Source organism: Spiroplasma endosymbiont of Polydrusus pterygomalis (genome assembly GCF_964030635.1).
In the GTDB taxonomy this organism is placed as follows: Bacteria; Bacillota_I; Bacilli_A; order Mycoplasmatales; family Mycoplasmataceae; genus Spiroplasma.
This window is the reverse complement of the sequence record NZ_OZ034909.1, coordinates 1,441,784-1,672,469: the sequence shown is the minus strand read 5'-3', so window position 1 is coordinate 1,672,469 and position 230,686 is coordinate 1,441,784. Positions and strand designations below refer to the sequence as shown.

Here is a 230,686-nt window from a genome sequence, read left to right as displayed (position 1 = left end):
TGGCAAATAATAACGCCGATAATCAATCATTTTTTGTAATCCCATTAATTACAAAAACAATTGGCACCATCACAAACATAAATGATAATAATAACCATGTTGTTCTTCTAATTCCTCGATTAAAACTATTTTCTGGTGGTTTAGCCTGCAATGTTTTTGAAATTGTGGCATAATATGTCTCTGTTCCTACGCCAATAACAACCGCAATGGTGCTACCTGATACAACACTTGTTCCGGTATAACAAATATTTTCTAATTCTAACAAGCTGGCTTTATGACAATTATAGTTAGCATGTTTTTCAATTGGCAATGATTCACCAGTTAAACTTGATTGGTTAATAAAAAGTTCATTACTTCATAATATTCGAACATCAGCCGGAACCAAATCCCCACTTGATAAATAAAGCAAGTCACCAGGAACTAATTCATGAATTTCTAATTCTTTTGCTTCCCGAATTAGGGTAGTATTATTTTTAACTGATACTTCAGAAACTTTTTCATCAGCTGCCAACCGAATCACTGTAATTGTATTACTAACTAAATCAGTTAATTTTTTTGTCACAAAAAAATTACGAATATCTTGGGCATACGCAATTGTCGTACTAATAAGAATCATAATAGCAATAATAATAACACCAATAATTTCGAAACTATCGCCACCTAAAGCAAAGTAACTAATTATGTTATAGGTTGCAATTAAAGCTAAAACAATGTTAAAAGGATTTAATAATACTTTTAAAAAATGCTTAAATCAGTGAAATTTTGCTTTCTTTTGTGAATTATCGCCATACTTTTTGCCCATTTCTTCTGCTTCATCATAAGTTAAACCAAAATTTTTAAGTTCAAAATGTTCTAAGATTTCACTTTGTGAAAACTGGGAAATTTGTTTAATTTCATCAGTTTTTAAAAAACCAATTTCTTTTTTTCGACCTTTAAACTCTTTATTATTTCCCTTAAATTTAGTTATTATTTTTGCCATTCCAAGACCCCTTTCTTCAAAATATCCCCTACCTAAATTATAAATTTAGGACTTTTAACACATATAATATTAATAATTTGTAAACCAAAATGATATTAAAGTAATAAAACTCCTAAATCAATAATATTCTTACCCTTTTTAAATAATTCTTTAATTTTTATTTTGTCGAAAACTCTTGATATTTATATTTTAATAAAACCTTGATTTTATTGGGTTTTTGATAAAATGGACTTTTTACAAATTTCTATATTTTATAAGGGTTTTTGACTTTATCAAGAGTTTTCGACAAAATTAAAGAAATAATTTAGTCACTGCCTCTCATAATTTTATTCTTATTTAATTATAGCGAAAATAATTTAAATAAAGACACCCTGTAGATACAAGTTCCAAATTTGTATCTCTTGTTAGATTGATAATAACACTCTTTTAAAAAAATGCAACTATTTTTATTTAATTTGATTGCGTTGCCAAAGTTGGGGAAAATAAAAAAGAAAGTTTTCAGTATAATTAAGTTTGAAAAAAATTAGAAAGAAAACTATCCTATGAATATTATAACTAGAATCCAAGAGTTTTTAAACGAAAATAATAACTCTTTTATTGATTTAATTAATGAAATTAGCCCTAATATCCCTATTACAGCACTATTATCCTATTTAAACAATGAAATTAGTTCTGAAGCTTGAATACTATTTAAAAATATTTTTGAATATATTGATAACTATATTTTTAATAAGGACTGACGGAAAGCACGTTATATTTCAAAAGGATTTTATCAACGAACTTTGGTTTTTCGTAATGGTGAAGTTACTTTTAAACGACGAAAATATATCTTAAAACCAGAATTTCAAGTGGCAAAAAAACCAAAAACGGTCTTTTTACTTGATATTCAATTAGGGATTGAAAGTTATCAGCGACTTGATTATGATTTTTCGTTAGAAATAATCAGCAAATTAGGCATAAATTTTAGTTATCAAGATATTTGTAATATGTATCGGAATGCTAACATAACAAAAAAACAATTTTTAACCTTATTAAACGGTTTGATATTAAACATTTGTTAGAATTAATGCTAGATGAACCAGATACAAAACTAAAACATGATGGGGTTATTTATATTGAAACCGATGAAGCATATCGCAATGCCATTAGTTATCAAATCAAAAAACGATTAAAAATTAAGAAAAGAATCCGTTTAACCGTCTTTCATACTAGTTATAAAGATCCTAAAACAATACGAAAAACAATGCATAATGTCAAATTTCTAGTAACAATGACTAATGAAGTTAAAAAAATTAACTCTAAAAAATACTGACAAGGAATTAAAGAATTTATTAACTTAAATTATGAATCACCCGAGACAGCTAAAATTATTGTGTTTGGTGATGGTGCACAATATATTTCAACGGTTGAAAAACACATCAATGTTGAATTTATCATTGATCGTTTCCATGTTATTAAAAAAATTAAAGATTGTCTCCGTGGTCCACGATATTATAAACGTTATTTATTTAATAAAATTAAAAAAGCAATTTTAAAATTAAACTGAAACAAGGTTACAAAATACCTTGAATAAGCTTATCATCTTGTTAAAACCGAAGAAGCGAAAGGAAAGTTACAAGAAATATCTAATTATTTAAGAACATACTATGGAGCAATTCAAAAATGAGAATATCAAGAAAATATTGGTTGTCGCATTGAAAGTTATATTGCTCGAATTATTAAAGTAATGTTTCGTTCAAAACCAAAAATATTTAATGAAAAAACGATTTACAAAGTAATGTTATTAAAACAATTGACAGCTAATGGGATTAATCCCTTTCAAGAACTAACAGAAATTAAAAATCTTCAAGTAAAAAATGAACAAATTACTTGAAGATGAATATTTAAAAAGATGAATAATCCAGAAGTTAAACAATATAACTTACCAATATTCACCGCTTCTACATTATCAAATACTAAAACTCTTTTAAAGAAAATAGTTTATAATTATTATTAGAACTTAATGCTGAAAACTTTTCCCCAACATTTTACACGCTACCATTTAATTTTGTCGAAAACTCTTTTTAATTTTGTAGAAAAATCTTGATATTTTAATAAAACCTTGATTTTATTGGGTTTTTAATAAAATGTATTTCTTGCAAATCTATATATTTTATAAGGGTTTTTGACTTTATCAAGAGTTTTCGACAAAATTAAAAAAACTCTTGATAAAGTCAAAAAAATCATCAATATGACAATTTGAAAACGAATTTGGTGGAAGATTATTATTGTTCTTTAACTTTTTTAGATGTTAAAATATAATACCGTTGCTTGTTGGTTTGGTTTTAAACCTTTGTGTTGGTATTTTCATTTTCAGAGATTTAAATAATTTTGAATGTTAGTAAAACCTAAACCCTGATAATGAATTAAGGCTTCTTTAAGACTTGCTTGTAATTTACTAACTTTATTTAATTTTCGATAACTGGCATCAGGATTTGTCCTAGTTTTAGTGGCATATAAAGTAGAACTTGTTTGTTTTGCTACTAATAAATATAATGGTTGCATATCAGAAATAATAATGGAATTTTTGTTAATTAATTTTGTATTCATATTTTCAATAATTCACTGTTTTTGTAATCGTTTGGTATTAGTGGATTGAACAAAAATATTATTATTAGTATCAACCGCCATTTGAATACAACATTTAGTGTTAGTGGAAAATGGATCAAGATGAGTTTTTCATTTATCAAATTTATCTTTAAAATTACCTTTATGGATTTCTTTAATAAATGTTTCATCGATTTGTATTTGGCCATTTAATTTTTTAAATTTTAATTGAGTATTTTATAATTGTTTTGATGGCATTAATTTTTGACGATTATATCAAGCTGTTTTGGGTGTTGTTTTAATAAAACGGGAAATTACTTTACTAGATTGTCCTAGCAATGAAATTTGAATTAATAAATTTCATTGTTCATAATTTAAATGACTTCAATAAGTAAAATGATGACGAAAAGCATCAAAACTAGCCCGACATTTTTTGCATAAATATTTTTGTTTTCCTTCGGGATTATGGCAATTTTTAACACAATGATAAGGTTTGCAATTAGGACATTTAATACCTTTATCTCTAAATTTTTGATCAATTTCATTTAAGCGTTTTTGTTTTTTGATTAATTCTGCTTCTTTTTTAACTTTTTCATAAAATTCTAAAAATTGATCATCTGTTAAACTATTTATTAATTCTTCAAGTATTTTTTCCATCAATTATTTACTTCTTTCATTAAAAATATACCTAAAATTAGATATATTTTATAAATATCAAGAGTTTTCGACAAAATTAAAGTATTTATTTGACTTTTAGGGAAAATTATAATAATATAATCTTTGGTATTGTACCATAGTCATCAAAATACCATAGACAGCAACGGATTTTATTAAATCTTAATTATGTTGCCGAGGCATTATTGAGATATAGAACAATGACATGTTTTTATATTGTTTAAATAATGTTTCAGGCAATTAATCAAATTGATTAATTGCCTTTGCTTTTTAAAATATTAGGGAGACAAAGAATGAAGGCAGCAATGAAAATTAAAACGGCAGTTGTTAATGAAATTGTTAATAACTTTAAAACTACTAATTCAGCAGTTGTTGTTGAATATCAAAAATTAACGGTTGCTGAATTTACAAAACTAAGAAGAATTCTTACAAAACAAAAAGTAAACATTAAAGTATATAAAAATAACTTAGTGAACTTGGCTGCTAAAGAGGCCGGATTTGTTGAATTAGATAAATTTTTAACAGGTCCTAATGCTTTTGCGTTTGGTATGGGCGAACAGATGGATGCCGCAAAAACTTTAGCAAAATTTGCAAAAACACATTCAGCAATAAAATTAAAAGCTGGGATTTATGAGGGTAAAGTCTTGGATACCAAAGCAATTATTGAAATTGCGGCGTTACCAACAAAAGACGAGTTACTTTCAATGTTTGCATCAAGTTTATTATACCCATTATGTATGTTTGCAATAGCAATTAAAGAAATTGCTAAAACAAGAAGTGAATAATTAATTTATTCAAATATTTTATAAGAAAATAATTCTTATTGAGGAGGAAAATATTATGGCACTATCAAAAGATGATATTATTAAAGCATTAGAAGGAATGAAATTAGCAGAACTAAATGAATTAGTAAAAGCAATTGAAGATCATTTTGGAATTATTGCTGCGGCAACAGTTGCAGTAGCGCCAGCAGATGGTGGAACAGATGAAGGGCCTTCAGAAGTTAATATTGTATTAACAGATCCAGGGCCAAGTAAAATTGCAATTATTAAATTAATTAAAGAAATTACTGGAAAAGAATTAATGGCAGCAAAAGCTATTGTTGATAAATTACCAGCAGTAATTAAAGAAAAAGTAAAAGTTGAAGAAGCAGAAGAAATTAAAGGACAATTAGTAGCAGCAGGTGCTACAGTTGAGCTTAAATAATCTCTTTAACTTTGTAGAAAACTATTGATATTTATATATTTATAAAATATATCTAAAATTAGGTATATTTTTAATTTAAAGAGAGGTAAATAATTGATGGAAAAAATACTTGAAGAATTAATAAATAGTTTAACAAATAATCAATTTTTAGAATTTTATTTTAATTTTTTTAAAATAAAGCAAGGATACCCCTTTGCTTTTTTTTTTTTTTGTAAAATGATATTATGTAAAATAAATAGGAGTGGGGGAAAATGTTAATAAATTTTTTGTCTGATAGTAAATTTAATGAATTTATTAACTTTATAGAGAATATTTTTTCATCGATTTTTTTTTGAATTTTTATTTTCTTTATTATTAGTATTCTTACCCGTGTTAGTTTTTTAAAAACAAAAGCTATTAAAAATATCAATAAAAGTTTTAATAAATTTGAGATTATCGGTTTTATTTTTACTTTTATTAGTAATTTATCAGTTTTAATTGTTCTTAGTACTTTGTTGCAAGTTTCTTTTGCTTGCGTAGCAGAGTCAACAATTAATTTATTAAATTTTATTTTTTTAGGTTTAGTGGTTTTTTTTAGTACAACAAAAGCAAAATATTTTAATTTTGTTATTCTTCTTAATAAATTAATTGCTATTTTCTTTCTAATTGTTTTTGCACCAGCTATTTTTGACTTTGTTTTTCATGTCTTTTTAAGAGCAAAGCATAATTTACTTCATTTAATTTTATGAGTGGTTGTTTATGGGGGATTAATTAGTACTATTGTAATTAATAATAACGCAACAGAATTAAAACAAATTTTTCACCACTTAGTTTTTGATTTTATTTTGTTATTATTATTTTTAATTTTAAATTTATCTTTTATTGAAAATACAAAAGATATTAAATTATCAACCATTTTTAATAATATTTTCATTCTTATTCTGCTTTGAATTTATGTTTGAAATATTATTTTAATTAATAAAAAGGAAACTAAAATTAAAAATAAAAAAGAAAACAAAAAAGATTTAAAATTTTTTGTATTGGCGATTAAAAATGATTATTTAAGAATTAATAAACCAATTAAATACACAACAATTTTTATTAATGGTTATAAGCAGGTAATGATAATTTAATTTTACTTGTTAGTTTTTAAAGTAATGATTTTAATAAATTTAATAAATATAAAAAGGAGTGGATAAAATGAAAAAATTACTTTCAATTTTAGGGACAACAACTTTAACATTAACATCTGTGTTAGGAGTAGTTGCTTGTTCAAAAGAAAAAAATAACAAGGATGATTATTTTGATAGCGAAATTAATAATATTGATCCGACAATTCGTAATTTAGTAAAATATACTAGTTCAATTGCTAAAATATTAATTTCTGGACGCCATGAAAATATGAATAATTATGCATTTCCAACATTGCAATATTTTTTAAATAACGTTGGAAATAACTTAAAAGGTACTTTTACGACTAAGAGTGGTAAAGAAGTTGAAATTAAGAAATATGTTGAGGAATATAAAGCGTTAAATAATATTTTTTATAATCCATGAAAAGCAACAAGTACTACATATCAATCAGAACGAAACATTTATAATTTGATGTCTACAATGGTAGCAATGACTTATTTTTCAAAATGAAACACAGCAGAGAACCAAGGGCGTCCTACTACTAAAACTGATGCAACAGGGCGTTATGAAGATTTTCAAGCAAACCAAAATTTAGCATGAGCACAATATGATACGGGGGCTCTGGCAAATACATTATCACAAAAATCCGATTCAGTTCTTACTTATATTCAGAGAATTGCTAATTGAGGGGGCTCTTATTATAATTCATCATCACAAGCTTATGTGTCAAATATTTTATATCATAATTCTCTTTCAAACCCACCAACAAAAGAAATAATGTCTTATACGGATGGTAAAGAAGAAATTCAGTTTGGACGAGCGGTTGCGAACCAATCTAGTGCATTATACGATTTATTTGGTTTAAAATATTTTTATGAAGCAATTACCACGTTAACACAATTTGGACCAGGGCTAGAATTACCAGTTTTATATTCGTTAGCACAATTATTACCATTTGTTCAAAATGACCGTTTTGGTGAAAAAACAGTGGTGATTTTATTAGCGGCATCATTTTTTATTTTAGGTCAAATTAGAGAAGAATTTTTTGATAACTCAGGTAATTCAAGAGATGATAGTCCATTATTAGAAATATTTGACCGTGATACAATTGATAAAACTGTTCTTAAAGTTGAAAAACAAAGTGATGGTGAAGTGATTGAACCTAATAAACAAGTTGAAGAAATGAATCTTTACGCAATTTTAAATAGTCCGGTGATAGAAAAATCTATTGGGAGTCTCGGTCTCGGTGAAGAGGAACAGTTTTTAGATTTAACAAATACTACAGACAAACACACAAATGCCTTTTTAAAATGATATGCTGTTTTAGGAAATTGATTTACAGCTGCTTTAGCAAAAGAAGGTTCAAAGTTTGATGTTCAAAAATTTAATCGCATATTGCCAAAAACAGTTTATAATGGACTTTTAAGATTCCAAAGAGCAATTGGGTTGTTCGCAGAAGATGCTGTTGTTACGTTAATTCGAACATTATTGCAAATGTTGAATGCACCAAACTTTGATTTATTTAGTTTATTAAAAGGAATTGCTGGATTAGCAAATTGATTTTATACTAGTGATAGTGATGGACATTATAATTTAAATATTAATAATGTCAAAACAGTTGAGAATGTTTATATTGAAGGAAAAAACAAAGCTGGGTTTAAAAATGACTTAGCAGCAGTTGATATTAATAGTGAATATGCTAAATTTATTTTAGATAATTATGGTTTTGATAAAAATACTGATAAATATAAACCAGGGTCATTATTTGATATGATTGACATTTGATCACATGGGGGGAATAATACTTATTCTGATCATGAAGCAATGCATAATTTTATTACCCAAATATTAGATTCTCAAAATGGTTATATTGGTGATTTAACAAGTCAAATTAATAAGGCAATGGCCCAAGATTGATTTGATAATATCTTTTTAGATCGTAAATGATACATCACTGCAACAGAAACAGGTGTTGATGGTACTAAGTTAGGAGCAGTTGTAACGGATGGTCATATAACAGGTGTTCGTTACCAATTAGATTATTATGGACCAAAAGACGATTCAACTAAATTAGGACTTCATAAAAAGCCATTAGGATATACTGATCCTGCTTCTGATAATTCTCCTTCATATGTTGAACAAATAAAAGATGCAAACCAGCGTCATAATATTGCCCCAGAGGGTCAAACATGAAGTGAACAAGATTGATTTGACTATGATGGAATGGGTAATGAATATTTAGCAAATAGTAAAAAAATTAAATACAGTTATGTTGTTGAATTTCAAAACCAAGCTCGCTTCTTATATAACCCGGGTATTAAAGATGATTTAACAAAAAATGCATATTTATTAAGTGATTTTGCTTGATACTATAATAATGTTCGTTATTATTAGTAGTCAAATTGAAAAAGAGGAGATCTAAAAATGTTGCTGTTTTGACAAATATTAAAAGGCATGTTTAAGCAAAAAGCACAGCTAACTATTTTCATAGTATTGGCTGCGCTTTTAACGTTGTTAACAACTTCTTCGTGAATTGTTAATGCACGTTTAATTGATGCATATTCATTCATGGGGCAAGGAACTTTTGATTATGATTATTTATTGAGGTTTGATAGTAAAAAGAAAACAGGACAGAATGTTGAAACAATTACACCGTGATATGCTTTTAGTAATACTTATCATTTAATTACTGATACTGATGGTGGAAAATCAACATTACCTTATGTTCATTTGAGCCAAGATGGGGCTTTAAAAGCCTTGGACAAGAATATTAAAATGGCGTTTACTTTTGATTCAACAACAAAAGAAGTTACTAATATTGTTTTTACTGACCCTGATAAGGAGGCCCTAAATTTTTTAAATAATGGGTTGTATCGTTTTAACTTTCAAAGTAAAGCGTTTCAAACATCTGTAATTGGGCAATTGTATGATCAAAATGGATTACTTTTTGAACAAAACAATTTAAGTTTAATTGAAAAATTTATGAATAATTTTACTCGTAGTGATATTTCACAAAATACTGTTAATTTAATTATTGCATATTTGAATAAGAAATACTCTGGTAAAACAGATAAGGCAAAATTAAAAGAGGTCGTGATTGATTTTGTTAATAATGGGGTAACAAAATGGAAAAAAGATGTTGATTTGCGGGGAGAGATTAATGAAATTCCGACAAAAAATGATATTCAGGATCGCTTATTTAATGAAAAATTAAATGGGGATTTAAGTTTTTTAACCAAAGACACATCACAGTTTTTAACAAAAATTAATCTTTATTATTCACCAACTGTTAATAATAATCTTGAAGTTGGTTATAATAATAATATTGAAAACGCCGTTTTTAGTGTTAATGATTTTTATAATAAAAATAATAAAAATAGTAATTTTAAGAATCAATCATATGGGCCTTATCAATTTACAGAAACTTACTATGGTTTAGTTGCAAAAGCTAAAAATTTTTCATATGAATTACGTGAACAATTTGCGTATTGAGACTTAACATCAAATTTAAAATATAAAATTATTAATTCCCAACAGTTGTTACAAAATAATAAGTTAAAGTTTATTAAAAAATATGCTTCATTTGATCCAAGTGATCCAATTAATTCGGTTTATGTTACTATTACGCCTCAATTTGCGCGTAGCCAAAAATTAAAATTAGGAGATCAACTAACAATTGATAAAAATTCTAATTTCTTTGTGGGTGCGATTGGTGGAGATCCAGTTAATATTTATCCGACAATTTATGATACTGATGTTTTCCCAGACCCAAAAACAGATGGGATTATTTATGTTTCAGAAAGTATTTATCGTGGTGAATCAATTGTTGCAAATGCAGAAATTGAAGAAAATTCAACATTATATATTACTCATTTTGGAACACCCGAAAATAAGAATGCCGATATGGAACAGTTTAAAAAATATTTAGCTGGTGATTTTTGAAGTTTAAATAACCCAAGTGATAAAAATGCTCCCTTGCAAAATCGTGATGAAACAAAATTAGTTTATTTGCGTTATTCTTTATTAGGAACAACAATTAATTTTTATCGTACCATTACAATTATCTTATGTGTTCTGTTCTTAATTATTTTAGTCTTTACATTAGTAATTTTAATTAAAAAAATTATTAATAAACAAAAAATTGAGAATGGGATTTTAAAAGCAAATGGTTATAGTGGATTAACAATTGCTAGTTCTTATTTAGCCCATGCTCTTGTGGTAACCGGTATTGGTGTCCCGATTGGATGGATTATTGGGATTGTTTTACAATTACCTATTATGATTGTATTTAATAGTTACTTTGTTATTCCGGTTAACTTTTCATTTTCAATTATTCCATTTGCAATTTGTTTAGGGATTATTGGTCTTGTAAGTAGTTTGTCAATTTTAACAACTGCAACTCGCCAGTTAATAATCAGTCCGTTAGACTTATTGAATCCAAACAAAAATATTAAAACTTCAAAATTAGTTTATTCAATTAGTAATCTTTTCCATTTTAAAAAATTTACAACAAAATTAAAGTTTATTATGATGGCTGTTTCAATGAAAAAAATTGGCTGATTTTTCTTAACATTTTTTATTGCTAGTTTATTCTTAACATTAGCAACGTTAATTCCCACTGCCATTAATAAGTTTAGTAAAGATTATTATGCTAATTTAAATTATAATAATGAATACGAATATACTAATGTTATTGGTAATATGCCATTTACACGTTATGAAATGTATGATTGAAATGGACCAGGGGCTTCAAATAATGCCGCGTATCCATTAACTAAAAATTCATTAGTCAGTGATTATTTATATAATAATAACAAGTGATTATCAACAACGACTGATATTAATGATAAAAATGCTAATTTATATGCGCAACAATTAAATAATATGATTATTTTTAATTTTATGGTTGGCAAAGGGGCAAGTTTATCAATTGGAACATTCTATGTTCTGTATCTTCGTTATGGTGAAAATATTGATATTCGAAATCAAATTGATACTTTATTATGTTCAACAATGCCCCGCGCTTTTGGAAAAAAACCAGTTCATCCAACTGACCCAAATATTATTGACCGTTGAACTTATTGTGCTCAATATGCAACAAGTGATATTATGTCAAATAAGATTCGTTCAATGTGGTTAAAAGATGAAGCAGCTAAATTGCAGTTTATTTTTAACTTTGGGACTTCAACCTATAATGCTAAAGATGAAGATGTTTATACTGGATATATAACAAATATTGCTGGAACAAGTTTCATTCTTTCAACATATGGGATTAATGCAAATAATAAAACGATTATTTTCCCAAATAAAAATTTTAAAAAAATATTAGACGATACTAAAAATTTAGATATTGCAACAGATACCATTCCTATTGTCGTTAATAAAACTGCAGAAAATAAATATAATTTATCATTGAATAAAATAATTACTGGTACAACTAATGTTAAACAATTACAATATTATGATGATGCGGCTCATTGTGTTGTGCCGCAAGCAAATTGATCATATGAATTACCAAATGGTTTTGTTGATGATAATATTAATCCATTTACCCTTGATTTAACAAAATTAACGGTTGGTAATAAGCTTCGGGTTGGTTTTGAAAGCAAAACAGGAACAATTCAAGACTATTACAATATTAAGAATTTTGTTTTAAAATTACCAGTTAATGCTTTTAAACCAGGTGAATTTCAAAATGAAACAATTTCAAGGACAACGGGGAATCGTTTGCCGGGATTATTAGATGTTAATAGCCCACTTGTTAATCAAAAAGTAATTACAAAAGAAGGGGACTATTATATTATTCATCCATTTGATAATAAATTTGATAAGGAAATTAATGGGATTAGTGATTTAACAACGGAGTTCCCGACCAATTGATATCGCGAAGCTTTACGACAAGGATTATTAAAAATTGGGAAAATTACTAAAAATGTTAATTACCAGGTTATTGGAATTCAAAATTCTTATGATGTGCCAAGAGCATATGTAAACCAAGTTTTAGCGAATAAAATTCTTGGTTTTAATACAGACAATGGTCCATTATACAATAATGAAAATGATAATCCATTGTTGTGATTTAATGGTAAATTTAGTAAATATCCCGATCAAGTTGATCAAACAACACGTTTTAATCTTTTTTCACCAGATGGGTCATATTCAATGAATGATTTTATGAATGGTCAGTTAAGCGGTGGGATTGGAACAACAGATTATTTAATTATCAAATCTCAAGTTATTGCCAAATTTGCTTGAATTTCAAGTATCTTATCAATCATCTTTGTTGTTATTACTATTATAACTGCTGTTATTATTGTATATATTATGACAGAATCGTTTGTTATCTCATTCTTGAAATTTATGGCGGTAATGAAAGCGTTAGGATATTCAAATCGTGAAATTAATAATTTAACATTAGGAATATTTACGCCATTTGCTGCACTAGCATGGATGTTAGGTGTTGGAATTATGTGGTTAATATTGTGATTAGGAGTTTATGGCTTTATTGCAATTGCTAAAGTAATTATTCCGTTTGGATTCCCATGAATTACAATTCCGATTACGTTCTTTTTAATTACAGCAATTTATTTAGTAACTTATTGAATTTCAACGTATAAAATTAATCATATGAGTATTCAAGAACAAATTAATGCAAATGAAATATAAATTTAAGAGAACCTTAAATTTATATTTTTTATTTTTAATTATATTCTATAGAAATATTCTTAATAAGAAAATAGACTGCACCCTGTTTAGTAATTATTAATAAAAAGGTTTACAAACTTTCATTTATTATATCTTTTTCTTTTTGGTTTGAATATCATTTATTTCATTTTTTAACATCATTAATATATTCATTATGAGATTTATAATTTTTATTATGGATTGTTCCTTTTTTAAGTAATGAATGAAAACTTTCAATAATAATGTTGTCTGCACAATGATAATTTTTACCCATTGAAATTATAATTTTGTTATCTAAACATTTACTATTATAATCTTTAGATGTATATTGATATCCGTGATCTGAATGAATTATTGTTTTATTTAGATCTTTTTTTATTTTTTTAATTTTATTAATTGCAGCATTTAAATTATCAATTACAAGTTTGTTATTATTAAATTTTGATCATTTTACATCAATAATTTCTTTAGTATATCCATCAATTATTGTTGATTGATAATGTTTTTTACCATTTCAAATTAAATAAGTTACATCAGTAAATAAAATTGAAAATCTTTCTTTAATATCATTAAAATTACGATTTACTAAATCAGGATATTTAATGATATTTTTATTTCTATTTTGTTTTATTAATATTTTTCTACGCATACGCTTTACATATTCAGCTTGAATATTATTTTCTTTCATAATTCGTAATACTTTCTTAGCATTATAAACAATGCCATAATCTTCTTTTAAATATTTGGTAATTCGACGATAACCAAATTGTTTTAAATTTTCTTCATAGACTTTTACAATATTCTTTAATGATTCACTACCCTTACCACCATTACTTGAATAATTTTTATATTTATCTCAATAACTACGCTTTAAATCTGTTACATCAAGTAATAAATTTAGTGGATATTTATTAATGTTTTCTTTGATAAAAAATACAATTTTTATTTTATTTAATTGTAAAAGTCATGAAGCTTTTTTAGTAATTCATACCTAACTTTGTAATAGTTTAAATCTCTTTTTTCAAATGATTCTTTTGGACCTTTATTGGTGTTTAAAATTCCTTTCTTAAAATTTTCATACCATGAAGCAATAGTTTTTTTATTAATTGCATATTTTTTTGCAATAAAACTTATACTATTATTTTTAACCTCTTGTCCTATCATTTTTCGAAAATCTGCTGTATATTTATTAAATTTTTGTCCTTTTCTTGCCATATAAAAATGCACCTCCTTTAAAGTTAGCAAAGACTTTTTTTCTTTACTTACTTTTTTGGGTGCAGTCTAGACTTCTTGCGATACCTTGTTATTTATGCTTAAAAAGCAATTAAAATTTTTAAAAATGCTTATTTTAAAGTTTAATTTAATTTTTTTTATTTGTAATTTTTTTTATTTTTGTTAGTATCGCAAGAATTCTATTATATAAAATATAAAAATCATTTAAACTTAAATTTTCAGAACGTAAATTTAAGGAATAATGTAATTTCAGTAAAACATCTGATGCTAACGTTTTATTATTAATAATGCCTGCTAAATTATTTAAAATTGTTTTTCGTTTTGTTGCAAACATCATCCGAACAAAGTTAATAAATTCTTCTTCACCCTTTAAACTTGGATATTTTTTATTTAATTTAAATTTTAAAACAACATTATCAACTTTTGGAACGGGCATAAAATTATTTCGTCCAACTAAACAAACTTTTTCAATATCACTATAGAACTGACAAACAACCGAAAAGCTATTATAAGCTTTGGAATTTGTCTGTGCCATAATTCGTTCTCCAACTTCTTTTTGTATCATTAAAATAATTTCTGTTACTTTTGGATTTTTTATTTTTAATAATTTAAAAATAATTGGTGAAGTAATATAATAAGGAATATTAGAAATAATACTAATTGGATTATTATCGAAAAATTCTGTTAAAAATAATTTATCTAAATCAAGATTCAAAATATCAGCCTCAATAACTTTTAAGTTTTGATCTTTAAATTTTACTGTTAAGTATTTTACTAAATCCGAATCAATTTCAACACAGACAAGTTTATTTGCTTTTACCAAAATATAATTTGTCAAGGCTCCCATACCGGGACCAATTTCTAAAATATTTGTTTTTTGTAAATCAAAGGCACTATCAACAATTAAATTAATAAAATAAGGATTTGTTAAAAAATTTTGCCCTTTACTTTTCTTGGCAACAATACCTTCTGTTCGCATTTCTTGATTTTGTTTTTTCATTATTTCTCCTCTAAAATATTAATTAAATCTTGGTTATTAATATTCATATAGTTTAGTCATTTAAAAGTTGTTTTATTATTAATTGGCATTAAGTTATAATAATTAATAATTTTATCACGTTTACTTTTTGAATCAACCAAATTAATATAATCATTTCAGCATAAGATATCACCTGTTTGCTTGGTAAAACTAATCAAGTTTTTTACCTTTGATTGCAGCATTTTTATTAATAAAAGCATGCAAACAATTGTTATCCAAATAATCACTAATAGTTTGGCGTAATTTTTGGCCAGGATAATCCGGATCAGTAAAAATAATTACTTTATTATTCAAACTAATTTGTTTAATAAATGCTAATTTTTCAGTTGTGATTCCACTACCACTAGTTTCAATTGTTTTAATTTCCGGAAAAATACTTCTTAATTTTGCTGTATCAGTTTTTCCTTCAACAATAATAAATACTGCCGCCTTAGTCTTTCACCCCTATAAACATCTTTTCTTTAATTTTGTCGAAAACTCTTGATATTTTAATAAAACCTTGATTTTATTTGGTTTTTAATAAAATGTATTTCTTGCAAATATCTATATTTTATAAGGGTTTTTAACTTTATCAAGAGTTTTCGACAAAATTAAAGAAATTAATTAACAAAAATTCCATTATTATTTCTGATATGCAACCATTATATTTATTAGTAGCAAAACAAACAAGTTCTACTTTATATGCCACTAAAACTAGGACAAATCCTGATGCCAGTTATCGAAAATTAAATAAAGTTAGTAAATTACAAGCAAGTCTTAAAGAAGTCTTAATTCATTATCATGGTTTAGGTTTTACTAACATTCAAAATTATTTAAATCTCTGAAAATAAAAATACCAACACAAAGGTTTAACACCAAACCAACAAGCAACGGTATTATATTTTAACATCTAAAAAAGTTAAAGAACAATAATAATCTTCCACCAAATTAGTTTTCAAATTATCATATTAATGATTTTTTTGACTTTATCAAGAATTTTCTACAAAATTAAAGGAATATTGACAATAAAATAGTTTGATTTAAAATAATAGTGTAAGTGGAATGCTTAAAACGTTCTAATTTATTAAATTATATAACTTACCATATAATTATTTATACGACCAAAAAATCCCATTAATGGGATTTTTTAACGAAAACTACGCGATTGGTCTTGCTTATAACGTCTTTTTTCTTTTTTGCTCATTCAGTGTTCACGTTTACGGGCTTCTTTTCTTTTAACTGACGAAACCTTGTTAAATCGTTTCAACACTTTGTCTAGCGGTTCTCCTGCTTTGACAAAAACAGTAGCCATAATATTTCAACTCCTAAAACTATATAAATTAACAATATCATCCTATCATACTTTTTCGGACAAAACAAACTTTTCTGATTTATGTATGCATAAAATTAAAATAAATATTAGACTTCTTGCGATACTAACAAAAATAAAAAAAATTACAAATTAAAAAAATTAAATTAAACTTTAAAATAAGCATTTTTAAAAATTTTAATTGCTTTTTAAGCATAAATAATCAGGTATCGCAAGAAGTCTATTAATGTTTTTTGCCCAGCAAGTTGTTGAAAGTCAGGGTGTTTAATTAAAGTGTTTTCAATTAATTTGATATTACGATAACAATTACTCTCACTAATGCCAAAACTTTTGCCAAGATGAAAATAAGTGCGGTATTCTCTTCAATATGATAAAGTCATTAATAAACGATTTTCTAATGATAATTTATAGACTGCACCCAAAAAAGTAAGTAAAGAAAAAAAGTCTTTGCTAAACTTTTAAAGGAGGTGCATTTTTATATGGCAAGAAAAGGACAAAAATTTAATAAATATACAGCAGATTTTCGAAAAATGATAGGACAAGAGGTTAAAAATAATAGTATAAGTTTTATTGCAAAAAAATATGCAATTAATAAAAAAACTGTTGCTTCATGGTATGAAAATTTTAAGAAAGGAATTTTAAACACCAATAAAGGTCCAAAAGAATCATTTGAAAAAAGAGATTTAAACTATTACAAAGTTAGGTATGAATTACTAAAAAAGCTTCATGACTTTTACAATTAAATAAAAGAAAAATTGTATTTTTTATCAAAGAAAACATTAATAAATATCCACTAAATTTATTACTTGATGTAACAGATTTAAAGCGTAGTTATTGAGATAAATATAAAAATTATTCAAGTAATGGTGGTAAGGGTAGTGAATCATTAAAGAATATTGTAAAAGTCTATGAAGAAAATTTAAAACAATTTGGTTATCGTCGAATTACCAAATATTTAAAAGAAGATTATGGCATTGTTTATAATGCTAAGAAAGTATTACGAATTATGAAAGAAAATAATATTCAAGCTGAATATGTAAAGCGTATGCGTAGAAAAATATTAATAAAACAAAATAGAAATAAAAATATCATTAAATATCCTGATTTAGTAAATCGTAATTTTAATGATATTAAAGAAAGATTTTCAATTTTATTTACTGATGTAACTTATTTAATTTGAAATGGTAAAAAACATTATCAATCAACAATAATTGATGGATATACTAAAGAAATTATTGATGTAAAATGATCAAAATTTAATAATAACAAACTTGTAATTGATAATTTAAATGCTGCAATTAATAAAATTAAAAAAATAAAAAAAGATCTAAATAAAACAATAATTCATTCAGATCACGGATATCAATATACATCTAAAGATTATAATAGTAAATGTTTAGATAACAAAATTATAATTTCAATGGGTAAAAATTATCATTGTGCAGACAACATTATTATTGAAAGTTTTCATTCATTACTTAAAAAAGGAACAATCCATAATAAAAATTATAAATCTCATAATGAATATATTAATGATGTTAAAAAATGAAATAAATGATATTCAAACCAAAAAGAAAAAGATATAATAAATGAAAGTTTGTAAACCTTTTTATTAATACTTACTAAACAGGGTGCAGTATATTGTAAACCTTTTTATTAATACTTACTAAACGGGGTGCAGTCTAGGTACAATAAGTTGGACCATATTTATGTGGACTTTCAAATAAAATATAATTATGAAGAAAGTAGGAATATAAAAATGGGAAGAAATTCATATACCGATGAATTTAAAAAACAAATTGTTTTACTTTATCAAAATGGTAAAACCATTCTTGAAATTTTTAAGGAATATGGGATGTCAAAATCAGCCGTATAGCAGTGAATTGAAAAATTAAATAATTCTGGATCTTTTAAAGCAAAAGATAACCGCACTGTTGAAGAAAATGAACTGATTGCCTTGCGGAAAGAATTAATCCAATTACGAATGGAAAACGACATTTTAAAGCAAGCGGCACTGATAATCGGCAAAAAATAGAAATTATTAACAATAATAAAGAAAAATATTCCGTGCGAAAAATGGGTCAAATATTAAAGATAGCAAAATCAACATATTACTATCAAATTAATAAATACGCTACGGTTGATGTTAATAATTATGAACAAGAAGTTATCAGTGCATTTAATGCTAGTCGCAAAATTTATGGAGCTCGTAAAATTAAAGCTATTTTAACCAGAAAAGATATTATCTTATCGCGAAGAAAAATTCGCCAAATTATGATTAAAAATCAGTTAGTATCTAAATACACCAAATTAAAATATTGTAATCATAAGTCAATGGTTAATAACGACGAAATTAGCAACGTTTTAAACCGTGAATTTAATAATAAACATCCAAATGAAGTTGTTGTTAGTGATTTAACATATGTTCAAGTTGGTGCTAAATTACATTATATTTGTTTATTAATTGACTTGTTTAATCGTGAAATAATTGGCTATAGTGCCGGGACAAACAAAACAGCCCAACTAGAACAAAAAGCCTTTTATTCAATTACAAGACCATTAAATCAAATTACGTTATTTCATACTGACCGGGGTAATGAATTTAAAAATAAAATCATTGATAATATCTTAAATACTTTTAACATCAAACGATCATTAAGCAATAAAGGCTGTCCATACGATAATGCTGTGGCTGAAACAACTTACAAAAGTTTTAAAACGGAATTTATCAAGGGGCAAAAATTTATAAATTTAACCCAATTAAAATATAAATTATTTGATTTTGTGCATTGATATAACAATATTAGAATTCATGGTCGTTTAAATTATTTAACACCTGTTGAATTTAGAAAACAACAGTCCATATAAAAAGTGTCCTAAAAAGGGTTGCCAATCCATTAAAATCTTTCTCAAAAGAAAGATTTTTTATTTTATTTGCATTTCCAATTTAAAAATACTTGCATTTTTTTCTAAAATTTGTTAAATATATTATTGGCAGTTACATATGCCATTTGCTAATAGTTCATATTAATAAGGAGGGACAAGATATGATCAAACCATTAGGCAAAAATATTGTCTTAGAAAAAGAAGAAAAACAAGAAACATTTATTAATGGAATTTATTTACAAGAAGATGAGAAAATCAAAAGTCGTATTGGAAAAATAATTGCAATTAGTACCGAAATTAGTAAGGATGAAACATTTGAAGGCAAGATGAACAGTAAAGTTCTTTATCGTGAATATGCCGGAACTGAAATTGAATGCAATAATAAAAAATTAGTTGTAATTCCAGCAGAAGATATTTTAGGTGTCATTGAAGAATAGGATTCAAGGGGGAATAAAATTATGTCAAAATCAATTAAATTTGCTGAAGAAGCAAGAATGATGTTAATTAATGGAATTAATAAATTAACAGATACAGTGAAAGTTACTTTAGGACCAAAAGGAAAATATGTTTTATTAGAAAAAAATTATGGCTCACCATTAATTACTAATGATGGAGTGACAATTTCAAAAGAAATTGAATTAAGCAATCATTTTGAAAATATGGGGGCTAAATTAGTAGCAGAAGTTGCCAATAAAACAAATGATGTTGCTGGGGACGGAACAACAACGGCGATTGTTTTAACGCAAGCAATTGTGAAAGAAGGCTTAAAAAATATTACGGCAGGGGCTAATGCAATTGCAGTTCGCAATGGAATTGAAAAAACAGTTAACAAAATTGTTGAGTTATTAAAACAATCTGCTAACCAAATTAAATCAAAAGCAGAAATTGCTCAAGTAGCAAGTGTTAGTTCAAAAGACCCGGAAATTGGTGATTTAATTGCTGAAGTTATGGAAAAGGTTGGGAATGATGGGGTTATTACCATTGAAGAATCAAAAACAATTAATACTGAAACAAGTGTAACCGAAGGATTACAATTTGATAAAGGATATTTATCACAATATATGGTAACGGATAGTGAAAAAATGTTAACAGAATTTGATAATCCTTATATTTTAATTATTGATAAAAAGATTAGTAATATGAAAGAAATTTTACCAATTTTAGAAAAAATTGTTGAAGAAGGACGCCCCTTATTAATTATTGCTGATGATGTTGATGGGGATGTTTTACCAACATTGTTATTAAACAAAATGCGTGGTGCTTTTAATATTTGTGTTGTTAAAGCGCCAGAATTTGGTGATAACCGTAAAAACTTATTAGAAGATATTGCTGTATTAGTAAAAGGAACATTTGTTAGCGCTGATTTAGGAATGGATTTCAAAAAATTAACGTTAGCTGATTTAGGAACAGCAAAAAAAGTAATTGTTTCAAAAGATACAACAACAATTGTTGAAGGTAAAGGAACAAAAGCGGAATTAGAGGCAAGAAAAGAATTCATTCGAAACCAAATTAAAAACGAATCATCATCATTTGAGCAAGAGAAATTACAAAAAAGATTAGCAAAACTTGCGGGGGGTGTTGGAATTATTAAAGTTGGAGCTCCAACCGAAACCGAAATGAGAGAGAAAAAATTACGAGTTGAAGATGCCTTAAATTCAACAAAAGCAGCAGTAGAAGAAGGAACTGTTGCTGGTGGTGGAACAGCCTTAGTACAGATTGGGAAAAAATTAGGAGATTTAAAACTAAGTGATGAAGAAAAAATAGGATTAAATATTGTGTTGCGGGCAATTGAAGAACCAGTTCGTCAAATTGCCGCTAATGCTGGTGTTGAAGGTTCAGTTATTGTTAATAAATTAAAAGAACAACCAGATAATATTGGGTACAATGCAGCAACAGGAGTATGAGAAGATATGATTAAGGCAGGTATTGTTGATCCCGTAAAAGTAACACGCTATGCTTTACAACATGCAGGTAGTGTTAGTGCCTTATTATTGACAACTGAAGCGATTGTTGTTAATAATGAAGAAGATAGTCAACCAAAAACACCAAGTTATCCTGATTTAGGAATGTAATTAGATTAAGATAAATTAAAAAAGACCTTTAATTTTGCAGAAAACTCTTTAAATTAAAAATATACCTAAAATTAGGTATATTTTTAATTTAAAGAGAGGTAAATAATTGATGTAAAAAATACTTGAAGAATTAATATACTTCTTGCGATACTATGATAATCATTGCAGATTAATTCATAAAGAAAAAATACAAATAGGAATTTATACTGCAATGTTTCTTTTAACTGAGATATATAAATAAAAATTTTTCTAGATTATTATTAATATATAAAGTTAGGAGAAAAATTTTTATATGGCTAAAGGTAAAATAAAAGGGTCTAAAGATCATTCTTTTGAATTTAAAGAAAAAATTGTTAATGAATACTCAATTAACAATAAATCTTATAGTGAAATAGCAAAAGAATATCATATTAGTTTAGCAACTATTTCAAAATGAGTAAATCAATTTCAACAAAATAAAGAAATTCTAAAAGAACGAAAAAAGCGAAAAGATTTTGAATTAAATAAGTTTAAAAACCCCTTAGAACGTGAAAACTATTTATTAAAAAAAGAAAATGAAAGAATAAAAGCTGAGAATGAAGTTTTAAAAAAGCTTGAAGCTCTTCCAAAGATAAAAACAAAAACAAACATTAGAAAACAAATTGCTTTTATTAAATCAGAATTGCAAGTTTCAAAAATTACTTTATCATGATATTTAAAAGAATTAAGAATTTCATATGATACTTGAAATAAATATTCAAAAAATTGTGATGAATATCAACCAAATATTGATTATTCAATATATGAAATAATTAAAGCAATTCATAGAGAAAATAGTATTAAAGGACACAGACAAATTAAATTATCTTTGGAAGAGCAAAAAATTAATGTGTCGAATTCAACAGTTTATCGTTATATGAAATTAGCTAATAGAATTTCTAGTGTAAGAATTAAAACAAGAAAAAAAATTAATCATTTCTTAAAAATGACAAATGAACATATTCGACATAAATATCTATTAAAACGTAATTTTAAAGCTGAAAAAACTAATCAAAAGTGATCAATTGATATTACGTATGTTAAAACAATCACAGAATGAGTATATTTATTTGCAATCAAGGATTTATTTAGTAATTTAATAGTAAATTATTCTTTAACAACAACTCCAACAGTAAATTGAGTAAATAATTGTATCAAAGAAGCAATTATTAAAAGAAAAATAATCAAAGGTGAATTAACTATTAATTCTGATCAAGGTATTCATTTCACTTCAAAAGCTTATGAAAAATTATTAAAAAAACACGGTATAAATATAAGTATGTCAAGAAGAGGCAATTGTTTAGATAATTCACCGATTGAAAATCAATTTTCAATTCTTAAAACCGAGAACTCAGAATTATCACACTGTAAAAATATTTTAGAAGTAAAAAATATTGTAGATAATTATATAATTCATTATAATGAAAAAAGAAAAATTTTAAATTTAAAAATGCCACCACTTCAATATGAAATGAAAGCATTTTTTAATTAAAATTCTCAGTTATCTGAAACTGTGCAAATAGGAATTTATACCTCTTATTAATTTAATTCTTATAGTATTTATAAGCGATGCTTTATTTTGGCACAACAAAAAATGATTTTATTATTTAAAGTTAATTTTCATTCAACTTCTTGTCTTATTTATAATAACAATTGAAAATTATAGATTGAAGCAATTAAATTAAATCTTAAAGCAAAGCTTTTTCTACGATTGCGATATTTTTCAGTAATAATTTTAAATTTTTTAAGGATAGCAAAAACATTTTCAATAACGATTCTCATTTGTGAAATTAGTTTATTATGCTGTTTTTATTTGTTATTTAAAGGTTTTTGCTTTGTTTTTTTATGCGGAATCAAAACATTCCGATGCATTTTTTGCAAGCCTTGATAACCTGTATCAACTATTACTTTGCTAGCTTTTAAAAGTGGTATTTTTGATTCTTTAAATAAACGAAAATCATCGGTTTTACCACAAGCAAAATTTGTTGCAATAATAGTTTTGCTTTCTTTTTCGAGGATTATTTGTGTTTTGATAGTATGCTTTTTCTTTTTTTTCGGAATAGTATTTTTTTTGTCTTTTTTTGGGCATTGGATTGCTGTTTCGGTTGCATCAATAATAATTGTTTTATCATTAAAATATTTATTTATTAATGTTTTTTTCCCAGCAAGTTGTTGAAAGTCAGGGTGTTTAATTAAAGTGTTTTCAATTCATTTGATATTACGATAACAATTACTCTCACTAATGCCAAAACTTTTACCAAGATGAAAATAAGTGCAGTATTCTCTTCAATATGATAAAGTCATTAATAAATGATTTTCTAATGATAATTTATTAGCTTTTCCGCCTTTTTTAAATTTTTTTAACTCGGCTTCTTTTAAAATATCTAACATTTTATTAAAAGTATTTTGTTTTATTCCTGTTAATCGTAATAATTCTTTATCATTAAGAAATTTAAAGTTATCCTTTTTCATACTTTTATACCCGCCTAATTTATATTTTTTATTTGCTGAATTATACTTGTAAGTGCAAGTAAATAAAATTGCAAAAAATCTCATATAAAAATTTTATGATGCTAAGTTTATTTTAGAAAAAATAAAGCAAGGAGTTTTTATATGGGATATAAACATCTTGGCATAGATGAAAGAATTTATATTGAGAATCAATTGAAGTTTAAAATAAAAATTAGTGAAATAGCTAAAAATCTTAATCGAAGTATTAGTACTATTATTCGAGAAGTTAATAGAAATAAAGATAATAATCATTATTTTTCATTAATTGCACAAAATAAAGCAGAAAATAGAAAACAATCACATATTTATTTTCATAAGTTTAAAAATAGAGAATTAGTAAAATATGTACAACAAAAATTATTATTAGGTTGATCACCCGAACAAATTTATGGCAGAATTAAAAATTTTCATAAAGAATGAATTATTAGTTTTAAAACAATTTACAATTGAATTTATTCTGGATTACTTGAAAAAGTTACTAATAAAAATTTAAGAAGAAAAGGTAAGAAACGAAAATATCAAGAAAATCGGGGTAAATTTAATGGTAAATCAATTAAAGAACGAAATGCTAATGTTAATAATCGCGTAACTCTTGGTCATTGAGAAGGTGATACCGTAGTATCATCACGAGGTAAAATAGACTGCACCCAAAAAAGTAAGTAAAGAAAAAAAAGTCTTTGCTAAACTTTAAAGGAGGTGCATTTTTATATGGCAAGAAAAGGACAAAAATTTAATAAATATACAGCAGATTTTCGAAAAATGATAGGACAAGAGGTTAAAAATAATAGTATAAGTTTTATTGCAAAAAAATATGCAATTAATAAAAAAACTTTTGCTTCATGGTATGAAAATTTTAAGAAAGGAATTTTAAACACCAATAAAGGTCCAAAAGAATCATTTGAAAAAAGAGATTTAAACTATTACAAAGTTAGGTATGAATTACTAAAAAAGCTTCATGACTTTTACAATTAAATAAAAGAAAAATTGTATTTTTTATCAAAGAAAACCTTAATAAATATCCACTAAATTTATTACTTGATGTAACAGATTTAAAGCGTAGTTATTGAGATAAATATAAAAATTATTCAAGTAATGGTAAGGATAGCGAATCATTAAAAAATATTGTAAAAGTCTATGAAGAAAATTTAAAACAATTTGGTTATCGTCGAATTACCAAATATTTAAAAGAAGATTATGGCATTGTTTATAATGCTAAGAAAGTATTACGAATTATGAAAGAAAATAATATTCAAGCTGAATATGTAAAGCGTATGCGTAGAAAAATATTAATAAAACAAAATAGAAATAAAAATATAATTAAATATCCTGATTTAGTAAATCGTAATTTTAATGATATTAAAGAAAGATTTTCAATTTTATTTACTGATGTAACTTATTTAATTTGAAATGGTAAAAAACATTATCAATCAACAATAATTGATGGATATACTAAAGAAATTATTGATGTAAAATGATCAAAATTTAATAATAACAAACTTGTAATTGATAATTTAAATGCTGCAATTAATAAAATTAAAAAAATAAAAAAAGATCTAAATAAAACAATAATTCATTCAGATCACGGATATCAATATACATCTAAAGATTATAATAGTAAATGTTTAGATAACAAAATTATAATTTTGTATCATGTACGATGAAGCGGCAAAAAACAACTCTTGTTAAATAAAAAGGGTTGTTTTTTTATTTGTAAACCCATAATTATTAATTAATTCAGAGAAAGGGCAGCATCTTAAATTCTTAAAATAGAAACTTTTTATCGCAACTTTAAGTTAACGAAAAAGTTGTATTACACATTTATTAAATATCTTAGAAATTTTTACAAAGTGTACCTTTTTTTCTCCAATTTTAAGGTGTTGTCCTTTCTCTGTTTTAGTTAATTAATTTGGCTAATAAATAAAAAAACTTAATATTAAAGGAAGGAGTAAGTAATGGAAATTAATACGCAACAAACAATCTGTGATGTTGATAATTGCTATAAAGCAATATCATTAATTACCGAAGAATTTTTATCAAATAAAGTTTTATGAACTTGTAAAAAACATAAAGATTTATTAAATCGTACAAAAGATAAAAAACAAACGCGGTTTTATAAAAAATTAGAAAATTCAAAAATTATCTTTGATTGAGAAACTGGTTCTTTTAAACTTTGATTTTATAAAACAACTTAATGCAGTGTGGGACGGTTATTTTAAATAACTAAGTGCTTCCATAAGAACATGAGTTTAAGCTCATTCCCACAGCCAGCCGAGGCAAGTACTGAAATAGTGTATGAGGAAAAATGTAAATCGGCGCTGGTTATATTTAAACTAAGCGATAGTCGTGATAAGTGCAAGGTCAACATCGAACGACAATAAAAATAGAGATGGACACTTTATAAATAAATTTGCGATAGACATTGTCCCATCGAGGATGGCAGCGGTTCTACAAACCACAACGCCAGCACCAGGCTCTTCAAGGTGCAAGTGAATTTATTTTAAAAACTGAACGTTTTGACTTGAAATAGTGCGGATGAAGAGAGAGAATTCTCTGGCTTTACCTCATAAAAACAACTGTCTATTATCTAATAATAAACAAATATTAAATATATTATCGCCACCGCTCACCCCCAGTGAAGCGGATGGCGTAGTAAATAAATAGATAAATACTTATATAACTAATTCTCGCTTTGGCACTTTCACTTGGGAGTGAGTGCCAGCGAATTAAAAATAGGAGGAAATATAATGGAATATAAAAGTTTGTATATTAATAAAACTTGAAGTGAAATAACAACATCATTTGATTGAGTGAATTGTCAACCTGTTAATTGTCGTATTTCTCATCATAAAAATCATTATGATTTACAGTGTTTAGAATGAGCAAAAATGTACTTAAATTTATTTGAAGATAAATGAGATGTTATTGCTTCTTATATGCAACATTACAAAATTAACGATATTTTAGATTTAGCATCAGATGGTTGAAAAATATTACAAATTGAGAAAAAAATAAAACAAATAATTTAGAAGGTTTATATGAAAAAGTTAAATAAAATTTGTCTTAAACAAAGATATTGAGGTTATTGTTTTCATAAAGAATGCAATAAAGAAAATAAATTGAATGAATTAATGCTTAAAAGTTATCCAGTTTCATTTGAAGATATGACTGATGAACATTGAGCATTAAACAATAAAAATAATTAGGAGGAATAAGAAAATGTCATATTGTATTAGTGATTACTTAAATGAAAAATGAATTAATAATAACGCATTAAAAATTAGTAATAAAGATATTATTTATGCACAAATTGATAGTGACTATGATATGAGTTGAGAATTAAATTTATATCTTAAATTTGGTAATGAAGAGCGACATGTAGGTAATATTTCATTGCCAAAAGATTTTGATTTAAATTTAAAATGATATGAAATTGATGAGGTTAAAGGTTTAATAGATGATTATTTAGAAGATGAAGAAGCAGACTACGAAGTGATAAATTATGAATAATATGTGAAAAGATGAAAGTGGTTATGTTTATAGCGAAGAAGATTTATTTAATATCGCATTAGAAGAATGTTGTTCAGAAGAGACTGCTTACGAATATATTGATAATTTAATTATGGATATGAATTTGGAGGAAATTTAATTATGGCAGATTTAAAGTTAAATAATCAAATTAAAAATATTACCTATCCATTTTATTTAAAAGGTAATGATTTTAAAGAATTAAGTTTAAAAGCATTACCGATTAAAAATTGAATTGATAATCACGGTAAAGAATTAGCAGAGTTTATCTATCGTCATCTTAATCATTATGCATTAAATGGTTATCAAGATATACATTTAAAAGATATACCCAGTGCTATTAGTAAAATTGATTTTGTTTTTAGAGAACCATTAGAATTAATAAAAGATTTTAAAGATGAATTAAATCGAATTAGAGTTAATATTATTAATTTAGAAAAAGTACTTCAAAATAATAAAATTGAAATTAAAAATAGCCTAATACAAGTTCAATACTTAAAACAACAACAGTTTATTCAAACTAAAAAACAAGAACAAGAAAATCGGGTTGAATATGCTAATAACTTAACGCCTGATATGGGGTTAGACATGGACCAAATTGAAGATGAACAAGTTCGTGTTATGGAAGATGTAGCAAAAATAGAACAAGATTTAGAAAAAACTACTAGTAAATTTCGGAAAGAAAAAATATTAATTAAAGATATTGATATTTTGGGTGTTAATGATGATTTTTTACAAAATGCTGATAAATTAGAACTTATTAATTTAATTAAAAATTATTTAATTGTTGATGAACAAATTGTTAAAAACGAAATTAAAAAACAATGAGATAGTAATAAAAACATTAATACTATTGGTGTTAATGGAATTAAATTCAAAATAAATAAAGGAGAGAAATAATTATGAATAATCAAATGGGAATAAAAGAATTAGTAGCAACAGCAGTTAAAGCATATGAATTAAATGTTAATGCTAAATATTTACAAGAAAATTTAATTTCTTTACAAGAACTAAAATTAAAAAATAATCAAAGTTATATGAATTTAGTGGGTAATGCTGATAATGGAAAAATTACAGCCTTAGGAATTATTAATTTAAGTAATAAAGGTTTAATATTCGGAAAAGATTTTAATATTATTCCATTTAAAAATAAATTAACAACTATTATTGATAGTAGTGTGTTTCAAAAAAGAATGGAACAAGAAAATTGAATGTTAAAACGAGGAATTATTTATAAAAGTGAAAAATTTGTATGAGATACCGATTTACAAAAACCAAAATTACATGAAATAGATTTTATGACAAATACCAGTCAATATGAAAATATTATTGGTGCTTATGCTTTTGGAATTAATCGTTTAACTGGTGAAACAAAAGGAATTTTATTAAGAAAAGCCGATATTGACCGTTTAAAAAATAGTAGTCCAAGTGGAAATAGTGAATATTCGCCTTGAAATAAATGACCAAAAGAAATGGTTGAAGCAAAATTATATCGTAAATTAGCCCAAGAATTAGGTGTAGATATTACTGACATTGATTTAGATGAAAAAGAAATTAAAGAAGATGGTAATTTTGATTATATACCTTTTAATGATATTACTGTCGCCAAAAATAAGGGGCATATGAGCGATGAACCCTTATCAAACAATATAAATACCTCATCTTATATAGAAATAGCGGATACAAACAATAATGTAGTTAAAGAAGAAGATATCTCTAATGTAGTACCAACAGTTAATAATAATGATGAAGAATGAGCAACTTGATAAAAATAGGTATTGACCCATCAGGGACTGGTACTACTGCTATCGTTACTTTTAAAGATAATAAATTAATTGATAAATCCGAATATACACATTATGATTGAATTACACAACCCGATATTATTTTAGATGTATTAAGACCAGATGCAATTATTAATATTGAAGATTGTTTATATACATCTGCTAATGCAAGTAAAGATAGGGATGATTTATTAAAAGTAATTGGAACAGTTAAATACAATACAAAAAAAGTACACAATATTAATTGAGTATCACCAAAACACACTAAATCAATTGTTAAAAATATGGAAAATTTAAGTAAATATAATGACAGTTGTATATGAAAATTTGATAAAGATAGTAATTTAATTTATCAATATGGTAAAGGTTGAAAATATAATAATGAGAAAATAAGTAATCATTTACGAGATGCAATTATTATTGCTAATTATGAGGTTTAATATTATGAAAAAATCATATAATCAAAAAACAGGAAAATATTATTCTTGTAAAATTCGAAATGTTAATATTTACTTAAATGAAAATGAAGAAAAAGTTTGAAATAAATTATCTAACTTTGATACTTATTCACAACGAATAGAATATCTTATTAATTTTTATATAAGTCACAACAAAGAAAAATAAAAAATAACCTTAATTGGTTATTTTTTTAAATACTATTTGTTAGTTGTCTAATAGCATCTTTTTGTGCTTGTTTTTTGTCGTTTACTTTAACTTGTTTTTTAACATTTTTAATTTGACCTGTTTTAAGGGCTAATTCTGTTGCATAATCAGGTCCTCGTAAATGTTTTTCGTGGGCAATAACAGCCGTTCTCAATTCTCTAAGTTCTGCTTTATATTTTTTAATTTTTTTAGCAGATAATCCAAGAATACCAAGACTACCCATTCCACCAGCACCAGCTAACACAAGTAAAGCAATCATTAATGTTTCATTCATGTTTTTGTTTCCTTTCTTATCCTTACTCAAACAGTGGCCATCCATTTTTTCAGAACAAAATAATTTATAAATTAAGCTATATAACCACCCAAAATATCTACCACCCCTATATATAGTCTATTTTAATAAAATTTAATTATTAGTTTCATAATTATTATTTATATTTAATTTTTTGTTATTTTCTTCTTGTTTTTGTTTTTTAATATTTTCGTTTTGTATATTTTTAAATATTTCTTCTGTTATACCATCTAAATTATTTCATTGTTTTGCTATTCTTGGTTGAATAACACGCGGATTAATCCGACAATCTAAACAATGTCTTAAATGGTCTTTTTTTCATTTTAATTTATCAATTAAAATAATAATTAAAGAAATTATTAAAGTAATTAAAGGTAAAATTGTAAATAATAATCCCATTTTAGATAATTTTAATCGTGGAATATCAATTTTCATATCTACTTTTGGTTTACTACTAGCAACAAATATACCCTGAATTCCATGTGTAAATAAAGGTGTTAATAAAATGGCAATACCATTGCCTCAATATTGACCATAATTGTATCAATTAATTTGATCCTTAATACTATTAATCATCCCGTATTCCAATCAAAAATTTAATGCTAAAAACATTAAAGTATAAAAACTAACTACTCAACTCCTAATTTTATATTTTCTTTCTCATTCTCTAATATCTTTATGAGTTCAATTATAAGTTGGAATAGGATCTTTTTTAAATCAATTTCAAGGTAATGCACCCTTTAATCAAGTTGTTTTATCTTGCTTCATTAATTAAACCCCTTTCTAACTTACTTTTTTTCTTTCAATGTGTAAACCAGTAATTGTTCCATCTGTCCCACCAGTACGTATAGCAATAATTCCATCATCTTCTAATTCTACGCGATGAGAAAAAACGTTTTCTAATTCAAATGATCCAACAGTTATTTTTCCCCTAAAATTTTTGTATGTTGATAAATAATAATGATTTTGATTACTTGTTTTAATTCAAATATTGTATTTATAATTTTCTTTATCTCAATTTTGTATTTCATAATCAAACCTTGTATTATCTAAATCACTAGTGTCAACAATTTCTCAATCTGAAATATTTGTTTTTCAAACCCCATTATCATAATAAATCGTATCATTATCAAACGGAACAACAAGTTTAATATATTCATTATAATCAATTTTACTATAATCGATAATTGTTGGATGAGTAATATTAATAGTGTTATCAGTTTGAACGCGTTCTTTTAAATAAAATAATAAACTGTCATAAAATGTTTTTTTCGTAATATATTTATATTCTTCTTCTCAAGGATGAGCATAATTCCCTAAATGATAATTATATGGTCTATCAACCGTTTTACTAGATATAATATCAATTATTTCACCAGCTAATTTTAAAGCATTTTTAACATCACGAGTAATATTTTCATTTGCTTCGGGGTCATTAGTTTGTGAATAAGCAACTCCACCTTGTGAAAATGAAGCACTACCAGTTAAATCATTAACTCCTTTTGGTAAATATCAATTCATAACTGCTAATAAACAAGCAGATTGAATATAACTTAATCATTTATCATATTCAATTAAACCTGTATTATCTTTTTTTACTCATGGAAATAAATCTTTTTTATTAATCTTATCTGAAATTGTCCCACCTGATAATCTATCCATTCATAAACTAGTTTTTAAGATAGCATTATAAATTAAATTATCATTATAAGCAGATTGCTTACGATCATTAATAGGTTGTCAAAGTTTACTTTTTTTAACATCTTCAACTGTTATAAATAACAAATTATTTAAATTACTTTCCATATAATACACCCCTTAATTGATTACGATATTTATTTCTTAAATTAGATAGTTTATAACTATTAACTTTTCTTTGTACTTTTTTAATTTTTTTAATAGTTTGATTAGTTTTATAAAACATACTTTTAACTGGTGTTTTATATAAATTCTTAATATTTTTAACATCGCTTTTTCGCTCTCGATACCATTTTTTATTATTAATTTCACCAGCAAAATTGAAATTAAAGTGTCCAATCTTTAAATTATTAATAAACGTTTTAATTTGTTGTAATTTTTGAATATGTGGTAATGTTAATTTAATATTTCCTTTTGGGTATTTTTCTTTTAATTCTTTTGGTAATCTTTTTTTAATATAATCTCTTAAATGACTAGGTAATCATTTTCTTAATCAATAACGCCAAAATAAAGTTCCTGCATTAGACACAGCATTACTTAATAATTTTCAAATTTCAACTGGAACACTAGGATAAACATATGGACCATAAAACTTCGGGTGTTTTGCTGTTTTTGTATATATTAAAATAGTTAAATTACCTGTTAAAGTTAACTTATTTGTTATATTAAACATACCACTATTAAGCCAACTACTATTTAAAGGTTGTCAATTAGTGTTTAGATAATTTTCTTTTTTAAATTGTTCTCTATTTTTAATATTGTTATCTTTTTCTAATTTACTTAATATTTGTTGAATTTCTTTTTTATGACCTTTTTTAATTAAATTTAAATAAGTAAATGGATTTAATCATTGATAAATATCTTCAATTTTATTTGTAATCTTTTGAAAAGGATTAGCATAATATGAAGCAAACTTATTAACCTTATTAATTAAATTAACAAACTTATTTATTAAAGGTTTATTTCCTAAATTTTCTGTTAATAAAGTTAAAATTCGTAATATTAATAAATTCATTGTTTATTAAGAATTTTTAATTACTACTTCAATTGACTTTGTTTTACCAGTTGCTTTGTTTTTACCTTCAATTAAAACTTCAACAATTTTATCATTTGTAATATCAATTGGTCAGTCTTCACCTTTAGGATTAATAGAATAATCAAAATCATTTTCAGTTAAAGAACTATCTACAGTTTTAACTGCTTTTAAAACAACGTCTTTAAATTGTGGTTTTAATCATCCATCACTAACATCTTTGGGATCTGGTAAATTAATGATTGGTTTATCTAATTTATTTATTTTACTAATATCTATTTTAGCAACATCTGGTGTTAAAATTACATTAGATTTTGTTGTATTTATTGGTGTAGAAATTTCATAATCAACCGGCACTCTAAATGTTTTATTTAAATTACTTTTAGCAGTATTTATTTCTTCTTGTGTTGGTTCTTTTTCTAAAATAATCTTACATGTTTTTGGATATAAAATTGTTGGTGTTGCATATTGTACTTTACCAATTCATTTAGGGTTAGCAGTATCATTATCTAAAACTTGTTGAATAGTATCCATATTAATTGGATATGCTCATACTTGTTTATTAATAAGTAAACCATTTATATTAGTAAAATTATAACCTTTATCTCGGTTAACTTGTCCTTTTGTATATGTTTTTTCTAAATGAAAACTTTTTGATACCGGAATACCCATTGCGGTATTTTCATATAATTCACCGTTAACCATTGCTTTTAATTGAGCTTGTGAACCAATTACTTTTAAATAAGCAGGTGTTAATCCTAAATAGGATCTTCGTCCTAAAACCATAAACATTTTATCGGTTGGTAAACCAAAATATAAATTACTAATTTGATTTGTTAATTCAATCAAAGTTTCATTTAATGTAAAGAATGCTTTATTTGCATCATCAGCATTATCTGCTGTATAACCACGAAATGGAATTACTTCATATTGACCATCTGCTAAACAATAATCATAAATAGCCTGAATTAATTCACATTCTAAATTAACAAATTTATTCTGTACAACACTAGCAATAGCATCAGCAATAACACCATTTTTAATATTTTGTTCTATCATTGCTAAGTCAAATGCTTCATTCATTAATTTTAAATTAAATCTTTTATTAATAGGCACCGGAATTCTTGTTAATCCCATTGTTTGAGTTGCCCCACCATTTGGTAATGAATAATCATCTTGTCATACCACACGATGAGTTAAATTATATAATGCTTGTCCTGCATTAGGTAATCAAGCAACTTGTTCAGCAGTTGCAGTTGCATATTGCATAATACTTGCATGCTCATTCATTAATGGTCCTCTTAGCATAGCGTTAACCATATCAACATAGGCTTTTTGACCTGTTGTATTACCTTGTAATGTAAAATGTACTTGCGGCAAATTAATTGTTGCCATAATATTCACTCCCTTATTATCTAAGGTTTTTAAGTGTATAATCAGTTAATTTCTTAATTTCTTCTGGAGTATATGCTCCTTTTTCTTTAATAGTTTCAATTTCATCATTTTTATTTTCAACCGAATTTTCAATCATATCTTTAATTAAATTAGTTGGTGAAACTGATGGTTGTTCTTCGACAAACAAATCAGGTTTTAATTCTTTTAAAGTTTGCATTTTTTCAAATAAAGAACTACCACTAACTTTTTCTAAATTAGTTTTAATATCTTCAATTTTAGTAGATGGAACATCTTTAAAGGCTTTTAATTCATCTAATTCATTAGATAATTTAATAAAGTCTTCTTTTGATATAACATCTTCGCGTTTTTGCACACTTTCTCTAATTTGCTTTGCTTCATTATTAAACTGATTTAAGATATTTTCTGCAATTTCTTCACTTAAACCTTGTTCGATTAATTGTTCTTTTATAAGTGCCATTTTATAAACTCCTCTTTTTTTATCCTTGTCCGATTAACAAGTCAGCGTAACTCTTTTTTACGGAAAAAGATTAAACCTATGCCTTCATTATATACTATTATTTTACTAATACAACACTTTATGTAAAAATAAATAAACTTAATATATTTCATTGCTAATTTACCCCTTAAAACGTGTATTAATAGCTTTTTAACAAGATAAAATTTTTTAAAATAATTACTAATTTTGCTTGTATATATATATATATATATATATACTGGGAATAGATCTTGATAAAAAGTTTCAAGATTAAGAAACGGAGAAAAACAAGTATGAAAAAATTACTTAGTTTATTAAGTGTATTAACTATTGTTGGAACTGCTGTACCAACAACAATTGCCGCTAGTCCATATCAAAAAGAAAATAGTAAATTAAATCGAGTTAAAAGAGACACTCAACCTCAATATTGACAACAACAATATAGTCCGGCAGAGTGTTTTTATAATCCGATAGATTTTAATCGCACCGTACGTTATAATAAAAACGGCACTTGAGAATATGACAATATTACTCAAAGTGAGAGAAATTGTTTATGACAAAAAGGTATTAGAGAAGCAAATTTTAGAGCACAACAAAGAATTCAAGAATGAAATAGTTATTATGAAAAACAAAGAATTGAACAACAACAACATAATTATAATCAACAAGTTAAGAGAGAGTGAGAAAAAGAACAACTTCTAAAATTCAAAAACGATTTAATACAAGCAGAAAAAGAAGGAGCAAACTTAACTGATGATTTAAGAGCTGCTTTTAAAATGCACGGACCTAAAGTTATTGGTGCTGGAACAGGTTCTTTAACGGGGGTAACTATTGGTCTTTTATGTGGCCCCGGGGCACCCGTTTGTTCTGCTGTTGGTTCAGTAATTGGAGCAATTGTTGGAGCGATTTCTGGTGGTGTTGCTTATGAAATAATAAATAGAATATAATAAATAAAATTATTATATTTATGGAAATAATATAAAAGTTATTTCCTTTTTTAATTAAATTAACAAACTTTATAAAAATACAAAGGAATTAAAAATATGAAAAAAATATTAAGTATCATAGGTGTAATATCATTAATAGGAACAAGTACAACAAGTTTAATTGCTTGTAATACACCACAATATAGTGAAGAAAAATTAAAAGAACAAAAAGAAAAACATAAAATAGATACAAATAATGAAAATATTAAAAACCATTTAGAATGAATAGCACCACAAGAAAAACCATTTAATAAGATTGATAATAAATGATATTATGTAACATGGCGTGGTAATAAAAATCATAATTGAAGAATTATTAATTTTAAACATAATGAATTAAAAATAGGGAAAATATTTGATAAATATAATAAATATACATTGGAATTAAGAGAAGAAACGGGATATCCATTTTATTTTACTTTATATGTTAGATATTCTTCTTCTTGAGCTCCGGCAGATTGAGAATCATATAATGGTGCCGGTACATACTTTAAATCAGTTTATCGTTGAAATTTAGATACCAATGAACCTAATTTAATTGTTGATGAAAATAGTAATGTAAAAGTTAATGAATAATAGGAAAAGAAATATAAATAAAATTAACATTTTAAATAAATATGCACAGTTTCAGATAACTGAGAATTTTAATTAAAAAATGCTTTCATTTCATATTGAAGTGGTGGCATTTTTAAATTTAAAATTTTTCTTTTTTCATTATAATGAATTATATAATTATCTACAATATTTTTTACTTCTAAAATATTTTTACAGTGTGATAATTCTGAGTTCTCGTTTTTAAGAATTGAAAATTGATTTTCAATCGGTGAATTATCTAAACAATTGCCTCTTCTTGACATACTTATATTTATACCGTGTTTTTTTAATAATTTTTCATAAGCTTTTGAAGTGAAATGAATACCTTGATCAGAATTAATAGTTAATTCACCTTTGATTATTTTTCTTTTAATAATTGCTTCTTTGATACAATTATTTACTCAATTTACTGTTGGAGTTGTTGTTAAAGAATAATTTACTATTAAATTACTAAATAAATCCTTGATTGCAAATAAATATACTCATTCTGTGATTGTTTTAACATACGTAATATCAATTGATCACTTTTGATTAGTTTTTTCAGCTTTAAAATTACGTTTTAATAGATATTTATGTCGAATATGTTCATTTGTCATTTTTAAGAAATGATTAATTTTTTTTCTTGTTTTAATTCTTACACTAGAAATTCTATTAGCTAATTTCATATAACGATAAACTGTTGAATTCGACACATTAATTTTTTGCTCTTCCAAAGATAATTTAATTTGTCTGTGTCCTTTAATACTATTTTCTCTATGAATTGCTTTAATTATTTCATATATTGAATAATCAATATTTGGTTGATATTCATCACAATTTTTTGAATATTTATTTCAAGTATCATATTAAATTCTTAATTCTTTTAAATATCATGATAAAGTAATTTTTGAAACTTGCAATTCTGATTTAATAAAAGCAATTTGTTTTCTAATGTTTGTTTTTGTTTTTATCTTTGGAAGAGCTTCAAGCTTTTTTAAAACTTCATTCTCAGCTTTTATTCTTTCATTTTCTTTTTTTAATAAATAGTTTTCACGTTCTAAGGGGTTTTTAAACTTATTTAATTCAAAATCTTTTCGCTTTTTTCGTTCTTTTAGAATTTCTTTATTTTGTTGAAATTGATTTACTCATTTTGAAATAGTTGCTAAAATAATATGATATTCTTTTGCTATTTCACTATAAGATTTATTGTTAATTGAGTATTCATTAACAATTTTTTCTTTAAATTCAAAAGAATGATCTTTAGACCCTTTTATTTTACCTTTAGCCATATAAAAATGTTTCTCCTAATTTTATATATTAATAATAATCTAAAAAAATTTTTATTTATATATCTCAGTTAAAAGAAACATTGCACATTTTAAATAAATCTCTTTTTTATTTTTATCTAGGTTTAAATGTAATTTTAACAGGATTATCACTCATATTTACCATATTTAATATACTCAAAGCATTTAAGTCTATGATTATACCTTTATCATTACCTAAGTAATAAGTTCAATTTGCCGATAAATTAGCAAATACTACTTTTGAAAATCTAATTTTTAATTTTACATCATTAGTATAATATGCTTGTAAATATGTTTCTGTAATTTTTTCATTATCATTATTAGATAATTTTGTTATTTGTAATAAAAATTTAATATATTCAATGATTCCAACTTTTTCAGTTTTATATTTATTTGCATATTCTTTACTTGGCAAACCATCAGTATAAGCAGTAGCAAGTGTTTGAATTTTATTAGTTATATTATCAGTATATAAAGTTATTGTATTTTCAAAATTAACTTTATCAGTTTGTGATATACCTGCATTTTGTAAAGCAATATTAGATAATGTTCCATAATTATATGCACAAAACTCATTATAACCACCACCTAAAATACTTACATCTCTATTATTAATAAAATGCTCTATATCAGGTTTCGAACATCTAACTTGTAAATTATTAAGATTACTTATTTCAATTTTTTTATATGAACTAATAAATTTATCAATACTTTGAATTGTTGGGTCAATTTGTTTTAAATCAACTTCAATTTCATAATAAGCATTATTAAATTCATCATAAAATAAATTAACAGGAATTACAGAATTTTTTGGTTTTTTACATTGTGCTGGGGCTGTAATTTTAGTTTTTAATGGTTGTACTACATTAGCGCCTCAAATATCTTTTGTATATTCTGAATAATTATATGGCACTGGTGGTAATACATATTCAGGGTAATTAAATGTTGGTATTTCATAGTCATGTGGTAATAAGAAACTAGTTTTATAATTAGTTGTCATATCGCGTAAATAATTATTTAAGGTACTTTTTGTTTTACCTCTGAAACTCCATACTGATAAACGTAAATAATCTTCTTCATTATTGGTATATGGGTTATCAGCATAAAAGATAATTTCAAAATTACCTTTATATAATGCTTGTATTGAAAACATATCAATAATATAACTACAATTTGTCCCATCTGGTGTTTGTAAGAATTCACAATCATTATCTTCTTCACTATAACTAACTGGTGTTTGAGCATCTACTGCTGTTGTAAGTTCATTAATTAAATAAATTCGGTTAGTTTTTTCGTTTAATTGTTTTAAATTATATGTTGAATAAACTATATTATTTGTTGGTTTACCATCCTTAGTTAAAACAGTACCTACTAATTTATCAGTTAATAAAGTAGTAAACCCGAAACTAGTAGCATTTGCTCCAAAAATAGCACCAACTTTATCATTGCCTTGTTCTCTAAATATTTCAAAAGGTAAATAACATTTACCTTTTGAGTTTTCAGACCAAAAAGCATCATTATAAAAACTATAAATATTAGCACTCATAAATCCATTTAATCATTGAAAATTAGGTCAAGTTTTTTCATCTTGATTAATAACTCAGCCTCAAGGAATACCAAACGAAATAAAGTTTAAGAATTTACCAACTCCGCCTGGTATCGTAAAAGGATTAAAAACTAACTTTTGAGTATAATTTAAAGGTAAGACAGTAATTTGGCGATTAATAAAATTATTCATATTTAAAATATCTCAAACATTACATGAACCCATTTTATTGTATTCAATTTGAACACTACCAACAGTATTACCAAATTCATCTTTTCTTCTAAAATATGATGATGCTTGGGTACTAATAATATTATTAACGTCACCACTATTTACTTTTATTTGACTTGGTGGTGTTATTTTTCAATTTTTAGACCAATAAAATTTAGAGTCCTTATTTTCTTCATTAATAGTTGTTCCAACAGCGGGATTAGTTGCTGTCGAACTTTCTTGGTCAGTTATAACAATACCCTCACTATTTTTTTGCTTTCAAAAATCATATCTACTTTCCATATCTTTTTTTCAGTTTTCATAACCGGTTATCATTGTTGGTTGAATCCCTTGAATGTTATATCAACTTACTTCTGGTGATGCATAAGTATTTACTTTATCAGGCGGACACGGATACATGTTATACATTAATAAATCTCGTGAATTCATTACTTTTGGATTAAATTGACCTTTAATAATTGGTCTCCCAATTACAGGCATATCAAAAAAGATCGGATTACCATAAAATTTAACGGCCATTGCTCTAACACCGGGGTCTTTTAATAACATATCATCTAATTCAATAGTTGATGTATTTGTTTTCTCATTATAAGTTATTTTAGGAAAACAATAACCTTCCCCAGGTGCTGATGTTTGAATAAATTGTCGTACTGATAAACCACTATTACTAATTTTGTCATTAATACTTGAAAAGGTAATTTCTTGTCATAAAAAACTACCATCATATGGTGAATAATAATTAATAACATTTGATGGATATAATCATTGTCTATCTTGGGGCGCAATATTTATATTACCTCCACCAATATTTAATCCATGGTCATTAAAAACCGTATAAAAATTATAATAATCATTAATATTTAATTTACTTGCATCTTCATCTAAAATTAATAAAGTATATTGTCTTTCAGTTGATTGCTGAGTAAATACTTGTTCAAATTTAGCTTCTCCAAATTGAATTGAACTTCTATCATCAATCATATAAGCATCTCAATATTTACCAACCTTAACTTCTTTTGTATAAAAATTATCAGCTTTATTATCATTATTAATAAAATAACTTAATTTATATTGCTTTAAGTATGCTAACATTCTATTAATATCATAAATGTTTTCACCATCAATTAATTTTCAATAAACATTATTATTTTCATCTTTTAATTTTATAGCGAAAGGTGTTTCATTATTTGCTCATATAGTTGAATTAATTGATTGTTTACTAAAATCATCAATTGTTAATATCTTAATTTTTTCACCTTTATGTTTTTGAACTATTTTTAAACTATCTTGTCATTGAGCAATCGTACTTTCCATATTATCAAATATTCTTGAATAACTACCATAATCACTAGGCTTTGCGTTATTAGGTTTTCAACCTGTTTCAGTATCAGGAATATATGAACTATAAACATTAAAAGGAAATACCATTCAATGTCTATTATCTTTTATATTTTCTCTGATATCTATTAAAGTATCGTGGGCTTGTCTTCTTAATTCTTCGATAACTCCTGGGTTAATTCTACTCATTTTTTAATTCTCCTTTATTTCCGTTCTACCTTGTAAGGCGTTTTGATTATTACCAGTTTCATCATATTCTAGTAATTTATTATTATGTTCGATTTCTTTGGCTTGCATTTTATCTTGTCATTCTTCTACTTTCTCAAAATATTTTGTTGCTTCTAATTCATCAATATTGTCATATTCAGTTATAGCTCTTATTGGTTCCATTGTGCCATTATCTAATCTAGCAGTAATTAATTCATTTTGTCGCATTTGGTCAACTAAACTAGCACTAATAAAATCAAAACCATAAGGCCGTTCACCAATACCATCTCATAAACCATAATATTTTAAAACAGTATCAAACATCTTAGTATAATATTGCTTACGATATGCTTGTAAATATGCTTGTTTTTCTAAGTCTTTTGTTTTAGTTAATAATGACTGTGTTTTATTCTGGTCATTATCTGATTTATCACCAAAAGGACTAGAAAAATGACATGCTAAATATACTTGTTCAATAATTGATTTTTGATCTTCAGTATATGTTTCTAAGGTTGGTGCACCTTGTACTACTTGTAAAGATTGTGATGATGTCCCATCTGCTGCCGTTTGACCTGATTGAATGAAAATATCATCAAATACATCTTGTAATGCTTTTTTATTTCCCATATTGTAAGCATTCATTAAACCATCATCTAATACCCCATATCAGTGCGTACGATTAGCTCATCGTTCTTTTGATTTAATATTAAAACTATCTTCTAAATCAAATTGTAATTTATAACAATTTGCCATTGTAGGTCATGGATTTAATGTAGTTGAAGTTGATAAGAACAACGGATTAGGTTCATTAATCATTTCTCAAAAAGGTACTATACCTAATTTATTTTTAAATTCTTGAACTAAAAAAGGTCTAACATCATCTTTAATTTGTGTTTTACTTTGTCCAACAACTACCTCGTTATTTTTTGGTCAACCTTTAATAACTATTTTATCTTTGGTACAAATTAAATTTAAAATAAATCCACTGTCTGATTGATGATAATTTAATCAAATATCAGCCCCTTGTTCAATTTCATTTATTTTACTTACACGAGATGTAAAGTTAAAAGGGTTAATTCATAAATCAATATTGCCATCACTAGTCTCTAATAAACCGAAAATAGTTTTACCCATTAAACTTGCTGTTAATTCGTTTTTATCTAACTTTTCTTTTATTTTATAATTTTCATATCATCAATTTAATTTTTCTAAAATATCTTTACGATGAGACTTAAATAAAATATCTTTACCATTTATTAATCGCATTTGATGACGAGCAATAATATTTGCTAAATTAATTGTTCAATCATAATTATAAAATTTTAAAACACTATTAATATCACTTAAGTTTGGTAAACTAGGGAAAGTATTATTCATGGTTATTTTGCTCCTTTAATTTTAAGATAAGTGCATAATTAATAATATTTACTGTTAATAAATTTGGCTCATTTGCTAAAACTTGAACACATACTTTAACTTTTTGATATTTTTTAATATATTCGTTATATAAATTTAATTTACATATTGCGATATTATCTTTTTTTAATTCTTGACAAAGTCTTTTTTTAACTTGTCCACAAACAGACATATAAGGTCTTTTTGCATTTATTACACGTTCATCATGGATTACATAAATATCTTTTTTCATTAAGTTATTCACTCCCTTTGTTGTCATAATTTATAATCTGCTGAATTATTATGTTTAACCATTGGTATTAATTCAAAATGTAAAGCATAAAAATCACTATCAAATGTATCATCATATAAGTCTAACATTCGTTCTTCTCTGGCATCTGGTTTATCTTCTCATTGAATTAATTCATATTGGGTTTTACTTACAGGACATTTTTCTCATAATCATTTTAATTGATTTGTATTTATTAACATTGTAAATGCTTCAATCCGATGTCTTATTTTAAATTTCTGTTTTTGTGCTGGTTTAAATGTCATATATTGCCCAAAAGTATAATTATATTTTTCTCTATTTAAACTTTGTAATGTTGAATATGCACTATCATCAACATTTATACTAATACCCTGCTGTATTAAATTAAAGTATTGATTTAATTGATTATTATAAAACTCTAAAATATCTTTTACTTGTTCTAATTCTGTTTTAAATTGCTGTGTAGCATTTGAATGCGTATACTCAGAAGCTTTATAAGCTTTTTTATCAAATGAATTATATAGTCAAAAACTAGCGGCAGTAGTATGTCCCTTAGGACTGGTCTCGTTAGCAATATCAACACCACCTAATAATTTCGTTGGTTGAATAATATCTGTTGCTTGCATAATATCAATATATCTTGCAAAAATTGAACCACTAGTATTACCGGGCAATCCTCAACTCCATACTCTTGCTCTTTCAATATCTAATTGTTATAATCTTAATTGTTCATTAACTTTATCTTGTGGTAATTTATAATTAAGTCTTCAACTAGAATAATGAATAATAATTTTCATATTTCATTTTTCAATATATTTAATTTGTTCATATTTACTACGCATTATTTCTTCATTAAAAGATAATAATTCATTACAATAACCAACAATATATCTTTTTAAACTTTCAGGATTACACGTATTAATTGTTATTTTATTTTGATAACCACGAATAGCAAACTCTAAATCACTTAAATCTTTTTGTTGAAATTGGTCACATTCTTCTCTTCAATCAATTACTAATTTATACTTATTCAAATCAGCAAAGGCTTTTAATTTTTCTTTTCGACTTGGTGAATGTAAACCTTTACAATATATTTTGCTACCATTTGATAAAGTAAAAGTAAAATTTGATAAATTAATACTATAAGGTATATTATTTTCATCTAACATATTTCATATATTTTGAAATACACTATCTTTTAAATCTTTACTCCAATACATACTAGCAATTATACAAATTGGTTCTTTAATTAATAAACTAATTTTTAATAATTCACCAAACATTTTAATATTTGATATAGTCTTACCACTATATCGTGTTCCAATTTGATTAATTTCATTAACTAATTCATATTTCTTAACAAATGGATATTTATTACCAATATTACTATTTTGTAATAACCAATAAGGAGTTTCTAATAAATAAGTAAAATGATTAAGCATTATTTTCAGTTTCTTTTTTAATATCTCTAATATCCGTTTGTAAATTAACAATTATTGGTTGTTGATTATTTAAGTTTAATTCTTTTTCAAGTTCTTTTTCTTGTAGTGAATATTTATAATTAAATGCACGCTGTCAATATAACCTAGTACCTTCTGGCGTTTTAACCATTTGTTTAATAAGTTCACTTTCTATTTTATCAACTTGTTTTTCAAGTAAAGGAACTATCTTCTCGCTCGCGTAACTATCATATCTTCACTTGCGAGAAAGATTTAATTTATTGGTTAAATCATTTAAAGTATAGGGGATATTAGGTGATTTATCACGTCAAAACTGCTCTATTTTACGATAAAATGTTCGTAAACTTACTGTTTTTGGATTAAATTCTTTCATTTTTACTCCTTTTTCCATACTAAAATTGCTATTATTTAATAAATATGATTAAATAAAAGAGTAAACTATATCTGAAAATATAACAAAGAACCATCGCGGTTCTTTTTTTATCATTTATATTTTACATCAAAATAAAAAAAAGTAAACTTAATTACCGCAATGTTTCTCCTAATTTTATATATTAATAATAATCTAGAAAAATTTTTATTTATATATCTCAGTTAAAAGAAACATTGCAGTAAACTTAATTACTTTATTTTTTATAAACAGCTTTAAGAGACAGAATTTACTTACTGTTTATCACTTAGATTATATACTTATAAAAATAATTGTCAATAATTTTTAATTTAATGTTATAAATATTTTAAAAAGAATTGGAGACAGAAAAATGCAAAAATATACACATGTAAAATTTGATGAACGAAATTTATTTAAAGATTTATTATTTTCTGATATTTGTAAAAAGAAAAATGATTCAATTAATTTATCAGAAATAGCACGGCAAATGAATCGTGGAATTAATACTGTTAAAAGAGAAATAAAGCGATTTAAAAAGGTAGAAGATTATATGCCAGTTGAAGCACAAAAAGATTATAAACAAAAGCGAAAAAGGTCTATTAAAAAACTACCTACATTTACAGAAGAGCAGCAAGAATTTTTAAATTTACGATTTAATATTTTTGGTGATTCGCCAGCGGAAATTATTCATCGATTTTTAATAAAGTTTGGTGTCAAATTTCCTTCCTGTCTTAAAACTTTTTATAAATGAATTTATTTAGGTCTTTTGGGTTTGTTAAAGAAAAATTTATTAAATGGTGGCAGAAAAAATATAACAAAGAAAAGACCTGATAATCGCGGAAAATTAGATGATAAATTCAAATCAATATGAGATATTGAAAATAAAAAATCTAATGTTGGTTTTTTTGAAATGGATACCGTAGTTGGAAAAGACCATCAATCTAGTTGTTTGGTATTAGTTGAACAAAATAGTAAAAATTATTTTGCAATTAAATTAGGAGAACATACTGCTAATGAGGTTTTAGAAAAACTTGAAGAATTAGTTAAAATTAATGGTTTGGTTGGAAAAATTAAAGGAATAATAACTGATAGAGGAAAAGAATTTAGTAAGTTTGAAGAAATAGAAAATATTACTGGTTCTAATATTTATTTTTGTGATCCGGGTTCACCAAAACAAAAACCATTAATTGAAAGAATGAACCGTGAATTTAGAAAACGGTATATTAAGGGAACGGATTTTAATAATGTTACTCAACAAGAAATAGATTGAGTAGTTAATGTTATGAATGAAAAATTAAGGCCTTGTTTGAATTGAAGAACATCTAAAGAAGTATTTTTAAATAATTTTAGATAATTTTATTTTAAAAATTTAATAAATTATTTTTCAGTGTGCTTAAATATGCTTAAAATAGACTAAAATTACAAATATTTTATTTTTTTTAAAAAAATAGTTGCATTTATTTTAAATGATGTTATTATCATACTAACAAGAGACAGAATTTGCTGCTTGAATTTACATAATACATTTCAATGGGTAAAAATTATCATTGTGCAGACAACATTATTATTGAAAGTTTTCATTCATTACTTAAAAAAGGAACAATCCATAATAAAAATTATAAATCTCATAATGAATATATTAATGATGTTAAAAAATGAAATAAATGATATTCAAACCAAAAAGAAAAAGATATAATAAATGAAAGTTTGTAAACCTTTTTATTAATACTTACTAAACGGGGTGCAGTCTAAAAGTAAATCATGTTTAATAACTTTAGTTGAAAGAACATCAAGATTTACTTTAGCAATATTAGTTGAAAATAGAACTACTAAAGTTATTAACGAAAATATTAGCCATTATTTATCAATTATTCCAAATAATCTTGTTAAGACTATAACATTTGATCGTGGTAAAGAATTTGCTAATTGACAACAACTTGAAAAAAATTTAAATGTGAAAATTTATTTTGCTAATGCATATTCACCCTGACAAAGAGGTACTAATGAAAATACTAATGGTTTAATTAGAGAAAAATTTCCTAAAAAATTTAATTTTTCAAATACTACTAAAAATGCAGTTCATAAATTTATATTGTCTTTAAACCAAAGACCAAGAAAAATACTAAATTATCTTTCGCCAATCGAATATTTGGTTAGAAAAATAATTTAGTTGCACTTAACTTTACAATTTGGCATTTTTAATTATATTTTATAGAAATATTCTTAATAAGAAAAACCGGTATCGCAAGAAGTCTAATTTTACAATTCGGGATTTTATAACTTTTTATAGGGTTAAATTAAACACAAAAATAAAATATATTTTTAAAAGAATATTTAAAAATATATTTGATAATTTAGCCCTAAAATTATGTAATAATGGTAAAATAAAAGGAGATAGAAATGGAGAGAATTATTTATGGGTGATAATTATAGTTCAGAGTCAATTAAAATTTTAGAGGGGTTAGAAGCAGTTCAAAAACGACCAGGGATGTATATTGGGGCAACAAATGTCAGAGGTTTACATCATTTAGTTTGAGAAATTGTTGATAACTCAATTGATGAAGTTTTAGCTAACTTTGCTAATAAAATTAAAATTATCATTAATAAAGATGAATCAATTACCGTTGTTGATAATGGGCGGGGAATTCCAATTGAAATTCACCCAAAAACAAATGTTTCAACAGTTGAAACTGTTTTTACCATTTTACATGCAGGGGGAAAATTTGATTCAAATACCTATAAAATTTCCGGAGGATTACATGGGGTTGGAGCTAGTGTTGTTAATGCATTAAGCAAGTATTTAAAAATCGAAGTTAAAAAAAATAATAAAGAATATGTGATGGAATTTCATAATGGGGGACAAATTTTAACGCCAATTAAAGAGATTGGACCAACTTCTGAAACAGGAATAACAGTTACTTTTTTACCAGATGAAAAGATTTTTACTGAAACAACAATTTTTAGTTTTTCAACAATTCAAAATCGCATTAAACAATTAGCTTTTTTAAATAAAGGGTTAGAAATATCATTAGTTGATTTACGAGAAGAAGATGAGGAAAAATCTGTTGTTTATCAATTTAATAATGGAATTAAAGATTATGTTTGAGAATTAAATAAAACAATTGGAATGCCCATAAACGATGTTTTTTATGTTGAAGGAATTGAGGATAATATTATGGTTGAATGTGGAATTCAGTATAATGATAATTATTTGGAAAATATTTTTTCTTTTTGTAATAATATTAATACTCATGAAGGTGGAACCCATGAAGAAGGAATTAAATTAGCGATTGTTCATGAGTTAAATAACTATTTTAAGAATATTAATAAGAATAATAAGGGGAATGAAGATAAATTTACTTGAGATGATATTAAGGAAGGAATGACAACAATAATTTCAATTCGTCATCCTGATCCCCAATATGAAGGACAAACTAAAACAAAATTAGGAAATAGTGAAGTTAAAAAAATTGTTTCCAATATCGTTGGAAAGGGATTAAGTAGTTATTTATTAGAGAATCCAGAAGATGCAAAAAAAATTATTGAAAAGATAAGTTTATCCCTAAAAGCGAGAATTGCTGCACAACGGGCAAAAGAAACAACACGACGTAAAACTGTAATGGATAGTTTTTCATTACCAGGCAAGTTAGCTGATTGTGAAACAAAGGATTCTAAAATTGCTGAGCTTTATATTGTTGAGGGGGATTCTGCTGGTGGAAGTGCTAAATCGGGCCGAAATCGAAGATTTCAAGCAATCTTACCCTTACGAGGGAAGATTTTAAATGTTGAAAAAACTAAACAATTAAAAGTATTTGAAAACAATGAAATTAACTCAATTATTACCGCTTTAGGAGCTGGAATTAAAGATAATTTTAATGATAAAAAATTACGTTATCAAAAAGTAATTATTATGACGGATGCCGATGTTGATGGGTCCCATATTCGAATTTTATTATTAACTTTTTTTTATCGCTATATGAAAGATTTAATTGAAAATGGCAATATTTATATTGCTCAACCACCACTATATAAAATCCAAAATGGTAATAATATTCGTTATGTAAGTGATAATGAATTAGATCTTTATAAAGAAGAATTATTAAACAAAAATATTAAAAATTATACAATTCAACGCTATAAAGGATTAGGAGAAATGAATCCAGAACAGTTATGAGAAACAACAATGGATCCAGAACGACGATTACTATTGAAAGTATCCGTTAATAATGCGTTTGAAGCAAATTTAATTTGTAGTGAATTAATGGGTGAAAATGTTGAACCACGAAAAAAATTTATTCGTGAAAATGCAAAATATGTTAAAAATTTAGATGTTTAAAAGGAGGTATTGGTCAATGAAATCAGAAAATGATGGCTATGATTATAATGGTAAAATTCGTGATATTGATATTGCCGATGAAATGAAAAATGGCTTTTTAGATTATGCAATGTCAGTTATTGTTTCACGAGCAATTCCTGATGTTCGTGATGGTTTAAAACCGGTTCATCGGCGTATTATTTATGCAATGTGAGATTTAAATATGACTTACGATAAACAACATAAGAAATCAGCGCGAATTGTTGGGGAAGTAATTGGAAAATATCATCCCCATGGTGATACAGCCGTTTATGAAGCGATGGTCCGAATGGCCCAAGATTTTTCTTATCGTTATCCGTTAATTGATGGACGTGGAAATTTTGGATCAATGGATGGTGATGCTCCAGCGGCAATGCGATATACAGAAGCAAAAATGAGTAAAATTGCTGGTGAATTAATTAAAGACATTGAAAAAGAAACAACAATTTTTAATGATAATTATGATGGTAGTGAAAGTGAACCAAGTTTTTTACCAGGTTATTTTCCTAATTTACTAGTTAATGGAGCTAGTGGAATTGCCGTTGGAATGGCAACTAATATTCCACCTCATAATTTAAATGAAGTAATTGATGGGGTTATTGCGGTAACAAAAAACCCTGAAATAACAACCATTGAATTAATGAAAATTATTAAAGGTCCTGATTTTCCAACTGGGGCATTAATTACCGCTGGTAATGGTTTAATCAAGGCTTATGAGACAGGCAATGGAACAATTACAATTCGTTCAAAAATTGATATTGAAGAAATCAATAATAAAAGACGAATCATTGTTTTTGAAATTCCTTATCAAATTAATAAAGCAAAATTATTGGAACGAATTGCTAAATTAATTAGCGATAAAATTATTAATGGAATTAGTGATCTACGGGACGAATCAAACATGGAGGGGGTGCGCATTGTTTTAGAATTAAAACGTGATGCACAAGAAAATGTTATTTTAAATAAGTTATATAAATTAACGCCCTTACAAACTAACTTTTCATTAAATATTTTGGCATTGTATAAAAACCAACCAAAAGTAATGGGATTAAAACAAATTTTAAAATATTTTATTGAGCATCAAATTGATATTATTATTAAGCGTAGTCAATTTGAACTAAAAAAAAGTCGTAGTCGTTTAATAATCTTAGAAGGGTTAAAAATTGCCCTTGATCATATTGATGAAGTAATTGCAATTATTAAAAAATCGCAAACAACACAAATTGCCAGTGAGGTTTTAATTAATAAATTTAATTTAGTAACCGAGCAAGCTAGTGCAATCTTAGAAATGCGTTTACAACTCTTAACAGGATTAGAAATTGAAAAAATTAATCATGAAATTAGTGATATTAAGATTGCAATTACGAAGTTAGAAGAAATTATTAATAATAGTGAAAAGCAAATTGCCATTATGATTACGAAGTTAGAAGAAATTAAGAAAAAATATGGTGATAAACGGCGAAGCCAAATTATTAAGGAAGAATTAATCGAGATTGATCCAGAAAAATTAATTCGACGAGAAGATATTTTAATTATGTTAACACAAAATGGTTATGTTAAGCGAGTTGCTGATGATACGTTTAAATTACAAAATCGTGGTGGTAAAGGGATTATTGGTTTAGCTAATATGGAAGATAGTTTGAAAAAAATTATTAGTGCTAATAGTATTGATTCACTATTAATTTTTTCCAATTTTGGAAAAGTTTATAAATTACGAGCGTATCAAATTGAAACATATTCGCGGCATGCCCGGGGGTTACCAATTATTAATTTAATTGCGATTGATAAAACAGAAAGTATTCAAACAATTATTGCAATTGATGAAACAATTTCAACCGAAGATAATTTATTCTTTGTAACGAAAAAAGGTTTGATTAAAAAAACAAAAATAAGTGAATTTAATCAAATTAGACAAACAGGAAAAGTTGCAATTGAATTAAAAGATAAAGATGAGTTAGTAAGTGTTATTATTACAAAAGGACAAGATGATGTAATTATTGGAAATAATATTGGAAAAGTAATTCATTTTAATGAAGAAAAAATTAGACCAATGAGTCGTCAAACAATTGGGGTCAAAGGAATTGCTAATGATGATGTTGGTGAAACAATTGGGTTAAATTCAGGACGGTCTGCCAAATATGTTTTATCAATAACTGCAAATGGTTATGCAAAGAAAACATTAATTAAAGATTATCGTTTAACAGGACGAAATACTAAGGGTGTTAAGTCAATGAAATTAACAGATAAAACAGGATATTTAAAATTTGTTCAGACTGTTAGTGGGGAAGAAGACGTTTTAGTTGGAACAAAAAAAGGAAATATCATTCGCGTTTCGTTGGAACAAATCCCCTTATTTGGTCGAACAACGTTAGGTGTTAAGATTATGCGATTAGAACAAAATGATAAATTAGAAGTTATTGAAATTTTAAAAAAGAAAATTAACATTGAAGGAGAAAGATAGAAAATGTTAGATCAAAAAAGAATTGTTGAAAATCTTGACGAAGTAATCAAAAAATTAAGTCGCCGAAATGATGATTTTTCATATCTGCAAGATGTTAAAAAATTATCAGAACAACGTCGTGACCTAATTGTTAAATCAGAAAAATTAAAGGAAAAACGAAATATTGAGTCAAAAAAAGTTGGAACGCTAGTTGCAGAAAAGAAAGATCAAGAGGCGACAAAAATTAAGGAATTAATTATTACGTTTAAGCAAGAAATGGAAACAATTGATGAACAATTAAAAGTAGTGGAAGAAAAAATTAAAGCCATTTTAGAAATTACGCCGAATATTCCAGATGATTCAGTTCCAACGGGAAAAGATGAAAATGATAATCTAGAAGTTCGGAAATGAGGAGAAATTTCTACTCCTAAAAAAATCAAAGAACATTGAGAAATATCTACTGCATTAGATTTGATTGATTTTGAGCGAGGAACAAAATTATCAGGTTCACGTTTTGTGGTATATAAGGGGATGGGGGCTAAATTAGAACGTGCTTTAATGAATTTTATGTTAGATGAACACGCTAAGCGAGGATATGACGAAATTGAACCACCAATTTTAGTTCAACCACAAATTATGTACGGAACAGGAAACTTACCAAAATTTAAGGAAGATTTATATTATATTGAAAAAGATAATTTATATTTAATCCCAACAGCAGAAGTACCAATTACTAACTTATATCGGGAAGAGATTTTAGCAAAAAACCAATTACCAATTTATCATACGGCTTATACCCCGTGTTTTCGCCAAGAAGCTGGTTCAGCTGGCCGCGATACAAAAGGAATTATTCGTTTACACCAGTTTAAAAAAGTTGAAATGGTTAAGTTTACAAGAGAAGAAGATTCATTTGATGAATTAGAAAAAATGGTGGTGGATGCAGAAAATATTCTCCAATTATTAGAAATTCCATACCGGGTAATCTTATTATCTTCTGGTGACATGGGATTTTCTTCAACGAAAACATATGATTTAGAAGTATGGATGCCTGGGCAAAATAAATATCGGGAAATTTCATCATGTTCAAATTGTCTTGATTTCCAAGCACGCCGAATGAAGTTACGCTATCGCGATGATAATAATGAAATAAAATTTGTTCATACTTTAAATGGATCAGGGCTAGCAGTCGACCGCTTAATTGCAGCAATTTTAGAAAATTATCAAAATGAAGTTGGAACTATTAGAATACCAAAAAAATTGCAAATTTATTTGCAAGGAGAAACTGTTATTGCTTAAAATGTTTCACGTGAAACATTTTAATAAAAAGAACACTTTAATTTTGTAGAAAACTCTTGATATTTAATATTTATAAAGTAGACTTTTTGCGATACTAACAAAAATAAAAAAATTACAAATTAAAAAAATTAAATTAAACTTTAAAATAATCATTTTTAAAAATTTTAATTGCTTTTTAATCATAAATAACAAGGTATCGCAAGAAGTCTAATATATCTAAAATTAGGTATATTTTTAGTGAAGGAGGTAAATAATTGATGGAAAAAATACTTGCAGAATTAATAAATAGTTTAACAAATGATCAATTTTTAGAATTTTATGAAAAAGTTAAAAAAGAAGCAGAATTAATCAAAAAAACAAAAACGCTTAAATGAAATTGATCAAAAATTTAGAGATAAAGGTATTAAATGTCCTAATTGCAAATCTTATTATTGTGTTAAAAATGGCCATAATCCCGAAGGAAAACAAAAATATTTATGCAAAAAATGTCGGGCTAGTTTTGATGCTTTTCGTCATCATTTTACTTATTGAAGTCATTTAAATTATGAACAATGAAATTTATTAATTCAAATTTCATTGTTAAGACAATCTAGTAAAGTAATTTCCCGTTTTATTAAAACTAGACTACACCCTGTTTAGTAAGTGTTAATAAAAAGGTTTACAAACTTTCATTTATTATATATTTTTCTTTTTGGTTTGAATATCATTTATTTCATTTTTTAACATCATTAATATATTCATTATGAGATTTATAATTTTTATTATGGATTGTTCCTTTTTTAAGTAATGAATGAAAACTTTCAATAATAATGTTGTCTGCACAATGATAATTTTTACCCATTGAAATTATAATTTTGTTATCTAAACATTTACTATTATAATCTTTAGATGTATATTGATATCCGTGATCTGAATGAATTATTGTTTTATTTAGATCTTTTTTTATTTTTTTAATTTTATTAATTGCAGCATTTAAATTATCAATTACAAGTTTGTTATTATTAAATTTTTATCATTTTACATCAATAATTTCTTTAGTATATCCATCAAGTATTGTTGATTGATAATGTTTTTTACCATTTCAAATTAAATAAGTTACATCAGTAAATAAAATTGAAAATCTTTCTTTAATATCATTAAAATTACGATTTACTAAATCAGGATATTTAATTATATTTTTATTTCTATTTTGTTTTATTAATATTTTTCTACGCATACGCTTTACATATTCAGCTTGAATATTATTTTCTTTCATAATTCGTAATACTTTCTTAGCATTATAAACAATGCCATAATCTTCTTTTAAATATTTGGTAATTCGACGATAACCAAATTGTTTTAAATTTTCTTCATAGACTTTTACAATATTCTTTAATGGTTCACTATCCTTACCAGTACTTGAATAATTTTTATATTTATCTCAATAACTACGCTTTAAATCTGTTATATCAAGTAATAAATTTAGTGGATATTTATTAAGGTTTTCTTTGATAAAAAATACAATTTTTCTTTTATTTAATTGTAAAAGTCATGAAGCTTTTTTAGTAATTCATACCTAACTTTGTAATAGTTTAAATCTCTTTTTTCAAATGATTCTTTTGGACCTTTATTGGTGTTTAAAATTCCTTTCTTAAAATTTTCATACCATGAAGCAACAGTTTTTTTATTAATTGCATATTTTTTTGCAATAAAACTTATACTATTATTTTTAACCTCTTGTCCTATCTTTTTTCGAAAATCTGCTGTATATTTATTAAATTTTTGTTCTTTTCTTGCCATATAAAAATGCACCTCCTTTAAAAGTTTAGCAAAGACTTTTTTTCTTTACTTACTTTTTTGGGTGCAGTCTAATATATTCAAAAATATTTTTAAATAGTATTCAAGCTTCAGAACTAATTTCATTGTTTAAATAGGATAATAGTGCTGTAATAGGGATATTGGGGCTAATTTCATTAATTAAATCAATAAAAGAGTTATTATTTTCGTTTAAAAACTCTTGGATTATAGTTATAATATTCATAGGATAGTTTTCTTTCTAATTTTTTTCAAACTTAATTATACTGAAAACTTTCTTTTTTATTTTCCCCAACTTTGGCAACGCAATCAGTTTTCGACAAAATTAAAGAAATTATAACAAAAAATCATAAATCATATAAAATATATATAAGGAGTAAATCACAATGAAAAAAATATTATCAATTTTAGGAACAATATCTCTATCTACTGTACTATTAACCAATATTGTTTCTTGTCAGCAACCAAACACAAATAATAAGAAAATTAAATTACAACAACCACCAAATAATAGTAATTTAAAGTTAATTGATAATCATGAATCTGAAGATTTAAATAATAATAAAACATATATTGGAATTGCTGGAAGTAATAAAAATGGTTTTTATTACTTCCAGCAATTCCAATATATGTTTTATTATTATTTAAATCTTCAGATTCATGATTATCAATTAACTTTAAATTATCTTCATTAAATTTTACTTGTTCTAAATTTTTAACGCCCTGTTCTATTTTTTGTAACATTCCTTGAATAGCAGTACTCCTACCATCATATTTTTCAAAATATGTATACATAAAATTTGTTAAATCTTTTAAAAAAAATTTTTTATCAAGATTATAAAATCTATCTAACTCGTATTGCTTAACATAGTTATCTCAATTCTGATATAACTCTAAAAATTGCTTACTTGGTTTATCAAACACAATTCCAGAGACATAACTATCTTTTAAAAAGTCTAGATATCAATTTTCATTATAAGTTAATGATTTTGAGGTTTTTAAAGTTGGATTAACAAAATAATTGGCATCACTTCAATTTTCAAAAAAACTGCTGCGTAAAAACATTGTATTAATAAAATCTTCTTCATTAATTTTAAAATTACTACTTCGCTTTTGTCGATTAATATTTTTAATAGGTGTCTCACTCGCTTTTAACGGCTTTAAAGCCGTTAAACCATAAAAAGGGATAATTATAGCAATGAAAATTATTATAATTGCTCACAAGCCCTATTAATGACTTTCTCATTTTATTAACCTCCTAACTATATAATGTTTTTGAAATAATAAATCCAACAATATAAATTCCCGAAACAGTTTGCATAACTTCATGCGAAAATAAAATGGCCAACTTACCAATTGCTTTTAACAATCAATCATTAGAACTATATAAATTCATAATAATATTTGTAGCTCCTGATAACTGATTAATAAGGACCGTAATAAATCCAGTACCAAATATAGCGATTGCCACTACCAATAACACTAATTTAATCATTATCTAATACCTCTCTTAATTTTTGCTTGCGCTCTAATATTTTGTCTTTTAACTTCTTTTTTTGCCTGTTGTTTGTTGCTATTTTGATAAGCCTTTTTACCTGCGCCCATCCCTTTTCTAACAGTTGATGAATATACTTTTGATACACCACTTTTAACTGTTGAACCTAAATTGTTATAATTAGTTGCTGTTCCATTAACAGCATAAATTGATAATTCAATAATCATTGTAAAAATCAAAATATAAAAAAGCGAAACATTAGTTAATGGTAATTTTATCGCCATAATCAAATCAAAAATATCCATAAAACAACCAATCACAAATGAAAAAACATTACTTCACGGATCACCACTAACTTGTTCGACTAAAAAATTAATCATCTTATTTTTTTCCTTTCTGATATTTTGGTTTTTTTGTTTGGTTGTAAATTTTCTTTTAAAATATCAATATCAAATAAAGCTAAGCGTTGCTTATTAGTTAATTTAGCAATATCAGTTCAAAAATATTCTTTTTTATTAACAACTTCATCATTTTTTAAATCACGGACTGCACAGTTTCAGATAACTGAGAATTTTAATTAAAAAATGCTTTCATTTCATATTGAAGTGGTGGCATTTTTAAATTTAAAATTTTTCTTTTTTCATTATAATGAATTATATAATTATCTACAATATTTTTTACTTCTAAAATATTTTTACAGTGTGATAATTCTGAGTTCTCGGTTTTAAGAATTGAAAATTGATTTTCAATCGGTGAATTATCTAAACAATTGCCTCTTCTTGACACACTTATATTTATACCGTGTTTTTTTAATAATTTTTCATAAGCTTTTGAAGTGAAATGAATACCTTGATCAGAATTAATAGTTAATTCACCTTTGATTATTTTTCTTTTAATAATTGCTTCTTTGATACAATTATTTACTCAATTTACTGTTGGAGTTGTTGTTAAAGAATAATTTATTATTAAATTACTAAATAAATCCTTGATTGCAAATAAATATACTCATTCTGTGATTGTTTTAACATACGTAATATCAATTGATCACTTTTGATTAGTTTTTTCAGCTTTAAAATTACGTTTTAATAGATATTTATGTCGAATATGTTCATTTGTCATTTTTAAGAAATGATTAATTTTTTTTCTTGTTTTAATTCTTACACTAGAAATTCTATTAGCTAATTTCATATAACGATAAACTGTTGAATTCGACACATTAATTTTTTTCTCTTCCAAAGATAATTTAATTTGTCTGTGTCCTTTAATACTATTTTCTCTATGAATTGCTTTAATTATTTCATATATTGAATAATCAATATTTGGTTGATATTCATCACAATTTTTTGAATATTTATTTCAAGTATCATATGAAATTCTTAATTCTTTTAAATATCATGATAAAGTAATTTTTGAAACTTGCAATTCTGATTTAATAAAAGCAATTTGTTTTCTAATGTTTGTTTTTGTTTTTATCTTTGGAAGAGCTTCAAGCTTTTTTAAAACTTCATTCTCAGCTTTTATTCTTTCATTTTCTTTTTTTAATAAATATTTTTCACGTTCTAAGGGTTTTTTAAACTTATTTAATTCAAAATCTTTTCGTTTTTTTCGTTCTTTTAGAATTTCTTTATTTTGTTGAAATTGATGTAAATATATAGCAAAAATTTCGCAAAATTATTTAATTGATAATGTTTGTAATGTATATTGATTATTTCAAGGATGATTTGGTTTTGGTTTATGTGCTTTAGATTTGGGAACTTTGTTTTCAATATTTTTAATAGGAACCGGAATGTATTCTAATAAATTATATATTTGATTGTTATATTTTAAATATAATGTTTCATCAAATGCTTTAATTACTGTAATTTTTGTTTTTGAATTAAAGACTTTTAACTTTTTATTATTATAAGCCATATATTTTTTATTGTTATAACTAATTGATGAACCATTGTCTGTTTGTCGCGTTGAAGTGATTGATAAAAATAAATTAATTTTGTCATTATTAGGAGCGTCAACAAAGACAGAATTGTTATAATCAATAGGAATGGCAAATTGTTTATTGAATTTGGTTATAAATTCTTTTAAGAATGTATTTGCTTTTTCAATAGTGGTTACTCCTGCGAGAATTAATTAATTTTTCAAGCGATCTTGTAGAGTGCTTCATAAACGTTCAATTCGCCCCTTTGCTTGGGGAATTGAAGTAGTTATGATTTCGACACCTAATTCATCACAGCATCGGCTGAATTGAGTAAAGGTGTCTTTTTCTTCGGTTTTATCACTACTTTTTTGGTATGTAAAGATTGTTCGTTTATCGGTATAAAATGTCATGGGAATTCCATAATTTCGTAAAATTTGATGTAAAACATTATAATAACCTTGTAATGTTTCTTGATAAGAAAAATATAATCCAACAACCGTATTTGTTGTATCATCAATTGCGCCATGTAAAAATCATTTTGGACCATTTGGTCCTAATCAATGATGTTCACTGGCATCAGCTTGTAATAGTTCGCCGAAACATTTTCGACGTTCTCTTAAAGGGTGGGTTTTATCTTTTTTCTTTATTTTTTGCTTTCGAGGTGTTTTAATTTGATTTAAGGACATTAATTTGTATAAAACTGAATATGAAATATTTATTCCTTCATTTTCGATTAATTTTTCTTTGAAATGAGTAAAATTAAAACCAATATATTTAGTTTTATACAAATTTATAATCTTTTCACAAATTTGTGGATTTGTTTTATTGTGAGCTATCCTTCCACGAGAATGGTGAGCAAATGATTGACTATTTTGTGGATCATAAAGTTTTATAAGTTGTTCAATGCGACGAATTGATAAGTGTAAAATATTTGCAGCTCTTTGATTTGATATTTTATTGTTAATAATTTTTTCAATTTTTTTGTATTTATGTTGTTCTTTCATTGTTAGTTTTCTTTCCATTGTTATCACCATTTTTAATTTTAAATGGTTGCGAAATTTTTGATAGATAACTATTACGAAATTATCGCAAGATAAGGACACAAAATAAAGAAAGGATAGACAAATTAAAATTATATGCTATAATATTTATGTCATTACAATAGTTACATTTGAAACTGGTCAGGACCGGAAGGCAGCAGCCATAAAAATAAGGACTATGTGTAATGACATTTTTTATGATAAGGGTGAATTTATGAAAGATACTACATTAATTTTTAATAAATTATATAAGTTATCACAACGAGCATACAAAAAAAAACATGTTCCAATTTCTGCATTAGTTGTTGATCAAAAGGGAAAAATTATTGCCATTGGATATAATAAAACAACAAAAAACTCTGTAACGACACATGCTGAGATTTATGCTTTAAATCAAGCATGTCACAAGAAACGAACAAATAAAATTAGCGATTGTTCAATATGAGTTACCGTTGAACCATGTATGATGTGTTTAGGAGCAATAATTAATTCAAGAATTAAAGTTATTAACTATTATTTGTCAAATGAAAAGTATGGTTTTTTAAAGTCTAACCATACTTTTGATGTGTCAAAATTAAAAGTTCATCATGTCAGAAAACATAATGAGAATGTTGTTTTAAAAGATTTAATGAAAAAATTTTTTGAACAATTAAGATAGAATATTTGAAATTAAAAGAGTAAAATAAAATTACTATAACTTCAATAATATTTAACGGGGGCATAAAAATGGATTATATTTCTTTATATCGTAAATATCGACCAAATAATTTTGATAAAATTGTTGAACAAGTTGAAATTAAAAAAGCTTTGAAAAATGCAATTATTAATAATACATTTTCGCATGCTTATTTATTTTCAGGACCACGGGGAACAGGAAAGACTTCAATTGCAAAAATATTTGCAAAAGCAATAAATTGTACTAATTTAGATAATGGGAATCCATGTAATAAATGTCATAGTTGTAATGAAATAAATCGTGGAAGTGCCGTTGATGTATTTGAGATTGACGCAGCATCAAACAATGGGGTTGATGAAATTAGAGAAATTAGAAATAATGTGCAGTTACTTCCTACTATGGCAAAATATAAAGTTTATATTATTGATGAAATTCATATGTTAACTAATTCAGCTTTTAATGCTTTATTAAAAACATTAGAGGAACCACCACAACATGTTGTCTTTATTTTAGCAACGACAAAAAGCCATAAGATTCCAGCAACAATTATTTCTCGTTGCCAACAGTATAACTTCCGTAAAATATCAAAAATTGAATTAGAAAATAATATTATTAATATTTTACAAAAAGAAGAAATTAAATATGATTTAATTGCGATTAAAGAAATTGCCCTATTAGCGGATGGAAGTGCCCGGGATTCGTTAAGTATTTTAGAACAAGTGATTATGTTTTCTGATCGGAATATTACGTTGGAAAGTGTTAACATTATTTTTGCAACAGTTTCAAAAACAATTAAGTTAAAATTGTTAAAAGATATTTTAGAATATAAAACAACTGAAGTTTTATTAGCGAGTAAAAAAATTTATGAGGCCGGTTCTGATTTTGAAATTTTAACATTAAGTTTATTAGATATGTTAAAAGAGATTTTTGAGTATAAACAAACCGGGAATATTATTTTTTTAAATTTATTAACTGAAGATCAAGCAAACGTTTTTGCAAAGCAGTTAAGTTCAAAAGAATTAATTATGTTACTTGACTTGTTTACAGAAGTATCAAGTAAAATGCGAAATAGTAAAAATCAAGAAATGTATTTTGAATTAGTTCTTTTAAAAGCTTTAGCTGTTTTTGAGAATAGCTCGAAAAACTTAACGGATTTAAAATTAAGTGAGATAATGATTTCTGACAATAAAAATCAAAAGAGTATTGATGATAATATAATAGAACAAATTTCCGAAAATAAAGAAATAACAGAAAATAATTCTGATAAAAAGGAAGTAGAATTTCAGAAAGAAATTCCTTTTGTGGATAAAACCTTAGATGAGAATAAGATATTAGTTCACCAAGAAGAAAAAAAAATACCGAATAATCAACCATTATTTCATAATTTTTTATTATTTGATGATGATAAACAAGTTATTAGTTCTAGCAATGAAACAAAACCATTTGAAGATAAAGCAATAAAAGATTCGAGTGATTCACAATTGCATTTTAATAAAACAATTGCCCAAGAGACATTGATACCAAGCGAAGCAGAGCAAATTTCACATGACAAAGAATTAGCAGGAATAACTGATTTGCATAAGTATCGCGATGATATGAAAAATAAGATTAACATTTATGAAATTTCAAATATTAATTATTCTAATAGTCAAGTTTTTAATATTTTAATTAAAGCTAATAAAGAAGAGCGTGAAAAATTTGAAAATAAATTTATGGAATTAATTAATGAAAAAGGGAAAGTAGTTCAATTAGATAAACTAATTATTTTTTATGATGTTAAATATGTTGCAGCGTCAGAGCAAGAATTAATTATTGTAACTAATACAAAACCAGAAGCGAATTGAATTAGTAATGAAATGTGTGATCGAGAATTTCGTAACAAGATTTTTCAATTTTTTGATTTTGATTTTGTTATTATTGCTTTAAGTGAAAGCGAATGAAATAATATTCGTAATGATTATGTTAAAATTAGACAAGCAAATAAATTACCACAACCAGTATTAATCGATGTGAAAGAATTTTACAGCAATTTATTAGTGAAACAAATTGATAATTATGAAAAACATAAAGAATTACTTGAAACAGGAAAACAAATTTTTGATAATATTAAAATAGTTGAATAATTTATGGGAGATTTAAAATGAACTATGAAGAATTAATTACGGAATTAAAAACTATTTTAGGACTTGGGAAAAAGATTGTGGAAAGAATTTTTAATAAATTAATTATTAAACCAGCATTATTAGATTCATTAGAAAATGTTTTTAATAGACTTCTTGCGATACTAACGAAAATAAAAAAATTACAAATTAAAAAAATAAATTAAACTTTAAAATAATCATTTTTAAAAATTTTAATTGCTTTTTAAGCATAAATAATCAGGTATCGCAAGAAGTCTAATGAAATAAAAAATAATTATCATCAATGTTCAATATGTTCAACATTAATTCAAAATAATATTTATTTGTTTTGTTCAAATGATTTGCGTGATCAAACAAAACTTTGAGTCGTATAAAAAATTATAGGGTAAGTTATATAATTTAAGAAATTAGAACGTTTTAAGCATTCCACTTACAATGTTATTTTAAACCAAACTATTTTATTGTCAATATTTTCTTTAATTTTGTCGAAAACTCTTGATATTTATAAAATATACCTAAAATTAAGTATATTTTATAATTGCTGAATTATACTTGTAAGTGCAAGTAAATAAAATTGCAAAAAATCTCATATAAAAATTTTATGATGCTAAGTTTATTTTAGAAAAAATAAAGCAAGGAGTTTTTATATGGGATATAAACATCTTGGCATAGATGAAAGAATTTATATTGAGAATCAATTGAAGTTTAAAATAAAAATTAGTGAAATAGCTAAAAATATTAATCGAAGTATTAGTACTATTATTCGAGAAGTTAATAGAAATAAAGATAATAATCATTATTTTTCATTAATTGCACAAAATAAAGGAGAAAATAGAAAACAATCACATATTTATTTTCATAAGTTTAAAAATAGAGAATTAGTAAAATATGTACAACAAAAATTATTATTAGATTGATCACCCGAACAAATTTATGGCAGAATTAAAAATTTTCATAAAGAATGAATTATTAGTTTTAAAACAATTTACAATTGAATTTATTCTGGATTACTTGAAAAAGTTACTAATAAAAATTTAAGAAGAAAAGGTAAGAAACGAAAATATCAAGAAAATCGGGGTAAATTTAATGGTAAATCAATTAAAGAACGAAATGCTAATGTTAATAATCGCGTAACTCTTGGTCATTGAGAAGGTGATACCGTAGTATCATCACGAGGTAAAAGTAAATCATGTTTAATAACTTTAGTTGAAAGAACATCAAGATTTACTTTAGCAATATTAGTTGAAAATAGAACTACTAAAGTTATTAACGAAAATATTAGCCATTATTTATCAATTCTTCCAAATAATCTTGTTAAGACTATAACATTTGATCGTGGTAAAGAATTTGCTAATTGACAACAACTTGAAAAAAATTTAAATGTGAAAATTTATTTTGCTAATGCATATTCACCCTGACAAAGAGGTACTAATGAAAATACTAATGGTTTAATTAGAGAAAAATTTCCTAAAAAATTTAATTTTTCAAATACTACTAAAAATGCAGTTCATAAATTTATATTGTCTTTAAACCAAAGACCAAGAAAAATACTAAATTATCTTTCGCCAATCGAATATTTGGTTAGAAAAATAATTTAGTTGCACTTAACTTTACAATTTGACAAATATAAAGAGAGGTAAATAATTGATGGAAAAAATACTTGCAGAATTAATAAATAGTTTAACAAATGATCAATTTTTAGAATTTTATGAAAAAGTTAAAAAAGAAGCAGAATTAATCAAAAAACAAAAACGCTTAAATGAAATTGATCAAAAATTTAGAGAGAAAGGTATTAAATGTACTAATTGCAAATCTTATCATTGTGTTAAAAATGGCCATAATCCCGAAGGAAAACAAAAATATTTATGCAAAAAATGTCGGGCTAGTTTTGATGCTTTTCGTCATCATTTTACTTATTGAAGTTGGATAGGTTACAATAAGTTGGACCATATTTATGTGGACTTTCAAATAAAATATAATTATGAAGAAAGTAGGAATATAAAAAATGGGAAGAAATTCATACACCGATGAATTTAAAAAACAAATTGTTTTACTTTATCAAAATGGTAAAACCATTCTTGAAATTTTTAAGGAATATGGGATGTCAAAATCAGTCGTATATCAGTGAATTGAAAAATTAAATAATTCTGGATCTTTTAAAGCAAAAGATAACCGCACTGTTGAAGAAAATGAACTGATTGCCTTGCGGAAAGAATTAATCCAATTACGAATGGAAAACGACATTTTAAAGCAAGCGGCACTGATAATCGGCAAAAAATAGAAATTATTAACAATAATAAAGAAAAATATTCCGTGCGAAAAATGGGTCAAATATTAAAGATAGCAAAATCAACATATTACTATCAAATTAATAAATACGCTACGGTTGATGTTAATAATTATGAACAAGAAGTTATCAGTGCATTTAATGATAGTCGCAAAATTTATGGGGCTCGTAAAATTAAAGCTATTTTAACCAGAAAAGATATTATCTTATCGCGAAGAAAAATTCGCCAAATTATGATTAAAAATCAGTTAGTATCTAAATACACCAAATTAAAATATCATAATCATAAGTTAATGGTTAATAACGACGAAATTAGCAACGTTTTAAACCATGAATTTAATAATAAACAACCAAATGAAGTTGTTGTTAGTGATTTAACATATGTTCAAGTTGGTGCTAAATGACATTATATTTGTTTATTAATTGACTTGTTTAATCGTGAAATAATTGGCTATAGTGCCGGGACAAACAAAACAGCCCAACTAGAACAAAAAGCCTTTTATTCAATTACAAGACCATTAAATCAAATTACGTTATTTCATACTGACCGGGGTAATGAATTTAAAAATAAAATCATTGATAATATCTTAAATACTTTTAACATCAAACGATCATTAAGCAATAAAGGCTGTCCATACGATAATGCTGTGGATGAAACAACAACTTACAAAAGTTTTAAAACGGAATTTATCAAGGGACAAAAATTTATAAATTTAACCCAATTAAAATACAAATTATTTGACTTTGTGCATTGATATAACAATATTCGAATTCACGGTAGTTTAAATTATTTAACACCTGTTGAATTTAGAAAACAACAGTCCATATAAAAAGTATCCTAAAAAGGGTTGCCAATCCACCTCTTTAACTAAAAATATACCTAATTTTAAATATATTTTATAAATATCAAGAGTTTTCTACAAAATTAAAACAATAACTATTTTTTATTATATTTATTTGAGTATAATAAAAATGATTGGTAGCGTGGTGTTTTAATGGGATTAAAAATTAATAATTTAAAATATAAACGGTATAAAAAAGTTATTTTTGCAGATTTAAACTTTGATGTTAATAGTCAAGAAGTTTTAGGAACTAGTTTTGAAGATAAGTTTTTACAGTTATATTTTTTAAAACTTTTATTAGGGAGGAAAAAACCTCGTAGTGGAAAAATTTATTTAAACAATCGGAATATTACGGCTTTATTACCAAAAGAACGAAAAATTGGTTATGTTTCACCAGGAGCATTAAGATTATCTTTTTTACCAACAAAATTACGTTTAGCTTATCATATTTTAAAAACACCAAAGTTTTTACATGATAGTTCATTAAAATATAATAAAAATAAATATTTTTATAAAAAATTAGTTTTTATTGGTAATGATTTAAATAAACAAGAGTTAATCTTAAAAATAGATAAAATTATTAATGAATATTTCAATAATTCAATTCGAATTAAAGAAGAATGAATTGAAACCTATTTAACCCAAATTAGTGAATTTCATAAAAAAGAAATTAATAAAATTTTAGACGATGATAAAGATTCGATTCTAATTCAAAGTTTACATACTTATACTTATAAACGCGAAGAGATTCGAGTATACGAAGGTTATTTAGCCTTTTTACAAGCTTTATGAGATAAAATTTATTATATTTCTGATTTAGATTATTTGTGTGATTGTTATGAAATTGCTAAAAAAAGAAAACTAAAAGACAAAAGTTTTTTCTTTATTGGTGCTAAGTTGGTTTGTGAGAAGTATTTAAAAATTTTACATACGGAAATCACTTATGAACGTTATTTATTAATTAAAGCGCGTAAAGCGTTAAAAAAATATCGTTTTAATGTTGTTAATACGGTTATGAAAGATACCAAACGTAAAAGTATTATTAAAGGGATTTTAAATAAAAGTAATTCATCAAATATTATTACTTGATCAAAATTGTCAAAAAACCAATGATTTAATTATAATCAAAATCAAGAACAATTAATTGCCAATTTATTACCAGATGAGGCAACAATTGTAAAAGGGAAAGTTTTAGAATTTTTTCATAAATATCATTTGGAATTATTAGGTAATACATTAAAACCGCGAGAAAAAGATAATTCAATTGCTATTGCTGAGGCAATTGAAAAAGTTGTGACAGTTTATAATCAAGCTTTTGAAGAAGTTAAAAAATTAATGAGTGATTTAGATATTAAAATGAATTGATTTAAACTTACCAAAAATTTGAGTAGTTTTGACCATACTAAAATTAGGTTAATCAATGCTATTTTAAGTAATAAAGAATTAATTGTTTTACATAATACGTTTGATAATTTAACACATAATGAAGCAAATGAATTAAATGACATTTTATTGAATTTGAAAAATTATAATCCCCAATTAACTTTTTTAGTTTTGACAAAAAATGTTGAGAATATTAAAAATTATGTTACACAGTTATTAATTTTTGATAAAGATAATAATTATAAATTAATGTCAAAAGATCATGCTGAATATTCACCAGATACTATTGAGTTATATCAAGCAATGTATAATAGTTCGGAAAATGTTTTTGCAATGAAATATGTGGCAGCCGAAAATACTTTAGCAAATGAGAAAATTAAAATTAAACTACCAAAAGGAACTAAATTAATTGACAAAAAGAAATATTGATTAGCAATTAATCCAAATTTAATTACATTTAAAAGAACAAAAAACTTTAATAAGGATTTACATTTGGCATATAAAGGACATGTTAAAACAATTAAAAAAATTGCTAAATCAATTGTTTGTTTTTTTAAAATTAATGATGATATTGTTTTTAAAAAGTTAGTGACAGAAAAAGAATTAAATTTAAAAAGAATAACAACGATATATTTTGAAAAGCAAGCATTATTAGTTTATGATAAAGTTAATAGTAATTTAGTTGCTAATATTTAAGTGAGGAAAACAAATGCAAGATTTAAAAGGAACGATTTTACAAAAAATTAAAGAGTATCAAACAATTATTTGTTTACGTCATGTTTCACCAGATGGTGATGCATATGGTTCAGCATTTGGATTAGCACAGTTTATTAAAGATAATTTTCCAAATAAAAAAGTATTAGTTGATGGTGAACCAAGTTATTTTTTAGCTTTTTTAGCGACACCTAATCTTGTCCAACAAGAAGATTACCAAGGGGCATTAGTAATTGTGACTGATACAGCGAATATCGAACAAATTGATAGTAAATATTGGCAAAAAGCTGAAGAAGTAATTAAAATTGATCATCACCCTAATATGATCCCTTTTGGTGAATTACAATGAATTGATGAGACAAAAATTGCAGCATCAGAAATGATTGCTGAATTAGTTTTAACATCAAGTTTAACAGTAACCCCCCAAGCAGCAAGGTTAATTTTTACGGGTATCGTAACTGATTCAAATCGTTTTATGTATAGTAAAACTTGTCAAAAAACTTTTATGTTAGCGGGGCAATTAGTTGCCACCGGATTTGATTTACAATCAGTTTATCAAAACTTATATGAAGATTCATGGGTTAATGTTCGTTTTAAAAATTATTTGTTATCACAAGTAGTTGTTTATGATGATCAAATTAGTTATGTTAAGATAACAGACGAAATGTTAAAAGAACATGCGATGAATTATGAAACTGTTAAGCCATGAGTTAATATTATGAGTAATATTAAAGAATTTAAAATTTGAATGTGAGCAATTGAAAATAAAGTGGAAGGTTATATTAATCTTAGCATTCGTAGTAATGCTTATATTATTAATGGTGTTGCAGAAAAATATTATGGTGGCGGTCATCAATTAGCAAGTGGGGCAAAAATTTACCAATGAGCAGATTTGGAAAAAGTTTTAAAGGATTTAAGTTCTGTTATTAAAAATAATATTAAATATATGGAGGGTTAATAATGTATTTTTTAAATAGTAATGCCCAAATGGGGTGGGTCGAAGTAATTACTGGCTGTATGTTTGCGGGGAAGACAGAGGAATTTATTCGTCGGTTAGTTCGCTTGAGTTATGCTAAATTTGAAATTCAAGTTTTTAAACCAACAATTGATAATCGTTATAGCGAAAATCAAGTTGTGAGTCATAGTAAAAAAGCTGTTGAAGCAACATCAGTTAAGAATTCCGATGAATTATTAGTTAAACTTAAATCGACGGCAAATGTTGTTGGGATTGATGAAGTCCAATTTTTTGATAATAATATTGTTAAAGTTGCTGATTCTTTAGCCGACAAAGGGATGATTGTTATTGTTAATGGTTTAGATAAAGATTTCCGGGGCGAACCTTTTCTTAATGTTGAACAATTAATGACCCGTGCCGAAGAGGTTAAAAAATTACATGCCATTTGTGTTAAATGTGGAAATTTAGCAAACCGGACACAACGATTAATTAATGGTAAGCCAGCTAATTATTATGACCCAATTGTCCTAATTGGGGAAAAAGATAAATATGAAGCTCGTTGTCGTCATTGTCATGAAGTAACATATTAACTTAAGGAGGTTAAATGTTAACAAAAGCAGAATTAAATGCAGAAGCGTATTTTATTATTAATAGTAAACCAAAAACAGTGAAAAAAGTTAAAGCTTATTTTATTGAAAATTTACCAATTAATTTCTTTAATTTTGTCGAAAACTCTTGATAAAGTCAAAAACCCTTATAAAATATAGATATTTGCAAGAAATACATTTTATAAAAAACCCAATAAAATCAAGGTTTTATTAAAATATCAAGAGTTTTCGACAAAATTAAAAGAATTTTATGAAAAAGTTAAAAAAGAAGCAGAATTAATCAAAAAACAAAAACGCTTAAATAAAATTGATCAAAAATTTAGAGATAAAGGTATTAAATGTCCTAATTGCAAATCTTATCATTAGACTGCACCCAAAAAAGTAAGTAAAGAAAAAAAGTCTTTGCTAAACTTTAAAGGAGGTGCATTTTTATATGGCAAGAAAAGGACAAAAATTTAATAAATATACAGCAGATTTTCGAAAAATGATAGGACAAGAGGTTAAAAATAATAGTATAAGTTTTATTGCAAAAAAATATGCAATTAATAAAAAAACTGTTGCTTCATGGTATGAAAATTTTAAGAAAGGGATTTTAAACACCAATAAAGGTCCAAAAGAATCATTTGAAAAAAGAGATTTAAACTATTACAAAGTTAGGTATGAATTACTAAAAAAGCTTCATGACTTTTACAATTAAATAAAAGAAAAATTGTATTTTTTATCAAAGAAAACCTTAATAAATATCCACTAAATTTATTACTTGATATAACAGATTTAAAGCGTAGTTATTGAGATAAATATAAAAATTATTCAAGTAATGGTAAGGATAGTGAACCATTAAAGAATATTGTAAAAGTCTATGAAGAAAATTTAAAACAATTTGGTTATCGTCGAATTACCAAATATTTAAAAGAAGATTATGGCATTGTTTATAATGCTAAGAAAGTATTACGAATTATGAAAGAAAATAATATTCAAGCTGAATATGTAAAGCGTATGCGTAGAAAAATATTAATAAAACAAAATAGAAATAAGCTGAATTATACTTGTAAGTGCAAGTAAATAAAATTGCAAAAAATCTCATATAAAAGTTTTATGATGCTAAGTTTATTTTAGAAAAAATAAAGCAAGGAGTTTTTATATGGGATATAAACATCTTGGCATAGATGAAAGAATTTATATTGAGAATCAATTGAAGTTTAAAATAAAAATTAGTGAAATAGCTAAAAATATTAATCGAAGTATTAGTACTATTATTCGAGAAGTTAATAGAAATAAAGATAATAATCATTATTTTTCATTAATTGCACAAAATAAAGCAGAAAATAGAAAACAATCACATATTTATTTTCATAAGTTTAAAAATAGAGAATTAGTAAAATATGTACAACAAAAATTATTATTAGGTTGATCACCCGAACAAATTTATGGCAGAATTAAAAATTTTCATAAAGAATGAATTATTAGTTTTAAAACAATTTACAATTGAATTTATTCTGGATTACTTGAAAAAGTTACTAATAAAAATTTAAGAAGAAAAGGTAAGAAACGAAAATATCAAGAAAATCGGGGTAAATTTAATGGTAAATCAATTAAAGAACGAAATGCTAATGTTAATAATCGCGTAACTCTTGGTCATTGAGAAGGTGATACCGTAGTATCATCACGAGGTAAAAGTAAATCATGTTTAATAACTTTAGTTGAAAGAACATCAAGATTTACTTTAGCAATATTAGTTGAAAATAGAACTACTAAAGTTATTAACGAAAATATTAGCCATTATTTATCAATTCTGCCAAATAATCTTGTTAAGACTATAACATTTGATCGTGGTAAAGAATTTGCTAATTGACAACAACTTGAAAAAAATTTAAATGTGAAAATTTATTTTGCTAATGCATATTCACCCTGACAAAGAGGTACTAATGAAAATACTAATGGTTTAATTAGAGAAAAATTTCCTAAAAAATTTAATTTTTCAAATACTACTAAAAATGCAGTTCATAAATTTATATTGTCTTTAAACCAAAGACCAAGAAAAATACTAAATTATCTTTCGCCAATCGAATATTTGGTTAGAAAAATAATTTAGTTGCACTTAACTTTACAATTTGGCATAAAAATATAATTAAATATCCTGATTTAGTAAATCGTAATTTTAATGATATTAAAGAAAGATTTTCAATTTTATTTACTGATGTAACTTATTTAATTTGAAATGGTAAAAAACATTATCAATCAACAATAATTGATGGATATACTAAAGAAATTATTGATGTAAAATGATCAAAATTTAATAATAACAAACTTGTAATTGATAATTTAAATGCTGCAATTAATAAAATTAAAAAAATAAAAAAAGATCTAAATAAAACAATAATTCATTCAGATCACGGATATCAATATACATCTAAAGATTATAATAGTAAATGTTTAGATAACAAAATTATAATTTCAATGGGTAAAAATTATCATTGTGCAGACAACATTATTATTGAAAGTTTTCATTCATTACTTAAAAAAGGAACAATCCATAATAAAAATTATAAATCTCATAATGAATATATTAATGATGTTAAAAAATGAAATAAATGATATTCAAACCAAAAAGAAAAAGATATAATAAATGAAAGTTTGTAAACCTTTTTATTAATACTTACTAAACGGGGTGCAGTCTAATATAATTATAAACTATTTTCTTTAAAAGAGTTTTAGTATTTGATAATGTAGAAGCGGTGAATATTGGTAAGTTATATTGTTTAAATTCTGGATTATTCATCTTTTTAAATATTCATCTTCAAGTAATTTGTTCATTTTTTACTTGAATATTTTTAATTTCTGTTATTTCTTGAAAGGGATTAATCCCATTAGCTGTCAATTGTTTTAATAACATTACTTTGTAAATCGTTTTTTCATTAAATATTTTTGGTTTTGAACGAAACATTACTTTAATAATTCGAGCAATATAACTTTCAATGCGACAACCAATATTTTCTTGATATTCTCATTTTTGAATTGCTCCATAGTATGTTCTTAAATAATTAGATATTTCTTGTAACTTTCCTTTCGCTTCTTCGGTTTTAACAAGCTGATAAGCTCATTCAAGGTATTTTGTAACCTTGTTTCAGTTTAATTTTAGAATTGCTTTTCTAATTTTATTAAATAAATAACGTTTATAATATCGTGGACCACGGAGACAATCTTTAATTTTTTTAATAACATGGAAACGATCAATGATAAATTCAACATTGATGTGTTTTTAAACCGTTGAAATATATTGTGCACCATCACCAAGCACAATAATTTTAGTTGTCTCGGGTGATTCATAATTTAAGTTAATAAATTCTTTAATTCCTTGTCAGTATTTTTTAGAGTTAATTTTTTTAACTTCATTAGTCATTGTTACTAGAAATTTGACATTATGCATTGTTTTTCGTATTGTTTTAGGATCTTTATAACCAGTATGAAAGACGGTTAAACGGATTCTTTTCTTAATTTTTAATCGTTTTTTGATTTGATAACTAATGGCGTTGCGATATGCTTCATCGGTTTCAATATAAATAACCCCATCATGTTTTAGTTTTGTATCTGGTTCATCTAGCATTAGTTCTAACAAATGTTTAATATCAAACCGTTTAATAAGGTTAAAAATTGTTTTTTTGTTATGTTAGCATTCCGATACATATTACAAATATCTTGATAACTAAAATTTATACCTAATTTGCTGATTATTTCTAACGAAAAATCATAATCAAGTCGCTGATAACTTTCAATCCCTAATTGAATATCAAGTAAAAAGATCGTTTTTGGTTTTTTTGCCACTTGAAATTCTGGTTTTAAGATATATTTTCGTCGTTTAAAAGTAACTTCACCATTACGAAAAACCAAAGTTCGTTGATAAAATCCTTTTGGAATATAACGTGCTTTGCGTCAGTCCTTATTAAAAATATAGTTATCAATATATTCAAAAATATTTTTAAATAGTATTCAAGCTTCAGAACTAATTTCATTGTTTAAATAGGATAATAGTGCTGTAATAGGGATATTGGGGCTAATTTCATTAATTAAATCAATAAAAGAGTTATTATTTTCGTTTAAAAACTCTTGGATTATAGTTATAATATTCATAGGATAGTTTTCTTTCTAATTTTTTTCAAACTTAATTATACTGAAAACTTTCTTTTTTATTTTCCCCAACTTTGGCAACGCAATCAAATATTATTTTAAATATTATTTTAATTGCTATTTTTTATTAATTAATATATTATTTATATGATGTCTTAATATTTTATATCATAAGGAGGTGTTAGTATGAAAAGAACGTGACAGCCAAGTAAAATTAAACACAAAAGAACACATGGATTTCGAGCAAGAATGGAATCAGCGACAGGACGTAAAGTTTTAAGTAAAAGAAGAGCGAAAGGAAGAAAAGTATTATCGGCATAATTTGCTGGTAAAATACTTTATTTTTCTATTTGTGTCGAAATGTGAAAAAAAATTTATTGTTAAAAAAAATTATGAATTTCAGAAAATAATAAGTAATCGTTCTTTTATTAAAACTAACATTTATTTTATTTATTTTAAAAAAAATGATCTTAATTATCATCGGTTTGGAGTATCTGTTGGTAAAAAATTAGGGAATGCCGTTGTTAGAAATAAAGTAAAAAGACAAATTCGAAGTATGTTAACTTTTGATTTTGCTACAACAGAAGGTTATGATCAAATCATCATTGTTAGAAAATCATATTTTAGTAATAGTTATTTAGTTAATAAAGAGGTTTTATTAAAGCAAATCAAAATGTAAAAAGGAGGCGTAATAGTGAATTATCGTGATTATATTTTCTCAGACGGGAAAAGAACACGAAAACCTTGATATTCAATTGCCTGAAAATGAACAAAATTAGCTTTGTATCTTTTTTTAATTATATCAATGTTATGAGGTTGTGGACAGATGATGATTCCAAAGTATGGAACAGCGCAAATTTTAGATGTTTCTGGTCAAAGAGTATATAAACCAGGAGTTTTCTTTGAAATTATTTTAGAATACGCTAATGTCGGAAAAGAACACTTTTTTCATTTTGAAAATGGACAATTATATGAATATCCATATTTAGCAATTAGAACATGATCTGATGCTTTTGTTAAAACATCATCACCGTTTTATGGATGTTTCCTGTTTCCTGTTGCCTGAATTTTAGTTAATTTAATTTATGGTTTTGGTGGCTTAGACAATGGAGTTGGAATTATTGGAGCGCTATTCTTAACTTCATTAATTGTCCGTTTAATTACTTTAATGTTTAGTTGAAAAGTCCAACGAAATCAAGACAAAATGCAGTTAATGCAAATTAAACAAGCAGAAATTCAAGCGAAATATAAGGGTTCGAAAGATCCTGCTGCAAAACAAAAACAACAAATGGAAATGATGCAACTATACCGGAAAGAAGGAGTTTCACCGTTATCAACAATTGGTTCTTCCTTTTTATCAATTCCGTTTTTAATTGCGATGTATACTGTTGTTAGAGCGACACGAGAGTTAAAAATGGCAACAATTGGGGAAATTTCTTTAATTGAAAAGCCATGAGATATGATTACAAGTGGAAATTATGTTTATTTAGCTTTATTATTTGTATATTTACCAATTCAAATTCTATCAATGATTTTACCAACTATTTTAAACCTTCGAAAAACAAGAGTTATTACAAAAGAGCAGAAAAAAGCTCGTAAACGTCAATTAATTATGCAAGGAGTAATGAATGTTTTCTTCTTTGTAGTTACAATTTCAATTGCGTCGGGGGTTGCTATTTACTGAATTTTTTCAGCCTTTATTCAAATTTTACAAACATTAGGATTTCATTTTTTACGAGTTAAAAAACGAAGCAAAAAAAATAAAAATACCGATTCCTTGGGACAAAAAATTAAACATTTATTTGTCCGCAAACCACATTTTAAAACAACTAATAATTCGCCAGAAGCGTTCGAAATTACAAAAACAAAACAAGTAAAAACAAATAATCCGGATAAGGTTTCTTATAATCCGGTTAAATCAAAATCTAAAAAATCTAAATTCTCTTTACATAATAATAAAAAAGATAAGAATTAATGATTTTCGTAAAAAAATTTAAGTCGTACAAAAAATTTAGAGAATTTTTAAATAATGCCAAATTGTAAAGTTAAGTGCAACTAAATTATTTTTCTAACCAAATATTCGATTGGCGAAAGATAATTTAGTATTTTTCTTGGTCTTTGGTTTAAAGACAATATAAATTTATGAACTGCATTTTTAGTAGTATTTGAAAAATTAAATTTTTTAGGAAATTTTTCTCTAATTAAACCATTAGTATTTTCATTAGTACCTCTTTGTCAGGGTGAATATGCATTAGCAAAATAAATTTTCACATTTAAATTTTTTTCAAGTTGTTGTCAATTAGCAAATTCTTTACCACGATCAAATGTTATAGTCTTAACAAGATTATTTGGAAGAATTGATAAATAATGGCTAATATTTTCGTTAATAACTTTAGTAGTTCTATTTTAAACTAATATTGCTAAAGTAAATCTTGATGTTCTTTCAACTAAAGTTATTAAACATGATTTACTTTTACCTCGTGATGATACTACGGTATCACCTTCTCAATGACCAAGAGTTACGCGATTATTAACATTAGCATTTCGTTATTTAATTGATTTACCATTAAATTTACCCCGATTTTCTTGATATTTTCGTTTCTTACCTTTTCTTCTTAAATTTTTATTAGTAACTTTTTCAAGTAATCCAGAATAAATTCAATTGTAAATTGTTTTAAAACTAATAATTCATTCTTTATGAAAATTTTTAATTCTTCCATAAATTTGTTCGGGTGATCAACCTAATAATAATTTTTGTTGTACATATTTTACTAATTCTCTATTTTTAAACTTATTAAAATAAATATGTGATTGTTTTCTATTTTCTCCTTTATTTTGTGCAATTAATGAAAAATAATGATTATTATCTTTATTTCTATTAACTTCTCGAATAATAGTACTAATACTTCGATTAAGATTTTTAGCTATTTCACTAATTTTTATTTTAAACTTCAATTGATTCTCAATATAAATTCTTTCATCTATGCCAAGATGTTTATATCCCATATAAAAACTCCTTGCTTTATTTTTTCTAAAATAAACTTAGCATCATAAAATTTTTATATGAGATTTTTTGCAATTTTATTTACTTGCACTTACAAGTATAATTCAGCGATTTAAATAAATTCTTTTTATCATATTAACCTCGCTTTTTTATATTTTTTTATTTGTTTTTAATTTGATTATTTAACTTTAAATCTGCCATAATTAAATTTCCTCCAAATTCATATCCATAATAAAAATTATAAATCTCATAATGAATATATTAATGATGTTAAAAAATGAAATAAATGATATTCAAACCAAAAAGAAAAATATATAATAAATGAAAGTTTGTAAACCTTTTTATTAATACTTACTAAACAGGGTGCAGTCTATTGTAAACCTTTTTATTAATACTTACTAAACGGGGTGCAGTCTATTTTAGGTTATTAATTATTAATAAAAAGGTTAGATGGGAGTGCAAAAATGGATGTAAAAAGTAAAAAGAAGTTTAAATTTAAATTACCAACAGCGTTCCCAATTTTATTGGGAATTACGTTGCTAATTATTATAATTTCCTGGATTCCAGGAATAACGCAAACATGAACAGATGCGGATGGAAAAGTTCTTGGAGGACCTGCCGGAATTTTTGACTTATTTTTAGCCCCAATGCAAGGGTTTAAAGATAAAGTTGATGTTATTGTCTTTATTTTAGTCCTAGGAGGATTCTTAGGAATTGTTATTCAATTGAAAGCATTAGATGCGGGAATTGGCCGTTTAGTTTCTAAAATGAAAGGCCGTGAAATCTGAATTATTCCAATTGTAATGTTTTTATTTTCCGTTGGAGGAACAACTTATGGGATGGGTGAAGAAACAATTTCCTTATATCCAGTTATTATTCCGGTGTTATTAGCTGCTGGTTTTGATGTTTTAACCGCAGTAATGGCAATTTTATTTGGAGCAGGAATTGGATGTATTGGGTCAACCTTAAATCCATTTGTAATTCAATTTGCTGTCGATTCATCTGGTGTTCCTAATTTAACATCAACAACAGGAATCATTTGAAGAGCTATTTTATGAGTATTATTAACTGCGGGAGGAATTTCTTTTGTTGTTTGATATGCCTTACGTGTGCGTCGTACTCCAGGGAAATCACCATTATTTGATAAAAAAGATTTTTATGAAGCAGAATTTGCGATTATTGATGATTTACCAGAATATAATGGTAAACGAAAAGCGATTATGGCAATCTTTATGCTAAGTTTTATTTTTATGATTTTTTCCTTAATTGGATGAGATAAATTTGGAATTCCAGTCTTTGTTAATTTTACCGAGTTAGTTAGCAAACATGCTCCGTTTATTGCGCATTTCTTTGCACCATTAGGACAATGATCATTTATGGAAATTTCCGCTTTCTTCTTCATTGCATCAATTATTATTGCATTAATTAATTGAAAAGGTGAAGAAAACTATGTTAATAGTTTTATTAATGGTTCAGCTGATATTCTATCAGTTTGTTTAGTTATTGCCTTTGCTGCGGGAATTGGTTTTATTATGACTAATACGGGAATGCAAACCAAATTAATTAGTGGCTTATCAGTCCCAATGTCAAAATTAGGAAAAACCGGTTTTATTATGGTAGCCTTTTTTTTCTTCTTAATTATTTCATTTGTTATTCCATCGAGTTCTGGTTTTGCACAAACTGTTTTCCCAATTTTAGGACCAGTTGCTAATAGCGTTGCCGTTGGATTAACATCGGGAACAATCACAGCCTTTTCATTTGCGAATGGAATTATTAATTTAATTTCACCAACAAGTGCAATTTTAATGGCCGCCTTATCAATTTCAAAAGTTTCTTATGGTAGCTTTATGAAAGCATCATGACCATTAACTGTTGGAATTGTTGTGGCAGCCATCATCTTATTAGGAATATCGGTACCTTGTTACCAATTTCTGATCCGGCCGTTGCTCCTTTAAGTGAAACAATCAATCCATTAAATTTAAATTAAGTCGTCCTGTACGATGAACCGGCAAAAAACAATTCTTGTGAGATTGTTTTTTTTATTTTTTAAGCGTTGTGTAGATACAAACGACAAATTTATATCTTGTTAAATTAATAATAAAATATTTTTTTAATAAATTGCTTTAATTTTGTTTTAATTTTGTCAAAAACTCTTGATATTTTAATAAAACCTTGATTTTATTGGGTTTTTTATAAAATGTATTTCTTGCAAATCTCTATATTTTATAAGGGTTTTTGACTTTATCAATATTTATAAAATATACCTAATTTTAGGTATATTTTTAATATAAAGAGAGGTAAATAATTGATGGAAAAAATACTTGCAGAATTAATAAATAGTTTAACAGATGATCAATTTTTATAATTTGTATCATGTACGATGAAGTAGACTGCACCCCGTTTAGTAAGTATTAATAAAAAGGTTTACAAACTTTTATTTATTATATATTTTTCTTTTTGGTTTGAATATCATTTATTTCATTTTTTAACATCATTAATATATTCATTATGAGATTTATAATTTTTATTATGGATTGTTCCTTTTTTAAGTAATGAATGAAAACTTTCAATAATAATGTTGTCTGCACAATGATAATTTTTACCCATTGAAATTATAATTTTGTTATCTAAACATTTACTATTATAATCTTTAGATGTATATTGATATCCGTGATCTGAATGAATTATTGTTTTATTTAGCTCTTTTTTTATTTTTTTAATTTTATTAATTGCAGCATTTAAATTATCAATTACAAGTTTGTTATTATTAAATTTTGATCATTTTACATCAATAATTTCTTTAGTATATCCATCAATTATTGTTGATTGATAATGTTTTTTACCATTTAAAATTAAATAAGTTACATCAGTAAATAAAATTGAAAATCTTTCTTTAATATCATTAAAATTACGATTTACTAAATCAGGATATTTAATTATATTTTTATTTCTATTTTGTTTTATTAATATTTTTCTACGCATACGCTTTACATATTCAGCTTGAATATTATTTTCTTTCATAATTCGTAATACTTTCTTAGCATTATAAACAATGCCATAATCTTCTTTTAAATATTTGGTAATTCGACGATAACCAAATTGTTTTAAATTTTCTTCATAGACTTTTACAATATTTTTTAATGATTCGCTATCCTTACCATTACTTGAATAATTTTTATATTTATCTCAATAACTACGCTTTAAATTTGTTACATCAAGTAATAAATTTAGTGGATATTTATTAAGGTTTTCTTTGATAAAAAATACAATTTTTCTTTTATTTAATTGTAAAAGTCATGAAGCTTTTTTAGTAATTCATACCTAACTTTGTAATAGTTTAAATCTCTTTTTTCAAATGATTCTTTTGGACCTTTATTGGTGTTTAAAATTCCTTTCTTAAAATTTTAATACCATGAAGCAACAGTTTTTTTATTAATTGCATATTTTTTTGCAATAAAACTTATACTATTATTTTTAACCTCTTGTCCTATCCTTTTTCGAAAATCTGCTGTATATTTATTAAATTTTTGTCCTTTTCTTGCCATATAAAAATGCACCTCCTTTAAAAGTTTAGCAAAGACTTTTTTCTTTACTTACTTTTTTGGGTCTATTGCTAGTTGGGATGTTTTGTTTGTCCCGGCACTATAGCCAATTATTTCACGATTAAACAAGTCAATTAATAAACAAATATAATGTCATTTAGCACCAACTTGAACATATGTTAAATCACTAACAACAACTTCATTTGGTTGTTTATTATTAAATTCACGGTTTAAAACGTTGCTAATTTCGTCGTTATTAACCATTGACTTATGATTACGATATTTTAATTTGGTGTATTTAGATACTAACTGATTTTTAATCATAATTTGGCGAATTTTTCTTCGCGATAAGATAATATCTTTTCTGGTTAAAATAGCTTTAATTTTACGAGCTCCATAAATTTTGCGACTAGCATTAAATGCACTGATAACTTCTTGTTCATAATTATTAACATCAACCGTAGCGTATTTATTAATTTGATAGTAATATGTTGATTTTGCTATCTTTAATATTTGACCCATTTTTCGCACGGAATATTTTTCTTTATTATTGTTAATAATTTCTATTTTTTGCCGATTATCAGTGCCGCTTGCTTTAAAATGTCGTTTTCCATTCGTAATTGGATTAATTCTTTCCGCAAGGCAATCAAGTTCATTTTCTTCAACAGTGCGGTTATCTTTTGCTTTAAAAGATCCAGAATTATTTAATTTTTCAATTCACTTATATACGGCTGATTTTGACATCCCATATTCCTTAAAAATTTCAAGAATGGTTTTACCATTTTGATAAAGTAAAACAATTTGTTTTTTAAATTCATCGGTGTATGAATTTCTTCCCATTTTTATATTCCTACTTTCTTCATAATTATATTTTATTTGAAAGTTCACATAAATATGGTCCAACTTATTGTAACCTATCCAGATTATCATAGTATCGCAAGAAGTCTAATCAGGTATCGCAAGAAGTCTAATAATTTTTTGGTAGCGTGTAAAATGTTGGGGAAAAGTTTTCAGCATTAAGTTCTAATAATAATTAGAAACTATTTTCTTTAAAAGAGTTTTAGTATTTGATAATGTAGAAGCGGTGAATATTGGTAAGTTATATTGTTTAACTTCTGGATTATTCATCTTTTTAAATATTCATCTTCAAGTAATTTGTTCATTTTTTTACTTGAAGATTTTTAATTTCTGTTAGTTCTTGAAAGGGATTAATCCCATTAGCTGTCAATTGTTTTAATAACATTACTTTGTAAATCGTTTTTTAATTAAATATTTTTGGTTTTGAACGAAACATTACTTTAATAATTCGAGCAATATAACTTTCAATGCGACAACCAATATTTTCTTGATATTCTCATTTTTGAATTGCTCCATAGTATGTTCTTAAATAATTAGATATTTCTTGTAACTTTCCTTTCGCTTCTTCGGTTTTAACAAGCTGATAAGCTCATTCAAGGTATTTTGTAACCTTGTTTCAGTTTAATTTTAGAATTGCTTTTCTAATTTTATTAAATAAATAACGTTTATAATATCGTGGACCACGGAGACAATCTTTAATTTTTTTAATAACATGGAAACGATCAATGATAAATTCAACATTGATGTGTTTTTCAACCGTTGAAATATATTGTGCACCATCACCAAGCACAATAATTTTAGCTGTCTCGGATGATTCATAATTTAAGTTAATAAATTCTTTAATTCCTTGTCAGTATTTTTTAGAGTTAATTTTTTTAACTTCATTAGTCATTGTTACTAGAAATTTGACATTATACATTGTTTTTCGTATTGTTTTAGGATCTTTATAACCAGTATGAAAGACGGTTAAACGGATTCTTTTCTTAATTTTTAATCGTTTTTTAATTTGATAACTAATGGCATTGCGATATGCTTCATCGGTTTCAATATAAATAACCCCATCATGTTTTAGTTTTGTATCTGGTTCATCTAGCATTAGTTCTAACAAATGTTTAATATCAAACCGTTTAATAAGGTTAAAAATTGTTTTTTTGTTATGTTAGCATTCCGATACATATTACAAATATCTTGATAACTAAAATTTATGCCTAATTTGCTGATTATTTCTAACGAAAAATCATAATCAAGTCGCTGATAACTTTCAATCCCTAATTGAATATCAAGTAAAAAGACCGTTTTTGGTTTTTTTGCCACTTGAAATTCTGGTTTTAAGATATATTTTCGTCGTTTAAAAGTAACTTCACCATTACGAAAAACCAAAGTTCGTTGATAAAATCCTTTTGGAATATAACGTGCTTTGCGTCAGTCCTTATTAAAAATATAGTTATCAATATATTCAAAAATATTTTTAAATAGTATTCAAGCTTCAGAACTAATTTCATTGTTTAAATAGGATAATAGTGCTGTAATAGGGATATTAGGGCTAATTTCATTAATTAAATCAATAAAAGAGTTATTATTTTCGTTTAAAAACTCTTGGATTCTATTTATAATATTCATAGGATAGTTTTCTTTCTAATTTTTTTCAAAATTAATTATACTGAAAACTTTCTTTTTTATTTTCCCCAACTTTGGCAACGCAATCTAATTTTTTTGGATTATTATTTTCGTTGTCAATATCTAGCAAAAATTTCGCAAAATTATTTAATTGATAATGTTTGTAATGTATATTGATTATTTCAAGGATGATTTGGTTTTGGTTTATGTGCTTTAGATTTGGGAACTTTGTTTTCAATATTTTTAATAGGAACCGGAATGTATTCTAATAAATTATATATTTGATTGTTATATTTTAAATATAATGTTTCATCAAATGCTTTAATTACTGTAATTTTTGTTTTTGAATTAAAGACTTTTAACTTTTTATTATTATAAGCCATATATTTTTTATTGTTATAACTAATTGATGAACTATTGTCTGTTTGTCGCGTTGAAGTGATTGATAAAATAAATTAATTTTGTCATTATTAGGAGCGTCAACAAAGACAGAATTGTTATAATCAATAGGAATGGCAAATTGTTTATTGAATTTGGTTATAAATTCTTTTAAGAATGTATTTGCTTCTTCAATAGTGGTTACTCCTGCGAGAATTAATTCATTTTTCAAGCGATCTTGTAGAGTGCCTCATAAACGTTCAATTCGTCCCTTTGCTTGGGGAATTGAAGTAGTTATGATTTCGACACCTAATTCATCACAGCATTTGCTGAATTGAGTAAAGGTGTCTTTTTCTTCGGTTTTATCACTACTTTTTTGGTATGTAAAGATTGTTCGTTTATCGGTATAAAATGTCATGGGAATTCCATAATTTCGTAAAATTTGATGTAAAACATTATAATAACCTTGTAATGTTTCTTGATAAGCAAAATATAATCCAACAACCGTATTTGTTGTATCATCAATTGCGCCATGTAAAAATCATTTTGGACCATTTGGTCCTAATCAATGATGTTCACTGGCATCATCTTGTAATAGTTCGCCGAAACATTTTCGACGTTCTCTTAAAGGGTGGGTTTTATCTTTTTTCTTTATTTTTTGCTTTCGAGGTGTTTTAATTTGATTTAAGGACATTAATTTGTATAAAACTGAATATGAAATGTTTATTCCTTCATTTTCGATTAATTTTTCTTTGAAATGAGTAAAATTAAAGCCAATATATTTAGTTTTATATAAATTTATAATCTTTTCACAAATTTGTGGATTTGTTTTATTATGAGCTATCCTTCCACGAGAATGGTGAGCAAATGATTGACTATTTTGTGGATCATAAAGTTTTATAAGTTGTTTAGACTGCACCCTGTTTAGTAAGTATTAATAAAAAGGTTTACAAACTTTCATTTATTATATCTTTTTCTTTTTGGTTTGAATATCATTTATTTCATTTTTTAACATCATTAATATATTCATTATGAGATTTATAATTTTTATTATGGATTGTTCCTTTTTTAAGTAATGAATGAAAACTTTCAATAATAATGTTGTCTGCACAATGATAATTTTTACCCATTGAAATTATAATTTTGTTATCTAAACATTTACTATTATAATCTTTAGATGTATATTGATATCCATGATCTGAATGAATTATTGTTTTATTTAGATCTTTTTTTATTTTTTTAATTTTATTAATTGCAGCATTTAAATTATCAATTACAAGTTTGTTATTATTAAATTTTGATCATTTTACATCAATAATTTCTTTAGTATATCCATCAATTATTGTTGATTGATAATGTTTTTTACCATTTCAAATTAAATAAGTTACATCAGTAAATAAAATTGAAAATCTTTCTTTAATATCATTAAAATTACGATTTACTAAATCAGGATATTTAATTATATTTTTATTTCTATTTTGTTTTATTAATATTTTTCTACGCATACGCTTTACATATTCAGCTTGAATATTATTTTCTTTCATAATTCGTAATACTTTCTTAGCATTATAAACAATGCCATAATCTTCTTTTAAATATTTGGTAATTCGACGATAACCAAATTGTTTTAAATTTTCTTCATAGACTTTTACAATATTCTTTAACGGTTCACTATCCTTACCATTACTTGAATAATTTTTATATTTATCTCAATAACTACGCTTTAAATTTGTTATATCAAGTAATAAATTTAGTGGATATTTATTAATGTTTTCTTTGATAAAAAATACAATTTTTCTTTTATTTAATTGTAAAAGTCATGAAGCTTTTTTAGTAATTCATACCTAACTTTGTAATAGTTTAAATCTCTTTTTCCTCTTTTTTCTTTTGGACCTTTATTGGTGTTTAAAATTCCTTTCTTAAAATTTTCATACCATGAAGCAACAGTTTTTTTATTAATTGCATATTTTTTTGCAATAAAACTTATACTATTATTTTTAACCTCTTGTCCTATCCTTTTTCGAAAATCTGCTGTATATTTATTAAATTTTTGTCCTTTTCTTGCCATATAAAAATGCACCTCCTTTAAAAGTTTAGCAAAGACTTTTTTTCTTTACTTACTTTTTTGGGTGCAGTCTAGTTCAATGCGACGAATTGATAAGTGTAAAATATTTGCAGCTCTTTGCTTTGATATTTTATTGTTAATAATTTTTTCAATTGTTTTGTATTTATGTTGTTCTTTCATTGTTAGTTTTCTTTCCATTGTTATCACCATTTTTAATTTTAAATGGTTGCGAAATTTTTGCTAGATAACTATTACGAAATTATCACAAGATAAGGACAGGATTATTATTTTCGTTTGCAATTTTGTAATTTTATGCTATAGTTAAAATGGTTAAAAAAAGACAAATTTATCTTTTTCTTAGTTATTTTTATTTTAATAGATAAATATTTGGTCGTATAAATAAAAGTAGGGTAAGTATGAAAAAACATCAATTAATTATTATAAAAAGCACTATGAATTCACTATAATTTATTAAAATTTTTAAACTATCCTATTTTTATTTATATGACCAAATATTTATTTAAATAAGACATCACCCATCTAATAATTTATATGATGGCATAAATTATAAACAGCATATAATAGGATTCTTGCGATACTAACAAAAATAAAAAAATTTACAAATAAAAAAAATTAAATTAAACTTTAAAATAAGCATTTTTAAAAATTTTAATTGCTTTTTAAGCATAAATAATCAGGTATCGCAAGAAGTCTAATGTTCGTCCTTAAACAAAAACATCAGTAAATCAACTTTGTTAAAGAATTTATTAAGTTAATGACAACTAATTTAACTTTACCAGATGGGGAAACAACTGATAATTTATTTCTTTGTAACTAAATTTTTAGAAGATATTCAAAAAGGGAAGCGAAATCTTGCCGTTTCATTGGAATGAGTTGAAGATTATATTAAATAATTTTTATTTAAAATTAAAGAACTTAAAAAATTGTTAGCGAAAGGAGGAAAAGAAGGTGACAACAGATATTCATTGATTTCCTGGTCATATGGCAAAAGCAATTAAACAAATTGTCGAACAAAGTAAATTGATTGATTTGTTGATTGAAATTATTGATAGTCGTATTCCGTTTTCCTCGTCAAATCCGTTAGTTGATAACTTACGTGGTTCAAAACCAAAGTTAGTTATTTTAAATAAAAAAGATTTAGCAGATCCAGTTGCGATTAAGTCATGACTTAATTATTATCAGCAACAGCAAATTGCCGTTTTACCGTTAGATAGTAAACATGCTAATATTACAAAATTAATTATTGAAAAAATTAATTTTGTTTGTGCCCCAAAAATGGAACGCAATAAAAAACGGGGAATTAAAAATCCTAAAGTAAAAGTATTAGTAATCGGGATTCCAAATGTTGGGAAATCTACTTTTATTAATGCCTTAGTGAAACGAAATTCCGCCCGGGTTGGAAATAAACCGGGGGTAACAAAAGGACAACAATGATTAAAATTAAATCAGCAAATTGATTTAGTTGATACCCCAGGGATTTTATGACCAAAAATTGAAGATTCACAAGTAGCTTTAAATTTAGCTTTTACACGTTCAATTAAAGAAGACATTTTGCCAAAAGAAGAAATTTGTTTAGCAGCAATTAAATGAATGCAGCAACATTATTTTTCCTTATTGGCAAAAGAATATCATTTGACAACAAGGGATAATTTTGTAATAACAGATGAAAGCGACCTTTTTCAATTATTATTAATAATGCAACAAAACCGCTTTCATAAAGTTGATGAGGACAATGTCAATAACATTGTTACTGACTTTCTCAACAAGTTATGAAATAACAAATTTGGGTTAATGTCGTTTGAATTTCCCTCAGCAAGCGGAACAACACCTGATTAATAAATTTGAACAAGAGGTTTTAAAACGATATCCGAAGCCAGTTGTTATGGCAGGAACTGATGAAGCGGGCCAGGGTTGTTTGGCGGGAGGGACCATTAGTTGTTAGTGCATTAATTTTGCCATCGGAATATATTAATGCTGAAATTAAGGATAGTAAAAAGTTAACAGCATTACAATGTGCGAAGTTATCTGCTGAAATTATAACTATTGCAATTAGTTATACAATTGAAATTATTTCCGTTGAAATGGTTGAAAAATTAAATCCAAAGCAAGCAAAGTATTATTGGAATGCAACAAGCAATTGACAAGTTAACAGTTAAACCAGATTTAATTTTAACTGATGATGAAAAGTTATCTGCTGCTTATCTCCATCATGCAATTATTAGACTTCTTGCGATACTATGATAATCATTGCAAATTAATTCATAAAGAAAAAAATACAAATAGGAATTTATACCTCTTATTAATTTAATTCTTATAGTTTTTATAAGCGATGCATTATTTTGGCACAACAAAAAATGATTTTATTATTTAAAGTTAATTTTCATTCAACTTCTGTCAATATCTAGCAAAAATTTCGCAAAATTATTTAATTGATAATGTTTGTAATGTATATTGATTATTTCAAGGATGATTTGGTTTTGGTTTATGTGCTTTAGATTTGGGAACTTTGTTTTCAATATTTTTAATAGGAACCGGAATGTATTCTAATAAATTATATATTTGATTGTTATATTTTAAATATAATGTTTCATCAAATGCTTTAATTACTATAATTTTTGTTTTTGAATTAAAGACTTTTAACTTTTTATTATTATAAGCCATATATTTTTTATTGTTATAACTAATTGATGAACTATTGTCTGTTTGTCGTGTTGAAGTGATTGATAAAATAAATTAATTTTGTCATTATTAGGAGCGTCAACAAAGACAGAATTGTTATAATCAATAGGAATGGCAAATTGTTTATTGAATTTGGTTATAAATTCTTTTAAGAATGTATTTGCTTCTTCAATAGTGGTTACTCCTGCGAGAATTAATTCATTTTTCAAGCGATCTTGTAGAGTGCCTCATAAACGTTCAATTCGTCCCTTTGCTTGGGGGAATTGAAGTAGTTATGATTTCGACACCTAATTCATCACAGCATCGGCTGAATTGAGTAAAGGTGTCTTTTTCTTCGGTTTTATCACTACTTTTTTGGTATGTAAAGATTGTTCGTTTATCGGTATAAAATGTCATGGGAATTCCATAATTTCGTAAAATTTGATGTAAAACATTATAATAACCTTGTAATGTTTCTTGACAAGCAAAATATAATCCAACAACCGTATTTGTTGTATCATCAATTGCGCCATGTAAAAATCATTTTGGACCATTTGGTCCTAATTAATGATGTTCACTGGCATCAGCTTGTAATAGTTCGCCGAAACATTTTCGGCGTTCTCTTAAAGGGTGGGTTTTATCTTTTTTCTTTATTTTTTGCTTTCGAGGTGTTTTAATTTGATTTAAGGACATTAATTTGTATAAAACTGAATATGAAATGTTTATTCCTTCATTTTCGATTAATTTTTCTTTGAAATGAGTAAAATTAAAGCCAATATATTTAGTTTTATATAAATTTATAATCTTTTCACAAATTTGTGGATTTGTTTTATTGTGAGCTATCCTTCCACGAGAATGGTGAGCAAATGATTGACTATTTTGTGGATCATAAAGTTTTATAAGTTGTTCAATGCGACGAATTGATAAGTGTAAAATATTTGCAGCTCTTTGCTTTGATATTTTATTGTTAATAATTTTTTCAATTGTTTTGTATTTATGTTGTTCTTTCATTGTTAGTTTTCTTTCCATTGTTATCACCATTTTTAATTTTAAATGGTTGCGAAATTTTTGCTAGATAACTATTACGAAATTATCACAAGATAAGGACAATTTTCATTCAACTTCTTGTCTTATTTATAATAACAATTGAAAATTATAGATTGAAGCAATTAAATTAAATCTTAAAGCAAATCTTTTTCTACGATTGCGATATTTTTCAGTAATAATTTTAAATTTTTTAAGGATAGAAAAACATTTTCAATAACGATTCTCATTTGTGAAATTAGTTTATTATGCTGTTTTTATTCGTTATTTAAAGGTTTTTTCTTTGTTTTTTTATGCGGAATCAAAACATTCCGATGCATTTTTGGTCGTATAAAAAAATAAGGGTTTTGAAAAAAATAAGAAATTGAATAAGAATAATAAACCATTTACTAAAATAGTTTTTTTATTTATAAAACCATAATTATAGATTAATTTAATTGAAACAGAGAAAATGCACAGTTTCTTTTAACTGAGATATATAAATAAAAATTTTTCTAGATTATTATTAATATATAAAGTTAGGAGAAACATTGCAATGCTAAAAAAATATTTAATAATTTTAGTTAAATAAAAAATAGGATGATAATTTAATGAAAGAATTTAAGACTAATTTAGGTAAGTTAATAAATAATGATGCTTTATCTTTTGTCAAAACATTAGAAAATGATAGCGTTGATTTAATATTAACTGATCCACCTTATTTATATGATTTACCAACAAGAAAAAAAGAACAAATAAATTATAGCGAAATATCAAAAAGTATAAATAAATATATTAACGCTATATATGATAATAATTCACATAATTCATTTGATATAAATACTTATTTAGATAAATTTTATAGAATTTCAAAAAATAAATTTATGTTAATTTGAATGAATAGAAGACAAATAAAAAATTACTTAGATTGAATTTATAAAAATAATATGAATTTTGATTTTTATTTTTGAGAAAAAACAAATCCAATGCCAACTAATAATTTTATTTTTAAAGATAAAGAATATTGCATGATTATTTATTCTAAAAAATATCCAACACCAACTATAGACTGCACCCTGTTTAGTAAGTATTAATAAAAAGGTTTACAAACTTTCATTTATTATATCTTTTTCTTTTTGGTTTGAATATCATTTATTTCATTTTTTAACATCATTAATATATTCATTATGAGATTTATAATTTTTATTATGGATTGTTCCTTTTTTAAGTAATGAATGAAAACTTTCAATAATAATGTTGTCTGCACAATGATAATTTTTACCCATTGAAATTATAATTTTGTTATCTAAACATTTACTATTATAATCTTTAGATGTATATTGATATCCGTGATATGAATGAATTATTGTTTTATTTAGATCTTTTTTTATTTTTTTAATTTTATTAATTGCAGCATTTAAATTATCAATTACAAGTTTGTTATTATTAAATTTTGATCATTTTACATCAATAATTTCTTTAGTATATCCATCAATTATTGTTGATTGATAATGTTTTTTACCATTTCAAATTAAATAAGTTACATCAGTAAATAAAATTGAAAATCTTTCTTTAATATCATTAAAATTACGATTTACTAAATCAGGATATTTAATTATATTTTTATTTCTATTTTGTTTTATTAATATTTTTCTACGCATACGCTTTACATATTCAGCTTGAATATTATTTTCTTTCATAATTCGTAATACTTTCTTAGCATTATAAACAATGCCATAATCTTCTTTTAAATATTTGGTAATTCGACGATAACCAAATTGTTTTAAATTTTCTTCATAGACTTTTACAATATTCTTTAATGGTTCACTATCCTTACCATTACTTGAATAATTTTTATATTTATCTCAATAACTACGCTTTAAATCTGTTATATCAAGTAATAAATTTAGTGGATATTTATTAAGGTTTTCTTTGATAAAAAATACAATTTTTCTTTTATTTAATTGTAAAAATCATGAAGCTTTTTTAGTAATTCATACCTAACTTTGTAATAGTTTAAATCTCTTTTTTCAAATGATTCTTTTGGACCTTTATTGGTGTTTAAAATTCCTTTCTTAAAATTTTCATACCATGAAGCAACACTTTTTTTATTAATTGCATATTTTTTTGCAATAAAACTTATACTATTATTTTTAACCTCTTGTCCTATCCTTTTTCGAAAATCTGCTGTATATTTATTAAATTTTTGTCCTTTTCTTGCCATATAAAAATGCACCTCCTTTAAAGTTAGCAAAGACTTTTTTTCTTTACTTACTTTTTTGGGTGCACCCTTGGTGATGATATCTTTGTTTAATTGTTAACCTAATTAATTCCTTTAATTTTGTCGAAAACTCTTGATAAAGTCAAAAACCCTTATAAAATATAGAGATTTGCAAGAAATACATTTTATTAAAAACCCAATAAAATCAAGGTTTTATTAAAATACCAAGAGTTTTATACAAAATTAAAGATTAATTTTAAATTTTACCCACTATGCATTAAAATAAAATAACCATAAAGATTATTTTTCACAATTAATTTATAAACAAGATAATTCGGGCTATTAATAATATCAATTAAATTACGGTATTTGTAATAATACTGTGGATAGTTTTCCTGTTCTAATAGGAATAATATTAACCCATCACTATTATTTACTGGTTTAAAAGTAACCATTTAACTTCAGTCCTTTTTCAAGTATTGTGGTTCTAAGGTTGTCATATCGTCAACTAAACGAAAATGTTTTTTTAGAGCAAGATAATTTTGCCCTAAATCCACGGCTTGTAAATCACAACGAAATTCATAACCTGGAAATTGTTTGGTAATTTCAAGACACGTTTCATAATCTAGCACTTGACTTGGAATTACTTCTGTTCCATTACTAACTACCGCAAAATAATGTTTTCCACCCCGTGCATCAAGCATTGAAATAACATTATCTAACCCCGCTTGGTAAATTAAAATATTAATCGTATATATTTTAACCGATGGATTAATTACTTTAATAGTTTTAACAATTGTCATTGGAATCCGGACACCAGTATAACTACCTGGTCCAGACGTTAAATAAAAATTATTAATATCTTGCAGTTTTAATTGATGTTCACTTAATAACTGCATAATGGTTGGTAAAGTTGTTTCAGTATGACGACGAGAATTGTTATGGTGGACTTGGCCAATAATTTTCTCGTCTTGTTCTAAAATTAAAATTAATAAATCAGTACTAGTATCAATAAATAGATTTAACATCTTATCCCTCTTTTCCTAATGCTGCTGTTAAATCCGGATTATTATTTTTAATGTTAAAATGGCGTTCTTGGTCGTTTCCTATCTTAATGGTAATTTTAATTATCTCATACTTTGAACTTATTCGGTTACTAATTAACGCTGGTCATTCAATAATATTAATCCGATCGGAAAAATAGTCAAAATACATTTTCCATTCTTCTTGCGGTTCTAACCCGGCTAAGCGATAACAATCCATATGATTAACACCAATGTCGTCCTTTGTTGTATATTGCTGCATAATCAAAAAAGTTGGTGAAGTAACTGGTTCAGTTACTCCTAAAAATTGTAATAAATATTTAGTAAAAGTCGTCTTGCCAGCAGCTAATGGGCCTTCTAATAATAAACATAAATTAGGATGTAAAAATGGTGCAATTTTTTCAGCTAAAAGTTTTGTTCCTATCTCATCTTTAACAATTATTTTCATTAATAACCCACTCTCTTTTATTATTATATCTAAGAATTAATTATTGTGCTAGATTTTCTTTAATTTTGTAGAAAATCTTTAATTTTTTAGAAAACTCTTGATAAAATAAAAAAATCATCAATATGACAATTTGAAAACGAATTTGGTGGAAGATTATTATTGTTCTTTAACTTTTTTAGATGTTAAAATATAATACCGTTGCTTGTTGGTTTGGTGTTAAACTTTTGTGTTGGTATTTTCAATTTTCAGAGATTTAAATAATTTTGAATGTTAGTGAAACCTAAACCATGATAATAGACTTCTTACGATACTAACAAAAATAAAAAAATTAAATTAAACTTTAAAATAATAATTTTTAAAAATTTTAATTGCTTTTTAAGCATAAATAATAAGGTATCGCAAGAAGTCTAATGAATTAAAGATTCTTTAAGACTTGCTTGTAATTTACTAATTTTATTTAATTTTCGATAACTGGCATCAGGATTTGTCCTAGTTTTAGTGGCATATAAAGTAGAACTTGTTTGTTTTGCTACTAATAAATATAATGGTTGCATATCAGAAATAATAATGGAATTTTTGTTAATTAATTTTGTATTCATATTTTCAATAATTCACTGTTTTTGTAATCGTTTGATATTAGTGGATTGAACAAAAATATTATTATTAGTATCAACCGCCATTTGAATACAACATTTACTGTTAGTGGAAAATGGATCAAGATGAGTTTTTCGTTTATCAAATTTATCTTTAAAATTACCTTTATGGATTTCTTTAATAAATGTTTCATCAATTTTTATTTGGCCATTTAATTTTTTAAATTTTAATTGAGTATTTTATAATTGTTTTGATTGCATTAATTTTTGACGATTATATCAAGCTATTTTGGGTATTGTTTTAATAAAACGGGAAATTACTTTACTAGATTGTCCTAACAATGAAATTTGAATTAATAAATTTCATTGTTCATAATTTAAATGACTTCAATAAGTAAAATGATGACGAAAAGCATCAAAACTAGCCCGACATTTTTTGCATAAATATTTTTGTTTTCCTTCGGGATTATGGCCATTTTTAACACAATGATAAGATTTGCAATTAGGGCATTTAATACCTTTATCTCTAAATTTTTGATCAATTTCATTTAAGCGTTTTTGTTTTTTGATTAATTCTGCTTCTTTTTTAACTTTTTCATAAAATTCTAAAAATTTATCATCTGTTTTCTTTAATTTTGTCGAAAAATTTTGATAAAGTCAAAAACCCAATAAAATAAAGGTTTTATTGGGTTTTTGACTTTATCAAAATTTTTCGACAAAATTAAAGAAAACAGATGATAAATTTTTAGAATTTTATGAAAAAGTTAAAAAAGACAAATTTATCTTTTTCTTAGTTAGTTTTATTTTAATAGATAAATGTTTATTTAAATAAGACATCATCAACCGAATAATCTATGCCCTCGTAAAAATTAACATTCGTTAGTTTTTTTATTAATTATAATTCAATTAAAACTTTAATTCCTGGCCCCATTGTTGTTGTTACAGCAATATTTTTAATATATGCTCCTTTAACAGCAGCAGGTTTGACCTTACGAATTATTTCATAAATTACATCGTAATTAGCTTTTAAATCTTCTGCTTTGAATGATGCTTTTCCAATAATTGAATGAATGTTTCCATTCTTATCAACACGGTATTCAACTTTCCCTTTTTTAACATCACCAATTGCTTTGGTAACATCTGGCGTAACTGTTCCAGTTTTAGGGTTTGGCATTAGCCCTTTTGGTCCTAATAACTTCCCAATTTTTCCTAGTTCAGCCATAATATCTGGTGTTGCAATAATAACATCAAAATCAAATCAATTTTCTTTTTGAATTTTTTCAATTAAATCTTTACCTCCAACAAAGTCAGCACCAGCTGCCTTTGCATCACCTTCTTTATTGTTTGTTAAAACTAAGATTCGTTGTGTTTTTCCAGTTCTTTTTGGTAACACAACTGCCCCCCGAATTTGTTGGTCAGCATGACGAGGATCAACATTTAAGTTAAAAGCGACTTCAACTGTTGAATCAAATTTTGTTGTTGCAGTTTGTTTTGCTAATTCAATCGCTTCTACAATTGGGTATACCTTATTTTTATCAACTAACTCAGCAACTTTGTTATATTTTTTTCCAAATTTTGCCATCCTTAGTTTTTCTCCTTCTTACTTGGCATACCTTCAACAACAATTCCCATATTACGAGCAGTTCCTTCAATAATATGCATTGCTGCTTCAACATCATTTGCATTCAAATCAACAATTTTATATTCCGCAATTTTGCGAACTTCATCTGCTGAAATTGTTGCTACTTTTTCATCTTTTGCTTTTGCTGATCCTTTTTGGATTTTAGCTGCTTTTTTTAATAAAATCGCTGCTGGGGTTGTTTTTAATTCAAATTTAAATGTTTTGTCATCAAAAGCAGTAATAACAAAGGGAACAACATCACCCATACGGTCTTTTGTTGCATCGTTAAATTGTGTACAAAACTGCGGCATGTTAATTCCTAATGAAGCTAACTCTGGCCCTGGTTTTGCTTGTCCTGCGTTAAATTCTAATTTTTCAATTCTTGTAATTCTTGCCACGAGCAATTCCTCCTTTTATTCAAATTCTCGCTGTGGTTCAAACGTAATGTTACCATTACTACCACATTTAAACATATTCTAAAACTTATAATAAATGCCTTGTTAATTATAACAATAAACAGCAAAAAAACAACTTTATTCTTTAATTTTGTCGAAAACTGATTGCGTTGCCAAAGTTGGGGAAAATAAAAAAGAAAGTTTTCAATATAATTAAGTTTGAAAAAAATTAGAAAGAAAACTATCCTATGAATATTATAAATAGAATCCAAGATTTTTTAAACGAAAATAATAACTCTTTTATTGATTTAATTAATTAAATTAGCCCCAATATCCCTATTACAGCACTATTATCCTATTTAAACAATGAAATTAGTTCTGAAGCTTGAATACTATTTAAAAATATTTTTGAATATATTGATAACTATATTTTTAATAAGGATTGACGCAAAGCACGTTATATTCCAAAAGGATTTTATCAACGAACTTTGGTTTTTCGTAATGGTGAAGTTACTTTTAAACGAGGAAAATATATCTTAAAACCAGAATTTCAAGGGGCAAAAAAACCAAAAACGGTCTTTTTACTTGATATTCAATTAGGGATTGAAAGTTATCAGCGACTTGATTATGATTTTTCGTTAGAAATAATCAGCAAATTAGGCATAAATTTTAGTTATCAAGATATTTGTAATATGTATCGGAATGCTAACATAACAAAAAAACAATTTTTAACCTTATTAAACGGTTTGATATTAAACATTTGTTAGAACTAATGCTAGATGAACCAGATACAAAACTAAAACATGATGGGGTTATTTATATTGAAACCGATGAAGCATATCGCAACGCCATTAGTTATCAAATCAAAAAACGATTAAAAATTAAGAAAAGAATCCGTTTAACCGTCTTTCATACTGGTTATAAAGATCCTAAAACAATACGAAAAACAATGCATAATGTCAAATTTCTAGTAACAATGACTAATGAAGTTAAAAAAATTAACTCTAAAAAATACTGACAAGGAATTAAAGAATTTATTAACTTAAATTATGAATCACCCGAGACAGCTAAAATTATTGTGCTTGGTTGATGGTGCACAATATATTTCAACGGTTGAAAAACACATCAATGTTGAATTTATCATTGATCGTTTCCATGTTATTAAAAAAATTAAAGATTGTCTCCGTGGTCCACGATATTATAAACGTTATTTATTTAATAAAATTAGAAAAGCAATTCTAAAATTAAACTGAAACAAGGTTACAAAATACCTTGAATGAGCTTATCAGCTTGTTAAAACCGAAGAAGCGAAAGGAAAGTTACAAGAAATATCTAATTATTTAAGAACATACTATGGAGCAATTCAAAAATGAGAATATCAAGAAAATATTGGTTGTCGCATTGAAAGTTATATTGCTCGAATTATTAAAGTAATGTTTCGTTCAAAACCAAAAATATTTAATGAAAAAACGATTTACAAAGTAATGTTATTAAAACAATTGACAGCTAATGGGATTAATCCCTTTCAAGAACTAACAGAAATTAAAAATCTTCAAGTAAAAAATGAACAAATTACTTGAAGATGAATATTTAAAAAGATGAATAATCCAGAAGTTAAACAATATAACTTACCAATATTCACCGCTTCTACATTATCAAATACTAAAACTCTTTTAAAGAAAATAGTTTCTAATTATTATTAGAACTTAATGCTAAAAACTTTTCCCCAACATTTTACACGCTACCTCGAAACTCTTGATAAAATAAAAAAAATCATCAATATGACAATTTGAAAACGAATTTGATGGAAGATTATTATTGTTCTTTAACTTTTTTAGATGTTAAAATATAATACCGTTGCTTGTTGGTTTGGTGTTAAATCTTTGTGTTGGTATTTTCATTTTCAGAGATTTAAATAATTTTGAATGTTAGTAAAACCTAAACCATGATAATGAATTAAGGCTTCTTTAAGACTTGCTTGTAATTTACTAATTTTATTTAATTTTCGATAACTGGCATCAGGATTTGTCCTAGTTTTAGTGGCATATAAAGTAGAACTTGTTTGTTTTGCTACTAATAAATATAATGGTTGCATATCAGAAATAATAATTAGGATTCTTGCGATACCGGCTTTTCTTATTAAGAATATTTCTATAAAATAGGCTTCTTGCGATATTAACAAAAATAAAAAAAATTACAAATAAAAAAATTAAATTAAACTTTAAAATAAGCATTTTTAAAAATTTTAATTGCTTTTTAAGAATAAATAATCAGGTATAGCAATAATTCTATTTAAAGAATCAAAAATACCACTTTTAAAAGCTAGCAAAGTAATAGTTGATACAGGTTATCAAGGTTTGCAAAAAATGCATCGGAATGTTTTGATTCCGCATAAAAAAACAAAGCAAAAACCTTTAAATAACGAACAAAAACAGCATAATAAACTAATTTCACAAATGAGAATCGTTATTGAAAATGTTTTTGCTATCCTTAAAAAAATTAAAATTATTACTGAAAAATATCGCAATCGTAGAAAAAGATTTGCTTTAAGATTTAATTTAATTGCTTTTTAAGCATAAATAATAAGATATTGCAAGAAGTCTAATAAAATCATTTTTTGTTGTGCCAAAATAATGCATCTCTTATAAAGACTATAAGAATTAAATTAATAAGAGGTATAAATTCCTATTTGTATTTTTTCTTTATGAATTAATTTGCAATGATTATCATAGTATCGCAAGAAGACTACTATTAAAATTAACTAAAACAAGGAAGCGGAAATGCTTAGAGCTAATTAAAAAAATATTGCCGTTTCACTATTTCAAATATTTATTGTTAAAAACAAAAAAATACCACTTACATAAAAGTGGTATTGCTTTTACATTAATTAATTTCTAATTTTTATATTTTTACCCTACTTTTATTTATACGACCGATTTTTTAAAAATTACTATCTTTTAAAATGACATAATCAACTTTTTTAATGGCCGAAAGGTCTTTTCCTCCAGCATAGGAAATTGATGATTGTAAATCTTCGGTCATTTCGCGTAATGTTTCAAAAATGCTACCGCGAATTTCAATCAATTCTTTTTTTCCTTCAACATAACGTTTTTCACCTTTATTATATTCACTTGCTGATCCAAAATATTCTTTATATTTAATGCCATTATTTTCAACTTGTTTTCCTGGCGATTCTTGATGAGCAGCAAATAAGCTTCCGATCATACACATCGTCGCTCCCATTCGGATTGATTTGGCAATATCACCATTAACTCGTAATCCACCATCCGCAATAATTGGTTTTGAACTACCTTTACTGCATCATTTAACGGTCGATAATTGTCATCCACCATTCCCAAAGCCAGTTTTTAATTTTGTAATACATACTTTTCCAGGCCCAATTCCAACTTTTGTTGCATCAGCGCCTCATTGTTCTAAATCACGAACTGCTTTTGGGGTTCCAACATTACCAGCAATAATAAATGTTTTGTGCCCTAAATGGTGACGAATATGTTCAATCATTTTCTTAACACTAAAGGCGTGACCATGGGCAATATCAATTGTAATATAGTCAGAAATTAAATCTTCTTTTTGCAATATTTCAATTAAGGCATAATCATCTGGTTTAACACCAATGGAAATTGATGTAATTAAATTTTTACTTTTCATATGTTTAATAAATTTAATTTGATTAACATTAAAACGATGCATAATATAAAAATAATTTTTTTCAGCTAGTTTTTCACATAATTCTTCATTAACTACCGTTGCCATATTAGAAGGTACGACAGGTAAATTAAAGGTATGTTTTCCTAATTTAACGATTGTATCACATTCTTTTCGGGAATCAACAACACATAATTCTGGAATCAATTGAATGTCTTCATAATCAAATGCTTTCATTATTTTAATTTCACCTCACTTATTAAATGTACCATAAAATAAGTTGAAAAAACGGAGTTTTTCGGCTTTAATTTTGTCGAAAACTCTTGATAAAATAAAAAAAATAATCAATATGACAATTTGAAAACGAATTTGGTGGAAGATTATTATTGTTCTTTAGCTTTTTTAGATGTTAAAATATAATATCCTTGCTTGTTGGTTTGGTGTTAAACCTTTGTGTTGGTATTTTCATTTTCAGAGATTTAAATAATTTTGAATGTTAGTAAAACCTAAACCATGATAATGAATTAAGGCTTCTTTAAGGATTGCATGTAATTTACTAATTTTATTTAATTTTCGATAACTGGCATCAGGATTTGTCCTAGTTTTAGTGGCATATAAAGTAGAACTTGTTTGTTTTGCTACTAATAAATATAATGGTTGCATATCAGAAATAATAATGGAATTTTTGTTAATTAATTTTGTATTCATATTTTCAATAATTCACTGTTTTTGTAATCGTTTGGTATTAGTGGATTGAACAAAAATATTATTATTAGTATCAACTGCCATTTGAATACAACATTTAGTGTTAGTGGAAAATGGATCAAGATGAGTTTTTCGTTTATCAAATTTATCTTTAAAATTGCCTTTATGGATTTCTTTAATAAATGTTTCATCGATTTGTGTTTGGCCATTTAATTTTTTAAGTTTTAATTGAGTATTTTCTAATTGTTTTGATTGCATTAATTTTTGACGATTATATCAAGCTGTTTTGGGTGTTGTTTTAATAAATCGGGAAATTACTTTACTAGATTGTCCTAGCAATGAAATTTATTAATTCAAATTTCATTGTTCATAATTTAAATGACTTCAATAAGTAAAATGATGACGAAAAGCATCAAAACTAGCCCGACATTTTTTTGCATAAATATTTTTGTTTTCCTTCGGGATTATGGCCATTTTTAACACAATGATAAGATTTGCAATTAGGACATTTAATACCTTTATCTATAAATTTTTGATCAATTTCATTTAAGCGTTTTTGTTTTTTGATTAATTCTGCTTCTTTTTTAACTTTTTCATAAAATTCTAAAAATTGATCATTTGTTAAACTATTTATTAATTCTGCAAGTATTTTTTCCATCAATTATTTGCCTCTCTTTATATTAAAAATATACCTAATTTTAGATATATTTTATAAATATCAAGATTTTTCGACAAAATTAAAGTTTTTCGGTTGAAAAAGAATGAAAGAAATATATTGTATTAAACTGAAAAAAGCATATAATTTATTTATGTAATTGTAGAAAGGAATAGTGATTATATAAATGATGACAAGAAATTTTGGATTTACGAGATTTTGAATTGTGTTGTCAAGTATCGTTGGTATTGTGGGGATGACAGCAGCAACGGGAACTTACTTTTATTATTTAGATCAATATAACAATGGAACTTTTCCTGGTGATCTAAATGTGGCAAGTAGTTGATTAATGAATTCATATGCTGATTTAACAAGTTACAAAGTGGTAATTTTATTAGTCGTTATGTTTTCGTTCTTTACCACAATCATCTGTAATATTGGTTTAATTCGTTATGCGATTGGGAGTACTGATGCTGAATTATGTGCTAACAAATGAAGTTTAGCGGTTTTATCATTATCACTTGGTGGATTTTTTGCACCTTTTGCATTAACATGATTACCAGATACTGATGTTAAAGCGACAAAAAATGCTCGTATTGTTATTGTCCGTTATTTAGGAACTGCTTGATTAGTCTCAGCTCTTGCTAGCATTGTTGCTGTAATGACTTTTTACAACAAAGCAACAAATAAAGTGTGAGTTGATGATGCAAAACACAATTTTGCCATTATGATGGGAGTTTTAGTTGTTGTTAGTGTTTTAAGTTTAATTTTTGTACCGGTTTTTTATAGCACTAAAGTCATAGCTAATATGATGGCCGAAACTTCTTATGGAAAATGATTACGTTTTGTTTCAACTATTTATACTGTTTTAGTAACAATAATGTTAATTATTCAAATTATTACGGCATTATTAAAATTGATTGAAGCATTTGGACGTATGTTCCAAAAAGGACAAGATGGTTTATCAATTTTTGCCAATATTTTACACTTTACTTCAACTTTAATTGGAACAATCTTTATGGTTTATCTAATTACCAAAGTAATCAAAGGACTATGACGACGTGAAAACGGTTACATGATTAATATTCCCCAATATAAGGGATCTGATCATATGCAACGCCAACATTAATTAAGATTAAAAAATGGATTTACAAGCATAAAATCCATTTTTTAAATCTATTATGCGTTATAATATTTTAAAAAAAATTAATTAATTAATAATATTTTAATTGACAAAAATTATTGTTTTATATAAAATTAAAAAGGTTTCAACACAATAAACGAATTGTGTAATCGGGTGTTAGCTCAGTAGGTAGAGCATCTGGCTTTTAACCAGTGGGTCAAAGGTTCAAGTCCGTTACACTCGACCATGATTTCTGCTGGCTTAGCTCAATAGGTAGAGCAACTGACTTGTAATCAGTAGGTTGGGAGTTCGATTCTTCTAGCCAGCACCATTTTTTGGAGGGGTAGTGAAGTGGCCAAACACATCTGACTGTAACTCAGCTCCTTCGGGTTCGGGGGTTCGAATCCCTCCCCCTCCACCATATTTATTGTGTATTTTGGGCTATAGCCAAGCGGTAAGGCAAAGGACTTTGACTCCTTCATGCGCTGGTTCAAATCCAGCTAGCCCAGCCATTGTCTCCTGTTAGCTCAGTAGGTAGAGCATCTGGCTTTTAACCAGTGGGTCAAAGGTTCAAGTCCTTTACAGGAGACCATTTATAAAAAAGATATATGCCCGAGTGGCGAAATAGGTAGACGCAACGGACTTAAAATCCGTCGGTTTTACAACTGTACCGGTTCAAGTCCGGTCTCGGGTACCATTTATGTACCACTTATTAAAAAAGAATTGATATCAAACAAAGACAATGGTATATATATTTATTGTGGTTAATGATAAAATTTAAAAATGCGGGTGTAGTTTAATGGTAGAACTTCAGCCTTCCAAGCTGACTGTGAGGGTTCGATTCCCTTCACCCGCTCCATGATATTAATTGTTAGTTTAACAATTTTTTATGTTAAAATAAGAGAAAAGAGAAGTTAATAATTCTTATGAAAATCATTAAAAAGGATAATAAAAAAGAATCTACTAATAATTGAGAACATTTACCACCAGAAATGCAAAATAATTTAGCATTTCATGCTTCACGAACAGGATTTTGAAAAAGCTTTTTATTTTTAATTATTGAAGCAATAGGGCCATTTTTATTATTTTTTTTCTTAACTTCCCCAGATTTAAATTTTACCTATCATTTTGATGTTGGCGTCGGGATTGGTTTTGGCTTAGCAATTATTGTTAGCGTCTTTTTATTGACTGACCTTGACTTTGTTTTACATTGTCATCAAGCGGACCAGTTTACTTATACAATTGCTTTATTTTGAGCTTTATATGGGATTTATTTGACAGGGTATTGATGAGGATGAGATAAAATTCTCTATCGTTGTTTAGTTTCCTTTCTTTTTTTACTAATTGCGATTTTTTTTGGAACCTTTATATCCGTATGAATGCGCAATTTACGTGCGCATTTCCAAATGAAAAAAGCGCAAAAGCATTCTTTGGCCCCTGCTGATCAAAAGGATAATAAGGCATTACAAGATCCACCATGCCCGACAAAAGAACCTTAATTATTTTTTTGTAAATTAGTTCATTTTCCTTCAATAATGTCCAAAAAAATCTTTTGGTTTGTTTGTTCATACATATAATTAGCTCAATAAATTCAAAGAATATTTTGATAATACATTCACATTGCTACTTTTTCTTGTTGGCTAGGTGTTAAATTAAAAAGACTAAATCAAGCAGTTTGGTCTGCTTTTGTTGTTAATGTTTCAGAAGCGAATGAAGCAATATCAAAAAATTTGTCATTCAACATTGTATACTCAAAATCAATTAAGTACAAATTATGATATAAAAAGACTAAGTTACCACTATTCAAATCATTATGGCATAAGACAAGTTCTGATGGTTTTAATTTTGCATAAATTATTTTATCTTCATAAGGGGCTAAATTAACTAATTGTTTTTGTACCGCTGTTTTGAAGGTTGTTAAAAATTGTTGGGGATTAAAAGTTTTAATTTTTGAATTTGGCTTAATTTCAATGGCTCATAATTGTTGAATTATTGTGGCAACTTGTGATAGGATTTGCTTTGTTATTTTAACGGCACTAAGTGGTTGTAAGGTTGGGTAGTAGGGGGTTACTAAAAAGAAATGCTCATTATCATAACCATAGTCAACAATTGGCAAAGTTAAATTAGTATTTTTAATTTGTTCTAAAACACAAATTTCATTTTGATGGTCAATGAATAAGTTAGTGAAAGGATTACTGTAACGGATAAAAAGATTATCAACACTTTGATAATTTTGATTAGTAATACCTAAATTCAGTTTTGTTTTAATTCGGTATTTCATGATATCGCTGCCTTTCATTTCAGTATTTTATTAATTTTATTATACAATAGACTTCTTGTGATACCTTATTATTTATGCTTAAAAAGCAATTAAAATTTTTAAAAATGATTATTTTAAAGTTTAATTTAATTTTTTTATTTGTAATTTTTTTATTTTTGTTAGTATCGCAAGAAGTCTACTGTTTTTGTAATCGTTTGGTATTAGTGGATTGAACAAAAATATTATTATTAGTATCAACTGCCATTTGAATACAACATTTAGTGTTAGTGGAAAATGGATCAAGATGAGTTTTTCATTTATCAAATTTATCTTTAAAATTACCTTTATGGATTTCTTTAATAAATGTTTCATCGATTTGTGTTTGGCCATTTAATTTTTTAAGTTTTAATTGAGTATTTTCTAATTGTTTTGATTGCATTAATTTTTGACGATTATATCAAGCTGTTTTGGGTGATGTTTTAATAAAACGGGAAATTACTTTACTAGATTGTCCTAACAATTAAATTTGAATTAATAAATTTCATTAGACTTCTTGCGATACCGGTTTTTCTTATTAAGAATATTTCTATAAAATATAATTAAAAATAAAAAATATAAATTAGGCGGGTATAAAAATATGAAAAATGATAACTTTAAATTTCTTAATGATAAAGAATTATTACGATTAACAGGAATAAAACAAAATACTTTTAATAAAATGTTAGATATTTTAAAAGAAGCCGAGTTAAAAAAAATTTAAAAAAGGCGGAAAAGTTAATAAATTATCATTAGAAAATAGTTTATTAATGACTTTATCATATTGAAGAAAATACCGCACTTATTTTCATCTTGGCAAAAGTTTTGGCATTAGTGAGAGTAATTGTTATCGTAATATCAAATGAATTGAAAACACTTTAATTAAACATCCTGACTTTCAACAACTTGCTGGGCAAAAAACATTAATAAATAAACACTTTAATGATAAAACAATTATTATTGATGCAACCGAAACAGCAATCCAACGCCCAAAAAAAGACAAAAAAATACTATTCCGGAAAAAAGAAAAAGCATACTATCAAAACACAAATAATCATCGAAAAAGAAAGCAAAACTATTATTGCAAAAAATTTTGCTTATGGTAAAACCGATGATTTTCGTTTATTTAAAGAATCAAAAATACCACTTTTAAAAGTTTAGCAAAGACTTTTTTTCTTTACTTACTTTTTTGGGTGCAGTCTAGACTATAACATTTGATCGTGGTAAAGAATTTGCTAATTGACAACAACTTGAAAAAAATTTAAATGTGAAAATTTATTTTGCTAATGCATATTCACCCTGACAAAGAGGTACTAATGAAAATACTAATGGTTTAATTAGATAAAAATTTCCTAAAAAATTTAATTTTTCAAATACTACTAAAAATGCAGTTCATAAATTTATATTGTCTTTAAACCAAAGACCAAGAAAAATACTAAATTATCTTTCGCCAATCGAATATTTGGTTAGAAAAATAATTTAGTTGCACTTAACTTTACAATTTGGCTTTTATAAAAAAATATTAATATTTTTGCCAAAAACACTTGCAAAAAAAATGAGAATTTTATATACTTATAAAGGTGTCAGTTGGTAATAAATTATTACTTACTTAAATCAAAAACAATACTAAAAATATGAAAAAAAGTCAAAAAAGTTATTGACAATAATCGCATAATTTTGTATAATCCAGAAGGTGTTTTGATGACACAACAAAGATCTTTGAAAACTAAACATAACAACAAAAGATAATCATTTATTCAATGAATATCCGTCATTAAAGCTAGGAACAAAAACAATATTTTTTTAATGAGAGTTTGATCCTGGCTCAGGATGAACGCTGGCGGCATGCCTAATACATGCAAGTCGAACGGGGTGCTTGCACCCAGTGGCGAACGGGTGAGTAACACGTATCTAATCTACCCATTAGCGGGGGATAACAGTTGGAAACGACTGCTAATACCGCATACGACATTTTCTGGCATCAGAAAATGTTAAAAGGTCCGTTTGGACCACTAATGGATGAGGATGCGGCGTATTAGTTAGTTGGTAGGGTAATGGCCTACCAAGACAATGATACGTAGCCGAACTGAGAGGTTGATCGGCCACATCGGGACTGAGACACGGCCCGAACTCCTACGGGAGGCAGCAGTAGGGAATTTTTCACAATGGGCGAAAGCCTGATGGAGCAATGCCGCGTGACTGAAGACGGTCTTCGGATTGTAAAGGTCTGTTGTAAGGGAAGAACAGTAAGTATAGGAAATGATACTTATTTGACGGTACCTTACCAGAAAGCCACGGCTAACTATGTGCCAGCAGCCGCGGTAATACATAGGTGGCAAGCGTTATCCGGATTTATTGGGCGTAAAGCGTGCGCAGACGGTTTAACAAGTTTGGGGTCAAATTCTGGAGCTCAACTCCAGTTCGCCTTGAAAACTGTTAAACTAGAGTGTAGGAGAGGTCAATGGAATTCCATGTGTAGCGGTGAAATGCGTAGATATATGGAGGAACACCAGTGGCAAAGGCGGTCGACTGGCCTATCACTGACGTTTAGGCACGAAAGCGTAGGGAGCAAATAGGATTAGATACCCTAGTAGTCTACGCCGTAAACGATGAGTACTAAGTGTCGGACTAAGTTCGGTGCTGCAGCTAACGCATTAAGTACTCCGCCTGAGTAGTATGCTCGCAAGAGTGAAACTCAAAGGAATTGACGGGGACCCGCACAAGCGGTGGAGCATGTGGTTTAATTCGAAGCAACGCGAAGAACCTTACCAAGGCTTGACATCCAGTGCAAAGCTGTAGAAATACAGTGGAGGTTAACATTGAGACAGGTGGTGCATGGTTGTCGTCAGCTCGTGCCGTGAGGTGTTTGGTTAAGTCCAGTAACGAGCGCAACCCTTACCGTTAGTTACTCCATTAATTTGAGATACTCTAACGGGACTGCTAGTGTAAGCTAGAGGAAGGTGGGGATGACGTCAAATCAGCATGCCCCTTATGTCTTGGGCTACACACGTGCTACAATGGTCGGTACAAACAGTTGCGATCTCGCAAGAGGGAGCTAATCTGAAAAAGTCGATCTCAGTTCGGATTGAGGGCTGCAACTCGCCCTCATGAAGTCGGAATCGCTAGTAATCGTGAATCAGCAATGTCGCGGTGAATACGTTCTCGGGTCTTGTACACACCGCCCGTCACACCATGAGAGTTGATAATGCCAGAAGTCGGTATTCTAACCGCAAGGAAGAAGCCGCCCAAGGTAGGATTGATGATTAGGGTGAAGTCGTAACAAGGTATCCGTACGAGAACGTGCGGATGGATCACCTCCTTTCTATGGAGTTAATACTTTATAGTAATTAATTAGTTTTATTAGCTTTAATGACCGTTATGTTTAGTTTTCAGAGATTATTTCTCTGACAATAACAAAAAATGTTATTGCAAATTGTTCTTTGAAAACTGGATAATAGACATCTTGTTATTTTAATCACATGATTAAAATAACAATAATTCAAAATTTCTGTTATTTTTTAAAAATAACTAAAATTTCACAGTTATATTTGTAAATGATTCTCAAAAAAACTGATTTAAAATCAGGTCAAATAATTTATAAAACTTTGAAGTTACAAAGGGCGTATGGTGAATGCCTTGGGAATAGGAGACGATGAAGGACGTGACTACCTGCGATAAGGTTCGGGGAGCTGGAAGTAAGCTTTGATCCGGATATGTCCGAATGGGGAAACCCGGTGAGATTAATCTCTCATCATCCTATAATGAATAAATAGTTATAGTGAAGGTATACCTAGGGAATTGAAACATCTTAATACCTAGAGGAAAAGAAAGCGAATGCGATTCTCTTAGTAGCGGCGAGCGAACGGGGAACAGCCCAAACCAGATTTATCTGGGGTTGTAGGACCATGTTAGTAGAGTTACAAAACTTGTTTATAGTAGAAATGGTTGGGAAACCATGCCACAGAGGGTGATAGTCCCGTATACGAAATAGACAAGACTCGAAATGGAATCCTGAGTACGGCGAGACACGTGAAATCTTGTCGGAATCAACGCGGACCACCGCGTAAGGCTAAATACTACCTATTCACCGATAGTGAACCATTGTACCGTGAGGGAAAGGTGAAAAGCACCCCGGGAGGGGAGTGAAATAGTACCTGAAACCATATGCCTACAAGAAGTCGGAGCCCGTTAATGGGTGACGGCGTGCCTTTTGTAGAATGAGCCGGCGAGTTATTATAGCATGCAAGGTTAAGTAGAAAATACGGAGCCGTAGTGAAAGCGAGCCTTAATAGGGCGTTTAGTATGTTGTAATAGACCCGAAACCAGGTGATCTAGCCATGAGCAGGTTGAAGTTGAGATAAAACTTAATGGAGGACCGAACCGACGTTCGTTGAAAAGACCGCGGATGACTTGTGGCTAGGGGTGAAATTCCAATCGAACCTGGAGATAGCTGGTTCTCCCCGATATAGCTTTAGGGCTAGCGTCGAGGTTAGCAAGTTGGAGGTAGAGCACTAAATGTATGATGGCCCCACCTAGGGGTACTGAATGCAATTAAACTCCGAATGCCAATTTTGTATACTCGGCAGTCAGTACATGGGTGATAAGGTCCATGCACGTAAGGGAAACAGCCCAGATCATCAGTTAAGGTCCCAAAATTTATGCTAAGTGTGTAAGGATGTGAAGTCGCTTAGACAGCTAGGAGGTTGGCTTAGAAGCAGCTACCCTTTAAAGAGTGCGTAACAGCTCACTAGTCGAGTAACTTTGCGCCGTAAATGTACCGGGGCTAAGCATAATACCGAAGCTATGGGTTTTGTATATTTATATACAGGGCGGTAGGGGAGCGTTCTAACAGGGATGAAGGTAGACCGTGAGGACTGCTGGACTGGTTAGAAGTGAGAATGCCGGCATGAGTAACGTTTGAGGGTGAGAATCCCTCATGCCGTTTGACCAAGGTTTCCTGGGCAAGGTTCGTCCACCCAGGGTTAGTCAGGACCTAAGGCGAGGCCGAAAGGCGTAGTCGATGGACAACAGGTTGATATTCCTGTACCACCATATAGAGCGATGGAGTGACGGAGAAGGATAGTATATCCCGGTTATTGGATTCCGGGTTAAGCACAAAGAGGGTAAGGTTGGCAAATCCGCCTTGCATAACCTTGAAGTGTTATGGGGAGCGAACGGTTCGCCTAGTAGCGAAGTATATGACTCCATGCTTCCAAGAAAAGCTTCTAGCACTATTTATATGGTGCCTGTACCTAGAACGAACACACGTGGTCAAGGAGAGAATCCTAAGGCAAGCGAGATAACTGTAGCTAAGGAACTCTGCAAAATAACCCCGTAAGTTAGCGAGAAGGGGTGCTCATATTACTATGAGCCGCAGTGAAGAGGAAGGGGCAACTGTTTAGCAAAAACACAGCTCTCTGCAAAGTCGTAAGACGACGTATAGGGGGTGACGCCTGCCCAGTGCTGGAAGGTTAAGGGGATTAAGTTAGCATTAGCGAAGCTTTGAACCGAAGCCCCAGTGAACGGCGGCCGTAACTATAACGGTCCTAAGGTAGCGAAATTCCTTGTCAGGTAAGTTCTGACCCGCACGAAAGGCGTAATGATCCCTTCGCTGTCTCGGCTGCAGACTCGGTGAAATTTTAGTACCTGTGAAGATGCAGGTTACCCGCAATTAGACGGAAAGACCCCATGGAGCTTTACTATAGCTTGATATTGGGTTTTGATATAGCATGTATAGGAGATAGGTGGGAGACTTTGAAGCAGTAACGCTAGTTATTGTGGAGTCATCCTTGGAATACCACCCTTGTTATGTCGGAATCCTAACCTAGATCTGTAAGCCAGATCAGAGACAGTGTCAGGTGGGTAGTTTGACTGGGGCGGTCGCCTCCTAAAATGTAACGGAGGCGCCCAAAGGTACCCTCAATATGGTTGGAAATCATACATAGAGCGCAAAGGTAAAAGGGTGCTTGACTGTGAGACTTACAAGTCGAACAGGAGCGAAAGCTGGGCTTAGTGATCCGGCGGTCCCGTGTGGAAGGGCCGTCGCTCAACGGATAAAAGTTACCCTGGGGATAACAGGCTGATCTCCCCCAAGAGTTCACATCGACGGGGAGGTTTGGCACCTCGATGTCGGCTCATCGCATCCTGGAGCTGAAGTTGGTTCCAAGGGTTGGGCTGTTCGCCCATTAAAGCGGTACGCGAGCTGGGTTCAGAACGTCGTGAGACAGTTTGGTCCCTATCTGTTGTGGGCGTAGGAAATTTGAAGAGATCTGTCCCTAGTACGAGAGGACCGGGATGGACACACCTCTGGTGCTCCAGTTGTCACGCCAGTGGCACAGCTGGGTAGCTATGTGTGGAAATGATAATCGCTGAAAGCATCTAAGCGAGAAGCATACTTTAAGATGAGATTTCCCATCCTTTATGGAGTAAGACCCCTTGAAGACGACAAGGTTGATAGGTTGGGTGTGTAAGCACGGTGACGTGTTCAGCTAACCAATACTAATAGGTCGAGGACTTCAAAAAAAGCGAGAGCTTATTTACAAATTTTAGACAGTTTATTATCTAGTTTTGAGCGGATAATTTCCCTCAGATAAATCTGGTGCTTATGGCATAGTGGACACACCCGTTCCCATTCCGAACACGGCAGTTAAGCACTATTACGCCGACGATAGTCGCAAGGTGAAAATAGGGCAGTGCCAGGTTAAAAAAAGGTTTCGACCTTTTTTTAATTTATACTTTGTCACATTTACATGATGGATGGAGTGCGTAAAATATTCGGTTGGTGGGTATTTTCCAAAAACTAAGAAAAAGATAAAAATAAAATTCTGTGCACAGTTTCAGATAACTGAGAATTTTAATTAAAAAATGCTTTCATTTCATATTGAAGTGGTGGCATTTTTAAATTTAAAATTTTTCTTTTTTCATTATAATGAATTATATAATTATCTACAATATTTTTTACTTCTAAAATATTTTTACAGTGTGATAATTCTGAGTTCTCGGTTTTAAGAATTGAAAATTGATTTTCAATCGGTGAATTATCTAAACAATTGCCTCTTCTTGACATACTTATATTTATACCGTGTTTTTTAATAATTTTTCATAAGCTTTTGAAGTGAAATGAATACCTTGATCAGAATTAATAGTTAATTCACCTTTGATTATTTTTCTTTTAATAATTGCTTCTTTGATACAATTATTTACTCAATTTACTGTTGGGGTTGTTGTTAAAGAATAATTTACTATTAAATTACTAAATAAATCCTTGATTGCAAATAAATATATTCATTCTGTGATTGTTTTAACATACGTAATATCAATTGATCACTTTTGATTAGTTTTTTCAGCTTTAAAATTACGTTTTAATAGATATTTATGTCGAATATGTTCATTTGTCATTTTTAAGAAATGATTAATTTTTTTCTTGTTTTAATTCTTACACTATAAATTCTATTAGCTAATTTCATATAACGATAAAATGTTGAATTCGACACATTAATTTTTTGCTCTTCCAAAGATAATTTAATTTGTCTGTGTCCTTTAATACTATTTTCTCTATGAATTGCTTTAATTATTTCATATATTGAATAATCAATATTTGGTTGATATTCATCACAATTTTTTGAATATTTATTTCAAGTATCATATGAAATTCTTAATTCTTTTAAATATCATGATAAAGTAATTTTTGATATTGCAATTCTGATTTAATAAAAGCAATTTGTTTTCTAATGTTTGTTTTTGTTTTTATCTTTGGAAGAGCTTCAAGCTTTTTTAAAACCTCATTCTCAGCTTTTATTCTTTCATTTTCTTTTTTTAATAAATAGTTTTCACGTTCTAAGGGTTTTTTAAACTTATTTAATTCAAAATCTTTTCGCTTTTTTCGTTCTTTTAGAATTTCTTTATTTTGTTGAAATTGATTTACTCATTTTGAAATAGTTGCTAAACTAATATGATATTCTTTTGCTATTTCACTATAAGATTTATTGTTAATTGAATATTCATTAACAATTTTTTCTTTAAATTCAAAAGAATGATCTTTAGACCCTTTTATTTTACCTTTAGCCATATAAAAATGTTTCTCCTAACTTTATATATTGCTGAATTATACTTGTAAGTGCAAGTAAATAAAATTGCAAAAAATCTCATATAAAAATTTTATGATGCTAAGTTTATTTTATGTATTATGTAAATTCAAGCAGCAAATTCTGTCTCTTGTTAGTATGATAATAACATCATTTAAAATAAATGCAACTATTTTTTTAAAAAAATTAAAATATTTGTAAATTTAGTCTATTTTAAGCATATTTAAGCACACTGAAAAATAATTTATTAAATTTTTAAAATAAACTTATCTAAAATTATTTAAAAATACTTCTTTAGATGTTCTTCAATTCAAACAAGGCCTTAATTTTTCATTCATAACATTAACTACTCAATCTATTTCTTGTTGAGTAACATTATTAAAATCCGTTCCCTTAATATACCGTTTTCTAAATTCACGGTTCATTCTTTCAATTAATGGTTTTTGTTTTGGTGAACCCGGATCACAAAAATAAATATTAGAACCAGTAATATTTTCTATTTCTTCAAACTTACTAAATTCTTTTCCTCTATCAGTTATTATTCCTTTAATTTTTCCAACCAAACCATTAATTTTAACTAATTCTTCAAGTTTTTCTAAAACCTCATTAGCAGTATGTTCTCCTAATTTAATTGCAAAATAATTTTTACTATTTTGTTCAACTAATACCAAACAACTAGATTGATGGTCTTTTCCAACTACGGTATCCATTTCAAAAAAACCAACATTAGATTTTTTATTTTCAATATCTCATATTGATTTGAATTTATCATCTAATTTTCCGCGATTATCAGGTCTTTTCTTTGTTATATTTCTTCTGCCACCATTTAATAAATTTTTCTTTAACAAACCCAAAAGACCTAAATAAATTCATTTATAAAAAGTTTTAAGACAGGAAGGAAATTTGACACCAAACTTTATTAAAAATCGATGAATAATTTCCGCTGGCGAATCACCAAAAATATTAAATCGTAAATTTAAAAATTTTTGCTGCTCTTCTGTAAATGTAGGTAGTTTTTTAATAGACCTTTTTCGCTTTTGTTTATAATCTTTTTGTGCTTCAACTGGCATATAATCTTCTACCTTTTTAAATCGCTTTATTTCTCTTTTAACAGTATTAATTCCACGATTCATTTGCCGTGCTATTTCTGATAAATTAATTGAATCATTTTTCTTTTTACAAATATCAGAAAATAATAAATCTTTAAATAAATTTCGTTCATCAAATTTTACATGTGTATATTTTTGCATTTTTCTGTCTCCAATTCTTTTTAAAATATTTATAACATTAAATTAAAAATTATTGACAATTATTTTTATAAGTATATAATCTAAGTGATAAACAGTAAGTAAATTCTGTCTCTTAAAGCTGTTTATAAAAAATAAAGTAATTAAGTTTACTGCAATGTTTCTTTTAACTGAGATATATAAATAAAAATTTTTCTAGATTATTATTAATATATAAATTTAGGAGAAACATTGCGGTAATTAAGTTTACTTTTTTTTATTTTGATGTAAAATGTAAATGATAAAAAAAGAACCGCGATGGTTCTTTGTTATATTTTCAGATATAGTTTACTCTTTTATTTAATCATATTTATTAAATAATAGCAATTTTAGTATGGAAAAAGGAGTAAAAATGAAAGAATTTAATCCAAAAACAGCAAGTTTACGAACATTTTATCGTAAAATAGAGCAGTTTTGACGTGATAAATCACCTAATATCCCCTATACTTTAAATGATTTAACCAATAAATTAAATCTTTCTCGCCATTGAAGACAAGAAATTTATCGGAGCGAAAAGATAGTTCCTTTACTTGAAAAACAAGTTGATAAAATAGAAAGTGAACTTATTAAACAAATGGTTAAAACGCCAGAAGGTACTAGGTTATATTGACAGCGTGCATTTAATTATAAATATTCACTACAAGAAAAAGAACTTGAAAAATAATTAAACTTAAATAATCAACAACCAATAATTGTTAATTTACAAACGGATATTAGAGATATTAAAAAAGAAACTGAAAATAATGCTTAATCATTTTACTTATTTGTTAGAAACGCCTTATTGGTTATTACAAAATAGTAATATTGGTAATAAATATCCATTTGTTAAGAAATATGAATTAGTTAATGAAATTAATCAAATTGGAACACGATATAGTGGTAAGACTATATCAAATATTAAAATGTTTGGTGAATTATTAAAAATTAGTTTATTAATTAAAGAACCAATTTGTATAATTGCTAGTATGTATTGGAGTAAAGATTTAAAAGATAGTGTATTTCAAAATATATGAAATATGTTAGATGAAAATAATATACCTTATAGTATTAATTTATCAAATTTTACTTTTACTTTATCAAATGGTAGCAAAATATATTGTAAAGGTTTACATTCACCAAGTCGAAAAGAAAAATTAAAAGCCTTTGCTGATTTGAATAAGTATAAATTAGTAATTGATTGAAGAGAAGAATGTGACCAATTTCAACAAAAAGATTTAAGTGATTTAGAGTTTGCTATTCGTGGTTATCAAAATAAAATAACAATTAATACGTGTAATCCTGAAAGTTTAAAAAGATATATTGTTGGTTATTGTAATGAATTATTATCTTTTAATGAAGAAATAATGCGTAGTAAATATGAACAAATTAAATATATTGAAAAATGAAATATGAAAATTATTATTCATTATTCTAGTTGAAGACTTAATTATAAATTACCACAAGATAAAGTTAATGAACAATTAAGATTAGAACAATTAGATATTGAAAGAGCAAGAGTATGGAGTTGAGGATTGCCCGGTAATACTAGTGGTTCAATTTTTGCAAGATATATTGATATTATGCAAGCAACAGATATTATTCAACCAACGAAATTATTAGGTGGTGTTGATATTGCTAACGCGACCAGTCCTAAGGGACATACTACTGCCGCTAGTTTTTGACTATATAATTCATTTGATAAAAAAGCTTATAAATCTTCTGAGTATACGCATTCAAATGCTACACAGCAATTTAAAACAGAATTAGAACAAGTAAAAGATATTTTAGAGTTTTATAATAATCAATTAAATCAATACTTTAATTTAATACAGCAGGGTATTAGTATAAATGTTGATGATAGTGCATATTCAACATTACAAAGTTTAAATAGAGAAAAATATAATTATACTTTTGGGCAATATATGACATTTAAACCAGCACAAAAACAGAAATTTAAAATAAGACATCGGATTGAAGCATTTACAATGTTAATAAATACAAACCAATTAAAATGATTATGAGAAAAATGTCCTGTCAGTAAAACCCAATATGAATTAATTCAATGAGAAGATAAACCAGATGCCAGAGAAGAACGAATGTTAGACTTATATGATGATACATTTGATAGTGATTTTTATGCTTTACATTTTGAATTAATACCAATGGTTAAACATAATAGTTCAGCAGATTATAAATTATGACAACAAAGGGAGTGAATAACTTAATGAAAAAAGATATTTATGTAATCCATGATGAACGTGTAATAAATGCAAAAAGACCTTATATGTCTGTTTGTGGACAAGTTAAAAAAAGACTTTGTCAAGAATTAAAAAAAGATAATATCGCAATATGTAAATTAAATTTATATAACGAATATATTAAAAAATATCAAAAAGTTAAAGTATGTGTTCAAGTTTTAGCAAATGAGCCAAATTTATTAACAGTAAATATTATTAATTATGCACTTATCTTAAAATTAAAGGAGCAAAATAACCATGAATAATACTTTCCCTAGTTTACCAAACTTAAGTGATATTAATAGTGTTTTAAAATTTTATAATTATGATTGAACAATTAATTTAGCAAATATTATTGCTCGTCATCAAATGCGATTAATAAATGGTAAAGATATTTTATTTAAGTCTCATCGTAAAGATATTTTAGAAAAATTAAATTGATGATATGAAAATTATAAAATAAAAGAAAAGTTAGATAAAAACGAATTAACAGCAAGTTTAATGGGTAAAACTATTTTTGGTTTATTAGAAACTAGTGATGGCAATATTGATTTATGAATTAACCCTTTTAACTTTACATCTCGTGTAAGTAAAATAAATGAAATTGAACAAGGGGCTGATATTTGATTAAATTATCATCAATCAGACAGTGGATTTATTTTAAATTTAATTTGTACCAAAGATAAAATAGTTATTAAAGGTTGACCAAAAAATAACGAGGTAGTTGTTGGACAAAGTAAAACACAAATTAAAGATGATGTTAGACCTTTTTTAGTTCAAGAATTTAAAAATAAATTAGGTATAGTACCTTTTTGAGAAATGATTAATGAACCTAATCCGTTGTTCTTATCAACTTCAACTACATTAAATCCATGACCTACAATGGCAAATTGTTATAAATTACAATTTGATTTAGAAGATAGTTTTAATATTAAATCAAAAGAACGATGAGCTAATCGTACGCACTGATATGGGGTATTAGATGATGGTTTAATGAATGCTTACAATATGGGAAATAAAAAAGCATTACAAGATGTATTTGATGATATTTTCATTCAATCAGGTCAAACGGCAGCAGATGGGACATCATCACAATCTTTACAAGTAGTACAAGGTGCACCAACCTTAGAAACATATACTGAAGATCAAAAATCAATTATTGAACAAGTATATTTAGCATGTCATTTTTCTAGTCCTTTTGGTGATAAATCAGATAATGACCAGAATAAAACACAGTCATTATTAACTAAAACAAAAGACTTAGAAAAACAAGCATATTTACAAGCATATCGTAAGCAATATTATACTAAGATGTTTGATACTGTTTTAAAATATTATGGTTTATGAGATGGTATTGGTGAACGGCCTTATGGTTTTGATTTTATTAGTGCTAGTTTAGTTGACCAAATGCGACAAAATGAATTAATTACTGCTATATTAGATAATGGCACAATGGAACCAATAAGAGCTATAACTGAATATGACAATATTGATGAATTAGAAGCAACAAAATATTTTGAGAAAGTAGAAGAATGACAAAATAAAATGCAAGCCAAAGAAATTGAACATAATAATAAATTACTAGAATATGATGAAACTGGTAATAATCAAAATACCTTGCAAGGTAGAACAGAAATAAAGGAGAATTAAAAAATGAGTAGAATTAACTCAGGAGTTATCGAAGAACTAAGAAGACAAGCCCACGATACTTTAATAGATATCAGAGAAAATATAAAAGATAATAGACATTGAATGGTATTTCCTTTTAATGTTTATAGTTCATATATTCCTGATACTGAAACAGGTTGAAAACCTAATAACGCAAAGCCTAGTGATTATGGTAGTTATTCAAGAATATTTGATAATATGGAAAGTACGATTGCTCAATGACAAGATAGTTTAAAAATAGTCCAAAAATATAAAGGTGAAGAAATTAAGATATTAACAATTGATGATTTTAGTAAACAATCAATTAATTCAACTATATGAGCAAATAATGAAACACCTTTCGCTATAAAATTAAAAGATGAAAATAATAATGTTTATTGAAAATTAATTGATGGTGAAAACATTTATGATATTAATAGAATGTTAGCATACTTAAAGCAATATAAATTAAGTTATTTTATTAATAATGATAATAAAGCTGATAATTTTTATACAAAAGAAGTTAAGGTTGGTAAATATTGAGATGCTTATATGATTGATGATAGAAGTTCAATTCAATTTGGAGAAGCTAAATTTGAACAAGTATTTACTCAGCAATCAACTGAAAGACAATATACTTTATTAATTTTAGATGAAGATGCAAGTAAATTAAATATTAATGATTATTATAATTTTTATACGGTTTTTAATGACCATGGTTTAAATATTGGTGGGGGTAATATAAATATTGCGCCCCAAGATAGACAATGATTATATCCATCAAATGTTATTAATTATTATTCACCATGAGATGGTAGTTTTTTATGACAAGAAATTACCTTTTCAAGTATTAATGACAAAATTAGTAATAGTGGTTTATCAGTACGACAATTTATTCAAACATCAGCACCTGGGGAAGGTTATTGTTTTCCTAAAATAACTTATAATGAGAAAACAAATACATCAACTATTGAATTAGATGATATGTTATTAAAAGACCCCGGTGTTAGAGCAATGGCCGTTAAATTTTATGGTAATCCGATCTTTTTTGATATGCCTGTAATTGGGAGACCAATTATTAAAGGTCAATTTAATCCAAAAGTAATGAATTCACGAGATTTATTAATGTATAACATGTATCCGTGTCCGCCTGATAAAGTAAATACTTATGCATCACCAGAAGTAAGTTGATATAACATTCAAGGGATTCAACCAACAATGATAACCGGTTATGAAAACTGAAAAAAAGATATGGAAAGTAGATATGATTTTTGAAAGCAAAAAAATAGTGAGGGTATTGTTATAACTGACCAAGAAAGTTCGACAGCAACTAATCCCGCTGTTGGAACAACTATTAATGAAGAAAATAAGGACTCTAAATTTTATTGGTCTAAAAATTGAAAAATAACACCACCAAGTCAAATAAAAGTAAATAGTGGTGACGTTAATAATATTATTAGTACCCAAGCATCATCATATTTTAGAAGAAAAGATGAATTTGGTAATACTGTTGGTAGTGTTCAAATTGAATACAATAAAATGGGTTCATGTAATGTTTGAGATATTTTAAATATGAATAATTTTATTAATCGCCAAATAACAGTATTACCTTTAAACTATACACAAAAATTAGTGTTTAATCCTTTTACAATACCGGGTGGTGTTGGTAAATTCTTAAACTTTATTTCATTTGGTATTCCATGAGGCTGAGTTATTAATCAAGATGAAAAAACTTGACCTAATTTTCAATGATTAAATGGATTTATGAGTGCTAATATTTATAGTTTTTATAATGATGCTTTTTGGTCTGAAAACTCAAAAGGTAAATGTTATTTACCTTTTGAAATATTTAGAGAACAAGGCAATGATAAAGTTGGTGCTATTTTTGGAGCAAATGCTACTAGTTTCGGGTTTACTACTTTATTAACTGATAAATTAGTAGGTACTGTTTTAACTAAGGATGGTAAACCAACAAATAATATAGTTTATTCAACATATAATCTAAAACAATTAAACGAAAAAACTAACCGAATTTATTTAATTAATGAACTTACAACAGCAGTAGATGCTCAAACACCAGTTAGTTATAGTGAAGAAGATAATGATTGTGAATTCTTACAAACACCAGATGGGACAAATTGTAGTTATATTATTGATATGTTTTCAATACAATCATTATATAAAGGTAATTTTGAAATTATCTTTTATGCTGATAACCCATATACAAATAATGAAGAAGATTATTTAAGATTATCAGTATGGAGTTTTCGTGGAAAAACAAAAAGTGTATTAAATAATTATTTACGCGATATGACAACTAATTATAAAACTAGTTTCTTATTACCACATGACTATGAAATACCAACATTTAATTACCCACAATATGTCTTGCCACCAGTTCCATATAACTATAAAACTTATACCAAAGATATCTGAGGTGCTAATACAGCAAAACCATTAAAAACTAAAATTACAGCACCACCACAATGCAAAAAAACAGGCAGTCGTTTAGTTAATTTATTTTCTGATGAATTTAATTATGGTTATTATGAAACTGAAATTGATTTAAAACAAATTGACCCAACAATTCAAAGTATTAGTAAATTCCAAGATGTTTATAAAACCATTGAAATAACTAATCTTAATAATTTACAAGTTGAATGTGGGTCACCTGATATCGAAAATTTTATTCCTAATAGAAATGTTAATATATTTGGTGGTGCCAATGATTGTAGCAATAATTTATTTTCATTAGCAAATATAACCTTACAACAAGAGGGTTTATCACAAACAGATAAAGTTAATTTTGATAATACAATAACTTTATATACTAAAAATATAAAAATAAATGATACTGAAACAAAATATGCTACTGGTCTTGCTAATGGAATACCAAGTGAAAATTATCTTAATGTATATAATACATTGGATAACATTTTCGGTGTAAGATTTTTTTTACAAATAACAAAATTAGTTTTTACTGATAAAGATAAAATTAAAGAAACATATTTACAAGCATATTATACTAATAATGTAAAATTAAAAATTAGATTTACAAAAGTACTATTACCTATTTTGCAAAGTTTTTATGTTGATTTTTATGCAAAACCAAAATATTGGGGAAATATCAAAGATATAACAATATATATTTCTAACCCAAATTTCTTGGGAATTAAAAATAAAAGTATTAACCCAGTTAAAATTACAATTAAACCAAGATAAAAATAGAAAAAAAGATATTTATATCTCTTTTTTGTTATTAATCTTTAATTTTGTCGAAAACTCTTGATAAAGTCAAAAACCCTTATAAAATATAGATATTTGCAAGAAATACATTTTATCAAAAACCTAATAAAATCAGGGTTTTGTTAAAATATCAAGAGTTTTCGACAAAATTAAAGTTATTAATTAACTTTTACATTACCATTTTCATTTAAAATTAAATTAGGCTCTGTCGTATCTAAATTTCAACGATAAACTGATTTAAAATAATTATCATTTTTATTTTTTCAATAGTGAAAATAAGACTCTTTTCCTTCAAAATTATTTTTTTTACTATGTATTCCAAAATAACCATTAACTCTATACATTAAACTATAATCATCTTTATAACCTCTAATAATTATTGTATCGTATGTATTATTATTAAATTTAGTTAAATACCAACTATCATTTTTATCGCCACGCCATACTACATAATAATATTTGTTATCAACCGTATTAAATGGTTTTTCTTGTGGTGTTATTCATTCTAAATTGTTTTTAATATTTTCATCTTTTGTATCTATTTTATTTTCTTCTTTTAACTTTGCTAATTCATCTTCACTATATTGTGGTGTATTACAAGCAATTAAACTTGTTGTACTTGTTCCTATTAATGATATTACACCTATGATACTTAATATTTTTTTCATATTTTTAATTCCTTTGTATTTTTATAAAGTTTGTTAATTTAATTAAAAAAGGAAATAACTTTTATATTATTTCCATAAATATAATAATTTTATTTATTATATTCTATTTATTATTTCATAAGCAACACCACCAGAAATCGCTCCAACAATTGCTCCAATTACTGAACCAACAGCAGAACAAACGGGTGCCCCGGGGCCACATAAAAGACCAATAGTTACCCCCGTTAAAGCACCTGTTCCAGCACCAATAACTTTAGGTCCGTGCATTTTAAAAGCAGCTCTTAAATCATCAGTTAAGTTTGCTCCTTCTTTTTCTGCTTGTATTAAATCGTTTTTGAATTTTAGAAGTTGTTCTTTTTCTCACTCTCTCTTAACTTGTTGATTATAATTATGTTGTTGTTGTTCAATTCTTTGTTTTTCATAATAACTATTTCATTCTTGAATTCTTTGTTGTGCTCTAAAATTTGCTTCTCTAATACCTTTTTGTCATAAACAATTTCTCTCACTTTGAGTAATATTGTCATATTCTCAAGTGCCGTTTTTATTATAACGTACGGTGCGATTAAAATCTATCGGATTATAAAAACACTCTGCCGGACTATATTGTTGTTGTCAATATTGAGGTTGAGTGTCTCTTTTAACTCGATTTAATTTACTATTTTCTTTTTGATATGGACTAGCGGCAATTGTTGTTGGTACAGCAGTTCCAACAATAGTTAATACACTTAATAAACTAAGTAATTTTTTCATACTTGTTTTTCTCCGTTTCTTAATCTTGAAACTTTTTATCAAGATCTATTCCCAGTATATATATATATATATATATATACAAGCAAAATTAGTAATTATTTTAAAAACTTTTATCTTGTTAAAAAGCTATTAATACACGTTTTAAGGGGTAAATTAGCAATGAAATATATTAAGTTTATTTATTTTTACATAAAGTGTTGTATTAGTAAAATAATAGTATATAATGAAGGCATAGGTTTAATCTTTTTCCGTAAAAAAGAGTTACGCTGACTTGTTAATCGGACAAGGATAAAAAAAGAGGAGTTTATAAAATGGCACTTATAAAAGAACAATTAATCGAACAAGGTTTAAGTGAAGAAATTGCAGAAAATATCTTAAATCAGTTTAATAATGAAGCAAAGCAAATTAGAGAAAGTGTGCAAAAACGCGAAGATGTTATATCAAAAGAAGACTTTATTAAATTATCTAATGAATTAGATGAATTAAAAGCCTTTAAAGATGTTCCATCTACTAAAATTGAAGATATTAAAACTAATTTAGAAAAAGTTAGTGGTAGTTCTTTATTTGAAAAAATGCAAACTTTAAAAGAATTAAAACCTGATTTGTTTGTCGAAGAACAACCATCAGTTTCACCAACTAATTTAATTAAAGATATGATTGAAAATTCGGTTGAAAATAAAAATGATGAAATTGAAACTATTAAAGAAAAAGGAGCATATACTCCAGAAGAAATTAAGAAATTAACTGATTATACACTTAAAAAACTTAGATAATAAGGGAGTGAATATTATGGCAACAATTAATTTGCCACAAGTACCTTTTACATTACAAGGTAATACAACAGGTCAAAAAGCCTATGTTGATATGGTTAACGCTATGTTAAGAGGACCATTAATGAATGAGCATGCAAGTATTATGCAATATGCAACTGCAACTGCTGAACAAGTTGCTTGATTACCTAATTCAGGACAAGCATTATATAATTTAACTCATCGTGTGGTATGACAAGATGATTATTCATTACCAAATGGTGGGGCAACTCAAACAATGGGATTAACAAGAATTCCGGTGCCTATTAATAAAAGATTTAATTTAAAATTAATGAATGAAGCATTTGACTTAGCAATGATAGAACAAAATATTAAAAATGGTGTTATTGCTGATGCTATTGCTAGTGTTGTACAGAATAAATTTGTTAATTTAGAATGTGAATTAATTCAGGCTATTTATGATTATTGTTTAGCAGATGGTCAATATTAAGTAATTCCATTTCGTAGTTATACAGCCGATAGTGCCGATGAAGCAAATAAAGCATTCTTTACATTAAATGAAACTTTGATTGAATTAACAAATCAAATTAGTAGTTTATATTTTGGATTGCCAACCGATAAAATGTTTATGGTTTTAGGACGAAGATCCTATTTAGGATTAACACCTGCTTATTTAAAAGTAATTGGTTAACAAGCTCAATTAAAAGCAATGGTTAACGGTGAATTATATGAAAATACCGCAATGGGTATTCCGGTATCAAAAAGTTTTCATTTAGAAAAAACATATACAAAAGGACAAGTTAACCGAGATAAAGGTTATAATTTTACTAATATAAATGGTTTACTTATTAATAAACAAGTATGAGCATATCCAATTAATATGGATACTATTCAACAAGTTTTAGATAATGATACTGCTAACCCTAAATGAATTGGTAAAGTACAATATGCAACACCAACAATTTTATATCCAAAAACATGTAAGATTATTTTAGAAAAACAACCAACACAAGAAGAAATTGATACTGCTAAAAGTAATTTAAATAAAACATTTAGAGTGCCGGTTGATTATGAAATTTCTACACCAATAAATACAACAAAATCTAATGTAATTTTAACACCAGATGTTGCTAAAATAGATATTAGTAAAATAAATAAATTAGATAAACCAATCATTAATTTACCAGATCCCAAAGATGTTAGTGATGGATGATTAAAACCACAATTTAAAGACGTTGTTTTAAAAGCAGTTAAAACTGTAGATAGTTCTTTAACTGAAAATGATTTTGATTATTCTATTAATCCTAAAGGTGAAGACTGACCAATTGATATTACAAATGATAAAATTGTTGAAGTTTTAATTGAAGGTAAAAACAAAGCAACTGGTAAAACAAAGTCAATTGAAGTAGTAATTAAAAATTCTTAATAAACAATGAATTTATTAATATTACGAATTTTAACTTTATTAACAGAAAATTTAGGAAATAAACCTTTAATAAATAAGTTTGTTAATTTAATTAATAAGGTTAATAAGTTTGCTTCATATTATGCTAATCCTTTTCAAAAGATTACAAATAAAATTGAAGATATTTATCAATGATTAAATCCATTTACTTATTTAAATTTAATTAAAAAAGGTCATAAAAAAGAAATTCAACAAATATTAAGTAAATTAGAAAAAGATAACAATATTAAAAATAGAGAACAATTTAAAAAAGAAAATTATCTAAACACTAATTGACAACCTTTAAATAGTAGTTGGCTTAATAGTGGTATGTTTAATATAACAAATAAGTTAACTTTAACAGGTAATTTAACTATTTTAATATATACAAAAACAGCAAAACACCCGAAGTTTTATGGTCCATATGTTTATCCTAGTGTTCCAGTTGAAATTTGAAAATTATTAAGTAATGCTGTGTCTAATGCAGGAACTTTATTTTGGCGTTATTGATTAAGAAAATGATTACCTAGTCATTTAAGAGATTATATTAAAAAAAGATTACCAAAAGAATTAAAAGAAAAATACCCAAAAGGAAATATTAAATTAACATTACCACATATTCAAAAATTACAACAAATTAAAACGTTTATTAATAATTTAAAGATTGGACACTTTAATTTCAATTTTGCTGGTGAAATTAATAATAAAAAATGGTATCGAGAGCGAAAAAGCGATGTTAAAAATATTAAGAATTTATATAAAACACCAGTTAAAAGTATGTTTTATAAAACTAATCAAACTATTAAAAAAATTAAAAAAGTACAAAGAAAAGTTAATAGTTATAAACTATCTAATTTAAGAAATAAATATCGTAATCAATTAAGGGGTGTATTATATGGAAAGTAATTTAAATAATTTGTTATTTATAACAGTTGAAGATGTTAAAAAAAGTAAACTTTGACAACCTATTAATGATCGTAAGCAATCTGCTTATAATGATAATTTAATTTATAATGCTATCTTAAAAACTAGTTTATGAATGGATAGATTATCAGGTGGGACAATTTCAGATAAGATTAATAAAAAAGATTTATTTCCATGAGTAAAAAAAGATAATACAGGTTTAATTGAATATGATAAATGATTAAGTTATATTCAATCTGCTTGTTTATTAGCAGTTATGAATTGATATTTACCAAAAGGAGTTAATGATTTAACTGGTAGTGCTTCATTTTCACAAGGTGGTGTGGCATATTCACAAACAAATGACCCCGAAGCAAATGAAAATATTACTCGTGATGTTAAAAATGCTTTAAAATTAGCTGGTGAAATAATTGATATTATATCTAGTAAAACGGTTGATAGACCATATAATTATCATTTAGGGAATTATGCTCATCCTTGAGAAGAAGAATATAAATATATTACGAAAAAAACATTTTATGACAGTTTATTATTTTATTTAAAAGAACGCGTTCAAACTGATAACACTATTAATATTACTCATCCAACAATTATCGATTATAGTAAAATTGATTATAATGAATATATTAAACTTGTTGTTCCGTTTGATAATGATACGATTTATTATGATAATGGGGTTTGAAAAACAAATATTTCAGATTGAGAAATTGTTGACACTAGTGATTTAGATAATACAAGGTTTGATTATGAAATACAAAATTGAGATAAAGAAAATTATAAATACAATATTTGAATTAAAACAAGTAATCAAAATCATTATTATTTATCAACATACAAAAATTTTAGGGGAAAAATAACTGTTGGATCATTTGAATTAGAAAACGTTTTTTCTCATCGTGTAGAATTAGAAGGTGATGGAATTATTGCTATACGTACTGGTGGGACAGATGGAACACTTTCTGATTTACACATTGAAAGAAAAAAAGTAAGTTAGAAAGGGGTTTAATTAATGAAGCAAGATAAAACAACTTGATTAAAGGGTGCATTACCTTGAAATTGATTTAAAAAAGATCCTATTCCAACTTATAATTGAACTCATAAAGATATTAGAGAATGAGAAAGAAAATATAAAATTAGGAGTTGAGTAGTTAGTTTTTATACTTTAATATTTTTAGCATTAAATTGTTGATTGGAATATGGAATGATTGATGCAATTAAAGGAAAAATTGATTGATATAATTATGGTCAATATTGAGGCAATGGGATTGCCATTTTATTAACACCTTTATTTACCCATGGAATTCAAGGTATATTTGTTGCTAGTAGTAAACCCAAAGTAGATATGAAAATTGATATTCCACGATTAAAAGTTTCTAAAATGGGATTATTATTTACAACTTTACCTTTGATTACTTTAATTATTTCTTTAATTATTATTGGAATTGATAAATCAAAATGAAAAAAAGACCATTTAAGACATTGTTTAGATTGTCGGATTAATCCGCGCGTTATTCAACCAAGAATAGCAAAACAATGAAATAATTTAGATGGTATAACAGAAGAAATATTTAAAAATATACAAAACGAAAATATTAAAAAACAAAAACAAGAAGAAAATAACAAAAAATTAAATATAAATAATAATTATGAAACTAATAATTAAATTTTATTAAAATAGACTATATATAGGGGTGGTAGATATTTTTGGGTGGTTATATAGCTTAATTTATAAATTATTTTGTTCTGAAAGAATGGATGGCCACTGTTTAAGTAAGGATAAGAAAGGAAGCAAAAAAATGAATGAAACATTAATGATTGCTTTACTTGTGTTAGCTGGCGCTGGTGGAATGGGTAGTATTGGCATTCTTGGATTATCTGCTAAAAAAATTAAAAAATATAAAGCAGAACTTAGAGAATTAAGAACTGCTGTTATTGCCCACGAAAAACATTTACGAGGACCTGATTATGCAACAGAATTAGCCCTTAAAACAGGTCAAATTAAAAATGTTAAAAAACAAGTTAAAGTAAACGACAAAAAACAAGCACAAAAAGATGCTATTAGACAACTAACAAATAGTATTTAAAAAAATAACCAATTAAGGTTATTTTTTATTTTTCTTTGTTGTGACTTATATAAAAATTAATAAGATATTCTATTCGTTGTGAATAAGTATCAAAGTTAGATAATTTATTTCAAACTTTTTCTTCATTTTTATTTAAGTAAATATTAACATTTCGAATTTTACAAGAATAATATTTTCCTGTTTTTTGATTATATGATTCTTTCATAATATTAAACCTCATAATTAGCAATAATAATTGCATCTCGTAAATGATTACTTATCTTATCATTATTATATTTTCAACCTTTACCATATTGATAAATTAAATTACTATCTTTATCAAATTCTCATATACAACTATCATTATATTTACTTAAATTTTCCATATTTTTAACAATTGATTTAGTATGTTTTGGTGATACTCAATTAATATTGTGCACTTTTTTTGTATTGTATTTAACTGTTCCAATTACTTTTAATAAATCATCCCTATCTTTACTTGCATTAGCAGATGTATATAAACAATCTTCAATATTAATAATTGCATCTGGTCTTAATACATCTAAAATAATATCGGGTTGTGTAATTCAATCATAATGTGTATATTCGGATTTATCAATTAATTTATTATCTTTAAAAGTAACGATAGCAGTAGTACCAGTCCCTGATGGGTCAATACCTATTTTTATCAAGTTGCTCATTCTTCATCATTATTATTAACTGTTGGTACTACATTAGAGATATCTTCTTCTTTAACTACATTATTGTTTGTATCCGCTATTTCTATATAAGATGAGGTATTTTATATTGTTTGATAAGGGTTCATCGCTCATATGCCCCTTATTTTTGGCGACAGTAATATCATTAAAAGGTATATAATCAAAATTACCATCTTCTTTAATTTCTTTTTCATCTAAATCAATGTCAGTAATATCTACACCTAATTCTTGGGCTAATTTACGATATAATTTTGCTTCAACCATTTCTTTTGGTCATTTATTTCAAGGCGAATATTCACTATTTCCACTTGGACTACTATTTTTTAAACGGTCAATATCGGCTTTTCTTAATAAAATTCCTTTTGTTTCACCAGTTAAACGATTAATTCCAAAAGCATAAGCACCAATAATATTTTCATATTGACTGGTATTTGTCATAAAATCTATTTCATGTAATTTTGGTTTTTGTAAATCGGTATCTCATACAAATTTTTCACTTTTATAAATAATTCCTCGTTTTAACATTCAATTTTCTTGTTCCATTCTTTTTTGAAACACACTACTATCAATAATAGTTGTTAATTTATTTTTAAATGGAATAATATTAAAATCTTTGCCAAAAATTAAACCTTTATTACTTAAATTAATAATTCCTAAGGCTGTAATTTTTCCATTATCAGCATTACCCACTAAATTCATATAACTTTGATTATTTTTTAATTTTAGTTCTTGTAAAGAAATTAAATTTTCTTGTAAATATTTAGCATTAACATTTAATTCATATGCTTTAACTGCTGTTGCTACTAATTCTTTTATTCCCATTTGATTATTCATAATTATTTCTCTCCTTTATTTATTTTGAATTTAATTCCATTAACACCAATAGTATTAATGTTTTTATTACTATCTCATTGTTTTTTAATTTCGTTTTTAACAATTTGTTCATCAACAATTAAATAATTTTTAATTAAATTAATAAGTTCTAATTTATCAGCATTTTGTAAAAAATCATCATTAACACCCAAAATATCAATATCTTTAATTAATATTTTTTCTTTCCGAAATTTACTAGTAGTTTTTTCTAAATCTTGTTCTATTTTTGCTACATCTTCCATAACACGAACTTGTTCATCTTCAATTTGGTCCATGTCTAACCCCATATCAGGCGTTAAGTTATTAGCATATTCAACCCTATTTTCTTGTTCTTGTTTTTTAGTTTGAATAAACTGTTGTTGTTTTAAGTATTGAACTTGTATTAGGCTATTTTTAATTTCAATTTTATTATTTTGAAGTACTTTTTCTAAATTAATAATATTAACTCTAATTCGATTTAATTCATCTTTAAAATCTTTTATTAATTCTAATGGTTCTCTAAAAACAAAATCAATTTTACTAATAGCACTGGGTATATCTTTTAAATGTATATCTTGATAACCATTTAATGCATAATGATTAAGATGACGATAGATAAACTCTGCTAATTCTTTACCGTGATTATCAATTCAATTTTTAATCGGTAATGCTTTTAAACTTAATTCTTTAAAATCATTACCTTTTAAATAAAATGGATAGGTAATATTTTTAATTTGATTATTTAACTTTAAATCTGCCATAATTAAATTTCCTCCAAATTCATATCCATAATTAAATTATCAATATATTCGTAAGCAGTCTCTTCTGAACAACATTCTTCTAATGCGATATTAAATAAATCTTCTTCGCTATAAACATAACCACTTTCATCTTTTCACATATTATTCATAATTTATCACTTCGTAGTCTGCTTCTTCATCTTCTAAATAATCATCTATTAAACCTTTAACCTCATCAATTTCATATCATTTTAAATTTAAATCAAAATCTTTTGGCAATGAAATATTACCTACATGTCGCTCTTCATTACCAAATTTAAGATATAAATTTAATTCTCAACTCATATCATAGTCACTATCAATTTGTGCATAAATAATATCTTTATTACTAATTTTTAATGCGTTATTATTAATTCATTTTTCATTTAAGTAATCACTAATACAATATGACATTTTCTTATTCCTCCTAATTATTTTTATTGTTTAATGCTCAATGTTCATCAGTCATATCTTCAAATGAAACTGGATAACTTTTAAGCATTAATTCATTCAATTTATTTTCTTTATTGCATTCTTTATGAAAACAATAACCTCAATATCTTTGTTTAAGACAAATTTTATTTAACTTTTTCATATAAACCTTCTAAATTATTTGTTTTATTTTTTTCTCAATTTGTAATATTTTTCAACCATCTGATGCTAAATCTAAAATATCGTTAATTTTGTAATGTTGCATATAAGAAGCAATAACATCTCATTTATCTTCAAATAAATTTAAGTACATTTTTGCTCATTCTAAACACTGTAAATCATAATGATTTTTATGATGAGAAATACGACAATTAACAGGTTGACAATTCACTCAATCAAATGATGTTGTTATTTCACTTCAAGTTTTATTAATATACAAACTTTTATATTCCATTATATTTCCTCCTATTTTTAATTCGCTGGCACTCACTCCCAAGTGAAAGTGCCAAAGCGAGAATTAGTTATATAAGTATTTATCTATTTATTTACTACGCCATCCGCTTCACTGGGGGTTAGCGGTGGCGATAATATATTTAATATTTGTTTATTATTAGATAATAGACAGTTGTTTTTATGAGGTAAAGCCAGAGAATTCTCTCTCTTCATCCGCACTATTTCAAGTCAAAACGTTCAGTTTTTAAAATAAATTCACTTGCACCTTGAAGAGCCTGGTGCTGGCGTTGTGGTTTGTAGAACCGCTGCCATCCTCGATGGGACAATGTCTATCGCAAATTTATTTATAAAGTGTCCATCTCTATTTTTATTGTCGTTCGATGTTGACCTTGCACTTATCACGACTATCGCTTAGTTTAAATATAACCAGCGCCGATTTACATTTTTCCTCATACACTATTTCAGTACTTGCCTCGGCTGGCTGTGGGAATGAGCTTAAACTCATGTTCTTATGGAAGCACTTAGTTATTTAAAATAACCGTCCCACACTGCATTAAGTTGTTTTATAAAATCAAAGTTTAAAAGAACCAGTTTCTCAATCAAAGATAATTTTTGAATTTTCTAATTTTTTATAAAACCGCGTTTGTTTTTTATCTTTTGTACGATTTAATAAATCTTTATGTTTTTTACAAGTTCATAAAACTTTATTTGATAAAAATTCTTCGGTAATTAATGATATTGCTTTATAGAAATTATCAACATCACAGATTGTTTGTTGCGTATTAATTTCCATTACTTACTCCTTCCTTTAATATTAAGTTTTTTTATTTATTAGCCAAATTAATTAACTAAAACAGAGAAAGGACAACACCTTAAAATTGGAGAAAAAAAGGTACACTTTGTAAAAATTTCTAAGATATTTAATAAATGTGTAATACAACTTTTTCGTTAACTTAAAGTTGCGATAAAAAGTTTCTATTTTAAGAATTTAAGATGCTGCCCTTTCTCTGAATTAATTAATAATTATGGGTTTACAAATAAAAAAACAACCCTTTTTATTTAACAAGAGTTGTTTTTTGCCGCTTCATCGTACATGATACATTAGAAAAAATAAAGCAAGGAGTTTTTATATGGGATATAAACATCTTGGCATAGATTAAAGAATTTATATTGAGAATCAATTGAAGTTTAAAATAAAAATTAGTGAAATAGCTAAAAATCTTAATCGAAGTATTAGTACTATTATTCGAGAAGTTAATAGAAATAAAGATAATAATCATTATTTTTCATTAATTGCACAAAATAAAGCAGAAAATAGAAAACAATCACATATTTATTTTCATAAGTTTAAAAATAGAGAATTAGTAAAATATGTACAACAAAAATTATTATTAGGTTGATCACCCGAACAAATTTATGGCAGAATTAAAAATTTTCATAAAGAATGAATTATTAGTTTTAAAACAATTTACAATTGAATTTATTCTGGATTACTTGAAAAAGTTACTAATAAAAATTTAAGAAGAAAAGGTAAGAAACGAAAATATCAAGAAAATCGGGGTAAATTTAATGGTAAATCAATTAAAGAACGAAATGCTAATGTTAATAATCGCGTAACTCTTGGTCATTGAGAAGGTGATACCGTAGTATCATCACGAGGTAAAAGTAAATCATGTTTAATAACTTTAGTTGAAAGAACATCAAGATTTACTTTAGCAATATTAGTTGAAAATAGAACTACTAAAGTTATTAACGAAAATATTAGCCATTATTTATCAATTCTTCCAAATAATCTTGTTAAGACTATAACATTTGATCGTGGTAAAGAATTTGCTAATTGACAACAACTTGAAAAAAATTTAAATGTGAAAATTTATTTTGCTAATGCATATTCACCCTGACAAAGAGGTACTAATTAAAATACTAATGGTTTAATTAGAGAAAAATTTCCTAAAAAATTTAATTTTTCAAATACTACTAAAAATGCAGTTCATAAATTTATATTGTCTTTAAACCAAAGACCAAGAAAAATACTAAATTATCTTTCGCCAATCGAATATTTGGTTAGAAAAATAATTTAGTTGCACTTAACTTTACAATTTGGCCTTTATTATTGTTAATAATTTCTATTTTTTGCCGATTATCAGTGCCGCTTGCTTTAAAATGTCGTTTTCCATTCGTAATTGGATTAATTCTTTCCGCAAGGCAATCAGTTCATTTTCTTCAACAGTGCGGTTATCTTTTGCTTTAAAAGATCCAGAATTATTAAATTTTTCAATTCACTGATATACGGATGATTTTGACATCCCATATTCCTTAAAAATTTCAAGAATGATTTTACCATTTTGATAAAGTAAAACAATTTGTTTTTTAAATTCAATGTCCTTATCTTGTGATAATTTCGTAATAGTTATCTAGCAAAAATTTCGCAACCATTTTTAATTTGAAATGGTGATAACATTGGAAAGAAAACTAACAATGAAAGAACAACATAAATACAAAACAATTGAAAAAATTATTAACAATAAAATATCAAAGCAAAGAGCTGCAAATATTTTACACTTATCAATTCGTCGCATTGAACAACTTATAAAACTTTATGATCCACAAAATAGTCAATCATTTGCTCACCATTCTCGTGGAAGGATAGCTCACAATAAAACAAATCCACAAATTTGTGAAAAGATTATAAATTTATATAAAACTAAATATATTGGCTTTAATTTTACTCATTTCAAAGAAAAATTAATCGAAAATGAAGAAATAAAAATTTAATATTTAGTTTTATACAAATTAATGTCCTTAAATCAAATTAAAACACCTCGAAAGCAAAAAATAAAGAAAAAAGATAAAACCCACCCTTTAAGAGAACGTCGAAAATGTTTCGGCGAACTATTACAAGCTGATGCCAGTGAACATCATTGATTAGGACCAAATGGTCCAAAATGATTTTTACATGGCGCAATTGATGATACAACAAATACGGTTGTTGGATTATATTTTGCTTATCAAGAAACATTACAAGGTTATTATAATGTTTTACATCAAATTTTACGAAATTATGGAATTCCCATGACATTTTATACCGATAAACGAACAATCTTTACATACCAAAAAAGTAGTGATAAAACCGAAGAAAAAGACACCTTTACTCAATTCAGCCGATGCTGTGATGAATTAAGTGTCGAAATCATAACTACTTAAATTCCCCAAGCAAAGGGACGAATTGAACGTTTATGAGGCACTCTACAAGATCGCTTGAAAAATGAATTAATTCTCGCAGGAGTAACCACTATTGAAGAAGCAAATACATTCTTAAAATAATTTATAACCAAATTCAATAAACAATTTGCCATTCCTATTGATTATAACATTTCTGTCTTTGTTGATGCTCCTAATAATGACAAAATTAATTTATTTTTATTAATCACTTCAACGCGACAAACAGACAATGGTTCATCAATTAGTTATAACAATAAAAAATATATGGCTTATAATAATAAAAAGTTAAAAGTCTTTAATTCAAAAACAAAAATTACAGTAATTAAAGCATTTGATGAAACATTATATTTAAAATATAACAATCAAATATATAATTTATTAGAATACATTCCGGTTCCTATTAAAAATATTGAAAACAAAGTTCCCAAATCTAAAGCACATAAACCAAAACCAAATCATCCTTGAAATAATCAATATACATTACAAACATTATCAATTAAATAATTTTGCGAAATTTTTGCTAGATATTGACATTTGTTTTTTAAATTCATACACCGATGAATTTCTTCCCATTTTTATATTCCTACTTTCTTCATAATTATATTTTATTTGAAAGTCCACATAAATATGGTCCAACTTATTGTAACCTATCCAATGATTATCATAGTATCGCAAGAAGTCTATTGTGTTATTTCTCCTTTTTTAAATTTGGATTTTAACGCAATATTTTTATTTGTTTAACTGTCTCATTTAATTTTACAATTCAGTAATTAATTATTTTTTTGGTTGTCGTTCGACAATAACATTAATGACGGGTAAACAACTATAACGAACTTGTGCTTGGTCAAACATTTGTTTCGCTGCTTGATTATCCTCGCTATCCTCATATTTGTCATCATCATAAATAACTTCTTTAATCCCCGCTTGAATAATAATCTTGGTACATTCAGTGCAAGGAAACAAAGTTGTATAAATTCGACAATTCTCTAAGTTTGTTCGCGCACTTAAAATGGCGTTTAACTCTGCATGGGCAACATACGGATATTTTGTTTCTAAATACGTTCCTCCTTCGCGTGCTCACGGAAAATCATCATCATTCAAACCACGCGGTAAGCCATTATAGCCTGTGGCAATAATTTGATCAATTTGGTTAACAACACAACTCCCAACTTGCGTATGGGGGTCTTTACTGCGCATTGCACAAACATGAGCAACACTTAAGAAAAAATCATCCCATGATAAATAATCATCCCGTTTTTTGACTGTTAACGCTGTCATAAATTACCTAATCCGCCCAAGGCAAAAAGATTATCAAAACGAGTCTGACTATTTAATAAAAAGATTGGTCAATCCGGTTTGGGATAAAGATAATAATTATTTAACATGTCTTCAATGGCACTCCGACTCATTAAGCCCGCACGTCAATAGCTTACTAAGGCATCAATTACTTCCCCATTATATGGTGGCACATAACGTATTCATAATAAGGCAATGACACTAACTGTTATCATTGTGACAATAATAAAGACTGGATATAACATTGTTCAATTCACACGATGTGAACGGTTAAATTCTAAGCCATAACCAATAGCACTCCCAACAAAAAAGCCAACAAAATTAATTAAATAATATGAATAACCTAAAAAAATTGGCATTATTAACAGCCATAACATAATAATTAAAGTTCGTTGATTGGCAATTAAAACCCCTAAATCTTCTTTCCCATAATTATAACTAAACAAACTTCCTCATAGAATTGCTAATAAAATTGTTGAACCACCAAAAATTAAATTGGGTAACATGGCTCCTAAAAATAAGCCCGCTAATGGGATCCCTAACAATAAAATTACCGATAATCGTCAACGCCCTAATAAGGCTTCCACATAATGTGCAACGGTAAAAATCATAAATAAATTTAAAACTATTAATAATGAATTACTTGAAAATAAGACATATGTTCATAATCGTCATCATTGGTTATTTCAAATTAATAAATCCCGGGTAATTCCCCCATAAACCAGTTGCGTTTCTTTTTCATTTAATCCTTGCGTATTAAAAATCTGCTCTCCAAAAAAGATACCAGCAATTGGAATCACTAATAATAAGGCAATTAAAACTCATGTCACGCCAAGATTATTGACACTTAACGTATCACTTAATTGCTTTAAATTTTTCGTTAATTTACTATTTGGGTCTTTAATGACACCTAAAATTTCTTCTGTTGTCATCTCCGCCATTGAAGACTCGGTTTCACTATTTTTTTCTAACATGGTAATGTTCGGATAATAATTTTTTAACCGATCAAGATAATTATTTTGATTAACAAATAAGGTTACATCACCACTATCATCTTTGTAAATTTGCGAACGATTTTCAATTAGAATAATTGATAAAATAGTAAGTTTTTCGCGTTGAAATTTCTTATTTAAAAAAGTCTTTAACGTTTGCACAATTTCATCATTAATGATTTCATCATTAATGATGAAATCATTAAATTCACCACTAAAATTATCAATAATTTTAATAATCTGAAATTCTTTACTATCAACTTTATATAAATAAGCATTATTATTATTTCGTGGTTTACTTTTATAAACACTGTATTTTTCTTGTTTTAAAAAATAATCAACTAGAGATAACTTATCTTTATCAAAACTCATTGTTTTCTATCCTTTCGCACGTAGTATTGCTAATCTTTGTTCAAATTCTTGTGGTAATGTTGCTGTTATTGTCAGAAATTGTTTCGTAATTGGATGAACAAATGTTAATTGATAAGCATGCAGATATTGGCCAAAACTTTCTTTTTTATCAGCACTTATCCCATATAACGGATCACCCACAATTGGATGATTAATGTATTTTAGATGGACGCGAATTTGATGCGTTCGTCCCGTTTCTAATTCACACTCTATATAAGTATAATCATTAAACCGTTCAATTACAAGAATATTAGTCACTGCTTTTTTAGAATTTTTTGCGGTTACGGTCATTTTTTTGCGGTTATTTGGATCGCGACCAATCGGGGCATCTATTTTAGCCCGCTTTTCGGTAATTTGACCATGGACAAGCGCTAAATACCGGCGTTGTAACTGTTTTGTTTGAATTTGTTCTTGCAACTGTTGATGAACAACATCATTTTTAGCAATAACTAAGACCCCCGTTGTTTGCCTATCAATTCGATGGACAATACCCGGACGTTGTTCACCACTAACTGTTGACCAATCAACATCATGTGCTAATAAAGCACTCACTAAGGTATCATTTTGATGCCCTGGCGCAGGATGAACAACTAAATTGTTTGGTTTATCAATCACCATTAAATATTCATTCTCATATAAAATTGTTAACAACATTGCCATTGGGGTTAAGACACTGACCTTTGGTTCGGGTAATTCAATAATAATTTTATCGCCAATTTTACCAAGCGAATTTGCTCGCACCACTTGGTCATTAACTTGCACTTGTCCGGCGGTGATTAATTCTTGCATTTTTGTGCGAGAAAAAGGAGTTGGTTGCGTCTTAAAATAATCAGTTAAAATTTTATCAATACGATTTGTTGTCGAAGCAGTAAAAGTAATTTTAGCCATTTGACTCAACATTTTCCTCGTGATTGCTACGACGGCGTTCAAGATAAAATTGAATAATTTCAATTATAATGGCAATAATTAGGACAATAACCCCTGCTGTTACTCAAGTATCAGCTAAATTAAAAACACTATACGGTGGAAATCAAATTCATGCCAGAAAGTCAACAACGCCCCCTTGGTTTCACATTCGGTCAATTAAATTATCAAAGCCGCCCGTTGTAATCATGATTAAACTAACAACTGCCGGTTTACTATTAACATACAGAAAAATTCCAAACGCGATCAAGGTAATAACGACAGCACCAATAATTACAACCGGAAGATTATTCGCATTTACCCCAAAGGCAATCCCTGTATTAACTATAAATTTAAAGTTAATAAAGCCATCCAAAAATTTAACTTCTGGCGCATCAGGACTATGCAATAATAAATGAAAAGCTAATTGTTTAGTAATACTATCTAAAATTAATAAGCCAATAAAAAGTGGCAAACAAACTTGCAGTTTATATTTTCAAATATAATTCCGATTTTTAAAATGATCTTGAGCATCATATCAGAATTGTTTTGTTCGTTCTTTCATTCATTTTTAACTCCTTTGTTTCTTTTATATATTAGACTTCTTGCGATACATAATTATTTATGCTTAAAAAGCAATTAAAATTTTTAAAAATGATTATTTTAAAGTTTAATTTAATTTTTTTATTTTTGTTAGTATCGCAAAAAGTCTATTATATTATCGCACATTTTTTGTCGATAAAACATTAAAACAACGATCACATATTTCATTATTTTGAGCGTTTAAATGATTATAAATCATTCAACAACGTTGGCATTTTGCCCCTGATTTTTCTTGCACTTTTAAATAACTTGTTCCATATTCAGTTAAATGATGATGATCAGTTGTAAAAATAATCTCACTAACAATAAAAATTTGATATAAATCCTTAATTTTTGCTAAGTCAGCATATGGTTCTTTTAAAGCAATCGTAACTTGGCACTCTAAGGATTTTTTAATTTCTTTTTGTTCACGACGACATTCTAATTCTTTATTAACATCATCGCGTAATTTTAATACTTGTTCTCATTTTGTGATTAATGCTTGATCAATTGTGGTTGGTAAAACAAAATTCTCTTCGCAATGCACCGAACTTTGTTGGTGGGGATATTTAATAAACTGGTGACTCTCTTCTACCGTATGCGGAATAATTGGTTTTAAAGCATCAACTAAAATACGATATAAATAATATAAGGTTGTTTGAACAACACGCCGACGAGGAGCCGCCATTTGCTCAATATATAAAATATCTTTGGTAAAATCTAAATAAAATTTTGATAAAGTTGTAATCACAAAATTATTAATTAACATATAAACATTATTAAAATTAAATTCCTCATAACTTTTATTAACTTTTTGTTGAAATTCATGGGCTAAATGTAACATATAATAATCAACTTCCGCTAATTGCGGTTGACAATCAGTTGCTGAATTAAAATCAGTTAAATTCGCTAATAAAAACCGCAAAGTATTACGAATTTTACGATAAGCTTCGGCAATTTGTTTTAAAATATCCGGACCAATTTTAACATCATCGCGATAATCAACCGATGCAACTCACATTCGTAAAATATCGGCCCCATACTGGTCAGTAATCGCTAAGGGCGAAATTACATTCCCTAATGATTTACTCATTTTACGCCCCTTTTCATCATTAGCAAAACCATGCGCTAAAACTATTTGATATGGCGCATGCCCTGTGGCAACAACCGAAGTAATTAATGAAGAATTAAATCAACCACGGAATTGATCAATTCCCTCTAAATAAATACTAACAGGATGCGGCAACTGGTAAGATTTTGTGACTGCTAAATTACTAACCCCACTATCAAATCAAACATCCATAATATCTTGCTCTTTGCGTCAATTACGCTTTTGATACGATGATGGTAAAAATTGATCCGCTGTTCATTCAAATCAAATATCGGTTGTTTTTACTTTGGCAAATAAATTAATAACATGTTCAATTAATTCGGGGCTAAATTGCGGTTGATTATTTTCATCATAAAAGGCAATAATTGGAACGCCCCATAATCTTTGCCGCGAAATACATCAATCTTGCCGGTTTTCAATCATTGTTGCCATTCGCTTCGCTGCTCATTCTGGATTTCATTGTACTTGTTTAATTTTCGCTAATAAGGATGGTTTTATTTTTTCAATTGAAACAAATCATTGTGCTGTTGCCCGATAAATAACTGGTTTCTTTGTTCGTCAATCAATTGGTGAACGGTGCTTAATAAATTTTAATTTTAATAATGCGCCCCCTTGTTCTAAGCGTTGGCCAATCATTTTATTGGCATCTTCATAATACACTCCGGTTAAAGTATCATCGCCGACTTCGGCGGTATATTTCCCGGCATCATCTAAAGGAGCGAAAATTGGGACATTATTTACTTTCGCAATCAAGTAATCATCTTCACCAAAACCAGAAGCCGTATGAACAATTCCCGTCCCCGCTTCAATCGTAACATGATGGCCAAGAACAACGGGGCTATCACGATCATATAAAGGGTGTTTTGTAATAATTTTCGCTAAGTTAACCCCAACAACTTCTTGAATAATTTTAACTTTTTCTCAGTTAAAAATAGATTGTAACTGTTCTAATAACGCTTTGGCAAATAAATACTTTTCACCATTAACTACAACTTCAACATAAACAATTTCTTCCCCCACTGCTAACATTTGATTCATTGGAATTGTTCATGGGGTTGTTGTTCAAATAATAAATTTTGTGCCTGGTTTAATTATTTTATTCCCTGTCGTTACCGGAAAGGTAATATAAATTGATGGGGAAGTTAATTCGTCATATTCAATTTCGGCTTCCGCTAAGGCCGACTCACTCGATGGTGATCAATAAATTGGTTTTAATTGACGATAAACTAATTTTTTTTGGACCATTGTTTGAAATAACCGGAATTGTTCTAGTTCATAGGCTAAATCTAACGTAACATATTTCTGCTGAAAATCACTAAATAACCCTAACCGACTAAATTGCTTAATTTGGTTATCAATTTGGTCAAGGGCATATTTTCGACAAATTTGACGAAAGCGAACGGGCGGAGTTTTTTTACGATTGACCCCGCTTTTAACAACAGCAGTTTCAATTGGTAAACCATGGGTATCTCACCCACAAATTCAAGGACTATAGTATCCTTTTTGGTTATAATAGCGAACAATAAAATCCTTTAAAATTTTATTTAAGGCATGGCCAACATGCAAATCACCATTTGCATAGGGAGGGCCATCATGTAAAATAAAAGGTGGTTGGGTCGCATTATGTTGATAACGACCAGCAACAACATTTTTTCGTAATCATTCTAACTGGATTTTTGGTTCTTTCTCCGCTAAGTTAGCTTTCATTTCAAATAAGGTATTGGGAGTTAATAAGGTATCTTTATAATTCATCAGCGTTTTTTCCTTTCGGTCATAAAAAAGTAAGACTATAAGGGTGCTTGGCGCGCGGGTACCATCTTACTTTATAAATATTGCAATAATATTTACCTTTTTTTTGTTAATTTCTAATTGTAAAAAAAGAAATAATTATTTGTCGGCTATGATTAGCTCGCATCAACTTAATTTCGTTGGAATAGTCGCATCAAATAATCGTGGTTTATTTTCTTATAGTAAGTATTACACTATTTATTTAATTTTGTCGAAAACTCTTGATGTTTAATATTTATATTTTATAAAATATAAATATTAAACATCAAGAGTTTTCGACAAAATTAAAGCAAAACTTCAAACTTTTTTAAACAATCATAATTATAATAAATAAGTATCCTTTCTAAAATATATTGCATCGTGTAGATACAAGTTCCAAATTTGTATCTCTTGTTATATTGATAATAACATCTTTTAAAAGGAATGCAACTATTTTTTTCAAAAAAATAAAATATTTGTAATTTTAGTCTATTTTAAGCATATTTAAGCACACTGAAAAATAATTTATTAAATTTTTCAAATAAACTTATCTAAAATTATTTAAAAATACTTCTTTTGATGTTTTTCAATTCAAAATAGGTCTTAATTTTTCATTTATAACATCAACTACTCAATCTATTTCTTGTTTCGTAACATTATTAAAATCAGTTTTCTTAGGAAATTATTCTCTAGGTTCAGAATTCATATACTCAATTAATGGTTTTTGTTGTGGTTTACCAGGGTCACAAAAATAAATATTAGAACCAGTAATCTTTTTTATTTCTTCAAACTTACTAAATTCTTTTCCTCTATCTGTTATTATCCCTTTAATTTTTTCAACTAAACCATTAATTATAACTATATGTTCAAGTTTTTTAAAACTTCACTTGAATTATTTTTTTCTAATTTCATTGCAAAATAATTTTTACTTGATTGTTCTACTAAAACTAAACAACTAGATTGATGGTCTTTTTTAACTACCGCATCTATTTCAAATCAACCAACGTTAGATTGCTTATTTTCAATAGACTTCTTGCGATACTAACAAAAATAAAAAAATTACAAATAAAAAAAATTAAATTAAACTTTAAAATAAGCATTTTTAAAAATTTTAATTGCTTTTTAAGCATAAATAATCAGGTATCGCAAGAAGTCTAATATCTCATATTGACTTAAATTTCTCATCTAATTTTCCACGATTATCAGTTTTTTCTTTTCTTTTGTATTTTTTACCGTGGTGTCGTAAATTTTGTTTATTTAATCCTAATAAATTTAAATAAATTCATTTATATAAAGTTTTTTTACATGCTGGAAATTTAATACCAAACTTTTTTTTAAATTTTCTAATAATTTGTGAGGGTATATCGTGATATTTATTAAATCTTACATTAGGATTATTGCGATACCGGGTTTTCTTATTAATAATATTTATATAAAATATAATTAAAAATAAAAAATATAAATTAGGAGGGTATAAAAAATAGACTGCACCTCCTTTAAAAGTTTAGTAAAGACTTTTTTTCTTTACTTACTTTTTTGGGTGCAGTCTACTTTTTTTTAGCAATATTAGTTGAAAATAGAACTACTAAAGTTATTAACGAAAATATTAGCCATTATTTATCAATTCTGCCAAATAATCTTGTTAAGACTATAACATTTGATCGTGGTAAAGAATTTGCTAATTGACAACAACTTGAAAAAAATTTAAATGTGAAAATTTATTTTGCTAATGCATATTCACCCTGACAAAGAGGTACTAATGAAAATACTAATGGTTTAATTAGAGAAAAATTTCCTAAAAAATTTAATTTTTCAAATACTACTAAAAATGCAGTTCATAAATTTATATTGTCTTTAAACCAAAGACCAAGAAAAATACTAAATTATCTTTCGCCAATCGAATATTTGGTTAGAAAAATAATTTAGTTGCACTTAACTTTACAATTTGGCAAATAAAAAAATTAAATTAAACTTTAAAATAATTATTTTTAAAAATTTTAATTGCTTTTTAAGCATAAATAACAAGGTATCGCAAGAAGTCTATTTTATAAATATCAAGATTTTTCGACAAAATTAAAGACTTTTCCTGCGTTAGAATCCCGAATGAATGATAAAATTATACAAGAAGTTATCATTGTTGTTGGTGCTACTTTTGAAGGAGAAGTAACAGTTCAATACTTAAAAACATTTTTACAACCTTTTGTGATAAAAATATCACGTTTAGCACAAGGAATCCCAATTGGTGATTTCTTAAATTACATTGACGAGGTAACTTTAAAACAAGCACTAGAAGGTCGTAAAGATGTTTAAGAATAGGGAGTGTAATGATGATATTTATAACATTGGAAGGAATTGATGGTTCTGGAAAAACAACAATTTCAAAATTATTAAAAGAAAAATTACGGTCAGAAGGATACCAAGTTGTTTTAACACGCGAGCCGGGAGGCAATGAAATTGCTGAGCAAATTAGAAATGTTATTTTAAGTAAACATAACTTAGGAATGGATCCTTGGACAGAAGCTTTACTATATATAGCTGCGCGAAGACAACATGTTGTAGAAGATATTTTACCAACTTTAAAAGAAGGAGCAATTGTCATTTGTGATCGCTTTATGGATTCAATTTCAGCCTATCAAGGATATGCGCGGGGATTAGGAATTCGCACATTAGATGAAGTTCAATCAATTGTTTTAGGCACAACAAAACCCGATTTAACACTTTTTTTTGATATTGAACCAACAATGGCAAATGAAAGAATGAAGGTTAGAAATGAAGGTGAAATGAATCGCCTTGATTTAGAAAAGAATTCGTTTCATGAGAAAGTATATGAGGGGTACCAAGTTTTAATTAGTGAAAATGCTGACCGGATTAAAGTTGTTGATGCTCGTAAAACGGTGAATGAAGTATTAGAACAAGTATATTATTATGTTCAGGAGATTATTCAAAAAATAAAGGACAAAGCAAATGGATAATTTATTTACAAAAAATGATGATGAAAAATTTACCTTATTTAAAAATTTAATTTTAAAAAACAATTTATCAAATCAACTTTTAATTTCTTGCAATAATAAGGTTAAATTAGCAACATTTGCAACAGAAATTATTAAATTTTTATTATGTTCAGAAAAAAAAGGTCAGGATTGTCAATGCGATATTTGTCAACGCGTTAATAATCAAACTTATTATGATTTAAAAATTAAAGGTGATTTTGAAACAACAATCAAAAAAGAATCAATTCAAGAAATTATTCAAACTTTTAATTATTCAGCTTTAGAAGAAACGGGCATTAAAGTATATGTTATTAAAGGGGTTGATTTATTAACCTTAGAAGCAGCGAATTCCTTATTAAAATTTTTAGAAGAACCTAGTCAAAATACTTATGCTTTTTTGTTAACAACTAATAAGACAAAAGTAATTGAGACGATTAAATCCCGCTGTTTAAATATAATTTTAGAGAATAGTAGTAATTCCGAAGAAGTTGATGATTTTAAAAATAATTTTATTCAAACTTTTTTTAAAAATTTTGAAAATAATGCGGCAAATAACTTTATTCATCTTCGCCAGTTAAATAGTTATGATAATACTGAATGTCGCGAATATTTTTTAGCAATTGCTAATGTTCTCAAAAAGAAAGAATGAAATAAATATCAAATTACTGATCAAACTTTAATTGAAAAATTAAATCGTAAAAATAGTAAGTTAATTGAGATTTGCTATGCTACGGCTAATTTATTATTGGAGAATTTAAATAAGGAATTAATTTTGGAAAAAGGATTGATTGATTGATATAACGAGGTGTAAAACGGAAATTTTAAATGTTTTATTAGATTATGATGGGATTAAAATTAAACAACGAACTGATATGTTTAATTTTTTCTTGGATAATGTTTTATTAGTTCGTTTTGTAATCTTAAATACGCGAGTAAAAAATATTTTAGATATTGGTACTAATAATGCTGTAATTCTGTTAATTTTATCAACTTTAACATTAACAAAAATTACGGGGGTTGAATTGCAAAAAGAGGCGGTACAATTAGCGAAAGAAAATGTTTTATTAAACCTGAATTGTAAATATATTCTTTAATTTTGTCGAAAACTCTTGATAAAATAAAAAAAATCATCAATATAACAATTTGAAAACGAATTTGATGGAAGATTGGATAGGTTACAATAAGTTGGACCATATTTATGTAGACTGCACCCAAAAAAGTAAGTAAAGAAAAAAAGTCTTTGCTAAACTTTAGACTGCACCCCGTTTAGTAAGTATTAATAAAAAGGTTTACAAACTTTCATTTATTATATCTTTTTCTTTTTGGTTTGAATATCATTTATTTCATTTTTTAACATCATTAATATATTTATTGTATTATGTAAATTCAAGCAGCAAATTCTGTCTCTTGTTAGAATGATGATAACATCTTTTAAAAGAAATGCAACTATTTTTTTGTCCTTATCTTGTGATAATTTCGTAATAGTTATCTAGCAAAAATTTCGCAACCATTTAAAATTAAAAATGGTGATAACAATGGAAAGAAAACTAACAATGAAAGAACAACATAAATACAAAACAATTGAAAAAATTATTAACAATAAAATATCAAAGCAAAGAGCTGCAAATATTTTACACTTATCAATTCGTCGCATTGAACAACTTATAAAACTTTATGATCCACAAAATAGTCAATCATTTGCTCACCATTCTCGTGGAAGGATAGCTCACAATAAAACAAATCCACAAATTTGTGAAAAGATTATAAATTTATATAAAACTAAATATATTGGCTTTAATTTTACTCATTTCAAAGAAAAATTAATCGAAAATGAAGGAATAAACATTTCATATTCAGTTTTATACAAATTAATGTACTTAAATCAAATTAAAACACCTCGAAAGCAAAAAATAAAGAAAAAAGATAAAACCCACCCTTTAAGAGAACGTCGAAAATGTTTCGGCGAACTATTACAAGCTGATGCCAGTGAACATCATTGATTTGGACCATTTGGTCCAAAATGATTTTTACATGGCGCAATTGATGATACAACAAATACGGTTGTTGGATTATATTTTGCTTATCAAGAAACATTACAAGGTTATTATAATGTTTTACATCAAATTTTACGAAATTATGGAATTCCCATGACATTTTATACCGATAAACGAACAATCTTTACATACCAAAAAAGTAGTGATAAAACCGAAGAAAAAGACACCTTTACTCAATTCAGCCGATGCTGTGATGAATTAGGTGTCGAAATCATAACTACTTCAATTCCCCCAAGCAAAGGGACGAATTGAACGTTTATGAGGCACTCTACAAGATCGCTTGAAAAATGAATTAATTCTCGCAGGAGTAACCACTATTGAAGAAGCAAATACATTCTTAAAAGAATTTATAACCAAGTTCAATAAACAATTTGCCATTCCTATTGATTATAACAATTCTGTCTTTGTTGACGCTCCTAATAATGACAAAATTAATTTATAGATTGCGTTGCCAAAGTTGGGGAAAATAAAAAAGAAAGTTTTCAGTATAATTAAGTTTGAAAAAAATTAAAAAGAAAACTATCCTATGAATATTATAACTAGAATCCAAGAGTTTTTAAACGAAAATAATAACTCTTTTATTGATTTAATTAATGAAATTAGCCCCAATATCCCTATTACAGCACTATTATCCTATTTAAACAATGAAATTAGTTCTGAAGCTTGAATACTATTTAAAAATATTTTTGAATATATTGATAACTATATTTTTAATAAGAACTGACGCAAAGCACGTTATATTCCAAAAGGATTTTATCAACGAACTTTGGTTTTTCGTAATGGTGAAGTTACTTTTAAACGACGAAAATATATCTTAAAACCAGAATTTCAAGTGGCAAAAAAACCAAAAACGGTCTTTTTACTTGTAGGGCTTGAAAGTTATCAGCGACTTGATTATGATTTTTCGTTAGAAATAATCAGCAAATTAGGCATAAATTTTAGTTATCAAGATATTTGTAATATGTATCGGAATGCTAACATAACAAAAAAAACAATTTTTAACTTTATTAAACGGTTTGATATTAAACATTTGTTAGAACTAATGCTAGATGAACCAGATACAAAAATAAAACATGATGGGGTTATTTATATTGAAACCGATGAAGCATATCGCAATGCCATTAGTTATCAAATCAAAAAACGATTAAAAATTAAGAAAAGAATCCGTTTAACCGTCTTTCATACTGGTTATAAAGATCCTAAAACAATACGAAAAACAATGCATAATGTCAAATTTCTAGTAACAATGACTAATGAAGTTAAAAAAATTAACTCTAAAAAATACTGACAAGGAATTAAAGAATTTATTAACTTTACAATTTGGCAATTAAATAAAATAAAAATTGTATTTTTTATCAAAGAAAACATTAATAAATATCCACTAAATTTATTACTTGATGTAACAAATTTAAAGCGTAGTTATTGAGATAAATATAAAAATTATTCAAGTAATGGTAAGGATAGTGAACCATTAAAAAATATTGTAAAAGTCTATGAAGAAAATTTGAAACAATTTGGTTATCGTCGAATTACCAAATATTTAAAAGAAGATTATGGCATTGTTTATAATGCTAAGAAAGTATTACGAATTATGAAAGAAAATAATATTCAAGCTGAATATGTAAAGCGTATGCGTAGAAAAATATTAATAAAACAAAATAGAAATAAAAATATAATTAAATATCCTGATTTAGTAAATCGTAATTTTAATGATATTAAAGAAAGATTTTCAATTTTATTTACTGATGTAACTTATTTAATTTGAAATGGTAAAAAACATTATCAATCAACAATAATTGATGGGATATACTAAAGAAATTATTGATGTAAAATGATCAAAATTTAATAATAACAAACTTGTAATTGATAATTTAAATGCTGCAATTAATAAAATTAAAAAAATAAAAAAAGAGCTAAATAAAACAATAATTCATTCAGATCACGGATATCAATATACATCTAAAGATTATAATAGTAAATGTTTAGATAACAAAATTATAATTTCAATGGGTAAAAATTATCATTGTGCAGACAACATTATTATTGAAAGTTTTCATTCATTACTTAAAAAAGGAACAATCCATAATAAAAATTATAAATCTCATAATGAATATATTAATGATGTTAAAAAATGAAATAAATGATATTCAAACCAAAAAGAAAAATATATAATAAATAAAAGTTTGTAAACCTTTTTATTAATACTTACTAAACGGGGTGCAGTCTATTTAATTGTAAAAGTCATGAAGCTTTTTTAGTAATTCATACCTAACTTTGTAATAGTTTAAATCTCTTTTTTTAAATGATTCTTTTGGACCTTTATTGGTGTTTAAAATTCCTTTCTTAAAATTTTCATACCATGAAGCAACAGTTTTTTTATTAATTGCATATTTTTTTGCAATAAAACTTATACTATTATTTTTAACCTCTTGTCCTATCCTTTTTCGAAAATCTGCTGTATATTTATTAAATTTTTGTCCTTTTCTTGCCATATAAAAATGCACCTCCTTTAAAAGTTTAGCAAAGACTTTTTTTCTTTACTTACTTTTTTGGGTGCAGTCTAAAATAAAAGAAAAATTGTATTTTTTATCAAAGAAAACATTAATAAATATCCACTAAATTTATTACTTGATGTAACAAATTTAAAGCGTAGTTATTGAGATAAATATAAAAATTATTCAAGTAATGGTAAGGATAGCGAATCATTAAAGAATATTGTAAAAGTCTATGAAGAAAATTTGAAACAATTTGGTTATCGTCGAATTACCAAATATTTAAAAGAAGATTATGGCATTGTTTATAATGCTAAGAAAGTATTACGAATTATGAAAGAAAATAATATTCAAGCTGAATATGTAAAGCGTATGCGTAGAAAAATATTAATAAAACAAAATAGAAATAAAAATATAATTAAATATCCTGATTTAGTAAATCGTAATTTTAATGATATTAAAGAAAGATTTTCAATTTTATTTACTGATGTAACTTATTTAATTTGAAATGGTAAAAAACATTATCAATCAACAATAATTGATGGATATACTAAAGAAATTATTGATGTAAAATGATCAAAATTTAATAATAACAAACTTGTAATTGATAATTTAAATGCTGCAATTAATAAAATTAAAAAAATAAAAAAAGAGCTAAATAAAACAATAATTCATTCAGATCACGGATATCAATATACATCTAAAGATTATAATAGTAAATGTTTAGATAACAAAATTATAATTTCAATGGGTAAAAATTATCATTGTGCAGACAACATTATTATTGAAAGTTTTCATTCATTACTTAAAAAAGGAACAATCCATAATAAAAATTATAAATCTCATAATGAATATATTAATGATGTTAAAAAATGAAATAAATGATATTCAAACCAAAAAGAAAAAGATATAATAAATAAAAGTTTGTAAACCTTTTTATTAACACTTACTAAACAGGGTGCAGTCTACATCAAACGATCATTAAGCAATAAAGGCTGTCCATACGATAATGCTGTGGCTGAAACAACTTACAAAAGTTTTAAAACGGAATTTATCAAGGGACAAAAATTTATAAATTTAACCCAATTAAAATACAAATTATTTGACTTTGTGCATTGATATAACAATATTCGAATTCACGGTAGTTTAAATTATTTAACACCTGTTGAATTTAGAAAACAACAATCCATATAAAAAGTGTCCTAAAAAGGGTTGCCAATCCATATTTTTCTACAAAATTAAAGGACAAAATTAAAGGACTTTTATCATAAAAATGTTATAGTTAAAGAATGAAGGTGATAAAATGAGACAAACAAAACAAGCAAAAGATATTATTGATAATCTTCGCCCTTACATTAATCAAGATGGCGGCGATATTGAATTTGTAGAAGTTAAAGATGATGTTGTTTATGTTCGTTTAGCAGGAGCATGTATTGGCTGTGGTTTAATTGATTCAACAATTAAAAATGGCGTAGAACAAATTGTCAAACAAGAAATGCCTGATATTAAAGCTGTTGAAGTTATTATGTAACTTCTTTTTTTGTATTGTAAAATATTACTTAAAAAAATAATGAAGCATAGAATCTCATCCTAAAGTTTATTAAGTTTATCAACACGAAGATTATGACGTCCAGCATCAAATGCAGTATTTAAAAACATTTCAACAATTCAAATCGCATTTTGATTGGCAATAATTCTAGCCCCCAACGCTAAAACATTAGCATTATTGTGTTCGCGAGCTAATTTTGCTAACACTGTTTCATTACATAATGCTGCTCGAATATCTTTTATTTTATTTGCTGCAATTGAAATTCCAATGCCTGTTCCACAAATTACAATTCCAATACTATCTTGCTCTTGGATTACTCTTTCCCCAACAGCTTGACCAATATCAGGATAGTCAACTGCCATCACGCTATCTGTTCCCAAGTTAATAATTTGATGTTTTTGTTCGGTTAAATATTTAACAATTGCGTTTTTCATTTCAGTTCCCGTATGGTCGTTCCCAATTACAATTTTCATTTTTTAGTACTCCTTTATTTCTAAGTTAACTATAACATATTGCCTTCTTAAATAAAAAAGCAAAAATTATTTTAGTGCACAGTTTCAGATAACTGAGAATTTTAATTAAAAAATGCCACCACTTCAATATGAAATGAAAGCATTTTTTAATTTAAAATTTTTCTTTTTTCATTATAATGAATTATATAATTATCTACAATATTTTTTACTTCTAAAATATTTTTACAGTGTGATAATTCTGAGTTCTCGGTTTTAAGAATTGAAAATTGATTTTCAATCGGTGAATTAACTAAACAATTGCCTCTTCTTGACATACTTATATTTATACCGTGTTTTTTTAATAATTTTTCATAAGCTTTTGAAGTGAAATGAATACCTTGATCAGAATTAATAGTTAATTCACCTTTGATTATTTTTCTTTTAATAATTGCTTCTTTGATACAATTATTTACTCAATTTACTGTTGGAGTTGTTGTTAAAGAATAATTTACTATTAAATTACTAAATAAATCCTTGATTGCAAATAAATATATTCATTCTGTGATTGTTTTAACATACGTAATATCAATTGATCACTTTTGATTAGTTTTTTCAGCTTTAAAATTACGTTTTAATAGATATTTATGTCGAATATGTTAATTTGTCATTTTTAAGAAATGATTAATTTTTTTTCTTGTTTTAATTCTTACACTAGAAATTCTATTAGCTAATTTCATATAACGATAAACTGTTGAATTCGACACATTAATTTTTTGCTCTTCCAAAGATAATTTAATTTGTCTGTGTCCTTTAATACTATTTTCTCTATGAATTGCTTTAATTATTTCATATATTGAATAATCAATATTTGGTTGATATTCATCACAATTTTTTGAATATTTATTTCAAGTATCATATGAAATTCTTAATTCTTTTAAATATCATGATAAAGTAATTTTTGAAACTTGCAATTCTGATTTAATAAAAGCAATTTGTTTTCTAATGTTTGTTTTTGTTTTTATCTTTGGAAGAGCTTCAAGCTTTTTTAAAACCTCATTCTCAGCTTTTATTCTTTCATTTTCTTTTTTTAATAAATAGTTTTCACGTTCTAAGGGTTTTTTAAACTTATTTAATTCAAAATCTTTTCGCTTTTTTCGTTCTTTTAGAATTTCTTTATTTTGTTGAAATTGATGTCAATATCTAGCAAAAATTTCGCAAAATTATTTAATTGATAATGTTTGTGATGTATATTGATTATTTCAAGGATGATTTGGTTTTGGTTTATGTGCTTTAGATTTGGGAACTTTGTTTTCAATATTTTTAATAGGAACCAGAATGTATTCTAATAAATTATATATTTGATTGTTATATTTTAAATATAATGTTTCATCAAATGCTTTAATTACTGTAATTTTTGTTTTTGAATTAAAGACTTTTAACTTTTTATTATTATAAGCTAGACTGCACCCCGTTTAGTAAGTATTAATAAAAAGGTTTACAAACTTTCATTTATTATATCTTTTTCTTTTTGGTTTGAATATCATTTATTTCATTTTTTAACATCATTAATATATTCATTATGAGATTTATAATTTTTATTATGGATTGTTCCTTTTTTAAGTAATGAATGAAAACTTTCAATAATAATGTTGTCTGCACAATGATAATTTTTACCCATTGAAATTATAATTTTGTTATCTAAACATTTACTATTATAATCTTTAGATGTATATTGATATCCGTGATTTGAATGAATTATTGTTTTATTTAGCTCTTTTTTTATTTTTTTAATTTTATTAATTGCAGCATTTAAATTATCAATTACAAGTTTGTTATTATTAAATTTTGATCATTTTACATCAATAATTTCTTTAGTATATCCATCAATTATTGTTGATTGATAATGTTTTTTACCATTTCAAATTAAATAAGTTACATCAGTAAATAAAATTGAAAATCTTTCTTTAATATCATTAAAATTACGATTTACTAAATCAGGATATTTAATTATATTTTTATTTCTATTTTGTTTTATTAATATTTTTCTACGCATACGCTTTACATATTCAGCTTGAATATTATTTTCTTTCATAATTCGTAATACTTTCTTAGCATTATAAACAATGCCATAATCTTCTTTTAAATATTTGGTAATTCGACGATAACCAAATTGTTTTAAATTTTCTTCATAGACTTTTACAATATTTTTTAATGATTCGCTATCCTTACCATTACTTGAATAATTTTTATATTTATCTCAATAACTACGCTTTAAATTTGTAGACTGCACCCAAAAAAGTAAGTAAAGAAAAAAAGTCTTTGCTAAACTTTTAAAGGAGGTGCATTTTTATATGGCAAGAAAAGGACAAAAATTTAATAAATATACAGCAGATTTTCGAAAAAGGATAGGACAAGAGGTTAAAAATAATAGTATAAGTTTTATTGCAAAAAAATATGCAATTAATAAAAAAACTGTTGCTTCATGGTATGAAAATTTTAAGAAAGGAATTTTAAACACCAATAAAGGTCCAAAAGAATCATTTAAAAAAAGAGATTTAAACTATTACAAAGTTAGGTATGAATTACTAAAAAAGCTTCATGACTTTTACAATTAAATAAAAGAAAAATTGTATTTTTTATCAAAGAAAACCTTAATAAATATCCACTAAATTTATTACTTGATGTAACAAATTTAAAGCGTAGTTATTGAGATAAATATAAAAATTATTCAAGTAATGGTAAGGATAGCGAATCATTAAAAAATATTGTAAAAGTCTATGAAGAAAATTTAAAACAATTTGGTTATCGTCGAATTACCAAATATTTAAAAGAAGATTATGGCATTGTTTATAATGCTAAGAAAGTATTACGAATTATGAAAGAAAATAATATTCAAGCTGAATATGTAAAGCGTATGCGTAGAAAAATATTAATAAAACAAAATAGAAATAAAAATATAATTAAATATCCTGATTTAGTAAATCGTAATTTTAATGATATTAAAGAAAGATTTTCAATTTTATTTACTGATGTAACTTATTTAATTTGAAATGGTAAAAAACATTATCAATCAACAATAATTGATGGGATATACTAAAGAAATTATTGATGTAAAATGATCAAAATTTAATAATAACAAACTTGTAATTGATAATTTAAATGCTGCAATTAATAAAATTAAAAAAATAAAAAAAGAGCTAAATAAAACAATAATTCATTCAGATCACGGATATCAATATACATCTAAAGATTATAATAGTAAATGTTTAGATAACAAAATTATAATTTCAATGGGTAAAAATTATCATTGTGCAGACAACATTATTATTGAAAGTTTTCATTCATTACTTAAAAAAGGAACAATCCATAATAAAAATTATAAATCTCATAATGAATATATTAATGATGTTAAAAAATGAAATAAATGATATTCAAACCAAAAAGAAAAAGATATAATAAATGAAAGTTTGTAAACCTTTTTATTAATACTTACTAAACGGGGTGCAGTCTAAAGAAATCTTGATGTTCTTTCAACTAAATTTATTAAACATGATTTACTTTTACCTCGTGATGATACTACGGTATCACCTTCTCAATGACCAAGAGTTACGCGATTATTAACATTAGCATTTCGTTCTTTAATTGATTTACCATTAAATTTACCCCGATTTTCTTGATATTTTCGTTTCTTACCTTTTCTTCTTAAATTTTTATTAGTAACTTTTTCAAGTAATCAAGAATAAATTCAATTGTAAATTGTTTTAAAACTAATAATTCATTCTTTATGAAAATTTTTAATTCTGCCATAAATTTGTTCGGGTGATCAACCTAATAATAATTTTTGTTGTACATATTTTACTAATTCTCTATTTTTAAACTTATGAAAATAAATATGTGATTGTTTTCTATTTTCTGCTTTATTTTGTGCAATTAATGAAAAATAATGATTATTATCTTTATTTCTATTAACTTCTCGAATAATAGTACTAATACTTCGATTAAGATTTTTAGCTATTTCACTAATTTTTATTTTAAACTTCAATTGATTCTCAATATAAATTCTTTCATCTATGCCAAGATGTTTATATCCCATATAAAAACTCCTTGCTTTATTTTTTCTAAAATAAACTTAGCGTCATAAAATTTTTATATGAGATTTTTTGCAATTTTATTTACTTGCACTTACAAGTATAATTCAGCATTTGTAATTTTTTTATTTTTGTTAGTATCGCAAGAAGTCTAATAAAGAAAAATATTCCGTGCGAAAAATGGGTCAAATATTAAAGATAGCAAAATCAACATATTACTATCAAATTAATAAATACGCTACGGTTGATGTTAATAATTATGAACAAGAAGTTATCAGTCCATTTAATGATAGTCGCAAAATTTATGGAGCTCGTAAAATTAAAGCTATTTTAACCAGAAAAGATATTATCTTATCGCGAAGAAAAATTCGCCAAATTATGATTAAAAATCAGTTAGTATCTAAATACAACAAATTAAAATATCGTAATCATAAGTCAATGGTTAATAACAACGAAATTAGCAACGTTTTAAACCGTGAATTTAATAATAAACAACCAAATGAAGTTGTTGTTAGTGATTTAACATATGTTCAAGTTGGGTGCTAAATGACATTATATTTGTTTATTAATTGACTTGTTTAATCGTGAAATAATTGGCTATAGTGCCGGGACAAACAAAACAGCCCAACTAGGACAAAAAGCCTTTTATTCAATTACAAGACCATTAAATCAAATTACGTTATTTCATACTGACCGGGGTAATGAATTTAAAAATAAAATCATTGATAATATCTTAAATACTTTTAACATCAAACGATCATTAAGCAATAAAGGCTGTCCATACGATAATGCTGTGGCTGAAACAACTTACAAAAGTTTTAAAACGGAATTTATCAAGGGACAAAAATTTATAAATTTAACCCAATTAAAATACAAATTATTTGACTTTGTGCATTGATATAACAATATTCGAATTCACGGTCGTTTAAATTATTTAACACCTGTTGAATTTAGAAAACAACAATCCATATAAAAAGTGTCCTAAAAAGGGTTGCCAATCCAATCATTTTTTGTTGTGCCAAAATAATGTATGACTATAAGAATTAAATTAATAAGAGGTATAAATTCCTATTTGTATTTTTTCTTTATGAATTAATTTGCGATGATTATTATAGTATCGCAAGAAGCCTATTAAATAAATTTATTAGTTAAAATTTAATAAATTATTTTTGGCGTGCTTAAATATAATTAAAATAAGATGAAATTACAAAAATTTATTAAAAATATTTTATTATTAATTTAACAAAATATAAATTTGCCGTTTGTATCTACACAAAGCCTAATTAAAAATTAATAATATTTTTTATGATAACGTAATTAATTCTGGTGACTCTAATATTTCTTTTAATCTTGTTAAAAAGATTCCCGCTTCCGCAGCGTCAATAATTCGTTGATCGATTGTTAAAGAAAGATTCATTATCGAGCGAATTACTAACTTATCACCTTTAATAACAACTGGTTTACGAACAATGCGACCAATACCAATTACAGCTGAATTAGGGTAAAAGATTGTCGGTGTTGCATTAACTGCCCCAACCATTCCATAGTTTGCAATCGTAATAGTGCTTCCTTGTAATTCATAATCATACAATTCACCTTGACGTAAACGTTCAATTGTTTCTTGAATATTAATTGCAATTTGTTTTAAACTCATTTGTTCAGCAAATTTAATAACTGGAATTACTAATCCTTCGCTAGTTTCTGTTGCTAAACCAATATGTTGAGAATTTTTAATTACAATTTGATTTGTTTTTGAATCATAATATGAATTTAATTTTGAATATTCACTTAAAGATAAAGAAACGGCTTTTACCAAGAAACTCATTGTTGAAAAACGAACACCATGATCAGCATTAGCATTTTTTAATTTTCGTTGTTGGTCAATTATTGCTGACATATCAATGTCAGCAATAATTGTTAATGGTGGAACATGTGCTTGTGACATAATCATTGATTGAATTGCCGGATATCTTGCTGATTTAATTTCTTCTCTTGTTTCTAATCCTTGTGGTTCAACTTTACTATTCGTATTAATAATATTTAAATTATTGTTTAACGGTTGCACTAAATTTCCATGCGCATTCGAAGTTACACTTTCTTTTGCATTAAATTTTTTAACTTGTAAATTATGTGCTCCCTCGTTATTTCCATTGCCTTGTTGAATATTTTGTTTATTATTGGTTCTGAACTCTTTTAGCATTTCTTTCAACATTGGATCTGGTTCATTCATTGTTTTTAACATTTGTTGCATTAACATATATTGCATCATTTTATCAAAATTTGTACCATTAGCATTATCACTATTATTGCTATTGTTATTACTATTATTTACTTGTCGTAAACTTTGAATTTCTCGAAATAATTAATTTTGCCGATTGTTTTGCTCTTGATTAGCTAAACGCTCTTTTAAAATTGCCAACTCAATCATAACATTATTATCATTTATTCCTGATTGGAATGATAATGGATTTGGTTCACGATTATCTTTACCCTTATTTTCCACTGGTTTGAATTGTTTTGATAATTGTTGTTGTTCATTTGCTGAACCTTCTTGAATTGCATCATTCATTCCTTCGTTTTGTTCTGAATTATGACTATCATATTCATTATTTAACATTTCATATTGTGACTCAACTTCTTCAAAAGAAGGACGACGATAATTATTAATTCCCCCTAAAACTGAATCAACTTCAACATTTCCTTTTGCAATTTGTTCCATTCTTTTCTTAATTAACTCTCGTTGATTTCTTGTTTTTAAAATTTTTTCTCGTTGACCATTATCATTTAATTTTTCATATAAACGATCACGATAAGATTTTAACGGCGAAAAATTTCCTGTTTTTTTGTTTTTGCTTGTTTTTCCTCATTTGGATTAATTGTATAACCATCTGCCGAAATATAAATTTCATCAGATGGTTCCTTTTCACCTGCTTGAAGAATATTAGCGTTATCGCTAGAACTAGGGCTAGAACCACTATAATCACTTTGCATTTCTGGTGATATGTTTCTTTTAATTAAATCATTCATTCTTCCTTGTACAATATTACGTAAAATTTTAGGACGGCCATATTCATCTAAAAAGTCCCTGGAACTTTTTGAACTATTCGCTTCTAATGATAACTCATGAAAATCATTATTATTATGCAATTGCTCACGACGTTGATTTACAAGATTACGAAAACTAGCATTTTGATTTTGCCCACCCAAAAATCCTGCGGCATTAACTGGTGCTTCGTCTTGTTGTTTTGTGGTATTAACTAAATATTTAGCATATTCTTTTGCTTTATTTTCTTCTACTAATTTTGTTTGACCAATTGGAACAGCATTAGTAACAATGCTTTGTGGCGAAAGTGACGGTGATTGATTTAAACTATTAGTTTGTGCTTCAAAACTACTGTCTTGAAACATATTATTATTTAAATTAGGAATATTAACCATTGTTGCTTTTACCTCCCTTTTTTTACCCTGGTCCATTGGGTTATTAACTGTATCAATTGAAGGTATTTTCCCCTGATTATTAATAATATAATTATCATCAATGTTCAAATTTTTAAATGACAAGTTTCGGGTTTTCTTAGGACCAAATGATAGTCCTGTTTCATCTCAACGTTTCTTATCTTGTCCTCTTGTTGTAATGGGTTGTTCAAAAGTTTGCTCTTGTTGTAATACATTATTTTGTTGTTCAAAATAAATTGATTGATTTTGGTCCGGATTTGGTGAAAGGTAAGGATCATTATTAATAACAGTTCCTTCGGGTAAAAATTTTTGCCCATTATTTTGATTAAAATTTGGGGTCATTATTTGATTATCAAATGGTTGTTCATTAATTAATGTAGCTCTTGATTGAACTGCCATTTCATTATTATTAAATGGCAGTTGGTTTAATAACGATGGAGTAAAAGTTGGATGTAATGTATCTTCATTTGCAACACTAATTCCTGAATAATCATCTTCTTCAATGTCTTTTCATTTTGTTCCAAATTGACCATTTTTTGTTGTTGAAAACTTTATCCCTTTCTTATTTAAACGCGTAAATTCATTACTCGCAAGACGCTTAAAATAATACTTTTCAATTTCATCTTCAGTTGTTAACAAATAAGCAATAATAGCATTACTTTTAATTTTACTGCCTTCTTTAATTGGTTTAACAACAATTCCATTCATTGGGGCTGTAATGATTGATTGGCCGTTTTCACTTTCAATTAAAGCAATTTCTTAACTTGATTTGACCTCTTCATTTTGATATAGGAATTTCTTTAAAATTACTTTTTTTTCTAATGTTAATACTCTAATTTTTTCCATTGTTTATGATTACCCCATTCAAAAAAACTTAATTTGTTTTATTAAATTTAGTTTAGCCACTCTTATACCCATTTTATTACAAAATGATTATATCATATTTTCGCATCTTTTGGGCATCAAAGTTATTTAATTTTGTCGAAAACTCTTGATATTGGATTGGCAACCCTTTTTAGGACACTTTTTATATGGACTGTTGTTTTCTAAATTCAACAGGTGTTAAATAATTTAAACGACCGTGAATTCGAATATTGTTATATCAATGCACAAAGTCAAATAATTTGTATTTTAATTGGGTTAAATTTATAAATTTTTGCCCCTTGATAAATTCCGTTTTAAAACTTTTGTAAGTTGTTTCAGCCACAGCATTATCGTATGGACAGCCTTTATTGCTTAATGATCGTTTGATGTTAAAAGTATTTAAGATATTATCAATGATTTTATTTTTAAATTCATTACCCCGGTCAGTAATTTGATTTAATGGTCTTGTAATTGAATAAAAGGCTTTTTGTCCTAGTTGGGCTGTTTTGTTTGTCCTGGCACTATAGCCAATTATTTCACGATTAAACAAGTCAATTAATAAACAAATATAATGTCATTTAGCACCCAACTTGAACATATGTTAAATCACTAACAACAACTTCATTTGGTTGTTTATTATTAAATTCACGGTTTAAAACGTTGCTAATTTCGTCGTTATTAACCATTGACTTATGATTACGATATTTTAATTTAGTGTATTTAAATACTAACTGATTTTTAATCATAATTTGGAGAATTTTTCTTCGCGATAAGATAATATCTTTTCTGGTTAAAATAGCTTTAATTTTACGAGCTCCATAAATTTTGCGACTATCATTAAATGGACTGATAACTTCTTGTTCATAATTATTAACATCAACCGTAGCGTATTTATTAATTTGATAGTAATATGTTGATTTTGCTATCTTTAATATTTGACCCATTTTTCGCACGGAATATTTTTCTTTATTATTGTTAATAATTTCTATTTTTTGCCGATTATCAGTGCCGCTTGCTTTAAAATTTCGTTTTCCATTCGTAATTGAATTAATTCTTTCCGCAAGGCAATCAGTTCGTTTTCTTCAACAGTGCGGTTATCTTTTGCTTTAAAAGATCCAGAATTATTTAATTTTTCAATTCACTGATATACGGATGATTTTTTGTAGACTGCACCCAAAAAAGTAAGTAAAGAAAAAAAGTCTTTGCTAAACTTTTAAAGGAGGTGCATTTTTATATGGCAAGAAAAGAACAAAAATTTAATAAATATACAGCAGATTTTCGAAAAAGGATAGGACAAGAGGTTAAAAATAATAGTATAATTTTTATTGCAAAAAAATATGCAATTAATAAAAAAACTGTTGCTTCATGGTATGAAAATTTTAAGAAAGGGATTTTAAACACCAATAAAGGTCCAAAAGAATCATTTGAAAAAAGAGATTTAAACTATTACAAAGTTAGGTATGAATTACTAAAAAAGCTTCATGACTTTTACAATTAAATAAAAGAAAAATTGTATTTTTTATCAAAGAAAACATTAATAAATATCCACTAAATTTATTACTTGATATAACATATTTAAAGCGTAGTTATTGAGATAAATATAAAAATTATTCAAGTAATGGTAAGGATAGCGAATCATTAAAAAATATTGTAAAAGTCTATGAAGAAAATTTGAAACAATTTGGTTATCGTCGAATTACCAAATATTTAAAAGAAGATTATGGCATTGTTTATAATGCTAAGAAAGTATTACGAATTATGAAAGAAAATAATATTCAAGCTGAATATGTAAAGCGTATGCGTAGAAAAATATTAATAAAACAAAATAGAAATAAAAATATAATTAAATATCCTGATTTAGTAAATAGTAATTTTAATGATATTAAAGAAAGATTTTCAATTTTATTTACTGATGTAACTTATTTAATTTGAAATGGTAAAAAACATTATCAATCAACAATAATTGATGGATATACTAAAGAAATTATTGATGTAAAATGATCAAAATTTAATAATAACAAACTTGTAATTGATAATTTAAATGCTGCAATTAATAAAATTAAAAAAATAAAAAAAGATCTAAATAAAACAATAATTCATTCAGATCACGGATATCAATATACATCTAAAGATTATAATAGTAAATGTTTAGATAACAAAATTATAATTTCAATGGGTAAAAATTATCATTGTGCAGACAACATTATTATTGAAAGTTTTCATTCATTACTTAAAAAAGGAACAACCCATAATAAAAATTATAAATCTCATAATGAATATATTAATGATGTTAAAAAATGAAATAAATGATATTCAAACCAAAAAGAAAAAGATATAATAAATGAAAGTTTGTAAACCTTTTTATTAATACTTACTAAACGGGGTGCAGTCTACCTTTTTCCTTATTAATTTAATTCTTATAGCCTTTATAAGAGATGCATTATTTTGGCACAACAAAAAATTATTTTATTATTTAAAGTTAATTTTCAATCAACTTCTTGTGTTATTTATAATAACAATTGAAAATTATAGATTAGACTTCTTGCGGCATCTTATTATTTATGCTTAAAAAGCAATTAAAATTTTTAAAAATGCTTATTTTAAAGTTTAATTTAATTTTTTTATTTGTAATTTTTTTATTTTTGTTAATATCGCAAAAAGTATATTATAAGGAGATAATTTTATCAGCTACAGAACTAAGCATTAGTTTAGGTGTCATGCTAGGGTTTTTAGTCTTAGCCACTCTGTTAATCCTCCTTGATATCCGGATTTTCCGCTGCGATAATTAAAAAAATGGGGAAAGAACCGAAAAATATATTGACAAAATTAAATTATTTTGTCATGATATATTCGTTGTAAAAATTCGAAAAAAAGAATGTTTAATCAGAAAAGAGGAATAAGCAAATGCGTGAAGGAATAATTTTACGTTGTGAAAAATGCAAGGAAGAAAACTACATTGCAAAACGTGATAAAAAGAAACAACAAGAAAAATTAGAAGTTAACAAATATTGTTCAAAATGTAATCAACATATTTTACATAAAGAAAAAAAATAACTCGTTGAATTCATTGCAATGAGTTATTTTTTTAATTAAGAGATTCTAATTTTAAAAACAAATAATTTCCGGTCGTATGTATTATTTAAGGGTTTTAATTAATATCTTAGAAATTGTGGAATAATATACCACTTACTTAGCTATATTGTATTACTTCTAATTTTATTGTCAATATACTTTAATTTTGTCGAAAACTCTGATATTTATAAAATATATCTAAAATTAGGTATATTTTATAATATAAAGAGAGGTAAATAATTGATGGAAAAAAATACTTGCAGAATTAATAAATAGTTTAACAGATGATCAATTTTTAGAATTTTATGAAAAAGTTAAAAAAGAAGCAGAATTAATCAAAAAACAAAAACGCTTAAATGAAATTGATCAAAAATTTAGAGATAAAGGTATTAAATGCCCTAATTGCAAATCTTATCATTGTGTTAAAAATGGCCATAATCCCGAAGGAAAACAAAAATATTTATGCAAAAAATGTCGGGCTAGTTTTGATGCTTTTCGTCATCATTTTACTTATTGAAGTCATTTAAATTATGAACAATAAAATTTATTAATTCAAATTTCATTGCTAGGACAATCTAGTAAAGTAATTTCCCGTTTTATTAGACTTCTTGCGATATTAACAAAAATAAAAAAATTACAAATAAAAAAATTAAATTAAACTTTAAAATAATCATTTTTAAAAATTTTAATTGCTTGGATTGGCAACCCTTTTTAGGACACTTTTTATATGGACTGTTGTTTTCTAAATTCAACAGGTGTTAAATAATTTAAACTACCGTGAATTCGAATATTGTTATATCAATGCACAAAATCAAATAATTTATATTTTAATTGTGTTAATTGGGTTAAATTTATAAATTTTTGCCCCTTGATAAATTCTGTTTTAAAACTTTTGTAAGTTGTTTCAGCCACAGCATTATCGTATGGACAGCCTTTATTGCTTAATGATCGTTTGATGTTAAAAGTATTTAAGATATTATCAATGATTTTATTTTTAAATTCATTACCCCGGTCAGTAATTTGATTTAATGGTCTTGTAATTGAATAAAAGGCTTCTTGTCCTAGTTGGGCTGTTTTGTTTGTCCCGGCACTATAGCCAATTATTTCACGATTAAACAAGTCAATTAATAAACAAATATAATGTCATTTAGCACCCAACTTGAACATATGTTAAATCACTAACAACAACTTCATTTGGTTGTTTATTATTAAATTCATGGTTTAAAACGTTGCTAATTTCGTTGTTATTAACCATTGACTTATGATTACGATATTTTAATTTGTTGTATTTAGATACTAACTGATTTTTAATCATAATTTGGCGAATTTTTCTTCGCGATAAGATAATATCTTTTCTGGTTAAAATAGCTTTAATTTTACGAGCTCCATAAATTTTGCGACTATCATTAAATGGACTGATAACTTCTTGTTCATAATTATTAACATCAACCGTAGCGTATTTATTAATTTGATAGTAATATGTTGATTTTGCTATCTTTAATATTTGACCCATTTTTCGCACGAAATATTTTTCTTTATTATTGTTAATAATTTCTATTTTTTGCCGATTATCAGTTCCGCTTGCTTTAAAATGTCGTTTTCCATTCGTAATTGGATTAATTCTTTCCACAAGGCAATCAGTTCATTTTCTTCAACAGTGTGGTTATCTTTTGCTTTAAAAGATCCAGAATTATTAAATTTTTCAATTCACTGATATACGGATGATTTTGACATCCCATATTCCTTAAAAATTTCAAGAATGGTTTTACCATTTTGATAAAGTAAAACAATTTGTTTTTTAAATTCATACACCGATGAATTTCTTCCCATTTTTATATTCCTACTTTCTTCATAATTATATTTTATTTGAAAGTCCACATAAATATGGTCCAACTTATTGTAACCTATCCAGTTTTTTAAGCATAAATAATCAGGTATCGCAAGAAGTCTATTAAAGAAATCCATAAAGGTAATTTTAAAAATAAATTTAATAAACGAAAAACTCATCTTGATCCATTTTCCACTAACACTAAATGTTGTATTCAAATGGCGGTTAATACTAATAATAATATTTTTGTTCAATCCACTAATACCAAACGATTACAAAAACAGTGAATTATTGAAAATATAATAATGCCAAATTGTAAAGTTAAGTGCAACTAAATTATTTTTCTAACCAAATATTCGATTGGCGAAAGATAATTTAGTATTTTTCTTGGTCTTTGGTTTAAAGACAATATAAATTTATGAACTGCATTTTTAGTAGTATTTGAAAAATTAAATTTTTTAGGAAATTTTTCTCTAATTAAACCATTAGTATTTTCATTAGTACCTCTTTGTCAGGGTGAATATGCATTAGCAAAATAAATTTTCACATTTAAATTTTTTTCAAGTTGTTGTCAATTAGCAAATTCTTTACCACGATCAAATGTTATAGTCTTAACAAGATTATTTGGCAGAATTGATAAATAATGGCTAATATTTTCGTTAATAACTTTAGTAGTTCTATTTTCAACTAATATTGCTAAAAAGTAGACTGCACCCAAAAAAGTAAGTAAAGAAAAAAAGTCTTTGCTAACTTTAAAGGAGGTGCATTTTTATATGGCAAGAAAAGGACAAAAATTTAATAAATATACAGCAGATTTTCGAAAAATGATAGGACAATAGGTTAAAAATAATAGTATAAGTTTTATTGCAAAAAAATATGCAATTAATAAAAAAACTGTTGCTTCATGGTATGAAAATTTTAAGAAAGGAATTTTAAACACCAATAAAGGTCCAAAAGAATCATTTGAAAAAAGAGATTTAAACTATTACAAAGTTAGGTATGAATTACTAAAAAAGCTTCATGACTTTTACAATTAAATAAAAGAAAAATTGTATTTTTTATCAAAGAAAACCTTAATAAATATCCACTAAATTTATTACTTGATATAACAGATTTAAAGCGTAGTTATTGAGATAAATATAAAAATTATTCAAGTAATGGTAAGGATAGTGAACCATTAAAAAATATTGTAAAAGTCTATGAAGAAAATTTGAAACAATTTGGTTATCGTCGAATTACCAAATATTTAAAAGAAGATTATGGCATTGTTTATAATGCTAAGAAAGTATTACGAATTATGAAAGAAAATAATATTCAAGCTGAATATGTAAAGCGTATGCGTAGAAAAATATTAATAAAACAAAATAGAAATAAAAATATAATTAAATATCCTGATTTAGTAAATCGTAATTTTAATGATATTAAAGAAAGATTTTCAATTTTATTTACTGATGTAACTTATTTAATTTGAAATGGTAAAAAACATTATCAATCAACAATAATTGATGGGATATACTAAAGAAATTATTGATGTAAAATGATCAAAATTTAATAATAACAAACTTGTAATTGATAATTTAAATGCTGCAATTAATAAAATTAAAAAAATAAAAAAAGAGCTAAATAAAACAATAATTCATTCAGATCACGGATATCAATATACATCTAAAGATTATAATAGTAAATGTTTAGATAACAAAATTATAATTTCAATGGGTAAAAATTATCATTGTGCAGACAACATTATTATTGAAAGTTTTCATTCATTACTTAAAAAAGGAACAATCCATAATAAAAATTATAAATCTCATAATGAATATATTAATGATGTTAAAAAATGAAATAAATGATATTCAAACCAAAAAGAAAAAGATATAATAAATGAAAGTTTGTAAACCTTTTTATTAATACTTACTAAACGGGGTGCAGTCTAATATGCAATTAATAAAAAAACTGTTGCTTCATGGTATGAAAATTTTAAGAAAGGGATTTTAAACACCAATAAAGTTCCAAAAGAATCATTTAAAAAAAGAGATTTAAACTATTACAAAGTTAGGTATGAATTACTAAAAAAGCTTCATGACTTTTACAATTAAATAAAAGAAAAATTGTATTTTTTATAAAAGAAAACCTTAATAAATATCCACTAAATTTATTACTTGATGTAACAGATTTAAAGCGTAGTTATTGAGATAAATATAAAAATTATTCAAGTACTGGTAAGGATAGCGAATCATTAAAGAATATTGTAAAAGTCTATGAAGAAAATTTAAAACAATTTGGTTATCGTCGAATTACCAAATATTTAAAAGAAGATTATGGCATTGTTTATAACGCTAAGAAAGTATTACGAATTATGAAAGAAAATAATATTCAAGCTGAATATGTAAAGCGTATGCGTAGAAAAATATTAATAAAACAAAATAGAAATAAAAATATAATTAAATATCCTGATTTAGTAAATCGTAATTTTAATGATATTAAAGAAAGATTTTCAATTTTATTTACTGATGTAACTTATTTAATTTGAAATGGTAAAAAACATTATCAATCAACAATAATTGATGGATATACTAAAGAAATTATTGATGTAAAATGATCAAAATTTAATAATAACAAACTTGTAATTGATAATTTAAATGCTGCAATTAATAAAATTAAAAAAATAAAAAAAGATCTAAATAAAACAATAATTCATTCAGATCACGGATATCAATATACATCTAAAGATTATAATAGTAAATGTTTAGATAACAAAATTATAATTTCAATGGGTAAAAATTATCATTGTGCAGACAACATTATTATTGAAAGTTTTCATTCATTACTTAAAAAAGGAACAATCCATAATAAAAATTATAAATCTCATAATGAATATATTAATGATGTTAAAAAATGAAATAAATGATATTCAAACCAAAAAGAAAAAGATATAATAAATAAAAGTTTGTAAACCTTTTTATTAATACTTACTAAACGGGGTGCAGTCTATTTAAATACACTAAATTAAAATATCGTAATCATAAGTCAATGGTTAATAACGACGAAATTAGCAACGTTTTAAACCGTGAATTTAATAATAAACAACCAAATGAAGTTGTTGTTAGTGATTTAACATATGTTCAAGTTGGGTGCTAAATGACATTATATTTGTTTATTAATTGAATTTTTTAATCGTGAAATAATTGGCTATAGTGCCAGGACAAACAAAACAGCCCAACTAGGACAAAAAGCCTTTTATTCAATTACAAGACCATTAAATCAAATTACTGACCGGGGTAATGAATTTAAAAATAAAATCATTGATAATATCTTAAATACTTTTAACATCAAACGATCATTAAGCAATAAAGGCTGTCCATACGATAATGCTGTGGCTGAAACAACTTACAAAAGTTTTAAAACGGAATTTATCAAGGGACAAAAATTTATAAATTTAACCCAATTAAAATACAAATTATTTGACTTTGTGCATTGATATAACAATATTCGAATTCACGGTAGTTTAAATTATTTAACACCTGTTGAATTTAGAAAACAACAATCCATATAAAAAGTGTCCTAAAAAGGGTTGCCAATCCAAGCATTTTTTGTTGTGCCAAAATAATGTATGACTATAAGAATTAAATTAATAAGAGGTATAAATTCCTATTTGTATTTTTTCTTTATGAATTAATTTGCGATGATTATTATAGTATCGCAAGAAGCCTATTAAATAAATTTATTAGTTAAAATTTAATAAATTATTTTTGGCGTGCTTAAATATAATTAAAATAAGATGAAATTACAAAAATTTATTAAAAATATTTTATTATTAATTTAACAAAATATAAATTTGCCGTTTGTATCTACACAAAGCCTAATTAAAAATTAATAATATTTTTTATGATAACGTAATTAATTCTGGTGACTCTAATATTTCTTTTAATCTTGTTAAAAAGATTCCCGCTTCCGCAGCGTCAATAATTCGTTGATCGATTGTTAAAGAAAGATTCATTATCGAGCGAATTACTAACTTATCACCTTTAATAACAACTGGTTTACGAACAATGCGACCAATACCAATTACAGCTGAATTAGGGTAAAAGATTGTCGGTGTTGCATTAACTGCCCCAACCATTCCATAGTTTGCAATCGTAATAGTGCTTCCTTGTAATTCATAATCATACAATTCACCTTGACGTAAACGTTCAATTGTTTCTTGAATATTAATTGCAATTTGTTTTAAACTCATTTGTTCAGCAAATTTAATAACTGGAATTACTAATCCTTCGCTAGTTTCTGTTGCTAAACCAATATGTTGAGAATTTTTAATTACAATTTGATTTGTTTTTGAATCATAATATGAATTTAATTTTGAATATTCACTTAAAGATAAAGAAACGGCTTTTACCAAGAAACTCATTGTTGAAAAACGAACACCATGATCAGCATTAGCATTTTTTAATTTTCGTTGTTGGTCAATTATTGCTGACATATCAATGTCAGCAATAATTGTTAATGGTGGAACATGTGCTTGTGACATAATCATTGATTGAATTGCCGGATATCTTGCTGATTTAATTTCTTCTCTTGTTTCTAATCCTTGTGGTTCAACTTTACTATTCGTATTAATAATATTTAAATTATTGTTTAACGGTTGCACTAAATTTCCATGCGCATTCGAAGTTACACTTTCTTTTGCATTAAATTTTTTAACTTGTAAATTATGTGCTCCCTCGTTATTTCCATTGCCTTGTTGAATATTTTGTTTATTATTGGTTCTGAACTCTTTTAGCATTTCTTTCAACATTGTATCTGGTTCATTCATTGTTTTTAACATTTGTTGCATTAACATATATTGCATCATTTTATCAAAATTTGTACCATTAGCATTATCACTATTATTGCTATTGTTATTACTATTATTTACTTGTCGTAAACTTTGAATTTCTCGAAATAATTCATTTTGCCGATTGTTTTGCTCTTGATTAGCTAAACGCTCTTTTAAAATTGCCAACTCAATCATAACATTATTATCATTTATTCCTGATTGGAATGATAATGGATTTGGTTCACGATTATCTTTACCCTTATTTTCCAATGGTTTGAATTGTTTTGATAATTGTTGTTGTTCATTTGCTGAACCTTCTTGAATTGCATCATTCATTCCTTCGTTTTGTTCTGAATTATGACTATCATATTCATTATTTAACATTTCATATTGTGACTCAACTTCTTCAAAAGAAGGACGACGATAATTATTAATTCCCCCTAAAACTGAATCAACTTCAACATTTCCTTTTGCAATTTGTTCCATTCTTTTCTTAATTAACTCTCGTTGATTTCTTGTTTTTAAAATTTTTTCTCGTTGACCATTATCATTTAATTTTTCATATAAACGATCACGATAAGATTTTAACGGCGAAAAATTTCCTGTTTTTTTTGTTTTTGCTTGTTTTTCCTCATTTGGATCAATTGTATAACCATCTGCCAAAATATAAATTTCATCAGATGGTTCCTTTTCACCTGCTTGAAGAATATTAGCGTTATCGCTAGAACTAGGGCTAGAACCACTATAACCACTTTGCATTTCTGGTGATATGTTTCTTTTAATTAAATCATTCATTCTTCCTTGTACAATATTACGTAAAATTTTAGGACGGCCATATTCATCTAAAAAGTCCCTGGAACTTTTTGAACTATTCGCTTCTAATGATAACTCATGAAAATCATTATTATTATGCAATTGCTCACGACGTTGATTTACAAGATTACGAAAACTAGCATTTTGATTTTGCCCACCCAAAAATCCTGCGGCATTAACTGGTGCTTCGTCTTGTTGTTTTGTGGTATTAACTAAATATTTATCATATTCTTTTGCTTTATTTTCTTCTACTAATTTTGTTTGACCAATTGGAACAGCATTAGTAACAATGCTTTGTGGCGAAAGTGACGGTGATTGATTTAAACTATTAGTTTGTGCTTCAAAACTACTGTCTTGAAACATATTATTATTTAAATTAGGAATATTAACCATTGTTGCTTTTACCTCCCTTTTTTTACCCTGGTCCATTGGGTTATTAACTGTATCAATTGAAGGTATTTTCCCCTGATTATTAATAATATAATTATCATCAATGTTCAAATTTTTAAATGACAAGTTTCGGGTTTTCTTAGGACCAAATGATAGTCCTGTTTCATCTCAACGTTTCTTATCTTGTCCTCTTGTTGTAATGGGTTGTTCAAAAGTTTGCTCTTGTTGTAATACATTATTTTGTTGTTCAAAATAAATTGATTGATTTTGGTCCGGATTTGGTGAAAGGTAAGGATCATTATTAATAACAGTTCCTTCGGGTAAAAATTTTTGCCCATTATTTTGATTAAAATTTGGGGTCATTATTTGATTATCAAATGGTTGTTCATTAATTAATGTAGCTCTTGATTGAACTGCCATTTCATTATTATTAAATGGCAGTTGGTTTAATAACGATGGAGTAAAAGTTGGATGTAATGTATCTTCATTTGCAACACTAATTCCTGAATAATCATCTTCTTCAATGTCTTTTCATTTTGTTCCAAATTGACCATTTTTTGTTGTTGAAAACTTTATCCCTTTCTTATTTAAACGCGTAAATTCATTACTCGCAAGACGCTTAAAATAATACTTTTCAATTTCATCTTCAGTTGTTAACAAATAAGCAATAATAGCATTACTTTTAATTTTACTGCCTTCTTTAATTGGTTTAACAACAATTCCATTCATTGGGGCTGTAATGATTGATTGGCCGTTTTCACTTTCAATTAAAGCAATTTCTTCACTTGATTTGACCTCTTCATTTTGATATAGGAATTTCTTTAAAATTACTTTTTTTTCTAATGTTAATACTCTAATTTTTTCCATTGTTTATGATTACCCCATTCAAAAAAACTTAATTTGTTTTATTAAATTTAGTTTAGCCACTCTTATACCCATTTTATTACAAAATGATTATATCATATTTTCGCATCTTTTGGGCATCAAAGTTATTTAATTTTGTCGAAAACTCTTGATATTGGATTGGCAACCCTTTTTAGGACACTTTTTATATGGATTGTTGTTTTCTAAATTCAACAGGTGTTAAATAATTTAAACTACCGTGAATTCGAATATTGTTATATCAATGCACAAAGTCAAATAATTTGTATTTTAATTGGGTTAAATTTATAAATTTTTGTCCCTTGATAAATTCCGTTTTAAAACTTTTGTAAGTTGTTTCAGCCACAGCATTATCGTATGGACAGCCTTTATTGCTTAATGATCGTTTGATGTTAAAAGTATTTAAGATATTATCAATGATTTTATTTTTAAATTCATTACCCCGGTCAGTATGAAATAACGTAATTTGATTTAATGGTCTTGTAATTGAATAAAAGGCTTTTTGTCCTAGTTGGGCTGTTTTGTTTGTCCCGGCACTATAGCCAATTATTTCACGATTAAAAAATTCAATTAATAAACAAATATAATGTCATTTAGCACCCAACTTGAACATATGTTAAATCACTAACAACAACTTCATTTGGTTGTTTATTATTAAATTCACGGTTTAAAACGTTGCTAATTTCGTCGTTATTAACCATTGACTTATGATTACGATATTTTAATTTAGTGTATTTAAATACTAACTGATTTTTAATCATAATTTGGCGAATTTTTCTTCGCGATAAGATAATATCTTTTCTGGTTAAAATAGCTTTAATTTTACGAGCTCCATAAATTTTGCGACTATCATTAAATGGACTGATAACTTCTTGTTCATAATTATTAACATCAACCGTAGCGTATTTATTAATTTGATAGTAATATGTTGATTTTGCTATCTTTAATATTTGACCCATTTTTCGCACGGAATATTTTTCTTTATTATTGTTAATAATTTCTATTTTTTGCCGATTATCAGTGCCGCTTGCTTTAAAATTTCGTTTTCCATTCGTAATTGAATTAATTCTTTCCGCAAGGCAATCAGTTCATTTTCTTCAACAGTGCGGTTATCTTTTGTTTTAAAAGATCCATAATTATTAAATTTTTCAATTCACTGATATACGGATGATTTTTGTAGACTGCACCCAAAAAAGTAAGTAAAGAAAAAAAGTCTTTGCTAAACTTTTAAAGGAGGTGCATTTTTATATGGCAAGAAAAGAACAAAAATTTAATAAATATACAGCAGATTTTCGAAAAAGGATAGGACAAGAGGTTAAAAATAATAGTATAAGTTTTATTGCAAAAAAATATGCAATTAATAAAAAAACTGTTGCTTCATGGTATGAAAATTTTAAGAAAGGAATTTTAAACACCAATAAAGGTCCAAAAGAATCATTTGAAAAAAGAGATTTAAACTATTACAAAGTTAGGTATGAATTACTAAAAAAGCTTCATGACTTTTACAATTAAATAAAAGAAAAATTGTATTTTTTATCAAAGAAAACCTTAATAAATATCCACTAAATTTATTACTTGATATAACAGATTTAAAGCGTAGTTATTGAGATAAATATAAAAATTATTCAAGTAATGGTAAGGATAGCGAATCATTAAAAAATATTGTAAAAGTCTATGAAGAAAATTTAAAACAATTTGGTTATCGTCGAATTACCAAATATTTAAAAGAAGATTATGGCATTGTTTATAATGCTAAGAAAGTATTACGAATTATGAAAGAAAATAATATTCAAGCTGAATATGTAAAGCGTATGCGTAGAAAAATATTAATAAAACAAAATAGAAATAAAAATATAATTAAATATCCTGATTTAGTAAATCGTAATTTTAATGATATTAAAGAAAGATTTTCAATTTTATTTACTGATGTAACTTATTTAATTTGAAATGGTAAAAAACATTATTAATCAACAATAATTGATGGATATACTAAAGAAATTATTGATGTAAAATGATCAAAATTTAATAATAACAAACTTGTAATTGATAATTTAAATGCTGCAATTAATAAAATTAAAAAAATAAAAAAAGATCTAAATAAAACAATAATTCATTCAGATCACGGATATCAATATACATCTAAAGATTATAATAGTAAATGTTTAGATAACAAAATTATAATTTCAATGGGTAAAAATTATCATTGTGCAGACAACATTATTATTGAAAGTTTTCATTCATTACTTAAAAAAGGAACAATCCATAATAAAAATTATAAATCTCATAATGAATATATTAATGATGTTAAAAAATGAAATAAATGATATTCAAACCAAAAAGAAAAAGATATAATAAATTAAAGTTTGTAAACCTTTTTATTAATACTTACTAAACGGGGTGCAGTCTATTTTTTCTTTATGAATTAATTTGCAATGATTATCTTAGTATCGCAAGAAGTCTAATATTTTTTTGTTATAATTTTATTAACGGTATGAACTAAATTCTTAAATGTATGTGGTTTCCACATTTTTTAAAAAAGACTTGCATTATTAACTATTATCCAATAAAATAAATGAGCATGTATATTTTGTGGGAACATCTTTTGTGGTCTATCTTTGATACAATGATAGGCGTTGTAAATGTTTACACAAAAAATATGAACAAATTAGGAGGAAAAGTAATGGCTCAAACTAAAATGAGAATTAAATTAAAAGGTTTTGATCACCGTGTGGTTGATCAATCAATTAAAAAAATCATTGAAGCAGCTCACGCCGCAGGAGTACAGGTAAAAGGACCAATTCCTTTACCAACTGAACGTAATATTATCACTATTTTACGAGCAACTCATAAATACAAAGATTCAAGAGAACAATTTGAAATGAGAACGCATAAAAGAATTATTGATATTATTAATCCTGATGGTCCAAAGGTAATTGATACTCTAAAAAGGGTTCAACTACCAAGTGGTGTGGAAATTGAAATGAAATAAATAACCATTCTTAAATTTAATTTAGAGACAAGATATACATGACGTATTTTCAAGGAGGAAAGAAATGAAAGGAATCTTAGGACGCAAAATTGGTATGACACAAATTTTTGCTACCGACGGTAGATTAATACCAGTTACAATAGTTGAAATACAACCTAATGTTGTTTTGCAAGTGTTAACAAAAGAAAAAAATGGTTACCAAGCACTTCAATTAGCTGTCGAAGATAAAAGAGTTAACTTGGTTTCAAAACCAGACCAAGGGCAATTCAAAAAAGCGAACACAACACCTAAGCGATTCGTTAAAGAAATCAGAAACATGGATGGTTATCATTCTGGCGATATTATTAAAGTTGATATCTTTACTGCTGGGGAATTCGTTGATGTTACAGGAACTTCAAAAGGGAAAGGATTTACCGGTTCGATTAAAAGACATAACTATTCACGGGGACCAATGGGCCATGGGTCAGGTTACCACCGTGGGGTTGGATCAATGGGGCCAATTGCACCAAATCGAATTTTAAAATCTAAAAAAATGCCTGGACATATGGGAACCGAAAAAGTAACAATTCAAAATTTAGAAGTTATTGCAATTGATACTGAAAAAAATGCTTTATTAGTAAAAGGCTCAATTCCAGGTCCTAAAAAACAATTTGTAGTTATTAAAGAAACAATTAAAGGTTTAACACCTAATGCACCAACAGAATTAATTAAAAGAACTGTTGATGCAAAAAAATCAAAACCCACAACAAAAGAAGAAAAACCAGTTGAAGGAGTTGTTGATTCAAGCGTTGAAACAACACAAGCAGCAGTTACTGATGCACCAGCATCAAAAACAGAATAGTTTTGTAGAAAGGAATTTTAAGTAAAATGAAATTACAAGTACTTGATGAGAAGGGAACTAGCGTTAAAGAAATTAGTATAAATGATGCCATTTGAGGGATTGCTCCACATCAACAAGCAATGTTTGATGCTGTGGTTGCGCAACAATCCGCAATGCGTCAAGGCACACACAAAACTAAGACAAGAACGGAAGTATCTGGTGGGGGAAGAAAACCTTGAAGACAAAAAGGAACTGGTCGTGCTCGCCAAGGTTCAATTAGAGCACCGCAATGAAAAGGCGGAGGGATTGTTTTTGGTCCAACTCCGGAAAAAAATTACTTAAAACATGTTAATAAAAAAGTAAGAAAATTGGCAATTAAATCAGCATTATCATTGAAAGTTCAAGATAAAAATATGATGATAATTGATCAATTTGGAATTGACAAGCCGTCAACAAAAGCAATGGTTGAAGTCTTAAATAATTTAAAAGTTAATAATGAAAAATTATTAATTATTACGACTGAAGGTGATGAAATTAACTTTAAATCATCACGTAATATTGAGAAAGTAAATATAATTACATCAACTGGAATTAATATTTATGATTTATTAAATGCAAACAAATTATTAGTAACAAAAGAAGCAATAAAAGCAATTGAGGAGGTGTACGGATAATGCATATTACAAATATTATTAAAAAATCAATTTTGTCAGAGAAAACATATCGTAATATGAATAATGGTGTATATACTTTTGAAGTTGCACGGACAGCGAACAAAGTTCAAATTAAAAAATCTTTTGAAAAATTATTTGAAGTAAAAGTTGAAAAAGTTAATGTTATTAATTATGACCCAAAAGAAAAGAAAATGGGAAAATTTGTTGGAAAGACAACATACACAAAACGTGCAGTTATTAAATTAAAACCAGGAGAGAAATTAGATTTATTAGGAGAAGATAAATAATTCCAGGATTACACTATCTGGGACTGTTTATTGGCGCAACAGGAGGATAAATAAAAATGCCAATTAAGAGTTTTAAACCAGTTACACCGAGTCGTCGTAATATGACGACATTAGATTATTCCGTGCTAACAACTGACCGCCCGGAAAAAACATTAATTGAAACTCGGAAAAAACATGTTGGTCGTAATAACCAAGGGGTTATTACGACAAGACATAAAGGTGGCGGCCATAAAGTTAAATATCGTATTATTGACTTTAAACGTAATAAGGGTGATATTATTGGAAAAATTGCAACCATTGAATATGATCCAAATCGTAACGCATTTATTAGTTTAGTTAATTATGTTGATGGTGAAAAAAGATATATTTTAGCACCAAAAACAATTAAAGTTGGAATGCAAATTATTAACAGTGATAAAGCTGATATTAAAGTTGGAAACTGTATGAAATTGAAAAACATTCCAGAAGGGACAGTTCTACATAATTTAGAATTACGCCCAGGTAAAGGTGGCCAATTAGCACGTTCAGCGGGGTCATCAGTGCAATTACTAGGGAAAGATGAAGATGGCAAATATGTCACAATTCGTTTAACATCTGGTGAAGTTCGTAAGGTCTTAGCTGAATGTAGTGCCACAATTGGTGAAGTTGGAAACGAAGATTATGCCTTAATAAATTGAGGAAAAGCCGGACGAAACCGTTGACGAGGAATTCGCCCAACTGTTCGAGGATCAGTTATGAACCCTAATGATCACCCACATGGAGGGGGAGAAGGTAAAGCTCCAGTTGGGCGAAAAGCGCCAATGACTCCATGAGGAAAAAAAGCATTAGGAGTGAAAACTCGTAATAAGAAAAAAGCTTCAACTAAACTAATCGTTAGAAGGCGTACTAAATAATCTTGATAATTAGGGTCAAATCAGACAAACAATAGTTGAAAGTAAAAATCAAAATTAGAGAGATTATATATAGGAGGTAAAAAAATGTCACGAAGTCTTAAAAAAGGGCCATTTGTTGATAAACATTTACAGAAAAAAGTTGAAGTATTAAATGCTACGAATAAAAAAGAAGTTGTTAAAACCTGATCAAGAAGAAGCGTTATCTATCCTGATTTTATTGGTCATACTTTTGCTGTCCACAATGGAAAAGAACATATTCCAGTTTATGTTACCGAAGATATGGTTGGTCATAAAATGGGAGAATTCTCACCAACAAGAAAATTTGGTGGACATGGCGATGATAAGAAAAAGAAAAAATAATAAAATTCAGAAAGTGAGTATTATATAAATGGATGTAAGAGCAAACTTAAGAAGTATTCGAATATCGCCACGAAAAGTAAGATTAATAACCGATTTAATTCGGAATAAAAAAGTGGGAGAGGCAATAGTTATTCTTAACAACACAAACAAAAAATCATCAGTACCAGTACAGAAATTAGTTAAATCAGCGGTAGCTAATGCTGTTAATAATAATGGTCTGGATGCTGATCGCTTATTTATTAAAGAAATCTTCGTTAATGAAGGACCAACATTAAAACGTTTCCGTCCGCGCGCACATGGACGAGCATATGAGATATTGAAGAGAACAAGTCACATCACCGTTACGGTTAGTGATGGACAACAATAAGAAAGGAAGATAACAAGAGATGGGTCAAAAAGTTAGTCCAACAGGATTACGAGTTGGAGTTATTAAAACATGAGATTCAAGATGATACGCCGAAAAGCAAGAATATGTTAAATGATTGCATCAAGATATCAAGATTAGAAAAGCTCTAATGAAAGAATTAAAAGGAGCAAGTGTTTCTAAAATTGAAATTGAGCGCACAAAAAAAGAAATTGTTATCTTTATCAGAACTGCTCGTGTTGGTGTTGTCTTAGGACAAGAAGAAAAAAACATCGCTAAATTAGTAAAATTAGTACATGTTACAATTGGCGATCGTAAAATGGAAATAAAAATTAATGTTGTTGAAATTAAAAACCCCGATACTGATGCCCAATTAGTCGCAAATACAATTGCGGAACAAATTGTTAATCGTGCATCATTTAGAAGTGTGCAAAAGATAGCCATTAAAAAGGCAATGAAAGCTGGAGCACAAGGAATTAAAACTTCAGTATCAGGACGTTTAGGAGGGGTCGATATGGCGCGAACAGAGGGATATACCGAAGGAACAGTGCCATTGGCAACTTTACGTAGTGATATTGATTATGTATTAGTAGAAGCTTTAACAACCTATGGTCAAATCGGAGTTAAAGTTTGAATTTGTAAAGGAGAAATCTTGAGCAAAGAATTAGTATCCACTAGTGATGAAAAACCAAAGTTTGAAAGAAGAGATTTTAATCGTTCAAACAATAATAGTCGTAATCAAGGACCAAAATCACATCCTGCTGCTAAGGAGGCAAAATAATGTTATTACCAAAAAGAACAAAGTATCGTCGTCCGCATCGTATTAAGTACGAAGGAAAAGCAAAAGGAAATACGAAAGTAGATTTTGGAGAATTTGGATTAAAATCACTAGAGGGAGCTTGAATTACCAACCGTCAAATTGAAGCGGCACGGATTGCTATGACTCGTTATATGAAACGTTGAGGGAAAGTATGAATTAGAATTTTCCCCCATATGGCAAAAACAAAAAAACCATTAGAAGTACGGATGGGTTCAGGAAAAGGTTCACCTGAAGAATGAGTAGCAATAGTTAAAACGGAAACAGTAATGTTTGAAGTAGCAGGAGTTTCGGAAGAAATTGCCCGTGAAGCATTACGATTAGCAATGCATAAATTACCAGTGAAATGTAAGATTGTTAAAAAAGGAGAAGACTAAGATGAATGATTTAAATAAAAAATCAGTTGAAGAGTTGAAAAAACTTGAAGAAGAGTCACGAGCTGAATTATTTGCGTTAAGATTTCAATCAGCAATGGGGAATTTAGAAAAACCCCATCGCATTGGAGAATTAAAAAAACAAATTGCTTGAATTTTAACAATCTTATCTACTCGTAAAAATGCTGGTGAAAATACTGAAATTAATATCAAAATTAATTTAAGTGAAACATATGCGAAAATTGAAAAAGAATCACAAGCTTTTGCGAAACAACACAAAGAAAAAAATGAACAAATGATGGCTGAACAACAAGCTGCTGATGGACAAATGCCAAATTTAATGGACTTACCATTAACAGACGCAATGGATCTAACAGCGTCAGCAGCAGTCGACGAATCAAGTCCGAAGAGAGAGCAACCAGCTCCTGTAGTGGACAAGAAACCAGCAGTATTTTTAACTGCTGCTGAGAAAAAAGCTATTGTGGAGAAAAAACCAGTAACAGCAAAAGCAGAACCATCAGTGCCAAAAAAAGTTCTAGAACTTAAAAAATACGCTGATAAAGCAGAAATTGAAGTACTCCATGATGAAAAAAAAGCAGAGTCAACAAAGACTGTTAAAAAAGCAACCGAACTTAATGCAAAAGAAAAATTAGCAGCAATCAAAAGTTCAGTTGTTGGAATGGACACTGCCAAAGGGCGTGGGTCAAATGTTAAAATTGATTTAGATTTAAAAACAAAAGATCCAAATGTCAAAGAATATACATACGGAGAAAATCGAAAAGAAAATCGTGATAAAATTTTAACCGCTGGTAAAACAACAAAAAAAGCCGTTGACAAAACAGCTAAGAAAGGTATAGGAAAAAAATAATGGAAAGAAATAGTCGTAAAGTCCTACAAGGACGTGTTATTTCAGACAAAACTGAAAAAACAATTAATGTTTTAGTTGAGACATACAAAAATCACCCGTTATATAAAAAACGTGTTAAATATTCAAAAAAATATTTAGCCCACGATGAACAAAACCAAGCACATATTGGAGATAAAGTAAGCATTATGGAAACGCGCCCTTTATCAAAAACTAAACACTTTCGTTTAATCGAAGTTGTCGAAAAAGCAATTGGTTAAGAAGAAGAGGATAATAAAAAATGATCCAACAAGAATCAAGATTAAAAGTTGCTGATAACTCTGGTGCAAAAGAAGTGTTAGTAATTAAAAATTTGGGTGGTTCATGACGAAAGTTTACTAATATTGGGGATATTGTTGTATGTACAATTAAAAAAGCAACCCCTGGCGGAATTGTCAAAAAAGGACAAGTTGTTAAAGCGGTCATTGTTCGCACTAAACGCGGATTAAAACGAAACGATGGAACACAAATTCAATTTTCAGAAAATGCCGTAGTATTAATTAAAGATGATAAAAACCCACGAGGAACACGAATTTTTGGGCCAATTGCCCGTGAAGTTAAGGATGCTGGTTTTGCAAAAATTGCTTCCCTAGCACCAGAAGTATTATAGAGAGGCTACGAGATGAATAAAGTTAAATTTAAAAAAGGTGACTTAGTAAAAGTCGTAGCTGGAAAACATAAGGGGACAGAAGGTCCAATCATTCGTGTCTTACGCGAAAAAAATCGTGTGATAATTGAAGGAATTACAAATGTTAAACATGTAAAACCTTCTCAAAATAATACTGAAGGAGGAATTCAACAAGTTCCGGCCTCAGTTCATATTTCAAATGTTGCATTAATTGATCCAAAAAACAAAAAAGAAATTACGAAAATCAGTTATCAAATTGCTGATAACGGAAAAAAAGTTCGAATTGCTCGGAAATCAAAAGCACATTTAGCGTAAAGAAAGGAATAATGTTTAAATAATGACTGTTAATTTAGAAAAAAAATATAAAAATACCATTGTTAAAGAATTATTCAAAGAGCAAGGTTTTCAATCAATTATGCAAGTTCCTGTTGTTCAAAAAATTGTTGTTAACACGGGAGCTGGTGATGCAACACAAAATAGTAAAGTAATCGAAGATATTACTAATGAATTAGCATTAATAACTGGATTACATCCAGTTATTACAAAAGCAAAAGGTTCAATTGCTTCTTTCAAATTACGTGAAGGAATGCCAATTGGCGCAAAAGTTACCTTACGTGGGAAAAAAATGTATCAGTTTTTAGATAAACTAATTAACATTGCCTTGCCACGGATAAGAGATTTCCGAGGACTTAATAATAACGCTTTTGATGGGCGTGGGAATTATACCTTAGGAATTAAAGAACAAATCATTTTCCCTGAAATTGACTATGATAAAGTTAAAAGAGTACGGGGAATGGATATTACAATTGTCACAAGTGCCACTAATAATGCCGATGCTCTCGCATTATTAGGTAAAATGGGAATGCCATTTAAAAAATAGGAGGAAAGAAGATATGGCCAAAAAATCATTAAAAATTAAACAACAATGCCATCCAAAATTCAAGGTAAGAGGTTATACTCGTTGTGGAAAATGTGGACGTCCTCATGCTGTGATACGTAAATTCGATTTATGTCGTGTATGCTTTAAAGAATTAGCATATAATGGACAAATTCCTGGAGTTAGAAAAGCTTCATGATAGAAAGAAAAACTAATTAATTATGATGATTGATACAATCGCTGATATGTTAACAAGAATTCGCAATGCCAATCAACGTTTACACAAAAGTGTAAAAATGCCGTCAAGTAAAATGAAAGTAAGAATTGCTGAGATTTTGAAAAAAGAAGGCTATGTCGAAGAATTTAAAGTATCAGGAGATATTAAAAAAGACTTAACGTTAACTTTAAAATATAAAGGAAAAATAAAAGTTATTTCAGGATTAAAACGAATCTCAAAACCAGGATTAAGAGTTTATGTAACCGTTGAAAAAGTACCTAAAGTTTTAAATGAGATGGGAATTGCAATTATTTCAACTAACCAAGGAATTATGACAGACAAAGCAGCAAAACAAGCTCACTTAGGTGGGGAAGTTATTGCTTATGTTTGATAGAATATTTAAAGGAGAGCAAGAAAATGTCTCGAATTGGTAATAGAGAGTTAAAAATTCCAGGTGGTGTTGAAGTAAAAATTCAATCAAATAATGTTATCGTTAAAGGCACAAAAGGGCAATTAGAGCAAGCAATTCCAAGTGTTATTACAGTTAAAACAGGAGAAGGCGTTGTGACAACAACCAGAGCAAATGATGTGAAACATAGTAAGCAATTACATGGCACAATTAATTCTTTAATTCAAGGAATGTTAGAAGGTGTCAGCAAAGGTTTCAAAAAAGAATTAGAAATTAACGGAGTTGGATATCGGGCAGCATTGGCTGGCGATAAACTAACGTTAAGTTTAGGATATTCACATCCAATTGAATATAAAATTCCAGCCGGAATTACCATTACTCTTCCAAAACCAACACAAATTGTTGTTGAAGGAATTTCAAAACAATTAATTGGGGAAGTAGCAGTAAACATCAGAAATTATCGTAAACCAGAGCCTTATAAAGGTAAAGGAGTTAAATACAAAAACGAACACATTATCCGTAAAGAAGGAAAATCTGCTGGTAAATAGCAGAAGAAAGGAATCACAACAATGGCAAATTTACAAAGTCAAAGTCGTAGTGCGAAACGAAAAAGAAGACATTTTCGTGTTCGTGCCAAAATTAATGGTACAACCGCAATTCCTCGTTTAAATGTTTTTAAATCGAATGGTCATTTCTACGCCCAATTAATTGATGATGTAAAGCAAAAAACAATTGTTGCGGCCTCAACATTAAAAATGGCCGGTTTAAAATCAACAAGCAATATCGCTGCAGCGGAAAAAGTTGGAACCGAAATTGCGAAAAAAGCACTTGAAAAAAAAGTTACAACCGTAGTATTTGATCGTGGTGGATATTTATACCATGGAAAAGTAAAAGCATTTGCAGAAGCTGCCCGTGAAGCAGGATTGAAATTTTAAAAGGAGCAATAAGGAAATATGACAGAAAATAAAACAGATTTAAAATCAAAGTCAGGAAGTCCAGTCGATAAACCACCGGTAAAAGGAAATTTTGCATGCAATAATCCTCGTCAAGGAAACCAACGCTTTGAACGTAATAATGATCGTCGTGGTGATGATAATATGTTTGAAGAGAAAGTTGTTACAATTCGTCGTGTTACTAAAGTAACAAAGGGAGGACGTCACTTCCGTTTTGCAGCAGTTGTGGTAATTGGTGATAAAAAAGGTCGTGTTGGTTTTGGCACTGGGAAAGCAAACGAAGTTCCTGATGCAATTAAAAAGGCAATTAAAGAGGCAAAGAAACAGTTAGTTAAAGTTCCTCTAGTTGGAACAACTGTTCCCCATGAAGTTATTGGTCATTTTGGTGCTGGCAAAGTGCTAATTAAACCAGCACGCAAAGGGACAGGGGTTATTGCTGGTGGGCCAGCACGGGCTGTAATTGAATTAGCGGGATTAACAGATGTTTATACAAAATCTTTAGGATCAAATACCACAATTAATATGATTCGTGCAACGTTAGATGGTTTACGTAATTTACGAACAATTGACCAAATTGCAAAATTACGTGGTAAGTCACTAAAAGAATTACAAGGATAAGAGGACAAAACAATGAAATTAAACGAGTTACATTATACCGCTGGAGCGCGTCATAGTAAAAAACGCTTAGGACGCGGAACTTCATCAGGATTAGGAAAAACATCGGGAAAAGGACATAAAGGGCAAAATGCTCGTACTGGTGGCGGTGTTCGCCCCGGTTTTGAAGGGGGACAAATCCCTATCTTCCATCGTTTACCAAAAGTTGGTTTTACTAACTTAACAACTAAAACATATGTATTGTTAAACTTAAGTGATTTAGAAAAATTAGGCTTAAATGAAATTAACCATCAAACATTAGTTGCCAAAAAAGTGCTAAAAAACGAAAAACAATTAATTAAAATCTTAGGTAATGGTACAATATCTAAGATTGTTAATATTAAAGTTAACAAAGTTTCACAAACTGCAAAAACAGCAATTGAAAAAGCTGGAGGAAAAGTGGAGGTAATATAGTGAAAACTAAAGCGAAAAAGAGAAAAGCATCTTGCCATAATAGCAAGGTTAATATTATTAAATCTTCAAATTTCTTTGTTAAAAATAAAGATTTGATTAAACGAATTTGTTTTACTTTATTGATTTTAGTCTTAATTCGTTTAGGAAGTTATTTAACAGTGCCAGGGGTCAGAATTTCACCTGATTTTCAAGATTTATCAAACAATGATCAATTCTTTAGTTTGATTTCGATGTTAGGGGGAGGAACCCTTGGGAAGTTTTCAATTTTAGCTTTAGGAGTATCACCTTATATTACTGCTTCAATTATTGTACAGTTATTATCAACCGATGTAATTCCGCCCTTATCACGTTGAACCAAAAGTGGTGAACGTGGTCGAAAAAAATTAGATCGTTTAACAAAATGATTAACAATTCCGTTTGCAATTATGCAAGGGATTGCTACAATTTTTACAATGGCAAACCAAGGAATTATTTCACCAAAATGAGATTCATCGGACTTTGGAACAGGAAGCCCCATTTTTTATTACATTTTAATTCCAACAGCATTAATTGCTGGAACAATGTTAATGCTTTGATCAGCTGATCAAATGACAATTAGAGGAATTGGCAATGGGGTTTCATTAATTATTTTTGCTGGAATCGTAGCACAATTACCAAATAATTTACAAACAACTTTTAAATTCTGAATTTCAGGACAAGAAGATATTAATTTATTATTTGATGGAATTTTAAAATTCTTGGTTTATGGGGTTATGTTCTTATTAGTTGTCTTATTTGTAGTAATGTTAAATGAATCAGAACGTAAATTACCAATTCAGCAAACAGGAAGTGGTTTAGCATCTGGGGATGAAGAGAGTCGCCCGTTCTTACCATTAAAAATTAATTCCGCTGGAGTTATTCCCGTAATTTTTGCCTCGGCGTTAATCTCAGCACCAATTACAGTGGCGCAGATTATTGGAATAAGTAATCCAAACAATGGTTTTGTCCAGTTTACAAATAATTATTTATCATTTGGGACATGACCAGGAATTATTATTTATGCTGTTTTAACAATTTTATTTACATTCTTGTATTCACAAGTTCAAATGAATCCAGAAAAAATTGCTGAGAACTTCCAAAAATCCGGAACCTTTATTCCAGGAGTTCGACCAGGGAAAGAAACCGAAAAATACATTAAGGGGACAATTAACCGTTTAAGTATTTTAGGGTCAATCTTCTTAGCAGCAATCGCGATTTTACCGTATGTTATTAGTAAATTAACGGCCTTACCAAGTGCGTTAGCAATTGGAGGAACAGGGTTAATTATTATGGTGTCAGTAGCTTTAGAGACAATGCGTCAAGTTAAAGGACGAATTACGCAACAAGCATTTATTGATAAAAAATCGCAACAATTATCATATGATACTAATAATTCATATTTATGATAGAAAGCCAGAGGAAAATTGATGCGAAATTTTATTTTGTTAGGAGCTCCCGGGAGTGGGAAAGGAACCCAATCAGACCATTTGATTAAAGCATTTGGTTTTACCCACATTTCAACAGGAGATATTATTCGGGATAATATTGCGCAGAAAACCCTCTTGGGAATTTTGTGTCAGCAATATTCGGAACAAGGGAAATTAGTTCCCGATGACATTATGATTCAAATGGTTGAAAATAATTTACAAACAGTAACCGGGGATTTAATTTGAGATGGTTTTCCGCGGACAATTGCCCAGGCGGAAAAATTAGATCAATTATTACACAAGTTAAATAGTAAGGTTGATCATACCTTATATTTTGAAATTGATGAGACAAAATTAGTGGAGCGAATTACGGGCCGTTTAACTTGTCCGACTTGTGGACGAACATATCATAAAACGGCGGTGCCACCAAAAGTAGCTGGCGTTTGTGATGATGATCAAACCCCATTAGTCCAACGCAAAGATGATAGCGAAGAGAAAATTAAAATTCGATTATCGGCATATCATGCTGATACAGCCCCGTTAATTGAATACTATTTACATCAGCAAGTATTAACCGTTATTGATGCTGATATGGAGGGACCTGCTGTTTGAGGCCAGATTATGGCAGTTTTAAAATAACGAAGATTGGAGGTAATAGATAAAATGGCCAAAACTGATTTAATTGAAGTACAAGGATTAATTTTAGAAGTATTACCAAATACGAAGTTTAAGGTGCAATTAGAAAATGGCGCAACTATTTTAGCACACGTTTCGGGTAAAATGCGAATGAATTACATTCGCATTTTACCCGGGGACACAATAGTTGTTGAAATGTCACCTTATGATTTAGAACGTGGGCGGATTGTTTTTAGACATAAATAAAAACAATCTATTAATTAAGAAATAAAATAACAAAAAATGTTGGTAAAGGAGAATACACGATGAAAGTAAGATCATCAGTTAAAAAAATCTGCGACAAATGTCGTGTAATTAGAAGAAAAGGGCGTGTACTGATAATTTGTCTACAGCCAAAACATAAACAACGACAAGGTTAAGAAATGGAGGAACAGAACATGGCACGTATTGGCGGAGTAGATATTCCAAATGATAAGCGCGTGGTAATTGCGTTGACATATATTTATGGAATTGGAAAACAACAATCACAACGAATTTTAAAAGAAGCAAAAATATCAGAAGATACTCGTGTTACAAATTTATCAGAAGATGAATTAACAACTATTAGGAATGAAATTACCAAATTAAAAACCGAAGGAGACTTACGACGTGAAGTTGCCTTAAATATTAAACGATTAATGGAAATTGGTAGTTATCGTGGGATGCGTCATCGTAAAAATTTGCCAGCACGCGGACAATCGTCAAAGCAAAATGCGCGAACAGTTAAGGGACCACGAAAAACAGTTGCTAATAAGAAAAAATAGTAGATAAGGAGAAGAATTATGGATGTTAGAAAAAAAACGAATAAGAAAAAAGTTAAAAAGAATGTCCTAAAAGGGATTGCACATATTCATTCAACTTTTAATAATACCATTGTTATCTTATCTGATGAAGCAGGAAATGTTATTTCTTGATCATCAGCTGGGGCAATGGGCTTTAAAGGGAGCAAGAAATCAACTCCTTATGCTTCCCAAATGGTTGCTGAAGCAGCCGGTAAAGCAAGTCAAGAACACGGCATGAGTAGTGTTCAAGTTGAAGTAAAAGGACCAGGACCAGGCCGTGATGCTGCCGTACGTAGTATTCAAGCAATTGGATTAGAAATAACTTCAATTAAAGATGTAACACCAATTCCTCATAATGGGGCACGTCCGCCAAAAAAACCAAGAGGATAGGAGAAAAATTAGGCTATGAAACAATTTATTAGACCAGAATTTAAATTACAGGCAGAAGATAAAGCAAATAATTACGGAAAATTTTTAGTTGAACCGTTAGAACGAGGATTTGGTGTGACGTTAGGAAATGCGTTACGACGCACATTGTTATCAGCAACACCAGGAGCCGCTGTTTTTGCTATTCGAATTAAAGGTGCCTCGCATGAATTTACTGCTATTCCCGGTGTTGTTGAACATGTTACAAAAATAATTTTAAATATTAAAAACTTAGTATTAAAAATTAATCAAGATATTATTCCTGATGGTGAATCAGTAATCTTAAAGGCTGTTTCGATCAAAGAAGGCGAAATTTACGCTAAAGATTTAGTTGTGCCAACAGGGGTAGAAGTTATTAACGGTGATTTATTATTAGCAACTATTGCTAAGGATGGAGAGTTAGAATTAGAACTGCATGCGCGTAATTCCCGCGGTTATAAATCATTTACGGATAATAAAAAAGAGAAAAAATATGCGGACTTAATTGTGATTGATTCAAATTATTGTCCAATTCAACGTGTTGCATATAGTGTTGAACCAACTAAAGTTGGAAAAAACGCTGATTTAGAAAAATTAGAATTAGAAATTCAAACAGATAGTTCAATTACGCCGGTTAATGCCGTGGCAATGGCCGCAAAAGTTATTACTGAGCATTTAGAATTCTTTGTTAACTTAAACGAAGCAATTAAAGTAACACAAATTATTTCATCTGAAGTAGAGGCGGAAGAAGATGAATTATGTCGTAGTATTGATGAGTTAGAGTTTACGCAACGTTCACAAAATTGCTTAAAAAGAGCAAAAATTGATACCTTACGCGATTTAGTTTCCAAATCAGAAGATGAAATTCAAGATATTAGAAATTTAGGAAAAAAATCATTAACAGAAATTAAAGAAAAAGTGGTCCAATTAGGTTTACACTTTCGACGTGATTAAGAAAGGTGAAAGAGGATGTCATACCAACAAAAAAGAGGAAAAAATACGGCGTGAAGAAATGGATTAATGCGTAATTTAGCAACCGATCTAATTATTAATGAACGCTTAGAAGTAACAGAAACACGAGCTAAAGAGTTACGTCGACATGTTGATAAATTAGTAACCTTAGGGAAACGGCAAGATTTACACTCTCGTCGTCGTGCTGCTAGTTTTTTACGTGATATTGATGCGAATGAAAAAGAAACCGCTTTACAAAAATTATTTAATGCCATTGCCAAAAAATATAAAACACGGAATGGTGGTTATACCCGCATTTTAAAATTAGATAATCGCAAAGGAGATAATGCTCCAATGGTGATTATTGAATTAGTCTAACTCAAAAAATAACGGTAACAACCGTTATTTTTTATTTGATAAAATAAAAATTGAAAGGAAGTTAACGATGATTACAATTAAAACTGACCAGGAAATAAGTTATATGCGTAAAGCATGTGCAACATTGAAACAAATTAATCAGGAATTAAGAGCGATGATTAAACCAGGGATGACGGGGGCAATGCTAACCCAACGTGCGGAAGAAATTATTTTAGCAAATGATTGTCAATCTAATTTTAAGGGGTTGTATGGTTTTCCTGCGGCGATTTGTGTGTCTTTAAACGAAGTGTTAGTGCATGGAATTCCGAATAATAAGCCATTTGTGGCAGGGGATCTTGTTTCCGTTGATGCAGGTTGTTCGTATCAAGGTTATCATAGCGATGGTGCTTTTACCGTCATTGTTGGTCAACCGCGTAGTGCTGAACATCAGAAGTTATTAACCGTAACTGAAACAGCCTTGACAAAAGCGATTGCAATTTTAAAACCAGGGGTTCGGATCGGGGATATTGGGGCGACAATTCAAACCTATGTTGAAGGAGATGTTTTTTTCTTACCAACCGAATTTACCGGTCATGGGATTGGCCTAGCCTTACATGAAGAGCCAATGATTCCCAATGTGGGAACAGCGGGGACGGGTATGCGTTTACAAGCCAGAATGACAATTTGTATTGAACCAATGGTTCAAATTGGGACAAAAGATATTAAAATGTTAGCTGATAATTGAACCCCAGTTTCATCGATTGGATTATGTAGTGCGCATTTTGAACACACGATTTTAATTACCCCAACTGGTTCGGAAGTTCTAACTTAAGCGGATTTTAAAACCAAATAATTTCTTAATTTTCAATTTATCTTTAATTTTGTCGAAAACTCTTGATAAAATAAAAAAATCATCAAGAGTTTTCGACAAAATTAAAGATAAATTGAAAATTAAGAAATTATTGTGTATGATAAAACAATAGGGTTTGATATCCAAAATGGAAGGAGATATTATGCGATTTAAACAAAGAAATTGAATTTGAAAAATTAATATTTTTGGAAAACATATTAAAGATGGAAAGAGAAAAGGGAATCCGTTTGATTATGCCAGCATTAAAAAAACGCAACGAGCATTAATCAAACAACAACGGTTAGAAGCCAAAGCAAATAAAAATAATAATTATAATTTTAAAAAACCACACTTTTCTTTGTGTGTGCAATGTTTCTTTTAACTGAGATATATAAATAAAAATTTTTCTAGATTATTATTAATATATAAAGTTAGGAGAAACATTTTTATATGGCTAAAGGTAAAATAAAAGGGTCTAAAGATCATTCTTTTGAATTTAAAGAAAAAATTGTTAATGAATACTCAATTAACAATAAATCTTATAGTGAAATAGCAAAAGAATATCATATTAGTTTAGCAACTATTTCAAAATGAGTAAATCAATTTCAACAAAATAAAGAAATTCTAAAAGAACGAAAAAAGCGAAAAGATTTTGAATTAAATAAGTTTAAAAACCCCTTAGAACGTGAAAACTATTTATTAAAAAAAGAAAATGAAAGAATAAAAGCTGAGAATGAAGTTTTAAAAAAGCTTGAAGCTCTTCCAAAGATAAAAACAAAAACAAACATTAGAAAACAAATTGCTTTTATTAAATCAGAATTGCAAGTTTCAAAAATTACTTTATCATGATATTTAAAAGAATTAAGAATTTCATATGATACTTGAAATAAATATTCAAAAAATTGTGATGAATATCAACCAAATATTGATTATTCAATATATGAAATAATTAAAGCAATTCATAGAGAAAATAGTATTAAAGGACACAGACAAATTAAATTATCTTTGGAAGAGCAAAAAATTAATGTGTCGAATTCAACAGTTTATCGTTATATGAAATTAGCTAATAGAATTTCTAGTGTAAGAATTAAAACAAGAAAAAAAATTAATCATTTCTTAAAAATGACAAATGAACATATTCGACATAAATATCTATTAAAACGTAATTTTAAAGCTGAAAAAACTAATCAAAAGTGATCAATTGATATTACGTATGTTAAAACAATCACAGAATGAGTATATTTATTTGCAATCAAGGATTTATTTAGTAATTTAATAGTAAATTATTCTTTAACAACAACTCCAACAGTAAATTGAGTAAATAATTGTATCAAAGAAGCAATTATTAAAAGAAAAATAATCAAAGGTGAATTAACTATTAATTCTGATCAAGGTATTCATTTCACTTCAAAAGCTTATGAAAAATTATTAAAAAAACACGGTATAAATATAAGTATGTCAAGAAGAGGCAATTGTTTAGATAATTCACCGATTGAAAATTGATTTTCAATTCTTAAAACCGAGAACTCAGAATTATCACACTGTAAAAATATTTTAGAAGTAAAAAATATTGTAGATAATTATATAATTCATTATAATGAAAAAAGAAAAATTTTAAATTTAAAAATGCCACCACTTCAATATGAAATGAAAGCATTTTTTAATTAAAATTCTCAGTTATCTGAAACTGTGCACTAGACTGCACCCCGTTTAGTAAGTATTAATAAAAAGGTTTACAAACTTTTATTTATTATATCTTTTTCTTTTTGGTTTGAATATCATTTATTTCATTTTTTAACATCATTAATATATTCATTATGAGATTTATAATTTTTATTATGGATTGTTCCTTTTTTAAGTAATGAATGAAAACTTTCAATAATAATGTTGTCTGCACAATGATAATTTTTACCCATTGAAATTATAATTTTGTTATCTAAACATTTACTATTATAATCTTTAGATGTATATTGATATCCGTGATCTGAATGAATTATTGTTTTATTTAGATCTTTTTTTATTTTTTTAATTTTATTAATTGCAGCATTTAAATTATCAATTACAAGTTTGTTATTATTAAATTTTGATCATTTTACATCAATAATTTCTTTAGTATATCCATCAATTATTGTTGATTGATAATGTTTTTTACCATTTCAAATTAAATAAGTTACATCAGTAAATAAAATTGAAAATCTTTCTTTAATATCATTAAAATTACGATTTACTAAATCAGGATATTTAATGATATTTTTATTTCTATTTTGTTTTATTAATATTTTTCTACGCATACGCTTTACATATTCAGCTTGAATATTATTTTCTTTCATAATTCGTAATACTTTCTTAGCGTTATAAACAATGCCATAATCTTCTTTTAAATATTTGGTAATTCGACGATAACCAAATTGTTTTAAATTTTCTTCATAGACTTTTACAATATTCTTTAATGATTCGCTATCCTTACCAGTACTTGAATAATTTTTATATTTATCTCAATAACTACGCTTTAAATCTGTTACATCAAGTAATAAATTTAGTGGATATTTATTAAGGTTTTCTTTGATAAAAAATACAATTTTTCTTTTATTTAATTGTAAAAGTCATGAAGCTTTTTTAGTAATTCATACCTAACTTTGTAATAGTTTAAATCTCTTTTTTTAAATGATTCTTTTGGACCTTTATTGGTGTTTAAAATCCCTTTCTTAAAATTTTCATACCATGAAGCAACAGTTTTTTTATTAATTGCATATTTTTTTGCAATAAAACTTATACTATTATTTTTAACCTCTTGTCCTATCCTTTTTCGAAAATCTGCTGTATATTTATTAAATTTTTGTTCTTTTCTTGCCATATAAAAATGCACCTCCTTTAAAAGTTTAGCAAAGACTTTTTTTCTTTACTTACTTTTTTGGGTGCAGTCTACACTTTTCTTTGTGTGGTTTTTTAAATTGCGAAAATTGCGGGGTAATCTATTATAATTTTATTATATTCTGAATTGTAAATATATTTGGGACACTTTATCTTTAATTTTGCTTTCTTTTTCGAGGATTATTTGTGTTTTGATAGTATGCTTTTTCTTTTTTTCGGAATAGTATTTTTTTTGTCTTTTTTTGGGCGTTGGATGGCTGTTTCGGTTGCATCAATAATAATTGTTTTATCATTAAAATATTTATTTATTAATGTTTTTTGCCCAGCAAGTTGTTGAAAGTCAGGGTGTTTAATTAAAGTGTTTTCAATTCATTTGATATTACGATAACAATTACTCTCACTAATGCCAAAACTTTTGCCAAGATGAAAATAAGTGCGGTATTCTCTTTAATATGATAAATTCATTAATAAATGATTTTCTAATGATAATTTATTAGCTTTTCCGCCTTTTTTAAATTTTTTTAACTCGGCTTTTTTTAAAATATCTAACATTTTATTAAAAGTATTTTGTTTTATTCCTGTTAATCGTAATAATTCTTTATCATTAAGAAATTTAAAGTTATCATTTTTCATAGTGGATTGGCAACCCTTTTTAGGACATTTTTTATATGGACTGTTGTTTTCTAAATTCAACGGGTGTTAAATAATTTAAACTACCGTGAATTCGAATATTGTTATATCAATCCACAAAGTCAAATAATTTGTATTTTAATTGGGTTAAATTTATAAATTTTTGCCCCTTGATAAATTCCGTTTTAAAACTTTTGTAAGTTGTTTCAGCCACAGCATTATCGTATGGACAGCCTTTATTGCTTAATGATCGTTTGATGTTAAAAGTATTTAAGATATTATCAATGATTTTATTTTTAAATTCATTACCCCGGTCAGTATGAAATAACGTAATTTGATTTAATTGTCTTGTAATTGAATAAAAGGCTTTTTGTCCTAGTTGGGCTGTTTTGTTTGTCCCGGCACTATAGCCAATTATTTCACGATTAAACAAGTCAATTAATAAACAAATATAATGTCATTTAGCACCCAACTTGAACATATGTTAAATCACTAACAACAACTTCATTTGGTTGTTTATTATTAAATTCATGGTTTAAAACGTTGCTAATTTCGTTGTTATTAACCATTGACTTATGATTACGATATTTTAATTTGTTGTATTTAGATACTAACTGATTTTTAATCATAATTTGGCGAATTTTTCTTCGCGATAAGATAATATCTTTTCTGGTTAAAATAGCTTTAATTTTACGAGATCCATAAATTTTGCGACTATCATTAAATGGACTGATAACTTCTTGTTCATAATTATTAACATCAACCGTAGCGTATTTATTAATTTGATAGTAATATGTTGATTTTGCTATCTTTAATATTTGACCCATTTTTCGCACGAAATATTTTTCTTTATTATTGTTAATAATTTCTATTTTTTGCCGATTATCAGTTCCGCTTGCTTTAAAATGTCGTTTTCCATTCGTAATTGGATTAATTCTTTCCACAAGGCAATCAGTTCATTTTCTTCAACAGTGTGGTTATCTTTTGCTTTAAAAGATCCAGAATTATTAAATTTTTCAATTCACTGATATACGGATGATTTTGACATCCCATATTCCTTAAAAATTTCAAGAATGGTTTTACCATTTTGATAAAGTAAAACAATTTGTTTTTTAAATTCATACACCGATGAATTTCTTCCCATTTTTATATTCCTACTTTCTTCATAATTATATTTTATTTGAAAGTCCACATAAATATGGTCCAACTTATTGTAACCTATCCAGTTTTTTAAGCATAAATAATCAGGTATCGCAAGAAGTCTATTAAAGAAATCCATAAAGGTAATTTTAAAAATAAATTTAATAAACGAAAAACTCATCTTGATCCATTTTCCACTAACACTAAATGTTGTATTCAAATGGCGGTTAATACTAATAATAATATTTTTGTTCAATCCACTAATACCAAACGATTACAAAAACAGTGAATTATTGAAAATATAATAATGCCAAATTGTAAAGTTAAGTGCAACTAAATTATTTTTCTAACCAAATATTCGATTGGCGAAAGATAATTTAGTATTTTTCTTGGTCTTTGGTTTAAAGACAATATAAATTTATGAACTGCATTTTTAGTAGTATTTGAAAAATTAAATTTTTTAGGAAATTTTTCTCTAATTAAACCATTAGTATTTTCATTAGTACCTCTTTGTCAGGGTGAATATGCATTAGCAAAATAAATTTTCACATTTAAATTTTTTTCAAGTTGTTGTCAATTAGCAAATTCTTTACCACGATCAAATGTTATAGTCTTAACAAGATTATTTGGCAGAATTGATAAATAATGGCTAATATTTTCGTTAATAACTTTAGTAGTTATATTTTCAACTAATATTGCTAAAAAAAGTAGACTGCACCCAAAAAAGTAAGTAAAGAAAAAAAGTCTTTGCTAACTTTAAAGGAGGTGCATTTTTATATGGCAAGAAAAGGACAAAAATTTAATAAATATACAGCAGATTTTCGAAAAATGATAGGACAAGAGGTTAAAAATAATAGTATAAGTTTTATTGCAAAAAAATATGCAATTAATAAAAAAACTGTTGCTTCATGGTATGAAAATTTTAAGAAAGGAATTTTAAACACCAATAAAGGTCAAAAAGAATCATTTGAAAAAAGAGATTTAAACTATTACAAAGTTAGGTATGAATTACTAAAAAAGCTTCATGACTTTTACAATTAAATAAAAGAAAAATTGTATTTTTTATCAAAGAAAACCTTAATAAATATCCACTAAATTTATTACTTGATATAACAGATTTAAAGCGTAGTTATTGAGATAAATATAAAAATTATTCAAGTAATGGTAAGGATAGTGAACCATTAAAAAATATTGTAAAAGTCTATGAAGAAAATTTGAAACAATTTGGTTATCGTCGAATTACCAAATATTTAAAAGAAGATTATGGCATTGTTTATAATGCTAAGAAAGTATTACGAATTATGAAAGAAAATAATATTCAAGCTGAATATGTAAAGCGTATGCGTAGAAAAATATTAATAAAACAAAATAGAAATAAAAATATCATTAAATATCCTGATTTAGTAAATCGTAATTTTAATGATATTAAAGAAAGATTTTCAATTTTATTTACTGATGTAACTTATTTAATTTGAAATGGTAAAAAACATTATCAATCAACAATAATTGATGGATATACTAAAGAAATTATTGATGTAAAATGATCAAAATTTAATAATAACAAACTTGTAATTGATAATTTAAATGCTGCAATTAATAAAATTAAAAAAATAAAAAAAGATCTAAATAAAACAATAATTCATTCAGATCACGGATATCAATATACATCTAAAGATTATAATAGTAAATGTTTAGATAACAAAATTATAATTTCAATGGGTAAAAATTATCATTGTGCAGACAACATTATTATTGAAAGTTTTCATTCATTACTTAAAAAAGGAACAACCCATAATAAAAATTATAAATCTCATAATGAATATATTAATGATGTTAAAAAATGAAATAAATGATATTCAAACCAAAAAGAAAAAGATATAATAAATGAAAGTTTGTAAACCTTTTTATTAATACTTACTAAACGGGGTGCAGTCTACCTTTTTCCTTATTAATTTAATTCTTATAGCCTTTATAAGAGATGCATTATTTTGGCACAACAAAAAATGATTTTATTATTTAAAGTTAATTTTCAATCAACTTCTTGTGTTATTTATAATAACAATTGAAAATTATAGATTAGACTTCTTGCGGCATCTTATTATTTATGCTTAAAAAGCAATTAAAATTTTTAAAAATGCTTATTTTAAAGTTTAATTTAATTTTTTTATTTGTAATTTTTTTATTTTTGTTAATATCGCAAAAAGTATATTATAAGGAGATAATTTTATCAGCGACAGAACTAAGCATTAGTTTAGGTGTCATGCTAGGGTTTTTAGTCTTAGCCACTCTGTTAATCCTCCTTGATATCCGGATTTTCCGCTGCGATAATTAAAAAAATGGGGAAAGAACCGAAAAATATATTGACAAAATTAAATTATTTTGTCATGATATATTCGTTGTAAAAATTCGAAAAAAAGAATGTTTAATCAGAAAAGAGGAATAAGCAAATGCGTGAAGGAATAATTTTACGTTGTGAAAAATGCAAGGAAGAAAACTACATTGCAAAACGTGATAAAAAGAAACAACAAGAAAAATTAGAAGTTAACAAATATTGTTCAAAATGTAATCAACATATTTTACATAAAGAAAAAAAATAACTCGTTGAATTCATTGCAATGAGTTATTTTTTTAATTAAGAGATTCTAATTTTAAAAACAAATAATTTCCGGTCGTATGTATTATTTAAGGGTTTTAATTAATATCTTAGAAATTGTGGAATAATATACCACTTACTTAGCTATATTGTATTACTTCTAATTTTATTGTCAATATACTTTAATTTTGTCGAAAACTCTTGATATTTATAAAATATATCTAAAATTAGGTATATTTTTAATATAAAGAGAGGTAAATAATTGATGGAAAAAAATACTTGCAGAATTAATAAATAGTTTAACAGATGATCAATTTTTAGAATTTTATGAAAAAGTTAAAAAAGAAGCAGAATTAATCAAAAAACAAAAACGCTTAAATGAAATTGATCAAAAATTTAGAGATAAAGGTATTAAATGCCCTAATTGCAAATCTTATCATTGTGTTAAAAATGGCCATAATCCCGAAGGAAAACAAAAATATTTATGCAAAAAATGTCGGGCTAGTTTTGATGCTTTTCGTCATCATTTTACTTATTGAAGTCATTTAAATTATGAACAATAAAATTTATTAATTCAAATTTCATTGCTAGGACAATCTAGTAAAGTAATTTCCCGTTTTATTAGACTTCTTGCGATACTAACAAAAATAAAAAAATTACAAATAAAAAAATTAAATTAAACTTTAAAATAATCATTTTTAAAAATTTTAATTGCTTGGATTGGCAACCCTTTTTAGGACATTTTTTATATGGACTGTTGTTTTCTAAATTCAACGGGTGTTAAATAATTTAAACTACCGTGAATTCGAATATTGTTATATCAATCCACAAAGTCAAATAATTTGTATTTTAATTGGGTTAAATTTATAAATTTTTGCCCCTTGATAAATTCCGTTTTAAAACTTTTGTAAGTTGTTTCAGCCACAGCATTATCGTATGGACAGCCTTTATTGCTTAATGATCGTTTGATGTTAAAAGTATTTAAGATATTATCAATGATTTTATTTTTAAATTCATTACCCCGGTCAGTATGAAATAACGTAATTTGATTTAATTGTCTTGTAATTGAATAAAAGGCTTTTTGTCCTAGTTGGGCTGTTTTGTTTGTCCCGGCACTATAGCCAATTATTTCACGATTAAACAAGTCAATTAATAAACAAATATAATGTCATTTAGCACCAACTTGAACATATGTTAAATCACTAACAACAACTTCATTTGGTTGTTTATTATTAAATTCACGGTTTAAAACGTTGCTAATTTCGTCGTTATTAACCATTGACTTATGATTACGATATTTTAATTTGGTGTATTTAGATACTAACTGATTTTTAATCATAATTTGGCGAATTTTTCTTCGCGATAAGATAATATCTTTTCTGGTTAAAATAGCTTTAATTTTACGAGCTCCATAAATTTTGCGACTATCATTAAATGGACTGATAACTTCTTGTTCATAATTATTAACATCAACCGTAGCGTATTTATTAATTTGATAGTAATATGTTGATTTTGCTATCTTTAATATTTGACCCATTTTTCGCACGGAATATTTTTATTTATTATTGTTAATAATTTCTATTTTTTGCCGATTATCAGTGCCGCTTGATTTAAAATGTCGTTTTCCATTCGTAATTGGATTAATTCTTTCCGCAAGGCAATCAAGTTCATTTTCTTCAACAGTGCGGTTATCTTTTGCTTTAAAAGATCCAGAATTATTTAATTTTTCAATTCACTGATATACGGCTGATTTTGACATCCCATATTCCTTAAAAATTTCAAGAATGGTTTTACCATTTTGATAAAGTAAAACAATTTGTTTTTTAAATTCATACACCGATGAATTTCTTCCCATTTTTATATTCCTACTTTCTTCATAATTATATTTTATTTGAAAGTCCACATAAATATGGTCCAACTTATTGTAACCTATCCACCATCTTAAAATCACCATAAAAATAATCAACAATATAATTAAAAACTTTAATTTTGTATAACTCATTATACATTAAATGATGATTTAACTATTTTACCCTGTTAATATCTAGCAAAAATTTCGCAAAATTATTTAATTGATAATGTTTGTGATGTATATTGATTATTTCAAGGATGATTTGGTTTTGGTTTATGTGCTTTAGATTTGGGAACTTTGTTTTCAATATTTTTAATAGGAACCAGAATGTATTCGATGAATTATACTTGCACTTAACTTTACAATTTGGCATTGTTAATAATTTTTTCAATTGTTTTGTATTTATGTTGTTCTTTCATTGTTATTTTTCTTTCCGTTGTTATCACCATTTTTAATTTTAAATAATTTTGCGAAATTTTTGTTAGATAACTATTACGAAATTATCACAAGATAAGGACAATTTAACTATTTTACCCTTGTATATATATATATATATATATATAATGTGATCAATTAATAAAATAGTAGAAAAAGAGGGTTGGTATAAATGAAAAGATTATTAAGTATTATTGGAGTAATCTCATTATTAGGAACAAGTACAACAAGTTTAATTGCTTGTAATAAAAATAATTTAGATGATGAAATAAGTATTATTAAAGAAAAAGAGAATAAATTTTATATTAAAAACTTTAATAATAATTATGAATACACTATAAGATTTGAATTATACAGAGATAACAAATATTATTTTCGTAAAGAAACTATACCAATAAATTATAATGGTAGCATATATAAATATAAAGAACAATATATAGGAGGCGGACAAATTCATTCAATTACTATTAAATTTTATCAAGATAATAATAGTAAAAAATGGTACATAATAAGCAACAATAATGAAAATATTTGAGATGATTTTATTTTAAATAATATTTTATTAGTGAAAGTAGGGAAATAATATGAAAAAAATTTTAAGTATTTTAGGTAGTTTAGTTATTACGGGAACAAGCACATTAGGAATAGTAAGCTGTAAAATTGATAATGTAGATGATTGTGAACGAAAAGATATTGGTAATTGAAAACAAATGTGTCCAAAAGACCAGCCATTTAAAAAAGTTGATAATAAATATTATGCTACAATTTGAAGAACAAAAAAAGAAAATAAATGAAAAATTAGTTTATTTAATTTTATAAATAGTTCAGTTACAAATATTCAAAAAGATGGTAAATATATTCTTCAATATAGTATTAAACAAGGATATAATTCAGGGTTAATGTTGGTTGAAGAAACAGAACAATGAAGAACTGTATTAATTAAAAGATGAGAAGATGATTCAAAACAACAAGAATTATTTAAATCTTTATATAAATGAGATGATAATACACCTACTCCATCTTTACCTAAAATAGATGAAAATGGTAATATAATTGCTTAATTAAAAATAGGGTTTTACCCCTATTTTTTTAAAATTAAAATATGCCATTGGACTTGTTTCATTAGACTTCTTGCGATACTAAGATAATCATTGCAAATTAATTCATAAAGAAAAAATACAAATAGGAATTTATACCTCTTATTAATTTAATTCTTATAGTCTTTATAAGAGATGCATTATTTTGACACAACAAAAAATGATTTTATTATTTAAAGTTAATTTTCATTCAACTTCTTGTCTTATTTATAATAACAATTGAAAATTATAGATTGAAGCAATTAAATTAAATCTTAAAGCAAAGCTTTTTCTACGATTGCGATATTTTTAAGTAATAATTTTAAATTTTTTAAGGATAGCAAAAACATTTAAATAACGAACAAAAACAGCATAATAAACTAATTTCACAAATGAGAATCGTTATTGAAAATGTTTTTGCTTTGTTTTTTTATGCGGAATCAAAACATTCCGATGCATTTTTTGCAAGCCTTGATAACATGTATCAACTATTACTTTGGTAGCTTTTAAAAGCGGTATTTTTGATTCTTTAAATAAACGAAAATCATCGGTTTTACCACAAGCAAAATTTGTTGCAATAATAGTTTTGTTTTCTTTTTCGAGGATTATTTGTGTTTTGATAGTATGCTTTTTCTTTTTTCCGGAATAGTATTTTTTTGTCTTTTTTTGGGCGTTGGATGGCTGTTTCGGTTGCATCAATAATAATTGTTTTATCATTAAAATATTTATTTATTAATGTTTTTTGCCCAGCAAGTTGTTGAAAGTCAGGATGTTTAATTAAAGTGTTTTCAATTCATTTGATATTACGATAATAATTACTCTCACTAATGCCAAAACTTTTGCCAAGATGAAAATAAGTGCGGTATTCTCTTCAATATGATAAAGTCATTAATAAACGATTTTCTAATGATAATTTATTAGCTTTTCCGCCTTTTTTAAATTTTTTTAACTCGGCTTCTTTTAAAATATCTAACATTTTATTAAAAGTATTTTGTTTTATTCCTGTTAATCGTAATAATTCTTTATCATTAAGAAATTTAAAGTTATCCTTTTTCATAGTTTTATACCCGCCTAATTTATATTTTTTATTTTTAATTATATTTTATAGAAATATTCTTAATAAGAAAAACCGGTATCGCAAGAAGTCTAATATATGTCCTTATCTTGTGATAATTTCGTAATAGTTATCTAGCAAAAATTTCGCAACCATTTAAAATTAAAAATGGTGATAACAATGAAAAGAAAACTAACAATGAAAGAACAACATAAATACAAAACAATTGAAAAAATTATTAACAATAAAATATCAAAGCAAAGAGCTGCAAATATTTTACACTTATCAATTCGTCGCATTGAACAACTTATAAAAATTTATGATCCACAAAATAGTCAATCATTTGCTCACCATTCTCGTGGAAGGATAGCTCACAATAAAACAAATCCACAAATTTGTGAAAAGATTATAAATTTATATAAAACTAAATATATTGGCTTTAATTTTACTCATTTCAAAGAAAAATTAATCGAAAATGAAGGAATAAACATTTCATATTCAGTTTTATACAAATTAATGTCCTTAAATCAAATTAAAACACCTCGAAAGAAAAAAATAAAGAAAAAAGATAAAACCCAGCCCTTTAAGAGAACGTCGAAAATGTTTCGGCGAACTATTACAAGCTGATGCCAGTGAACATCATTGATTTGGACCATTTGGTCCAAAATGATTTTTACATGGCGCAATTGATGATACAACAAATACGGTTGTTGGATTATATTTTGCTTATCAAGAAACATTACAAGGTTATTATAATGTTTTACATCAAATTTTACGAAATTATGGAATTCCCATGACATTTTATACCGATAAACGAACAATCTTTACATACCAAAAAAGTAGTGATAAAACCGAAGAAAAAGACACCTTTACTCAATTCAGCCGATGCTGTGATGAATTAGGTGTCGAAATCATAACTACTTCAATTCCCCAAGCAAAAGGACGAATTGAACGTTTATGAGGCACTCTACAAGATCGCTTGAAAAATGAATTAATTCTCGCAGAAGTAACCACTATTGAAGAAGCAAATACATTCTTAAAAGAATTTATAACCAAATTCAATAAACAATTTGCCATTTCTATTGATTATAACAATTCTGTCTTTGTTGACGCTCCTAATAATGACAAAATTAATTTATTTTTATCAATCACTTCAACGCGACAAACAGACAATAGTTCATCAATTAGTTATAACAATAAAAAATATATGGCTTATAATAATAAAAAGTTAAAAGTCTTTAATTCAAAAACAAAAATTACAGTAATTAAAGCACTTGATGAAACATTATATTTAAAATATAACAATCAAATATATAATTTATTAGAATACATTCTGGTTCCTATTAAAAATATTGAAAACAAAGTTCCCAAATCTAAAGCACATAAACCAAAACCAAATCATCCTTGAAATAATCAATATACATCACAAACATTATCAATTAAATAATTTTGCGAAATTTTTGCTAGATATTGACAGACTTAAATTATTTTTTCTAAATTTGTCTTAAATTAGATATTTTATATCTTTGATAAGAAGCAAACAGTGATCTATTTAAAATCTTATAAAATAAAGGCTATTTTTTGTTCCATTTCTATTCCATTTCTATTCCAATTTTGTTCCAAATTCAAAAAAATCTAAAAAAGTTATTTAAATATGACGTCTTGTACGATGAAGCGGCAAAAAACATTCTTTGTGAGATTGTTTTTTTTATAATTACTGAATTGTAAAATTAAATAGGATAGTTAAACAAATAAAAATATTGTGTTAAAATCCAAATTTAAAAAAGAAGAAATAACACATTAGACTTCTTGCGATACCTTGTTATTTATGCTTAAAAAGCAATTAAAATTTTTAAAAATGATTATTTTAAAGTTTATGAAATGTTTCTTTTAACTGATATATATAAATAAAAATTTTTCTAGATTATTATTAATATATGCTGAATTATACTTGTAAGTGCAAGTAAATAAAATTGCAAAAAATATCATATAAAAATTTTATGATGCTAAGTTTATTTTAGAAAAAATAAAGCAAGGGGTTTTTATATGGGATATAAACATCTTGGCATAGATGAAAGAATTTATATTGAGAATCAATTGAAGTTTAAAATAAAAATTAGTGAAATAGCTAAAAATCTTAATCGAAGTATTAGTACTATTATTCGAGAAGTTAATAGAAATAAAAATAATGATTATTATTTTTCATTAATTGCACAAAATAAAGCAGAAAATAGAAAACAATCACATATTTATTTTCATAAGTTTAAAAATAGAGAATTAGTAAAATATGTACAACAAAAATTATTATTAGGTTGATCACCTGAACAAATTTATGGCAGAATTAAAAATTTTCATAAAGAATGAATTATTAGTTTTAAAACAATTTACAATTGAATTTATTCTGGATTACTTGAAAAAGTTACTAATAAAAATTTAAGAAGAAAAGGTAAGAAACGAAAATATCAAGAAAATCGGGGTAAATTTAATGGTAAATTAATTAAAGAACGAAATGCTAATGTTAATAATCGCGTAACTCTTGGTCGTTGAGAAGGTGATACCGTAGTATCATCACGAGGTAAAAGTAAATCATGTTTAATAACTTTAGTTGAAAGAACATCAAGATTTACTTTAGCAATATTAGTTGAAAATAGAACTACTAAAGTTATTAACGAAAATATTAGCCATTATTTATCAATTCTTCCAAATAATCTTGTTAAGACTATAACATTTGATCGGGGTAAAGAATTTGCTAATTGACAACAACTTGAAAAAAATTTAAATGTGAAAATTTATTTTGCTAATGCATATTCACCCTGACAAAGAGGTACTAATGAAAATACTAATGGTTTAATTAGAGAAAAATTTCCTAAAAAATTTAATTTTTCAAATACTACTAAAAATGCAGTTCATAAATTTATATTGTCTTTAAACCAAAGACCAAGAAAAATACTAAATTATCTTTCGCCAATCGAATATTTGGTTAGAAAAATAATTTAGTTGCACTTAACTTTACAATTTGGCATATAAAGTTAGGAGAAACATTTTTATATGGCTAAAGGTAAAATAAAAGGGTCTAAAGATCATTCTTTTGAATTTAAAGAAAAAATTGTTAATGAATACTCAATTAACAATAAATCTTATAGTGAAATAGCAAAAGAATATCATATTAGTTTAGCAACTATTTCAAAATGAGTAAATCAATTTCAACAAAATAAAGAAATTCTAAAAGAACGAAAAAAGCGAAAAGATTTTGAATTAAATAAGTTTAAAAACCCCTTAGAACGTGAAAACTATTTATTAAAAAAAGAAAATGAAAGAATAAAAGCTGAGAATGAAGTTTTAAAAAAGCTTGAAGCTCTTCCAAAGATAAAAACAAAAACAAACATTAGAAAACAAATTGCTTTTATTAAATCAGAATTGCAAGTTTCAAAAATTACTTTATCATGATATTTAAAAGAATTAAGAATTTCATATGATACTTGAAATAAATATTCAAAAAATTGTGATGAATATCAACCAAATATTGATTATTCAATATATGAAATAATTAAAGCAATTCATAGAGAAAATAGTATTAAAGGACACAGACAAATTAAATTATCTTTGGAAGAGCAAAAAATTAATGTGTCGAATTCAACAGTTTATCGTTATATGAAATTAGCTAATAGAATTTCTAGTGTAAGAATTAAAACAAGAAAAAAAATTAATCATTTCTTAAAAATGACAAATGAACATATTCGACATAAATATCTATTAAAACGTAATTTTAAAGCTGAAAAAACTAATCAAAAGTGATCAATTGATATTACGTATGTTAAAACAATCACAGAATGAGTATATTTATTTGCAATCAAGGATTTATTTAGTAATTTAATAGTAAATTATTCTTTAACAACAACTCCAACAGTAAATTGAGTAAATAATTGTATCAAAGAAGCAATTATTAAAAGAAAAATAATCAAAGGTGAATTAACTATTAATTCTGATCAAGGTATTCATTTCACTTCAAAAGCTTATGAAAAATTATTAAAAAAACACGGTATAAATATAAGTATGTCAAGAAGAGGCAATTGTTTAGATAATTCACCGATTGAAAATTGATTTTCAATTCTTAAAACCGAGAACTCAGAATTATCACACTGTAAAAATATTTTAGAAGTAAAAAATATTGTAGATAATTATATAATTCATTATAATGAAAAAAGAAAAATTTTAAATTTAAAAATGCCACCACTTCAATATGAAATGAAAGCATTTTTTAATTAAAATTCTCAGTTATCTGAAACTGTGCATTATTTTAAAGTTTAATTTAATTTTTTTATTTGTAATTTTTTTATTTTTGTTAGTATCGCAAGAAGTTTATTATATATTTTTCTTTTTGGTTTGAATATCATTTATTTCATTTTTTAACATCATTAATATATTCATTATGAGATTTATAATTTTTATTATGGATTGTTCCTTTTTTAAGTAATGAATGAAAACTTTCAATAATAATGTTGTCTGCACAATGATAATTTTTACCCATTGAAATTATAATTTTGTTATCTAAACATTTACTATTATAATCTTTAGATGTATATTGATATCCGTGATCTGAATGAATTATTGTTTTATTTAGATCTTTTTTTATTTTTTTAATTTTATTAATTGCAGCATTTAAATTATCAATTACAAGTTTGTTATTATTAAATTTTGATCATTTTACATCAATAATTTCTTTAGTATATCCATCAATTATTGTTGATTGATAATGTTTTTTACCATTTCAAATTAAATAAGTTACATCAGTAAATAAAATTGAAAATCTTTCTTTAATATCATTAAAATTACGATTTACTAAATCAGGATATTTAATTATATTTTTATTTCTATTTTGTTTTATTAATATTTTTCTACGCATACGCTTTACATATTCAGCTTGAATATTATTTTCTTTCATAATTCGTAATACTTTCTTAGCATTATAAACAATGCCATAATCTTCTTTTAAATATTTGGTAATTCGACGATAACCAAATTGTTTTAAATTTTCTTCATAGACTTTTACAATATTTTTTAATGGTTCACTATCCTTACCATTACTTGAATAATTTTTATATTTATCTCAATAACTACGCTTTAAATTTGTTACATCAAGTAATAAATTTAGTGGATATTTATTAAGGTTTTCTTTGATAAAAAATACAATTTTTCTTTTATTTAATTGTAAAAGTCATGAAGCTTTTTTAGTAATTCATACCTAACTTTGTAATAGTTTAAATCTCTTTTTTCAAATGATTCTTTTGGACCTTTATTGGTGTTTAAAATTCCTTTCTTAAAATTTTCATACCATGAAGCAACAGTTTTTTTATTAATTGCATATTTTTTTGCAATAAAACTTATACTATTATTTTTAACCTCTTGTCCTATCCTTTTTCGAAAATCTGCTGTATATTTATTAAATTTTTGTCCTTTTCTTGCCATATAAAAATGCACCTCCTTTAAAGTTTAGCAAAGACTTTTTTTCTTTACTTACTTTTTTGTGTGCAGTCTAGTGCAGTCTAATGATAAGATTTGCAATTAGGGCATTTAATACCTTTATCTCTAAATTTTTGATCAATTTTATTTAAGCGTTTTTGTTTTTTGATTAATTCTGCTTCTTTTTTAACTTTTTCATAAAATTCTTTTAATTTTGTCGAAAACTCTTGATATTTTAATAAAACCTTGATTTTATTGGGTTTTTGATAAAATGTATTTATTGCAAATATCTATATTTTATAAGGGTTTTTGACTTTATCAAGAGTTTTCGACAAAATTAAAATAATAATTTAACTATTTTATTAAAAATTATGCGATATTAATTAAAACCCCAAAATAATTTATGCGACCTACTTTTCATTAATACTTACTAAAATGGGTACAGTCTTTTACATTTCTTTTTTAAACTTAATTTTAACTACAAAATTAAAGCGCTAATTTTTCTTTTACATCTTTCCGATAAATAAAGTAATATAAGAACGGTAAGAAAATTCCACCACTTAAGAAATTACCAATTAAAGATGGTAATTGCACATTATAAGCAAATATCCCAAATTCTGATCAACCACCACTTGTTCCAAAAATTTTTAAAAATAGTTGTAAAAATCATAAATATGAATTAGCAACAACATGTGAAAAACCTGAAATTGCAAAAGCCATAATAATTAAATTTACCACAAATAATTTTGCAATTGATGATTTAGTTGTATGTGCAGCATAAATTGAACCTGCAACTAAGAAGTTACATAAAATTGCACTTCCAAAGTTTTCTCATCATGCATGTTTTAACTTTCCATCAATTAAATTAATCGTATTATAATAAAAATCAGTTATTGAATCAGGTGTATGATTTAAAAAACCACCTCAGGCTGTTAAACCTGCCATAATTAAACACCCAATGAAATTTCCATTTAAGACAATAAATAAATTACTAACAAATCTACCAACATTTAATTGTTTTTTAATAACAACAATTAATGCTAACGAATTTGAGGTAAACATTTCTCCCCCTAGAAAAACAATCATTGTAATTGCAACGGTAAAGACAAGACCAAATACTAAACTTTTTAGTCCAATTGGAATATTATTTCAATCCCCTTTTGTTGCGGTAATCGCCGCAATATAACCAAATCCGATAAATAATCCCGCTGCAAGTCCCATTAAAAATGTTTTATAAAATGGACCGTTACCCTTTTTTAAAGCATACTTATAAATATTTACAAAACTATCTTCATTACTATAACTATCGGAATTATCTATTTTCTCTTTTTTTTTAATTTCGTCACTCATTTTTTTATCCTCTATTTCACATTCTATTTATCTATAAATAATACGTTATTATTCTATCATAAAAAATAAAAACCTAGATATAATCTAGGTTCAAAATGATTAAGGCGTCCTGTACGATGAACCGGCAAAAAAAATTCTTTGTGAGATTGTTTTTTTATTTCCTGAATTGTAAAATTAATGGGACAGTTAAACAAATAAAAATATTGTGTTAAAATCCAAATTTAAAAAGGCGGAAAAGCTAATAAATTATCATTATAAAATCGTTTATTAATGACTTTATCATATTGAAGAGAATACCGCACTTATTTTCATCTTGCCAAAACTTTTGGCATTAGTGAGAGTAATTGTTATCGTAATATCAAATGAATTGAAAACACTTTAATTAAACACCCTGACTTTCAACAACTTGCTGGGCAAAAAACATTAATAAATAAATATTTTAATGAGCTGAATTATACTTGCACTTACAAGTATAATTCAGCAAATTAGAAACAAATATTAATATTAAAATAGAAAATATTAATGAAAGTGGATATTCTATTTTTAATAATTTAGAAGAATATAAATATCCATTTAGTAAAAATGATGATGGTTACCATTTTAAAACTAAAATTATTTTTTATAATGAAGGTGTTAAGTTAAAAATGAAAATTAATTATGAATTGTATTTAAAAGGAAAATTAGAATTTCCTTTTAATACCAAATATAATGCTCATTTTTTAATAGAAACTATTCCTGTTGTTTATATTAATTTAAAAGGCATTGTGTAGATACAAGCTCCAAATTTGTATCTCTTGTTAAATTGATAATAACATTATTTAAAATAAATGCAACTATTTTTTAAAAAAAATAAATTATTTATAAATTGTTATTATTTTGAACATATTTTGACACACTAAAAAATAATTTATTAAATTTAATTAATAAAAATTTACTTAATATTTTGTAAAAATATTTCTTTTGCACTTACTCAGTTTAAACACGGTCGAAGTTTATCATTTATAACATCAACTACTCAATCTATTTTTTGTTGACTAACATTATTAAAATCAGTTCCTTTTTTAAATCAATGTCTAAATTCACCATTCATATATTCAATTAATGGTTTTTGTTGTGGTGAAGCAGGGTCACAAAAATAAACTTGTGTTTCAGCAAATATTTCCATTTCTCTTCATTTACTAAATTCTTTCCCACGGTCTGTTATTATTCCTTTCATTTTACCCATTAAATTATTACTTACAATCATATCTTTAAATTTTGTTAAAACCTCATTAGCGGTATGATTTTTTAATTTCATTACAAAGTAATTTTTACTTGATTGTTCTACTAAAACTAAACAACTAGATTGATGGTCTTTTCCAACTACGGTATCCATTTCAAATCAGCCAACATTAGATTGCTTATTTTCAATATCTAATATTGATTTAAAATTATTTAATTTACCACGATTATCATATTCCCCCTTTTTCTTATATTTTTTACCATGATGGCGTAAATTTTGTTTATTTAAACCGAATAATTTTAAGTCAATTCATTTATAAAAAGTTTTAACACAAGCAGGAAATTTAACACCAAACTTTATAAAATATCGATGAATAATTTGTGCTGGTGAATTATGAAGAATATTAAATCGTAAATTTAGTCATTCTTTTTGTTCTTCTGTGAATTTGGGGGGCTTTTTAATAGATTTTTTTCGTTTTTTTAAATAATCATTATGTGCTTTACCAACATCATAATCTTCTATATTTTTAAATCTATTAATTTCTCTTTTAACAGTATTAATATCTCTTCCCGTTTGCCTTGATATTTCAGATAAATTAATCGTTCCATTTTTCTTTTTGCAACTATCAGATAACAATAAATCCTTAATAAATCTTCGTTCGTCAAATTTTACATGTGTATAATCTTGCATATATTTGTACATCCATTTCTTTTGTTTAAATTCATTTATACACGAATTTTTAAAAAAAGGTATTGACAAATAATTTTAAAGATATATTATTATAATGTAACAAGTATCGAATTTGTATCTCTTTATGCTTGTATACTAAAATAAAAAGTAAATTACTTTACTTTTTTTTATTTTGATGTAAAATATAAATAATAAAAAAGAACCGCGATGGTTCTTTGTTACATTTTATAGTTATTAATTACTCTTTTATTTAATCATATTCATTAAATAATAGCAATTTTAGTATGCAAAAAGGAGTAAAAATGAAAGAATTTAATCCAAAAACAGCAAGTTTACGAACATTTTATCGTAAAATAGAGCAGTTTTGACGTGATAAATCACCTAATATCCCCTATACTTTGAATGATTTAACCAATAAATTAAATCTTTCTCGCAAGTGAAGATATGATAGTTACGCGAGCGAGAAGATAGTTCCTTTACTTGAAAAACAAGTTGATAAAATAGAAAGTGAGCTTATTAAACAAATGGTTAAAACGCCAGAAGGTACTAGGTTATATTGACAGCGTGCATTTAATTATAAATATTCACTGCAAGAAAAAGAACTTGAAAAAGAATTAAACTTAAATAATCAACAACCAATAATTGTTAATTTACAAACGGATATTAGAGATATTAAAAAAGAAACTGAAAATAATGCTTAATCATTTTACTTATTTATTAGAAACGCCTTATTGGTTATTACAAAATAGTAATATTGGTAATAAATATCCATTTGTTAAGAAATATGAATTAGTTAATGAAATTAATCAAATTGGAACACGATATAGCGGTAAGACTATATCAAATATTAAAATGTTTGGTGAATTATTAAAAATTAGTTTATTAATTAAAGAACCAATTTGTATAATTGCTAGTATGTATTGGAGTAAAGATTTAAAAGATAGTGTCTTTCAAAATATATGAAATATGTTAGATGAAAATAATATACCTTATAGTATTAATTTATCAAATTTTACTTTTACTTTATCAAATGATAGCAAAATATATTGTAAAGGTTTACATTCACCAAGTCGAAAAGAAAAATTAAAAGCCTTTGCTGATTTGAATAAGTATAAATTAGTAATTGATTGAAGAGAAGAATGTGACCAATTTCAACAAAAAGATTTAAGTGATTTAGAGTTTGCTATTCGTGGTTATCAAAATAAAATAACAATTAATACGTGTAATCCTGAAAGTTTAAAAAGATATATTGTTGGTTATTGTAATGAATTATTATCTTTTAATGAAGAAATAATGCGTAGTAAATATGAACAAATTAAATATATTGAAAAATGAAATATGAAAATTATTATTCATTATTCTAGTTGAAGACTTAATTATAAATTACCACAAGATAAAGTTAATGAACAATTAAGATTAGAACAATTAGATATTGAAAGAGCAAGAGTATGGAGTTGAGGATTGCCCGGTAATACTAGTGGTTCAATTTTTGCAAGATATATTGATATTATGCAAGCAACAGATATTATTCAACCAACGAAATTATTAGGTGGTGTTGATATTGCTAACGCGACCAGTCCTAAGGGACATACTACTGCCGCTAGTTTTTGACTATATAATTCATTTGATAAAAAAGCTTATAAATCTTCTGAGTATACGCATTCAAATGCTACACAGCAATTTAAAACAGAATTAGAACAAGTAAAAGATATTTTAGAGTTTTATAATAATCAATTAAATCAATACTTTAATTTAATACAGCAGGGTATTAGTATAAATGTTGATGATAGTGCATATTCAACATTACAAAGTTTAAATAGAGAAAAATATAATTATACTTTTGGGCAATATATGACATTTAAACCAGCACAAAAACAGAAATTTAAAATAAGACATCGGATTGAAGCATTTACAATGTTAATAAATACAAACCAATTAAAATGATTATGAGAAAAATGTCCTGTCAGTAAAACCCAATATGAATTAATTCAATGAGAAGATAAACCAGATGCCAGAGAAGAACGAATGTTAGACTTATATGATGATACATTTGATAGTGATTTTTATGCTTTACATTTTGAATTAATACCAATGGTTAAACATAATAATTCAGCAGATTATAAATTATGACAACAAAGGGAGTGAATAACTTAATGAAAAAAGATATTTATGTAATCCATGATGAACGTGTAATAAATGCAAAAATACCTTATATGTCTGTTTGTGGACAAGTTAAAAAAAGACTTTGTCAAGAATTAAAAAAAGATAATATCGCAATATGTAAATTAAATTTATATAACGAATATATTAAAAAATATCAAAAAGTTAAAGTATGTGTTCAAGTTTTAGCAAATGAGCCAAATTTATTAACAGTAAATATTATTAATTATGCACTTATCTTAAAATTAAAGGAGCAAAATAACCATGAATAATACTTTCCCTAGTTTACCAAACTTAAGTGATATTAATAGTGTTTTAAAATTTTATAATTATGATTGAACAATTAATTTAGCAAATATTATTGCTCGTCATCAAATGCGATTAATAAATGGTAAAGATATTTTATTTAAGTCTCATCGTAAAGACATTTTAGAAAAATTAAATTGATGATATGAAAATTATAAAATAAAAGAAAAGTTAGATAAAAACGAATTAACAGCAAGTTTAATGGGTAAAACTATTTTTGGTTTATTAGAAACTAGTGATGGTAATATTGATTTATGAATTAATCCTTTTAACTTTACATCACGTGTAAGTAAAATAAATGAAATTGAACAAGGGGCCGACATTTGATTAAATTATCATCAATCAGACAGTGGTTTTATTTTAAATTTAATTTGTACCAAAGATAAAATAGTTATTAAAGGTTGACCAAAAAATAATGAGGTAGTTGTTGGACAAAGTAAAACACAAATTAAAGATGATGTTAGACCTATTTTAGTTCAAGAATTTAAAAATAAATTAGGTATAGTACCTTTTTGAGAAATGATTAATGAACCTAATCCGTTGTTCTTATCAACTTCAACTACATTAAATCCATGACCTACAATGGCAAATTGTTATAAATTACAATTTGATTTAGAAGATAGTTTTAATATTAAATCAAAAGAACGATGAGCTAATCGTACGCACTGATATGGGGTATTAGATGATGGTTTAATGAATGCTTACAATATGGGAAATAAAAAAGCATTACAAGATGTATTTGATGATATTTTCATTCAATCAGGTCAAACGGCAGCAGATGGGACATCATCACAATCTTTACAAGTAGTACAAGGTGCACCAACATTAGAAACATATACCGAAGATCAAAAATCAATTATTGAGCAAGTATATTTAGCATGTCATTTTTCTAGTCCATTTGGTGATAAATCAGATAATGACCAGAATAAAACACAGTCATTATTAACTAAAACAAAAGACTTAGAAAAACAAGCATATTTACAAGCATATCGTAAGCAATATTATACTAAGATGTTTGATACTGTTTTAAAATATTATGGTTTATGAGATGGTATTGGTGAACGACCTTATGGTTTTGATTTTATTAGTGCTAGTTTAGTTGACCAAATGCGACAAAATGAATTAATTACTGCTAGATTAGATAATGGCACAATGGAACCAATAAGAGCTATAACTGAATATGACAATATTGATGAATTAGAAGCAACAAAATATTTTGAGAAAGTAGAAGCATGACAAAATAAAATGCAAGCCAAAGAAATTGAACATAATAATAAATTACTAGAATATGATGAAACTGGTAATAATCAAAATACCTTGCAAGGTAGAACAGAAATAAAGGAGAATTAAAAAATGAGTAGAATTAACCCAGGAGTTATCGAAGAACTAAGAAGACAAGCCCACGATACTTTAATAGATATAAGAGAAAATATAAAAGATAATAGACATTGAATGGTATTTCCTTTTAATGTTTATAGTTCATATATTCCTGATACTGAAACAGGTTGAAAACCCAATAACGCAAAGCCTAGTGATTATGGTAGTTATTCAAGAATATTTGATAATATGGAAAGTACGATTGCTCAATGACAAGATAGTTTAAAAATAGTTCAAAAACATAAAGGTGAAGAAATTAATATCTTAACAATTGATGATTTTAGTAAACAATCAATTAATTCAACTATATGAGCCAATAACGAAACACCTTTCGCGATAAAATTAAAAGATGAAAATAATAATGTTTATTGAAAATTAATTGATGGGGAAAATATTTATGATATTAATAGAATGTTAGAATACTTAAAGCAATATAAATTAAGTTATTTTATTAATAATGATAATAAAGCTGATAATTTTTATACAAAAGAAGTTAAAGTTGGTAAACATTGAGATGCTTATATGATTGATGATAGAAGTTCGATTCAATTTGGTGAAGCTAAATTTGAACAAGTATTTACTCAGCAATCAACTGAAAGACAATATACTTTATTAATTTTAGATGAAGATGCAGATAAATTAAATATTAATGATTATTATAACTTTTATACGGTTTTTAATGACCATGGATTAAATATTGGTGGTGGCAATATAAATATTGCTCCCCAAGATAGACAATGATTATATCCATCAAATGTTATTAATTATTATTCACCATGAGATGGTAGTTTTTTATGACAAGAAATTACCTTTTCAAGTATTAATGACAAAATTAGTAATAGTGGTTTATCAGTACGACAATTTATTCAAACATCAGCACCTGGGGAAGGTTATTGTTTTCCTAAAATAACTTATGATGAGAAAACAAATAAAGGTATTGTTGAATTAGATGATATGTTATTAAAAGACCCCGGTGTTAGAGCAATGGCAGTTAAATTTTATGGTAATCCGATCTTTTTTGATATGCCCGTTATTGGCCGGCCAATTATTAAAGGTCAATTTAATCCAAAAGTAATGAATTCACGAGATTTATTAATGTATAACATGTATCCGTGTCCGCCTGATAAAGTAAATACTTATGCATCACCAGAAGTAAGTTGATATAACATTCAAGGGATTCAACCAACAATGATAACCGGTTATGAAAATTGAAAAAAAGATATGGAAAGTAGATATGACTTTTGAAAACAAAAAAATAGTGAAGGTATTGTTATAACAGATAATGCAAGTTCAACAGCAACTAATCCCGTTGTTGGAACAACTATTAATGAAGAAAATAATGACTCTAAATTTTATTGGTCTAAAAATTGAAAAATAACGCCACCAAGTCAAATAGAGGTAAAGGGTGGTAAGGTTGATAATATTATTAGTACCCAAGCATCATCATATTTTAGAAGAAAAGATGAATTTGGTAATACTGTTGGTAGTGTTCAAATTGAATATAATAAAATGGGTGCATGTAATGTTTGAGATATTTTAAATATGAATAATTTTATTAACCGTCAAATAACAATATTACCTTTAAACTATACACAAAAGTTAGTTTTTAATCCTTTTACGATACCAGGCGGAGTTGGTAAATTCTTAAACTTTATTTCGTTTGGTATTCCTTGGGGCTGAGTTATTAATCAAGATGAAAAAACTTGACCTAATTTTCAATGACTTAATGGCTTTATGAGTGCTAATATTTATAGTTTTTATAATGATGCTTTTTGGTCTGAAAACTCAAAAGGTAAATGCTATTTACCATTTGAAATATTTAGAGAACAAGGTAATGATAAAGTTGGTGCTATTTTTGGAGCAAATGCCACTAGCTTCGGGTTTACCACTTTATTAACTGATAAATTAGTAAGTACTGTTTTAACTAAGGATGGTAAACCAACAAATAATATAGTTTATTCAACATATAATCTAAAACAATTAAACGAAAAAACTAACCGAGTTTATTTAATTAATGAACTTACAACAGTAGTAGATGCTCAAACACCAGTTAGTTATAGTGAAGAAGATAATGATTGTGAATTCTTACAAACACCAGATGGGACAAATTGTAGTTATATTATTGATATGTTTTCAATACAAGCATTATATAAAGGTAATTTTGAAATTATCTTTTATGCTGATAACCCATATACCAATAATGAAGAAGATTATTTACGTTTATCAGTATGGAGTTTCAGAGGTAAAACAAAAAGTACCTTAAATAATTATTTACGCGATATGACAACTAATTATAAAACTAGTTTCTTATTACCACATGATTATGAAATACCAACATTTAATTACCCTGAATATGTATTACCACCAGTTCCATATAAATATCAACCTTATACAAAAGATATTTGAGATGCTAATACAATTCAACCATTAAAAACTAAAATTATAGCATCAATGCAATGCAAATATAAAAATAATCCGGGTTATTATAATAATTTATTTTATGACGAATTTAATTATGGTTATTATGAAGTAGAAATTGATTTAAAACAAATTGACCCAACAATTCAAAGTATAGATAAATTTATTAGTTCTTATAAAACAATAGAAATAAGTAATCTTAATAATTTACAAGTTGAATGTAGAAAACCATATATAAATAATTTTATTCCCAATAGAAATGTTATTTTATCTGCTGGTAAAAATAGTTGTAATATTGATTTTGGTTCATTATCTAAAATAACTTTAAAAAAAGAAGGCTTATCACAAACTGATAATGTTAATTTTGAAAATACAATAACTTTATATACTGATGAAATAAAAGCAAATGATATTAAAAAATTTGCTACTGCTTATACTAATGGTTTACCTAATGGAAATTATGAAAATAGTTATAAAACTGAGAAAAATAATGGACATATTGAATTTTTACTTCAAATAACAAAATTATCTAATAATGATAACAGTAAAATTACAGAAACATATTTACAAGCATATTATAATAATGATGTAAAACTAAAAATTAGATTTACAAAAATGTTATTTCCTAAGTTAGTTATTGTTTGAAGTTATTTTGGTAATGATAAAGATATAACAATAGATGTTAATAATTGAGGCACATTAGGCATTAAAAACAATACTAGTAATCCCATTAAAATTATATTTAAACCAAGGTAAAAAAATAAAAAGAGATTAAAATAGACTGCACCTCAAAAATTTAGAAAAATCTTTTTTTATTTTACTTACTTTTTGAGGTGCAGTCTAATCTCTTCTTTAATTCTTACTTAACTTTTAAATTACCATCTTCATCAATAACTAAGTCGGGTTCTTGTATATTTAATGAATTTCAACGATAAACAAATTTAAAATAACTACCATTATCTTTTTCTCAATAAAGTTCAAAAGTTCAAACAATATGTAATGTTTGTTCTGAACTAAATCTATATGGGCTACTCTTTCATAAATCAGCGTTTTTAAAATTATCAATTTTTTTAAAATCAAATGTATAGTTTTTAAATTTAATAATTCTTCAATCGTTATTTTTATTACCACGTCATACTACATAATACCATTTATTATCAACTTCATTAAATGGTTTTTCTTGTGGTGCTATTCATTCTAAATTGTCTCTAATAGCTTGGTCTTTTGTATCTATTTGATTTTCTTTTTGTTCTTTTAATTTTTCTTCACTATATTGTGGTGTATTACAAGCAACTAAACTTGTTGTACTTGTTCCTATTAAAGTGATTGATCATAAAATATTTAGTATTTTTTTCATATTTATCCTTTCTTTTTTATATAATTTTATTTGTTAATTTAATTAAAAATGAAAATAATATAGATTATTTTCATCTATAAATATTTTAAAAAATATTTATATCAATTTAATTATACTGATGATTTTATAAATTTTCCTAATTCAATCAATGAAAAACCAAAAGCTTTTGTAGATTTATAACCTTGTTCTATTATTAAAGAAACATTTTTTATTTCTTCACCTAAATCTTCAATATTTTGTCCTAAATCTTCAATATTTTGATTAGATATTTGATTATTATATTTTTGAATATTGATTACTTTATATCCTATTTTTTTTAATCTATTACCTAAAACATATCAATTCAATTCATTTGTTAATCATGGTTTTACAATCATTCTATAATCTTTTAATCCCGGTAATACGTCTGGATAATATTTAAGTTTCTCATCTATTGTTAATTTTATACCTATAGTATTAATGTTTTGACCAATAATATTAATATTTTCATTTATTTTAGATATATTAACACTATCAGTAGTTAAATTTTCATTTTGATATAAATAAATAATTTCACCTAATTTTTCTAAAATTTCTCCTTGAGAAATAGAACCATTACCTAAATCTTCTACATTTATTAAACTTTTAATTAAACCATTAGTTATTTGTTTTACTAATTCTCCAAATGCTTTCATTTTTATTCCAAAAGTTTTTACATTTTGTCCTAAATTTTGAATACTTTGTTTTAGATTATTTTTATTTATAGTAATATTTTTAATATTTTTTGATAAATCTTCTTTAAGATAATTTCCTAATTCTTGTAATTTTAGCGTTAAATAACGTTCAAGTAATATCATTAATTGACATTCTTCAATAACTTTTTCACCCATATCTTTTACTTTTTCAGATAGGTTATTTTTGATATCTATTAAATTATTTAATTTTTGTGAATTAATACCTCTTTTTATAATATTTAATTTATTGTTCCCTTTTTGATAAGGGCTAGCGGCAATTGTTGTTGGTACAGCACTTCCACCAATAGTTAATATACTTAATAAACTAAGTAATTTTTTCACACTTGTTTTTCTCCATTTCTTAATCTTGAAACTTTTTATCAAGATCTATCCTCATTGTATATATATATATATATATATACAATCAAAATTAGTAATTAGTTTAAAAACTTTTATCTTGTTAAAAAGCTATTATTAAGCGTTTTAAGGGGTAAATTAGCAATTAAATATATTAAGTTTAGTATTTTATGTATAAAAATTATTGTATTAGTAAAATAATAGTATATAATGAAGGCATAGGTTTAATCTTTTTCCGTAAAAAAGAGTTACGCTGACTTGTTAATCGGACAAGGATAAAAAAAGAGGAGTTTATAAAATGGCACTTATAAAAGAACAATTAATCGAACAAGGTTTAAGTGAAGAAATTGCAGAAAATATCTTAAATCAGTTTAATAATGAAGCAAAGCAAATTAGAGAAAGTGTGCAAAAACGCGAAGATGTTATATCAAAAGAAGACTTTATTAAATTATCTAATGAATTAGATGAATTAAAAGCCTTTAAAGATGTTCCATCTACTAAAATTGAAGATATTAAAACTAATTTAGAAAAAGTTAGTGGTAGTTCTTTATTTGAAAAAATGCAAACTTTAAAAGAATTAAAACCTGATTTGTTTGTCGAAGAACAACCATCAGTTTCACCAACTAATTTAATTAAAGATATGATTGAAAATTCGGTTGAAAATAAAAATGATGAAATTGAAACTATTAAAGAAAAAGGAGCATATACTCCAGAAGAAATTAAGAAATTAACTGATTATACACTTAAAAACCTTAGATAATAAGGGAGTGAATATTATGGCAACAATTAATTTGCCGCAAGTACATTTTACATTACAAGGTAATACAACAGGTCAAAAAGCCTATGTTGATATGGTTAACGCTATGCTAAGAGGACCATTAATGAATGAGCATGCAAGTATTATGCAATATGCAACTGCAACTGCTGAACAAGTTGCTTGATTACCTAATGCAGGACAAGCATTATATAATTTAACTCATCGTGTGGTATGACAAGATGATTATTCATTACCAAATGGTGGGGCAACTCAAACAATGGGATTAACAAGAATTCCGGTGCCTATTAATAAAAGATTTAATTTAAAATTAATGAATGAAGCATTTGACTTAGCAATGATAGAACAAAATATTAAAAATGGTGTTATTGCTGATGCTATTGCTAGTGTTGTACAGAATAAATTTGTTAATTTAGAATGTGAATTAATTCAGGCTATTTATGATTATTGTTTAGCAGATGGTCAATATGAAGTAATTCCATTTCGTGGTTATACAGCAGATAATGCTGATGATGCAAATAAAGCATTCTTTACATTAAATGAAACTTTGATTGAATTAACAAATCAAATTAGTAATTTATATTTTGGTTTACCAACCGATAAAATGTTTATGGTTTTAGGACGAAGATCCTATTTAGGATTAACACCTGCTTATTTAAAAGTAATTGGTTCACAAGCTCAATTAAAAGCAATGGTTAACGGTGAATTATATGAAAATACCGCAATGGGTATTCCGGTATCAAAAAGTTTTCATTTAGAAAAAACATATACAAAAGGACAAGTTAACCGAGATAAAGGTTATAATTTTACTAATATAAATGGTTTACTTATTAATAAACAAGTATGAGCATATCCAATTAATATGGATACTATTCAACAAGTTTTAGATAATGATACTGCTAACCCTAAATGAATTGGTAAAGTACAATATGCAACACCAACAATTTTATATCCAAAAACATGTAAGATTATTTTAGAAAAAGAACCAACACAAGAAGAAATAAATACTGCTAAAAGTAATTTAAATAAAACATTTAGAGTGCCGGTTGATTATGAAATTTCTACACCAATAAATACAACAAAATCTAATGTAATTTTAACACCAGATGTTGCTAAAATAGATATTAGTAAAATAAATAAATTAGATAAACCAATCATTAATTTACCAGATCCCAAAGATGTTAGTGATGGATGATTAAAACCACAATTTAAAGACGTTGTTTTAAAAGCAGTTAAAACTGTAGATAGTTCTTTAACTGAAAATGATTTTGATTATTCTATTAATCCTAAAGGTGAAGACTGACCAATTGATATTACAAATGATAAAATTGTTGAAGTTTTAATTGAAGGTAAAAACAAAGCAACTGGTAAAACAAAGTCAATTGAAGTAGTAATTAAAAATTCTTAATAAACAATGAATTTATTAATATTACGAATTTTAACTTTATTAACAGAAAATTTAGGAAATAAACCTTTAATAAATAAGTTTGTTAATTTAATTAATAAGGTTAATAAGTTTGCTTCATATTATGCTAATCCTTTTCAAAAGATTACAAATAAAATTGAAGATATTTATCAATGATTAAATCCATTTACTTATTTAAATTTAATTAAAAAAGGTCATAAAAAAGAAATTCAACAAATATTAAGTAAATTAGAAAAAGATAACAATATTAAAAATAGAGAACAATTTAAAAAAGAAAATTATCTAAACACTAATTGACAACCTTTAAATAGTAGTTGGCTTAATAGTGGTATGTTTAATATAACAAATAAGTTAACTTTAACAGGTAATTTAACTATTTTAATATATACAAAAACAGCAAAACACCCGAAGTTTTATGGTCCATATGTTTATCCTAGTGTTCCAGTTGAAATTTGAAAATTATTAAGTAATGCTGTATCTAATGCAGGAACTTTATTTTGGCGTTATTGATTAAGAAAATGATTACCTAGTCATTTAAGAGATTATATTAAAAAACGATTACCAAAAGAATTAAAAGAAAAATACCCAAAAGGAAATATCAAATTAACATTACCACATATTCAAAAATTACAACAAATTAAAAGGTTTATTAATAATTTAAAGATTGGACACTTTAATTTCAATTTTGCTGGTGAAATTAATAATAAAAAATGATATCGAGAGCGAAAAAGTGATGTTAAAAATATTAATAATTTATATAAAACACCAGTTAAAAGTATGTTTTATAAAACTAATCAAACTATTAAAAAAATTAAAAAAGTACAAAGAAAAGTTAATGGTTATAAACTATCTAATTTAAGAAATAAATATCGAAATCAATTAAGGGGTGTATTATATGGAAAGTAATTTAAGTAATTTGTTATTTATAACAGTTGAAGATGTTAAAGAAAGTAAACTTTGACAACCTATTAATGACCGTAAGCAATCTGCTTATAATGATAATTTAATTTATAATGCTATTTTAAAAACTAGTTTATGAATGGATAGATTATCAGGTGGGACAATTTCAGATAAAATAAATAAAAAAGATTTATTTCCCTGAGTTAAAAAAGATAATACTGGTTTAATTGAATATGATAAATGATTAAGTTATATTCAATCTGCTTGTTTATTAGCAGTTATGAATTGATATTTGCCAAAAGGAGTTAATGATTTAACTGGTAGTGCTTCATTTTCACAAGGTGGAGTTGCTTATTCACAAACTAATGACCCTGAAGCAAATGAAAATATTACTCGTGATGTTAAAAATGCTTTAAAATTAGCTGGTGAAATAATTGATATTATATCTAGTAAAACAGTTACGAGACCATATAATTATCATTTAGGGAATTATGCTCATCCTTGAGAAGAAGAATATAAATATATTACGAAAAAAACATTTTATGACAGTTTATTATTTTATTTAAAAGAACGCGTTCAAACTGATAACACTATTAATATTACTCATCCAACAATTATCGATTATAGTAAAATTGATTATAATGAATATATTAAACTTGTTGTTCCGTTTGATAATGATACGATTTATTATGATAATGGGGTTTGAAAAACAAATATTTCAGATTGAGAAATTGTTGATACCAGTGATTTAGATAATACAAGGTTTGATTATGAAATACAAAATTGAAACAAAGAAAATTATAAATACAATATTTGAATTAAAACAAGTAATCAAAATCATTATTATTTATCAACATACAAAAATTTTGAGGGAAAAATAACTGTTGGTTCATTTGAATTAGGAAACGTTTTTTCTCATCGTGTAGAATTAGAAGGTGATGGAATTATTGCTATACGTACTGGTGGGACAGATGGAACACTTTCTGATTTACACATTGAAAGAAAAAAAGTAAGTTAGAAAGGGGTTTAATTAATGAAGCAAGATAAAACAACTTGATTAAAGGGTGCATTACCTTGAAATTGATTTAAAAAAGATCCTATTCCAACTTATAATTGAACTCATAAAGATATTAGAGAATGAGAAAGAAAATATAAAATTAGGAGTTGAGTAGTTAGTTTTTATACTTTAATATTTTTAGCATTAAATTGTTGATTGGAATATGGAATGATTGATGCAATTAAAGGAAAAATTGATTGATATAATTATGGTCAATATTGAGGCAATGGTATTGCCATTTTATTAACACCTTTATTTACACATGGAATTCAGGGTATATTTGTTGCTAGTAGTAAACCAAAAGTAGATATGAAAATTGATATTCCACGATTAAAATTATCTAAAATGGGATTATTATTTACAATTTTACCTTTAATTACTTTAATAATTTCTTTAATTATTATTTTAATTGATAAATTAAAATGAAAAAAAGACCATTTAAGACATTGTTTAGATTGTCGGATTAATCCGCGTGTTATTCAACCAAGAATAGCAAAACAATGAAATAATTTAGATGGTATAACAGAAGAAATATTTAAAAATATACAAAACGAAAATATTAAAAAACAAAAACAAGAAGAAAATAACAAAAAATTAAATATAAATAATAATTATGAAACTAATAATTAAATTTTATTAAAATAGACTATATATAGGGGTGGTAGATATTTTGGGTGGTTATATAGCTTAATTTATAAATTATTTTGTTCTGAAAGAATGGATGGCCACTGTTTGAGTAAGGATAAGAAAGGAAACAAAAACATGAATGAAACATTAATGATTGCTTTACTTGTGTTAGCTGGTGCTGGTGGAATGGGTAGTCTTGGTATTCTTGGATTATCTGCTAAAAAAATTAAAAAATATAAAGCAGAACTTAGAGAATTGAGAACGGCTGTTATTGCCCACGAAAAACATTTACGAGGACCTGATTATGCAACAGAATTAGCCCTTAAAACAGGTCAAATTAAAAATGTTAAAAAACAAGTTAAAGTAAACGACAAAAAACAAGCACAAAAAGATGCTATTAGACAACTAACAAATAGTATTTAAAAAAATAACCAATTAAGGTTATTTTTTATTTTTCTTTGTTGTGACTTATATAAAAATTAATAAGATATTCTATTCGTTGTGAATAAGTATCAAAGTTAGATAATTTATTTCAAACTTTTTCTTCATTTTCATTTAAGTAAATATTAACATTTCGAATTTTACAAGAATAATATTTTCCTGTTTTTTGATTATATGATTCTTTCATAATATTAAACCTCATAATTAGCAATAATAATGGCATCTCGTAAATGATTACTTATCTTATCATTATTATATTTTCAACCTTTACCATATTGATAAATTAAATTACTATCTTTATCAAATTCTCATATACAACTATCATTATATTTACTTAAATTTTCCATATTTTTAACAATTGATTTAGTATGTTTTGGTGATACTCAATTAATATTGTGCACTTTTTTTGTATTGTATTTAACTGTTCCAATTACTTTTAATAAATCATCCCTATCTTTACTTGCATTAGCAGATGTATATAAACAATCTTCAATATTAACAATTGCATCTGGTCTTAATACATCTAAAATAATATCGGGTTGTGTAATTCAATCATAATGTGTATATTCGGATTTATCAATTAATTTATTATCTTTAAAAGTAACGATAGCAGTAGTACCAGTCCCTGATGGGTCAATACCTATTTTTATCAAGTTGCTCATTCTTCATCATTATTATTAACTGTTGGTACTACATTAGAAATATCTTCTTCTTTAACTACATTATTGTTTGTATCCGCTATTTCTATATAAGATGAGGTATTTATATTGTTTGATAAGGGTTCATCGCTCATCTGCCCCTTATTTTTGGCGACAGTAATATCATTAAAAGGTATATAATCAAAATTACCATCTTCTTTTATTTCTTTTTCATATAAATCAATGTCAGTAATATCTACACCTAATTCTTGGGCTAATTTACGATATAATTTTGCTTCAACCATTTCTTTTGGTCATTTATTTCAAGGCGAATATTCACTATTTCCACTTGGACTACTATTTTTTAAACGGTCAATATCGGCTTTTATTAATAAAATTCCTTTTGTTTCACCAGTTAAACGATTAATTCCAAAAGCATAAGCACCAATAATATTTTCATATTGACTGGTATTTGTCATAAAATCTATTTCATGTAATTTTGGTTTTTGTAAATCGGTATCTCATACAAATTTTTCACTTTTATAAATAATTCCTCGTTTTAACATTCAATTTTCTTGTTCCATTCTTTTTTGAAACACACTACTATCAATAATAGTTGTTAATTTATTTTTAAATGGAATAATATTAAAATCTTTGCCAAAAATTAAACCTTTATTACTTAAATTAATAATTCCTAAGGCTGTAATTTTTCCATTATCAGCATTACCCACTAAATTAATATAACTTTGATTATTTTTTAATTTTAGTTCTTGTAAAGAAATTAAATTTTCTTGTAAATATTTAGCATTAACATTTAATTCATATGCTTTAATTGCTGTTGCTACTAATTCTTTTATTCCCATTTGATTATTCATAATTATTTCTCTCCTTTATTTATTTTGAATTTAATTCCATTAACACCAATAGTATTAATGTTTTTATTACTATCTCATTGTTTTTTAATTTCGTTTTTAACAATTTGTTCATCAACAATTAAATAATTTTTAATTAAATTAATAAGTTCTAATTTATCAGCATTTTGTAAAAAATCATCATTAACACCCAAAATATCAATATCTTTAATTAATATTTTTTCTTTCCGAAATTTACTAGTAGTTTTTTCTAAATCTTGTTCTATTTTTGCTACATCTTCCATAACACGAACTTGTTCATCTTCAATTTGGTCCATGTCTAACCCCATATCAGGCGTTAAGTTATTAGCATATTCAACCCTATTTTCTTGTTCTTGTTTTTTAGTTTGAATAAACTGTTGTTGTTTTAAGTATTGAACTTGTATTAGGCTATTTTTAATTTCAATTTTATTATTTTGAAGTACTTTTTCTAAATTAATAATATTAACTCTAATTCGATTTAATTCATCTTTAAAATTTTTTATTAATTCTAATGGTTCTCTAAAAACAAAATCAATTTTACTAATAGCACTGGGTATATCTTTTAAATGTATATCTTGATAACCATTTAATGCATAATGATTAAGATGACGATAGATAAACTCTGCTAATTCTTTACCGTGATTATCAATTCAATTTTTAATCGGTAATGCTTTTAAACTTAATTCTTTAAAATCATTACCTTTTAAATAAAATGGATAGGTAATATTTTTAATTTGATTATTTAACTTTAAATCTGCCATAATTAAATTTCCTCCAAATTCATATCCATAATTAAATTATCAATATATTCGTAAGCAGTCTCTTCTGAACAACATTCTTCTAATGCGATATTAAATAAATCTTCTTCGCTATAAACATAACCACTTTCATCTTTTCACATATTATTCATAATTTATCACTTCGTAGTCTGCTTCTTCATCTTCTAAATAATCATCTATTAAACCTTTAACCTCATCAATTTCATATCATTTTAAATTTAAATCAAAATCTTTTGGCAACGAAATATTACCTACATGTCGCTCTTCATTACCAAATTTAAGATATAAATTTAATTCTCAACTCATATCATAGTCACTATCAATTTGTGCATAAATAATATCTTTATTACTAATTTTTAATGCGTTATTATTAATTCATTTTTCATTTAAGTAATCACTAATACAATATGACATTTTCTTATTCCTCCTAATTATTTTTATTGTTTAATGCTAAATGTTCATCCGTAATATCTTCTTGCGATACTGAATAACTTTTAAGCATTAATTCATTCAATTTATTTTCTTTACTGCATTCTTTATGAAAACAATAACCTCAATATCTTTGTTTAAGACAAATTTTATTTAAATTTTTCATATAAAAATCCTAAATTATTTGATTGATTTTTTTCTCAATTTGTAATATTTTTCAACCATCTGATGCTAAATCTAAAATATCGTTAATTTTGTAATGTTGCATATAAGAAGCAATAACGTCTCATTTATCTTCAAATAAATTTAAGTACATTTTTGCTCATTCTAAACACTGTAAATCATAATGATTTTTATGATGAGAAATACGACAATTAACAGGTTGACAATTCACTCAATCAAATAATGTTGTTATTTCATTTCAAGTTTTATTAATATACAAACTTTTATATTCCATTATATTTCCTCCTATTTTTAATTTGCTGGCACTCACTCCCAAGTGAAAGTGCCAAAGCGAGAATTAGTTATATAAGTATTTATCTATTTATTTACTACGCCATCCGCTTCACTGGGGGTGAGCGGTGGCGATAATATATTTAATATTTGTTTATTATTAGATAATAGACAGTTGTTTTTATGAGGTAAAGCCAGAGAATTCTCTCTCTTCATCCGCACCATTTCAGGTCAAAACGTTCAGTTTTTAAAATAAATTCACTTGCACCTTGAAGAGCCAAGTGCTGGCTTTGTGGTTTGTAGAACCACTGCCATCCTCGATGGGACAATATATATCGCAAATTTATTTATAAAGTGGCCATCTCTATTTTTATTGTCGTTCGATGTTGACCTTGCACTTATCACGACTATCGCTTAGTTTAAATATAACCAGCGCCGATTTACATATTTCCTCATACACTATTTCAGTACTTGCCTCGGCTGGCTGTGGAAATGAGCTTAAACTCATGTTCTTATGGAAGCACTTAGTTATTTAAAATAACCGTCCCACACTGCATTAAGTTGTTTTATAAAATCAAAGTTTAAAATAACCAGTTTCTCAATCAAAGATAATTTTTGAATTTTCTATTTTTTGATAAAATCGCTTTTGTTTCTTATCTTTTGTACGATTTAATAAATCTTTGTGTTTATCACAAGTTCATAAAACTTTATTTGATAAAAATTCTTCGGTAATGAATGATATTGATTTATAGCAATTATCAACATCACAGATTGTTTGTTGCGTATTAATTTCCATTACTTACTCCTTTCTTTGATATTAAGTTTTTTTATTTATTAGCCAAATTAATTAACTAAAACAGAGAAAGGACAACACCTTAAATTAGGAGAAAAAAAAGGTACACTTTGTAATGATTTATAAGATATTTAATAAATGTGTAAACAACTTTAAGTTAACGAAAAAGTTGCGATAAAAAGTTTCTATTTTAAGAATTTAAGATGCTGCCCTTTCTCTGAATTAATTAATAATTATGGGTTTACAAATAAAAAAACAACCCTTTTTATTTAACAAGAGTTGTTTTTTGGAGGTTCATCGTACATGATACCAATTGAATATTCATTAACAATTTTTTCTTTAAATTCAAAAGAATGATCTTTAGACCCTTTTATTTTACCTTTAGCCATATAAAAATGTTTCTCCTAACTTTATATATAAATAATAATCTAGAAAAATTTTTATTTATATATCTCAGTTAAAAGAAACATTGCATTAAAGTTTTAATTTGTTGTTTATTTATGGTCCGGGTGAAGGGACTTGAACCCCCACGAGTTTACCCCGCCAGATCCTAAGTCTGGTGCGTCTGCCAGTTCCGCCACACCCGGGTACTCGGTTTTAAAAAATGGTCTCCTGTAAACGGACTTGAACCTTTGACCCACTGGTTAAAAACCAGATGTTCTATCTACTGATGAGCTAACAGGAGACAACAGTCAATGGTGCTGGCTAGAAGAATCGAACTCCCAATCTACTGATTACAAGTAAGATGCTCTACCTATTGAGCTAAGCCAGCTCATTAATATAAAAAAATGGTCGGGTGTAACGGACTTGAACCGCTGACCACCTGCTTGTAAGGCAGGCGCTCTACCGACTGAGCTAACACCCGAAAATGGTGACCTGTACGGGATTTGAACCCGTGAATGCATGCGTGAAAGGCATGTGTGTTAACCGCTTCACCAACAGGCCGTTAAATATTAAAAATTGTCAAAAAAAATAATGGCGCCTAGTGCAGGACTCGAACCTGCGACCGATCGGTTAACAGCCGAGTGCTCTACCGACTGAGCTAACTAGGCATGGCATTTCTTTTTAACCTTACTCATTATATACTAAAAATTAAAAAACAAGCAACTATTTTTCTTTAATTTTGTCGAAAAATCTTGATAAAATAAAAAAATTATCAATATGATATGCACAGTTTCAGATAACTGAGAATTTTAATTAAAAAATGCTTTCATTTCATATTGAAGTGGTGGCATTTTTTAATTAAAATTCTCAGTTATCTGAAACTGTGCAATTGAAAGTTTTCATTCATTACTTAAAAAAGGAACAATCCATAATAAAAATTATAAATCTCATAATGAATATATTAATGATGTTAAAAAATGAAATAAATGATATTCAAACCAAAAAGAAAAAGATATAATAAATAAAAGTTTGTAAACCTTTTTATTAATACTTACTAAACAGGGTGCAGTCTATTCATTCTTAAGTATTCTTTTTATTTTTTATTTAAAATTACTGGAATGATTAATGGATTACGACGTTTATAACGATAGATAAACGGCGATAATGATTGTTTAATAGCATTTTTAAGAGTTCCAAAAGTTGGTTTCTGTGTTTTTAAAACTTCATTAACTGCTTCAGTTGTTAAACGAATTGATTCATTAATAATATTTCCAGATTCTTTTACATAAAAACTTCCTCTTGAAATAATTCGTGGGGGAGTTAATAATTGGTTATTTTGCGAATCAATTGAAATAATAACGGCAATTAAGCCATCTTTTGATAAAATCTCACGATCACGAACAACAGCAGTTGTTTGACCTGATAAATCTTTTCCATCAACATAAACCGCTTCAGCTTCAATTCGTTTGCCAATTACCCCAGTTCCATTTAATAATTCAATTTGATCACCATTAGCACAAATAAAAACATTATCTTTTGGAACATTAACACTCATTGCTGTTTCACCATGTTGGCGTAACATACGATAATCACCATGCATTGGCATAAAGTATTTTGGTTTTAAAAGGGTAAATAATAATTTTTGTTCTTCTTGTGAAGCGTGACCAGAAGTATGAATTTTATTTAAAGGACTATTTTCTTGGACGATAGCACCAGCACGAACTAGTTTATTAATAATTCGTTCAACATCAGCTTGATTGCCTGGAATTGGCGATGATGAAAAAATAACCGTATCACCAGGAATAATTGAAATATGTTGATGTTGATTATTTGCAATTCGTGATAAGGCGGCCATTGGTTCACCTTGACTTCCGGTACAAATAATTAATATTTCGTTATCCTTATAGTTTTTAGCATCATTAGCTTTAATAAATGCTTTATCAGAAATTTTTAAATGTCCCATTTGGCGAATAATTTTAATAATACGGTCTAAACTACGACCAAAAACTAGAATTTTTCGCCCATATTTATTAGCAATTTCAACAATATGTTGAATACGGTGAACATTTGAAGCAAAAGTTGAAATTAAAATTCTTCCTTTCGCTTTAACAAATAATTCTCCAATGTTTTTAATAATTTTCATTTCAGTTTGAGTATATCCTTCAACTTCAGCATTTGTGCTATCAGCCATTAATAACATTACGCCTTCTTGTCCCATATTTGCCATTCTTTCAATATCAGCACGATGTCCTAAGGGTGTTCAGTCAAATTTATAATCTCCAGTTGAAACAACTTTTCCATTTGGAGTCATTACTGAAATTCCAAATGCATCAGGAATACTATGGTTAACAGCAAAAAAGTTAATTTTAAAGTTTTTTGTTTTAATAACACTCATATTATCAACTTCTTTGACAATTGTAGTTTGTTCTAATTTCGCTTCTTTTAAGCGATCACGAATTAAAGCGGCAGCTAATCTGGGTGCATAAATAATTGGAACAGTTACTTCTCTTAATAAATAAGGAATTCCACCAATATGGTCTTCATGCCCATGCGTAATAAATAACGCTTTTATTTTTCGTTGATTTTCTTTTAAATAATTATAATTCGGAATAACAGCATCAACACCAAGCATTGTTGAACTAGGAAACTTAACACCAGCATCAAGAATAATTAATTCTTCATCATGTTCAATACAATATGTATTTTTTCCAACTTCTTCTAATCCTCCAAGAGCAAAAACTTTTGTTGGGATTTTATTTTTCATAACATTTTGCGTTGGTTGTTTTGTTATCATACTATTCGGTTTTGTCACTGTTGTTTTATTTTTACTTATTTCTTTCTTTTCTTCATTCATTGAAATTATCACCTCATAATTCTAAAAATTAACGCATAGCTTTTTCTTTATTAAATTGATTATTATTACAAAGAAAAAAATTAATTTACTAGTATCCAAAAAATTATAACATAAAGTTAATAAGATTACTTTAATTTTGCTTTAATTTTGTCGAAAACGATTGCGTTGCCAAAGTTGGGGAAAATAAAAAAGAAAGTTTTCAGTGCCAAATTGTAAAGTTAAGTGCAACTAAATTATTTTTCTAACCAAATATTCGATTGGCGAAAGATAATTTAGTATTTTTCTTGGTCTTTGGTTTAAATACAATATAAATTTATGAACTGCATTTTTAGTAGTATTTGAAAAATTAAATTTTTTAGGAAATTTTTCTCTAATTAAACCATTAGTATTTTCATTAGTACCTCTTTGTCAGGGTGAATATGCATTAGAAAAATAAATTTTCACATTTAAATTTTTTTCAAGTTGTTGTCAATTAGCAAATTCTTTACCACGATCAAATGTTATAGTCTTAACAAGATTATTTGGAAGAATTGATAAATAATGGCTAATATTTTCGTTAATAACTTTAGTAGTTCTATTTTCAACTAATATTGCTAAAGTAAATCTTGATGTTCTTTCAACTAAAGTTATTAAACATGATTTACTTTTACCTCGTGATGATACTACGGTATCACCTTCTCAATGACCAAGAGTTACGCGATTATTAACATTAGCATTTCGTTCTTTAATTGATTTACCATTAAATTTACCCCGATTTTCTTGATATTTTCGTTTCTTACCTTTTCTTCTTAAATTTTTATTAGTAACTTTTTCAAGTAATCCAGAATAAATTCAATTGTAAATTGTTTTAAAACTAATAATTCATTCTTTATGAAAATTTTTAATTCTGCCATAAATTTGTTCGGGTGATCAACCTAATAATAATTTTTGTTGTACATATTTTACTAATTCTCTATTTTTAAACTTATGAAAATAAATATGTGATTGTTTTCTATTTTCTGCTTTATTTTGTGCAATTAATGAAAAATAATGATTATTATCTTTATTTCTATTAACTTCTCGAATAATAGTACTAATACTTCGATTAAGATTTTTAGCTATTTCACTAATTTTTATTTTAAACTTCAATTGATTCTCAATATAAATTCTTTCATCTATGCCAAGATGTTTATATCCCATATAAAAACTCCTTGCTTTATTTTTTCTAAAATAAACTTAGCATCATAAAATTTTTATATGAGATTTTTTGCAATTTTATTTACTTGCACTTACAAGTATAATTCAGCAAACTTTAAAATAATCATTTTTAAAAATTTTAATTGCTTTTTAAGCATAAATAATAAGGTATCGCAAGAAGTTTATTATTGAATAAATTATTCCGCTAATAAATTAAGCGGAATAATTTATTCTTTTACTTTTTAATTTCAATATCATTTGCAATCTTATTGACAGTATTAATAACAATATCTTTACCATACTTTTTAACTAACAACCACAAAATTAAATATTGCTTTGTTTGCATAATTTCAACTCCTTATTTAAAATATTAATAAAATCAATTTTTTAAAAATGTAAACACCAAAAGTACAAAATGTATGTGGTTTCTACAATTCAGGTCTATATAAACTTATTGGATTTATATCAATTTAGTTTGTTACTAACAAATATCTTATAATATTTTTTCAATCGCTGTTAATAAATATTCTTTTAATGTTGTTTGTGTCTCGTAAGTATTTTGTAAAGTATTAGCAAAATTATGTGCGGCAATTGCCCCATGGTTATCAATCCCCGTTTTATAAGCTCGTTGTAATATTTGAA

General features: G+C 26.4%; 282 protein-coding genes, 13 tRNA genes, 3 rRNA genes, 1 other RNA gene, 26 pseudogenes and 1 other annotated feature (2 of these 326 cut by a window edge). Of the genes and pseudogenes, 182 read left to right on the top strand and 143 right to left on the bottom strand.

Annotation, left to right across the window (positions count from 1 at the left end; translation table 4 throughout):
• Nucleotides 1–979 carry the beginning of a magnesium-translocating P-type ATPase gene (mgtA, locus tag ACQH23_RS10940; protein ID WP_425378341.1) on the bottom strand. Its footprint begins 1,754 nt before the window's first position, so only the first 979 of its 2,733 coding nucleotides appear in the window; the start codon lies at nucleotides 977–979; its stop codon lies beyond the left edge, outside the window.
• A 542-nt stretch (nucleotides 980–1,521) separates the two neighbouring features.
• Here mgtA and ACQH23_RS10935 point away from each other — a divergent pair.
• The 3 genes from ACQH23_RS10935 to ACQH23_RS10925 all read left to right on the top strand — a co-directional run bounded on the left by ACQH23_RS10935 (nucleotide 1,522) and on the right by ACQH23_RS10925 (nucleotide 2,975).
• Nucleotides 1,522–2,040 carry a UPF0236 family transposase-like protein gene (locus ACQH23_RS10935; protein ID WP_425378340.1) on the top strand — a complete coding sequence of 173 codons (519 nt, stop codon included), beginning with the start codon at nucleotides 1,522–1,524 and terminating at the stop codon, nucleotides 2,038–2,040.
• 5 nt (nucleotides 2,041–2,045) lie between these two features.
• On the top strand, nucleotides 2,046–2,552 hold the full coding sequence (locus ACQH23_RS10930) for a UPF0236 family transposase-like protein (RefSeq protein ID WP_425378339.1): 507 nt from the start codon (nucleotides 2,046–2,048) through the stop codon (nucleotides 2,550–2,552).
• Between the two features lie 153 nt (nucleotides 2,553–2,705).
• A complete protein-coding gene (locus tag ACQH23_RS10925; RefSeq protein ID WP_425378338.1) occupies nucleotides 2,706–2,975 on the top strand; it encodes a hypothetical protein in 270 nt (89 codons plus the stop codon).
• Between the two features lie 287 nt (nucleotides 2,976–3,262).
• On the opposite strand, the gene ACQH23_RS10920 is transcribed toward ACQH23_RS10925, so the two are convergent.
• A complete protein-coding gene (locus tag ACQH23_RS10920) occupies nucleotides 3,263–3,649 on the bottom strand; it encodes a hypothetical protein (protein ID WP_425378337.1) in 387 nt (128 codons plus the stop codon).
• A gap of 153 nt (nucleotides 3,650–3,802) precedes the next feature.
• A complete protein-coding gene (locus ACQH23_RS10915; protein ID WP_425378336.1) occupies nucleotides 3,803–4,222 on the bottom strand; it encodes a transposase in 420 nt (139 codons plus the stop codon).
• Nucleotides 4,223–4,355: 133 nt separating this feature from the next.
• Nucleotides 4,356–4,463 (top strand) — a sequence feature (ribosomal protein L10 leader region).
• 82 nt (nucleotides 4,464–4,545) lie between these two features.
• Between ACQH23_RS10915 and rplJ the strand changes: the two genes are divergently transcribed.
• The 5 genes from rplJ (at nucleotide 4,546) to ACQH23_RS10890 (ending at nucleotide 13,225) form a co-directional block, all read left to right on the top strand.
• Nucleotides 4,546–5,025 (top strand): 50S ribosomal protein L10, encoded by a 480-nt coding sequence (gene rplJ / locus ACQH23_RS10910; protein WP_425378335.1) that lies wholly within the window; start codon nucleotides 4,546–4,548, stop codon nucleotides 5,023–5,025.
• Between the two features lie 55 nt (nucleotides 5,026–5,080).
• Nucleotides 5,081–5,446 (top strand): 50S ribosomal protein L7/L12, encoded by a 366-nt coding sequence (gene rplL / locus ACQH23_RS10905; protein ID WP_425378334.1) that lies wholly within the window; start codon nucleotides 5,081–5,083, stop codon nucleotides 5,444–5,446.
• A 251-nt stretch (nucleotides 5,447–5,697) separates the two neighbouring features.
• Nucleotides 5,698–6,558: a hypothetical protein gene (locus ACQH23_RS10900; RefSeq protein WP_425378333.1), complete on the top strand. Its 861-nt coding sequence runs from the start codon at nucleotides 5,698–5,700 to the stop codon at nucleotides 6,556–6,558.
• Between the two features lie 67 nt (nucleotides 6,559–6,625).
• A complete protein-coding gene (locus ACQH23_RS10895; protein WP_425378332.1) occupies nucleotides 6,626–8,953 on the top strand; it encodes a lipoprotein in 2,328 nt (775 codons plus the stop codon).
• A gap of 99 nt (nucleotides 8,954–9,052) precedes the next feature.
• Nucleotides 9,053–13,225 (top strand): FtsX-like permease family protein, encoded by a 4,173-nt coding sequence (locus tag ACQH23_RS10890; RefSeq protein ID WP_425378331.1) that lies wholly within the window; start codon nucleotides 9,053–9,055, stop codon nucleotides 13,223–13,225.
• Between the two features lie 109 nt (nucleotides 13,226–13,334).
• Here ACQH23_RS10890 and ACQH23_RS10885 read toward each other — a convergent pair whose 3' ends face one another.
• From ACQH23_RS10885 to ACQH23_RS10865, 5 genes are all read right to left on the bottom strand, one after another.
• On the bottom strand, nucleotides 13,335–13,931 hold the full coding sequence (locus ACQH23_RS10885) for a DDE-type integrase/transposase/recombinase (RefSeq protein WP_425377606.1): 597 nt from the start codon (nucleotides 13,929–13,931) through the stop codon (nucleotides 13,335–13,337).
• Nucleotides 13,932–14,194: 263 nt separating this feature from the next.
• Nucleotides 14,195–14,458 (bottom strand): transposase family protein, encoded by a 264-nt coding sequence (locus ACQH23_RS10880; protein ID WP_425378330.1) that lies wholly within the window; start codon nucleotides 14,456–14,458, stop codon nucleotides 14,195–14,197.
• 145 nt (nucleotides 14,459–14,603) lie between these two features.
• The gene (rsmA, locus tag ACQH23_RS10875; protein ID WP_425378329.1) at nucleotides 14,604–15,476 is read right to left on the bottom strand and encodes a 16S rRNA (adenine(1518)-N(6)/adenine(1519)-N(6))-dimethyltransferase RsmA; all 873 of its coding nucleotides are present in this window, start codon (nucleotides 15,474–15,476) and stop codon (nucleotides 14,604–14,606) included.
• Entirely contained in the window at nucleotides 15,476–15,673 is a 198-nt protein-coding gene (locus ACQH23_RS10870; RefSeq protein WP_425378328.1) for a DUF4093 domain-containing protein, read from the bottom strand. Before ACQH23_RS10870 ends, rsmA begins: the two co-directional genes overlap by 1 nt.
• Nucleotides 15,666–15,878: a toprim domain-containing protein gene (locus tag ACQH23_RS10865; RefSeq protein WP_425379344.1), complete on the bottom strand. Its 213-nt coding sequence runs from the start codon at nucleotides 15,876–15,878 to the stop codon at nucleotides 15,666–15,668. Before ACQH23_RS10865 ends, ACQH23_RS10870 begins: the two co-directional genes overlap by 8 nt.
• A 269-nt stretch (nucleotides 15,879–16,147) precedes the next feature.
• On the opposite strand from ACQH23_RS10865, the gene ACQH23_RS10860 reads away from it, so the two are divergent.
• On the top strand, nucleotides 16,148–16,345 hold the full coding sequence (locus tag ACQH23_RS10860; RefSeq protein WP_425378327.1) for a hypothetical protein: 198 nt from the start codon (nucleotides 16,148–16,150) through the stop codon (nucleotides 16,343–16,345).
• A 296-nt stretch (nucleotides 16,346–16,641) separates the two neighbouring features.
• On the opposite strand, the gene rpsU is transcribed toward ACQH23_RS10860, so the two are convergent.
• Together rpsU and ACQH23_RS10850 are read right to left on the bottom strand one after the other, a co-directional pair.
• Nucleotides 16,642–16,806 carry a 30S ribosomal protein S21 gene (gene rpsU, locus ACQH23_RS10855; protein WP_425378326.1) on the bottom strand — a complete coding sequence of 55 codons (165 nt, stop codon included), beginning with the start codon at nucleotides 16,804–16,806 and terminating at the stop codon, nucleotides 16,642–16,644.
• 242 nt (nucleotides 16,807–17,048) lie between these two features.
• Nucleotides 17,049–17,243: pseudogene (locus ACQH23_RS10850) on the bottom strand (helix-turn-helix domain-containing protein); the annotation flags it as partial.
• Between the two features lie 60 nt (nucleotides 17,244–17,303).
• Here ACQH23_RS10850 and ACQH23_RS10845 point away from each other — a divergent pair.
• The 7 genes and pseudogenes from ACQH23_RS10845 (at nucleotide 17,304) to ACQH23_RS10815 (ending at nucleotide 23,292) form a co-directional block, all read left to right on the top strand.
• Entirely contained in the window at nucleotides 17,304–17,567 is a 264-nt protein-coding gene (locus tag ACQH23_RS10845) for a transposase family protein (RefSeq protein ID WP_425377767.1), read from the top strand.
• A pseudogene (locus tag ACQH23_RS10840) lies at nucleotides 17,534–17,809 on the top strand (hypothetical protein); the annotation flags it as partial. The gene ACQH23_RS10845 and the pseudogene ACQH23_RS10840, both read left to right, overlap by 34 nt.
• A 21-nt stretch (nucleotides 17,810–17,830) precedes the next feature.
• Nucleotides 17,831–18,427 (top strand): DDE-type integrase/transposase/recombinase, encoded by a 597-nt coding sequence (locus ACQH23_RS10835; RefSeq protein ID WP_425377606.1) that lies wholly within the window; start codon nucleotides 17,831–17,833, stop codon nucleotides 18,425–18,427.
• A 156-nt stretch (nucleotides 18,428–18,583) separates the two neighbouring features.
• Nucleotides 18,584–19,692: pseudogene (locus ACQH23_RS10830) on the top strand (IS3 family transposase).
• Nucleotides 19,693–19,871: 179 nt separating this feature from the next.
• Nucleotides 19,872–20,147 (top strand): co-chaperone GroES, encoded by a 276-nt coding sequence (locus ACQH23_RS10825; protein ID WP_425378325.1) that lies wholly within the window; start codon nucleotides 19,872–19,874, stop codon nucleotides 20,145–20,147.
• 21 nt (nucleotides 20,148–20,168) lie between these two features.
• Complete coding sequence (gene groL / locus ACQH23_RS10820; protein WP_425378324.1) at nucleotides 20,169–21,782, top strand: chaperonin GroEL; 1,614 nt, start codon at nucleotides 20,169–20,171, stop codon at nucleotides 21,780–21,782.
• Nucleotides 21,783–22,074: 292 nt separating this feature from the next.
• Entirely contained in the window at nucleotides 22,075–23,292 is a 1,218-nt protein-coding gene (locus tag ACQH23_RS10815) for an IS3 family transposase (RefSeq protein WP_425378323.1), read from the top strand.
• A gap of 149 nt (nucleotides 23,293–23,441) precedes the next feature.
• Here the strand turns inward: ACQH23_RS10815 and ACQH23_RS10810 are convergent.
• Nucleotides 23,442–24,272 (bottom strand): annotated as a pseudogene (locus ACQH23_RS10810) (IS5 family transposase).
• A gap of 141 nt (nucleotides 24,273–24,413) precedes the next feature.
• Here ACQH23_RS10810 and ACQH23_RS10805 point away from each other — a divergent pair.
• The 13 genes and pseudogenes from ACQH23_RS10805 (at nucleotide 24,414) to ACQH23_RS10745 (ending at nucleotide 30,244) form a co-directional block, all read left to right on the top strand.
• On the top strand, nucleotides 24,414–24,974 hold the full coding sequence (locus ACQH23_RS10805; protein ID WP_425378322.1) for an IS30 family transposase: 561 nt from the start codon (nucleotides 24,414–24,416) through the stop codon (nucleotides 24,972–24,974).
• Nucleotides 24,975–25,019: 45 nt separating this feature from the next.
• Nucleotides 25,020–25,283 (top strand): hypothetical protein, encoded by a 264-nt coding sequence (locus ACQH23_RS10800; RefSeq protein ID WP_425378321.1) that lies wholly within the window; start codon nucleotides 25,020–25,022, stop codon nucleotides 25,281–25,283.
• Nucleotides 25,250–25,522: pseudogene (locus tag ACQH23_RS10795) on the top strand (hypothetical protein); the annotation flags it as partial. The gene ACQH23_RS10800 and the pseudogene ACQH23_RS10795, both read left to right, overlap by 34 nt.
• Nucleotides 25,523–25,543: 21 nt before the next feature.
• Entirely contained in the window at nucleotides 25,544–26,044 is a 501-nt protein-coding gene (locus ACQH23_RS10790) for a DDE-type integrase/transposase/recombinase (RefSeq protein WP_425378320.1), read from the top strand.
• Between the two features lie 219 nt (nucleotides 26,045–26,263).
• The gene (locus ACQH23_RS10785; protein WP_425378319.1) at nucleotides 26,264–26,503 is read left to right on the top strand and encodes a hypothetical protein; all 240 of its coding nucleotides are present in this window, start codon (nucleotides 26,264–26,266) and stop codon (nucleotides 26,501–26,503) included.
• A gap of 516 nt (nucleotides 26,504–27,019) precedes the next feature.
• Nucleotides 27,020–27,337, top strand: a complete 318-nt coding sequence (locus ACQH23_RS10780; protein WP_425378225.1) for a hypothetical protein — start codon at nucleotides 27,020–27,022, stop codon at nucleotides 27,335–27,337.
• Between the two features lie 9 nt (nucleotides 27,338–27,346).
• On the top strand, nucleotides 27,347–27,514 hold the full coding sequence (locus tag ACQH23_RS10775; RefSeq protein ID WP_425378226.1) for a hypothetical protein: 168 nt from the start codon (nucleotides 27,347–27,349) through the stop codon (nucleotides 27,512–27,514).
• 13 nt (nucleotides 27,515–27,527) lie between these two features.
• Nucleotides 27,528–27,818, top strand: coding sequence for a hypothetical protein (locus ACQH23_RS10770; RefSeq protein ID WP_425377634.1), 291 nt, complete (start codon nucleotides 27,528–27,530; stop codon nucleotides 27,816–27,818).
• The gene (locus ACQH23_RS10765) at nucleotides 27,811–27,957 is read left to right on the top strand and encodes a hypothetical protein (protein ID WP_425377635.1); all 147 of its coding nucleotides are present in this window, start codon (nucleotides 27,811–27,813) and stop codon (nucleotides 27,955–27,957) included. Before ACQH23_RS10770 ends, ACQH23_RS10765 begins: the two co-directional genes overlap by 8 nt.
• 2 nt (nucleotides 27,958–27,959) lie before the next feature.
• Nucleotides 27,960–28,736: a hypothetical protein gene (locus ACQH23_RS10760; RefSeq protein ID WP_425377636.1), complete on the top strand. Its 777-nt coding sequence runs from the start codon at nucleotides 27,960–27,962 to the stop codon at nucleotides 28,734–28,736.
• A gap of 2 nt (nucleotides 28,737–28,738) precedes the next feature.
• Nucleotides 28,739–29,605, top strand: a complete 867-nt coding sequence (locus ACQH23_RS10755) for a recombinase RecT (protein WP_425377637.1) — start codon at nucleotides 28,739–28,741, stop codon at nucleotides 29,603–29,605.
• A complete protein-coding gene (locus ACQH23_RS10750; RefSeq protein WP_425377671.1) occupies nucleotides 29,590–30,060 on the top strand; it encodes a hypothetical protein in 471 nt (156 codons plus the stop codon). The genes ACQH23_RS10755 and ACQH23_RS10750 overlap by 16 nt, the downstream gene beginning before the upstream one ends.
• Before the next feature lie 4 nt (nucleotides 30,061–30,064).
• Nucleotides 30,065–30,244, top strand: coding sequence for a hypothetical protein (locus ACQH23_RS10745; protein ID WP_425377672.1), 180 nt, complete (start codon nucleotides 30,065–30,067; stop codon nucleotides 30,242–30,244).
• A 25-nt stretch (nucleotides 30,245–30,269) separates the two neighbouring features.
• Here the strand turns inward: ACQH23_RS10745 and ACQH23_RS10740 are convergent, their stop codons facing one another.
• The 6 genes from ACQH23_RS10740 to ACQH23_RS10715 all read right to left on the bottom strand — a co-directional run bounded on the left by ACQH23_RS10740 (nucleotide 30,270) and on the right by ACQH23_RS10715 (nucleotide 35,179).
• The gene (locus ACQH23_RS10740; protein ID WP_425377640.1) at nucleotides 30,270–30,602 is read right to left on the bottom strand and encodes a hypothetical protein; all 333 of its coding nucleotides are present in this window, start codon (nucleotides 30,600–30,602) and stop codon (nucleotides 30,270–30,272) included.
• Nucleotides 30,603–30,689: 87 nt separating this feature from the next.
• Nucleotides 30,690–31,343: a hypothetical protein gene (locus ACQH23_RS10735; RefSeq protein ID WP_425378318.1), complete on the bottom strand. Its 654-nt coding sequence runs from the start codon at nucleotides 31,341–31,343 to the stop codon at nucleotides 30,690–30,692.
• 15 nt (nucleotides 31,344–31,358) lie between these two features.
• Nucleotides 31,359–32,381, bottom strand: coding sequence for a hypothetical protein (locus tag ACQH23_RS10730; RefSeq protein WP_425378317.1), 1,023 nt, complete (start codon nucleotides 32,379–32,381; stop codon nucleotides 31,359–31,361).
• Nucleotides 32,371–33,288, bottom strand: a complete 918-nt coding sequence (locus tag ACQH23_RS10725; RefSeq protein WP_425378230.1) for a hypothetical protein — start codon at nucleotides 33,286–33,288, stop codon at nucleotides 32,371–32,373. Before ACQH23_RS10725 ends, ACQH23_RS10730 begins: the two co-directional genes overlap by 11 nt.
• Nucleotides 33,289–33,294: 6 nt before the next feature.
• Nucleotides 33,295–34,701 carry a hypothetical protein gene (locus ACQH23_RS10720; RefSeq protein ID WP_425377644.1) on the bottom strand — a complete coding sequence of 469 codons (1,407 nt, stop codon included), beginning with the start codon at nucleotides 34,699–34,701 and terminating at the stop codon, nucleotides 33,295–33,297.
• Nucleotides 34,702–34,717: 16 nt separating this feature from the next.
• Nucleotides 34,718–35,179 (bottom strand): hypothetical protein, encoded by a 462-nt coding sequence (locus tag ACQH23_RS10715; protein ID WP_425377645.1) that lies wholly within the window; start codon nucleotides 35,177–35,179, stop codon nucleotides 34,718–34,720.
• 311 nt (nucleotides 35,180–35,490) lie between these two features.
• Between ACQH23_RS10715 and ACQH23_RS10710 the strand changes: the two genes are divergently transcribed.
• Entirely contained in the window at nucleotides 35,491–36,144 is a 654-nt protein-coding gene (locus ACQH23_RS10710; RefSeq protein ID WP_425378316.1) for a hypothetical protein, read from the top strand.
• A gap of 96 nt (nucleotides 36,145–36,240) precedes the next feature.
• Complete coding sequence (locus ACQH23_RS10705) at nucleotides 36,241–36,759, top strand: lipoprotein (RefSeq protein WP_425378315.1); 519 nt, start codon at nucleotides 36,241–36,243, stop codon at nucleotides 36,757–36,759.
• 68 nt (nucleotides 36,760–36,827) lie between these two features.
• Here the strand turns inward: ACQH23_RS10705 and ACQH23_RS10700 are convergent, their stop codons facing one another.
• The 8 genes from ACQH23_RS10700 to ACQH23_RS10665 all read right to left on the bottom strand — a co-directional run bounded on the left by ACQH23_RS10700 (nucleotide 36,828) and on the right by ACQH23_RS10665 (nucleotide 44,884).
• Nucleotides 36,828–37,520: an IS3 family transposase gene (locus tag ACQH23_RS10700; protein WP_425379281.1), complete on the bottom strand. Its 693-nt coding sequence runs from the start codon at nucleotides 37,518–37,520 to the stop codon at nucleotides 36,828–36,830.
• Nucleotides 37,521–37,622: 102 nt separating this feature from the next.
• Nucleotides 37,623–38,045: a transposase gene (locus ACQH23_RS10695; RefSeq protein ID WP_425378314.1), complete on the bottom strand. Its 423-nt coding sequence runs from the start codon at nucleotides 38,043–38,045 to the stop codon at nucleotides 37,623–37,625.
• A 112-nt stretch (nucleotides 38,046–38,157) separates the two neighbouring features.
• Nucleotides 38,158–41,367 (bottom strand): hypothetical protein, encoded by a 3,210-nt coding sequence (locus ACQH23_RS10690; RefSeq protein WP_425378313.1) that lies wholly within the window; start codon nucleotides 41,365–41,367, stop codon nucleotides 38,158–38,160.
• Between the two features lie 3 nt (nucleotides 41,368–41,370).
• The gene (locus tag ACQH23_RS10685) at nucleotides 41,371–42,762 is read right to left on the bottom strand and encodes a hypothetical protein (RefSeq protein WP_425378312.1); all 1,392 of its coding nucleotides are present in this window, start codon (nucleotides 42,760–42,762) and stop codon (nucleotides 41,371–41,373) included.
• Nucleotides 42,755–43,033, bottom strand: a complete 279-nt coding sequence (locus ACQH23_RS10680) for a hypothetical protein (RefSeq protein WP_253301740.1) — start codon at nucleotides 43,031–43,033, stop codon at nucleotides 42,755–42,757. The genes ACQH23_RS10685 and ACQH23_RS10680 overlap by 8 nt, the downstream gene beginning before the upstream one ends.
• Nucleotides 43,033–43,725, bottom strand: coding sequence for a PBSX family phage terminase large subunit (locus tag ACQH23_RS10675; RefSeq protein WP_425378311.1), 693 nt, complete (start codon nucleotides 43,723–43,725; stop codon nucleotides 43,033–43,035). The genes ACQH23_RS10680 and ACQH23_RS10675 overlap by 1 nt, the downstream gene beginning before the upstream one ends.
• A 39-nt stretch (nucleotides 43,726–43,764) precedes the next feature.
• Nucleotides 43,765–44,493 (bottom strand): phage terminase large subunit, encoded by a 729-nt coding sequence (locus ACQH23_RS10670; protein ID WP_425378310.1) that lies wholly within the window; start codon nucleotides 44,491–44,493, stop codon nucleotides 43,765–43,767.
• Nucleotides 44,486–44,884 (bottom strand): hypothetical protein, encoded by a 399-nt coding sequence (locus tag ACQH23_RS10665; protein ID WP_425378309.1) that lies wholly within the window; start codon nucleotides 44,882–44,884, stop codon nucleotides 44,486–44,488. The genes ACQH23_RS10670 and ACQH23_RS10665 overlap by 8 nt, the downstream gene beginning before the upstream one ends.
• 388 nt (nucleotides 44,885–45,272) lie before the next feature.
• Here ACQH23_RS10665 and ACQH23_RS10660 point away from each other — a divergent pair, with 388 nt between their 5' ends.
• The 8 genes from ACQH23_RS10660 to ACQH23_RS10625 all read left to right on the top strand — a co-directional run bounded on the left by ACQH23_RS10660 (nucleotide 45,273) and on the right by ACQH23_RS10625 (nucleotide 53,631).
• Nucleotides 45,273–46,256, top strand: a complete 984-nt coding sequence (locus ACQH23_RS10660) for an IS30 family transposase (RefSeq protein ID WP_425378308.1) — start codon at nucleotides 45,273–45,275, stop codon at nucleotides 46,254–46,256.
• Between the two features lie 176 nt (nucleotides 46,257–46,432).
• A complete protein-coding gene (locus ACQH23_RS10655) occupies nucleotides 46,433–46,615 on the top strand; it encodes a hypothetical protein (RefSeq protein WP_425377776.1) in 183 nt (60 codons plus the stop codon).
• Nucleotides 46,616–46,643: 28 nt separating this feature from the next.
• Nucleotides 46,644–47,072, top strand: coding sequence for an IS30 family transposase (locus tag ACQH23_RS10650; protein ID WP_425378307.1), 429 nt, complete (start codon nucleotides 46,644–46,646; stop codon nucleotides 47,070–47,072).
• A 246-nt stretch (nucleotides 47,073–47,318) separates the two neighbouring features.
• The gene (gene gyrB, locus ACQH23_RS10645; protein ID WP_425378306.1) at nucleotides 47,319–49,238 is read left to right on the top strand and encodes a DNA topoisomerase (ATP-hydrolyzing) subunit B; all 1,920 of its coding nucleotides are present in this window, start codon (nucleotides 47,319–47,321) and stop codon (nucleotides 49,236–49,238) included.
• A 16-nt stretch (nucleotides 49,239–49,254) separates the two neighbouring features.
• The gene (gene gyrA, locus ACQH23_RS10640) at nucleotides 49,255–51,717 is read left to right on the top strand and encodes a DNA gyrase subunit A (protein WP_425378305.1); all 2,463 of its coding nucleotides are present in this window, start codon (nucleotides 49,255–49,257) and stop codon (nucleotides 51,715–51,717) included.
• A 3-nt stretch (nucleotides 51,718–51,720) separates the two neighbouring features.
• Nucleotides 51,721–52,992 carry a serine--tRNA ligase gene (gene serS, locus ACQH23_RS10635; protein WP_425378304.1) on the top strand — a complete coding sequence of 424 codons (1,272 nt, stop codon included), beginning with the start codon at nucleotides 51,721–51,723 and terminating at the stop codon, nucleotides 52,990–52,992.
• Nucleotides 52,993–53,249: 257 nt separating this feature from the next.
• Nucleotides 53,250–53,384, top strand: coding sequence for a hypothetical protein (locus tag ACQH23_RS10630; protein ID WP_425378303.1), 135 nt, complete (start codon nucleotides 53,250–53,252; stop codon nucleotides 53,382–53,384).
• Complete coding sequence (locus ACQH23_RS10625; RefSeq protein WP_425379343.1) at nucleotides 53,359–53,631, top strand: IS1/IS1595 family N-terminal zinc-binding domain-containing protein; 273 nt, start codon at nucleotides 53,359–53,361, stop codon at nucleotides 53,629–53,631. The genes ACQH23_RS10630 and ACQH23_RS10625 overlap by 26 nt, the downstream gene beginning before the upstream one ends.
• A gap of 19 nt (nucleotides 53,632–53,650) precedes the next feature.
• Here the strand turns inward: ACQH23_RS10625 and ACQH23_RS10620 are convergent, their stop codons facing one another.
• The 10 genes from ACQH23_RS10620 to ACQH23_RS10575 all read right to left on the bottom strand — a co-directional run bounded on the left by ACQH23_RS10620 (nucleotide 53,651) and on the right by ACQH23_RS10575 (nucleotide 59,200).
• Nucleotides 53,651–53,833: a hypothetical protein gene (locus tag ACQH23_RS10620; protein WP_338955504.1), complete on the bottom strand. Its 183-nt coding sequence runs from the start codon at nucleotides 53,831–53,833 to the stop codon at nucleotides 53,651–53,653.
• A gap of 168 nt (nucleotides 53,834–54,001) precedes the next feature.
• The gene (locus ACQH23_RS10615; protein ID WP_425378302.1) at nucleotides 54,002–54,247 is read right to left on the bottom strand and encodes a hypothetical protein; all 246 of its coding nucleotides are present in this window, start codon (nucleotides 54,245–54,247) and stop codon (nucleotides 54,002–54,004) included.
• 260 nt (nucleotides 54,248–54,507) lie between these two features.
• On the bottom strand, nucleotides 54,508–54,771 hold the full coding sequence (locus ACQH23_RS10610) for a hypothetical protein (RefSeq protein ID WP_425378301.1): 264 nt from the start codon (nucleotides 54,769–54,771) through the stop codon (nucleotides 54,508–54,510).
• Nucleotides 54,772–54,820: 49 nt separating this feature from the next.
• Entirely contained in the window at nucleotides 54,821–55,012 is a 192-nt protein-coding gene (locus ACQH23_RS10605; RefSeq protein WP_425378300.1) for a hypothetical protein, read from the bottom strand.
• 260 nt (nucleotides 55,013–55,272) lie between these two features.
• Nucleotides 55,273–56,010 carry a spiroplasma phage ORF1-like family protein gene (locus ACQH23_RS10600; protein WP_425378299.1) on the bottom strand — a complete coding sequence of 246 codons (738 nt, stop codon included), beginning with the start codon at nucleotides 56,008–56,010 and terminating at the stop codon, nucleotides 55,273–55,275.
• A 34-nt stretch (nucleotides 56,011–56,044) separates the two neighbouring features.
• Nucleotides 56,045–56,257, bottom strand: coding sequence for a hypothetical protein (locus ACQH23_RS10595; RefSeq protein ID WP_425378298.1), 213 nt, complete (start codon nucleotides 56,255–56,257; stop codon nucleotides 56,045–56,047).
• Between the two features lie 23 nt (nucleotides 56,258–56,280).
• Nucleotides 56,281–56,661 (bottom strand): hypothetical protein, encoded by a 381-nt coding sequence (locus ACQH23_RS10590; RefSeq protein WP_425378297.1) that lies wholly within the window; start codon nucleotides 56,659–56,661, stop codon nucleotides 56,281–56,283.
• A 193-nt stretch (nucleotides 56,662–56,854) separates the two neighbouring features.
• Complete coding sequence (locus tag ACQH23_RS10585; protein ID WP_425379342.1) at nucleotides 56,855–57,865, bottom strand: IS3 family transposase; 1,011 nt, start codon at nucleotides 57,863–57,865, stop codon at nucleotides 56,855–56,857.
• 87 nt (nucleotides 57,866–57,952) lie between these two features.
• Nucleotides 57,953–58,192, bottom strand: a complete 240-nt coding sequence (locus tag ACQH23_RS10580; RefSeq protein WP_425378219.1) for a hypothetical protein — start codon at nucleotides 58,190–58,192, stop codon at nucleotides 57,953–57,955.
• A 216-nt stretch (nucleotides 58,193–58,408) separates the two neighbouring features.
• On the bottom strand, nucleotides 58,409–59,200 hold the full coding sequence (locus ACQH23_RS10575) for an ISNCY family transposase (protein WP_425378296.1): 792 nt from the start codon (nucleotides 59,198–59,200) through the stop codon (nucleotides 58,409–58,411).
• Nucleotides 59,201–59,343: 143 nt separating this feature from the next.
• Between ACQH23_RS10575 and ffs the strand changes: the two genes are divergently transcribed.
• The 16 genes and pseudogenes from ffs to ACQH23_RS10495 all read left to right on the top strand — a co-directional run bounded on the left by ffs (nucleotide 59,344) and on the right by ACQH23_RS10495 (nucleotide 71,482).
• Nucleotides 59,344–59,434, top strand: an RNA gene (gene ffs / locus ACQH23_RS10570) — signal recognition particle sRNA small type.
• Nucleotides 59,435–59,450: 16 nt separating this feature from the next.
• The gene (locus ACQH23_RS10565; RefSeq protein ID WP_425378295.1) at nucleotides 59,451–59,894 is read left to right on the top strand and encodes a deaminase; all 444 of its coding nucleotides are present in this window, start codon (nucleotides 59,451–59,453) and stop codon (nucleotides 59,892–59,894) included.
• 68 nt (nucleotides 59,895–59,962) lie between these two features.
• Complete coding sequence (gene dnaX, locus ACQH23_RS10560) at nucleotides 59,963–62,035, top strand: DNA polymerase III subunit gamma/tau (RefSeq protein ID WP_425378294.1); 2,073 nt, start codon at nucleotides 59,963–59,965, stop codon at nucleotides 62,033–62,035.
• A 17-nt stretch (nucleotides 62,036–62,052) separates the two neighbouring features.
• A complete protein-coding gene (locus tag ACQH23_RS10555) occupies nucleotides 62,053–62,238 on the top strand; it encodes a hypothetical protein (protein ID WP_425378293.1) in 186 nt (61 codons plus the stop codon).
• A gap of 462 nt (nucleotides 62,239–62,700) precedes the next feature.
• Nucleotides 62,701–63,651, top strand: coding sequence for an IS30 family transposase (locus tag ACQH23_RS10550; RefSeq protein ID WP_425378292.1), 951 nt, complete (start codon nucleotides 62,701–62,703; stop codon nucleotides 63,649–63,651).
• 49 nt (nucleotides 63,652–63,700) lie between these two features.
• Nucleotides 63,701–64,090, top strand: a complete 390-nt coding sequence (locus tag ACQH23_RS10545) for an IS1/IS1595 family N-terminal zinc-binding domain-containing protein (RefSeq protein ID WP_425378291.1) — start codon at nucleotides 63,701–63,703, stop codon at nucleotides 64,088–64,090.
• Nucleotides 64,059–65,170, top strand: a protein-coding gene (locus ACQH23_RS10540; RefSeq protein WP_425378290.1) for an IS3 family transposase whose coding sequence is annotated in 2 segments (ribosomal slippage) — nucleotides 64,059–64,299 and nucleotides 64,299–65,170 — 1,113 coding nt in all. Because the reading frame shifts where the segments join, the coding sequence is not laid out codon by codon here. The genes ACQH23_RS10545 and ACQH23_RS10540 overlap by 32 nt, the downstream gene beginning before the upstream one ends.
• 165 nt (nucleotides 65,171–65,335) lie before the next feature.
• Entirely contained in the window at nucleotides 65,336–67,261 is a 1,926-nt protein-coding gene (locus ACQH23_RS10535; RefSeq protein WP_425378289.1) for an ABC transporter ATP-binding protein, read from the top strand.
• Between the two features lie 13 nt (nucleotides 67,262–67,274).
• A complete protein-coding gene (locus tag ACQH23_RS10530) occupies nucleotides 67,275–68,237 on the top strand; it encodes a DHH family phosphoesterase (protein ID WP_425378288.1) in 963 nt (320 codons plus the stop codon).
• Between the two features lie 2 nt (nucleotides 68,238–68,239).
• Nucleotides 68,240–68,824, top strand: coding sequence for a thymidine kinase (locus ACQH23_RS10525; RefSeq protein ID WP_425378287.1), 585 nt, complete (start codon nucleotides 68,240–68,242; stop codon nucleotides 68,822–68,824).
• A gap of 14 nt (nucleotides 68,825–68,838) precedes the next feature.
• A complete protein-coding gene (locus ACQH23_RS10520; protein WP_425378286.1) occupies nucleotides 68,839–68,976 on the top strand; it encodes a hypothetical protein in 138 nt (45 codons plus the stop codon).
• A 299-nt stretch (nucleotides 68,977–69,275) separates the two neighbouring features.
• Nucleotides 69,276–69,539, top strand: coding sequence for a transposase family protein (locus ACQH23_RS10515; protein ID WP_425377767.1), 264 nt, complete (start codon nucleotides 69,276–69,278; stop codon nucleotides 69,537–69,539).
• Nucleotides 69,506–69,778: pseudogene (locus ACQH23_RS10510) on the top strand (hypothetical protein); the annotation flags it as partial. The gene ACQH23_RS10515 and the pseudogene ACQH23_RS10510, both read left to right, overlap by 34 nt.
• A gap of 205 nt (nucleotides 69,779–69,983) precedes the next feature.
• Nucleotides 69,984–70,934: an IS30 family transposase gene (locus ACQH23_RS10505; RefSeq protein ID WP_425377913.1), complete on the top strand. Its 951-nt coding sequence runs from the start codon at nucleotides 69,984–69,986 to the stop codon at nucleotides 70,932–70,934.
• Nucleotides 70,931–71,260: pseudogene (locus ACQH23_RS10500) on the top strand (DDE-type integrase/transposase/recombinase); the annotation flags it as partial. The gene ACQH23_RS10505 and the pseudogene ACQH23_RS10500, both read left to right, overlap by 4 nt.
• A gap of 39 nt (nucleotides 71,261–71,299) precedes the next feature.
• On the top strand, nucleotides 71,300–71,482 hold the full coding sequence (locus ACQH23_RS10495) for a hypothetical protein (protein WP_425377776.1): 183 nt from the start codon (nucleotides 71,300–71,302) through the stop codon (nucleotides 71,480–71,482).
• 19 nt (nucleotides 71,483–71,501) lie between these two features.
• Here the strand turns inward: ACQH23_RS10495 and ACQH23_RS10490 are convergent, their stop codons facing one another.
• The 3 genes from ACQH23_RS10490 to ACQH23_RS10480 form a co-directional block, all read right to left on the bottom strand.
• Nucleotides 71,502–71,786 (bottom strand): hypothetical protein, encoded by a 285-nt coding sequence (locus ACQH23_RS10490; protein ID WP_425378285.1) that lies wholly within the window; start codon nucleotides 71,784–71,786, stop codon nucleotides 71,502–71,504.
• A gap of 315 nt (nucleotides 71,787–72,101) precedes the next feature.
• Nucleotides 72,102–72,446 (bottom strand): UPF0236 family transposase-like protein, encoded by a 345-nt coding sequence (locus ACQH23_RS10485; protein WP_425378284.1) that lies wholly within the window; start codon nucleotides 72,444–72,446, stop codon nucleotides 72,102–72,104.
• Between the two features lie 5 nt (nucleotides 72,447–72,451).
• Nucleotides 72,452–72,970 (bottom strand): UPF0236 family transposase-like protein, encoded by a 519-nt coding sequence (locus tag ACQH23_RS10480; RefSeq protein ID WP_425378283.1) that lies wholly within the window; start codon nucleotides 72,968–72,970, stop codon nucleotides 72,452–72,454.
• Nucleotides 72,971–73,153: 183 nt separating this feature from the next.
• On the opposite strand from ACQH23_RS10480, the gene rpmH reads away from it, so the two are divergent.
• The 3 genes from rpmH to yidC all read left to right on the top strand — a co-directional run bounded on the left by rpmH (nucleotide 73,154) and on the right by yidC (nucleotide 74,942).
• Entirely contained in the window at nucleotides 73,154–73,288 is a 135-nt protein-coding gene (gene rpmH, locus ACQH23_RS10475; RefSeq protein WP_425378282.1) for a 50S ribosomal protein L34, read from the top strand.
• 1 nt (nucleotide 73,289) lies between these two features.
• Nucleotides 73,290–73,646: a ribonuclease P protein component gene (gene rnpA, locus ACQH23_RS10470; RefSeq protein ID WP_425378281.1), complete on the top strand. Its 357-nt coding sequence runs from the start codon at nucleotides 73,290–73,292 to the stop codon at nucleotides 73,644–73,646.
• Between the two features lie 147 nt (nucleotides 73,647–73,793).
• Nucleotides 73,794–74,942, top strand: a complete 1,149-nt coding sequence (gene yidC, locus ACQH23_RS10465) for a membrane protein insertase YidC (protein WP_425378280.1) — start codon at nucleotides 73,794–73,796, stop codon at nucleotides 74,940–74,942.
• An 80-nt stretch (nucleotides 74,943–75,022) separates the two neighbouring features.
• Here yidC and ACQH23_RS10460 read toward each other — a convergent pair whose 3' ends face one another.
• Entirely contained in the window at nucleotides 75,023–75,325 is a 303-nt protein-coding gene (locus ACQH23_RS10460; RefSeq protein WP_425379341.1) for an IS30 family transposase, read from the bottom strand.
• A 189-nt stretch (nucleotides 75,326–75,514) separates the two neighbouring features.
• Nucleotides 75,515–75,973 (bottom strand): IS30 family transposase, encoded by a 459-nt coding sequence (locus tag ACQH23_RS10455; protein WP_425378279.1) that lies wholly within the window; start codon nucleotides 75,971–75,973, stop codon nucleotides 75,515–75,517.
• A gap of 462 nt (nucleotides 75,974–76,435) precedes the next feature.
• On the opposite strand from ACQH23_RS10455, the gene ACQH23_RS10450 reads away from it, so the two are divergent.
• Complete coding sequence (locus ACQH23_RS10450; RefSeq protein ID WP_425378278.1) at nucleotides 76,436–77,926, top strand: YfcC family protein; 1,491 nt, start codon at nucleotides 76,436–76,438, stop codon at nucleotides 77,924–77,926.
• Between the two features lie 469 nt (nucleotides 77,927–78,395).
• Here the strand turns inward: ACQH23_RS10450 and ACQH23_RS10445 are convergent, their stop codons facing one another.
• The 11 genes and pseudogenes from ACQH23_RS10445 to ACQH23_RS10395 form a co-directional block, all read right to left on the bottom strand.
• Nucleotides 78,396–78,992: a DDE-type integrase/transposase/recombinase gene (locus ACQH23_RS10445; RefSeq protein WP_425378277.1), complete on the bottom strand. Its 597-nt coding sequence runs from the start codon at nucleotides 78,990–78,992 to the stop codon at nucleotides 78,396–78,398.
• 21 nt (nucleotides 78,993–79,013) lie between these two features.
• Nucleotides 79,014–79,079, bottom strand: a pseudogene (locus ACQH23_RS10440) (hypothetical protein); the annotation flags it as partial.
• A gap of 296 nt (nucleotides 79,080–79,375) precedes the next feature.
• The gene (locus ACQH23_RS10435; protein ID WP_425378075.1) at nucleotides 79,376–79,516 is read right to left on the bottom strand and encodes a hypothetical protein; all 141 of its coding nucleotides are present in this window, start codon (nucleotides 79,514–79,516) and stop codon (nucleotides 79,376–79,378) included.
• A 48-nt stretch (nucleotides 79,517–79,564) separates the two neighbouring features.
• On the bottom strand, nucleotides 79,565–80,353 hold the full coding sequence (locus ACQH23_RS10430) for an IS3 family transposase (protein ID WP_425378276.1): 789 nt from the start codon (nucleotides 80,351–80,353) through the stop codon (nucleotides 79,565–79,567).
• A gap of 421 nt (nucleotides 80,354–80,774) precedes the next feature.
• Nucleotides 80,775–81,467 carry a UPF0236 family transposase-like protein gene (locus tag ACQH23_RS10425; protein ID WP_425378275.1) on the bottom strand — a complete coding sequence of 231 codons (693 nt, stop codon included), beginning with the start codon at nucleotides 81,465–81,467 and terminating at the stop codon, nucleotides 80,775–80,777.
• A 5-nt stretch (nucleotides 81,468–81,472) separates the two neighbouring features.
• Complete coding sequence (locus ACQH23_RS10420; RefSeq protein WP_425378274.1) at nucleotides 81,473–81,991, bottom strand: UPF0236 family transposase-like protein; 519 nt, start codon at nucleotides 81,989–81,991, stop codon at nucleotides 81,473–81,475.
• A 140-nt stretch (nucleotides 81,992–82,131) separates the two neighbouring features.
• The gene (locus tag ACQH23_RS10415) at nucleotides 82,132–82,371 is read right to left on the bottom strand and encodes a hypothetical protein (protein ID WP_425378219.1); all 240 of its coding nucleotides are present in this window, start codon (nucleotides 82,369–82,371) and stop codon (nucleotides 82,132–82,134) included.
• Nucleotides 82,347–83,285, bottom strand: coding sequence for an ISNCY family transposase (locus tag ACQH23_RS10410; RefSeq protein WP_425378273.1), 939 nt, complete (start codon nucleotides 83,283–83,285; stop codon nucleotides 82,347–82,349). Before ACQH23_RS10410 ends, ACQH23_RS10415 begins: the two co-directional genes overlap by 25 nt.
• Nucleotides 83,286–83,313: 28 nt before the next feature.
• Nucleotides 83,314–83,910 carry a DDE-type integrase/transposase/recombinase gene (locus ACQH23_RS10405; protein WP_425377606.1) on the bottom strand — a complete coding sequence of 199 codons (597 nt, stop codon included), beginning with the start codon at nucleotides 83,908–83,910 and terminating at the stop codon, nucleotides 83,314–83,316.
• A 260-nt stretch (nucleotides 83,911–84,170) separates the two neighbouring features.
• Complete coding sequence (locus tag ACQH23_RS10400; RefSeq protein ID WP_425377740.1) at nucleotides 84,171–84,434, bottom strand: hypothetical protein; 264 nt, start codon at nucleotides 84,432–84,434, stop codon at nucleotides 84,171–84,173.
• 45 nt (nucleotides 84,435–84,479) lie between these two features.
• Nucleotides 84,480–84,611, bottom strand: a complete 132-nt coding sequence (locus ACQH23_RS10395) for a hypothetical protein (protein WP_425378272.1) — start codon at nucleotides 84,609–84,611, stop codon at nucleotides 84,480–84,482.
• 789 nt (nucleotides 84,612–85,400) lie between these two features.
• Between ACQH23_RS10395 and ylqF the strand changes: the two genes are divergently transcribed.
• Entirely contained in the window at nucleotides 85,401–86,288 is an 888-nt protein-coding gene (ylqF, locus tag ACQH23_RS10390; protein ID WP_425378271.1) for a ribosome biogenesis GTPase YlqF, read from the top strand.
• A gap of 59 nt (nucleotides 86,289–86,347) precedes the next feature.
• Nucleotides 86,348–86,608: a hypothetical protein gene (locus tag ACQH23_RS10385; protein WP_425378270.1), complete on the top strand. Its 261-nt coding sequence runs from the start codon at nucleotides 86,348–86,350 to the stop codon at nucleotides 86,606–86,608.
• A gap of 265 nt (nucleotides 86,609–86,873) precedes the next feature.
• Here the strand turns inward: ACQH23_RS10385 and ACQH23_RS10380 are convergent, their stop codons facing one another.
• The 4 genes and pseudogenes from ACQH23_RS10380 to ACQH23_RS10365 form a co-directional block, all read right to left on the bottom strand.
• Nucleotides 86,874–87,113 (bottom strand): hypothetical protein, encoded by a 240-nt coding sequence (locus ACQH23_RS10380; RefSeq protein WP_425378269.1) that lies wholly within the window; start codon nucleotides 87,111–87,113, stop codon nucleotides 86,874–86,876.
• Between the two features lie 141 nt (nucleotides 87,114–87,254).
• Nucleotides 87,255–87,527, bottom strand: coding sequence for a hypothetical protein (locus ACQH23_RS10375; RefSeq protein ID WP_425378268.1), 273 nt, complete (start codon nucleotides 87,525–87,527; stop codon nucleotides 87,255–87,257).
• Between the two features lie 147 nt (nucleotides 87,528–87,674).
• Entirely contained in the window at nucleotides 87,675–88,121 is a 447-nt protein-coding gene (locus tag ACQH23_RS10370; RefSeq protein WP_425378267.1) for a hypothetical protein, read from the bottom strand.
• A 123-nt stretch (nucleotides 88,122–88,244) separates the two neighbouring features.
• Nucleotides 88,245–88,352, bottom strand: a pseudogene (locus tag ACQH23_RS10365) (IS5/IS1182 family transposase); the annotation flags it as partial.
• Nucleotides 88,353–88,744: 392 nt separating this feature from the next.
• Here ACQH23_RS10365 and ACQH23_RS10360 point away from each other — a divergent pair.
• Complete coding sequence (locus tag ACQH23_RS10360) at nucleotides 88,745–89,227, top strand: hypothetical protein (RefSeq protein WP_425378266.1); 483 nt, start codon at nucleotides 88,745–88,747, stop codon at nucleotides 89,225–89,227.
• A gap of 9 nt (nucleotides 89,228–89,236) precedes the next feature.
• On the opposite strand, the gene ACQH23_RS10355 is transcribed toward ACQH23_RS10360, so the two are convergent.
• From ACQH23_RS10355 to rplK, 8 genes are all read right to left on the bottom strand, one after another.
• A complete protein-coding gene (locus ACQH23_RS10355) occupies nucleotides 89,237–89,833 on the bottom strand; it encodes a DDE-type integrase/transposase/recombinase (RefSeq protein WP_425378265.1) in 597 nt (198 codons plus the stop codon).
• A 260-nt stretch (nucleotides 89,834–90,093) separates the two neighbouring features.
• Complete coding sequence (locus tag ACQH23_RS10350; RefSeq protein WP_425378264.1) at nucleotides 90,094–90,357, bottom strand: hypothetical protein; 264 nt, start codon at nucleotides 90,355–90,357, stop codon at nucleotides 90,094–90,096.
• 452 nt (nucleotides 90,358–90,809) lie between these two features.
• Nucleotides 90,810–91,382: a tRNA (adenosine(37)-N6)-threonylcarbamoyltransferase complex dimerization subunit type 1 TsaB gene (tsaB, locus tag ACQH23_RS10345; RefSeq protein WP_425378263.1), complete on the bottom strand. Its 573-nt coding sequence runs from the start codon at nucleotides 91,380–91,382 to the stop codon at nucleotides 90,810–90,812.
• 1 nt (nucleotide 91,383) lies between these two features.
• Complete coding sequence (gene tsaE / locus ACQH23_RS10340; protein ID WP_425378262.1) at nucleotides 91,384–91,845, bottom strand: tRNA (adenosine(37)-N6)-threonylcarbamoyltransferase complex ATPase subunit type 1 TsaE; 462 nt, start codon at nucleotides 91,843–91,845, stop codon at nucleotides 91,384–91,386.
• Nucleotides 91,846–92,252: 407 nt separating this feature from the next.
• Nucleotides 92,253–92,525 (bottom strand): hypothetical protein, encoded by a 273-nt coding sequence (locus ACQH23_RS10335; protein WP_425378261.1) that lies wholly within the window; start codon nucleotides 92,523–92,525, stop codon nucleotides 92,253–92,255.
• A gap of 153 nt (nucleotides 92,526–92,678) precedes the next feature.
• A complete protein-coding gene (locus tag ACQH23_RS10330; protein WP_425378260.1) occupies nucleotides 92,679–93,107 on the bottom strand; it encodes a transposase in 429 nt (142 codons plus the stop codon).
• 226 nt (nucleotides 93,108–93,333) lie between these two features.
• Entirely contained in the window at nucleotides 93,334–94,020 is a 687-nt protein-coding gene (rplA, locus tag ACQH23_RS10325; protein ID WP_425378259.1) for a 50S ribosomal protein L1, read from the bottom strand.
• Nucleotides 94,021–94,022: 2 nt separating this feature from the next.
• The gene (gene rplK, locus ACQH23_RS10320) at nucleotides 94,023–94,457 is read right to left on the bottom strand and encodes a 50S ribosomal protein L11 (RefSeq protein ID WP_425378258.1); all 435 of its coding nucleotides are present in this window, start codon (nucleotides 94,455–94,457) and stop codon (nucleotides 94,023–94,025) included.
• A gap of 485 nt (nucleotides 94,458–94,942) precedes the next feature.
• Between rplK and ACQH23_RS10315 the strand changes: the two genes are divergently transcribed.
• The 3 genes from ACQH23_RS10315 to ACQH23_RS10305 are packed head-to-tail and all read left to right on the top strand — an operon-like array spanning nucleotide 94,943 to nucleotide 96,157.
• Entirely contained in the window at nucleotides 94,943–95,221 is a 279-nt protein-coding gene (locus ACQH23_RS10315; RefSeq protein WP_425378257.1) for a hypothetical protein, read from the top strand.
• A gap of 5 nt (nucleotides 95,222–95,226) precedes the next feature.
• On the top strand, nucleotides 95,227–95,619 hold the full coding sequence (locus ACQH23_RS10310) for a UPF0236 family transposase-like protein (protein ID WP_425378256.1): 393 nt from the start codon (nucleotides 95,227–95,229) through the stop codon (nucleotides 95,617–95,619).
• Complete coding sequence (locus tag ACQH23_RS10305; RefSeq protein WP_425378255.1) at nucleotides 95,504–96,157, top strand: UPF0236 family transposase-like protein; 654 nt, start codon at nucleotides 95,504–95,506, stop codon at nucleotides 96,155–96,157. The genes ACQH23_RS10310 and ACQH23_RS10305 overlap by 116 nt, the downstream gene beginning before the upstream one ends.
• Before the next feature lie 131 nt (nucleotides 96,158–96,288).
• Here the strand turns inward: ACQH23_RS10305 and ACQH23_RS10300 are convergent, their stop codons facing one another.
• Nucleotides 96,289–96,549 carry a hypothetical protein gene (locus ACQH23_RS10300; RefSeq protein ID WP_425378254.1) on the bottom strand — a complete coding sequence of 87 codons (261 nt, stop codon included), beginning with the start codon at nucleotides 96,547–96,549 and terminating at the stop codon, nucleotides 96,289–96,291.
• Nucleotides 96,550–96,820: 271 nt separating this feature from the next.
• Between ACQH23_RS10300 and ACQH23_RS10295 the strand changes: the two genes are divergently transcribed.
• A complete protein-coding gene (locus ACQH23_RS10295) occupies nucleotides 96,821–97,027 on the top strand; it encodes a transposase family protein (protein WP_425378253.1) in 207 nt (68 codons plus the stop codon).
• Between the two features lie 367 nt (nucleotides 97,028–97,394).
• Here ACQH23_RS10295 and ACQH23_RS10290 read toward each other — a convergent pair whose 3' ends face one another.
• From ACQH23_RS10290 to ACQH23_RS10280, 3 genes are all read right to left on the bottom strand, one after another.
• Nucleotides 97,395–98,357 (bottom strand): GMP reductase, encoded by a 963-nt coding sequence (locus ACQH23_RS10290; RefSeq protein WP_425378252.1) that lies wholly within the window; start codon nucleotides 98,355–98,357, stop codon nucleotides 97,395–97,397.
• Nucleotides 98,358–98,522: 165 nt separating this feature from the next.
• Nucleotides 98,523–99,164, bottom strand: coding sequence for a transposase (locus ACQH23_RS10285; protein WP_425378251.1), 642 nt, complete (start codon nucleotides 99,162–99,164; stop codon nucleotides 98,523–98,525).
• Between the two features lie 79 nt (nucleotides 99,165–99,243).
• Nucleotides 99,244–99,483: an IS1/IS1595 family N-terminal zinc-binding domain-containing protein gene (locus ACQH23_RS10280; RefSeq protein WP_425378250.1), complete on the bottom strand. Its 240-nt coding sequence runs from the start codon at nucleotides 99,481–99,483 to the stop codon at nucleotides 99,244–99,246.
• Between the two features lie 187 nt (nucleotides 99,484–99,670).
• On the opposite strand from ACQH23_RS10280, the gene ACQH23_RS10275 reads away from it, so the two are divergent.
• The 9 genes from ACQH23_RS10275 (at nucleotide 99,671) to ACQH23_RS10235 (ending at nucleotide 102,102) form a co-directional block, all read left to right on the top strand.
• On the top strand, nucleotides 99,671–100,609 hold the full coding sequence (locus ACQH23_RS10275; protein WP_425378249.1) for a hypothetical protein: 939 nt from the start codon (nucleotides 99,671–99,673) through the stop codon (nucleotides 100,607–100,609).
• A gap of 165 nt (nucleotides 100,610–100,774) precedes the next feature.
• A tRNA-Lys gene (locus tag ACQH23_RS10270) sits at nucleotides 100,775–100,850 on the top strand.
• 8 nt (nucleotides 100,851–100,858) lie between these two features.
• Nucleotides 100,859–100,934 (top strand) — tRNA-Thr (locus ACQH23_RS10265).
• A gap of 6 nt (nucleotides 100,935–100,940) precedes the next feature.
• Nucleotides 100,941–101,024 (top strand) — tRNA-Tyr (locus ACQH23_RS10260).
• 16 nt (nucleotides 101,025–101,040) lie between these two features.
• Nucleotides 101,041–101,115 (top strand) — tRNA-Gln (locus ACQH23_RS10255).
• 4 nt (nucleotides 101,116–101,119) lie between these two features.
• Nucleotides 101,120–101,195, top strand: a tRNA-Lys gene (locus ACQH23_RS10250).
• An 18-nt stretch (nucleotides 101,196–101,213) separates the two neighbouring features.
• Nucleotides 101,214–101,300 (top strand) — tRNA-Leu (locus ACQH23_RS10245).
• A gap of 88 nt (nucleotides 101,301–101,388) precedes the next feature.
• A tRNA-Gly gene (locus ACQH23_RS10240) sits at nucleotides 101,389–101,462 on the top strand.
• Between the two features lie 67 nt (nucleotides 101,463–101,529).
• Nucleotides 101,530–102,102: a DxFTY motif-containing membrane protein gene (locus ACQH23_RS10235; protein WP_425378248.1), complete on the top strand. Its 573-nt coding sequence runs from the start codon at nucleotides 101,530–101,532 to the stop codon at nucleotides 102,100–102,102.
• On the opposite strand, the gene ACQH23_RS10230 is transcribed toward ACQH23_RS10235, so the two are convergent.
• Both ACQH23_RS10230 and ACQH23_RS10225 read right to left on the bottom strand, forming a co-directional pair.
• Nucleotides 102,099–102,902 (bottom strand): phosphotransferase, encoded by an 804-nt coding sequence (locus tag ACQH23_RS10230; RefSeq protein WP_425378247.1) that lies wholly within the window; start codon nucleotides 102,900–102,902, stop codon nucleotides 102,099–102,101. The genes ACQH23_RS10235 and ACQH23_RS10230 overlap by 4 nt on opposite strands.
• A gap of 157 nt (nucleotides 102,903–103,059) precedes the next feature.
• Nucleotides 103,060–103,383, bottom strand: coding sequence for a hypothetical protein (locus tag ACQH23_RS10225; protein ID WP_425378246.1), 324 nt, complete (start codon nucleotides 103,381–103,383; stop codon nucleotides 103,060–103,062).
• 117 nt (nucleotides 103,384–103,500) lie between these two features.
• Here ACQH23_RS10225 and ACQH23_RS10220 point away from each other — a divergent pair, with 117 nt between their 5' ends.
• From ACQH23_RS10220 to rrf, 6 genes and pseudogenes are all read left to right on the top strand, one after another.
• Nucleotides 103,501–103,623 (top strand): hypothetical protein, encoded by a 123-nt coding sequence (locus tag ACQH23_RS10220; RefSeq protein ID WP_425378245.1) that lies wholly within the window; start codon nucleotides 103,501–103,503, stop codon nucleotides 103,621–103,623.
• A gap of 46 nt (nucleotides 103,624–103,669) precedes the next feature.
• Nucleotides 103,670–103,729 (top strand): annotated as a pseudogene (locus ACQH23_RS10215) (hypothetical protein); the annotation flags it as partial.
• Between the two features lie 112 nt (nucleotides 103,730–103,841).
• Complete coding sequence (locus tag ACQH23_RS10210) at nucleotides 103,842–104,060, top strand: transposase family protein (protein WP_425378244.1); 219 nt, start codon at nucleotides 103,842–103,844, stop codon at nucleotides 104,058–104,060.
• A gap of 641 nt (nucleotides 104,061–104,701) precedes the next feature.
• A 16S ribosomal RNA gene (locus ACQH23_RS10205) occupies nucleotides 104,702–106,221 on the top strand.
• Between the two features lie 282 nt (nucleotides 106,222–106,503).
• Nucleotides 106,504–109,421 (top strand): 23S ribosomal RNA (locus ACQH23_RS10200).
• 72 nt (nucleotides 109,422–109,493) lie between these two features.
• Nucleotides 109,494–109,600, top strand: a 5S ribosomal RNA gene (gene rrf / locus ACQH23_RS10195).
• The 16S, 23S and 5S rRNA genes sit together here, the layout of an rRNA operon.
• A 152-nt stretch (nucleotides 109,601–109,752) precedes the next feature.
• Here rrf and ACQH23_RS10190 read toward each other — a convergent pair.
• The 4 genes from ACQH23_RS10190 to ACQH23_RS10175 form a co-directional block, all read right to left on the bottom strand.
• Entirely contained in the window at nucleotides 109,753–109,965 is a 213-nt protein-coding gene (locus ACQH23_RS10190; protein ID WP_425378243.1) for an IS3 family transposase, read from the bottom strand.
• A gap of 8 nt (nucleotides 109,966–109,973) precedes the next feature.
• Nucleotides 109,974–110,297 (bottom strand): transposase, encoded by a 324-nt coding sequence (locus ACQH23_RS10185; RefSeq protein WP_425378242.1) that lies wholly within the window; start codon nucleotides 110,295–110,297, stop codon nucleotides 109,974–109,976.
• Nucleotides 110,298–110,562: 265 nt separating this feature from the next.
• The gene (locus ACQH23_RS10180) at nucleotides 110,563–110,967 is read right to left on the bottom strand and encodes a transposase (protein ID WP_425378241.1); all 405 of its coding nucleotides are present in this window, start codon (nucleotides 110,965–110,967) and stop codon (nucleotides 110,563–110,565) included.
• A gap of 282 nt (nucleotides 110,968–111,249) precedes the next feature.
• A complete protein-coding gene (locus tag ACQH23_RS10175) occupies nucleotides 111,250–112,233 on the bottom strand; it encodes an IS30 family transposase (RefSeq protein ID WP_425378240.1) in 984 nt (327 codons plus the stop codon).
• A 388-nt stretch (nucleotides 112,234–112,621) separates the two neighbouring features.
• On the opposite strand from ACQH23_RS10175, the gene ACQH23_RS10170 reads away from it, so the two are divergent.
• The 5 genes from ACQH23_RS10170 (at nucleotide 112,622) to ACQH23_RS10150 (ending at nucleotide 119,354) form a co-directional block, all read left to right on the top strand.
• A complete protein-coding gene (locus ACQH23_RS10170; RefSeq protein ID WP_425378239.1) occupies nucleotides 112,622–112,933 on the top strand; it encodes a hypothetical protein in 312 nt (103 codons plus the stop codon).
• A 79-nt stretch (nucleotides 112,934–113,012) separates the two neighbouring features.
• Complete coding sequence (locus ACQH23_RS10165) at nucleotides 113,013–114,473, top strand: PBSX family phage terminase large subunit (protein ID WP_425378238.1); 1,461 nt, start codon at nucleotides 113,013–113,015, stop codon at nucleotides 114,471–114,473.
• Nucleotides 114,473–114,751: a hypothetical protein gene (locus ACQH23_RS10160; protein WP_253301740.1), complete on the top strand. Its 279-nt coding sequence runs from the start codon at nucleotides 114,473–114,475 to the stop codon at nucleotides 114,749–114,751. Before ACQH23_RS10165 ends, ACQH23_RS10160 begins: the two co-directional genes overlap by 1 nt.
• Entirely contained in the window at nucleotides 114,744–116,135 is a 1,392-nt protein-coding gene (locus tag ACQH23_RS10155) for a hypothetical protein (protein WP_425378237.1), read from the top strand. The genes ACQH23_RS10160 and ACQH23_RS10155 overlap by 8 nt, the downstream gene beginning before the upstream one ends.
• A 3-nt stretch (nucleotides 116,136–116,138) precedes the next feature.
• A complete protein-coding gene (locus ACQH23_RS10150) occupies nucleotides 116,139–119,354 on the top strand; it encodes a hypothetical protein (RefSeq protein ID WP_425378236.1) in 3,216 nt (1,071 codons plus the stop codon).
• Nucleotides 119,355–119,536: 182 nt separating this feature from the next.
• Here ACQH23_RS10150 and ACQH23_RS10145 read toward each other — a convergent pair whose 3' ends face one another.
• Both ACQH23_RS10145 and ACQH23_RS10140 read right to left on the bottom strand, forming a co-directional pair.
• A complete protein-coding gene (locus ACQH23_RS10145; protein WP_425378235.1) occupies nucleotides 119,537–120,046 on the bottom strand; it encodes a lipoprotein in 510 nt (169 codons plus the stop codon).
• A 96-nt stretch (nucleotides 120,047–120,142) separates the two neighbouring features.
• Nucleotides 120,143–120,796: a hypothetical protein gene (locus tag ACQH23_RS10140; RefSeq protein WP_425378234.1), complete on the bottom strand. Its 654-nt coding sequence runs from the start codon at nucleotides 120,794–120,796 to the stop codon at nucleotides 120,143–120,145.
• Between the two features lie 311 nt (nucleotides 120,797–121,107).
• Here ACQH23_RS10140 and ACQH23_RS10135 point away from each other — a divergent pair, with 311 nt between their 5' ends.
• From ACQH23_RS10135 to ACQH23_RS10100, 8 genes are all read left to right on the top strand, one after another.
• Nucleotides 121,108–121,569: a hypothetical protein gene (locus tag ACQH23_RS10135; RefSeq protein WP_425378233.1), complete on the top strand. Its 462-nt coding sequence runs from the start codon at nucleotides 121,108–121,110 to the stop codon at nucleotides 121,567–121,569.
• A 16-nt stretch (nucleotides 121,570–121,585) separates the two neighbouring features.
• The gene (locus ACQH23_RS10130; protein ID WP_425377890.1) at nucleotides 121,586–122,056 is read left to right on the top strand and encodes a hypothetical protein; all 471 of its coding nucleotides are present in this window, start codon (nucleotides 121,586–121,588) and stop codon (nucleotides 122,054–122,056) included.
• Nucleotides 122,057–122,131: 75 nt separating this feature from the next.
• Entirely contained in the window at nucleotides 122,132–122,257 is a 126-nt protein-coding gene (locus ACQH23_RS10125; protein WP_425378232.1) for a hypothetical protein, read from the top strand.
• Nucleotides 122,258–122,275: 18 nt separating this feature from the next.
• Nucleotides 122,276–122,992 carry a hypothetical protein gene (locus tag ACQH23_RS10120; RefSeq protein WP_425378231.1) on the top strand — a complete coding sequence of 239 codons (717 nt, stop codon included), beginning with the start codon at nucleotides 122,276–122,278 and terminating at the stop codon, nucleotides 122,990–122,992.
• 6 nt (nucleotides 122,993–122,998) lie between these two features.
• Nucleotides 122,999–123,916, top strand: coding sequence for a hypothetical protein (locus tag ACQH23_RS10115; RefSeq protein ID WP_425378230.1), 918 nt, complete (start codon nucleotides 122,999–123,001; stop codon nucleotides 123,914–123,916).
• The gene (locus ACQH23_RS10110) at nucleotides 123,906–124,928 is read left to right on the top strand and encodes a hypothetical protein (protein WP_425378229.1); all 1,023 of its coding nucleotides are present in this window, start codon (nucleotides 123,906–123,908) and stop codon (nucleotides 124,926–124,928) included. The genes ACQH23_RS10115 and ACQH23_RS10110 overlap by 11 nt, the downstream gene beginning before the upstream one ends.
• A gap of 15 nt (nucleotides 124,929–124,943) precedes the next feature.
• Nucleotides 124,944–125,597, top strand: a complete 654-nt coding sequence (locus tag ACQH23_RS10105) for a hypothetical protein (RefSeq protein ID WP_425377674.1) — start codon at nucleotides 124,944–124,946, stop codon at nucleotides 125,595–125,597.
• Nucleotides 125,598–125,685: 88 nt separating this feature from the next.
• Nucleotides 125,686–126,018: a hypothetical protein gene (locus tag ACQH23_RS10100; RefSeq protein WP_425377673.1), complete on the top strand. Its 333-nt coding sequence runs from the start codon at nucleotides 125,686–125,688 to the stop codon at nucleotides 126,016–126,018.
• 25 nt (nucleotides 126,019–126,043) lie between these two features.
• Here ACQH23_RS10100 and ACQH23_RS10095 read toward each other — a convergent pair whose 3' ends face one another.
• From ACQH23_RS10095 to ACQH23_RS10055, 9 genes are all read right to left on the bottom strand, one after another.
• Nucleotides 126,044–126,223 carry a hypothetical protein gene (locus tag ACQH23_RS10095; RefSeq protein WP_425378228.1) on the bottom strand — a complete coding sequence of 60 codons (180 nt, stop codon included), beginning with the start codon at nucleotides 126,221–126,223 and terminating at the stop codon, nucleotides 126,044–126,046.
• Nucleotides 126,224–126,227: 4 nt separating this feature from the next.
• Nucleotides 126,228–126,698, bottom strand: coding sequence for a hypothetical protein (locus tag ACQH23_RS10090; RefSeq protein ID WP_425377638.1), 471 nt, complete (start codon nucleotides 126,696–126,698; stop codon nucleotides 126,228–126,230).
• A 60-nt stretch (nucleotides 126,699–126,758) separates the two neighbouring features.
• Nucleotides 126,759–127,550: a recombinase RecT gene (locus ACQH23_RS10085; RefSeq protein WP_425378227.1), complete on the bottom strand. Its 792-nt coding sequence runs from the start codon at nucleotides 127,548–127,550 to the stop codon at nucleotides 126,759–126,761.
• A 2-nt stretch (nucleotides 127,551–127,552) separates the two neighbouring features.
• Nucleotides 127,553–128,329 carry a hypothetical protein gene (locus tag ACQH23_RS10080; protein WP_425377636.1) on the bottom strand — a complete coding sequence of 259 codons (777 nt, stop codon included), beginning with the start codon at nucleotides 128,327–128,329 and terminating at the stop codon, nucleotides 127,553–127,555.
• Between the two features lie 2 nt (nucleotides 128,330–128,331).
• Complete coding sequence (locus ACQH23_RS10075) at nucleotides 128,332–128,478, bottom strand: hypothetical protein (RefSeq protein ID WP_425377635.1); 147 nt, start codon at nucleotides 128,476–128,478, stop codon at nucleotides 128,332–128,334.
• Nucleotides 128,471–128,761 (bottom strand): hypothetical protein, encoded by a 291-nt coding sequence (locus tag ACQH23_RS10070; RefSeq protein WP_425377634.1) that lies wholly within the window; start codon nucleotides 128,759–128,761, stop codon nucleotides 128,471–128,473. The genes ACQH23_RS10075 and ACQH23_RS10070 overlap by 8 nt, the downstream gene beginning before the upstream one ends.
• Nucleotides 128,762–128,774: 13 nt before the next feature.
• Nucleotides 128,775–128,942 carry a hypothetical protein gene (locus ACQH23_RS10065; RefSeq protein ID WP_425378226.1) on the bottom strand — a complete coding sequence of 56 codons (168 nt, stop codon included), beginning with the start codon at nucleotides 128,940–128,942 and terminating at the stop codon, nucleotides 128,775–128,777.
• Nucleotides 128,943–128,951: 9 nt separating this feature from the next.
• Complete coding sequence (locus ACQH23_RS10060; RefSeq protein ID WP_425378225.1) at nucleotides 128,952–129,269, bottom strand: hypothetical protein; 318 nt, start codon at nucleotides 129,267–129,269, stop codon at nucleotides 128,952–128,954.
• Between the two features lie 516 nt (nucleotides 129,270–129,785).
• Entirely contained in the window at nucleotides 129,786–130,025 is a 240-nt protein-coding gene (locus tag ACQH23_RS10055) for a hypothetical protein (protein ID WP_425378224.1), read from the bottom strand.
• Nucleotides 130,026–130,413: 388 nt separating this feature from the next.
• On the opposite strand from ACQH23_RS10055, the gene ACQH23_RS10050 reads away from it, so the two are divergent.
• On the top strand, nucleotides 130,414–131,151 hold the full coding sequence (locus tag ACQH23_RS10050; protein ID WP_425378223.1) for an IS30 family transposase: 738 nt from the start codon (nucleotides 130,414–130,416) through the stop codon (nucleotides 131,149–131,151).
• A gap of 207 nt (nucleotides 131,152–131,358) precedes the next feature.
• Here ACQH23_RS10050 and ACQH23_RS10045 read toward each other — a convergent pair whose 3' ends face one another.
• Nucleotides 131,359–131,538: a hypothetical protein gene (locus ACQH23_RS10045; RefSeq protein ID WP_425378222.1), complete on the bottom strand. Its 180-nt coding sequence runs from the start codon at nucleotides 131,536–131,538 to the stop codon at nucleotides 131,359–131,361.
• A gap of 172 nt (nucleotides 131,539–131,710) precedes the next feature.
• On the opposite strand from ACQH23_RS10045, the gene ACQH23_RS10040 reads away from it, so the two are divergent.
• From ACQH23_RS10040 to ACQH23_RS10030, 3 genes are all read left to right on the top strand, one after another.
• Nucleotides 131,711–132,007, top strand: coding sequence for a hypothetical protein (locus tag ACQH23_RS10040; protein ID WP_425378221.1), 297 nt, complete (start codon nucleotides 131,711–131,713; stop codon nucleotides 132,005–132,007).
• 21 nt (nucleotides 132,008–132,028) lie between these two features.
• On the top strand, nucleotides 132,029–132,436 hold the full coding sequence (locus tag ACQH23_RS10035) for a hypothetical protein (RefSeq protein WP_425378220.1): 408 nt from the start codon (nucleotides 132,029–132,031) through the stop codon (nucleotides 132,434–132,436).
• Nucleotides 132,437–132,718: 282 nt separating this feature from the next.
• Nucleotides 132,719–132,958, top strand: a complete 240-nt coding sequence (locus tag ACQH23_RS10030) for a hypothetical protein (protein WP_425378219.1) — start codon at nucleotides 132,719–132,721, stop codon at nucleotides 132,956–132,958.
• A gap of 270 nt (nucleotides 132,959–133,228) precedes the next feature.
• On the opposite strand, the gene ACQH23_RS10025 is transcribed toward ACQH23_RS10030, so the two are convergent.
• The 7 genes and pseudogenes from ACQH23_RS10025 to ACQH23_RS09995 form a co-directional block, all read right to left on the bottom strand.
• Nucleotides 133,229–133,732 (bottom strand): deoxycytidylate deaminase, encoded by a 504-nt coding sequence (locus ACQH23_RS10025; protein ID WP_425378218.1) that lies wholly within the window; start codon nucleotides 133,730–133,732, stop codon nucleotides 133,229–133,231.
• Nucleotides 133,720–135,114: a rhomboid family intramembrane serine protease gene (locus ACQH23_RS10020; RefSeq protein ID WP_425378217.1), complete on the bottom strand. Its 1,395-nt coding sequence runs from the start codon at nucleotides 135,112–135,114 to the stop codon at nucleotides 133,720–133,722. The genes ACQH23_RS10025 and ACQH23_RS10020 overlap by 13 nt, the downstream gene beginning before the upstream one ends.
• A 6-nt stretch (nucleotides 135,115–135,120) precedes the next feature.
• Nucleotides 135,121–136,041: an RluA family pseudouridine synthase gene (locus ACQH23_RS10015; protein ID WP_425378216.1), complete on the bottom strand. Its 921-nt coding sequence runs from the start codon at nucleotides 136,039–136,041 to the stop codon at nucleotides 135,121–135,123.
• Nucleotides 136,034–136,621, bottom strand: a complete 588-nt coding sequence (locus ACQH23_RS10010) for a signal peptidase II (RefSeq protein ID WP_425378215.1) — start codon at nucleotides 136,619–136,621, stop codon at nucleotides 136,034–136,036. Before ACQH23_RS10010 ends, ACQH23_RS10015 begins: the two co-directional genes overlap by 8 nt.
• 153 nt (nucleotides 136,622–136,774) lie before the next feature.
• On the bottom strand, nucleotides 136,775–139,501 hold the full coding sequence (gene ileS, locus ACQH23_RS10005; protein WP_425378214.1) for an isoleucine--tRNA ligase: 2,727 nt from the start codon (nucleotides 139,499–139,501) through the stop codon (nucleotides 136,775–136,777).
• Nucleotides 139,502–140,063: 562 nt separating this feature from the next.
• A pseudogene (locus tag ACQH23_RS10000) lies at nucleotides 140,064–140,542 on the bottom strand (IS30 family transposase); the annotation flags it as partial.
• Between the two features lie 116 nt (nucleotides 140,543–140,658).
• Nucleotides 140,659–140,906 (bottom strand): annotated as a pseudogene (locus ACQH23_RS09995) (IS30 family transposase); the annotation flags it as partial.
• 146 nt (nucleotides 140,907–141,052) lie between these two features.
• Between ACQH23_RS09995 and ACQH23_RS09990 the strand changes: the two are divergent.
• From ACQH23_RS09990 to ACQH23_RS09955, 8 genes are all read left to right on the top strand, one after another.
• Nucleotides 141,053–141,442, top strand: a complete 390-nt coding sequence (locus ACQH23_RS09990) for an IS30 family transposase (protein WP_425378213.1) — start codon at nucleotides 141,053–141,055, stop codon at nucleotides 141,440–141,442.
• A gap of 177 nt (nucleotides 141,443–141,619) precedes the next feature.
• Nucleotides 141,620–141,826, top strand: coding sequence for a hypothetical protein (locus tag ACQH23_RS09985; RefSeq protein ID WP_425378212.1), 207 nt, complete (start codon nucleotides 141,620–141,622; stop codon nucleotides 141,824–141,826).
• A 17-nt stretch (nucleotides 141,827–141,843) separates the two neighbouring features.
• Nucleotides 141,844–142,488, top strand: a complete 645-nt coding sequence (gene tmk, locus ACQH23_RS09980) for a dTMP kinase (protein WP_425378211.1) — start codon at nucleotides 141,844–141,846, stop codon at nucleotides 142,486–142,488.
• Nucleotides 142,481–143,317, top strand: coding sequence for a DNA polymerase III subunit delta' (locus tag ACQH23_RS09975; protein WP_425378210.1), 837 nt, complete (start codon nucleotides 142,481–142,483; stop codon nucleotides 143,315–143,317). The genes tmk and ACQH23_RS09975 overlap by 8 nt, the downstream gene beginning before the upstream one ends.
• Nucleotides 143,295–143,600 carry a hypothetical protein gene (locus tag ACQH23_RS09970; RefSeq protein ID WP_425378209.1) on the top strand — a complete coding sequence of 102 codons (306 nt, stop codon included), beginning with the start codon at nucleotides 143,295–143,297 and terminating at the stop codon, nucleotides 143,598–143,600. Before ACQH23_RS09975 ends, ACQH23_RS09970 begins: the two co-directional genes overlap by 23 nt.
• 459 nt (nucleotides 143,601–144,059) lie before the next feature.
• A complete protein-coding gene (locus ACQH23_RS09965) occupies nucleotides 144,060–144,926 on the top strand; it encodes an ISNCY family transposase (protein WP_425378208.1) in 867 nt (288 codons plus the stop codon).
• A gap of 160 nt (nucleotides 144,927–145,086) precedes the next feature.
• Entirely contained in the window at nucleotides 145,087–146,373 is a 1,287-nt protein-coding gene (locus ACQH23_RS09960; protein ID WP_425378207.1) for an IS3 family transposase, read from the top strand.
• Nucleotides 146,360–146,749, top strand: a complete 390-nt coding sequence (locus tag ACQH23_RS09955) for a DDE-type integrase/transposase/recombinase (RefSeq protein ID WP_425378206.1) — start codon at nucleotides 146,360–146,362, stop codon at nucleotides 146,747–146,749. Before ACQH23_RS09960 ends, ACQH23_RS09955 begins: the two co-directional genes overlap by 14 nt.
• 39 nt (nucleotides 146,750–146,788) lie before the next feature.
• On the opposite strand, the gene ACQH23_RS09950 is transcribed toward ACQH23_RS09955, so the two are convergent.
• Nucleotides 146,789–147,052, bottom strand: a complete 264-nt coding sequence (locus tag ACQH23_RS09950) for a hypothetical protein (RefSeq protein ID WP_425377850.1) — start codon at nucleotides 147,050–147,052, stop codon at nucleotides 146,789–146,791.
• A gap of 246 nt (nucleotides 147,053–147,298) precedes the next feature.
• Between ACQH23_RS09950 and ACQH23_RS09945 the strand changes: the two genes are divergently transcribed.
• From ACQH23_RS09945 to ACQH23_RS09935, 3 genes and pseudogenes are all read left to right on the top strand, one after another.
• The gene (locus tag ACQH23_RS09945) at nucleotides 147,299–147,982 is read left to right on the top strand and encodes an IS3 family transposase (protein WP_425378205.1); all 684 of its coding nucleotides are present in this window, start codon (nucleotides 147,299–147,301) and stop codon (nucleotides 147,980–147,982) included.
• A gap of 39 nt (nucleotides 147,983–148,021) precedes the next feature.
• Nucleotides 148,022–148,246, top strand: a pseudogene (locus ACQH23_RS09940) (IS3 family transposase); the annotation flags it as partial.
• Nucleotides 148,247–148,355: 109 nt separating this feature from the next.
• On the top strand, nucleotides 148,356–148,583 hold the full coding sequence (locus ACQH23_RS09935) for a NifU family protein (RefSeq protein ID WP_425378204.1): 228 nt from the start codon (nucleotides 148,356–148,358) through the stop codon (nucleotides 148,581–148,583).
• A gap of 59 nt (nucleotides 148,584–148,642) precedes the next feature.
• Here the strand turns inward: ACQH23_RS09935 and rpiB are convergent, their stop codons facing one another.
• The 5 genes and pseudogenes from rpiB to ACQH23_RS09910 form a co-directional block, all read right to left on the bottom strand.
• Nucleotides 148,643–149,074 (bottom strand): ribose 5-phosphate isomerase B, encoded by a 432-nt coding sequence (gene rpiB, locus ACQH23_RS09930; RefSeq protein WP_425378203.1) that lies wholly within the window; start codon nucleotides 149,072–149,074, stop codon nucleotides 148,643–148,645.
• A gap of 146 nt (nucleotides 149,075–149,220) precedes the next feature.
• The gene (locus ACQH23_RS09925) at nucleotides 149,221–149,388 is read right to left on the bottom strand and encodes an IS3 family transposase (RefSeq protein ID WP_425378202.1); all 168 of its coding nucleotides are present in this window, start codon (nucleotides 149,386–149,388) and stop codon (nucleotides 149,221–149,223) included.
• Nucleotides 149,389–149,427: 39 nt separating this feature from the next.
• A pseudogene (locus ACQH23_RS09920) lies at nucleotides 149,428–149,553 on the bottom strand (hypothetical protein); the annotation flags it as partial.
• Nucleotides 149,554–149,709: 156 nt separating this feature from the next.
• Nucleotides 149,710–150,024: an IS3 family transposase gene (locus ACQH23_RS09915; RefSeq protein WP_425378201.1), complete on the bottom strand. Its 315-nt coding sequence runs from the start codon at nucleotides 150,022–150,024 to the stop codon at nucleotides 149,710–149,712.
• Nucleotides 150,025–150,548: 524 nt separating this feature from the next.
• A complete protein-coding gene (locus tag ACQH23_RS09910) occupies nucleotides 150,549–151,343 on the bottom strand; it encodes an IS3 family transposase (RefSeq protein ID WP_425378200.1) in 795 nt (264 codons plus the stop codon).
• Nucleotides 151,344–151,404: 61 nt separating this feature from the next.
• On the opposite strand from ACQH23_RS09910, the gene ACQH23_RS09905 reads away from it, so the two are divergent.
• From ACQH23_RS09905 to ACQH23_RS09890, 4 genes and pseudogenes are all read left to right on the top strand, one after another.
• Nucleotides 151,405–151,668 (top strand): hypothetical protein, encoded by a 264-nt coding sequence (locus tag ACQH23_RS09905; RefSeq protein ID WP_425377850.1) that lies wholly within the window; start codon nucleotides 151,405–151,407, stop codon nucleotides 151,666–151,668.
• A pseudogene (locus ACQH23_RS09900) lies at nucleotides 151,635–151,907 on the top strand (hypothetical protein); the annotation flags it as partial. The gene ACQH23_RS09905 and the pseudogene ACQH23_RS09900, both read left to right, overlap by 34 nt.
• A 21-nt stretch (nucleotides 151,908–151,928) precedes the next feature.
• Entirely contained in the window at nucleotides 151,929–152,150 is a 222-nt protein-coding gene (locus ACQH23_RS09895; RefSeq protein ID WP_425378199.1) for a hypothetical protein, read from the top strand.
• The gene (locus ACQH23_RS09890; RefSeq protein WP_425378185.1) at nucleotides 152,137–152,526 is read left to right on the top strand and encodes a DDE-type integrase/transposase/recombinase; all 390 of its coding nucleotides are present in this window, start codon (nucleotides 152,137–152,139) and stop codon (nucleotides 152,524–152,526) included. The genes ACQH23_RS09895 and ACQH23_RS09890 overlap by 14 nt, the downstream gene beginning before the upstream one ends.
• Before the next feature lie 35 nt (nucleotides 152,527–152,561).
• Here ACQH23_RS09890 and ACQH23_RS09885 read toward each other — a convergent pair whose 3' ends face one another.
• Complete coding sequence (locus ACQH23_RS09885) at nucleotides 152,562–153,146, bottom strand: IS30 family transposase (RefSeq protein WP_425378198.1); 585 nt, start codon at nucleotides 153,144–153,146, stop codon at nucleotides 152,562–152,564.
• 175 nt (nucleotides 153,147–153,321) lie between these two features.
• Between ACQH23_RS09885 and ACQH23_RS09880 the strand changes: the two genes are divergently transcribed.
• Together ACQH23_RS09880 and ACQH23_RS09875 are read left to right on the top strand one after the other, a co-directional pair.
• Nucleotides 153,322–153,687: an IS3 family transposase gene (locus ACQH23_RS09880; RefSeq protein ID WP_425378197.1), complete on the top strand. Its 366-nt coding sequence runs from the start codon at nucleotides 153,322–153,324 to the stop codon at nucleotides 153,685–153,687.
• Complete coding sequence (locus ACQH23_RS09875) at nucleotides 153,668–154,114, top strand: IS3 family transposase (protein WP_425378196.1); 447 nt, start codon at nucleotides 153,668–153,670, stop codon at nucleotides 154,112–154,114. The genes ACQH23_RS09880 and ACQH23_RS09875 overlap by 20 nt, the downstream gene beginning before the upstream one ends.
• Before the next feature lie 330 nt (nucleotides 154,115–154,444).
• Here the strand turns inward: ACQH23_RS09875 and ACQH23_RS09870 are convergent, their stop codons facing one another.
• The 6 genes from ACQH23_RS09870 to ACQH23_RS09845 form a co-directional block, all read right to left on the bottom strand.
• Nucleotides 154,445–155,410: a 2-oxo acid dehydrogenase subunit E2 gene (locus tag ACQH23_RS09870; RefSeq protein ID WP_425378195.1), complete on the bottom strand. Its 966-nt coding sequence runs from the start codon at nucleotides 155,408–155,410 to the stop codon at nucleotides 154,445–154,447.
• A gap of 93 nt (nucleotides 155,411–155,503) precedes the next feature.
• Nucleotides 155,504–155,860 carry a hypothetical protein gene (locus ACQH23_RS09865; RefSeq protein ID WP_425378194.1) on the bottom strand — a complete coding sequence of 119 codons (357 nt, stop codon included), beginning with the start codon at nucleotides 155,858–155,860 and terminating at the stop codon, nucleotides 155,504–155,506.
• A gap of 98 nt (nucleotides 155,861–155,958) precedes the next feature.
• A complete protein-coding gene (locus ACQH23_RS09860) occupies nucleotides 155,959–157,305 on the bottom strand; it encodes a hypothetical protein (protein ID WP_425378193.1) in 1,347 nt (448 codons plus the stop codon).
• A gap of 319 nt (nucleotides 157,306–157,624) precedes the next feature.
• Nucleotides 157,625–158,059 carry an IS3 family transposase gene (locus tag ACQH23_RS09855; protein ID WP_425378192.1) on the bottom strand — a complete coding sequence of 145 codons (435 nt, stop codon included), beginning with the start codon at nucleotides 158,057–158,059 and terminating at the stop codon, nucleotides 157,625–157,627.
• Nucleotides 158,040–158,405 carry an IS3 family transposase gene (locus tag ACQH23_RS09850; protein WP_425378191.1) on the bottom strand — a complete coding sequence of 122 codons (366 nt, stop codon included), beginning with the start codon at nucleotides 158,403–158,405 and terminating at the stop codon, nucleotides 158,040–158,042. The genes ACQH23_RS09855 and ACQH23_RS09850 overlap by 20 nt, the downstream gene beginning before the upstream one ends.
• A 41-nt stretch (nucleotides 158,406–158,446) precedes the next feature.
• Nucleotides 158,447–158,638, bottom strand: a complete 192-nt coding sequence (locus ACQH23_RS09845; RefSeq protein WP_425378190.1) for a hypothetical protein — start codon at nucleotides 158,636–158,638, stop codon at nucleotides 158,447–158,449.
• A gap of 57 nt (nucleotides 158,639–158,695) precedes the next feature.
• Between ACQH23_RS09845 and ACQH23_RS09840 the strand changes: the two genes are divergently transcribed.
• From ACQH23_RS09840 to ACQH23_RS09825, 4 genes are all read left to right on the top strand, one after another.
• Nucleotides 158,696–158,959, top strand: coding sequence for a hypothetical protein (locus ACQH23_RS09840; protein WP_425378189.1), 264 nt, complete (start codon nucleotides 158,696–158,698; stop codon nucleotides 158,957–158,959).
• Nucleotides 158,960–159,132: 173 nt separating this feature from the next.
• On the top strand, nucleotides 159,133–159,816 hold the full coding sequence (locus tag ACQH23_RS09835) for a DDE-type integrase/transposase/recombinase (protein ID WP_425378188.1): 684 nt from the start codon (nucleotides 159,133–159,135) through the stop codon (nucleotides 159,814–159,816).
• A 549-nt stretch (nucleotides 159,817–160,365) separates the two neighbouring features.
• Nucleotides 160,366–160,515 carry a 50S ribosomal protein L33 gene (rpmG, locus tag ACQH23_RS09830; RefSeq protein WP_425378148.1) on the top strand — a complete coding sequence of 50 codons (150 nt, stop codon included), beginning with the start codon at nucleotides 160,366–160,368 and terminating at the stop codon, nucleotides 160,513–160,515.
• Between the two features lie 271 nt (nucleotides 160,516–160,786).
• Complete coding sequence (locus tag ACQH23_RS09825; RefSeq protein WP_425379337.1) at nucleotides 160,787–161,074, top strand: IS1/IS1595 family N-terminal zinc-binding domain-containing protein; 288 nt, start codon at nucleotides 160,787–160,789, stop codon at nucleotides 161,072–161,074.
• A gap of 182 nt (nucleotides 161,075–161,256) precedes the next feature.
• Here the strand turns inward: ACQH23_RS09825 and ACQH23_RS09820 are convergent.
• Both ACQH23_RS09820 and ACQH23_RS09815 read right to left on the bottom strand, forming a co-directional pair.
• Nucleotides 161,257–162,363, bottom strand: a pseudogene (locus tag ACQH23_RS09820) (IS3 family transposase).
• Nucleotides 162,364–162,692: 329 nt separating this feature from the next.
• Nucleotides 162,693–163,079: an IS30 family transposase gene (locus tag ACQH23_RS09815; RefSeq protein ID WP_425378187.1), complete on the bottom strand. Its 387-nt coding sequence runs from the start codon at nucleotides 163,077–163,079 to the stop codon at nucleotides 162,693–162,695.
• 492 nt (nucleotides 163,080–163,571) lie between these two features.
• Here ACQH23_RS09815 and ACQH23_RS09810 point away from each other — a divergent pair, with 492 nt between their 5' ends.
• The 5 genes and pseudogenes from ACQH23_RS09810 to ACQH23_RS09790 form a co-directional block, all read left to right on the top strand.
• The gene (locus ACQH23_RS09810) at nucleotides 163,572–163,880 is read left to right on the top strand and encodes an IS3 family transposase (protein WP_425378186.1); all 309 of its coding nucleotides are present in this window, start codon (nucleotides 163,572–163,574) and stop codon (nucleotides 163,878–163,880) included.
• Nucleotides 163,867–164,256, top strand: coding sequence for a DDE-type integrase/transposase/recombinase (locus ACQH23_RS09805; protein ID WP_425378185.1), 390 nt, complete (start codon nucleotides 163,867–163,869; stop codon nucleotides 164,254–164,256). Before ACQH23_RS09810 ends, ACQH23_RS09805 begins: the two co-directional genes overlap by 14 nt.
• Before the next feature lie 167 nt (nucleotides 164,257–164,423).
• A pseudogene (locus tag ACQH23_RS09800) lies at nucleotides 164,424–164,696 on the top strand (hypothetical protein); the annotation flags it as partial.
• Nucleotides 164,697–164,717: 21 nt separating this feature from the next.
• Nucleotides 164,718–165,314 (top strand): DDE-type integrase/transposase/recombinase, encoded by a 597-nt coding sequence (locus ACQH23_RS09795; RefSeq protein WP_425377849.1) that lies wholly within the window; start codon nucleotides 164,718–164,720, stop codon nucleotides 165,312–165,314.
• A 44-nt stretch (nucleotides 165,315–165,358) separates the two neighbouring features.
• Nucleotides 165,359–165,914: pseudogene (locus ACQH23_RS09790) on the top strand (IS3 family transposase); the annotation flags it as partial.
• 330 nt (nucleotides 165,915–166,244) lie between these two features.
• Here ACQH23_RS09790 and ACQH23_RS09785 read toward each other — a convergent pair.
• The 3 genes from ACQH23_RS09785 to ACQH23_RS09775 form a co-directional block, all read right to left on the bottom strand.
• On the bottom strand, nucleotides 166,245–169,244 hold the full coding sequence (locus ACQH23_RS09785; protein WP_425378184.1) for a 2-oxo acid dehydrogenase subunit E2: 3,000 nt from the start codon (nucleotides 169,242–169,244) through the stop codon (nucleotides 166,245–166,247).
• Between the two features lie 181 nt (nucleotides 169,245–169,425).
• Complete coding sequence (locus tag ACQH23_RS09780; RefSeq protein WP_425378183.1) at nucleotides 169,426–169,872, bottom strand: IS3 family transposase; 447 nt, start codon at nucleotides 169,870–169,872, stop codon at nucleotides 169,426–169,428.
• Nucleotides 169,853–170,218 (bottom strand): IS3 family transposase, encoded by a 366-nt coding sequence (locus ACQH23_RS09775; RefSeq protein ID WP_425378182.1) that lies wholly within the window; start codon nucleotides 170,216–170,218, stop codon nucleotides 169,853–169,855. The genes ACQH23_RS09780 and ACQH23_RS09775 overlap by 20 nt, the downstream gene beginning before the upstream one ends.
• 289 nt (nucleotides 170,219–170,507) lie before the next feature.
• On the opposite strand from ACQH23_RS09775, the gene ACQH23_RS09770 reads away from it, so the two are divergent.
• From ACQH23_RS09770 to ACQH23_RS09595, 36 genes and pseudogenes are all read left to right on the top strand, one after another.
• On the top strand, nucleotides 170,508–170,771 hold the full coding sequence (locus ACQH23_RS09770) for a hypothetical protein (RefSeq protein ID WP_425377836.1): 264 nt from the start codon (nucleotides 170,508–170,510) through the stop codon (nucleotides 170,769–170,771).
• A pseudogene (locus ACQH23_RS09765) lies at nucleotides 170,738–171,010 on the top strand (hypothetical protein); the annotation flags it as partial. The gene ACQH23_RS09770 and the pseudogene ACQH23_RS09765, both read left to right, overlap by 34 nt.
• Nucleotides 171,011–171,031: 21 nt before the next feature.
• Nucleotides 171,032–171,226, top strand: coding sequence for a hypothetical protein (locus ACQH23_RS09760; RefSeq protein ID WP_425378181.1), 195 nt, complete (start codon nucleotides 171,032–171,034; stop codon nucleotides 171,224–171,226).
• Nucleotides 171,227–171,232: 6 nt separating this feature from the next.
• Nucleotides 171,233–171,406, top strand: a pseudogene (locus ACQH23_RS09755) (IS3 family transposase); the annotation flags it as partial.
• A gap of 39 nt (nucleotides 171,407–171,445) precedes the next feature.
• Nucleotides 171,446–171,619 carry a hypothetical protein gene (locus ACQH23_RS09750; protein WP_425378180.1) on the top strand — a complete coding sequence of 58 codons (174 nt, stop codon included), beginning with the start codon at nucleotides 171,446–171,448 and terminating at the stop codon, nucleotides 171,617–171,619.
• A gap of 320 nt (nucleotides 171,620–171,939) precedes the next feature.
• Nucleotides 171,940–172,248 carry a 30S ribosomal protein S10 gene (gene rpsJ / locus ACQH23_RS09745; RefSeq protein ID WP_425378179.1) on the top strand — a complete coding sequence of 103 codons (309 nt, stop codon included), beginning with the start codon at nucleotides 171,940–171,942 and terminating at the stop codon, nucleotides 172,246–172,248.
• Between the two features lie 64 nt (nucleotides 172,249–172,312).
• A complete protein-coding gene (rplC, locus tag ACQH23_RS09740) occupies nucleotides 172,313–173,089 on the top strand; it encodes a 50S ribosomal protein L3 (protein ID WP_425378178.1) in 777 nt (258 codons plus the stop codon).
• Between the two features lie 26 nt (nucleotides 173,090–173,115).
• Nucleotides 173,116–173,742, top strand: coding sequence for a 50S ribosomal protein L4 (gene rplD / locus ACQH23_RS09735; RefSeq protein WP_425378177.1), 627 nt, complete (start codon nucleotides 173,116–173,118; stop codon nucleotides 173,740–173,742).
• The gene (gene rplW / locus ACQH23_RS09730; RefSeq protein WP_425378176.1) at nucleotides 173,742–174,029 is read left to right on the top strand and encodes a 50S ribosomal protein L23; all 288 of its coding nucleotides are present in this window, start codon (nucleotides 173,742–173,744) and stop codon (nucleotides 174,027–174,029) included. The genes rplD and rplW overlap by 1 nt, the downstream gene beginning before the upstream one ends.
• A gap of 56 nt (nucleotides 174,030–174,085) precedes the next feature.
• Complete coding sequence (rplB, locus tag ACQH23_RS09725; protein ID WP_425378175.1) at nucleotides 174,086–174,922, top strand: 50S ribosomal protein L2; 837 nt, start codon at nucleotides 174,086–174,088, stop codon at nucleotides 174,920–174,922.
• A gap of 84 nt (nucleotides 174,923–175,006) precedes the next feature.
• The gene (gene rpsS / locus ACQH23_RS09720; RefSeq protein WP_425378174.1) at nucleotides 175,007–175,282 is read left to right on the top strand and encodes a 30S ribosomal protein S19; all 276 of its coding nucleotides are present in this window, start codon (nucleotides 175,007–175,009) and stop codon (nucleotides 175,280–175,282) included.
• Nucleotides 175,283–175,310: 28 nt separating this feature from the next.
• Entirely contained in the window at nucleotides 175,311–175,649 is a 339-nt protein-coding gene (gene rplV / locus ACQH23_RS09715; protein WP_425378173.1) for a 50S ribosomal protein L22, read from the top strand.
• A 19-nt stretch (nucleotides 175,650–175,668) separates the two neighbouring features.
• A complete protein-coding gene (gene rpsC / locus ACQH23_RS09710; protein WP_425378172.1) occupies nucleotides 175,669–176,427 on the top strand; it encodes a 30S ribosomal protein S3 in 759 nt (252 codons plus the stop codon).
• Nucleotides 176,427–176,840 carry a 50S ribosomal protein L16 gene (rplP, locus tag ACQH23_RS09705; RefSeq protein WP_425378171.1) on the top strand — a complete coding sequence of 138 codons (414 nt, stop codon included), beginning with the start codon at nucleotides 176,427–176,429 and terminating at the stop codon, nucleotides 176,838–176,840. The genes rpsC and rplP overlap by 1 nt, the downstream gene beginning before the upstream one ends.
• 1 nt (nucleotide 176,841) lies before the next feature.
• Nucleotides 176,842–177,705: a 50S ribosomal protein L29 gene (gene rpmC / locus ACQH23_RS09700; protein ID WP_425378170.1), complete on the top strand. Its 864-nt coding sequence runs from the start codon at nucleotides 176,842–176,844 to the stop codon at nucleotides 177,703–177,705.
• Nucleotides 177,702–177,962 carry a 30S ribosomal protein S17 gene (rpsQ, locus tag ACQH23_RS09695; protein WP_425379340.1) on the top strand — a complete coding sequence of 87 codons (261 nt, stop codon included), beginning with the start codon at nucleotides 177,702–177,704 and terminating at the stop codon, nucleotides 177,960–177,962. The genes rpmC and rpsQ overlap by 4 nt, the downstream gene beginning before the upstream one ends.
• 20 nt (nucleotides 177,963–177,982) lie before the next feature.
• Complete coding sequence (gene rplN, locus ACQH23_RS09690; RefSeq protein WP_425378169.1) at nucleotides 177,983–178,351, top strand: 50S ribosomal protein L14; 369 nt, start codon at nucleotides 177,983–177,985, stop codon at nucleotides 178,349–178,351.
• A 12-nt stretch (nucleotides 178,352–178,363) separates the two neighbouring features.
• Nucleotides 178,364–178,684 (top strand): 50S ribosomal protein L24, encoded by a 321-nt coding sequence (rplX, locus tag ACQH23_RS09685; protein WP_425378168.1) that lies wholly within the window; start codon nucleotides 178,364–178,366, stop codon nucleotides 178,682–178,684.
• 22 nt (nucleotides 178,685–178,706) lie between these two features.
• Complete coding sequence (gene rplE / locus ACQH23_RS09680) at nucleotides 178,707–179,249, top strand: 50S ribosomal protein L5 (protein WP_425378167.1); 543 nt, start codon at nucleotides 178,707–178,709, stop codon at nucleotides 179,247–179,249.
• Nucleotides 179,250–179,262: 13 nt separating this feature from the next.
• Nucleotides 179,263–179,448, top strand: coding sequence for a type Z 30S ribosomal protein S14 (locus ACQH23_RS09675; protein WP_425378166.1), 186 nt, complete (start codon nucleotides 179,263–179,265; stop codon nucleotides 179,446–179,448).
• 19 nt (nucleotides 179,449–179,467) lie between these two features.
• A complete protein-coding gene (rpsH, locus tag ACQH23_RS09670) occupies nucleotides 179,468–179,857 on the top strand; it encodes a 30S ribosomal protein S8 (RefSeq protein ID WP_425378165.1) in 390 nt (129 codons plus the stop codon).
• 23 nt (nucleotides 179,858–179,880) lie between these two features.
• Nucleotides 179,881–180,420 carry a 50S ribosomal protein L6 gene (gene rplF / locus ACQH23_RS09665; RefSeq protein ID WP_425378164.1) on the top strand — a complete coding sequence of 180 codons (540 nt, stop codon included), beginning with the start codon at nucleotides 179,881–179,883 and terminating at the stop codon, nucleotides 180,418–180,420.
• A 21-nt stretch (nucleotides 180,421–180,441) separates the two neighbouring features.
• A complete protein-coding gene (rplR, locus tag ACQH23_RS09660; protein WP_425378163.1) occupies nucleotides 180,442–180,807 on the top strand; it encodes a 50S ribosomal protein L18 in 366 nt (121 codons plus the stop codon).
• 162 nt (nucleotides 180,808–180,969) lie between these two features.
• A complete protein-coding gene (rpsE, locus tag ACQH23_RS09655; protein ID WP_425379339.1) occupies nucleotides 180,970–181,443 on the top strand; it encodes a 30S ribosomal protein S5 in 474 nt (157 codons plus the stop codon).
• A 12-nt stretch (nucleotides 181,444–181,455) separates the two neighbouring features.
• Complete coding sequence (gene rplO, locus ACQH23_RS09650; protein WP_425378162.1) at nucleotides 181,456–181,893, top strand: 50S ribosomal protein L15; 438 nt, start codon at nucleotides 181,456–181,458, stop codon at nucleotides 181,891–181,893.
• On the top strand, nucleotides 181,893–183,320 hold the full coding sequence (gene secY, locus ACQH23_RS09645) for a preprotein translocase subunit SecY (protein ID WP_425378161.1): 1,428 nt from the start codon (nucleotides 181,893–181,895) through the stop codon (nucleotides 183,318–183,320). Before rplO ends, secY begins: the two co-directional genes overlap by 1 nt.
• A gap of 18 nt (nucleotides 183,321–183,338) precedes the next feature.
• Nucleotides 183,339–183,977, top strand: coding sequence for an adenylate kinase (locus ACQH23_RS09640; RefSeq protein ID WP_425379338.1), 639 nt, complete (start codon nucleotides 183,339–183,341; stop codon nucleotides 183,975–183,977).
• A 24-nt stretch (nucleotides 183,978–184,001) separates the two neighbouring features.
• Nucleotides 184,002–184,220, top strand: a complete 219-nt coding sequence (gene infA, locus ACQH23_RS09635) for a translation initiation factor IF-1 (RefSeq protein ID WP_425378160.1) — start codon at nucleotides 184,002–184,004, stop codon at nucleotides 184,218–184,220.
• A 59-nt stretch (nucleotides 184,221–184,279) separates the two neighbouring features.
• Nucleotides 184,280–184,393 (top strand): 50S ribosomal protein L36, encoded by a 114-nt coding sequence (gene rpmJ / locus ACQH23_RS09630; protein ID WP_425378159.1) that lies wholly within the window; start codon nucleotides 184,280–184,282, stop codon nucleotides 184,391–184,393.
• An 18-nt stretch (nucleotides 184,394–184,411) separates the two neighbouring features.
• Nucleotides 184,412–184,777 (top strand): 30S ribosomal protein S13, encoded by a 366-nt coding sequence (gene rpsM / locus ACQH23_RS09625; RefSeq protein ID WP_425378158.1) that lies wholly within the window; start codon nucleotides 184,412–184,414, stop codon nucleotides 184,775–184,777.
• An 18-nt stretch (nucleotides 184,778–184,795) separates the two neighbouring features.
• Nucleotides 184,796–185,185, top strand: coding sequence for a 30S ribosomal protein S11 (rpsK, locus tag ACQH23_RS09620; RefSeq protein WP_425378157.1), 390 nt, complete (start codon nucleotides 184,796–184,798; stop codon nucleotides 185,183–185,185).
• Between the two features lie 15 nt (nucleotides 185,186–185,200).
• On the top strand, nucleotides 185,201–186,154 hold the full coding sequence (locus tag ACQH23_RS09615; RefSeq protein ID WP_425378156.1) for a DNA-directed RNA polymerase subunit alpha: 954 nt from the start codon (nucleotides 185,201–185,203) through the stop codon (nucleotides 186,152–186,154).
• A gap of 15 nt (nucleotides 186,155–186,169) precedes the next feature.
• Nucleotides 186,170–186,529 carry a 50S ribosomal protein L17 gene (gene rplQ / locus ACQH23_RS09610; protein WP_425378155.1) on the top strand — a complete coding sequence of 120 codons (360 nt, stop codon included), beginning with the start codon at nucleotides 186,170–186,172 and terminating at the stop codon, nucleotides 186,527–186,529.
• Between the two features lie 67 nt (nucleotides 186,530–186,596).
• Nucleotides 186,597–187,340 carry a type I methionyl aminopeptidase gene (gene map, locus ACQH23_RS09605; RefSeq protein WP_425378154.1) on the top strand — a complete coding sequence of 248 codons (744 nt, stop codon included), beginning with the start codon at nucleotides 186,597–186,599 and terminating at the stop codon, nucleotides 187,338–187,340.
• A gap of 166 nt (nucleotides 187,341–187,506) precedes the next feature.
• Nucleotides 187,507–187,740 (top strand): hypothetical protein, encoded by a 234-nt coding sequence (locus ACQH23_RS09600; protein WP_425378153.1) that lies wholly within the window; start codon nucleotides 187,507–187,509, stop codon nucleotides 187,738–187,740.
• A gap of 68 nt (nucleotides 187,741–187,808) precedes the next feature.
• Complete coding sequence (locus tag ACQH23_RS09595) at nucleotides 187,809–189,026, top strand: IS3 family transposase (protein ID WP_425378142.1); 1,218 nt, start codon at nucleotides 187,809–187,811, stop codon at nucleotides 189,024–189,026.
• Between the two features lie 65 nt (nucleotides 189,027–189,091).
• Here ACQH23_RS09595 and ACQH23_RS09590 read toward each other — a convergent pair whose 3' ends face one another.
• The 7 genes and pseudogenes from ACQH23_RS09590 to ACQH23_RS09560 all read right to left on the bottom strand — a co-directional run bounded on the left by ACQH23_RS09590 (nucleotide 189,092) and on the right by ACQH23_RS09560 (nucleotide 192,653).
• A complete protein-coding gene (locus tag ACQH23_RS09590; protein ID WP_425377849.1) occupies nucleotides 189,092–189,688 on the bottom strand; it encodes a DDE-type integrase/transposase/recombinase in 597 nt (198 codons plus the stop codon).
• Between the two features lie 21 nt (nucleotides 189,689–189,709).
• Nucleotides 189,710–189,775: pseudogene (locus tag ACQH23_RS09585) on the bottom strand (hypothetical protein); the annotation flags it as partial.
• A 173-nt stretch (nucleotides 189,776–189,948) separates the two neighbouring features.
• Nucleotides 189,949–190,212 carry a hypothetical protein gene (locus tag ACQH23_RS09580; protein ID WP_425378152.1) on the bottom strand — a complete coding sequence of 88 codons (264 nt, stop codon included), beginning with the start codon at nucleotides 190,210–190,212 and terminating at the stop codon, nucleotides 189,949–189,951.
• 197 nt (nucleotides 190,213–190,409) lie between these two features.
• Nucleotides 190,410–190,643: pseudogene (locus ACQH23_RS09575) on the bottom strand (IS5/IS1182 family transposase); the annotation flags it as partial.
• Nucleotides 190,644–190,676: 33 nt separating this feature from the next.
• Nucleotides 190,677–190,862 carry a hypothetical protein gene (locus ACQH23_RS09570; protein WP_425378151.1) on the bottom strand — a complete coding sequence of 62 codons (186 nt, stop codon included), beginning with the start codon at nucleotides 190,860–190,862 and terminating at the stop codon, nucleotides 190,677–190,679.
• A 31-nt stretch (nucleotides 190,863–190,893) separates the two neighbouring features.
• A pseudogene (locus ACQH23_RS09565) lies at nucleotides 190,894–192,003 on the bottom strand (IS3 family transposase).
• 329 nt (nucleotides 192,004–192,332) lie between these two features.
• A complete protein-coding gene (locus ACQH23_RS09560; protein WP_425379333.1) occupies nucleotides 192,333–192,653 on the bottom strand; it encodes an IS30 family transposase in 321 nt (106 codons plus the stop codon).
• 123 nt (nucleotides 192,654–192,776) lie between these two features.
• Between ACQH23_RS09560 and ACQH23_RS09555 the strand changes: the two genes are divergently transcribed.
• The 4 genes from ACQH23_RS09555 to ACQH23_RS09540 all read left to right on the top strand — a co-directional run bounded on the left by ACQH23_RS09555 (nucleotide 192,777) and on the right by ACQH23_RS09540 (nucleotide 195,155).
• Nucleotides 192,777–193,040, top strand: coding sequence for a transposase family protein (locus ACQH23_RS09555; RefSeq protein WP_425378150.1), 264 nt, complete (start codon nucleotides 192,777–192,779; stop codon nucleotides 193,038–193,040).
• A gap of 173 nt (nucleotides 193,041–193,213) precedes the next feature.
• A complete protein-coding gene (locus tag ACQH23_RS09550) occupies nucleotides 193,214–193,897 on the top strand; it encodes a DDE-type integrase/transposase/recombinase (protein WP_425378149.1) in 684 nt (227 codons plus the stop codon).
• Nucleotides 193,898–194,446: 549 nt separating this feature from the next.
• Nucleotides 194,447–194,596: a 50S ribosomal protein L33 gene (gene rpmG, locus ACQH23_RS09545; RefSeq protein WP_425378148.1), complete on the top strand. Its 150-nt coding sequence runs from the start codon at nucleotides 194,447–194,449 to the stop codon at nucleotides 194,594–194,596.
• A gap of 271 nt (nucleotides 194,597–194,867) precedes the next feature.
• Nucleotides 194,868–195,155, top strand: a complete 288-nt coding sequence (locus ACQH23_RS09540; protein WP_425379337.1) for an IS1/IS1595 family N-terminal zinc-binding domain-containing protein — start codon at nucleotides 194,868–194,870, stop codon at nucleotides 195,153–195,155.
• 182 nt (nucleotides 195,156–195,337) lie between these two features.
• Here the strand turns inward: ACQH23_RS09540 and ACQH23_RS09535 are convergent.
• A pseudogene (locus ACQH23_RS09535) lies at nucleotides 195,338–196,447 on the bottom strand (IS3 family transposase).
• 604 nt (nucleotides 196,448–197,051) lie between these two features.
• On the opposite strand from ACQH23_RS09535, the gene ACQH23_RS09530 reads away from it, so the two are divergent.
• The gene (locus tag ACQH23_RS09530; RefSeq protein ID WP_425378147.1) at nucleotides 197,052–197,462 is read left to right on the top strand and encodes a lipoprotein; all 411 of its coding nucleotides are present in this window, start codon (nucleotides 197,052–197,054) and stop codon (nucleotides 197,460–197,462) included.
• A gap of 1 nt (nucleotide 197,463) precedes the next feature.
• Nucleotides 197,464–197,940, top strand: a complete 477-nt coding sequence (locus ACQH23_RS09525) for a lipoprotein (protein WP_425378146.1) — start codon at nucleotides 197,464–197,466, stop codon at nucleotides 197,938–197,940.
• Nucleotides 197,941–198,183: 243 nt separating this feature from the next.
• Here the strand turns inward: ACQH23_RS09525 and ACQH23_RS09520 are convergent.
• Nucleotides 198,184–199,012: pseudogene (locus ACQH23_RS09520) on the bottom strand (IS5 family transposase).
• A 195-nt stretch (nucleotides 199,013–199,207) separates the two neighbouring features.
• Here ACQH23_RS09520 and ACQH23_RS09515 point away from each other — a divergent pair.
• From ACQH23_RS09515 to ACQH23_RS09500, 4 genes are all read left to right on the top strand, one after another.
• Nucleotides 199,208–199,765, top strand: coding sequence for a hypothetical protein (locus ACQH23_RS09515; protein ID WP_425378145.1), 558 nt, complete (start codon nucleotides 199,208–199,210; stop codon nucleotides 199,763–199,765).
• Between the two features lie 37 nt (nucleotides 199,766–199,802).
• Nucleotides 199,803–200,456: a hypothetical protein gene (locus ACQH23_RS09510; protein WP_425378144.1), complete on the top strand. Its 654-nt coding sequence runs from the start codon at nucleotides 199,803–199,805 to the stop codon at nucleotides 200,454–200,456.
• Between the two features lie 599 nt (nucleotides 200,457–201,055).
• Nucleotides 201,056–202,006: an IS30 family transposase gene (locus ACQH23_RS09505; protein ID WP_425378143.1), complete on the top strand. Its 951-nt coding sequence runs from the start codon at nucleotides 201,056–201,058 to the stop codon at nucleotides 202,004–202,006.
• Between the two features lie 51 nt (nucleotides 202,007–202,057).
• Complete coding sequence (locus tag ACQH23_RS09500; RefSeq protein WP_425378142.1) at nucleotides 202,058–203,275, top strand: IS3 family transposase; 1,218 nt, start codon at nucleotides 202,058–202,060, stop codon at nucleotides 203,273–203,275.
• Nucleotides 203,276–203,351: 76 nt separating this feature from the next.
• Here ACQH23_RS09500 and ACQH23_RS09495 read toward each other — a convergent pair whose 3' ends face one another.
• From ACQH23_RS09495 to ACQH23_RS09485, 3 genes are all read right to left on the bottom strand, one after another.
• Nucleotides 203,352–203,951 (bottom strand): DDE-type integrase/transposase/recombinase, encoded by a 600-nt coding sequence (locus ACQH23_RS09495; RefSeq protein WP_425378141.1) that lies wholly within the window; start codon nucleotides 203,949–203,951, stop codon nucleotides 203,352–203,354.
• Between the two features lie 260 nt (nucleotides 203,952–204,211).
• On the bottom strand, nucleotides 204,212–204,475 hold the full coding sequence (locus ACQH23_RS09490; RefSeq protein ID WP_425377654.1) for a hypothetical protein: 264 nt from the start codon (nucleotides 204,473–204,475) through the stop codon (nucleotides 204,212–204,214).
• A gap of 480 nt (nucleotides 204,476–204,955) precedes the next feature.
• On the bottom strand, nucleotides 204,956–205,819 hold the full coding sequence (locus tag ACQH23_RS09485; RefSeq protein WP_425378140.1) for a formate/nitrite transporter family protein: 864 nt from the start codon (nucleotides 205,817–205,819) through the stop codon (nucleotides 204,956–204,958).
• A 225-nt stretch (nucleotides 205,820–206,044) separates the two neighbouring features.
• On the opposite strand from ACQH23_RS09485, the pseudogene ACQH23_RS09480 reads away from it, so the two are divergent.
• Nucleotides 206,045–206,248: pseudogene (locus tag ACQH23_RS09480) on the top strand (helix-turn-helix domain-containing protein); the annotation flags it as partial.
• A gap of 502 nt (nucleotides 206,249–206,750) precedes the next feature.
• Here ACQH23_RS09480 and ACQH23_RS09475 read toward each other — a convergent pair.
• Nucleotides 206,751–207,731 carry an IS30 family transposase gene (locus ACQH23_RS09475; RefSeq protein WP_425377684.1) on the bottom strand — a complete coding sequence of 327 codons (981 nt, stop codon included), beginning with the start codon at nucleotides 207,729–207,731 and terminating at the stop codon, nucleotides 206,751–206,753.
• Nucleotides 207,732–208,033: 302 nt separating this feature from the next.
• On the opposite strand from ACQH23_RS09475, the gene ACQH23_RS09470 reads away from it, so the two are divergent.
• Genes ACQH23_RS09470 through ACQH23_RS09450 form a run of 5 tightly spaced genes read left to right on the top strand, consistent with a single transcriptional unit; the run spans nucleotide 208,034 to nucleotide 214,748 of the window.
• Nucleotides 208,034–208,432 (top strand): hypothetical protein, encoded by a 399-nt coding sequence (locus ACQH23_RS09470; protein WP_425377651.1) that lies wholly within the window; start codon nucleotides 208,034–208,036, stop codon nucleotides 208,430–208,432.
• Nucleotides 208,425–209,885: a PBSX family phage terminase large subunit gene (locus tag ACQH23_RS09465; protein ID WP_425378139.1), complete on the top strand. Its 1,461-nt coding sequence runs from the start codon at nucleotides 208,425–208,427 to the stop codon at nucleotides 209,883–209,885. Before ACQH23_RS09470 ends, ACQH23_RS09465 begins: the two co-directional genes overlap by 8 nt.
• On the top strand, nucleotides 209,885–210,163 hold the full coding sequence (locus ACQH23_RS09460) for a hypothetical protein (RefSeq protein WP_425377951.1): 279 nt from the start codon (nucleotides 209,885–209,887) through the stop codon (nucleotides 210,161–210,163). Before ACQH23_RS09465 ends, ACQH23_RS09460 begins: the two co-directional genes overlap by 1 nt.
• Entirely contained in the window at nucleotides 210,156–211,547 is a 1,392-nt protein-coding gene (locus tag ACQH23_RS09455; protein WP_425377952.1) for a hypothetical protein, read from the top strand. Before ACQH23_RS09460 ends, ACQH23_RS09455 begins: the two co-directional genes overlap by 8 nt.
• Nucleotides 211,548–211,550: 3 nt before the next feature.
• On the top strand, nucleotides 211,551–214,748 hold the full coding sequence (locus ACQH23_RS09450; protein ID WP_425378138.1) for a hypothetical protein: 3,198 nt from the start codon (nucleotides 211,551–211,553) through the stop codon (nucleotides 214,746–214,748).
• 103 nt (nucleotides 214,749–214,851) lie between these two features.
• Here the strand turns inward: ACQH23_RS09450 and ACQH23_RS09445 are convergent, their stop codons facing one another.
• Entirely contained in the window at nucleotides 214,852–215,349 is a 498-nt protein-coding gene (locus ACQH23_RS09445; protein ID WP_425378137.1) for a lipoprotein, read from the bottom strand.
• Between the two features lie 110 nt (nucleotides 215,350–215,459).
• Nucleotides 215,460–216,404, bottom strand: a complete 945-nt coding sequence (locus tag ACQH23_RS09440; protein WP_425378136.1) for a hypothetical protein — start codon at nucleotides 216,402–216,404, stop codon at nucleotides 215,460–215,462.
• 313 nt (nucleotides 216,405–216,717) lie between these two features.
• Between ACQH23_RS09440 and ACQH23_RS09435 the strand changes: the two genes are divergently transcribed.
• From ACQH23_RS09435 to ACQH23_RS09410, 6 genes are all read left to right on the top strand, one after another.
• The gene (locus tag ACQH23_RS09435; protein WP_425377645.1) at nucleotides 216,718–217,179 is read left to right on the top strand and encodes a hypothetical protein; all 462 of its coding nucleotides are present in this window, start codon (nucleotides 216,718–216,720) and stop codon (nucleotides 217,177–217,179) included.
• A 16-nt stretch (nucleotides 217,180–217,195) separates the two neighbouring features.
• Nucleotides 217,196–218,602 (top strand): hypothetical protein, encoded by a 1,407-nt coding sequence (locus ACQH23_RS09430; protein WP_425377644.1) that lies wholly within the window; start codon nucleotides 217,196–217,198, stop codon nucleotides 218,600–218,602.
• A 6-nt stretch (nucleotides 218,603–218,608) separates the two neighbouring features.
• On the top strand, nucleotides 218,609–219,526 hold the full coding sequence (locus ACQH23_RS09425) for a hypothetical protein (protein WP_425377643.1): 918 nt from the start codon (nucleotides 218,609–218,611) through the stop codon (nucleotides 219,524–219,526).
• A complete protein-coding gene (locus ACQH23_RS09420) occupies nucleotides 219,516–220,538 on the top strand; it encodes a hypothetical protein (RefSeq protein WP_425377642.1) in 1,023 nt (340 codons plus the stop codon). Before ACQH23_RS09425 ends, ACQH23_RS09420 begins: the two co-directional genes overlap by 11 nt.
• A gap of 15 nt (nucleotides 220,539–220,553) precedes the next feature.
• Nucleotides 220,554–221,207: a hypothetical protein gene (locus ACQH23_RS09415; RefSeq protein WP_425377641.1), complete on the top strand. Its 654-nt coding sequence runs from the start codon at nucleotides 220,554–220,556 to the stop codon at nucleotides 221,205–221,207.
• A gap of 87 nt (nucleotides 221,208–221,294) precedes the next feature.
• Nucleotides 221,295–221,627, top strand: coding sequence for a hypothetical protein (locus tag ACQH23_RS09410; RefSeq protein ID WP_425377640.1), 333 nt, complete (start codon nucleotides 221,295–221,297; stop codon nucleotides 221,625–221,627).
• A gap of 25 nt (nucleotides 221,628–221,652) precedes the next feature.
• Here ACQH23_RS09410 and ACQH23_RS09405 read toward each other — a convergent pair whose 3' ends face one another.
• From ACQH23_RS09405 to ACQH23_RS09320, 18 genes are all read right to left on the bottom strand, one after another.
• Nucleotides 221,653–221,832, bottom strand: coding sequence for a hypothetical protein (locus ACQH23_RS09405; RefSeq protein ID WP_425378135.1), 180 nt, complete (start codon nucleotides 221,830–221,832; stop codon nucleotides 221,653–221,655).
• A 4-nt stretch (nucleotides 221,833–221,836) separates the two neighbouring features.
• On the bottom strand, nucleotides 221,837–222,307 hold the full coding sequence (locus tag ACQH23_RS09400; protein ID WP_425378134.1) for a hypothetical protein: 471 nt from the start codon (nucleotides 222,305–222,307) through the stop codon (nucleotides 221,837–221,839).
• On the bottom strand, nucleotides 222,292–223,158 hold the full coding sequence (locus ACQH23_RS09395; RefSeq protein WP_425378133.1) for a recombinase RecT: 867 nt from the start codon (nucleotides 223,156–223,158) through the stop codon (nucleotides 222,292–222,294). The genes ACQH23_RS09400 and ACQH23_RS09395 overlap by 16 nt, the downstream gene beginning before the upstream one ends.
• A gap of 2 nt (nucleotides 223,159–223,160) precedes the next feature.
• Complete coding sequence (locus tag ACQH23_RS09390; protein ID WP_425378132.1) at nucleotides 223,161–223,937, bottom strand: hypothetical protein; 777 nt, start codon at nucleotides 223,935–223,937, stop codon at nucleotides 223,161–223,163.
• Nucleotides 223,938–223,939: 2 nt separating this feature from the next.
• The gene (locus ACQH23_RS09385; protein WP_425377635.1) at nucleotides 223,940–224,086 is read right to left on the bottom strand and encodes a hypothetical protein; all 147 of its coding nucleotides are present in this window, start codon (nucleotides 224,084–224,086) and stop codon (nucleotides 223,940–223,942) included.
• Nucleotides 224,079–224,369, bottom strand: a complete 291-nt coding sequence (locus tag ACQH23_RS09380; protein WP_425377634.1) for a hypothetical protein — start codon at nucleotides 224,367–224,369, stop codon at nucleotides 224,079–224,081. The genes ACQH23_RS09385 and ACQH23_RS09380 overlap by 8 nt, the downstream gene beginning before the upstream one ends.
• A 13-nt stretch (nucleotides 224,370–224,382) precedes the next feature.
• A complete protein-coding gene (locus tag ACQH23_RS09375) occupies nucleotides 224,383–224,550 on the bottom strand; it encodes a hypothetical protein (protein WP_425378131.1) in 168 nt (55 codons plus the stop codon).
• A gap of 9 nt (nucleotides 224,551–224,559) precedes the next feature.
• Nucleotides 224,560–224,877 carry a hypothetical protein gene (locus tag ACQH23_RS09370; protein ID WP_425377632.1) on the bottom strand — a complete coding sequence of 106 codons (318 nt, stop codon included), beginning with the start codon at nucleotides 224,875–224,877 and terminating at the stop codon, nucleotides 224,560–224,562.
• A 516-nt stretch (nucleotides 224,878–225,393) separates the two neighbouring features.
• Nucleotides 225,394–225,633 carry a hypothetical protein gene (locus ACQH23_RS09365; protein ID WP_338955090.1) on the bottom strand — a complete coding sequence of 80 codons (240 nt, stop codon included), beginning with the start codon at nucleotides 225,631–225,633 and terminating at the stop codon, nucleotides 225,394–225,396.
• Nucleotides 225,634–226,131: 498 nt separating this feature from the next.
• Nucleotides 226,132–226,217: transfer RNA gene (locus ACQH23_RS09360), tRNA-Leu, on the bottom strand.
• Between the two features lie 18 nt (nucleotides 226,218–226,235).
• Nucleotides 226,236–226,315: transfer RNA gene (locus ACQH23_RS09355), tRNA-Lys, on the bottom strand.
• Between the two features lie 11 nt (nucleotides 226,316–226,326).
• A tRNA-Thr gene (locus ACQH23_RS09350) sits at nucleotides 226,327–226,402 on the bottom strand.
• Between the two features lie 17 nt (nucleotides 226,403–226,419).
• Nucleotides 226,420–226,495 (bottom strand) — tRNA-Val (locus ACQH23_RS09345).
• A 4-nt stretch (nucleotides 226,496–226,499) separates the two neighbouring features.
• A tRNA-Glu gene (locus tag ACQH23_RS09340) sits at nucleotides 226,500–226,575 on the bottom strand.
• A gap of 31 nt (nucleotides 226,576–226,606) precedes the next feature.
• Nucleotides 226,607–226,682 (bottom strand) — tRNA-Asn (locus tag ACQH23_RS09335).
• Between the two features lie 425 nt (nucleotides 226,683–227,107).
• A complete protein-coding gene (locus tag ACQH23_RS09330) occupies nucleotides 227,108–228,808 on the bottom strand; it encodes a ribonuclease J (protein WP_425379336.1) in 1,701 nt (566 codons plus the stop codon).
• Nucleotides 228,809–229,096: 288 nt separating this feature from the next.
• Nucleotides 229,097–230,047 carry an IS30 family transposase gene (locus tag ACQH23_RS09325; protein WP_425378130.1) on the bottom strand — a complete coding sequence of 317 codons (951 nt, stop codon included), beginning with the start codon at nucleotides 230,045–230,047 and terminating at the stop codon, nucleotides 229,097–229,099.
• Between the two features lie 490 nt (nucleotides 230,048–230,537).
• A protein-coding gene (locus ACQH23_RS09320) for a BMP family ABC transporter substrate-binding protein (RefSeq protein ID WP_425378129.1) crosses the window boundary here: on the bottom strand, nucleotides 230,538–230,686 show its 3' end. The gene runs 1,252 nt beyond the window's last position; only the last 149 of its 1,401 coding nucleotides appear in the window; its start codon lies beyond the right edge, outside the window; it ends in the stop codon at nucleotides 230,538–230,540.